The sequence below is a fragment of the Myxococcus virescens genome (genome assembly GCF_900101905.1).
Taxonomy (GTDB): Bacteria; Myxococcota; Myxococcia; order Myxococcales; family Myxococcaceae; genus Myxococcus; species Myxococcus virescens.
This window is the reverse complement of record NZ_FNAJ01000002.1, coordinates 1-221,939: the sequence shown is the minus strand read 5'-3', so window position 1 is coordinate 221,939 and position 221,939 is coordinate 1. Positions and strand designations below refer to the sequence as shown.

At 69.9% G+C, this 221,939-nt stretch carries 221 protein-coding genes and 3 pseudogenes (1 of these 224 running past the window's edge); 88 read left to right on the top strand and 136 right to left on the bottom strand.

The features are described from left to right. The 3 genes from BLU09_RS07525 to BLU09_RS07515 all read right to left on the bottom strand — a co-directional run. On the bottom strand, positions 1-694 hold the 5' portion of the coding sequence (locus tag BLU09_RS07525; RefSeq protein WP_090487686.1) for a dihydroneopterin aldolase. It extends 146 nt beyond the left edge of the window; only the first 694 of its 840 coding nucleotides appear in the window; the start codon lies at positions 692-694; its stop codon lies off the left edge, out of view. Beyond that, the gene (locus BLU09_RS07520) at positions 691-1,416 is read right to left on the bottom strand and encodes an SDR family oxidoreductase (protein WP_090487680.1); all 726 of its coding nucleotides are present in this window, start codon (positions 1,414-1,416) and stop codon (positions 691-693) included. Before BLU09_RS07520 ends, BLU09_RS07525 begins: the two co-directional genes overlap by 4 nt. Before the next feature lie 121 nt (positions 1,417-1,537). Continuing rightward, on the bottom strand, positions 1,538-1,969 hold the full coding sequence (locus tag BLU09_RS07515) for a hypothetical protein (RefSeq protein WP_228557537.1): 432 nt from the start codon (positions 1,967-1,969) through the stop codon (positions 1,538-1,540). A 126-nt stretch (positions 1,970-2,095) separates the two neighbouring features. Here BLU09_RS07515 and BLU09_RS07510 point away from each other — a divergent pair, with 126 nt between their 5' ends. Continuing rightward, the gene (locus BLU09_RS07510) at positions 2,096-2,812 is read left to right on the top strand and encodes a class I SAM-dependent methyltransferase (protein WP_090487675.1); all 717 of its coding nucleotides are present in this window, start codon (positions 2,096-2,098) and stop codon (positions 2,810-2,812) included. Between the two features lie 7 nt (positions 2,813-2,819). Here BLU09_RS07510 and BLU09_RS07505 read toward each other — a convergent pair whose 3' ends face one another. Then, a complete protein-coding gene (locus BLU09_RS07505) occupies positions 2,820-3,323 on the bottom strand; it encodes a GreA/GreB family elongation factor (RefSeq protein WP_090487671.1) in 504 nt (167 codons plus the stop codon). A 105-nt stretch (positions 3,324-3,428) separates the two neighbouring features. Here BLU09_RS07505 and BLU09_RS07500 point away from each other — a divergent pair, with 105 nt between their 5' ends. Then, positions 3,429-4,103 carry a dienelactone hydrolase family protein gene (locus BLU09_RS07500; protein WP_090487669.1) on the top strand — a complete coding sequence of 225 codons (675 nt, stop codon included), beginning with the start codon at positions 3,429-3,431 and terminating at the stop codon, positions 4,101-4,103. A 25-nt stretch (positions 4,104-4,128) separates the two neighbouring features. Here the strand turns inward: BLU09_RS07500 and BLU09_RS07495 are convergent, their stop codons facing one another. Further along, complete coding sequence (locus BLU09_RS07495; protein WP_244171503.1) at positions 4,129-4,617, bottom strand: transthyretin-like family protein; 489 nt, start codon at positions 4,615-4,617, stop codon at positions 4,129-4,131. 266 nt (positions 4,618-4,883) lie between these two features. Between BLU09_RS07495 and BLU09_RS07490 the strand changes: the two genes are divergently transcribed. Beyond that, positions 4,884-5,408, top strand: coding sequence for a hypothetical protein (locus BLU09_RS07490; RefSeq protein ID WP_090487665.1), 525 nt, complete (start codon positions 4,884-4,886; stop codon positions 5,406-5,408). Here BLU09_RS07490 and BLU09_RS07485 read toward each other — a convergent pair. Both BLU09_RS07485 and BLU09_RS07480 read right to left on the bottom strand, forming a co-directional pair. Continuing rightward, a complete protein-coding gene (locus tag BLU09_RS07485) occupies positions 5,350-8,136 on the bottom strand; it encodes an Lnb N-terminal periplasmic domain-containing protein (RefSeq protein WP_090487663.1) in 2,787 nt (928 codons plus the stop codon). The two genes, BLU09_RS07490 and BLU09_RS07485, sit on opposite strands and share 59 nt — an antisense overlap. Continuing rightward, positions 8,136-9,134 (bottom strand): hypothetical protein, encoded by a 999-nt coding sequence (locus tag BLU09_RS07480; protein WP_244171502.1) that lies wholly within the window; start codon positions 9,132-9,134, stop codon positions 8,136-8,138. Before BLU09_RS07480 ends, BLU09_RS07485 begins: the two co-directional genes overlap by 1 nt. A 226-nt stretch (positions 9,135-9,360) precedes the next feature. Here BLU09_RS07480 and BLU09_RS07475 point away from each other — a divergent pair, with 226 nt between their 5' ends. From BLU09_RS07475 to BLU09_RS07465, 3 genes are all read left to right on the top strand, one after another. Next, positions 9,361-9,708, top strand: coding sequence for a hypothetical protein (locus BLU09_RS07475; protein ID WP_090487659.1), 348 nt, complete (start codon positions 9,361-9,363; stop codon positions 9,706-9,708). Positions 9,709-10,037: 329 nt separating this feature from the next. Beyond that, on the top strand, positions 10,038-11,165 hold the full coding sequence (locus BLU09_RS07470) for a helix-turn-helix transcriptional regulator (RefSeq protein ID WP_090487656.1): 1,128 nt from the start codon (positions 10,038-10,040) through the stop codon (positions 11,163-11,165). Then, entirely contained in the window at positions 11,162-12,331 is a 1,170-nt protein-coding gene (locus tag BLU09_RS07465; protein ID WP_090487652.1) for a metallophosphoesterase, read from the top strand. Before BLU09_RS07470 ends, BLU09_RS07465 begins: the two co-directional genes overlap by 4 nt. On the opposite strand, the gene BLU09_RS07460 is transcribed toward BLU09_RS07465, so the two are convergent. Next, the gene (locus BLU09_RS07460; RefSeq protein WP_090487649.1) at positions 12,303-13,658 is read right to left on the bottom strand and encodes a thioredoxin family protein; all 1,356 of its coding nucleotides are present in this window, start codon (positions 13,656-13,658) and stop codon (positions 12,303-12,305) included. The two genes, BLU09_RS07465 and BLU09_RS07460, sit on opposite strands and share 29 nt — an antisense overlap. A 107-nt stretch (positions 13,659-13,765) precedes the next feature. On the opposite strand from BLU09_RS07460, the gene BLU09_RS07455 reads away from it, so the two are divergent. From BLU09_RS07455 to traB, 4 genes are all read left to right on the top strand, one after another. After that, positions 13,766-15,508: a GTPase domain-containing protein gene (locus BLU09_RS07455; protein ID WP_186817992.1), complete on the top strand. Its 1,743-nt coding sequence runs from the start codon at positions 13,766-13,768 to the stop codon at positions 15,506-15,508. Positions 15,509-15,676: 168 nt separating this feature from the next. Next, on the top strand, positions 15,677-16,747 hold the full coding sequence (locus BLU09_RS07450) for a hypothetical protein (RefSeq protein ID WP_244171501.1): 1,071 nt from the start codon (positions 15,677-15,679) through the stop codon (positions 16,745-16,747). A gap of 125 nt (positions 16,748-16,872) precedes the next feature. Further along, complete coding sequence (traA, locus tag BLU09_RS07445) at positions 16,873-19,032, top strand: outer membrane exchange protein TraA (protein ID WP_090487640.1); 2,160 nt, start codon at positions 16,873-16,875, stop codon at positions 19,030-19,032. After that, entirely contained in the window at positions 19,029-20,660 is a 1,632-nt protein-coding gene (gene traB / locus BLU09_RS07440) for an outer membrane exchange protein TraB (RefSeq protein ID WP_090487635.1), read from the top strand. The genes traA and traB overlap by 4 nt, the downstream gene beginning before the upstream one ends. 17 nt (positions 20,661-20,677) lie before the next feature. Here the strand turns inward: traB and BLU09_RS07435 are convergent, their stop codons facing one another. Both BLU09_RS07435 and BLU09_RS07430 read right to left on the bottom strand, forming a co-directional pair. Next, positions 20,678-21,511, bottom strand: coding sequence for an Ig-like domain-containing protein (locus BLU09_RS07435; RefSeq protein WP_090487632.1), 834 nt, complete (start codon positions 21,509-21,511; stop codon positions 20,678-20,680). A 112-nt stretch (positions 21,512-21,623) separates the two neighbouring features. Beyond that, positions 21,624-23,537: a lipase maturation factor family protein gene (locus BLU09_RS07430; RefSeq protein WP_244171500.1), complete on the bottom strand. Its 1,914-nt coding sequence runs from the start codon at positions 23,535-23,537 to the stop codon at positions 21,624-21,626. A gap of 135 nt (positions 23,538-23,672) precedes the next feature. On the opposite strand from BLU09_RS07430, the gene BLU09_RS07425 reads away from it, so the two are divergent. After that, positions 23,673-24,326 (top strand): MBL fold metallo-hydrolase, encoded by a 654-nt coding sequence (locus BLU09_RS07425; RefSeq protein ID WP_186817991.1) that lies wholly within the window; start codon positions 23,673-23,675, stop codon positions 24,324-24,326. Between the two features lie 15 nt (positions 24,327-24,341). Here BLU09_RS07425 and BLU09_RS07420 read toward each other — a convergent pair whose 3' ends face one another. Together BLU09_RS07420 and BLU09_RS07415 are read right to left on the bottom strand one after the other, a co-directional pair. Beyond that, positions 24,342-25,148, bottom strand: coding sequence for a hypothetical protein (locus BLU09_RS07420; protein ID WP_090487626.1), 807 nt, complete (start codon positions 25,146-25,148; stop codon positions 24,342-24,344). Beyond that, positions 25,135-26,031 (bottom strand): dimethylarginine dimethylaminohydrolase family protein, encoded by an 897-nt coding sequence (locus BLU09_RS07415; protein WP_090487623.1) that lies wholly within the window; start codon positions 26,029-26,031, stop codon positions 25,135-25,137. The genes BLU09_RS07420 and BLU09_RS07415 overlap by 14 nt, the downstream gene beginning before the upstream one ends. Positions 26,032-26,199: 168 nt before the next feature. Between BLU09_RS07415 and BLU09_RS07410 the strand changes: the two genes are divergently transcribed. Continuing rightward, positions 26,200-27,897: a GTPase gene (locus BLU09_RS07410; RefSeq protein WP_090487621.1), complete on the top strand. Its 1,698-nt coding sequence runs from the start codon at positions 26,200-26,202 to the stop codon at positions 27,895-27,897. Between the two features lie 180 nt (positions 27,898-28,077). Here BLU09_RS07410 and BLU09_RS39840 read toward each other — a convergent pair. Beyond that, positions 28,078-28,533 (bottom strand): annotated as a pseudogene (locus BLU09_RS39840) (M23 family metallopeptidase); the annotation flags it as partial. 339 nt (positions 28,534-28,872) lie between these two features. Between BLU09_RS39840 and BLU09_RS07400 the strand changes: the two are divergent. The 6 genes from BLU09_RS07400 (at position 28,873) to BLU09_RS07375 (ending at position 36,126) form a co-directional block, all read left to right on the top strand. Next, positions 28,873-29,538 (top strand): TetR/AcrR family transcriptional regulator, encoded by a 666-nt coding sequence (locus tag BLU09_RS07400; protein ID WP_090487618.1) that lies wholly within the window; start codon positions 28,873-28,875, stop codon positions 29,536-29,538. Positions 29,539-29,563: 25 nt separating this feature from the next. After that, on the top strand, positions 29,564-30,469 hold the full coding sequence (locus BLU09_RS07395; protein ID WP_090487615.1) for a sterol desaturase family protein: 906 nt from the start codon (positions 29,564-29,566) through the stop codon (positions 30,467-30,469). A 129-nt stretch (positions 30,470-30,598) separates the two neighbouring features. Next, on the top strand, positions 30,599-32,188 hold the full coding sequence (locus BLU09_RS07390; protein ID WP_090487612.1) for a glucose-6-phosphate isomerase: 1,590 nt from the start codon (positions 30,599-30,601) through the stop codon (positions 32,186-32,188). A 164-nt stretch (positions 32,189-32,352) separates the two neighbouring features. Continuing rightward, on the top strand, positions 32,353-33,123 hold the full coding sequence (locus BLU09_RS07385; protein WP_090487609.1) for an SDR family NAD(P)-dependent oxidoreductase: 771 nt from the start codon (positions 32,353-32,355) through the stop codon (positions 33,121-33,123). Between the two features lie 26 nt (positions 33,124-33,149). After that, positions 33,150-33,692: a hypothetical protein gene (locus tag BLU09_RS07380; RefSeq protein ID WP_090487605.1), complete on the top strand. Its 543-nt coding sequence runs from the start codon at positions 33,150-33,152 to the stop codon at positions 33,690-33,692. Between the two features lie 415 nt (positions 33,693-34,107). After that, the gene (locus BLU09_RS07375; RefSeq protein ID WP_244171499.1) at positions 34,108-36,126 is read left to right on the top strand and encodes a TonB-dependent receptor domain-containing protein; all 2,019 of its coding nucleotides are present in this window, start codon (positions 34,108-34,110) and stop codon (positions 36,124-36,126) included. A gap of 211 nt (positions 36,127-36,337) precedes the next feature. Here the strand turns inward: BLU09_RS07375 and BLU09_RS07370 are convergent, their stop codons facing one another. The 15 genes from BLU09_RS07370 to atpG form a co-directional block, all read right to left on the bottom strand. After that, entirely contained in the window at positions 36,338-36,934 is a 597-nt protein-coding gene (locus BLU09_RS07370) for a hypothetical protein (protein WP_090487600.1), read from the bottom strand. A 74-nt stretch (positions 36,935-37,008) separates the two neighbouring features. Further along, the gene (locus tag BLU09_RS07365; protein ID WP_186817990.1) at positions 37,009-38,061 is read right to left on the bottom strand and encodes a cytochrome d ubiquinol oxidase subunit II; all 1,053 of its coding nucleotides are present in this window, start codon (positions 38,059-38,061) and stop codon (positions 37,009-37,011) included. Further along, a complete protein-coding gene (locus tag BLU09_RS07360) occupies positions 38,051-39,394 on the bottom strand; it encodes a cytochrome ubiquinol oxidase subunit I (RefSeq protein ID WP_090487594.1) in 1,344 nt (447 codons plus the stop codon). The genes BLU09_RS07365 and BLU09_RS07360 overlap by 11 nt, the downstream gene beginning before the upstream one ends. Before the next feature lie 30 nt (positions 39,395-39,424). After that, complete coding sequence (locus BLU09_RS07355) at positions 39,425-39,946, bottom strand: hypothetical protein (protein WP_090487591.1); 522 nt, start codon at positions 39,944-39,946, stop codon at positions 39,425-39,427. Beyond that, positions 39,943-40,347, bottom strand: coding sequence for a phage holin family protein (locus BLU09_RS07350; RefSeq protein ID WP_090488733.1), 405 nt, complete (start codon positions 40,345-40,347; stop codon positions 39,943-39,945). The genes BLU09_RS07355 and BLU09_RS07350 overlap by 4 nt, the downstream gene beginning before the upstream one ends. A 163-nt stretch (positions 40,348-40,510) precedes the next feature. Then, entirely contained in the window at positions 40,511-41,539 is a 1,029-nt protein-coding gene (locus tag BLU09_RS07345) for an ADP-ribosylglycohydrolase family protein (protein WP_090487588.1), read from the bottom strand. Positions 41,540-41,899: 360 nt separating this feature from the next. Further along, positions 41,900-42,160, bottom strand: coding sequence for a hypothetical protein (locus BLU09_RS07340; RefSeq protein ID WP_011556837.1), 261 nt, complete (start codon positions 42,158-42,160; stop codon positions 41,900-41,902). Then, on the bottom strand, positions 42,157-42,603 hold the full coding sequence (locus BLU09_RS07335) for an RrF2 family transcriptional regulator (protein ID WP_090487585.1): 447 nt from the start codon (positions 42,601-42,603) through the stop codon (positions 42,157-42,159). Before BLU09_RS07335 ends, BLU09_RS07340 begins: the two co-directional genes overlap by 4 nt. A gap of 1 nt (position 42,604) precedes the next feature. Continuing rightward, entirely contained in the window at positions 42,605-43,603 is a 999-nt protein-coding gene (locus tag BLU09_RS07330) for a 2Fe-2S iron-sulfur cluster-binding protein (RefSeq protein ID WP_090487582.1), read from the bottom strand. A gap of 15 nt (positions 43,604-43,618) precedes the next feature. Then, positions 43,619-43,999: a group I truncated hemoglobin gene (locus tag BLU09_RS07325; protein ID WP_090488731.1), complete on the bottom strand. Its 381-nt coding sequence runs from the start codon at positions 43,997-43,999 to the stop codon at positions 43,619-43,621. A gap of 357 nt (positions 44,000-44,356) precedes the next feature. Beyond that, the gene (locus tag BLU09_RS07320; protein WP_090487579.1) at positions 44,357-44,767 is read right to left on the bottom strand and encodes a F0F1 ATP synthase subunit epsilon; all 411 of its coding nucleotides are present in this window, start codon (positions 44,765-44,767) and stop codon (positions 44,357-44,359) included. 21 nt (positions 44,768-44,788) lie between these two features. Further along, entirely contained in the window at positions 44,789-45,361 is a 573-nt protein-coding gene (locus tag BLU09_RS07315; protein ID WP_090487575.1) for a hypothetical protein, read from the bottom strand. A gap of 31 nt (positions 45,362-45,392) precedes the next feature. After that, on the bottom strand, positions 45,393-46,838 hold the full coding sequence (gene atpD / locus BLU09_RS07310) for a F0F1 ATP synthase subunit beta (protein ID WP_090487572.1): 1,446 nt from the start codon (positions 46,836-46,838) through the stop codon (positions 45,393-45,395). 168 nt (positions 46,839-47,006) lie between these two features. Continuing rightward, on the bottom strand, positions 47,007-47,534 hold the full coding sequence (locus tag BLU09_RS07305) for an SPFH domain-containing protein (RefSeq protein WP_244171498.1): 528 nt from the start codon (positions 47,532-47,534) through the stop codon (positions 47,007-47,009). A gap of 113 nt (positions 47,535-47,647) precedes the next feature. Continuing rightward, a complete protein-coding gene (atpG, locus tag BLU09_RS07300; protein ID WP_090487569.1) occupies positions 47,648-48,532 on the bottom strand; it encodes an ATP synthase F1 subunit gamma in 885 nt (294 codons plus the stop codon). Positions 48,533-48,747: 215 nt separating this feature from the next. Here atpG and BLU09_RS07295 point away from each other — a divergent pair, with 215 nt between their 5' ends. The 3 genes from BLU09_RS07295 (at position 48,748) to BLU09_RS07285 (ending at position 50,286) form a co-directional block, all read left to right on the top strand. Further along, on the top strand, positions 48,748-49,176 hold the full coding sequence (locus BLU09_RS07295) for a response regulator (protein WP_186817989.1): 429 nt from the start codon (positions 48,748-48,750) through the stop codon (positions 49,174-49,176). Between the two features lie 48 nt (positions 49,177-49,224). Continuing rightward, a complete protein-coding gene (locus tag BLU09_RS07290; protein WP_090487563.1) occupies positions 49,225-49,902 on the top strand; it encodes a SanA/YdcF family protein in 678 nt (225 codons plus the stop codon). 111 nt (positions 49,903-50,013) lie between these two features. Then, complete coding sequence (locus BLU09_RS07285) at positions 50,014-50,286, top strand: hypothetical protein (RefSeq protein ID WP_090487560.1); 273 nt, start codon at positions 50,014-50,016, stop codon at positions 50,284-50,286. 61 nt (positions 50,287-50,347) lie between these two features. On the opposite strand, the gene BLU09_RS07280 is transcribed toward BLU09_RS07285, so the two are convergent. Next, on the bottom strand, positions 50,348-51,964 hold the full coding sequence (locus tag BLU09_RS07280; RefSeq protein WP_090487557.1) for an SMI1/KNR4 family protein: 1,617 nt from the start codon (positions 51,962-51,964) through the stop codon (positions 50,348-50,350). 516 nt (positions 51,965-52,480) lie between these two features. Here BLU09_RS07280 and BLU09_RS07275 point away from each other — a divergent pair. Then, complete coding sequence (locus BLU09_RS07275) at positions 52,481-52,825, top strand: thioredoxin family protein (protein ID WP_090487554.1); 345 nt, start codon at positions 52,481-52,483, stop codon at positions 52,823-52,825. Here the strand turns inward: BLU09_RS07275 and BLU09_RS07270 are convergent. Together BLU09_RS07270 and BLU09_RS40065 are read right to left on the bottom strand one after the other, a co-directional pair. Next, a complete protein-coding gene (locus BLU09_RS07270) occupies positions 52,771-54,225 on the bottom strand; it encodes a site-specific integrase (protein WP_090487551.1) in 1,455 nt (484 codons plus the stop codon). The genes BLU09_RS07275 and BLU09_RS07270 overlap by 55 nt on opposite strands. Before the next feature lies 1 nt (position 54,226). Next, positions 54,227-54,481 carry a helix-turn-helix domain-containing protein gene (locus BLU09_RS40065; protein WP_090487548.1) on the bottom strand — a complete coding sequence of 85 codons (255 nt, stop codon included), beginning with the start codon at positions 54,479-54,481 and terminating at the stop codon, positions 54,227-54,229. Between the two features lie 1,118 nt (positions 54,482-55,599). On the opposite strand from BLU09_RS40065, the gene BLU09_RS38685 reads away from it, so the two are divergent. Then, a complete protein-coding gene (locus tag BLU09_RS38685; protein WP_167371051.1) occupies positions 55,600-55,929 on the top strand; it encodes a hypothetical protein in 330 nt (109 codons plus the stop codon). A gap of 41 nt (positions 55,930-55,970) precedes the next feature. On the opposite strand, the gene BLU09_RS07255 is transcribed toward BLU09_RS38685, so the two are convergent. Beyond that, positions 55,971-56,303: a hypothetical protein gene (locus tag BLU09_RS07255; protein ID WP_143043120.1), complete on the bottom strand. Its 333-nt coding sequence runs from the start codon at positions 56,301-56,303 to the stop codon at positions 55,971-55,973. 242 nt (positions 56,304-56,545) lie between these two features. Here BLU09_RS07255 and BLU09_RS07250 point away from each other — a divergent pair, with 242 nt between their 5' ends. The 22 genes from BLU09_RS07250 to BLU09_RS07145 all read left to right on the top strand — a co-directional run bounded on the left by BLU09_RS07250 (position 56,546) and on the right by BLU09_RS07145 (position 72,311). Then, a complete protein-coding gene (locus BLU09_RS07250) occupies positions 56,546-56,827 on the top strand; it encodes a hypothetical protein (RefSeq protein ID WP_143043119.1) in 282 nt (93 codons plus the stop codon). A gap of 81 nt (positions 56,828-56,908) precedes the next feature. Next, positions 56,909-57,421, top strand: a complete 513-nt coding sequence (locus tag BLU09_RS07245; RefSeq protein WP_090487536.1) for a hypothetical protein — start codon at positions 56,909-56,911, stop codon at positions 57,419-57,421. A gap of 122 nt (positions 57,422-57,543) precedes the next feature. Next, entirely contained in the window at positions 57,544-57,897 is a 354-nt protein-coding gene (locus BLU09_RS07240; RefSeq protein ID WP_244171497.1) for a hypothetical protein, read from the top strand. Next, positions 57,894-58,271, top strand: coding sequence for a hypothetical protein (locus BLU09_RS07235; RefSeq protein WP_090487533.1), 378 nt, complete (start codon positions 57,894-57,896; stop codon positions 58,269-58,271). Before BLU09_RS07240 ends, BLU09_RS07235 begins: the two co-directional genes overlap by 4 nt. A 49-nt stretch (positions 58,272-58,320) precedes the next feature. Next, on the top strand, positions 58,321-58,518 hold the full coding sequence (locus tag BLU09_RS07230; RefSeq protein WP_090487530.1) for a hypothetical protein: 198 nt from the start codon (positions 58,321-58,323) through the stop codon (positions 58,516-58,518). Positions 58,519-58,597: 79 nt separating this feature from the next. Further along, positions 58,598-59,692, top strand: a complete 1,095-nt coding sequence (locus tag BLU09_RS07225) for an ERF family protein (RefSeq protein ID WP_167371050.1) — start codon at positions 58,598-58,600, stop codon at positions 59,690-59,692. Between the two features lie 288 nt (positions 59,693-59,980). Then, complete coding sequence (locus BLU09_RS07220) at positions 59,981-60,319, top strand: hypothetical protein (protein WP_143043118.1); 339 nt, start codon at positions 59,981-59,983, stop codon at positions 60,317-60,319. 100 nt (positions 60,320-60,419) lie between these two features. Next, entirely contained in the window at positions 60,420-60,986 is a 567-nt protein-coding gene (locus BLU09_RS07215; protein ID WP_090487521.1) for a hypothetical protein, read from the top strand. A 126-nt stretch (positions 60,987-61,112) separates the two neighbouring features. After that, positions 61,113-61,454 carry a hypothetical protein gene (locus tag BLU09_RS07210; protein ID WP_090487518.1) on the top strand — a complete coding sequence of 114 codons (342 nt, stop codon included), beginning with the start codon at positions 61,113-61,115 and terminating at the stop codon, positions 61,452-61,454. Between the two features lie 74 nt (positions 61,455-61,528). Beyond that, entirely contained in the window at positions 61,529-64,411 is a 2,883-nt protein-coding gene (locus tag BLU09_RS07205; protein WP_090487515.1) for a hypothetical protein, read from the top strand. After that, positions 64,404-65,456 carry a DUF5131 family protein gene (locus BLU09_RS07200; protein WP_090487512.1) on the top strand — a complete coding sequence of 351 codons (1,053 nt, stop codon included), beginning with the start codon at positions 64,404-64,406 and terminating at the stop codon, positions 65,454-65,456. The genes BLU09_RS07205 and BLU09_RS07200 overlap by 8 nt, the downstream gene beginning before the upstream one ends. Further along, positions 65,449-66,072 (top strand): hypothetical protein, encoded by a 624-nt coding sequence (locus BLU09_RS07195; RefSeq protein ID WP_090487510.1) that lies wholly within the window; start codon positions 65,449-65,451, stop codon positions 66,070-66,072. Before BLU09_RS07200 ends, BLU09_RS07195 begins: the two co-directional genes overlap by 8 nt. 190 nt (positions 66,073-66,262) lie before the next feature. Next, positions 66,263-66,691 (top strand): hypothetical protein, encoded by a 429-nt coding sequence (locus BLU09_RS07185; protein WP_090487505.1) that lies wholly within the window; start codon positions 66,263-66,265, stop codon positions 66,689-66,691. A 273-nt stretch (positions 66,692-66,964) separates the two neighbouring features. Next, positions 66,965-67,849 carry a KilA-N domain-containing protein gene (locus BLU09_RS07180; RefSeq protein ID WP_090487502.1) on the top strand — a complete coding sequence of 295 codons (885 nt, stop codon included), beginning with the start codon at positions 66,965-66,967 and terminating at the stop codon, positions 67,847-67,849. A gap of 798 nt (positions 67,850-68,647) precedes the next feature. Beyond that, positions 68,648-68,860: a hypothetical protein gene (locus tag BLU09_RS38150; protein WP_143043117.1), complete on the top strand. Its 213-nt coding sequence runs from the start codon at positions 68,648-68,650 to the stop codon at positions 68,858-68,860. A gap of 208 nt (positions 68,861-69,068) precedes the next feature. Further along, positions 69,069-69,326 (top strand): hypothetical protein, encoded by a 258-nt coding sequence (locus BLU09_RS07175; RefSeq protein ID WP_090487499.1) that lies wholly within the window; start codon positions 69,069-69,071, stop codon positions 69,324-69,326. A 94-nt stretch (positions 69,327-69,420) separates the two neighbouring features. Continuing rightward, positions 69,421-69,717, top strand: a complete 297-nt coding sequence (locus BLU09_RS07170; RefSeq protein ID WP_090487497.1) for a carbohydrate-binding protein — start codon at positions 69,421-69,423, stop codon at positions 69,715-69,717. A gap of 104 nt (positions 69,718-69,821) precedes the next feature. Continuing rightward, complete coding sequence (locus BLU09_RS07165) at positions 69,822-70,241, top strand: hypothetical protein (RefSeq protein WP_090487494.1); 420 nt, start codon at positions 69,822-69,824, stop codon at positions 70,239-70,241. Between the two features lie 106 nt (positions 70,242-70,347). Beyond that, positions 70,348-70,905, top strand: coding sequence for a hypothetical protein (locus tag BLU09_RS07160; protein ID WP_090487491.1), 558 nt, complete (start codon positions 70,348-70,350; stop codon positions 70,903-70,905). A gap of 54 nt (positions 70,906-70,959) precedes the next feature. After that, a complete protein-coding gene (locus tag BLU09_RS07155) occupies positions 70,960-71,202 on the top strand; it encodes a hypothetical protein (RefSeq protein WP_090487488.1) in 243 nt (80 codons plus the stop codon). Further along, positions 71,199-72,035 carry a hypothetical protein gene (locus BLU09_RS07150; RefSeq protein WP_090487485.1) on the top strand — a complete coding sequence of 279 codons (837 nt, stop codon included), beginning with the start codon at positions 71,199-71,201 and terminating at the stop codon, positions 72,033-72,035. Before BLU09_RS07155 ends, BLU09_RS07150 begins: the two co-directional genes overlap by 4 nt. A 63-nt stretch (positions 72,036-72,098) precedes the next feature. Next, the gene (locus BLU09_RS07145; RefSeq protein WP_090487482.1) at positions 72,099-72,311 is read left to right on the top strand and encodes a hypothetical protein; all 213 of its coding nucleotides are present in this window, start codon (positions 72,099-72,101) and stop codon (positions 72,309-72,311) included. A 45-nt stretch (positions 72,312-72,356) separates the two neighbouring features. Here the strand turns inward: BLU09_RS07145 and BLU09_RS07140 are convergent, their stop codons facing one another. From BLU09_RS07140 to BLU09_RS07120, 5 genes are all read right to left on the bottom strand, one after another. Next, the gene (locus tag BLU09_RS07140) at positions 72,357-72,569 is read right to left on the bottom strand and encodes a hypothetical protein (protein WP_244171496.1); all 213 of its coding nucleotides are present in this window, start codon (positions 72,567-72,569) and stop codon (positions 72,357-72,359) included. 2 nt (positions 72,570-72,571) lie between these two features. After that, complete coding sequence (locus BLU09_RS07135) at positions 72,572-73,138, bottom strand: hypothetical protein (protein WP_090487480.1); 567 nt, start codon at positions 73,136-73,138, stop codon at positions 72,572-72,574. A 67-nt stretch (positions 73,139-73,205) separates the two neighbouring features. After that, entirely contained in the window at positions 73,206-73,724 is a 519-nt protein-coding gene (locus tag BLU09_RS07130; RefSeq protein ID WP_090487474.1) for a transglycosylase SLT domain-containing protein, read from the bottom strand. Positions 73,725-73,763: 39 nt separating this feature from the next. Then, positions 73,764-74,096 (bottom strand): hypothetical protein, encoded by a 333-nt coding sequence (locus BLU09_RS07125; RefSeq protein ID WP_090487471.1) that lies wholly within the window; start codon positions 74,094-74,096, stop codon positions 73,764-73,766. Between the two features lie 89 nt (positions 74,097-74,185). Then, a complete protein-coding gene (locus BLU09_RS07120) occupies positions 74,186-74,632 on the bottom strand; it encodes a hypothetical protein (protein WP_090487467.1) in 447 nt (148 codons plus the stop codon). 120 nt (positions 74,633-74,752) lie between these two features. Between BLU09_RS07120 and BLU09_RS07115 the strand changes: the two genes are divergently transcribed. Continuing rightward, positions 74,753-74,932, top strand: coding sequence for a hypothetical protein (locus BLU09_RS07115; RefSeq protein WP_090487464.1), 180 nt, complete (start codon positions 74,753-74,755; stop codon positions 74,930-74,932). Between the two features lie 6 nt (positions 74,933-74,938). On the opposite strand, the gene BLU09_RS07110 is transcribed toward BLU09_RS07115, so the two are convergent. Next, complete coding sequence (locus BLU09_RS07110) at positions 74,939-75,433, bottom strand: hypothetical protein (protein WP_143043116.1); 495 nt, start codon at positions 75,431-75,433, stop codon at positions 74,939-74,941. Positions 75,434-75,551: 118 nt separating this feature from the next. On the opposite strand from BLU09_RS07110, the gene BLU09_RS07105 reads away from it, so the two are divergent. After that, positions 75,552-76,052: a hypothetical protein gene (locus BLU09_RS07105; RefSeq protein ID WP_090487458.1), complete on the top strand. Its 501-nt coding sequence runs from the start codon at positions 75,552-75,554 to the stop codon at positions 76,050-76,052. Here the strand turns inward: BLU09_RS07105 and BLU09_RS07100 are convergent. The 47 genes and pseudogenes from BLU09_RS07100 to BLU09_RS06875 all read right to left on the bottom strand — a co-directional run bounded on the left by BLU09_RS07100 (position 76,036) and on the right by BLU09_RS06875 (position 108,038). After that, positions 76,036-78,429 carry a fibronectin type III domain-containing protein gene (locus BLU09_RS07100; RefSeq protein WP_090487455.1) on the bottom strand — a complete coding sequence of 798 codons (2,394 nt, stop codon included), beginning with the start codon at positions 78,427-78,429 and terminating at the stop codon, positions 76,036-76,038. The two genes, BLU09_RS07105 and BLU09_RS07100, sit on opposite strands and share 17 nt — an antisense overlap. Continuing rightward, on the bottom strand, positions 78,426-79,766 hold the full coding sequence (locus BLU09_RS07095; RefSeq protein WP_090487454.1) for a hypothetical protein: 1,341 nt from the start codon (positions 79,764-79,766) through the stop codon (positions 78,426-78,428). Before BLU09_RS07095 ends, BLU09_RS07100 begins: the two co-directional genes overlap by 4 nt. Position 79,767: 1 nt before the next feature. Then, positions 79,768-82,536 (bottom strand): phage tail family protein, encoded by a 2,769-nt coding sequence (locus tag BLU09_RS07090; RefSeq protein WP_090487451.1) that lies wholly within the window; start codon positions 82,534-82,536, stop codon positions 79,768-79,770. A gap of 161 nt (positions 82,537-82,697) precedes the next feature. Beyond that, complete coding sequence (locus tag BLU09_RS07085) at positions 82,698-83,198, bottom strand: hypothetical protein (protein WP_090487447.1); 501 nt, start codon at positions 83,196-83,198, stop codon at positions 82,698-82,700. A gap of 5 nt (positions 83,199-83,203) precedes the next feature. Beyond that, complete coding sequence (locus tag BLU09_RS07080) at positions 83,204-83,863, bottom strand: hypothetical protein (RefSeq protein ID WP_090487445.1); 660 nt, start codon at positions 83,861-83,863, stop codon at positions 83,204-83,206. Positions 83,864-83,867: 4 nt separating this feature from the next. Continuing rightward, positions 83,868-84,278 (bottom strand): phage tail protein, encoded by a 411-nt coding sequence (locus tag BLU09_RS07075; protein ID WP_090487442.1) that lies wholly within the window; start codon positions 84,276-84,278, stop codon positions 83,868-83,870. A 79-nt stretch (positions 84,279-84,357) separates the two neighbouring features. Next, the gene (locus tag BLU09_RS07070; RefSeq protein WP_090487439.1) at positions 84,358-84,768 is read right to left on the bottom strand and encodes a hypothetical protein; all 411 of its coding nucleotides are present in this window, start codon (positions 84,766-84,768) and stop codon (positions 84,358-84,360) included. Next, the gene (locus BLU09_RS07065; protein WP_090487433.1) at positions 84,765-85,889 is read right to left on the bottom strand and encodes an HK97 gp10 family phage protein; all 1,125 of its coding nucleotides are present in this window, start codon (positions 85,887-85,889) and stop codon (positions 84,765-84,767) included. Before BLU09_RS07065 ends, BLU09_RS07070 begins: the two co-directional genes overlap by 4 nt. Positions 85,890-85,891: 2 nt before the next feature. Next, positions 85,892-86,227 (bottom strand): hypothetical protein, encoded by a 336-nt coding sequence (locus tag BLU09_RS07060; RefSeq protein WP_090487430.1) that lies wholly within the window; start codon positions 86,225-86,227, stop codon positions 85,892-85,894. A 4-nt stretch (positions 86,228-86,231) separates the two neighbouring features. After that, positions 86,232-86,915, bottom strand: coding sequence for a hypothetical protein (locus BLU09_RS07055; RefSeq protein ID WP_090487427.1), 684 nt, complete (start codon positions 86,913-86,915; stop codon positions 86,232-86,234). Between the two features lie 3 nt (positions 86,916-86,918). After that, a complete protein-coding gene (locus BLU09_RS07050; protein ID WP_090487424.1) occupies positions 86,919-87,272 on the bottom strand; it encodes a hypothetical protein in 354 nt (117 codons plus the stop codon). Positions 87,273-87,276: 4 nt separating this feature from the next. Then, positions 87,277-87,741, bottom strand: coding sequence for a hypothetical protein (locus BLU09_RS07045; protein WP_090487421.1), 465 nt, complete (start codon positions 87,739-87,741; stop codon positions 87,277-87,279). Positions 87,742-87,786: 45 nt separating this feature from the next. Continuing rightward, entirely contained in the window at positions 87,787-89,070 is a 1,284-nt protein-coding gene (locus tag BLU09_RS07040; RefSeq protein WP_090487418.1) for a phage major capsid protein, read from the bottom strand. 35 nt (positions 89,071-89,105) lie between these two features. Beyond that, positions 89,106-90,065 (bottom strand): HK97 family phage prohead protease, encoded by a 960-nt coding sequence (locus tag BLU09_RS07035; RefSeq protein ID WP_090487415.1) that lies wholly within the window; start codon positions 90,063-90,065, stop codon positions 89,106-89,108. Between the two features lie 52 nt (positions 90,066-90,117). Then, positions 90,118-90,384, bottom strand: a complete 267-nt coding sequence (locus BLU09_RS07030) for a hypothetical protein (protein ID WP_090487412.1) — start codon at positions 90,382-90,384, stop codon at positions 90,118-90,120. Between the two features lie 395 nt (positions 90,385-90,779). Then, on the bottom strand, positions 90,780-91,172 hold the full coding sequence (locus BLU09_RS07025; RefSeq protein ID WP_090487409.1) for a hypothetical protein: 393 nt from the start codon (positions 91,170-91,172) through the stop codon (positions 90,780-90,782). Next, positions 91,169-91,366, bottom strand: coding sequence for a hypothetical protein (locus BLU09_RS07020; RefSeq protein WP_090487406.1), 198 nt, complete (start codon positions 91,364-91,366; stop codon positions 91,169-91,171). The genes BLU09_RS07025 and BLU09_RS07020 overlap by 4 nt, the downstream gene beginning before the upstream one ends. Further along, on the bottom strand, positions 91,363-91,599 hold the full coding sequence (locus BLU09_RS07015; protein WP_090487403.1) for a hypothetical protein: 237 nt from the start codon (positions 91,597-91,599) through the stop codon (positions 91,363-91,365). Before BLU09_RS07015 ends, BLU09_RS07020 begins: the two co-directional genes overlap by 4 nt. Further along, positions 91,596-92,063: a hypothetical protein gene (locus BLU09_RS07010; protein WP_244171495.1), complete on the bottom strand. Its 468-nt coding sequence runs from the start codon at positions 92,061-92,063 to the stop codon at positions 91,596-91,598. Before BLU09_RS07010 ends, BLU09_RS07015 begins: the two co-directional genes overlap by 4 nt. Further along, on the bottom strand, positions 92,060-94,168 hold the full coding sequence (locus BLU09_RS07005) for a phage portal protein (RefSeq protein WP_090487400.1): 2,109 nt from the start codon (positions 94,166-94,168) through the stop codon (positions 92,060-92,062). Before BLU09_RS07005 ends, BLU09_RS07010 begins: the two co-directional genes overlap by 4 nt. A gap of 47 nt (positions 94,169-94,215) precedes the next feature. Beyond that, positions 94,216-95,862 carry a phage terminase large subunit gene (gene terL / locus BLU09_RS07000; protein ID WP_167371049.1) on the bottom strand — a complete coding sequence of 549 codons (1,647 nt, stop codon included), beginning with the start codon at positions 95,860-95,862 and terminating at the stop codon, positions 94,216-94,218. Continuing rightward, a complete protein-coding gene (locus BLU09_RS06995; RefSeq protein WP_167371048.1) occupies positions 95,798-96,496 on the bottom strand; it encodes a terminase small subunit in 699 nt (232 codons plus the stop codon). The genes terL and BLU09_RS06995 overlap by 65 nt, the downstream gene beginning before the upstream one ends. Then, positions 96,493-96,909 (bottom strand): helix-turn-helix domain-containing protein, encoded by a 417-nt coding sequence (locus tag BLU09_RS06990; protein ID WP_090487394.1) that lies wholly within the window; start codon positions 96,907-96,909, stop codon positions 96,493-96,495. The genes BLU09_RS06995 and BLU09_RS06990 overlap by 4 nt, the downstream gene beginning before the upstream one ends. 53 nt (positions 96,910-96,962) lie before the next feature. After that, entirely contained in the window at positions 96,963-97,424 is a 462-nt protein-coding gene (locus tag BLU09_RS06985; RefSeq protein WP_090487391.1) for a pyrophosphohydrolase domain-containing protein, read from the bottom strand. Then, positions 97,421-97,789, bottom strand: a complete 369-nt coding sequence (locus tag BLU09_RS06980; protein ID WP_090487389.1) for a hypothetical protein — start codon at positions 97,787-97,789, stop codon at positions 97,421-97,423. The genes BLU09_RS06985 and BLU09_RS06980 overlap by 4 nt, the downstream gene beginning before the upstream one ends. Beyond that, positions 97,786-98,181: a VRR-NUC domain-containing protein gene (locus tag BLU09_RS06975; RefSeq protein ID WP_090487384.1), complete on the bottom strand. Its 396-nt coding sequence runs from the start codon at positions 98,179-98,181 to the stop codon at positions 97,786-97,788. The genes BLU09_RS06980 and BLU09_RS06975 overlap by 4 nt, the downstream gene beginning before the upstream one ends. Next, complete coding sequence (locus BLU09_RS06970; RefSeq protein WP_244171494.1) at positions 98,178-98,768, bottom strand: sce7726 family protein; 591 nt, start codon at positions 98,766-98,768, stop codon at positions 98,178-98,180. Before BLU09_RS06970 ends, BLU09_RS06975 begins: the two co-directional genes overlap by 4 nt. Then, on the bottom strand, positions 98,765-99,013 hold the full coding sequence (locus BLU09_RS06965) for a hypothetical protein (protein ID WP_090487381.1): 249 nt from the start codon (positions 99,011-99,013) through the stop codon (positions 98,765-98,767). Before BLU09_RS06965 ends, BLU09_RS06970 begins: the two co-directional genes overlap by 4 nt. After that, positions 99,010-99,222 (bottom strand): hypothetical protein, encoded by a 213-nt coding sequence (locus tag BLU09_RS06960; protein ID WP_090487378.1) that lies wholly within the window; start codon positions 99,220-99,222, stop codon positions 99,010-99,012. Before BLU09_RS06960 ends, BLU09_RS06965 begins: the two co-directional genes overlap by 4 nt. After that, positions 99,219-99,692, bottom strand: coding sequence for a hypothetical protein (locus tag BLU09_RS06955; RefSeq protein ID WP_090487375.1), 474 nt, complete (start codon positions 99,690-99,692; stop codon positions 99,219-99,221). Before BLU09_RS06955 ends, BLU09_RS06960 begins: the two co-directional genes overlap by 4 nt. Then, entirely contained in the window at positions 99,689-100,816 is a 1,128-nt protein-coding gene (locus BLU09_RS06950; protein WP_244171493.1) for a hypothetical protein, read from the bottom strand. The genes BLU09_RS06955 and BLU09_RS06950 overlap by 4 nt, the downstream gene beginning before the upstream one ends. A gap of 50 nt (positions 100,817-100,866) precedes the next feature. Then, entirely contained in the window at positions 100,867-101,334 is a 468-nt protein-coding gene (locus BLU09_RS06945; protein ID WP_090487369.1) for a GIY-YIG nuclease family protein, read from the bottom strand. After that, complete coding sequence (locus BLU09_RS06940; protein ID WP_090487366.1) at positions 101,334-101,621, bottom strand: hypothetical protein; 288 nt, start codon at positions 101,619-101,621, stop codon at positions 101,334-101,336. Before BLU09_RS06940 ends, BLU09_RS06945 begins: the two co-directional genes overlap by 1 nt. Next, positions 101,618-102,196, bottom strand: a complete 579-nt coding sequence (locus tag BLU09_RS06935; protein WP_090487362.1) for a hypothetical protein — start codon at positions 102,194-102,196, stop codon at positions 101,618-101,620. The genes BLU09_RS06940 and BLU09_RS06935 overlap by 4 nt, the downstream gene beginning before the upstream one ends. Then, a complete protein-coding gene (locus BLU09_RS06930) occupies positions 102,193-102,843 on the bottom strand; it encodes a hypothetical protein (RefSeq protein ID WP_090487359.1) in 651 nt (216 codons plus the stop codon). The genes BLU09_RS06935 and BLU09_RS06930 overlap by 4 nt, the downstream gene beginning before the upstream one ends. Beyond that, positions 102,840-103,457 (bottom strand): hypothetical protein, encoded by a 618-nt coding sequence (locus BLU09_RS39285; protein ID WP_244171492.1) that lies wholly within the window; start codon positions 103,455-103,457, stop codon positions 102,840-102,842. Before BLU09_RS39285 ends, BLU09_RS06930 begins: the two co-directional genes overlap by 4 nt. Positions 103,458-103,479: 22 nt before the next feature. Beyond that, positions 103,480-103,980 (bottom strand): annotated as a pseudogene (locus tag BLU09_RS40060) (DNA cytosine methyltransferase); the annotation flags it as partial. Position 103,981: 1 nt separating this feature from the next. Then, complete coding sequence (locus tag BLU09_RS38680; protein WP_167371047.1) at positions 103,982-104,155, bottom strand: hypothetical protein; 174 nt, start codon at positions 104,153-104,155, stop codon at positions 103,982-103,984. Continuing rightward, positions 104,152-104,406: a TFIIB-type zinc ribbon-containing protein gene (locus BLU09_RS06915; protein WP_090487353.1), complete on the bottom strand. Its 255-nt coding sequence runs from the start codon at positions 104,404-104,406 to the stop codon at positions 104,152-104,154. Before BLU09_RS06915 ends, BLU09_RS38680 begins: the two co-directional genes overlap by 4 nt. Next, on the bottom strand, positions 104,399-104,734 hold the full coding sequence (locus BLU09_RS06910) for a hypothetical protein (protein WP_090487350.1): 336 nt from the start codon (positions 104,732-104,734) through the stop codon (positions 104,399-104,401). Before BLU09_RS06910 ends, BLU09_RS06915 begins: the two co-directional genes overlap by 8 nt. Beyond that, a complete protein-coding gene (locus BLU09_RS06905; protein ID WP_090487347.1) occupies positions 104,727-105,068 on the bottom strand; it encodes a helix-turn-helix domain-containing protein in 342 nt (113 codons plus the stop codon). The genes BLU09_RS06910 and BLU09_RS06905 overlap by 8 nt, the downstream gene beginning before the upstream one ends. Further along, a complete protein-coding gene (locus BLU09_RS06900; protein ID WP_090487344.1) occupies positions 105,065-105,412 on the bottom strand; it encodes a LexA family transcriptional regulator in 348 nt (115 codons plus the stop codon). Before BLU09_RS06900 ends, BLU09_RS06905 begins: the two co-directional genes overlap by 4 nt. After that, positions 105,409-105,594: a hypothetical protein gene (locus BLU09_RS06895; RefSeq protein ID WP_143043113.1), complete on the bottom strand. Its 186-nt coding sequence runs from the start codon at positions 105,592-105,594 to the stop codon at positions 105,409-105,411. Before BLU09_RS06895 ends, BLU09_RS06900 begins: the two co-directional genes overlap by 4 nt. Before the next feature lie 53 nt (positions 105,595-105,647). Then, positions 105,648-105,914, bottom strand: coding sequence for a hypothetical protein (locus tag BLU09_RS06890; protein WP_090487339.1), 267 nt, complete (start codon positions 105,912-105,914; stop codon positions 105,648-105,650). Beyond that, on the bottom strand, positions 105,911-106,315 hold the full coding sequence (locus tag BLU09_RS06885; RefSeq protein ID WP_244171491.1) for a hypothetical protein: 405 nt from the start codon (positions 106,313-106,315) through the stop codon (positions 105,911-105,913). The genes BLU09_RS06890 and BLU09_RS06885 overlap by 4 nt, the downstream gene beginning before the upstream one ends. After that, a complete protein-coding gene (locus BLU09_RS06880) occupies positions 106,312-106,644 on the bottom strand; it encodes a hypothetical protein (protein ID WP_090487333.1) in 333 nt (110 codons plus the stop codon). Before BLU09_RS06880 ends, BLU09_RS06885 begins: the two co-directional genes overlap by 4 nt. A 368-nt stretch (positions 106,645-107,012) precedes the next feature. Continuing rightward, the gene (locus tag BLU09_RS06875) at positions 107,013-108,038 is read right to left on the bottom strand and encodes a tyrosine-type recombinase/integrase (protein WP_167371046.1); all 1,026 of its coding nucleotides are present in this window, start codon (positions 108,036-108,038) and stop codon (positions 107,013-107,015) included. 212 nt (positions 108,039-108,250) lie between these two features. Here BLU09_RS06875 and BLU09_RS06870 point away from each other — a divergent pair, with 212 nt between their 5' ends. From BLU09_RS06870 to BLU09_RS06855, 4 genes are all read left to right on the top strand, one after another. After that, positions 108,251-108,817 carry a hypothetical protein gene (locus tag BLU09_RS06870; RefSeq protein ID WP_143043112.1) on the top strand — a complete coding sequence of 189 codons (567 nt, stop codon included), beginning with the start codon at positions 108,251-108,253 and terminating at the stop codon, positions 108,815-108,817. After that, a complete protein-coding gene (locus tag BLU09_RS06865; protein ID WP_090487324.1) occupies positions 108,810-109,286 on the top strand; it encodes a hypothetical protein in 477 nt (158 codons plus the stop codon). Before BLU09_RS06870 ends, BLU09_RS06865 begins: the two co-directional genes overlap by 8 nt. After that, complete coding sequence (locus tag BLU09_RS06860; RefSeq protein ID WP_090487321.1) at positions 109,279-110,064, top strand: phiTE_072 family protein; 786 nt, start codon at positions 109,279-109,281, stop codon at positions 110,062-110,064. The genes BLU09_RS06865 and BLU09_RS06860 overlap by 8 nt, the downstream gene beginning before the upstream one ends. Positions 110,065-110,519: 455 nt before the next feature. Continuing rightward, positions 110,520-110,813 (top strand): hypothetical protein, encoded by a 294-nt coding sequence (locus BLU09_RS06855; RefSeq protein ID WP_090487318.1) that lies wholly within the window; start codon positions 110,520-110,522, stop codon positions 110,811-110,813. Positions 110,814-110,820: 7 nt separating this feature from the next. Here the strand turns inward: BLU09_RS06855 and BLU09_RS06850 are convergent, their stop codons facing one another. From BLU09_RS06850 to BLU09_RS06835, 4 genes and pseudogenes are all read right to left on the bottom strand, one after another. Further along, complete coding sequence (locus BLU09_RS06850; protein ID WP_090487315.1) at positions 110,821-111,297, bottom strand: hypothetical protein; 477 nt, start codon at positions 111,295-111,297, stop codon at positions 110,821-110,823. Then, positions 111,294-112,193, bottom strand: a complete 900-nt coding sequence (locus tag BLU09_RS06845) for a DUF6731 family protein (RefSeq protein ID WP_090487312.1) — start codon at positions 112,191-112,193, stop codon at positions 111,294-111,296. Before BLU09_RS06845 ends, BLU09_RS06850 begins: the two co-directional genes overlap by 4 nt. Positions 112,194-112,401: 208 nt before the next feature. Further along, positions 112,402-113,172: pseudogene (locus tag BLU09_RS06840) on the bottom strand (IS701 family transposase); the annotation flags it as partial. A 61-nt stretch (positions 113,173-113,233) separates the two neighbouring features. After that, positions 113,234-115,243 carry an ankyrin repeat domain-containing protein gene (locus BLU09_RS06835; RefSeq protein WP_090487308.1) on the bottom strand — a complete coding sequence of 670 codons (2,010 nt, stop codon included), beginning with the start codon at positions 115,241-115,243 and terminating at the stop codon, positions 113,234-113,236. 76 nt (positions 115,244-115,319) lie between these two features. Between BLU09_RS06835 and BLU09_RS39835 the strand changes: the two genes are divergently transcribed. Further along, on the top strand, positions 115,320-115,442 hold the full coding sequence (locus BLU09_RS39835) for a hypothetical protein (protein WP_261771068.1): 123 nt from the start codon (positions 115,320-115,322) through the stop codon (positions 115,440-115,442). Between the two features lie 3 nt (positions 115,443-115,445). On the opposite strand, the gene BLU09_RS06830 is transcribed toward BLU09_RS39835, so the two are convergent. Then, on the bottom strand, positions 115,446-117,269 hold the full coding sequence (locus tag BLU09_RS06830) for an ABC transporter ATP-binding protein (RefSeq protein ID WP_090487305.1): 1,824 nt from the start codon (positions 117,267-117,269) through the stop codon (positions 115,446-115,448). Between the two features lie 72 nt (positions 117,270-117,341). After that, positions 117,342-118,421: a universal stress protein gene (locus BLU09_RS06825; RefSeq protein ID WP_090487302.1), complete on the bottom strand. Its 1,080-nt coding sequence runs from the start codon at positions 118,419-118,421 to the stop codon at positions 117,342-117,344. A gap of 352 nt (positions 118,422-118,773) precedes the next feature. On the opposite strand from BLU09_RS06825, the gene BLU09_RS38675 reads away from it, so the two are divergent. Further along, positions 118,774-118,932, top strand: coding sequence for a hypothetical protein (locus BLU09_RS38675; protein ID WP_167371045.1), 159 nt, complete (start codon positions 118,774-118,776; stop codon positions 118,930-118,932). A gap of 70 nt (positions 118,933-119,002) precedes the next feature. Here BLU09_RS38675 and BLU09_RS06820 read toward each other — a convergent pair whose 3' ends face one another. Together BLU09_RS06820 and BLU09_RS06815 are read right to left on the bottom strand one after the other, a co-directional pair. Then, complete coding sequence (locus tag BLU09_RS06820) at positions 119,003-122,911, bottom strand: hypothetical protein (protein ID WP_244171487.1); 3,909 nt, start codon at positions 122,909-122,911, stop codon at positions 119,003-119,005. 277 nt (positions 122,912-123,188) lie between these two features. Next, positions 123,189-123,380, bottom strand: a complete 192-nt coding sequence (locus tag BLU09_RS06815; RefSeq protein WP_090487297.1) for a CsbD family protein — start codon at positions 123,378-123,380, stop codon at positions 123,189-123,191. Between the two features lie 269 nt (positions 123,381-123,649). On the opposite strand from BLU09_RS06815, the gene BLU09_RS06810 reads away from it, so the two are divergent. After that, positions 123,650-125,425 (top strand): methyl-accepting chemotaxis protein, encoded by a 1,776-nt coding sequence (locus BLU09_RS06810; RefSeq protein WP_090487294.1) that lies wholly within the window; start codon positions 123,650-123,652, stop codon positions 125,423-125,425. 46 nt (positions 125,426-125,471) lie between these two features. Here BLU09_RS06810 and BLU09_RS06805 read toward each other — a convergent pair whose 3' ends face one another. Beyond that, entirely contained in the window at positions 125,472-126,326 is an 855-nt protein-coding gene (locus tag BLU09_RS06805) for a hypothetical protein (protein ID WP_244171486.1), read from the bottom strand. 98 nt (positions 126,327-126,424) lie between these two features. Beyond that, positions 126,425-128,014 carry a phytoene desaturase family protein gene (locus BLU09_RS06800; RefSeq protein WP_090487288.1) on the bottom strand — a complete coding sequence of 530 codons (1,590 nt, stop codon included), beginning with the start codon at positions 128,012-128,014 and terminating at the stop codon, positions 126,425-126,427. 153 nt (positions 128,015-128,167) lie between these two features. Here BLU09_RS06800 and BLU09_RS06795 point away from each other — a divergent pair, with 153 nt between their 5' ends. From BLU09_RS06795 to BLU09_RS06780, 4 genes are all read left to right on the top strand, one after another. After that, on the top strand, positions 128,168-129,943 hold the full coding sequence (locus BLU09_RS06795) for a CHASE domain-containing protein (protein ID WP_167371044.1): 1,776 nt from the start codon (positions 128,168-128,170) through the stop codon (positions 129,941-129,943). 255 nt (positions 129,944-130,198) lie between these two features. Beyond that, positions 130,199-131,407 carry an MxcI protein gene (locus tag BLU09_RS06790; protein WP_090487285.1) on the top strand — a complete coding sequence of 403 codons (1,209 nt, stop codon included), beginning with the start codon at positions 130,199-130,201 and terminating at the stop codon, positions 131,405-131,407. Positions 131,408-131,497: 90 nt separating this feature from the next. Then, positions 131,498-132,121 (top strand): MXAN_6652 family MXYO-CTERM-anchored protein, encoded by a 624-nt coding sequence (locus tag BLU09_RS06785; RefSeq protein ID WP_090487281.1) that lies wholly within the window; start codon positions 131,498-131,500, stop codon positions 132,119-132,121. 145 nt (positions 132,122-132,266) lie between these two features. Beyond that, a complete protein-coding gene (locus tag BLU09_RS06780; protein ID WP_244171485.1) occupies positions 132,267-133,427 on the top strand; it encodes a serine/threonine-protein kinase in 1,161 nt (386 codons plus the stop codon). 45 nt (positions 133,428-133,472) lie between these two features. On the opposite strand, the gene BLU09_RS06775 is transcribed toward BLU09_RS06780, so the two are convergent. Beyond that, positions 133,473-133,841 carry a helix-turn-helix domain-containing protein gene (locus BLU09_RS06775; protein ID WP_090487278.1) on the bottom strand — a complete coding sequence of 123 codons (369 nt, stop codon included), beginning with the start codon at positions 133,839-133,841 and terminating at the stop codon, positions 133,473-133,475. A gap of 216 nt (positions 133,842-134,057) precedes the next feature. Between BLU09_RS06775 and BLU09_RS06770 the strand changes: the two genes are divergently transcribed. Together BLU09_RS06770 and BLU09_RS06765 are read left to right on the top strand one after the other, a co-directional pair. Next, positions 134,058-135,947: a serine/threonine-protein kinase gene (locus BLU09_RS06770; RefSeq protein ID WP_090487275.1), complete on the top strand. Its 1,890-nt coding sequence runs from the start codon at positions 134,058-134,060 to the stop codon at positions 135,945-135,947. 31 nt (positions 135,948-135,978) lie between these two features. Continuing rightward, positions 135,979-136,902, top strand: a complete 924-nt coding sequence (locus BLU09_RS06765) for a DUF2381 family protein (protein ID WP_090487272.1) — start codon at positions 135,979-135,981, stop codon at positions 136,900-136,902. 134 nt (positions 136,903-137,036) lie between these two features. On the opposite strand, the gene BLU09_RS39280 is transcribed toward BLU09_RS06765, so the two are convergent. Genes BLU09_RS39280 through BLU09_RS06740 form a run of 5 tightly spaced genes read right to left on the bottom strand, consistent with a single transcriptional unit; the run spans position 137,037 to position 142,503 of the window. Further along, positions 137,037-137,756 carry an SMI1/KNR4 family protein gene (locus BLU09_RS39280; protein ID WP_244171484.1) on the bottom strand — a complete coding sequence of 240 codons (720 nt, stop codon included), beginning with the start codon at positions 137,754-137,756 and terminating at the stop codon, positions 137,037-137,039. 14 nt (positions 137,757-137,770) lie between these two features. Continuing rightward, on the bottom strand, positions 137,771-139,024 hold the full coding sequence (locus tag BLU09_RS06755; protein WP_090487266.1) for a PAAR-like domain-containing protein: 1,254 nt from the start codon (positions 139,022-139,024) through the stop codon (positions 137,771-137,773). Further along, positions 139,012-140,103: a hypothetical protein gene (locus BLU09_RS06750; RefSeq protein WP_090487263.1), complete on the bottom strand. Its 1,092-nt coding sequence runs from the start codon at positions 140,101-140,103 to the stop codon at positions 139,012-139,014. Before BLU09_RS06750 ends, BLU09_RS06755 begins: the two co-directional genes overlap by 13 nt. 1 nt (position 140,104) lies before the next feature. Then, positions 140,105-141,109, bottom strand: coding sequence for a DUF2169 family type VI secretion system accessory protein (locus BLU09_RS06745; RefSeq protein ID WP_090487260.1), 1,005 nt, complete (start codon positions 141,107-141,109; stop codon positions 140,105-140,107). Between the two features lie 50 nt (positions 141,110-141,159). After that, complete coding sequence (locus tag BLU09_RS06740; protein WP_244171483.1) at positions 141,160-142,503, bottom strand: TIGR02270 family protein; 1,344 nt, start codon at positions 142,501-142,503, stop codon at positions 141,160-141,162. 537 nt (positions 142,504-143,040) lie between these two features. On the opposite strand from BLU09_RS06740, the gene BLU09_RS06735 reads away from it, so the two are divergent. From BLU09_RS06735 to BLU09_RS06695, 9 genes are all read left to right on the top strand, one after another. After that, entirely contained in the window at positions 143,041-143,520 is a 480-nt protein-coding gene (locus BLU09_RS06735) for a chemotaxis protein CheW (protein WP_090488713.1), read from the top strand. Next, complete coding sequence (locus tag BLU09_RS06730) at positions 143,517-145,214, top strand: CheR family methyltransferase (protein ID WP_090487255.1); 1,698 nt, start codon at positions 143,517-143,519, stop codon at positions 145,212-145,214. The genes BLU09_RS06735 and BLU09_RS06730 overlap by 4 nt, the downstream gene beginning before the upstream one ends. Beyond that, positions 145,214-145,825, top strand: coding sequence for a chemotaxis protein CheW (locus BLU09_RS06725; protein WP_090487252.1), 612 nt, complete (start codon positions 145,214-145,216; stop codon positions 145,823-145,825). The genes BLU09_RS06730 and BLU09_RS06725 overlap by 1 nt, the downstream gene beginning before the upstream one ends. Next, on the top strand, positions 145,822-147,465 hold the full coding sequence (locus tag BLU09_RS06720) for a methyl-accepting chemotaxis protein (RefSeq protein ID WP_090487249.1): 1,644 nt from the start codon (positions 145,822-145,824) through the stop codon (positions 147,463-147,465). The genes BLU09_RS06725 and BLU09_RS06720 overlap by 4 nt, the downstream gene beginning before the upstream one ends. Continuing rightward, on the top strand, positions 147,465-149,633 hold the full coding sequence (locus BLU09_RS06715) for a hybrid sensor histidine kinase/response regulator (RefSeq protein WP_090487247.1): 2,169 nt from the start codon (positions 147,465-147,467) through the stop codon (positions 149,631-149,633). Before BLU09_RS06720 ends, BLU09_RS06715 begins: the two co-directional genes overlap by 1 nt. Next, complete coding sequence (gene cheB / locus BLU09_RS06710; RefSeq protein WP_090487244.1) at positions 149,630-150,691, top strand: chemotaxis-specific protein-glutamate methyltransferase CheB; 1,062 nt, start codon at positions 149,630-149,632, stop codon at positions 150,689-150,691. Before BLU09_RS06715 ends, cheB (BLU09_RS06710) begins: the two co-directional genes overlap by 4 nt. A gap of 58 nt (positions 150,692-150,749) precedes the next feature. Continuing rightward, the gene (locus BLU09_RS06705; RefSeq protein WP_090487241.1) at positions 150,750-152,516 is read left to right on the top strand and encodes an ATP-binding protein; all 1,767 of its coding nucleotides are present in this window, start codon (positions 150,750-150,752) and stop codon (positions 152,514-152,516) included. 63 nt (positions 152,517-152,579) lie between these two features. Further along, positions 152,580-154,367 (top strand): monovalent cation:proton antiporter-2 (CPA2) family protein, encoded by a 1,788-nt coding sequence (locus tag BLU09_RS06700; RefSeq protein ID WP_090487238.1) that lies wholly within the window; start codon positions 152,580-152,582, stop codon positions 154,365-154,367. 236 nt (positions 154,368-154,603) lie between these two features. After that, positions 154,604-156,109 (top strand): sensor histidine kinase, encoded by a 1,506-nt coding sequence (locus tag BLU09_RS06695; protein WP_090487235.1) that lies wholly within the window; start codon positions 154,604-154,606, stop codon positions 156,107-156,109. Here the strand turns inward: BLU09_RS06695 and BLU09_RS06690 are convergent. The 11 genes from BLU09_RS06690 to BLU09_RS06640 form a co-directional block, all read right to left on the bottom strand. After that, entirely contained in the window at positions 156,106-156,492 is a 387-nt protein-coding gene (locus tag BLU09_RS06690) for a response regulator (RefSeq protein ID WP_011556877.1), read from the bottom strand. The genes BLU09_RS06695 and BLU09_RS06690 overlap by 4 nt on opposite strands. Next, positions 156,489-157,610: a PilZ domain-containing protein gene (locus tag BLU09_RS06685; RefSeq protein ID WP_090487232.1), complete on the bottom strand. Its 1,122-nt coding sequence runs from the start codon at positions 157,608-157,610 to the stop codon at positions 156,489-156,491. The genes BLU09_RS06690 and BLU09_RS06685 overlap by 4 nt, the downstream gene beginning before the upstream one ends. Before the next feature lie 185 nt (positions 157,611-157,795). After that, entirely contained in the window at positions 157,796-158,770 is a 975-nt protein-coding gene (locus BLU09_RS06680; protein WP_090487229.1) for a fatty acid desaturase family protein, read from the bottom strand. 57 nt (positions 158,771-158,827) lie between these two features. Then, complete coding sequence (gene cheB, locus BLU09_RS06675; RefSeq protein ID WP_090487226.1) at positions 158,828-159,874, bottom strand: chemotaxis-specific protein-glutamate methyltransferase CheB; 1,047 nt, start codon at positions 159,872-159,874, stop codon at positions 158,828-158,830. Further along, positions 159,871-160,692, bottom strand: a complete 822-nt coding sequence (locus BLU09_RS06670; protein WP_090487223.1) for a CheR family methyltransferase — start codon at positions 160,690-160,692, stop codon at positions 159,871-159,873. Before BLU09_RS06670 ends, cheB (BLU09_RS06675) begins: the two co-directional genes overlap by 4 nt. Before the next feature lie 9 nt (positions 160,693-160,701). After that, a complete protein-coding gene (locus BLU09_RS06665) occupies positions 160,702-163,068 on the bottom strand; it encodes a HEAT repeat domain-containing protein (RefSeq protein WP_090487220.1) in 2,367 nt (788 codons plus the stop codon). After that, complete coding sequence (locus BLU09_RS06660; protein WP_090487217.1) at positions 163,065-165,617, bottom strand: methyl-accepting chemotaxis protein; 2,553 nt, start codon at positions 165,615-165,617, stop codon at positions 163,065-163,067. The genes BLU09_RS06665 and BLU09_RS06660 overlap by 4 nt, the downstream gene beginning before the upstream one ends. Next, entirely contained in the window at positions 165,598-166,044 is a 447-nt protein-coding gene (locus BLU09_RS06655) for a chemotaxis protein CheW (protein ID WP_011556884.1), read from the bottom strand. Before BLU09_RS06655 ends, BLU09_RS06660 begins: the two co-directional genes overlap by 20 nt. Beyond that, complete coding sequence (locus BLU09_RS06650) at positions 166,041-168,104, bottom strand: chemotaxis protein CheA (RefSeq protein ID WP_090487214.1); 2,064 nt, start codon at positions 168,102-168,104, stop codon at positions 166,041-166,043. Before BLU09_RS06650 ends, BLU09_RS06655 begins: the two co-directional genes overlap by 4 nt. Continuing rightward, the gene (locus BLU09_RS06645) at positions 168,101-168,478 is read right to left on the bottom strand and encodes a response regulator (protein ID WP_090487211.1); all 378 of its coding nucleotides are present in this window, start codon (positions 168,476-168,478) and stop codon (positions 168,101-168,103) included. Before BLU09_RS06645 ends, BLU09_RS06650 begins: the two co-directional genes overlap by 4 nt. A 298-nt stretch (positions 168,479-168,776) precedes the next feature. Continuing rightward, positions 168,777-170,744 carry an ATP-binding protein gene (locus tag BLU09_RS06640; protein ID WP_244171482.1) on the bottom strand — a complete coding sequence of 656 codons (1,968 nt, stop codon included), beginning with the start codon at positions 170,742-170,744 and terminating at the stop codon, positions 168,777-168,779. A gap of 582 nt (positions 170,745-171,326) precedes the next feature. Here BLU09_RS06640 and BLU09_RS06635 point away from each other — a divergent pair. From BLU09_RS06635 to BLU09_RS06625, 3 genes are all read left to right on the top strand, one after another. Next, on the top strand, positions 171,327-171,776 hold the full coding sequence (locus BLU09_RS06635) for a Fur family transcriptional regulator (protein ID WP_011556888.1): 450 nt from the start codon (positions 171,327-171,329) through the stop codon (positions 171,774-171,776). Positions 171,777-171,954: 178 nt separating this feature from the next. After that, a complete protein-coding gene (locus BLU09_RS06630) occupies positions 171,955-172,488 on the top strand; it encodes a hypothetical protein (protein WP_090487205.1) in 534 nt (177 codons plus the stop codon). Continuing rightward, a complete protein-coding gene (locus BLU09_RS06625) occupies positions 172,445-174,256 on the top strand; it encodes a hypothetical protein (protein WP_090487202.1) in 1,812 nt (603 codons plus the stop codon). The genes BLU09_RS06630 and BLU09_RS06625 overlap by 44 nt, the downstream gene beginning before the upstream one ends. A gap of 59 nt (positions 174,257-174,315) precedes the next feature. Here BLU09_RS06625 and BLU09_RS06620 read toward each other — a convergent pair whose 3' ends face one another. Further along, positions 174,316-175,476 (bottom strand): sensor histidine kinase, encoded by a 1,161-nt coding sequence (locus BLU09_RS06620; protein WP_090487200.1) that lies wholly within the window; start codon positions 175,474-175,476, stop codon positions 174,316-174,318. Positions 175,477-175,825: 349 nt separating this feature from the next. On the opposite strand from BLU09_RS06620, the gene BLU09_RS06615 reads away from it, so the two are divergent. From BLU09_RS06615 to BLU09_RS06605, 3 genes are all read left to right on the top strand, one after another. Beyond that, entirely contained in the window at positions 175,826-176,728 is a 903-nt protein-coding gene (locus BLU09_RS06615; protein WP_090487197.1) for a metallophosphoesterase, read from the top strand. Positions 176,729-176,946: 218 nt separating this feature from the next. Then, entirely contained in the window at positions 176,947-177,435 is a 489-nt protein-coding gene (locus BLU09_RS06610; RefSeq protein ID WP_244171480.1) for a Mov34/MPN/PAD-1 family protein, read from the top strand. An 11-nt stretch (positions 177,436-177,446) separates the two neighbouring features. Beyond that, a complete protein-coding gene (locus tag BLU09_RS06605; protein WP_090487194.1) occupies positions 177,447-177,866 on the top strand; it encodes a hypothetical protein in 420 nt (139 codons plus the stop codon). 58 nt (positions 177,867-177,924) lie between these two features. Here the strand turns inward: BLU09_RS06605 and BLU09_RS06600 are convergent, their stop codons facing one another. Further along, entirely contained in the window at positions 177,925-178,362 is a 438-nt protein-coding gene (locus BLU09_RS06600; protein WP_090487192.1) for a DoxX family protein, read from the bottom strand. A 199-nt stretch (positions 178,363-178,561) separates the two neighbouring features. Between BLU09_RS06600 and BLU09_RS06595 the strand changes: the two genes are divergently transcribed. From BLU09_RS06595 to BLU09_RS06575, 5 genes are all read left to right on the top strand, one after another. Continuing rightward, positions 178,562-179,485 carry a transporter gene (locus BLU09_RS06595; RefSeq protein ID WP_090487189.1) on the top strand — a complete coding sequence of 308 codons (924 nt, stop codon included), beginning with the start codon at positions 178,562-178,564 and terminating at the stop codon, positions 179,483-179,485. 3 nt (positions 179,486-179,488) lie between these two features. Then, the gene (locus BLU09_RS06590) at positions 179,489-180,256 is read left to right on the top strand and encodes a hypothetical protein (RefSeq protein WP_090487186.1); all 768 of its coding nucleotides are present in this window, start codon (positions 179,489-179,491) and stop codon (positions 180,254-180,256) included. Then, entirely contained in the window at positions 180,253-181,563 is a 1,311-nt protein-coding gene (locus BLU09_RS06585; RefSeq protein WP_090487183.1) for an ATP-binding protein, read from the top strand. Before BLU09_RS06590 ends, BLU09_RS06585 begins: the two co-directional genes overlap by 4 nt. Further along, entirely contained in the window at positions 181,560-182,123 is a 564-nt protein-coding gene (locus BLU09_RS06580) for a response regulator transcription factor (protein WP_090487180.1), read from the top strand. Before BLU09_RS06585 ends, BLU09_RS06580 begins: the two co-directional genes overlap by 4 nt. A gap of 87 nt (positions 182,124-182,210) precedes the next feature. Further along, positions 182,211-182,828: an LURP-one-related family protein gene (locus tag BLU09_RS06575; protein WP_167371043.1), complete on the top strand. Its 618-nt coding sequence runs from the start codon at positions 182,211-182,213 to the stop codon at positions 182,826-182,828. A gap of 56 nt (positions 182,829-182,884) precedes the next feature. Here the strand turns inward: BLU09_RS06575 and BLU09_RS06570 are convergent, their stop codons facing one another. Then, positions 182,885-183,748 carry a class I SAM-dependent methyltransferase gene (locus BLU09_RS06570; RefSeq protein WP_090488711.1) on the bottom strand — a complete coding sequence of 288 codons (864 nt, stop codon included), beginning with the start codon at positions 183,746-183,748 and terminating at the stop codon, positions 182,885-182,887. Positions 183,749-183,825: 77 nt separating this feature from the next. On the opposite strand from BLU09_RS06570, the gene BLU09_RS06565 reads away from it, so the two are divergent. Together BLU09_RS06565 and BLU09_RS06560 are read left to right on the top strand one after the other, a co-directional pair. Continuing rightward, entirely contained in the window at positions 183,826-184,305 is a 480-nt protein-coding gene (locus BLU09_RS06565; protein WP_090487175.1) for a helix-turn-helix domain-containing protein, read from the top strand. A gap of 349 nt (positions 184,306-184,654) precedes the next feature. After that, positions 184,655-185,869, top strand: a complete 1,215-nt coding sequence (locus tag BLU09_RS06560; protein ID WP_090487172.1) for an acetyltransferase domain-containing protein — start codon at positions 184,655-184,657, stop codon at positions 185,867-185,869. A 15-nt stretch (positions 185,870-185,884) separates the two neighbouring features. Here the strand turns inward: BLU09_RS06560 and BLU09_RS38135 are convergent, their stop codons facing one another. The 13 genes from BLU09_RS38135 to BLU09_RS06495 form a co-directional block, all read right to left on the bottom strand. Continuing rightward, a complete protein-coding gene (locus BLU09_RS38135) occupies positions 185,885-186,025 on the bottom strand; it encodes a GNAT family acetyltransferase (protein WP_244171479.1) in 141 nt (46 codons plus the stop codon). 277 nt (positions 186,026-186,302) lie between these two features. Next, on the bottom strand, positions 186,303-187,814 hold the full coding sequence (locus tag BLU09_RS06555) for an ABC transporter substrate-binding protein (RefSeq protein WP_090487169.1): 1,512 nt from the start codon (positions 187,812-187,814) through the stop codon (positions 186,303-186,305). Between the two features lie 161 nt (positions 187,815-187,975). Next, entirely contained in the window at positions 187,976-189,382 is a 1,407-nt protein-coding gene (locus BLU09_RS06550; protein ID WP_090487166.1) for an aldehyde dehydrogenase family protein, read from the bottom strand. Between the two features lie 25 nt (positions 189,383-189,407). Beyond that, positions 189,408-191,585: a 3-hydroxyacyl-CoA dehydrogenase NAD-binding domain-containing protein gene (locus BLU09_RS06545; protein ID WP_090487163.1), complete on the bottom strand. Its 2,178-nt coding sequence runs from the start codon at positions 191,583-191,585 to the stop codon at positions 189,408-189,410. A 40-nt stretch (positions 191,586-191,625) separates the two neighbouring features. Then, entirely contained in the window at positions 191,626-192,837 is a 1,212-nt protein-coding gene (locus BLU09_RS06540; RefSeq protein ID WP_011556908.1) for an acetyl-CoA C-acetyltransferase, read from the bottom strand. A 30-nt stretch (positions 192,838-192,867) separates the two neighbouring features. Continuing rightward, on the bottom strand, positions 192,868-193,050 hold the full coding sequence (locus BLU09_RS06535; protein ID WP_090487160.1) for an acyl-CoA dehydrogenase family protein: 183 nt from the start codon (positions 193,048-193,050) through the stop codon (positions 192,868-192,870). A 130-nt stretch (positions 193,051-193,180) separates the two neighbouring features. After that, complete coding sequence (locus tag BLU09_RS06530) at positions 193,181-193,645, bottom strand: SMI1/KNR4 family protein (protein ID WP_244171477.1); 465 nt, start codon at positions 193,643-193,645, stop codon at positions 193,181-193,183. 1,085 nt (positions 193,646-194,730) lie between these two features. Then, positions 194,731-195,756 carry a hypothetical protein gene (locus BLU09_RS06520; protein ID WP_090487151.1) on the bottom strand — a complete coding sequence of 342 codons (1,026 nt, stop codon included), beginning with the start codon at positions 195,754-195,756 and terminating at the stop codon, positions 194,731-194,733. A gap of 181 nt (positions 195,757-195,937) precedes the next feature. Next, on the bottom strand, positions 195,938-197,197 hold the full coding sequence (locus BLU09_RS06515; protein WP_090487148.1) for a sensor histidine kinase: 1,260 nt from the start codon (positions 197,195-197,197) through the stop codon (positions 195,938-195,940). A gap of 243 nt (positions 197,198-197,440) precedes the next feature. Beyond that, positions 197,441-197,626: a hypothetical protein gene (locus BLU09_RS06510; protein ID WP_090487145.1), complete on the bottom strand. Its 186-nt coding sequence runs from the start codon at positions 197,624-197,626 to the stop codon at positions 197,441-197,443. Then, positions 197,613-199,934, bottom strand: a complete 2,322-nt coding sequence (locus BLU09_RS06505) for a hybrid sensor histidine kinase/response regulator (protein ID WP_090487142.1) — start codon at positions 199,932-199,934, stop codon at positions 197,613-197,615. Before BLU09_RS06505 ends, BLU09_RS06510 begins: the two co-directional genes overlap by 14 nt. Positions 199,935-200,111: 177 nt before the next feature. After that, the gene (locus tag BLU09_RS06500) at positions 200,112-202,892 is read right to left on the bottom strand and encodes a TonB family protein (protein ID WP_186817912.1); all 2,781 of its coding nucleotides are present in this window, start codon (positions 202,890-202,892) and stop codon (positions 200,112-200,114) included. Positions 202,893-203,243: 351 nt separating this feature from the next. After that, a complete protein-coding gene (locus tag BLU09_RS06495; protein WP_306440803.1) occupies positions 203,244-203,711 on the bottom strand; it encodes a helix-turn-helix domain-containing protein in 468 nt (155 codons plus the stop codon). 547 nt (positions 203,712-204,258) lie between these two features. Between BLU09_RS06495 and BLU09_RS06490 the strand changes: the two genes are divergently transcribed. Further along, positions 204,259-204,900: a DUF2378 family protein gene (locus BLU09_RS06490; protein ID WP_090487133.1), complete on the top strand. Its 642-nt coding sequence runs from the start codon at positions 204,259-204,261 to the stop codon at positions 204,898-204,900. Between the two features lie 87 nt (positions 204,901-204,987). Here BLU09_RS06490 and BLU09_RS06485 read toward each other — a convergent pair whose 3' ends face one another. Next, a complete protein-coding gene (locus BLU09_RS06485; protein WP_090487130.1) occupies positions 204,988-206,142 on the bottom strand; it encodes a CARDB domain-containing protein in 1,155 nt (384 codons plus the stop codon). Positions 206,143-206,585: 443 nt separating this feature from the next. Between BLU09_RS06485 and BLU09_RS06480 the strand changes: the two genes are divergently transcribed. Beyond that, positions 206,586-206,954, top strand: a complete 369-nt coding sequence (locus tag BLU09_RS06480; protein ID WP_090487127.1) for a response regulator — start codon at positions 206,586-206,588, stop codon at positions 206,952-206,954. 5 nt (positions 206,955-206,959) lie between these two features. Here the strand turns inward: BLU09_RS06480 and BLU09_RS06475 are convergent, their stop codons facing one another. Continuing rightward, positions 206,960-209,359 carry a PAS domain S-box protein gene (locus BLU09_RS06475; protein WP_186817913.1) on the bottom strand — a complete coding sequence of 800 codons (2,400 nt, stop codon included), beginning with the start codon at positions 209,357-209,359 and terminating at the stop codon, positions 206,960-206,962. Positions 209,360-209,586: 227 nt separating this feature from the next. On the opposite strand from BLU09_RS06475, the gene BLU09_RS06470 reads away from it, so the two are divergent. Further along, positions 209,587-211,887, top strand: a complete 2,301-nt coding sequence (locus BLU09_RS06470) for a sensor histidine kinase (RefSeq protein WP_090487122.1) — start codon at positions 209,587-209,589, stop codon at positions 211,885-211,887. A 12-nt stretch (positions 211,888-211,899) separates the two neighbouring features. Here BLU09_RS06470 and BLU09_RS39275 read toward each other — a convergent pair whose 3' ends face one another. Further along, positions 211,900-212,115, bottom strand: coding sequence for a hypothetical protein (locus BLU09_RS39275; protein ID WP_244171476.1), 216 nt, complete (start codon positions 212,113-212,115; stop codon positions 211,900-211,902). Between the two features lie 216 nt (positions 212,116-212,331). Beyond that, positions 212,332-212,802 carry a hypothetical protein gene (locus BLU09_RS06460; RefSeq protein ID WP_090487116.1) on the bottom strand — a complete coding sequence of 157 codons (471 nt, stop codon included), beginning with the start codon at positions 212,800-212,802 and terminating at the stop codon, positions 212,332-212,334. Between the two features lie 167 nt (positions 212,803-212,969). Here BLU09_RS06460 and BLU09_RS06455 point away from each other — a divergent pair, with 167 nt between their 5' ends. Continuing rightward, a complete protein-coding gene (locus BLU09_RS06455; RefSeq protein ID WP_244171475.1) occupies positions 212,970-213,746 on the top strand; it encodes a response regulator in 777 nt (258 codons plus the stop codon). Between the two features lie 4 nt (positions 213,747-213,750). On the opposite strand, the gene BLU09_RS06450 is transcribed toward BLU09_RS06455, so the two are convergent. The 4 genes from BLU09_RS06450 to BLU09_RS06435 form a co-directional block, all read right to left on the bottom strand. After that, positions 213,751-216,522: a bpX6 domain-containing protein gene (locus BLU09_RS06450; RefSeq protein WP_090487111.1), complete on the bottom strand. Its 2,772-nt coding sequence runs from the start codon at positions 216,520-216,522 to the stop codon at positions 213,751-213,753. Beyond that, positions 216,519-218,339, bottom strand: a complete 1,821-nt coding sequence (locus BLU09_RS06445) for a hypothetical protein (RefSeq protein WP_090487108.1) — start codon at positions 218,337-218,339, stop codon at positions 216,519-216,521. The genes BLU09_RS06450 and BLU09_RS06445 overlap by 4 nt, the downstream gene beginning before the upstream one ends. Beyond that, complete coding sequence (locus BLU09_RS06440) at positions 218,336-218,839, bottom strand: bpX5 domain-containing protein (protein ID WP_090487105.1); 504 nt, start codon at positions 218,837-218,839, stop codon at positions 218,336-218,338. Before BLU09_RS06440 ends, BLU09_RS06445 begins: the two co-directional genes overlap by 4 nt. Positions 218,840-218,960: 121 nt before the next feature. Next, a complete protein-coding gene (locus BLU09_RS06435; protein WP_090487102.1) occupies positions 218,961-220,343 on the bottom strand; it encodes an AAA family ATPase in 1,383 nt (460 codons plus the stop codon). A gap of 3 nt (positions 220,344-220,346) precedes the next feature. Between BLU09_RS06435 and BLU09_RS06430 the strand changes: the two genes are divergently transcribed. Both BLU09_RS06430 and BLU09_RS06425 read left to right on the top strand, forming a co-directional pair. Then, positions 220,347-220,940 (top strand): hypothetical protein, encoded by a 594-nt coding sequence (locus BLU09_RS06430; RefSeq protein WP_090487099.1) that lies wholly within the window; start codon positions 220,347-220,349, stop codon positions 220,938-220,940. A gap of 36 nt (positions 220,941-220,976) precedes the next feature. Continuing rightward, a complete protein-coding gene (locus tag BLU09_RS06425) occupies positions 220,977-221,693 on the top strand; it encodes a YqiA/YcfP family alpha/beta fold hydrolase (protein WP_090487097.1) in 717 nt (238 codons plus the stop codon). Positions 221,694-221,939: the final 246 nt, after the last annotated feature.

The window sequence follows — 221,939 nt, the reverse complement described above, 5'->3', positions numbered from 1 at the left end:
GCACCGTCTGCTCCGTGGATGAAGGGTTGTCGTAGCGGTGCAGGAAGCCGCGCGGCCAGTGGAAGGCCATGCCCCGAGCCACCGGCTTGAACTGCAGCAGCAGCCCCGAGCCCAGCACCAGTTCGCTCTCCTCCATCTGCTGGTGCACGTGCGTGGGGATGCAGCCTCCTGGCTTCACCCGCAGCCGGTAGACGCCATAGCCCGCGCCCTCGTGGATGATGTCCACGCGGCCAAAGCCCTTCTCCTCCCGGCCGTACACCATCTCCGCGGCCGTCCGGTGAATCTGGAGCGACGGCACCGCCAACCCGCCCAGCGCCAGCGGCTTCGTCACCCGCACCGTGGCCGCGTGGACCTGCGCGCGCGGGACGTCGTCGGTGGGCGGCGCCAGCACGTAGCGGCACACCGTCTCGACGGCGGACTCCAGCAGCTCGAAGCGGCAGGCCTCCAGCAGGAAGCGCAGCTCCCCCGCGAGCCGGCCGTAGTTCACCGTGTGCGCCAGCCTGCCTCCCACCGCGGCGGCGCGGGTGTCCAGGAACAGGGCCACGTCCAGTCGCAGCGGCTGGGCCGCGATGCGCTCCCTGTTGAAGATGCCCACGATGCAGTCCACCGTAAGGCCCCGCAGCTCGATGACGTCCAGCGGGCGGCCGTCCGGCGTCGTGACGACAGGGGGATGGAATGCGTGTTCGGCGCTCATAGCTGCGCGCTCCTGCCGCCATCGACGGCGATGACCTGCCCGGTGATGTACGGCGCCTCGCGGGCGAGGAAGACGACGGTGCGGGCGATGTCCTCGACGTTGCCCTCGCGCCCCATGGGGATGCGGCGCAGCACCGCGTCGCGGGCCTCCGCGTCGAAATCCTCGGGGAAGGCCACCGTGCCGGGCGACACGGCGTTGACCCGGATGTGCGGGGCCAGCTCCACCGCCAGCGCGCGGGTGAGCATGATGAGGCCCGCCTTGCTCACCGAATAGTGCGCGTAGTGGCTCACCGGCCGCTCCCCACCGACGTCGGTGAGGTGCACCACCAACGGGTCCTTTCCGGCGCGCAACGCGGGGAGCAGGGCCTGGGTGAGGAAGAAGGGCGCGTCCAGGTTCACCGCCATCATGGTGCGGTACTGGTCGCGGGAGATGGCGGCGAAGTCGGTGCGCTCGAAGAGGCCCGCGTTGTGGACCACCACGTCCAGCGCGGGCCACGCCTCGCGCACTTGCGCGGCCAGGGAGTCCACTGCCTCCGGGCGGCTCAGGTCGGCGGCGTGCAGGGTGACGCGACGGCCGAGGCCTCGGAGTTCCTCCGCCAGGGCTTCCAGCGGCTCAAGGGAACGGTTCGCATGGAGCGCCAGGTCATAACCCGCGCGGCCAAGGGCCCGGGCCACCGCGCTGCCGATGCGGATGCCAGCCCCGGTGATGAATGCGGTCGCCATGCGGCGCATTCAGTAACAGGCCCGGCGGGGAAAGGCACTGTGGACCTGCTGCCGCGAGGCGCGCCGGGTTACCCCCGTAGCCCGGCGCGCCCGCGGCGCGGTCCCCCGATACTCGAATCGTCTAGCGGCGGCCGGCGCTGGCCATGTGCACCCGGCCCGGAGCGTAGGTCACCCACACCCACTCCTGGACCGGCTCGTAGCGGGCCGGCACCCAGCGCTGCTCGTAGAAGCCGCCGGTGCACCGGGTCACCCGCGAGCGGCGGTTGTGACGCTCGCGGCACACCTCGGGGACCCACACCTGCTCGTAGCGGCCCTGCACCCAGCGGTTCACCGTCTGCAGTTCGTAGCGGCCCCGAGCGTGCGGCGGCGGCAGCGGCGCGGGTCCCGGGTGGCGGCGGGCGTCGACGTGGACACCGAAGTTGCCGCCGCGGCCGTCATGCCGGTGCTGCTGGGAGAACCGCGACTTCTCGTTGTCGTCCTTCGCATGCGCGGCCGTGGAGCCGAGGAACATCATTCCGAAAGCCAGCACCGCGAAACCCGTCTTGAGCGCCATTGTCGTCCTCCTCCGTCGTCCTGCTTGAACCTTCTGACGGGGCACCCCGCGGAACATTCAATGCCCGATACCGGCCGCATTTTCAGAGGGAGGGGCCGGTGTGGGTGCGATACACCCCGAGACACCATGTTCCACCGCAAGGGCCCCACCCTCCGGGAGCTGGCCGCGCAGGCCCTCACGTCCGTCGAGCACGGCTACGACCTGCTCGCGCCCAAGTTCGAGTACACGCCCTTTCGCACGCCAGACGCGGTGCTCGAGGCCGCCATTGCCCAACTGGGCGCGCCCGGCAGCGTCGGCAGCGCGCTGGACGTGTGCTGCGGCACCGGCGCGGCCATGCGCTTCTTGCGCCCGCTCGCGCGGGAGCGCGTGGTGGGCTTCGACCTCAGCCAGGGCATGCTCGACGAGGCGCGCCAGCAGCTCGCGCAGGCGCCGGGCACCGCGGCGCTGGAGTTCATCCAGGGCGACGCGCTGGCGCTCCCCTTCGACGGCGCGTTCGACGTCGTCACCAGCTTCGGCGCCTTCGGTCACATCCTCGAAGAGGACGAGCCAAGGCTCGTGAAAGGCATCGCCCGCGCGCTGCGCCCCGGGGGCCGCTTCCTCTTCGTCACCGCGCACCCGCCGTCGAAGCTCCGCCCGGGCTACTGGATGGCCAAGGGCTTCAACGCCGCCATGCGCGCACGCAACGCGCTGTGGAAGCCGCCCTTCGTCATGTACTACCTGACGTTCCTGGTGCCCCGGGCCCGCGCGCTGCTCGAAGCAGAAGGCTTCACCGTCGAGGTGCGCGACGGCCTGATGCCGGAGCCCTTCTCCGTGCTGAGCACCGTCATCGCCACCAGGCGCTGAGCCCGGCTCAGGACGCGGCGTAGTCCACGGCCGTCACCGTGTACTCCACGGGGCCGCGGGGGCGCTCCACCACCACGGACTCGCCCACTTCCTTGCCCAGCAGGGCCCGGGCCAGGGGCGACTCCACGCTCAGCCGCCCCGCCTTCACGTCGGACTCGTCCGGCCCGACGATGCGGTAGCGCACCGGGCCGCCGTCCTCGTCCTCCAGCTCCACCCAGGCGCCGAAGAAGACGCGGCCGGCCTGCGAGGCGTCGGGCTCCACCACCCGCACGTCCTCCAGCACCGCCGCCAGTTCCTGTACGCGCCGCTCGCGCTCCTTGCGGCGCACGCCCGCCTCCAGCTCCGTGAACTCACCCGCCTTGGGGTCCGGCCCCTGCGCCGCCGCCAGTTCCTCCTGGAGCGCCCGGTAGCCCTCCGGGGTGATGTAGCGCTTCTCCCCGGAGGACGCGCGTGGACGGACGGGCATCACGCTGTCATCGCCCGAGTCCTCCTTCGTGAATGCCTTCGACATGCCAGTCCTCTGTCGCCAAGCGGGCACGGCGGCGGGTTCGCGCGCGCGTTCGCGGAATCGGCCGTTAAGCTGCGCCCCCTTCCACAACCTCGCAAGGGTGAAGCCATGACAGGACAGACGCAGCTCATCGGCAAGCAGGGCCAGGCGCTGGCGGGCTATCTGAGTGCAGCCCCGAAGGGCGATGCGCCCGGAGCGGTGGTGCTCATCCACGAGTACTGGGGCCTCAACGGGCACACGCGCGACGTGGCGGACCGGCTGGCGCGAGAAGGCTTCACCGTCTTCGCGGTGGACCTCTACGAAGGCCGCGTGACGAAGGACGCCAACGAGGCCAACGCGATGCTGAAGGCGATGGCTTGGGACAAGGCCACGGCGGACCTGCGCGCCGCGGTGGAGGCGCTGCGCGCGCGAAAGCCCGGCACCCAGGTGGCCATCATGGGCTTCTGCATGGGCGGCGCGCTGGCGCTGCTGGCCGCCGCGAATGAGCCGGGGCTCGACGCCGTCGTGCCCTTCTACGGCATCCCCCCGGAGGAGGCCGCGGACGTGTCACGCATCCGCGCGCCGGTGCTCGGGCACTACGCGAACAATGACGAATGGTGCTCGCCGGAGCGAGTGGACGCGTTGGAGAAGAAGCTGAAGGGCGGCGGCGTCCCCATGGAGATTCACCGCTACGACGCACAGCACGCCTTCTTCAATGACACGCGTCCGGAGGTCTACTCACCGGACAACGCCGCGAAGGCGTGGCAGCGCACCGTGGACTTCCTCCACGCGAAGCTCGGCTGAGCCTCGCGCGGAAGAGAGAACGGACTCAGTTGCCGGTTTCAGGCGCCGCGGCGGAATCCTCCGCCGCCGGCGTCTCCGGCACGGCGGGGGCCTCGGGCGTCGCGGGAGCCTCGGGCGTCGCGGGAGCAGCAGAGGCCTCCGACGCCTCGGGCGCGGCGGCATCCGTCGCGGGCACCACCTGCAGGCGGTAGCTCCGAACGCCCCTGGGCAGCACGACCTCCACCAGCGGGTTCTCCTTCAGCAGCGCCGGCGTCACGTCGAAGGACACCCGGCCGTCCTCGTCCGTGACGTAGGACTCGCGCGAACGGGAGTCCTCGCCCCAGAGAACCTTGGCGCCCTTCACGGGCTGGTTGGTGTCCGAGTCCAGGACGATGAGGTCCACCAGGGTGCCGGCCGTCACCGACGAGCCCGCGGGCTGGACGACGTCGCGATAGAACGGACGCTGCACGACGCAGGCGGCCAGCAGGGAGGAAGAGGCAAGGGCGAGGGTCAGCAGTTTGCGACGAAAGCTCATGGAAAATTCCGTACGGGCAGAGATGGAGGTGCTGCCGGGCGCGGCAGCATAGCCGGAGGCCACCGTCCGCCAAGTCCGGCGCGCATCTTCGGGCCCCTCGACTCGGGTATCCAGGGACTCCGCGAGTATTCCGGAGGGAGAATTCCAGGGCCCGGCAGGTGGCCCGCCCCCCGATGCGGCCAGCGGCCCTTCCGCGCACCCGCTGGCGTCACAAACTCATGGCCATCAAGCACACGTTGATTTGCCCTCGAGGGAGGTAGCCAGACATGCCCGAGCGCATCCTGACGCAGGACCCGGAGAAGGCCCTTGCCGGTCCCAAGCCGCGCTACGAGTACATCCGCCAGGAGATTCCCGCGGACCTGACCTTCAAGCCAGACACCATCAATCCGGTCCACAACCGGTTCATCGTGAGCACGCTGGTGATGGCGTTCATCAGCATGGCCCTGTTCTTCCTGCCCATGTTCAACGGGCTCCTGGCCGGCACCTTCGGCGGCTTCCACGCGCGAAGGATGCCGCGCGCGCTCGGCGCGGCTGCCCTCTCCGCCGTCGCGGTGCCCACCGCCCTCGCCTTCTTCCTCTTCATCGGCTCGGCGACCCAGGGCCACATCTTCTATGGCCTGGGCTTCTGGGGGTACACGGCGCTCTACGTCATCGGCATCTTCATCGGCGCCGTGACGGGAGCCATCAGCCACCCGTTCTGGACGAGCTACAAAATCGGCGAGCCCGCCCCTGTCAGCGCACCTCGAACCCGAGTGCCAGACGCCGCTCCGCCGAGCCGGCCAACCACGTAGACGGCGACAAGGCTTCCCAATGGGGCGTGGGCGATATCGCCCCCTCCCACCGGACCTGCGCGCGGGGCGTGAGGAGCACGCCGAAGGGCCCCGCGCGCCCCAGCCACACCTCCAACTGGAGCGCCGCGCCCGCCTCGTGGGTGAAGTGTGTGTCCCCCACCCTCCAGGTGGGCGCGTAGGCCGCCTCCAGCCGCACCGCGTTGGCACCCGAGCCGAACAGCCCCATCCGATGCGCCAGTGACAGGCGCGGCCCCGCGGCCGGCGTCAGCACATCCCGGTTCCAGTGCACCGCGGCCAGGCCGCCCACGCCCACCGTGGTGAAGCGCGAGAAGCGCGCGTCCTCGTCCAGCACCATCAACGCCTCCGCCTGCACCGACGCGCGATAGCGCAGCAGGCGCGCGTCGCTCGACGCCACGCGGGCCTCGGCACCCCAGCCGAGCGAATCCCAGAAGGAGTCACGGAACTGGGGAAGCTCGCGCAGCAGCGTGCGGTAGCCCAACAGCGTCAGGTCCGAGGCCACCACCTTCGGCAGCCCCCAGCGCGGCAGGAGAAACAGCTCGCCATCGAGCACCCGCAGCTCACTGCTCGGCTGGAAGCCGTGGAGCCGCGCATCGCCCAGCGCCTCGGCCATGCCCGCGGTGCGCAGCCCCACCAGGGTCCGGGCCGCGGCCCCTTCGGGAAAGTCCACGCCCAGGGCCACCATCACGCGCCCCGCTCCGGACTCCCGCTGCGCCCCTTCCGCCCAGGCCGTCTCCGCCGCCACCTTTCGGCGCCGGTCCTCGTGCAGGAAGGCCACCGGGTCCACGGTCGCCAGCAAGCCGTCATTGAGCGCGCCCTGCACGTCGGTGGCGCGGTGGAAGGTGGCCTCGGTTCGCTCGGCCCACACCAGCGTCCGCAGCTCCTCGGGCGTGGGTGGACGGCGCTCCGCGGAGGCCAGCGCGTCCTTCAGCAAGGTGGCGCGGTCCAACACCGCGAGCCTCCGTTGGAGCGCGTCCTCGGTCTCGAAGACGCGTTGGCGCTCGGCCGTGCCGGCCCTTGCCGAGCCCGCAACCGACACCTTCATCGCGAGCATCCGCTCGCGCTCGATTCGCAGGCGCTCGCCGTCGGCACGGTCCACCGCGGCGCGCTCCACCCGCACCGCGTGCGCCACGTAGGCATGCAGGTGCGCGCGGACCATGTCCCGGGACGCCGTCTTCGCCGAGTGCATCAGCGCGGCCACCACTCCGGGCAGTTCGTCATAGGCCGGGGCGCGGACCTGTGGCTCCGGCGACTCCAACCGGGCATGCACGCCCCGGAGACGCGCGAGCTCATCTGCTCCGACATGTCCGGCCAGCGCGTCCAGTGCCTCCTGCTGTGCCGAGTGCGCACGCACCGCGCGGTCCCCGGTGGACTCGAATGCATCCGGGATGTGCTCCAGGAGGGAGGACGTCTCGCCCCCTGGCTCCTCCACCTGCACCCGGGCCAGGGTGTCCAGCGTGGCGGTGGGCAGGACCCAAAGCGTGCCGGGAGGACGCAGCTGCCGCCCCCCCTCCAGCGCGCCGTTGAGCAGGAAGACGAGCGCGCTCGCGCAGTTGTCCGTGAAGAAGTAGTAGCCCAGGTACCCGCGGCGCTCGAGCTCCCACACCCGCTCCAGCATCCGCGCTTCCTCGCCGGGCTTCAGGCGCAGGCGGAAGCGGCGGATGGAGCGCTGCTCCAGCTCCAGCGCCTCGTGGGACAGGTCGCCCATCGTCCCCGTGAGGAAGACGGTGTCGTAGGCCCCCGTCATTCCCTTCACCACGTAGCCCAGGCCCTTGGACTCCATCCCTGTCAGCGCGACCAGTTGCACCACCCGTTCGAAGGTGGGTCCCCGTGGTACCTCGCCCTCGTTCCACACCGGGCGCAGCAGCAGGTGTCCGAAGAGGGACTCTGGCTGACGGCCCGTGGAGGCCACCAGCAGCACCTCGAAGTGCGACAGGGACTCCAGCTCCGCCCAGGCTTCAAAGGCGGGGCAGTCCCCCCGCGGCGGCAGCGTGCCCAGGCCCGACGCTTCCAGTTGCTCCGTCAGCGCACGGGCCTTGGAGAACTCCTGGCAGCGGACGTGGTCATCCACCGGCAGCGCGTCCGCGCGCAGGGACTCCACGGGCACGAGCAGCTCCTCGGCGAACGTCACCCAATCCAACGAGGCGCTGCGCTGCCCCATGGCGCGGCTGAAGGCTCCGGCGTAGCGAAGGCGGACCTCCTCCTTCCACACCAGGGGCCGCTCGAAGGGCTTCATCCAACCCGATATCCGGCGCCAGGCCGGGGTGCCGCTCCAGCCTTTCGCGTCATCCCAGCGCTGCATCACCGCGTGCACCACCGCGCGCCGGCGCCACAACCGCTCCGCCTCCGCGTCCGTCAGTCGAGACAGACGCAGCGTGGCCCGGCGTTCCTCCGATGGGACGTACTGGTAGAGGTGGAACCGCGCGCGGCCCTCCGTCCAGTCGGGACGCTCGGGGGAGCCATCGCCCAGGCCCAGCGGTGCTGCCTCCGGGTGCAGCACCAATTCCAGGGGACCACCGGGCGGACGCCGCATCGCCGGGGGCAGCGCCTCCAGCCCCGCCTCCACCTCCGTCACCAGGTCCGCGTCGGCCGCCGCGGCGCCCCGCAGGACCACGCCCGCCTGTTCGAGCGCGTGGACGCGCGCGGACAGGGCATCGTCGGCGTGCACCGGCAGCGCGAAGACGAGCGCGAGCAGCCGCAGCCCGCGCATCAGTGCGCCACCGTCGCGGTGCCCTCCTGGGACGGTGCCGCGAGGAACGCGCGGCGATCTTCCTCCAGCCGCGGCTCGGCCCGCGCCAGCTCTCCCACCCGCTCCAGCCACGCGAGCGCGCGGTCCGGCGTGAGGGTGTTCGCCTCAGCCATCTCGAGCAGCTCCTTCCGGTTCGCGCGCAGCACGCGCCCGAAGAGGCCCAGGTGCTCACGCCGGATGCGCGCCGCCGCCGCCAGGTCCTCCACCGTCGGCCCGGCTCCCAGGGCGAGGTCCTCACGAAGCTGGTGCGTGCGCGCCCGCAGGTACACCTGGGCGGCGCGGCCCGCCTCTTTCGGAGACACCCCTCGGCGCCGCTCCGCCGCGGCATACGCCTGCCAGATGATGATGCCGAGCCCCACCACCAGCGCGGCCACCGTCACCGAGGACGCCACGTCGTTGTTGTTCGACTGGCTGCTGTTGTTGCTGCGGGAGCGCGACGCCTCGCCGTCCGCCTTCTCCGTTCCCGCGGAGCCCTCGCTCGTGCCGCCTTCCTCGGAGCTTCGAGAGGCGACCTCCGTGGACTCATTGTCGCTCGACTCGGAGTGGCTCGTGCCCTCTTCACCCGAGCCGCTCGACTCCGACTGGCTGGAGCCCTCTCCACTGGAACCGCTCGACTCGGAGTGGCTCGTGCCCTCTTCACCCGAGCCGCTCGACTCCGACCGGCTGGAGCCCTCTCCGCTGGAACCGCTCGACTCCGACTGGCTGGAGTCGCCCGAGCCCTCCGACGACGCACCTGAGTCCGACTGGCTCGATTCGCCCGAGCCTTCGGACGAAGCGGCGGAATCGGACCCCTCGGATGAAGCGGCGGAGTCGGAGCCCTCGGACGAAGCGGCGGAGTCGGAGCCCTCTGAAGCGCTCATGCCGCCTCCAGGCCCCAACGCCGCGGGCGCCCTGCATCCGGAGACCGTCATCACCACCGCCATGCACAACGCGCGCTTCACGGACTTCTTCGTCTTCATCGAACGCATTTCCAGGTGTCCATCCGTTCTTCACGTGGGCCGGCCGTCGCACGGTGGTACAACCGATTGGCAGCCTAGCCAGCAGCGTGCCGAGCGGAAGGATGTTGCGATTTCGCGCCTTTGCGCACGACACCACGCGGCATGCCGCGAAGCCCACGAACCGAAGGTGCGTTACACGCTACGCGCTCGGTGAGCACCTTTCCCAGGAACGGCCACGGAGTAAGTCATGACCCTGGGACTCGCGATTCTTGGACTCTTCACCGCGCTGCTATCCATGGCGGCCATCTTCCCCGTCCAGGAGCCAAAGTGGTTCGGCTTTGGCGTCATGGCGGCCGCCTTCTGCGCCCTGGGTGGTGCCTTCAGTCCGCCCCACCTGCGCACGGCCATGCCCTGGGGCGTGGGCACGGCGCTCGCCATCTGGGCCCTGGTGGGCCTGGGCACGGGCGCCATCAGCGCCTGGCTGGGCTGGGCGGCACTGGCCCTGGGCATGGCCTACCTGGGCCTGGGCATGCTTCATTTCCTGCGCAGGGTGGTGCCCCCCGGGCGCCTGCCTCGCTTCCTGCATGTCCCATGAGGTCTGGTGGGCCCACAAAGGCAACCATCCTCGTGGGTTGGAGTGCGGGCGCCAGGCGTGTGGGAAAGGAGCGGCGCACCGGGTACCCGAAACCGAGCGCCCGGCGCGCGCTCACAGTTCACCGCGGCGGCCCTCCCCCCGGGGGCCGACATGAGAGTGTTCCGCCACTGCCCCGTGTCCGGCTATTGGGGAAATCCCTGGGTCATTAAAAACCCAGAACCTTTGAAAGCCAAGAAGTCCCCGGGGGGACAATTCTGAACGTTCGAGACGTGCGTGAAGAGAGGGCAAGGACTGGGCGCAAACCCTGACGGGCGTATACTTCCAAAACCGTGATTCGTTTGAATTCCGAGGAGCAAGGCCTGCTGACGGACCTTGAGGCAATGCTCGTGGAGGCCGAGCCCGGGACAGAATCCCTGCCCCCGGTGCTAGGCGCTTTACGAGAGGCTTTGCGGGCCGAGCGCGCCGTCGCCTATGGCGTGGACGTGGGCCCCGAGCGCTACCACGCGAGCTACGCCCATTGCGCGGGCTTCCCACTCCCCGCCGCCACAGTGCACGCGGCCATCGAAAACCAGGTGTCTGCCTGGGGAGAGCCTTGGGGTTGGTTCAATCCCGCCCGGCCCGAGCCTGCTCAGCGCAACCGCGCGCTGCATTTCCGCTCGCTGACGGAAACCGAGACGGCCCGCCAACTGCCGCTGCATGACTTGTCAGCCAGCGAGGTGGGGCGCCGGCTGGGCATGAGCGAGGAATCGCTGGAGGGCACCCGGGAGCGCATCAGCGCCCGCTCCGCGGCGATATTCCGGCAGCTCGGCGTGGAGAACATGCAATGGCTGCGCACGCTCGTCTGTGATGGGCCGGTGCTCCTGGGCTGGGTGGGCCTGGCCCGCGCCGAGCCCTTCACCGAGCGCGAGCAGCGCCTGCTCCAGGCCCTGACGCCCGCGCTCCAGCGGCGGCTGACCATGGAGACGCGGCTGCGCGAGTCGGGCCTGATGTCCACGGCGCTGCAGGTCGCCATGGAGGCGCTGGGGCGCGCGGCCTGGATTGTCAGCTCCAGTGGCCGCGTGGTGCACGCCAACAATGCCGGCCGAGCGCGGCTGGAACGGCATGACCCGGAGCTGATGGAGTCCCTGCGCCGCGGCGCCCAGGGCATTCCCTGCTCCGGCCCGCTGACCATGACGCCGCTGCTCACCACCGGCCTGCCACCGCACTACCTGGCCATCGACACCGGCACCGCGTCCAGCGCCGCCGCGCGCGTGCAGGCACTGTCGGCGCGCTGGTCGCTCACCGCGCGCGAGTCCGAGGTGCTGACGCACATCATCCAGGGCGAGACGAACAAGTCCATCGCCGGCCGGCTGGGCTGCGCCGAGCGCACGGTGGAGGTCCACGTCACGCATCTGCTAAGCAAGGCACAGGTGGAAAGCCGCTCGGCGCTCATCGCCCGGTTCTTCCAGAGCTCGTGAGCAAGACGTCATCCATCCAGGCCGCGCTCGCGCGGGCCACCGAGGCCGCGGCGGAGGCGCCGCGCTCCGTCCCAGCGGAGGACCATGTCTGGCGGCGCCGGCTCGTCATGGGGGACCCGCAAGCCGACCTGGACCAGGTCCTGGCCATCCTGGCGCACCACGGACTGCTGACCGGCGAGGGGTGGCTTCGCTCCGACGTGCAGCTCATCTCGGTGGGCGACCACTTCGACTGGGGCAAGCCCGCCGAGCGAGAGTCCGCCGCCGCCAGTGGGCTGGCGCTGGTGGCGTGGCTGGCCGCCCACCCGGCGACCCAAGCGGTGATGCTGCTGGGCAACCACGACCTGGCGCGAGTGGGCGAGCTGGCCGGCTTCACGGATGCGCGCTTCGCCGAGGCCCAGGCCGAAGCGGACCGCATCTACCAGGGAGGCGCGACGGACGAAGCGGCGGAGCAGGCGTTCCTCGCGCGCTGGCCCGAAGTTCCTTCCGCGGAGCTGGTGGCCCGCGACTTCGGCAACTTCCGCGCGGCGCAGCGCACCTGGGTGGAGCACCTGCTGCGGGTGAAGCGCTTCCGCGTGGCCCATGCCGCGGCCCCTGACCTGCTGGTGCTGCACGCGGGCGTCACACAGGAGGACCTGGACGTGACGCGCCTGCCTCCCGCCCAGCGCGAGGACGCGAACCTGGTGGCGGCGGCGCTGAACGCGGCCCTGGATGCGGCGGTAGCGGGCTGGACTCGAGGTCCGCTCGTCATTCCGGGGCTGCACCACCCAGGCGACGCGGCCCACGGCGAGGGCACGGGCATCTTCTACCAGCGCCCCAGCCTGCTGCCCGAGGACGCCGAGCGCGTGCGCGGCACGCCCCGGCGCCGCTTCGACCCGAGGCGGCTGCCCACGGGCCTGACGCAGGTGGTGGGCCATACACGCGACAAGCGAAGCCGCGCGATGCTGGGGATGCCACCCGACGGCGCCCGCGACGGCGTGCTGCGGCATTTCGTCACGGATGGAACGCGCGTGGACTACGCCCACGGCGCGCCGCCTCCACCAGCACCCGGCACCGCGATGCTGGTGTTCACCGACGGAGCCATGCGCGAGTGCCAGGCCCCGGACTACGAGCTGTTCGACCTGGACACCCGCGCGGCGGCTACCGCGCCGAGGCCTGAAGACCGCTGAGCTTCTTCTCCAGCCCGGCCACCGTGCGCGGCGACACCTGCGAGGCGGGCAGCGACTTCGCGAAGGTGATGGCCTCTTCCAGCGTCTTCACGGCGGACGCCGTGTCCTGGCGCGCCACGAGGATGTCCGCGCGGCCCGACAACACCGACAACCGCCGCGCGCCCTGGACGCGCGCCAGCGCACGGTCGCTGGCGGCGAGCGCGTCATCCAGCCGGCCGACGAGCCGGTACAGCGTCGAAAGGCGCGCGGGCGGGTTGTAGTCCTGGGGCAGGTCCTTCTCGCTCTGCTCGAGCGCGGGAATCGCCCGGGCGGGCGTCTCCAGCTTCATGGCCGCGAGCATGCGGTGCGAGTCGAACACCGTCCGCGCCTGGGGATTGGGCGCCTTCGCCGCCTCGGCCTCCAGGAACGCCAGCCACTCCTCCGACAGGGCCTTCACGGCCGCCGTGTCCTTCGCCACCTCTCGCGCCTGCACGCGCACCTCGTACAGGCCGGAGCGGTCATCCGCGGACATCTCGATGGCCGGGGGCGCCAGGGCCTCGGCCACCTTGGCCTCCAGGCCGCCGCGCAGCTCCGCCCCGCCCGCGTGGTCCTCCGGCAGCGACAGCACGCAGTACATGCCCAAGAGAGCGCCATTGGCCCAGGACAGCGAGCGGGGCGTCTTCGGGAGCTCCTCCAATGCCTTGTGCGCGCACGCCTCGTGCTGCTTCGCGCCGTACATCGCCGTCAGCAGCGACTCCACCGCACGGCCCCGGCGGGACCAGTCCGCGGGCGCCTCGGCCAGGGCCTCCACGAGCGTCTCCGCGGCTTCGGCCGAACGGCCCTCCGCATAGAGCGCGTCCCCGCGAGCCAGCAGGGCCTCGGCGCCGGTGATGCCGCCCTTGTACGCGCGCTCACCGTCCTCGAAGAGCTTCTCCAACTGCGCCACGGTGGCGCTGCCGGCAAAGCGCAGCAAGGCCTTCTCCTGGCGCGGGTCGATGACGTACAGCGTGGGCCAGAACTCCACCGGATACTTCTCCTGGAACGCCGCGTTCGACGTCAGGTCGGTGTTCACCTCCAGCCACACGAAGCGGTCCGCGTGCCGGGCCAGCGACGCGTCGGACAGGACGTAGGCCTTCATCGACCGGCACGTGTGACACCAGGGCGCCCAGACATCGACGAAGAGGGGGAGCCCCTTCGCCTGGGCCTCGGCGAGCGCGCGGGCGTAGTCGTCTTCGATGAAGGGCAACGGGCCCTTGGCGTGAGACGCGGCGGCCGCGGGGGCATTCGTATTCGCGGCGGTGCAGGCGACGAGCCCCGACAGGAGCAGGCAGGCGGCGAGAAGGCGCATGGGACCACCCTACCGCGCTCCACCCGCTCTGTCCCCGGCCGACACCTGGTGGGACAAGTGCCTGGGCACGGGGCGTCCCGCGTGCTGTGGTGCGAGGACTTCTGGTGATGAGAGACCCGTACACCCTGCGCACCTGCCTCGCGTCCGCCCTGGACGCCCTGCCCGCTCCCGAGCGCTTCCCGGACGCCTCGGACGCCGAGCTCGCGCGCCGTCTGGCCGAACGCCTGCGCCGCGACCTGCTCCCCCGCCTGGGCTCCGCGGACTCCCCGCTGCTGCTGGTGGCCATCGCCGGTCCCAACAACGTGGGCAAGTCCACCCTCTTCAACTCGCTGGTGGGCGCGGCGCTGTCCCCCGCGAGGCCCGAGGGCGGGCTCACCAAGCAGTGCCTGGCGGCGGCCCACCCGGAGACGTGGACCGGGCCGCTGAAGGACTTCCTGACGCGGCGCTATGACATCGTGCTCGTGGCCTCCGGCGACGCGGCGCCCGTGGACCAGGCGGGGCCTCCGGGCCGGCTGTACCTGACGCTGTCGGACGCGGTGCCTCGCGGGCTGCTCGTCATGGACACGCCGGACTTCGACAGCGTGTACCGCGACAACCGCGAGCGCGCGGAGGCGTTGCTCGTCACCGTGGACGTGCTGGCGTTCGTGGTGAGCCGACAGACGTACCAGAACGCCGCGCTGGTGGACTTCCTGCGCGCGGCCGTGGGGCATGGGCGGCCGTACCTGCTCGTCTATAACGAGGCCACGCGCGAGGAGGTGGCCCGCGGGCACCTGGACAAGCTCGCCGAGGACGTGGGCCACCCGGCGCTGGCGCGCTACCTGGCGCCGCACCAGCCCGACGTGGAGGCGGGGCTGAAGCCCCTGGCCACGGAGCCCCTGGACGGGAAGCCCGCGCTGGGGGCGCTGCTAGGACAGGCCGAACACGCGCGCGAGCTGAAGGCCCGGGCGCTGGAAGCCTCGCTCGCGGATGCGCGCGCGGAGATGGAGGCCGTGTCGCGCGCGGCCTCGGAGGCGGCGCGGGAGCCCGACCGGCTCCGCAAGCGACTGCGCCACGAGTTGGACGTGGTGGGGGCGCACGCGGCGCTGAAGGCCGTGCCCGCGGACGTGCTCATCGACGCCTTCCGCGACGAACTGGATGCGCGCAGTCAGTTCCACAAGTGGGTGCGCCTGCCCTTCCGAGGGCTGGCCACGGCGCTCACCTTCGTCACGCGCAAGGTGCGCGAGTCCTTCACCGCGCCCGAGGCCCCGGGCCCGGACACGCCGACCCACGCGGTGGACGAGTCACTGAAGGACGGAGTGCGGCGGCTGGTGGATGCCTTCGCGCCGGAAGTGGCCGCGTGGCGCGCCGACGCGCAGACGCGGACGAAGCTGGAGGAAGCCTTCGGCCCGGTGACGCTGACGAAGCTGGAGGAGCCGCTGGGCTTCGAGCCCCTGCACGCGCACGCGGCGGACCGGGCCACGCTGTATGCGTACTGCCGGGAGTTGGTCTCCGCGGAGCTTCAGGGCGACATGCGGGAGGAGATTCTCCAGACACTGACGACGCTGGTGTACTCCGTACCGTCAGGCGCGGCGGCGGCCGTGACGGTGGCCACGGGCGGCATGGGCCATGACGCGGTCGTCTGGGCGGGCACGCTGCTGTCCACGCCGCTGATGGAGCGCTTCGTGGACCTGCTGGGCGCCCAGGTGCGGGCTCGTGTCACGAAGAAGTGGGCGGATGCCCACGGCGCGACCCTGTCGAAGGCCCTGGAGGCGCGGTACTTCTCCGACATCCTGGAGCAGCTCGACGGGCTGGCCAGCGACTGGAACCAGACGGCGGCCCGCCTGGACGAGGCCCGGGCAGGCTTGTCCTGACGGGCCCTGAGTCCCGAGTGTACCCAGCGGCGCTGACACCCTGCATCAGCCGGGGCTGAACCGGCGGACATCGGCGCACGATGACGCCTCGGCGAGGGAACGAGCCTCCTGGACCGCTGTCACTCCGTCCGTGCGTGCCCGGCGGCAATGCGCCATGCTGTGGGTCTCATGAACGGCTCGGACCCAGCCGGACTGGGCTCCCCACCTCTCGTCCTGTCCTTCCGCCACCTGCTGACCGACGCCGTCAGCACGTTCCTGGACGAAGCATCCATGTCCTGCGAGCTGACGGCGGACGCCATCGGAGAGCTCATCGTCACCCTGTCGCGCTATCGCGAAGAGGGAGCTCCGCTGTTTCCCATGGCCTTCGTGGGAGACGACCTGGGACAGCTGCTCGAACACCTGGGCGGGCATGACCCGATTGCCATCGGCATCGGTCCGCGTTCGCGCGCCACCATCCAGCGCGCGCTCAAGCAGTGCGCGCCGCTGGGCCAGGGGCGCTGGTGGGCGCTGTACCTCCTGCGCGTCCCGGAGGGCTTCGCCTACGGCGTCTTCCGGACGGACCCCTTTCCTCTAGCGGAGACGCCGCTGGAGCGGCTGCGCCGCGTCGAGGACAGGGGCGCGGGCGTCGTGGGTGTGCTTCAGCTCGCCGACAACATCCTGGAGCTGCGCTCGGGCGGAGGGCTGTGCCGGCATGTGTACCTGTCCGGCGCGAGGGTGGAGTCGGCCTCTCCGCCAGAGGTGATGGATGAGCTGGCGGACGTCGTCACGGCCGGCGTCACCACGCACAGTCGCGAGCGCGCGCGAGGGTTCTTCCGCCGGGTGCTCTTCGAGGTGATGCAGGGCTCCCACGGCGCGCTCGTGGCGGTGCTCCCCCGGGAGCGCGCGGGCTCCACGCTGTTCGTGGACGGCATCATCCTGCCCCGTCCGCTGGACATCGTGGCGTTGCTGGAGCGCTACCACGCGGACCCCACTGACAGCGCGGGCACCGCCGTGCGCGCCGCCGCGCAGTTGCTGCGGGGAATGATGGCCACCGATGGCATCACCGTGCTCCGCGCGGATGGCTGCATCGTGGGCTACAACATCTTCGTGCGACATCCCGAGACACTGGCCAGTCAGCCGTCTGTGGTTGGCGGCGCCCGGCGGCGGACCTTCGAGGTGCTGTGCGCGGCCCTGGGCACGGAACTCACCGCCGCGTTCATCCGCTCCCAGGATGGGGACGTGAGCTGCAAGCGGGTCTGAGTCAGAGCGACCTGCATTTCAAACTATTCCGAGTAGCAACGGCCCACTGAATCTCCGCCGTTGAGCGACCGCTGGAGGACCTGCGACGTCGTAGCGGAAAGCCGCACGTTGCCGGAATTGCGGTTGTGGGAGATATCCCGCATTGTTGCGGGGCTTTGAAATCGCCCGTGTCCCGCATCGCGCGTACCGCGCTCACTGTCCTGACGGTGTGCCTCGCCAGTGTTGCGCAGGCACAGCCAGAGCCAGGCGAAAAGGCGCCAGAACTTGTCCGCATCCGTGGGGTTCCCGTAGCTCCTTCGCCAGGAGCAGTCGGCACCGGGTTGTGCATGGCATCAAGCACATCATCGACTCCGGCCGTGGACTTCCCTCAGAGCGAGGCCACATTCCCCGGTACCTTCAATGCGTTCATGGAGTCGAGCAGGCCGCGACGCGTCACCTCCGTACTCCGCACGTTGTTCGACCTCTCGAACAACATCACGCTAGGCGATCCAAACGACCCAACGATTCAGCAGCCAAGCTACGGCGACTTCGTGAACTCCGTTGGTTCGTGCGGTAGAGGCGGATGTGCCTCCCCACACCCAACGTTCTCGTCCTTCGGCGCCCGATTTCGCGGATACATCAACGTCCAACCACAGTGGGTGGAAGTCCCTCTACACTTCGGGTTCTATGCCGACGATGCCGTCAGCTTCGTCATCTATGACCTTAGCCAGACGCCCTATCAGGTCATCAACCGGCCACCGCAGCTCGGAATCGCGTCCTGGCGCACGACCAACACCGTGGTCTTTGAGAGACCGGGCCTCTATCCCGTAGAGATCCTCTACGCTCAGGTCAGCGAGCACTCTGCGCTTGAGCTCTCGACGTTCGTCGGTGCGTTTCCAGATACAGAGCGTGGCGCCAGCACCGACCCCATCGTCAAGCTCAACACAGCCGGTTTCGTCCTTGCTCCGCCAGAGCTCTTCTTCCACACAGAGGGCGGACGTCCCTCCTTCCCAGACGACATCAACCGCTGCGAGCAGTGCAACCGCCAGTTCGCGAACATCCCAGGCACTGGCGGCTGCGGTTCTTTCTACCACTGCAACGCAGCGGCCCTCTGCGCGCCCTGCGACTCCTCGCTCTTCTGCGGCGAGGACTGCTCCCCCTGCGGCGAGTCCGCGCCCCACTGCGCCAACCTCAACGGCCGCACCCAGTGCGTGCAGTGCACCGAGGACAGCCAGTGCCCGAACGGCCGCTGCGACCTCGAAACCAACCAGTGCACCGGCTGCAACGAAGACAGTGACTGCGCCACGGGCGCTTGTGACACCGAAACATTCACATGTGTCGAGTGCAAGAACGACAGCCAGTGCACCAACGGCGAGGTCTGCGCCACCGACATCCACGAGTGCCGCGAGTGCACGCAAGACGCCCACTGCCCTCAAGGCGAGTCCTGCACCGACAACGTCTGCTCGCCCTGCGCCACCAATGATTCGTGCGCCGGCAACTCCTGCAACTGCTGCCCCAACGGCACCCAGTGCATGGCACTGACGCCCGGTGCCACGCCGACCTGTGTGGAGTGCACCACCAGCAGCCAGTGCGCCGAGGGACAGCAGTGCGACACCGCCAACGGCCGCTGCGTGGACAGCGTGCCTTCGTGCAACACGGCCGACAGCTGCGGCCCTGGCTGCGTGAAGTGCCCCGGCGAGCGCCCCTACTGCCTCGACGGCGAAGTCTGCGTCCAGTGTCGCAACGACCTGGAGTGTGGCGACGGCCAGTTCTGCCTCAGTGGCGAATGCGCGTCCTGCACCACGGACAAGCACTGCGGCCCCCGCTGTGGCGCCTGCGGTGGTGACACCCCCTTCTGCCTCTCCAATGGCACCACGCAGGGCAGCACCTGCGTGGGCTGCACGGATGACGGGGACTGCGGGAGCGGCGTGTGCAACCCCACCACGCGCACGTGTGAGAACTCGGGCGCGTGCGCGGTGACGTGCGAGCCGGGAACGGTCTGTGACGGGACCTCCTGCGTGGAGTGCTTCGCGGATGCCCACTGCCCCTGCGGCGGCACCTGCGACACCGTGACCAACACCTGCTCCACCGCCTGCTCCGACAGCGGAGACTGCCTGGGCGTGGAGCACTGCTCCGCGAAGACGATGGAGTGCGAGCGCGGCCGCCGCAAGCCGGGCACCGAGCCCCAAGGCGGCGCCTTCTGCTGCGGCACCACCGCCGACGCCACGCCCGCTGGAAGCACCACCTTCCTGCTACTGCTCGCCGCGGGTCTCACGTTCCTCCGCTCCCGGCGCCCTGCTCGATGAAGCCCTCGCACCTGTTCCTCATCGTGGCGCTGGGGTTGTCCACCACCGCCACTGCGCAGCCAGACGCGCGCTTCAACGTGCAGCTCTTCCGTCCGTCCGGCGCGCCCCAGGACCTGGTCGTGGTGCAGCAGTCGCGTCCGCTGTCACACCTGTCCGTCTCGGCCGGGCCGTACCTCAGCTACTCGCTCAATCCCCTGTCGCTGATTCCCGAAGGCGGAGACCTGAGCAAGATCAACCTGGTCGGCAACCGCCTTCAATTGGACGTCATGGCCACCATTGGCCTCTTCGACTGGGCCGAGGTCGGCGTGGACATGCCGCTCATCCTCGCCCAGGGCGGCGCCAACCTGGAGGTCATCGGCACCGAGGGGAGCGTGGAGAGCTTCGTGCTCGGTGACCTCCGGCTCACCGGCAAGGTGGCCATCCCGGGCCTGCGCCGGCCCGCCGAGGGCAAGGGCTGGGGCGGCGCGGTGACGCTCAACGTGAGCTTCCCCACCGGCGCCCAGGACGCCTTCGCCGGAGACGGCGAGCTGACCTGGGCCCCGGGCCTGGTGCTGGACTACCGCTTCGAGAACGGCATCCTCCTGGCGCTCAACGGCGGCTTCTGGAAGCGCCCGGACCGCGTCTTCAGCGGCGTGTCCGTGGGCGACATGATGCCCTTCGGCGTCGGCGCGGAGGTCCCCATCCTCCGCGGCAGCGGTGTCACCGCGGTGGGCATGGTGCACGGCGCGGTGGGATTGCAGAAGCAGCCCGATGAGCCCCGGCAGATCCCCGCGGAGGCGCTCTTCGGCCTGCGCTGGTACAGCTCCACCGGCCTCACCTTCACGTTCGGCGGCGGTATGGGCTGCGGCTGCTCCATCGCCTCGCCCTCGCTGAGCTTCTTCACGTCCATCCTGTGGATTCCGGCGAAGACGCGCGAGTGGGAGGCCCTGGAGCGCTTCAAGGAGCCGCCCGAGCCTCCGCCGCCGCCCATCGACCCGGATGGTGACGGCGTGATTGGCGAGTCGGATGCGTGCCCCGACGTGGCCGGCCCCGTGGCCAACATGGGCTGCCCGGACACGGACAAGGACGGTGACGGCGTGGTCGACCGGCTCGACCGGTGCCCGGACCAGCCCGCCGGCAGCCGCGGCAAGGACGGGTGCCCGCTGGCCCGCCGCGATGGCAACCGGATTGTCATCCTGGAGCAGCTCAACTTCGCCACCGACCAGGACATCATCCTCTCCGAGTCCTTCCCCATCCTGGAGGAGGTCGCTCGGGTGATGAACGAGAACACCGAGGCGGACCGGGTGCACATCGAGGGTCACACCGACTCTCGCGCCAGCGATGCGTACAACCTGGACCTGTCACGTCGCCGCGCGGCCAGCGTCATGCGCTTCCTGGTGGAGAGCGGCGTGGCGGCGGAGCGGCTGTGCTCACAGGGCTTTGGCCGCTCACGGCCGCTGGCGGACAACGCGACGGAAGAAGGCATGGCGCTCAACCGCCGCGTCGACTTCACCATCCAGCCGCCGAGCGACGGACCGCGTCCGCCCTGCCCGGAGGACGCGGAGGACAAGAAGCGCAAGCGCCCCACCAAGAAAGCGCCTGCCACGCCCAAGGCGAAGTCGAAGGCTCCCGCGGCGCCGAAGCCGTAGACGCGGGGGAAGACTCGCTACGGGACGACGAACTCCGCCGCCGTCCGCCGCCGGCCGGCGACCACGGACACCACCGCGCGCCCGGAGCCCACCGCCGTCACGCGGCCTTCGGGTGACACCGACACCACGGCGGAGTCCGAGGTGAAGAACTCCAGCGGCACCGTGTCCAGCACGACGCCGCTGCGATTGAAGGCGCGCGCCTGGAGCTGCACGGACTGACCCCTCCGCTGGAAGGCGTGGTGCGTGAGGTTGAGGCCCAGCCGCGCGAAGTCCGCCGGCACCACCTGCACCGCGATGTGCCGGCTGAGGTGCCCCAGTGTCGCGCTCAGGGTCGCCTTGCCCGGGCGCACGGCCACCAGTTGCCCGTCCTCCACCCGCGCCACCGTCTCATCCGAGGAGCGGAACGTGGGCATGGCGTCCTGCAACGAAGAGCCCTGCTCGTTCCTCGCCACCACGCGCAGCTTGATGACACGCCCCACCTCGAGGAAGTCCGCGCCTGGGGCACGCACGTCCAGCGAGTTGAGGATGGTCAGCTCCAGCGGTAACGCCGCGCGGACCTTGCCACCCGTCGCGCCGATGGTCGTCTTCCCCGACTTGCGCACCGTCAGCAAGCCTTCCTGGACCTGCGCCACGTCCGGCGCGGAGCTGGTCCACCGCAGCTTCGGGTTGGACATGGGCTGGCCCTCCGCGTCGAAGACCTCGTAGGCCAGCTTCACGGTCTGCCCAGGCGTGCGGAGGTACTTCGTCTCCAGCGGCTCCAGCTTCATGGTGGTGGGCGTGGGCCCGCAGGCGCTCAGCAGCCCGATGACGGCGACAAGGGGGAGGCAAATAGGAATGCGCGGCGTCTTCACGGCGTCACGACGGCGGAGATGGGTGGGAAGCCCCCATTGTAGCCCCACCCCATCGGCGGCGTACGAAAAGGGGCCTTCGAGGTTCAGGGCCGCACGCCTGCCCCCACCCGCCTCACGCCCCGGCATGCCATTGCAGCGCGGGAATGCGTCCACGAGGCCGGGGCCCGGGCGCCAGCGAGAGGGGCGGCACGTAGAGGCCCAGCCGCTCCCGCCGCCACCAGATGCCCGTGCGCCGCCGCTCGGCCACGTCCGTCATCCGGTAGTCGTACAGCACCGCTCGCACCATCCGAGGCGGCCGGTCCGGGAAGGGGTTGCTCGCCAGCAGGCCCAGGACGTCCGGCGAGCCCTCCAGCAGCCGGGCCAGGAACGCGACGAACCAGCCAGGAGGCGAGCCGAGCGCGGCGAACCACATCTGCCAGTCCAGCCGCGGCTGGTGGGGAGCCACCAGCCGGGGAGGCCGGGCCGGGTCCCCCACCTTGTAGCGGAAGGAGTATTCCTTCCACTGCACACCGTCGTCGGAGCCCTCCACGAGGATTTCCGGCCGCTGCACCGTCATCACGCTGAAGAGGCCGTAGGGATTCACCGAACGCAGGGGCCGCGCATGGGACTCCAGCCACGTCAGCATCGCGCCGACGCGCTCGGGGCGGTACCGCTGCCACCCTTCAAACCGGCGAAGCACCTCCGACGCCCCCAGCACCAGCAGCGGCGACACCACCAGCGCGGACACGCCGGTACGCCACCAGGGCCGTGGCTGAGCGGGAGGCCCGTCCTTCAAAGGCAGCACCCGCCGCAGCGCCGCGTCATCCAGGAGCCACACGCCCAGCACCCAGGCCTGGACGTTGAAGAAGCCGTAGTTCCCCGTGGCGGCGATGGCGGTCTGCAAGCCGCTCAGACTCCAGAAGGCGAACTGCCGCAAGCGCCGGGGCCCGAAGGCCAGGAAGGGCACCACCGTCTCGAGCCAGAGCACCGCTCCGGTCGAGGCCCGCTGGAGCCGACGCGGCAGATGATGCGCGTACCACCCCCCCCGCGTGGGCAGCGGCGCCGTCTCGTAATAGTGCTCACACGCGCTCAACTCGCGCCAGGTCTGGTCCCCTGACTGGAGCTTGCTGAGCCCCGAGCCGAAGTAGAGCCGGAATACGAGCAGCCGAAAGAGGAACACATCCAGCGCAGAGGGCTCGTCACGGCCCAGGCCCGGCCGCAGTCCTCCGGGCGCGGTGAGCGCCGCCAGCAGTCCCATCTCCAGCAGCAGCACGTCCCACTGGAAGGAGAGGAACTCACGCCCCACGGCCACGTAGGAGAGGTACAGCGCCCACAGCGTCGACACGCTGAAGCGGGGCGCCACGTTGAAGAGCAACGCCAGGGACAGAACCTGGCCCTTCCAGCACCCACGCACCAACGCGGCGTCCGAAGCGTCCAACCAGAACAGCGACGGGATGCGCCGCCACCTCGCGAGCGCCGAAGCCTCCTCGCGCCGCTCCGCGGCCAGGCGCTCCGCCACGGGCCGGAGGCCTTGCGCCCCATACAGTCCCCGCACCTGCCGCCCCAGCGAGGTGAAGGCGATGAGGAACGTTCCTCCCAGCAGCCGCAGGAAGGCCCAGCGCACCCACCGGTATTCGTGCGGCACCACCGCGCGCCCGAAGAGCCAGCGGTCCACGCCCGCCGCCTGACGGCGATTCCGGGCCACCACCGCATAGACGCCCTGGGCCACCTGCAACACCCCCGGCATCAGGCCCAGCCTCGCGGCCACCCGAGTCCCCCGGCGAGGCGACGCGGCGAGCGCGCGGAAGAGGGCCTCCGCGCCCTGGGATACCCGGCCGGAGGGCTCCACCAGTTGCATGGCCCTGCGCATGTCCGCCTTCGGGATGCCCAGCAGCCAGCGGCGCCACCCGCTGCCCGGCCGGTAGCGGACACGGTCCCCGGTGCGCCACCGCCAGCGCGCCGCCCAACGCCGGCAGAACGCGCAGTCGCCGTCGAAGAGCACCAGGGGCCGGGTCAGCAGCACACCGCGAGAGATTCGCGCCATCATGCGGGAACGTTGTGCCGTCCCACGGACGACGTCCCCGTATCCTCGGGCGCCCGCCGTGGAAGCAGCGGAGCATCCAGGCCGTGGCCTCCCTCCCCGCCCACGTGACAACGGCTGGGGGTGCCTAGCTTTGTCCGCATGAGCGAGCCCAAGGGGAAGGCGAAGCGGACAAGCGAGCTGGTGCCTGGCGTCCACCACTGGACCCTCTCCGATGACCGCATCGGCGGCGCGCGCAGTGACGCGTACGCCGTGGTGGACACGGATGGCGCCGTCGTCCTCATCGACCCGCTGCCCATCGACGAGGAAGCGCTGCGCAAGCTGGGGAACATCTCCGCCATCGTCCTGACGGCGGGCAACCACCAGCGCTCCGCGTGGCGGCTGCGCAAGGCCTTCAAGGTGCCCGTCTGGGCACCCGAGGGAGCACAGTCGCTGGAGGAGCAGCCCGACTTCTTCTACGTCGCGGGAGACACGCTGCCCGGGGGACTCATCTCGTTCCACACCCCCGGCCCCACCGAGGCGATGTACACGCTGTGGATGCAGCAACACCCGCGCGCCGTTGCGTTCATCTCCGACCTGCTCACGCACGAGGACGGCGAGACGCCGGACTTCATCCCCAGCGAATACCAGGACGAACCGCTGCGCACCCGGCACAGCGTCCAGCGCATCCTGGACCACCTCCCCGTGGAGACGCTGTGCTTCTCCCACGGCGCGCCCATCCTCCGCGACGGCGCCCGCGCGTTGCGGCTCGCGCTGGAAGAGGACATGGAGTCGCCCGCCGCGCCAGCGCCCTGAGCCCGCCCGCGCGCGTCAGCCCAGCGGCCCTTCGCGCACCAGCACCTGCCCCGCCTCCAGCCCTGGAGGCACCAGGTGCAACACCTCGCCCGCCTCCGCGCGGTCGAGCAGCGCGCTCAGCGCCGAAAGGTCCGTGGCGGGTACACGCAGCGACGGCGTCAGCGAGAGGCGCCGCACCATCGCGTCCCCCAGCCGAACCCGGTCCGTCAGCTCCGACTCGTAGACGAAGGAGCGCTCGCCATACTCATGGCCCCCGGGCACTCGCCCCACGAGGCGCAGCGGGCCCAGCCTGGAATGGACACGGACGCTGGGGTTGTCCCACTGGGCCACGCCTCGCAGCCGCCGCGCGCGCAGCATCTGCAACGTGAGCAGCTTCACCCACGGCGACGCCCCCGTTCCCGGCAGCACGCTCAGCAGCGACACGCCAATGACCAACCCTGGCGTCACCGAAGGCGCCGCGTAGTAGGCCGCGCCAATGGCTGGGTCCTCGTCGGCCAGCCCCAACCGCTCGCGCACGGGGGCCGCCAGCATCCGGGCCGGGCAGCGCAGCAGCCCAATGGCGCCCGGCAGCAGATACAGGTCCGACAGCACCCAACGCGGCACGCCGATGCCACCGAAGGCGAGCTGATTCAGCGCCAGGTACTGCATCGCCAGGTCCGCGTTCCGCTCGGCGGGCAGGAACGTCACCGGCACGCCCAGCGGCGACAAGTCCAACGAGCCCGCGTGCTCACCCGAGCCCAGCGCCACCAGCGACGCGCCAGGGTGCGCAGCGAGGAAGGCCTCCGCCTGCCGAGACAGCGTGTCCGCGTCACCCATCGGCATCGATGTCCCTCGCGATGGCCGACAGCCGGAACGCGTCTGGGATGTTCAGCGTCGCGGCGTCCACCTCCGCGCGCGACACGAGGCAGCGTGACGAGCCGCCTCCCTTCTCACACAGCTCTCGCATGGTGAGCGACACCACGCGCAGGCCCAGCGCCTCCAGCCGCTCCCGCACCGAGTCCGGCACCACCGAAGGCGCCAGCACGTCACGCCCCACCGGCAGCCCGTTGGTGGCGTAGCGGCGAATCTCCGCCTCCGTCACGAGGAGCAGCCGGTGCTCGCCGAAGCGCTCGCGCAGCAGCGCATGGGACTCCGGCGCCATCACGTCCGGACACACCATCAGCCGGTCCACCGCGGGCAGCGGAAGCACCGCCATGTTGCCGTGGAAGGCGGGCTCGCGGACCTGGATGCGCAGCACCTCTCCGGGGAAGTACCGCGCCGCGGCCTCCAGGCCATCCAGCGTCGTGCGGCCGCCCCAGAACAGCAGCGTGACGCCGTCGAAGGTGGCCACGTCGCCGTGGGCTTCCCAGATGCCCACGCCCGGGTCCACCACCTCCATGCCCAGCGACCGGGCCAGGGGCGCCCAGTGCTCGCGCTCCGCCTGCCGGTGCGCGCTCATCATCCGCGGCAGCACGAACAACGGAGCGACGCCCTGACGCGCCACCACCTGTCCACACTCGGCGGCGTACGGCATGCCCGTCAGGAGCTCGGAGGGAGACGGCAACGCGACCACCGTGCCGCCACGCGCTTCGATGTCCCGGGCCAGCGCCAGCCATTCCCGCCGGGCCTGACGCGCGTCCACGGGCGGCGCCTCGCGGCTGCGGAAGTTGCTGCGGCCACGCAGGGCCCACGTGCGTCCCGGCGGCGACATGAGGAAGAGGTCCATGGTGGTACTGCTTCTACTCCTCCAGGCATCCCCGCGGCCATCCGCTCCCCGCCCCACCCGGACGCCCGACGTTCCCGGTAGGGCCCCCGGCGGAAACTGCACGCTGGCGCACCCTCCGCGCATCTTCTTCGTAGTCACCCGGCCGAAGCCGGGACAGGCTCTCTCCACGTGGACGAGACGAGCCTGCCCGAACCCGATGCCCTGCGTTCCCTGCTGAAGACGGCCCTGGAGCTGCCCGCGCTCCGGCCGCATGCCGCACGCCTGGAGCGGCTCGTGGACGACTATGCGCGCGGCGTGGCGCGCAAGGACGCCCCTCTGAGCGTGGCGTTGGTGGGGGCCACCGGCGCGGGCAAGTCCACCCTCCTCAACGCGCTGGCGGGGCAGGCCCTGTCGCGCGAAGGCGTCAACCGGCCCACCAGCACGGCCGCCACCGTGTTCGCGCCCGAAGGCACGCCCACGGACGCGCTGGCGGGCTCCGGCGCGCGGGTCATGACGTATGCCCCCGGCCCCCAGGGCATGTGGGGCGGACAGGTCTTCATCGACACGCCGGACCTCAACAGCGTGGCCACCACGCACCGCGAAGTGGCCCGCGCGGCGCTGGAGCACGCGGATGTGGCGCTCGTCGTCATGCACCGCGGCAGCGTGGCGGAGGCCTCCCAGGTGGAGTTCCTCACGGAGTTCGCCCGCCGGCGCTCGCTCGTCTTCATCCTCAACTTCGCGGACGAGCTGTCTCCGGAGTCGCGCGACACGCTCAAGGCCCAGGTGCGCCGCGTGGCCTCCGAGCAGTACGGCCTGGCCCAGGAAGACGTGCCCGTCTTCGCCATCAGCGCCCTGGCGGCGAAGGACGGCCGGGACGTGTCCGGCGAGTTCGGCGCCCTGCTCTTCCACCTGCGCGGGCTGGCCACGCAGGCGGTGGCCGCGCGCGTGCGCAAGACGAACGCGATGGGCGCGCTGGAAGAGGTGCACACCCGCGTGGAGGCCGCGCTGAAGGAGACGGACGCGATGCTGTCACGCACGCGCGCCGCGCTGGACTCGGGGATGGAGAAGGCGGCGGAGGGCCTGCGCGCGGACTTCGACGCGCGGCTGCGGCTGGCGCACGGCCACCTGGCGGCGGAGGTGCGGCGTCAGGCGGGAGGCCGCTTCTGGGGGCCCGCGGCCTGGGGCCTGCGGCTGTCCCTCTGGGGCGCCAGCGGGCTGGGTGCGGCGGCGCTGGTGGGGCGGAGCAGTCTGCCCGCGGGACTGGCGGTGGCGGCGGCTTCCACCGTGGTGGACGTGGTGCGCGGACACACCCGCGCCAGGGCCGCGGAGTCCGCCGTGGTGGAGCCCTTCGAGGACGACTTCAGCGCCCAGGCCGCGGCGCGCACCGCGCTGGCGGAGGCGCGCAGCGTGGCGCGCGCGAGCGGACTGGAGCCCGCGCTGCTGGGCGTCCCTGACGTGGACACGCTGTTGGAGGAGGTGCGGGTGGCCAGAGCGGGCGCCTGGCGCTACACCGCCACCACCGGCGTCGCGGAGGCGGTGGCCGGATGGTGGCGCACCGCGCGCTGGCTGGTGCTACCGCTCATCAACCTGCCGCTGCTGGCCCTGCTGGGCCATGTGGGCTACCGCGTGGTGCGGGCCTACGTGGAAGGCCCCCTGCTGCCGTTGGACTACTTCGTCAACGCGGGGGCCCTCTTCATGCTGCTCGCCGGGGCGGGCGCGTTGCTGGCCTCAGCGAGTCTCGCTGGAGCCGCTCGCCGTGCGGGTACCACCGGACGTGCGCGCTTCGTCGAGGCCCTGGCCGCCCTGGGCGGGAGGCTGGGAGAGACCGTCGAGGATGCTCTGCGCCCCGGGCGGGAGGCCGCGAAGGGCCTGCTGGCGCTCCGGTGACATGGACACCACCGGCTGACCCGGGGTGTGCGTGCCGCCGTTGCTCGCCATGAGCGCCTGCGTGCCGTTGTCCTTGCAGAGGGGCGCGGCCACGCGGGTGTCGCGCACCGGGTCTCCGTAGCCAGCGATGCGCGCCGGCACGGACGGGTTGTTCCAACCCTTGCCGCTCTCACGCGCCACCTTGAAGTGCAGGTGCGCGCCGCAGGCCCAGCCGGTGGAGCCGGAGAAGCCGATGAGCTGGCCCTCCTTCACCACGTCACCCGGCTTCACCACCACCGCGCTGAAGTGGAGGTACTGCGTCTCCAGTCCATCGCCGTGGGAGATGACGACGTAGTTGGCGTAGGGCGCGAACTTCTCGTCACACCCCCCCTTCGTGCTGTCACCGCGAGACAGGCGCACCGTGCCGTCACGCGCGGCGACGATGGGCGTGCCATCCGGCATGCGGAAATCCCACGCATGTGTGTCGTTGTGTTGGTGACTTCCCGTGTCATGTCCCTGGCTCACCGTGTGGATGCGACCACAGGCGAAGGGAACGCCAACCTCGGGCACGTCGCCCGCATCCGTGGCGGAAGAAGAGGAAGGAACCGCAGGGGCCGAAGCCAGGAGAGAACCAAGGAGGAGGGCTGAAAGGTTCATATCGGGGCGGGGCGGAAACGGGGGCAAGTGGCGCGGGTATTTCCCTGCGGATTTTCGCCGCGCCCGCCTGCTGCACGACGCGGAGGGCATCGGCACGCCCACCCTCCCGAGGGGAATCATGCCCGAGTCCCGAGCGAACGCCGCGAACTCGGCACCCAGGCCCCTGCCCGCCGGGCCGCTGGGGAAGCGGGCTTGGCGCGTCTCGTGAGCGGCCACTTCCCTTTCGAGCTGCCCGTGTACGGGGACAGGTGGCGGCACACGCCACTGTGAGGAGCACTCACTCCTCACCACAGAAAGTGACTGGTCACTCACTAAGTTCAGACTTATCCTGCGAGTTGAATGGCCGCGAAGAACACTCCATCGGACGCGCCGGCCCGGCCTGTCCGCCGCACGCAGCAGGAGCGCCGTGAGACGACGCGGCGCAAGCTGCTGGACGCCACCATCGAAACGCTGGTGGAGCAGGGCTACGCCCGGCTGACGACGGTGGAGGTGTCCAAGCGGGCAGGCCTGTCACAGGGCGCGCTCTTCACGCACTTCGATACGAAGGAGGAGCTGCTCGCCGCGGCGGTGGAGCACCTCTTCCCGCGGCTCATCCAGGACTACCTGGCCGGTGTGGGGGCCCGGCCATCGGGCAGGGACCGCATCGCGGCGGCGGTGGACATGTTGTGGGCCGCCTTCCAGCGCCCGGAGCTGCAGGCCGCCATCGAGCTGTACGTCGCGGCGCGCACGGACGCGGAGCTGCGCGTGGCGCTGGCGGCGGTGGACGGGCCGCACCGGGAGAACCTGCACCGCGTGGCACGCGAGCTGTTCCCCGAGGCCTCCGCGCACCCGGACTTCGACTCCATCGTGGAGCTGGCGCTGGACGCGGTGCAGGGCGCCGCGGTGGGAGGCAGCGCCCGGCCCAACGACCCGGCGCACCGGCGCATGCTGGATGCGCTCACCCACTTCATGCGCAACGCCTTCCTCCCCTCATTGACGCGGCCTCGCCGCCGCGCCCGCTCCTGAGTTCGCCGACACGGAGGGTCCCACCATGGACGCAGCACACATCCCCGACCTCATCACCCCCGCCATCCCGGTGTTCACCCTCACGGTGATTGCCGAGGCCCTCTGGGTGAAGAAGCAGCGGGACGAAGGCCGTCCCATGGTGGGCCACACCTGGAAGGACACGATTGCCAGCCTCTCCATGGGGCTGGGCAACGTGGCCATCAACGTCCTGTGGAAGGGCGTGGCCTTCGCCGGCTACCTGGCGCTCTACCACCTGACGCCGCTGCGCATGGGCACCGGCGTGCTGGCGTGGGTGCTCATCTTCTTCGCGGACGACCTCTGCTACTACGCCTTCCACCGCGTCCACCATGAGAGCCGCTTCTTCTGGGCCTCCCACGTGGTGCACCACTCCAGCCAGCACTACAACCTCTCCACGGCGCTGCGGCAGACGTGGACGCCGCCCACCAGCTTCGTCTTCTGGGCACCGCTGGCGCTGCTCGGGTTCCACCCGGTGATGATTGTCGTGCAGCAGTCCGTCAGCCTGCTCTACCAGTACTGGATTCACACCGAGGCCATTGGCCGGCTGCCGCGCCCGCTGGAGTGGGTGCTCAACACGCCGTCACACCACCGCGTGCACCATGCGTCCAACCCGCGCTACCTGGACAAGAACTACGCGGGCATCCTCATCATCTGGGACCGCCTCTTCGGGACGTTCGAGCCAGAGGGCGAGAAGCCCGTGTACGGCCTGACGAAGAACCTGGAGACGTTCAATCCCGTGCGCATCGCCTTCCACGAGTTCGCGGCCATCACGCGCGACGCGGCGAGGCCCGGCTCCCTGAAGCAGCGCCTGAGCTACGTCTTCCGCAACCCGGCCTGGAAGCCCGACGCCCCAGAGGCGCCCCAGCCGCCCGGAGTACAGCCCCCGCCCGAAGCGGCACGCCCCTCCGTGTGAGGTGTTGAGCACCCGGCCGCCCGCGGCCCCGTGGACGCGCACCGACACCGCCGTCCAGCTTCCCACCCGCGCACGGAGGCGCTAAGCCACCCGGCACCTATCGCGACGCGAGAACTGCCAGGAGGAGCCATGACCGAGCGAGAACTGTGGGAGCGGTACCAGCGTTATCTGTGCGTCGTCCCGGCCTTGGACTTCACGCTCGACGTCTCTCGGATGCGCTTCCCGGCGGACTACCTGGAGCGGATGCGCCCCCGCCTGGAGGAAGCCTTCGGCGCGATGGAGGCCCTGGAGAAGGGCGCCGTCGCCAACCCGGACGAGAAGCGCAAGGTGGGCCACTACTGGCTGCGCGCGCCGGAGCTGGCGCCCGAGCCCGCACTCCAGAAGGAAATCACCGACACGGTGGCCGCCATCCACGCCTTCGCGAAGGACGTGCATGAGGGCCGGGTGAAGCCGCAGAAGGCGCAGCGCTTCACGCACGTGCTGATTGTCGGCATTGGCGGCTCGGCGTTGGGGCCGCAGCTGGTGGCGGACGCGCTGGGCACGGCGAAGGACCCGATGCAGGTGTCCTTCTTCGACAACACCGACCCGGACGGCTTCGACCGCGTGCTGGCGCAGCTGGGTGAGCGGCTGTCGGAGACGCTCACCCTGGTCATCAGCAAGTCGGGTGGCACCAAGGAGACGCGCAACGGCATGCTGGAGGCCGAGCGCGGCTACTCGGCGCGCGGCCTGGACTTCAGCAAGCACGCGGTGGCCGTCACCGGCGCCGGCAGCGAGCTGGACAACCACGCGAAGAAGCAGGGCTGGCTGCGCACCTTCCCCATGTGGGACTGGGTTGGCGGTCGCACGTCGGTGACGTCCGCGGTGGGCCTGCTCCCCGCGCGCCTGCAGGGGCTGGACATCGACGCGCTGCTGAAGGGCGCGCGCGACATGGACGCCGCGACGCGGGAGCGTGATGCGCTGAAGAACCCGGCCGCGCTGCTGGCGCTCATGTGGCACTACGCGGGTGACGGCCGGGGCCACAAGGACATGGTCATCCTGCCGTACAAGGACCGGCTGCTGCTGATGTCGCGCTACCTCCAGCAGCTCGTCATGGAGTCGCTGGGCAAGGAGACGGACCTGGATGGCCAGGTGGTGAACCAGGGCATCGCCGTCTACGGCAACAAGGGCTCCACGGACCAGCACGCCTACGTGCAGCAGCTGCGTGAAGGCGTGCTCAACTTCTTCGTCACCTTCATCGAGGTGCTGAAGGACCGTGACGGCGGCTCGCAGGAAGTGGAGCCCGGCGTCACCAGCGGTGACTACCTGCTGGGCTTCCTGCTGGGCACGCGGCGCGCGCTCTACGAGAAGGACCGCGAGTCGCTCACCCTCACCGTGCCGGACGTGAGCGCGCGCACGCTGGGCGCGCTGATTGCGCTGTATGAGCGCGCCGTGGGCTTCTACGCCACGCTGGTGCACATCAACGCGTACCACCAGCCGGGCGTGGAGGCGGGCAAGAAGGCCGCGGGCGTGGTGCTGGAGCTCCAGCGCAAGCTGACGACGCGCCTGCGCGAGGCGCGCGCGGAGGCCCGCACCGCCGAGCAGCTCGCGGCGGACATCGGCATGCCGGACGAGGTGGAGACGGTGTTCAAGGTGCTCCAGCACCTGTCCGCCAACCCGGACCGCGGCGTCACGCGCACCCCGGGGGCCACCCCGGCACAGGCGCGCTTCCAGGCGAAGTAGGACCGCCGCCTCTGATGCCCGCGGCCGAAGCGCTTGGCCGCGGCACCGGTCATCGGAGAAGCAGAACCCCTCCCTGGCGATGCGTCCCGGCCTTGCGCACAGGACTCAACGCCCCGGCACCATGACGCCCCCATGAGCGGAAAGGCGCAGTAGAACGCCCGCCCATGGACCTGGAGCTCAGAGGAAAGACGGCCCTCATCACCGGCAGCAGCCGGGGCATTGGCCGGGCCATCGCGTCGGTGCTGGCCCGCGAGGGCGTGCGGGTGTGCCTCAGCGCACGCGGCGCGGAGGCCCTGGAGGCCACCGCGGCGCAGCTTCGCGCCGAGGGCGCGGACGTGGCCACCGTGGTGACGGACGTGGCCACCCAGGCCGGCGCCGTGGAGGCAGTGGAGGCAGCGGTGCGCGCCTTCGGCCGGTTGGACATCCTGGTCAACAACGTGGGGGGCAGCGGCGGCGCGGGCGCCTTCCATTCCGCCACCGCCGAGCAGTGGACATCCGTCCTGGACCGGAACCTCCTGTCCGCCGTGTGGTGCAGCCAGCGCGCCGTGGAGGCCATGCGCCAGCAGGGCGGCGGCTGCATCGTCCACATCAACTCCATCTTTGGCCGCGAGTACGCCACCAGCGCCCCCTACACCACCGCCAAGGCCGGCATCACCGCGCTCACCAAGGAGATGGCGGTGGACCTGGCGCAGTACCGCATCCGCGTCAACGGCGTGGCCCCCGGTTCCATCCTCTTCCCCGGCGGCAGCTGGGACAAACGCCAGAAGGAGAACCCAGAGAAGGTGGCCAGGCTGGTGCGCGACGAGCTGCCCTGGGGCCGCTTCGGCGCCCCCGAGGAAGTGGCCGACGTGGTGGCCTTCCTCTGTTCTGAACGCGCACGCTGGGTCACAGGGGCCACCCTGCCCGTGGATGGGGGCCAGGGCCGTGCCTTCTGAGCGAAAAGCCCCCCGGGCTCCGTGCTATGCAGGGGCCCTCGAATGAGACTCGAAGCGTGCTGAAGCTCTACAAGAAGGAAGGCAACCGGCTCCGCTACTGGGAGGCCTGGGTGCATGACGGCGCACTCACCGTGCACCAAGGCCTCGTGGGCGAGACGGGCGAAGACCATCAACTGCCCCTCCCCCCGGATGAAGACCCGGACATGGTCATCGCCGAGGCCGCCGGTCCCCTGGTGGACCAGGGCTATGACGAGCCCGAGCCCACGGCGATGATGACCCTCATCGTCCAGTACACCGTCGAGGGCAAGGGCACCGGCCACGACGTGGAGAAGCGCGTCGCCGTGGAGGAGCTGCTCACGGACGCGCTCGGCTGGACGGGCAATGGCGAGGTCGAAGGCGGTGAGCTCCAGGCACAGCAGCTCCGCGTCTACTGCCGGGTGATGGACGCCGACGCGGGCGTGCGCACGGCCGTGGAGGCCCTGGACTCCGAGGACCTGCTCGAAGGCGCCACCCTGCTCATCGCCCGGGACGACGAAGAGCCGCGGGCCGTCTGGCCCACACAAGGCTGACGCACACCTCGCGGGCACCTCCGCGGTGAAGGCGGGCTTCTACGGCAGGTGTAGAAGATTCCGCCTTCCGCGCGTTGACAGGACACCCGCCAGGACGCAAAGTGCCGCTCAATTGATATTGATTTGCAAAGTCACACGCAACGTACAGTGGCTTCCGCGCACGCTCCGCTGAGCACCGGAAGACCTCGGGACGTGGCCCTTTGCATCGCAGGTGTCCCCCCACGTCGCGGCGTCCGCGGCGGCGGGAGGGCCTTGCTCGAATCAGCACCCGCGGACGCCTCGGGCGGAAGCGGAACGGGGGGAGTCCGGCAGTTCAGACACCCACATGAGGAGAAGGACCTTGCGCGCCGTTCATCGTGATGACGTTTCCCCCCGACCTTTCCGTGCTCCCCGCCTGTCCGTGACGTGGAAGTGGGTGGGCTCTGCCCTGCTGCTCACCATGACGCCCGCCTGGGCGCAGGACGCGGCCACGCCGCCGCCGGACTCCGCGGCCGCCGAGCAGCAGGCCGAGCAGGCGGAGACGGCGCTGGAGGACAACATCTTCCAGATGGCCCCCGTGGTGGTGACGGCGACGCGCACCGAGCAGGACGTCACCTCCGCCCCTGCCTCCGTCACCGTGGTGACGCAGGAGGACCTGAAGCGGGCGCCCGTGGGCGATTTGACGGACGCCATCCGTCTGGCGCCCGGCATCAGCCTGACGGCCGGCAGCCAGGGCCGCCGTGGCATCAGCATCCGCGGCATGGATTCGAGCTACACGCTCATCCTGGTCGACGGAAAGCGCGTGAACTCGCTGGAGGCGGTGTTCCGCCACAACGACTTCGACATCGGCCTCATCCCCACGGAGGGCATCGAGCGCATCGAGGTCGTCCGCGGCGCCATGTCCTCCCTCTACGGCTCCGAGGCGCTGGGCGGCGTCATCAACATCATCACCAAGCCGATTGCGCCCAAGTGGACGGGCGGCATCGACCTGAAGGCGCAGACGCCCACCGTGGGCGCCAACGGCGAGGAGCTCCGCTCCAGCGTCTTCCTCAGCGGTCCGCTCATCGAGGACACGCTCTCCTTGAAGGTGACGGGCGGCTTCAACCACCGCCAGGCGTGGAATGGCGCGCGCAACCCGGGCTCGCCCGTGCTCAACGCGGACGGTGCGCCGGTGACGCGTGAGGACGGCAGCGTCGTCAACCACGGCGACCTGGCCACGCTCGAGGGCCGCAATGACCACAACGGCCGGCTGTCGCTGAACTGGACGCCCACCGCGCAGCAGACGATTACCGCCGAGTACGGCCGCGCGTACCAGAACCGCATCGGCGAGTATTACATCGGCGGCTCCTACGGCGACGCGGACGCGGTGGTCCACCGCAACGACGCGGTGCTGGGCCACAAGGGCAAGTGGGACTGGGGCAACTCCGAGGTCCGCGGCTACTGGGAAGGACTGGAGAGCGGCGTCGACGGCCTCACCCAGGACAACATCGTCGCGGAGGCGAACGCCACCGCGTACCTGGGCATCAACACGCTGACGGTGGGCGGCGAGGCGCGCTGGATTGACCTCAAGTCGGACGAGTTCACCAGCGGCGGCGCCAGCGTGCACCAGCAGGCCCTCTACGCGCAGGATGAGCTGGCGCTGATGGACAAGCTGACCCTGCTGCTGGGCGCGCGCCTGGACCACCACGAGAACTTCGGCCTCCACTTCACGCCGCGTGCCTACGCCGTCTACTCGCCCATCACCCACCTCACGCTGAAGGCGGGTGTCGGCACGGGCTTCAAGGCGCCCACGCTGCGTCAGATGAGCACCGAGTCCCTGGTGACGAGCTGCCGAGGCCGCTGCGGCATCATCGGCAACCCGGACCTGGACCCGGAGAAGAGCACCAACTTCGAGGTGTCCGCCAACTGGACCATGACGTCGTGGGCCCTGTCGGCGACCGTCTTCCAGAACAACATCCGCAACCTCATCGACACGCCGCGCGGCACGGGCGTGGAGCCGGTGGGCACCGACCCGGCGACGGGCCTGCCCCTGTACGTGCCCCGCAACGTCAACCGCGCGCGCCTGCGCGGCGTCGAGGCGACGGCGAGCAAGGCCTTCGGCAACGTGGTGCGCCTGAGCGCGAACTACACCTTCCTGGAGAGCCGGGACCTGGAGAACGACGTGCAGCTCGCCTACCGGCCCAAGCACACCCTCAACGGCCAGATTGACCTGACGCCGGTGGACAAGCTGAAGGCCTTCGTGCGCGGCCAGTACATTGGCCCGCAGCTCAGCGGCACCGAGGAAGTGGAGGCCTATGCCCTCTTCGACGCGGGCGCCAGCTACGACATCAGCAAGAACTTCGGCGTCAACGCGGGCGTCCTCAACCTCGCCAACACCCGCACCGAGGACGAGGAAGGCTACGTGTTCCAGGAGCGCGGCCGCACCCTCTACGCGGGTGTGAACGCGCGGTTCTAAGGCGCCGCTTCGTCCCCGCTGCGCAGCACCCGAGGCCGTGCGTGTCTCCTCCTCATGGAGGACTCGCACGGCCTCTTCGCATTTCAGGTCCCAGAACCCGCGTGGGTCGTGGGCGGGAGGTGGAGAACCTCGCCGCCTTCATGAACAACTGCGCCCCAAGAACGTTAGCGACTGGTGACCCTGCCGCCGAGGACAACTGAGCACGGGACCATCACTCGCGTTTCGTGAACTCGCTGCATCGGCAGGACAACCTGACCCCACAGAGCTGGCGTTCCTCTCCGAAGGGAACAACCAACCCCGTCTGAACGCCCTCATGGCCGCCAGACGGAATGAGCCCGCCAACCAAGCAGCGCCCCATTCTCGGAGGAGACAACGAGAACTCGCAGTCGCCGAATTCGTTCGTCCCTTTGAATCGGACTGGCGCGAGCGGCGGCAGCGGCACTTGCGCCTCGTCCATCGGGAAGGTGGGTTCTACCCCACCATCGGCCAGCAACCGGAGCGTCCGGTCGGGCTCGCAGGCGAAGAGCGCCTGCGTTCGAGTGCAATCACAGGCCCGCTCTCGACCACACACGGTCATCATCTCGCCGCAGCGCACCAAACCGCTCTGCGATTTCTCGCCGGGGCTGCGCCACCGTTCATCGTAGAAGCACGCTCCCAAATCGAGCGCGACGACATCCTCACTGCACTGACGACCGTCCGGCAACTCAACGCTCGTGAATGTCGTCGGGTCCACAGGGCGTAGAACGGTCGCGACACAGCTGCCGACGAGCACCAGGGTGATGGCGCCACCGATGTACCGGCCGTTCATGGACACCGCTCCTCCGGTTCACCAGGATGCCCGTAATCGGTAACGCGGCGCACTTAAATCGCAGCTCAGCCGAATCACGTTCTTCGGTCGGTCGCGGTATTCGCCACGTCGAAGATGGGTCCATGGCCCCGCAACGGCGCGGGCCGGAAGACGCGGAACAGCAACACCAGCGAAGGCACCACCACGGCCGTGCCCACGCCCAGCGCCACCAACAACCAACGCTGCACGCCAGGGCTCGCCGCCGCGCCATGCAGCGTGACGTCGGGCACCACCAGGTACGGGTACTGCGAGGCGGCCCACCCCAGCACGATGAGCCCCGCCTGCACGGCCGCCGCGACACGGACCCATTGAAAGCGGCGCGCCCACAAGAGCGCGAAGGACGCCACCGCCGCCACCGCCGTGCCCGCATGCAGCGCCAGGGCGAAGGGCGAGCGCAAGAGTCCCTCCCAGACGCGCGGCGCCCCCTCACGTGCCAGCAACAGCACCGCCAGCGCCGCGACGAACACGGCCACGCCCGCGCCCATCGCCCGGCGGCGGAAGTCCTCGCGCAGCGTGGGCTCGTGCGCCTCGTGAGTGAGGTATGCCGCCGCCAGGAAGGCGAAGAGGCTCAGCGCCAGCGCGCCCACCGCCCATGAGAAGGGCGCGAGCCACGACGCGAAGAAGCCGCTCACCACCACCCGCCCTTCCACGCGGATGGTGCCGCTCACCACGGCCCCCACGCACATGCCCAGCAGCACCGGCGCGATGACGCTGGCGCCACTGAAGACGAGCCCCCACTGCCGCTGCACCGCGTCCCCGCGCGTGTCGTAGGCCCGGAAGGTGAAGGCCGCGCCCCGGAACACGATGCCCAGCAGCAGCAACGTCAGCGGCACGTGCAGCGCCACGCTCAGCACCGCGAAGGCGCGCGGGAAGCCGGCGAACAGCAGCACCAGGCCCACGATGAGCCAGATGTGATTCACCTCCCACACCGGGCCAATGGCGCGGGCGATGAGCGCGCGCTGCTCCGCCTTGCGCGGTCCGGAGGCGAGCAAATCCCAGACGCCGCCCCCGAAGTCCGCCCCGCCGAAGAGAGCGTAGAGGACGAAGGTCCCCGCCACCGCGAAGCCCAGAATCGCATCAGTGGACATGAGCCTCACCTCCCGCCTGACCGCTGTCGCGCGTGGGCAGCGTGCCCGCCACCTGCCGCACCAGCAGCGTCACCACCGTCACCCCCAGGAACAGGTACACGGCGGTGAAGGTCCAGAAGGGCGCGGCCAGGTGTGGCACCGGCGTCACCGCGTCCGCCGTGCGCATGACACCGCGAACAATCCACGGCTGTCGTCCCCACTCCGTGACGAGCCAGCCCGCCTCCATGGCCACCACCCCCAGCGGCCCCGACAACAGCCACGCCCACATCATCTTCCGCCCGTGAGGCCAGGCCTTCTTCCGCCACCGCCAGCCCAGCGTCACCAACGCCAGCAGCGCCATGGCGCTCCCGGTGCCCACCATGATTTGGAAGGCCACGTGGACCTTCGCCACCGGCGGCCACTCGTCGCGCGGGAAGGCATTCAGGCCCTTCACCTCCGCGTCCGGGTCCGCGAAGGCGAGAATCGACAGGCCCTTGGGGATGTCCACCGCGTAGGGCACCTCGCCCGTCTCCACGTTGGGGAGTCCGCCCAGGCGCAGCGGCGCGCCACGCTCCGTTTCGAACTGGCTCTCCATCGCGGCCAGCTTCACCGGCTGCGCCTTCGCCACGTGCTTGGCGGACAAGTCCCCCACCACGGGCTGGAGCAGCGCGGTGACACACGCCAGCGGCAGCGCCACCGACAGGGCCTTTCGGTGGAAGGCCGCGCCCGGGTGGCGCAGCAACACGAAGGCGTGGATGCCCGCCATGGCGAAGGCGCTCGCCTGGTAGCAGGAGAGCAGCACGTGCGCCGTCTGGTACTGCCAGCCGGGGCTGAACATGGCCACCAGCGGCTGCACGTCCACGGGCCCCGACGCCGACTGCGTGAAGCCCGACGGGTCGTTCATGAATGTGTTGACCAGCGTGACGAAGAAGGCGCTGGCCGCGCCACTCACCGCCACCATGACGCCAGAGAACATGTGCATCCCTGGCGACACCCGCTCCCGCCCGTACAGATAGATGCCCAGGAAGATGGCCTCGGTGAAGAAGGCGACGCCTTCCAAGCTGAAGGGCAGCCCAATCACCTCGCCGTACTGCCCCATGAACTCTGGCCACAGCAGGCCCAGTTCGAAGGACAACACCGTGCCACTCACCGCGCCCACCGCGAAGAGGATGGCCGTCCCCTTCGCCAGCTTCTGACTCAGCTTCTGGTAGTCCGCATCACCGGTGCGCCGGCCCTTCCAGTCACTGAGCACCATGAGGACGGGAAGCGCCACTCCCGCCGCGGCGAAGACGATGTGGAACGCGAGCGACAAGCCCATTTGGGCCCGCGCATAGAGCAGGTCCGTCATGGGCATCAGAATGGTTTATGTCTTAATTTGTCGCAATTATGTATTCTTATAAACCCCCTGAGCAGAAGCGGGGACGCGGCGCGCGGGAACCAGTGTCATCACCGCGTTTCGTGCAACAGCGGTGGCGAGCGTACTGGCGAAGATGAGGACGAGCTTTCTCCCCAGCTCCGCGCCCAGCGGGCGCGGTTCCGCGCTGGAGGCCACGCGGTCCGGGTGCTCCCAGGCACGCGTCAGGGCCTTGCGGCGCTTGCGGCGCAGAATCTCGTCGCGGTTGCGCGCGCGGTACACCGCGTACCCCACACCCAGGCCCACCGCCGTCAACAGCGCGGCGCCCGCAGCCATCAGCTCGGTGCGGTGCTGTCGCGCGTGGTAGCGCACGTCGAGCGCGCGCTCGCGGCGCCGGTCCAACTCCGCCAGCGTGAGCATCAGCTCGTCGCGGATGCGGTCGGCCGTCTCCTCCACCTGCTTGCGGTCCCCCATGCCCCGGGTGATGCGGTGGTCCTCATGCCGCCGCTCGATAGCCGAGGGCTCGCCTGCGTCGCGGTCGTTGCCATTCATTGCAGCGTCTCCCGCGTGAGTTGGTAGTCCATCTTCAAGCGTTCCTGTGTGTGCGGCAGCGGCTTCTTGGGCACGCGCTTGCGGCCCATGAAGAGCAGGCCAGCGGCAATCGCCAGCAGCACCACGCCCACCACCAGCACGCCCAGCGCCTGGGCCATGGGCAGGGCCAGCCCCAGCGCGACGAAGAGGACGGCCAGCGCCGTGAGCGCCAGCACCGCGCCCGCCCCCAGGAGGATGCCCGCGGTACGCGCGGCCTTCAGCTCCTCACGCAGCTCCTTCTTGGCGTGCATCACCTCGGCGCGCACCAGCAGGCGCGTCTCCGCCAAGGCATGCCGGATGAGCTCCGCCGTGGAGAGCGTCTCCAATTGACTTCGCTCCAGGCGTTCCGATTCGAGATCCACGACGTGCGCCTCCTGCGATGACTCCGCGGACCACACGTGCGCTCCCATGCCTGCCTGGCATCCTTGCGGCCCGCTCCTTCGCACAAGGTGGGCAGGACGCTCCCTCCAGTGAAGCCCCGGGGAAATGCACGCCGGCGCCCGCCTGCCTGCCCTGCCCTCGCGCTCAGCGGCGACGGCGGTGCGACAGGGCGGTGGCCAGCGTCTCGCGGACCTGATGGGCGCGGAAGAGGCGGTCCGCCGTATCCACCAGGTTTTCGGAGTACAACACCTGCTTGCGCAGCCGCGCGGGGATGGCGCGCGTCCCCAGGTGGGCCCCCAGCAGAGCGCCCGTCAGCGCCGCGGCCACGTCCGCCTCGCCGCCGCAGCGCAGCGTGAGGGCCACCGCCTCCCGGAAGTCGTGCGGCACCTTGAGGATGGCGAACAGCGACGTCAGCAGCACCGGCACCACGTGCGGCGGCAGCCCGTCCACGCCCTTCAGCTCGCTGGGGGGCACGCCCACCTTGCGCAGCTGCGTCAGCGCGCGCGCGGTGTCCCAGGTGAGCAGGCGCGGCAGGTGGCGCACTTCCTCGGCCAGCCCCTTGTCGTGCACGGCCGCCGCCAGCGCCAGCTCCTCGCAGAAGGCCGCGGGTGTCAGCGGCTCCTCTTCCATGCCCAGCGCCGCGGCCTGCGCGAAAGCGGCGGCGGCCGCCGCGCACACCGGATCCTTGTGCGTGATGATGGTGAGCACGCCCGCGTCATGTGGCAGGCGCGCGCGGTGGCCGCTCTCCAGCAGGCCCACCACCAGCGCGCGGCTGAGCACCGAATGGCAGCGCGTGCCCAGGGACGCGCCCGCGCTCATCCACGGCACGCCGCTGGCCAGCCGCTGCAGCGCGTCCGCCAGGCTCTTGGGCGGCTGGAGGATGATGCCCTCCTGCCACAGCCACGCCAGGTGCGCCGCCGCGCTGCGGCCGTCCACCTTGCCCTCGCGGATGACGCTCTCCGCCGCCGCGAGCAGCAGCTGCGTGTCGTCGCTGAACTGGCCCTTGGCGAACTTGCCGCGCGGGCGGGGCGCGAAGTCTTCGGCAAGGCCGGGCAGCCGCGTGAGGCTCGCCGGTGGAATGCCGCGCAGCGGAAAGCCGAGCGCATCACCAATGGCGAGCCCCACGAACGCCGCATGGAACCTGTCCTGGCGCTCGGCGGGAGTCAGCGGCATGGGGTCGTGGAGATTAACCGACGCTCAGGCCAGAACGGCCGAGAGAAACCCGTGAAACATCCGCGAGCCGGAGCGGGAAGAATCATGCCGGGGCTTGACGAGCGCGATACAGCCGTCCTCGAAATTCCGCCGCTCGGATTCTTCACCGTCCACCCTCCATCCCTGGCGCCTCGTGGATCGCAGCGCGGGGTGGGCTGACTACCGCAACCAACACGCGCGCGGCAAGCCTCGGAGGGTGCACGCATCCGCGCACCTGTACACGTGTCCAACTCTCGAAGCTTCGCGCACGGCGGGAATGGCGCACGAGGGACGCGCAGGTGGCACCAGCGCGCGGGTGTCAGCACACGCGCGCCCGCTCCTTCATGCGTCGTCGCGCCCCAGGTTGACGACGGCCTGCAAGCGCGCCATCACCGCCTGCGCGCCCTGATGCAGGTGCGTGCCATCCCAGAGCGCGGGCGTGGTATGTCCACCATGCTTGCGCCAGTCCGCTTCCGCCTCGTCGAAGGCCACGTTGCGAAAGCGCACGCGGTCCTCCAGCGCGTAGTCCACGATGTAGCGCCGGGCCTGCGCGGACGGTGCATCCGCGATGCGATGAAACAGCTCCAGCGTGCCGGACATCATGGCTCGGAGGTGGGGAGGAAGTAGTCCTGCAGGTTCGGGCGCGAGCGGCGGAGCAGGTCCGCCAGCGTGTACCGGTCCAGCACCGCGAGGAACGCCTCGCGCGCTTCGTCCAGGACGCTCTTGAGCCCACAAGCGGGAGCGATGGGACAGGCGTTGCGCTCCCGGTCGAAGCACTCCACCAGGTGGAAGTCCGGCTCCGCGGCGCGCAGCACACGCCCCACCTGGATGTCCGCCGGCGCGCGCGCCAGCACCACGCCGCCGGAGCGGCCCGCTCGCGCGTCCACCACCCCCTGCCCCGCCAGCGTCTGCACCACGCGCACCAGGTGGTGCTTGGAGATGCCGTACGCATCCGCCATCTCCTGCGTGGAGACGGGCCGCCCGGTGCGCGTGGCCAGGTAGAGCAGCACCCGCAGCGAGTAGTCGGCATGGAGGGTGAGGTGCACGTCAGCGGGCTCCGGCGTCGGAACTACGCTGCCCCGATGGAACGCTCGGCAAGAAGGCATCCGTGTGGAGGTCTTTCAGCGAGAGCCCGGCCAGGAACAGCTTCTTTCGAAGGGATAGCACCAATGGCCCGTCTCCGCAGAGCCATGCGCGCCAGCCCAGCGGCTTCGGGCATTCGGCGCGGATGAGCACATCGAGCGCGCCCTCGGCCACGTCCCGGCTGCCGCCTTCCAACACGACCGGACGATAGCGAAACTGAGGATGCTGCTCGGCCAGCGCCCGCAGCTCGGAGGTGAGGTAGAGCCCCTCGGGCGTCCGAGCGCCATGGAAGAGCCAGATGGGCCCCGAGTGGCCCGCGGCCAGCGCGTCGCGAACGATGCCGTACAGCGGCGCCAGCCCCGTGCCCGTGCCCGCCAGCAACAAGGGCTGCTCGGGCCGGCCCGGCACATAGAAGCAACTCCCCGCCGGGCCCTGCACCTGGAGCCTGTCTCCCGGCTGTGCGTCCTGCGCCAGCCAGCCACTCATCGCCCCGCCCGGCTGGAGCCGCACATGCAACTCCAAGGCATCTTCATGAGGCAGGCTGGCCAGCGAATAGCTGCGAGCCAGCCCGTCCTCGCGCACCAGGGAGACGTACTGCCCCGCGTGGTACGCCAGCGGGCTTTCCGTCACCAGCCGCACACGAAGGACGCTGGTGGACAGCAACGACAGCGCCTGGATGCGCGCGGGGATGCGCAGCGCCTCCGCGCCGGTGACTTCCAGCTGCGTGCCCTCCGGAGGCCGGCAGGCACAGGCGAGGAAGTAGCCCTGTGCCCGGAGCGTGTCCTTCAGCCCCACCTGCGCGGCCTCTGGAACCGTCCCCGCCACGGCCCGCATCAGACAGGACTGGCAGGCCCCCGCGCGGCACGCATTCGGAATGGAGATGCCCTGGCGCAGCAGCGCGTCCAGCACACTCTCTCCAGACTCCAGCGGATACCAGTCAGACTCGTGCTTGACCTTGGCCATGGCGTGCTCCTCGGGTCAGCGTCCCAGGACGTCCGCGCGGGCGCTCTCCGCGATGGTCATCACCTTCGCCACCAGCGGCGCGGCCACGCCCAGCTCCTCCAGCGTCGCCTTCAGGTGGCCCGCCACCGCGTCGAAGTGCGAGTCGTTCAGCCCACGCTTCACCAGAGGCGCGTGGCCCGCGCGCATGTCCTTGCCCGAGTAGTGGACCGGCCCCCCCGTCACCATCGTCAGGAACGCCTTCTGCTTCGCGGCCTGGCGCTCCATGTCCACGTCCTCGAAGAAGTGGCTGATGTGATCGTCCGCCAGCACCTTCCGGTAGAAGACCTCCACCGCCGCCGCCATCGCCGGCTCTCCGCCCAGCTCCTCGTAGACACTCTTCTCCGCCGTCACGCTCATGGTGCCGCTCCTCTCGCCCGGCATGGGCTTTAAGATGCATTCTAAATGCACCTTAAAATCCGCACCGTCACGTCAAATGGAAGCAGCACTGTCAGTGGAGCTTCTGCGACCGAGGACAGCCGCTGACAGGAGGCCGCAACGCCCCCCGCGAAGGCTCGGAGGCGAACGCAGCCAGGCCCCTGGGGGGCATTGTGAAGCGAGGTGTGGACCGGGATGCCTGTTCCGGAGGCGCCACCCCAGAGGGGCACCCTCACGGAAACAGAAGCGGACACCGGCTCCGCTCGAGGGGAGCCCGGGTGTCACGCCAGGGACGCCAGGAGCGCGAGACGCTCCTGGGCGGTGAAACGGGGGAGAAGCCTACGCGCGCGCGGTGCTGGCGGCGCCGATACGGGCGGCCTCACGGCGCACCGTGGCCTGCTCCAGCTCGAAGCGCGCGTCCTCGGAGGACATGCCCTTCATGCGCTCCTGGGCCTCGGCCATGCGGCGACGGGCGCCTTCCACGTCGATGCCCGTGACGGGCTCGGCCGCGTCGGCGAGCACCAGCACCTTGTCGTTGCCCACTTCCACGAAGCCGCCCGCGACGAAGTAGGACTCGCGCCGGCCACCCTCGATCAGCGTCAGCGGGCCCGGCTCCATCAGCGACAGGAACGGGGTGTGCCCCGGCCGCACGCCGAACAGGCCCCGGCCGCCAGGAACAATCGCCTCGTCGGCCTGCACCGACAGGATGCGCTTCTCGGGGGTGACAATCTCCACAGTCAGCTTGGCCATGAGGCTCCTCGCACAACCGAATCAGAACGTGAGCTGGCGGGTGGTTCCACCCACTGGCTCCAACTCCACCACCCCGGCGTCCGTCAACCGGGGCCCCTTGCCGGGGATTCCGAGCGTGCCCTCCAGCCACTTGAAGTGGTGGGTGAGCTGGCGCACCTCGGAGAGCTGCCGCGTGTTGAGCCACTCGGTCAGCCGCTTCTCCTGGAGCCGCTGGCCATCCCGCCCATACTGCGCCGCCACCACCACGCGCGCCCAGGCGGGAGGCCCCTTGGGCTTCTTCGCCTTCGACTTCTTCTTCGTCCGCGGCTCCGCCACGGCCTTGCCCTTCTCCACCAGCGGCCACACCACCCAGACGCGCTCGCCGTCGTTGGAGACGAAGTAGAGGTCGTCCACCGTGCCCAGACACTCCTTCAGCGTCCAGACGGGGCCGCTCTCCTGCGCCACCTCCAACCGGCACTGGTCCTGCGCCGCTTCCACCATGCGGACGCTGTAGAGCCCGTTGGCGCTCACCCGGGCCCGTCCCCTGCGCTCCTCCGCCAGGGCGGAGGAGGGAGCCAGGAACATCAGGACCAGGGCGAGCGCTGCACGGCGCATGGGGACCTCTGCGGGAGGAGAAGCGCCCAGCTTAGCTCGCCGCGAGCTTCCGCGCGTTCTCGACCACCTCGTCGATGCCGCCCGTCATGTAGAAGGCGCCCTCGGGGATGTCGTCGTGCTTGCCCTCGGCGATCTCCTTGAAGCCCTGGATGGTGTCCTGGAGCTTCACGTAGCGGCCGTCCTTGCCCGTGAAGACCTTGGCCACGAAGAAGGGCTGCGACAGGAAGCGCTGAATCTTGCGGGCGCGGGCCACCACCAGCTTGTCATCCTCGGAGAGCTCGTCCATGCCGAGGATGGCGATGATGTCCTGCAGCTCCTTGTACCGCTGGAGGATGCCCTGGACCTTGCGGGCCACGCCGTAGTGCTCCGCGCCGATGACGGCCGGGTCCAGGATGCGGCTGGTGGAGTCCAGCGGGTCCACGGCGGGGAAGATGGCGAGCTCGGCGATGGAGCGGTTGAGCACCGTCGTCGCGTCGAGGTGGGCGAAGGCCGTCGCGGGCGCCGGGTCCGTGAGGTCGTCGGCGGGGACGTAGATGGCCTGCACGGAGGTGATGGAACCCTTCGTGGTGGAGGTGATGCGCTCCTGCAGACCGCCCATCTCCGTGGCCAGCGTGGGCTGGTAACCCACGGCGCTGGGGATGCGGCCCAGGAGGGCGGACACCTCGGAACCGGCCTGGGTGAAGCGGAAGATGTTGTCCACGAAGAGGAGCACGTCGCGGCCTTCCACGTCGCGGAAGTACTCGGCCATGGTCAGCGCGGACAGGGCCACGCGGGCGCGGGCGCCGGGCGGCTCGTTCATCTGGCCGTACACCAGCACGGCCTGGCTGGCCTCCAGGTTGTCCGTCTGGATGACCTTCGTGTCCTGCATTTCGTGGTAGAGGTCGTTGCCCTCGCGGGTGCGCTCACCGACGCCGGCGAACACCGAGAAGCCACCGCGCTCCACGGCCACGTTGCGGATGAGCTCCTGCAGGAGCACCGTCTTGCCCACGCCGGCGCCGCCGAAGAGGCCGATCTTGCCACCGCGAGTGTACGGGGCGAGCAGGTCGATGACCTTGATGCCCGTCTCGAACATCTGCACGCGCACGTCCTGCTCCGTGAAGGGCGGGGGCGGGCGGTGGATGGACCAGTACTCCTGCGCCTTCACGGGGCCCATCTCGTCCACCGGCTCGCCGGTGACGTTCAGGATGCGGCCCAGGGTGGCCTTGCCCACCGGCACCTGGATGGGAGCGCCCGTGTTCGTGACGGGCATGCCGCGGCCCAGGCCCTCCGTGGAGTCCATGGCGATGGTGCGGACGGTGTTCTCACCCAGGTGCTGCGCCACCTCGAGGGTGAGGTTGTCGGCGTCGGCGCTCAGGTTCGCGTTGGTGACCTTGAGGGCCGTGTAGACCTCGGGGAGACCGCCGGGCGGGAACTCGACGTCGACCACGGGGCCGAGGACCTGGATGATTCTGCCTGCCGTCGGAACTTGAGCGCTCATGGAATCGTCTGCCTCGCACGGGGAGCGGACGGGCGCCGCCACCCTTGAAATTTCGGCCCGGCTGTGAGGGCGGGCCCCCTTTACCGGGGCCCCCCCCGGGGGTCAAGCCTCCCGGGCAACTGACTGGTAAGTCCGGCTTAGCGGAACCACATGCCGGGCGCCACCCTCTTACTTCCCATCCGGTTGGTAGACCAGGGGCAGCCCGCTGTTCGGGCTACCGACCAGGACGACCTTGGCGTTCTGGCTCTGGGCGAGCCGCTCCGTGGCCTCGATGCCCTTGAAGCGCAGGTACTCCTCGGTGAGCCCCTTGCGCACGATGTCCTGGTACCGGGCGATGCCCTCCGCTTCGATTTGCTTGCGCTCCGCCTCCTGGCGCTCCTTGTCCAGGGTGAAGCGCATCTTCTGGCTGCGCTGCTCCTCCGCCAGCTTGTCGGCGATGGCGTCGCGGATGGCCGAAGGCAGCGTCACGTCCCGCACCAGGATGGCCTCCACCACCACGTGCTTGCCTTCGAGCGAGCGCGTCACCTCCTCGAAAATCTCCTGTTCAATCTGCTCGCGCTTCGAGGAGTAGATCTCCTCCGGCGCGTAGCGGCCGAACACCTTGCGGGCCTCCGAGCGGACCACGGGGGCGATCAGGATGTCGGCGTACCTGGGCCCCGTCTGGGTGTGCAGTTCGAAGAGCTTCGCGGGGTCCACTGCCTCATGTGCCCCCTCCTCGAGCGGACTTCCGCGCTCGGCCGGGGCCTTAAACGCGAAGGGCCCGCCCCGTCTATCGGGGTGGGCCCAGGAGGCGAGGCTGCGGAAACGTCCTACTTCAGGGCCTCGGCGCCGGAGACGATCTCCATCAGCTCCTTGGTGATGACGGCCTGACGCGTGCGGTTGTAGGTGAGCGTCAGGCTGCCAATCATGTCGGTCGCGTTGGAGGTGGCGTTCTCCATGGCGCTCATGCGGGCGCCGTGCTCGCTGGCCACGCTCTCCAGCAGGGCGCGGTAGAGCTTGATGTTGACGGCCTGGGGCACCAGGCGGTCCATCACGGACTGACGGTCCGGCTCATACTTGAAATCCACCAGCGAGGTGGAGCCCGCGACCGGGGCCTCCCCCGGCGTCCCCAGCGTCTGCAGCGGCAGCAGCTGAGCGACCTTCACCGTCTGGGAGATGGCGGTGACGAACTCGTTGTAGACGATGTGGACCGCGTCCACCTCGCCATTGAGGTAGCTGGCCACCAGTTCCTCGGCCACGTCCGCGGCGGCGCGGTAGTTCAGGCGCTGGTACAGGCCGCCGAAGTCCTTGCGGATGTTCTGGCCGCGGTTGCGGAAGAAGTCGTTGCCCTTCCGGCCCACGGTGGAGAGGCGGATGCTCTCCAGGTTCGTGTTCTCGTAGAGGAACCGGTTGGCGCGGCGGATGACGTTGGAGTTGAAGCCGCCGGCGAGGCCACGGTCCGACGTGAGGAGCACCAGCTCCACGCGCTTCACCGGGCGGGCCGTGAGCAGCGGGTGGCTGAGGCTCTCATCCCCCGCGCGGGCGGACAGGTCCGCGATGATTTGATCCAGCATCGTCGCGTAGGGACGCGCCGCCAGGATGCCGTCCTGCGCCTTGCGGAGCTTCGCGGCGGAAACCATCTTCATCGCCTTGGTGATCTGACGCGTGTTCTTCACCGAGCGGATGCGCTTGCGAATGTCGCGAAGGGACGCCATGGACCGGGGAGCTCCTGTGGGGCGTTCGACCCGCTTTGTCCTGAAGGAAGGCGGGGCAGGGTAAGACGGGGCCCCCTATATAGGCGGGGCGGGAGCCGGTCAACGGATGCCTGCCGCCGCCGGGCAGACGATCGCACGCCCCACCGCACACGGCGGGCGGCCAAGCCCCCTTGACAGCCCCTCCCCGCGGTAGGACACGGACTTACCTTGCGGGAATGGTGGCTCAGACGTCATCCGGTCCGCTGCTCATCGTCGAAGACGACGTGGACATCTGTGAGGCCCTTCAGACCTACCTGGAGCTGCACGGCCACGCGGTGCGCGTGGCGCGCAACGGCCGGGAGGCCTTGGAGCAACTGGCCCAACCTCCCCGCCCCGCCCTCATGGTGCTGGACATGGCCCTGCCTGTCATGGACGGACACCGGGTGCTGACCACCCGCAAGGCGAGTGAAGCGCTGGCCCAGGTGCCCGTCATCATCCTGTCCGCGGGCACGGCGGAGATGAATCCGAGAGACCGGGCCGTCTATGCGTCTTCGTACAACGTGGCGGCGTTCTTGAAGAAACCCGTGGAGCCCCGGCAGTTGCTCGAGGCCATCGAGCGATTCGCCCCAAGGCCGGCGGGCTCCCAGGCGGGCACGTTCCCCTGAGACAGGGATGTCGCTCTGGACTTTCGGGAGGAGAGCGCCCGGAACACAATGGCCCCTCTACCGGTGTTCTCGGGGTCCATGAAGCCAGGCGGTGCGAGATGGGTGTGGTTGCGTAGAGGCCTCGCGGTGCTGGCCGCGGGGGGGCTGGGACTGCTCGCCCTCTCCCACCTCGTCCGCCTCAGCTACCAGGACCGCATCGTCCCCCTGGAAGAGGCGCCCCAGGCCCCCGTGGCGTTGGTGTTCGGCGCGGGTCTGGCGCGGGGCGCGGTGCCCTCCCCCGTGCTCGCCCAGCGACTGGATGCGGCCATCGCGCTGTGGCAGCAGGGCAAGGTGCAGATGGTGCTCGTCAGTGGAGACCAGACGAAGCCCTTCCACCACGAGACGCGCGCCATGCGGCGCTACCTGGTGGAGCACGGCGTGCCAGAAAGCGCGGTCCTGGGCGACGAAGCGGGGCTGTCCACCTATGACAGCTGCCTGCGAGCCGCCACGGTGTTCGGCGCGAAGCGGGCGGTGCTCGTCACCCAGCGCTTCCACCTGACGCGGGCGCTGTTCATCGCCAACTCGGTGGGCATCGACGCGTGGGGCGTGGCCGCGGACGAGGGACGGGCGACGCCGTGGCGCTACCAGGTGCGCGAGACGCTGTCGCGCGTGCTGGCCCTGGCCATGGTGATGCTGGAGGTGGAGCCCGCCTACCCCTCTGGCCGCACCGTGCTCCCGGAGCGCTGAGGCACGGGCAGGCATGGCAGGCAGGCGGGCGGCGAGAATTGCCGGGGCCCCCGCGGGTTCTCATTCTTGAGACGAAGGCAGCCGACCCACCGCGCTATCCGAGGAGAGGCCATGCGATTCAAGAAGCTGGGGTCAGACGATGTGGGCGAGTCCACCTCTCGGCGTCACATGAACCCGGACACCGGTGAGGATGAAATCAACATCTCCGACCAGGACCTGGCGGCGACCCCACCGATGGAGGAGGAGCCGGACTTCCGCGACATCCTCCCGGACGAGATTCATGAGTTCCGCCGGGGTGATGAGGAGGAAGAGCCGCTGGAGTTGACGGCACAGCCGGGCTACCGCATCCGCCCCATCGACTTCGACAAGCTGCCGCAGGGATAGACGTGCGGTGAGGCGACGTCGGGGCAAGGCGCGGGAGCGCGCCTTGCCTCCGAGCCCGTGACTACCGGCCGCGTGCGCCCTTCTTCGCCGCTGGCTTCCGGGCTGAGCCCTTCTTCGCAGCGCTCTTCTTCGCCCCGGACTTCTGAGCAGCGGCCTTCTTCACAGACGACTTCTTGGCTGCGCTCTTCTGTGCAGCCGCGTTCTTCGCCGCGCTCTTCTGAGCAGTCGCCTTCTTCGCCGCGCTCGTCGGGGCACCGGCCCGCTTTGCAGCGCCCTTCTGAGCAAGGGCCTTCTGCACCGCGCTCGTCGGGGCACCGGCCCGCTTTGCAGCGCCCTTCTGAGCAGGGGCCTTCTTCGCCGCGCCCTTCTGGGCAGGGGCCTTCGCGGTGACGGCCTTTTTCGCCGCGGCCTTCCTCGCGGGGGCCTTTGCGGTAGCGGCCTTCTTCGCCGCGCCCTTCTGGGCAGGAGCCTTCGCGGTGGCGGACTCCTTCTTCGCCGCGCCCTTCTGGGCAGGAGCCTTCGCGGTGGCGGACTCCTTCTTCGCCGCGGCCTTCTGCGCGGGGGCCTTCGTCGCCTCCTTCGCGGTGGCAGGCTTCTTCTCAGTGCGCTCCTGGGCAGGGGCCTTCGTCGCCCTCTTCGTGGTGGCGGAGGACTTCTTCGCCACACCCGTCTGGGCGAGGACCTTCTTGGGCGCAGCCTCCGGCTCCGAAATGGCCTCAGCCGCTCCAGTTGGAAGCTCCGCCGAAGCCGATTCAATGGCGACCTTCTTCGCGGGGCGCGCCTTCGCGGGAGTGGGCTCCGCGGCGGCCTTCTTCTTCACACCCTGCACCCTGCTCGACGCGCTTTTCGGGAACAGCACGCCAGCGCCACCGATGGCGAGCGGCATCTGCTGGGCCTGCGCGCGTGCCTTTCTCGGGCCGGCCCCATCCTCGTAACGGGGAGACGGGCGGACGTCGTCGTACTCGTACGCGAGCTCGCGTACCTCCGTCTCCTCTACCGCCACTTCGGCGGCCTCCTCATCGGCCAGCTCCGCCTCCTCGAGCTGCTCGGCCTCTTCGGCTGCTTCGGCCTCGGCCGCCGCACCGAGCGGTGCCTCGCCGGACTCCGCCGCTTCTTCGTCCTCCTCGTCGACCTGGACGCCGGATAGCGCCCCCTGAAGGACGGCATTCATCGCCCGGGCAAAGGTGCGCTCACCGAAGCTCTCCACCTCCGCGGGGGGCACGAGCACGTCGAGCATGTCCTTCAACGAGCGGTACAGCCGCATCTGGCGCTTCTCGCCCTCCCAGGTGCCATAGACCCAGTCGTCGCTATCCAGCGCCTCGACCCAGGCCGGCAACGGACCGCCACCGTCGCCCTGCTCCACCATGGCCGACTTGCGCGAGGCGAAGAGGTGCCGGTGCTGCCCCTTCAAGCCGATGCGCCACAGCCCCGCCGCGGGAAGCCCTTCCAGCTTGAGGCGGGTCTTCTCCAGGACGCTCGGGTCTCCCTCCGCGCCGTGCAGACGGAAGAGAAGAACCTCACCGTTGAGCTCGCCCCCGTTGAACGCCTGATACAGGTCGGTGAGCTCATCGGGGAATGGAACGCCGCACTCCGTTTCGGCCCGGCGAATCTCCTCGGGAGAGACGCCAGCTGACGATGCCTTTACCGACTTGCGAAGTGCCTCCAACCACTCGTGCATGACCCCTCCACGACATCCAGTCGCACAACCTTACGGCGGCTGAGCGCTCCTGCGCAGTGCGGGCTTTGGCTTTTGATGACACCGCGCCAGAGCTGATCCAACTCGCTCCGGCTGACATGGCGGCCACCACCGCGCGCAGGCATACCTTGAAAACCCGTACCCACTGTCCAACCCATCCCCTCCTCCGGAAAAACAGGACTCACGCACGAAGGTGATGCCCCTGGCGCCCGCTCCAGCCGCCCGCGTTCCGGAGCGGCCCAGGCGTTCCGCTGATCCATCCTCCGCCGGCTGAACGGCAACAGCCCACCCGCCTGGCCCCCCAGGGCCCGGCCAGGGCGCCCAATGGGTGAGCCGCCCGGCCGCACGAGCGGAATTTCCGGCCGGGCCTGGCCTCCGTCAGACCGGACCGGGAGCACCGCACTGGCGGCTCCTGGGACGCAGCAGGCATCGAGGACTTCGAGCCGCGCCCCGGTGAGCAGGTTGAACACGACACCCGAGCCCGTTAGGCAGGAGGCCATGGCACATCCCGTGAGCTACGAGGGGACGGCGGAGAACTTCGACCAACTGGTCCTGGAACCCAAGGGTGAGCTGGTGGTCGTGGACTTCTGGGGTGACGGCTGTCCGAACTGCGAAATCTACGCGGCGGCCGAGCCCGCGTTGCTGGCGGATCTGGATGGCGCCCCGATGCGCGTCGTCAAGGTGAACGCATACCAGTACGAGGATCTGGCCAAGCGCTTCGGCCTCTTCGGCATCCCCACGTTCCTGCTGTTTCGTGAGGGCAAGCTCATCGGGAAGATGAGCCAGTACTACGGGAAGGAGTACTGGCTCGGCGTGGTGCGGGACCACCTGCCCAGGGCCTGACTAGAGGGCGACAGAGGGGAAACGTCACTGGCGAGCATGGCTGACACCTCTTCCTGATTGCTGTGCTGCGTGGATTTGTCCCGCATTTGTCCCGTCGCCGCCAGCCGCCCCGCCCCCACAGCGAAAGGGAGCACCTCGGCGGCCTCGCGGACCTTTGCGGCGTCGACCTGGTAGTAGTGGACCATCGTCGTGCTCAGGTCCGAGTGCCCCAGCGCCTTCTGAGCCAGGACAGGATTGCCGAGGGCGCTCGCGTAGGTGCTGCGCAGGTGGCGAAAGGTGAACTCGCCGCGCACTACCTTTGGCAGCACCGTCGCCGGACACTTCGGGCACCGGCGGGGCCTGCGTGTGGGGGCGAAGAAGTGGTGCCCGCAGTTGCACGCGTGGGCCCACCCGCGGACGAGCCCGGCTCGCACCGCAGCCTCTTTGAAGGCGTCGCCGTAGACGGTGTCGGCGCACCGCTGCATTCCACCGTCCGGCCCCGGCCAGACATACCGACTGGTGGCTGCGTCCCGGCGTCGACGGAGCATCTCCGCCACGTCGCGAGGGATGGGCACCACCCGCTCCTCGAAGTCCTTCGGTGTGTCCGCGCTGTGGCTTCCGGCGACCAACACATGGGGCTCTTCCGTGTCCAGCACCAAGTGCGTCCACTCGAGCGCGCACAACTCGCCCTCTCGCAGGCCCGTCGTAGCGGCCACCCAGAAGAGGTCGTGCCACTGGCGCGACTCCGACAGGAGCTTGACGACCTGAACGTCCGACAGCCGCTTCGGCAGCCGCTTTGGAATCTTCGGCCGCTTCGCCTCCCGAGTCGGGCTGTCTCCGAAGAAGAGCTTCTTCTTCTTCGCCCAGGTGAACACCGACGCGAGTCGCCGGATGGCCTGCTGGACGGAACCAGGCGCCAGCGCCTTTCGCCCCTTCCCCCCTCGCGACAAGATGACGGCGAGCTCTTCGACGTCAGCGGGGGTAATCTCCGTCAGGAACTTCCTGCCCAGAAACGGCAGCACGTGAAGCCGGAGGTTCAATTCGTCCATGACGTAGCTGGGCGTGCCCACCCGAAGCTTGAGCATCTCCGCAGCGGCATCACTCAAACGCATCGGCCTGAAGCGCGTCGGCCGGCGCCCAGCTTTCGCGTCGTCCGTGTCGTTCAGCGCGTCGCGGAGCTTCTTCTCTGCCTCGCTCTTCGTACGCGCGATGGTGGATGGCTGCTGGCGCGCCTTCGCGGCGTCGCGATAGTCGAGGTACCAGGTGCCGTTAGTGGGCGCCTCCTGGCGGGGCCAGACGACCTTCTCACCAACCTCCTCGCGCTTCTGCAGCGCACCGATGAGCCCCTTCCGCTCCAGCCCGTACTGAGCAGCGAGCGCGTCGAGCACCTCCTCTGAGTAGCGGAAGAAGACGCGGGCCATCTCAGCGCCCCCGTCCCTGCTGTTCCACCCACTCCTTAATGGCCGCAGGGCTGTAGCGAACGCTTCGGCCCAACTTGAGGCACGGCAACTCGCCGGACGCCGTCTTCTCGCGCACCCACGTCGACCCCATCTTCAGGTAGGCGCAGACCTCATCGCGGGTCCACAGCCCATCCTCAGCCGGCAACGCAGGCTCGTCACCACGCACAATCGAGAGCCGCGGCGGGAGAGATTCATCGTTGCCGTCACAGTTGCCCATCACTGTCCCCCACTGCCGAACGTCGTCTCAGGTATCGCAACAGCCTGACGCTCACGACCGAACCGCGCATGGGCCGATGCACGGGTGCTGCCACTGCATGGAGTCCGACTGCGCCCGACACTCCCCCGGGGGCAGTCATTCTTCAGCCTAATGAAACACGCCACGTGTTTCAACATATCGGAGATGATTTTACTTGACGCGCTGCCACGCATTGGCGCGTCTGTCGACAGAAGCACGATTCCGCCGCTTCTCCCGAGTGACGCGATTTCACTCCGAGACAACACGCAACAGGCGTTGCGAATGCCATTGAATGGCATGCGTCCGTCTCGAATTGAGACACCAATCCAGGATTGGGTCGGGAGGGACACGCCGTGCCCTGCGTCTCGGCTCGTTGCTGTCGGGAACTGGGCGGGCACGGCGGGCCACCTCAAAAACAGCACGCCGGCGTCGTCGTTCAGGAACCGCCGCCGGGTGCCGGAGCGGAATACGCCCAGCGCACTGGTACGTACCCACGCTCTCGAATCTGTAGAGTGCTCGCTGCCTGAACGTACTGCTTCAGCGAGATTGCTGCTGCGGCCAAGGTGCCCCCGGGGATGGGGGCTTGTCAAGTCTCGCTCGACTTGCGGCGACTCCTGGTCAGTCGCCGTCTGTGTGCTGCCTGTGCCGAGGCGGCGGCCGACGTGGAACACGGCGCGGGCGAGCTGCCGTGCCGGGTGTCACCGTCCGCGCTCCCGGCCAATCCCAACGGGAATACGCTCTTCACCGCGAATGGGAACCCAACACCCGCCGTTGTGCTCGGCAGAGTTCGGCGGGCACGGAGCATCCTGCTTGAGTTGGAGCCAGCACCCGCCGCGAATGGCTTTCGCTGGAGAGCGGCAAGGCGGCGTGTCCTGCCCCGGCAGAGGGTCGTCCGGGATGACAACTCTTTTGCGGACGGTCCAGGGTTCAGGGGTCGAACTCCCGTAGACGATGTCAGTCAGGTGGACGATTGCCCCCGTGGCGGGTACGTCCCAGACGAGTTCGTGCTCCGGAGGGTCCTGCACTCGGACGTGGACCGTAGCGCCGGGCCACACCAACATGGCCAGTCCGGCAGCGACCGCAAGCGCTGGCGACCACCGATGCCGCCCGACCCGCGTCCGAGCCGGGATGGGGCTTACTGGTGGACACACGCGCGAGAGGTGCTCACGCACGGCCTGCCCGTGCCCGACGTGTTCCACGAGTTCGGCGGCCCCCTCGAGCACGTGCAGTACAGCCTCCGTGACGCGGCCCCGGGGCAGCGGCTTCCCTTGCACCTGGACGGCAACGCCGCCGGGCGCCGGCAGCGCCGTAACAAGCACTTGCACTGGCTCCAACTGCAGGTGTGGCGTCTCTCCTGTGCCCACCTGAAGCAGCGCGGGCTGTCCCTCGTCACCGCGCGAGAGGTAGACGCGCCCCATGCGCTCCGGTAGCCCGCGCACTCGTGGCCCGCGGTAAGGCCCCTTCGTGGCGCTCACTTCGAGCCGCCCTTCTTCGACGTGGCCTTCTTCTTGGCGGCAACTGGAGCAGGAGCAGACGGAGTGTCCAATGGGATGGGCCCGTGCTCCGCCTTGAAGATCTTGATGCCATCCCGGACGAACTGTCGGATGACATCCGCTCGTGTCGCCTCCTTCTGGGTGAGCGGCGACTTCGCGCCAGCCGCAGCAATGCGGGCCGCGATGTAGTCGAGCTCACGCCAGTCGCGCTCGGTCAGATTGACGAGCTTCCCCACCAGCTCATCGAGCGGGTCAGGCGCATCAAAGAGCCCCATTTCATCCTCTCGTCGGGTGGCTGCTGCCACAGGCATATGCCCTCCTTATGTGGGTCTGTGCCGTCCGCGCAACCACCATATGCGGTGGCGAACGCCCCCAGACAGTAGGCCGTGACATATTTCTCTGCAAGATGTTGCAGACATATGCCTGAGGCATTATGGTGCATCTCGTTGGAACGGCGGACGGACGGGGCTCCCGGGAGGGAGAGGGGCGATGGGCGGGCGCGAGCTGGGTGGCCAGCGAGGACGCCGAGGCACGCAAGACACAGGGGGCAGTCATGGAGACGACACAGGAGCAGGGCGAGTTTCGCTGTGACAGTTGTGGCGAGGTGTACGCGGCGGGCCAGCGCTCGGCGCTGACGGCGCAGGACGGGGCCCCGGTGTGTGGGGCCTGCGAGGTGGACCTCTTCCTGGGGAGGCTGGAGAAGGGCGACCGGGAGCAGGTGGTCCAGCGTTTCCTCACGCAGGAGAACGCGGCCCAGGCGTGCGACGAGTCCCCGGTGATGGGGTACCTGGGGACGGTGGCCGAGGACGGGCTGACCGTCACCTTCATCCGGTAGCCCACCCTGCCCTGCGCACACCGCGGGGCCCGCCCGCCGGAGCGCATCCGGACTCTCACCCAATCCCTTGCAGGAGGCGCCATGGCGCTGCTGGCGGAGCTTTGCCTTGTAGTCGACAGCCGAGAGGACCCGGGGCCCTGGGCACGGCGCGCGCTGCTGACGCTCGAGTCCCGCGCCACGGCGGCCGGGGTGCGCACCTGGATGGTGGAGCGCTCCGTCTACGGCCTCGCCCTCCTGGGCGCGACGGTGGCCCAGCACCACGCCACGCTGGGCGCGGCGCCGCTGCCCCAGGCGCTGGCCCAGGTGGCCGGGCTGACGGTGTCCCTCGTGGCACTGCTGGTGGGCGCGGAGCTGGACTCGATTGCCACCCGGGAGCGCGAGCAGGCTGAGGCGGAGGGCCGCGAGCCGATGCCCGTGGAGTGCTCGCCGCGCGCCGAGCAGCTGCGCACCCTCCTCCCCTGGCTGGGCCTCGCCGGCCTGGCGCTCGCCTTCGGGTGGTTCGGCGCGCTCGGCTTCGGCTGGCGACTCGCGTACCCGGCTTGGCGCCGCTGGTACCGCACGCACCGCCCGCTGGGCCGTGAGGTGGCGCTGTGAGCGGGACTCTTCGCGTCCTGGCAGGCGACTGCCAGCCCACAGCCCGCGCGGGAGAGCTCGCGGCTCGCGTGTATGAGGTCGCGGCCGTCATGTGGGCGGCAGAGGTTGTTTCCGCTAAGAGGATGACTGCGCTGGCGGAGCGGCTGCAGGACCCGAGGGCGCGAGCGCGGGTGATGGTGCTGGCCGCGTTCTGCCGCGCGCACGCGTCGCGGCTGCATGCGCGCCTCGCGACGCGACGCGGACCGCTTCCCGTGGCCACGGAGAGCCATGGGGGTGCCACCATCGGTGTGGCCCTCAAGGACGAGGCGAACTTCGCGCGCCGGATGGCCGACCGATACGAGGTGCTGGCCGAGTTGGCGCGGCAGCATTCCGACCTGCAGTCCGCGTGGGTGGCGGAGCTGAACCGAACCGAGGAGCAAGACCGCGCCCGTGAGTTGATGATGCTCGCGAAGGGCATGGCGGGAGGTGCTCCATGAGCGGCGAGTTGGCCGACGTGGCCCGCCGCCTGCGCGGGCTGGAGAAGTGGTGGCGTCCGTCCGAGGAGGGCGGCATCCGCCAGTGCCTGGAGGAGGCCGACGCGCTCCCCGCCCGGCAGGCCGAGGCGCGCGAGGCACAGCGCGCGGCCCAGGACGAGCTCGCGCGGCTCAGCCCTGACGGTACGCCCGCCACACAGGCCCGGTGGAGGGAGTTGCAGGGCACGGTGACGGCGCAGGCCCGGGTGCTGCGCGAGTTGGACGCGGAGGAGGCGGCGCTGCTCGCGGCCCTGAGCGTGGAGCTGTGGTGGGCGCGAACGACCGCGTGGAACGAGGGCGTGGCGCGTATCAACGCGATGGAGGCCACGCAGCATTGAGAGTCAGACTCCCCAGGTACTGTGTTTATGTATCAACCTCGGGGATTCAGTGCGATTCGACGAGCGATGCCACGCATACACCGAGGACCCTGAGCGCGCGTGGGTGCTGTGCGAGTTGCGGTACGGGCACGAAGGCAAGCACCGCGCCGGTGACATCGAGTGGGACGACGAGGCCGACGAAGTAGAGGCCGAGTTGAGAGAGCTACTGCGCCGGGCCGAGCAGGCCGCTGGCGAGGAATACGAGTGAGAGGGTTTGACCAATGACGTCAGCAACGGCAGGACTCGTTTATCACCCCCCGGCGGAGCCTCAGCGGAAGCTGAGTCTCGTGCGGAAGCTTGCAGAGGTGATGGGGTCAGTCGGCCACGTCCCGAAGTCGGGGCGAAACAAGTTCCACGGCTACGACTACGCCACGGAGGCGGACATCGTGGCGGCGGTCCGCACGGGCCTATCGGAACGCGCTCTCATGCTCATCCCCACCGTCGTGGACACGACGTGGGCCGCCGTGGACCGCCAGAAGGGCAACTCGGACCGCCTCGTCACGCTGACCGTCCGCTTCACGCTGCATGACGGCGAGAGCGGGGAGACGCTGTCCTTCGAGGTGTTGGGCGAGGGCCAGGACCCGGGCGACAAGGCCACGTACAAGGCCCTTACTGGCGCGACGAAGTACGCCCTGCTCAAGCTCTTCCTGATTCCCACGGGCGACGACCCAGAGCAGGACGAGACGCCCCCGCGCGGCGGGCAGCAGAACCAGCAGCGGACCGGCCAGCAGGGGCAACAACGTGGCGCGCAACAGAGCCAGTCGCGCAACCGGCAGCAGCCCCAGCAGCCCCCCCAGGAGAAGCAGGGTTCCGTGCAACAGGGCAAGCCGAACCAGGTGGCGGAGCAAGGCGAGCGCCGCACCACCTCCCCTGCCTCTCGCGACTCACGCCCGCCCGAACAAGCGAGCCGCACTGAGCCCCCCGCCGGGAGCGCGCCCACGGATGCCATCGGCTTCGGCAAACACAAGGCAGTGCGGCGCACGGAGGCCGCTACCGAAATCCTCGTCGAGGCAGCGGCAGAGGGCGAGGCCATGCTCAAGCGGCAGCCCAACATCTTCAATGCTCCGGCGCTGAGGGCCTCACTTGATGCCATTCGCGACGAGCTGGCACTCCGTCAGAAGGCGCCGGTTGGGACGAGCGCACCGCAGACGGCCACAGCGGCGAAGTGTGGCTTCGGTCCGTGGAAGGGGAAGGCCATCTCCTTGATGTCGGACGAGGATCTGGGTGCGGCCGTGGACATGGCCAACGAGAAGCTGCTGGAGGAGCCCAAGGCGCAGTGGGCGTCGGCGATGGAGGCCAACCGGGAGTTGCTGCTCGCGGAGATTTCCCGGCGCGGAATGCTCGCTGTCCAGAACGGACGCGAGCCGGGCTCTGACGGCTGAGCATCACCGCGCGGACGGAGCTGCGGCCCCAGCTCCCCGCGCCCTCGCCGCCTCCCATCAGGCGGCACCCCGCGCCCACACGGGCGGGACCTTCTCGTGGTGGTGGGCGGGCCAGTCGCTTCTCGGCGCTGGGCCGATCTACCCCGCCCGCCATCACACCCGCCGCGGATAGGCCGCGGCGGTGCAGTCCTCACGGCGTGACGCAGACGCCACGCGGTGCCCGGCCGGGGTTCAGCCCCCCTACCCGGCCGGGCCACCGCACTTTTCCCGCAGCACCAGGAGAGTGACGTGTCAGCACCAGGACTCACGCGAGAGCAGTTGGCCAAGCACAAGGTGCCCATCTACACGCTGGCGGCGCCAGTAGCTGGGTGGGAAGTCGGCCCGGGTGGAATGGTGGGCCCGGAGGTGACGATTCCCGTGGGCGCCCAGATGGTGTCCGTCACCCGGGAGACGTGTCACCTGTTGCTGGCGCGCTCCGGCGACGACCAGAGCGTCGCCGACGTCATCTTCCCCGACGGGCGGCACGCGTCGGTGTTCTACCGGCTGTCGGACGCCGCCAACGCCCTGCCCGAACACGTCGAGCGCGTGGCGTGGTGCGCGAAGACGCAGACCTACGAGCCCGCCTGAGAGTCCTCGCCTGGGGGCACGCCCCTGGGCCGCGTGACGGGCACGCACGCCCGTCCCAAGCAGCACCCAACGCAGCAATCACACACACGGAGCCGCATCAATGCGACTGCACATCGCAGCGTTACTCGTCTGTCTGCTGTCCACGTCCACCGCGCACGCGATGGATGTCGCCCCGAGCCTCCACCCGCACGAGGTGAAAGCACTCAAGGCAGACGCATCCAAGGCCCTTCAGTCCCTGCTGGACAAGCATGGCGAGAAGGCGGGCATCAAGCCCGGCGAGGGACTCTCACGCGAGGGGGTGAGGTGCGCCCTCTACAACCTCAGTCACATCGTGATGGTGAAGATGTCCGCGCTGGCAAAAGACCCGGCGCAGAAGACGCGCTTCGCCCAGGCCGCTGAATTCTACAACCGTTTGTCCCTCCAGCACTGCGACTCCAAGGGAGGCCCACCCAACCAGGGCCTGGTGCTGATGCTGGTCGCCGGTCAAGAGGAGGCGAAGTCAAAGCAGAGCATGAACAAGGTGAAGGAAGCCGACCTCTGGGACGACTTCAAGGAGGCGGCCGGGAAGGTCTTTGGTGGGCAGAAGATTGGCCCCCGTGAGGTGGCAATCATCGTCGCGGTTGGAACCTTGGTGCTTGCGAAGGAAGCCATCCCCCTGCCGCTGTAGCCCGCGCGTCCCGGGCTCGAGCGGGTGACGTCCCGAGCACAGTCCCCTCGTTGTTCCGTGAGCGCTGGCGGCGCTGCCCAGGCCGCCCGCGCTGTCTCCCCAACCCGTAGTCCTGGAGTGCTGACGATGCACTGGATGCTGTTGACGATGGTGGTGGTAATGGCCGGGTGCGCGAGCCCGAAGCCCAGCCGATTCTCGGACGCGCAACACCGCCGGGCGCAGGCATCGATGGATTGCTTCGACGCGGCCGAGGCGCAGGTGGCCGGTGGCAACTACGCCGGCTGGTCCTCTGGTGAGACGACGTGCCTCCAGCGCCTGGTGGCGGCCGACTGCGCCAGCAGGGCGTGGGCGAAGGACGGGGACCACCAGTCCTCTGAGGCAGCCGCGCGCTACCAGTCCCGCGTCCTCGAGGACTGCGGCGCCGACCTCACCGAGCGAGTCCGCGCCGCATTCGAGGCCGGACTCTGAGCTTCACGGGGCTGGGTGACTCACCGCGCCCAGCCCCTGCTGTCCCTCACCGCGCTGTACCCGAGGTGCCTGCGATGACGTGCGTGCCGAAGCTGCTGACGACGGAAGAATTGGACCGGGCGAAGTACGAATCCACGAGTGGGGACAGCGCCCAGCATGACTGGCTGGAGACGTGGCGCGAGAGCATCTTCGGCCATCTCGCCGCGCTGGACGCCCAGGCCGCCAAGGTGCCGGAGGTGGTGCGCGTGGCCGAAGCGCACGGATGGAATGGCGTGGACAACGCCAAGCACCTGGCCACATTCCTCGAAGACGAGCTCGGCGCTCTGGCCAAGCTCCGCGCCCAGAAGTCCCCGCCCACGCCCGAGGAGGTGGAGCGGGACCGCGAGGCGGTGCAGTACGCCGTGGAGGGCTACGCGAACCTGACGCAGGACAAGGCAGAGGAGGACCGCGCCCACGATGTGGCGTTGCCCGCCCTCTCCCGCCTCGCCACCCAGGCCGCGCGGGTGCCGGCGATGGAGACGCGCATCACGGAATTGGAGGCGTCGGCAACTGAGGCGAAGGCCGAGTTTGACCGGGGCGAATGGGTGGGAGCCGCTGGCTACCGGGAGTTGCTGGAGCGATTCCAAAAGGCCAAGTCCGAGCGCGACGCGGCGAAGCAACTCGCGGAAGCCCAGGCGCTGGACATGGAGGATTGCAGGAGGCAGCGCCAGGAAGCCCAGGCCAAGCGCGACGTGGCCCGGACGGAGGTGGAGACGCTGCGCGCTCAGTACAGTGAGGAGCGCGAGCGGAACCGGGCGAAGTACGCCGAAATCAAGACCCTCCGCGAGCGCGTGGCCACGCTGGAACAGCGCGTTGCGGACCAGGAGAGGGAGAAGGCTGAACTGCGAGCGTCGGAGGGCGCTGCGGTCGAGCGCGAGCGACAGCAGCACGCTCGCGCCATCGAGGCCGAGTCCCACGTGCGGGAGTTGGAGGAGGGCATCACCTACGCGCTCCATGCCTTGGGCACGGCCGATGCTCACCCGAACGTCCGTGAGCGCCTCCGCGCCGCCCTCGCCACCCACTCCGCGCCCTCCCCCGGGGCGGTGGGCCGGTGCTGCTCGGAGGGGCGCAACGTCGCGTGTGGCACCTGCACCAAACACTGGACCTGTGACGTCCATGGCGAGACGCACACCCCGCCGCCCAGGCTGCTGGAAGGAACCGATGACCGAGGACAAGCGGAGGCGGGCCCGGGACGGGCTCAAGGCGCGCATGAGCCGCACAGCGAGGGCGCGGACGTGCCCGAAGTGCCGCCGCAAGTACGCGGTGACGCGGCACCAGCTCGACCCGTGGACAGCGGTGCGTCGGTGCCGATGGTGCAAGTGGGAGGCTCCGGCGGAGACGTGAATCCGCCCGGGCTGCTGGAGGCGGTGGGGAAGACCGTGGCCGCGTGGGACAACGCTGGCGAGAACGGCGGCAAGGACGCCATGGATGCGCTGGAGGGCTCGATGGCCGCCCTCCGCGCCGCCTTCGACGCCGCGAAGTACCGCGTGGAGGCGTTCCGGGAACCTCCTGAGCCCGAACTGGCTCTCAAGGTAGAGGCATTGGAGAAGCAACTGGCGGATGCCCATGAAGCGCATGCCGTCGAGAAGATGGGGCTTCAGCACGATGTCGACGTGCTCCGCGAGGAGTTGCGCATCCCCCCTCCGCCTCCGAAGGTCTGGGCCGACCTGCGTGACGCCGTGGCGAGGCTGCCCAAGCCCTCGGGGCATTCTGGAGACGAGGAGTCGGGAGAGCACGACGCGGACTGCGAGCTGTGCGGCTGGGAGGCGATTCAGGAGATGGCGCATGCCACCCGTAGGGTGCCCGCACCGCTTGGGCTGCTGGAGGCGGTGGGACGCGTGCTGGACCTCGCTGCGAGCCCGTTCAACGGCGGCGACACCGCATGGCGCAACGCCCTGGACACCCTCCGCGCCGCCTACGACGCCGCGAAGGGCGGGGAGGCCCACACGGCGTGCGTGAAGTGCCACAAGCCCATCACGTGGGATTCATCCGGTGGCGAGAATGGGCGGGGCGCTTGGGCCCATGACGGCAATGCATCGCCAGGGTGCCGCCCGGAACCTCGTGTTGTTCTGGCCGACGCCACCTGCCCGAACTGCAAGGCAGACCATGAGGACGCCGCGAAGTACCGCGCGGCGGTGGAAGGCATCCAGCGCGCCCGCAACCTCCTGCTGTACCCAACTGTGACATGGGACGAGACGGTGCCCGAGGTGCTCCGCGTGTTGGCCATGCTCGTCTCTGACGCCCCCGCGCCCAGCGAGACGCTGGACAAGGCCCGGGTGGTGGAGGTGCTGACGGGAATCATAGCGGACCCGGAATCGTCCCTGGATGCTGACCGGGCGTGCCGTCGCGTCGCGCGCCGCCTCGGCCTCTCCCTCGACACGCCCCCGTCCGGGCCGGGAGGTGGGGACATCGACAACCTGGATGGCGAGAGCCCAGCCGTTGAGGCCGTCCGTCTCGCTGCGGAGGCGGGCCTGCCCGTCCGTGTCACCACCCGCTCCCGCATCGCCCCGACGCCCACGCCGGAAGTGTCGCCGCTCACCCCGGACGTGGCGTGGGAGGACAAGGAGGTGCGAGTCCTCGGGGACGGGACGCTGCTGATTTTCGGCCCGCATGGCTGGGAGGACGGACCGTTCACGAAGACGATGCGCCTCCAGCGACTCGCCCGCGCGCTGGCCGAGGCGAAGCGGGAGACGGCCCACGCGCAGGGGCTGGTGGACGTCGCCGCCCGTGCAACGTCCCAGGCCGTGCGCGTCGCTGCGGAGATGGGCGCCGAGAACATGCGGGAGCAGGCGGCGGAGGAGTGCGACGAGACGGCCAATGACGCGGAGGTGCCAGCCCACACCCGCGAGGTGGCGCGGCTGCTCGCGAAGTGCATCCGCGCCCTGCCCCTCCTCGGGAAGGCGGTGCGCCGTGGGTGATACCGCCATCGAGTGGACGGACGTCGTGTGGAACGTCACCAAGGGCTGCAGCAGGAAGTCGCCCGGGTGTGGCGGTGGCACCCCGGGCCTGCGCAAGGGCGGCTGCTACGCGGAGCGGATGGCCATCCGCATGTCCGGGCCGGGGCAACCGTATGAGGGGCTCGTGGAGTCCACGCCGGCCGGGCCCCGGTGGACCGGCAAGGTGGTGCTCAACGAGGACCTGCTCGACGCGCCCTTGCGCTGGAAGAAGCCGCGCCGCGTGTTCGTCAACAGCATGAGCGACCTGTTCCACGAGTCGCTGTCCTTCTCGGACATCGACCGTGTCTTCGCGACGATGCGCCTGGCCGAGCGGCACACCTTTCAGGTGCTCACGAAGCGCGCCGACCGGATGCGCGAGTACGTGGAGTGGGCCCGCGCCCGTTCCATCGTCGAAGGGCTGGAAGTCGTGCCCGGCAGGCCCATCACCTGGGAGCGCGCGCACCCCAACGTGTGGCTGGGCGTGTCCGTGGAGGACCAGCGCCGCGCCGACGAGCGCATCCCCCACCTTCTGGCGACGCCCGCGGCCGTGCGATTCCTCTCGTGCGAGCCGCTCCTCGGGCCCGTGGACCTGGAGCGCTACCTCAAGCCCACCCTGCACACGACGGGCGGCGAGCGACTCCAGCATCCCGACCCTCGCATCCCGAGCGAGGGCGGCCGGTGGGACTGGGGCATCTTCTGGGTCATCGCCGGCGGCGAGTCGGGCCCTGGCGCGCGTCCCATGCACCCCGAATGGGCGCGTCGCCTGCGCGACCAGTGCGTCGTGGCTGGGGTGCCCTTCTTCTTCAAGCAGTGGGGCGCGTGGGCGCCTCGTGAGTACCTCGACCCGAGGGCGCTCCACGCCATCCGTTCGGACTCCGGCCACGTCGCGCCGATGGCCACCGGGCTGGAGCGGAGTCACGCCGACGCCGCGTGGCAGGCCATCGAGAACGTGGGGAAGAAGGCCGCCGGCCGCGAGCTGGACGGACGCACCTGGGACGAGTTCCCCGGGGAGGCGTCCCATGGCTGAGAAGAAAGCCTGGGTGGTGGACGTGGGCGACGAGCACCAGGAGGTGGTGTTCGCCACCTGCGAAGGCCGGGCGCGCGTCCTCGCTGGACGAGAGGCGGGCGCGGACCCGCGCGAGGTGACGCTGCGCCACGAGCCTCGCCTGGACGAGTACGCCCCGGGCCCGGTGCCGGCGGAAGCGCTGCTGGGCCTGGGCTGGTGGCTGACGTGCGGCTGGTGCGAGCACCACGTCACCGCGGACGGCTGTGACACCTGCGCGGACGACGCAGAGGGCGAGGGCGGCTCCGCGCCTGAGCCCGTCACCGAGGGCGCCAGCGCCTGGTGCTCCGCCGGGCATCGCGACGCGGACAAGGAGGACCGGGCCGAGCGCCGCCAGAGGGAGTCCACCGCGCGCGCGGCCGCCCTGGCCCGGCTGCCTGACGCCGAGGTGGAGTGGGCCTCGGCGACGAGCGACGGAGGCGCGTCCGTCCACCTGCGCGTCCCCGGGTGCCGTGGCCCCGTCACCTACGAGTGGCCGGCGGGCACCTGCCTGGTGCAGCTCTGCGACGTGCACGTGTTGGTGGCGCTGTCCGCCCGCACTGCCCTGGCCGACTGGGAGTCCGAGGGAGGTGCCCAGTGAGCCAGCTCCTCTTCGCCCTGGTGGATGCCATGCTCCATCGGCGCTGGGCCAGGACGCGGCACACCCGGAGCAGGCTCGCCAACCAGCGGTTTCGCGACCGGCTTGAGCGGTGTTGGTGGACGGGTGAACTGCGCCGCGCCGCCACGCTCGCGCGCTGGTGGCGCAGCACCTGGCCGATGGGAGGCGCGCCGTGCTCCGCCACACCCTGACGCACGCACTGGAGGACCTGCGCCACCGGGTGTCCGCGGGCTCGCCCAGCCTGACGGTGGCGATGCGGTACGTGCGGCTGTCGGACCGCGCCCGCGTCGAGTTGGACAAGCTGCTCGACGCCACACGCTTCGAGGTGGAGCGCGAGCAGTTCGCGTCCCCATTCGCCGGCCGCGAGTCCCGGGTGTCGACGCGGGCGCTGGTGAATTGGGTGGAGGCACGCAAGGCCGTCTCTCACTGCGAGGGCCCGCGCTCCGCCGGAGGCCTCGGGCTCAAGGGTTGGGAGGACGTGGGCGGACTGACGCGCCTGGAGACGGTTGGGCTGCTGACGCTGGCCATGGAGCGGCTGGAGCGGACTCCCGAGGTGGGCGCGGGCCCGCTGTTCCCCGGGCTGCAGGCCTCCAGGCCGTAGTCCCGGCAACTGCAATCGCACACTCCAAGTTCCGGGTCGGGGTCACCCAGTGTTCACGCTCTACAGAGGAGAAACGCAGCGAAAGAAATGTCTCGCGTTGACGCTAAAATACCTCCCCCATAGCTTGTGGCTGGTCGATGGCGCCCCCAGACGCTGACGACACAGGTGGCAGGCTCAATCACAGTCAGCCATGTCCACACACCATCGCGGGACCGGGCACCCACACGGCTACGTCGGCCGTTGGTCAGTCATGCTCTCGCCCCAGGAGGTCGCATGACGTGTAGGTCAGACTCCCTCGTTGTCGGTGAAGTCGTTGTCCGCCGGGACGCCCACGGCAGGTACTGCCTGAACGACCTGCACAGGGCTGCCGGACTGGAGAAGCGCCACCAGCCCAACGACTTCCTCCGACTCACCAGCACCAAGGAAATCATCGCGGCGATAAACTCCGGGGAACCCCGGAGTTTGCCCGTGCAGACGGTGGAGGGCCGGAATGGCGGCACCTACGTCTGCAAGGCGCTGGTCTACGACTACGCCATGTGGATTTCGGCAACGTTCCGCCTCAAGGTCATCGAGGCATTCGACGCGATGGTCCGCGGCGTACCGGATGCGCCGGCCACGCCTCAACTCCCGGGCGACTACATCGAGGCACTGGAGGCCCTCGTCGTGGCCGAGAAGGAGAAACTCCGGCTCTCCGCTGTGAATGCCCAGCAGGCCCAGCAACTCGAAGCCCAGAAGCCGGACGTCGACCTGGCTCGGAGATACCTTGGGGCGATTGGGAACAGGTGCCTTACGGACGCGGCGACAGCACTCGAAGTCCCGCCGAAGTGGTTCGTCCGATATCTCCTGGACAGCAACATTTGCTACCGCCGCCCCCAGCAGCCAGGCCAGAAGAGGAGGAACCGCCTCCTGCCTCATGCGGAGTTCGTGGCGAAGGGGTACCTCGTCAACAAGGCACGTCTGGTGGAGCGCCAGACTGCGGAAGGAATCGTCCAGGACGACCGAGGGCAGACGATGGTGACCCCCGTGGGCATGGCGTGGTTCTTCGCCCGCTTGAAAAGCACCGCCGGCAGCGGCGTCGCGAACATCGCGCCTGCTCTGCCCGCCAACCCAAAGCAGGAATCCCTGCTGGCCAAGGCCGACGGAGGCGAGCCTGGGTAGTTTCGCGGTCCACTCCTCAGAAGCGAGGAGTGTCGATGCTCAGAAGCGAGCCTCGGACCGTTCCTCGAAAGTGATGAACGGGCGCTCTGCGAAAACGCAGAGTGGAGGGGTCTGGACGGAACAGACCCCCACTCCGGAGTTTCCCGGAGTGGTGTCAGTGTGGGTTTCCCCATACTGGACGCGGATGCTCTCGCGGTTCGTTAGGCCATCGGTCTGCGGGGCTACTGCGGCTCAGCAGAGTTTCGCGCGGGGCGCTCCTGGCAGGACAGGAACCCCCTCCGGGATTCCCCGGAGGCCCCCGATATGGGAATCCGCATATCGGTCCCGCGTACTGCGCCGATCCTTCGGGGCAACACCCAGAACCTGGGTATCGAGGGGCCAGAACCGTTCTGGCTCCCCTCTGAGCGATGTGGCCACGCCCACATCGGGGGTCACAACGGATGTGACCCTTCGGCGCCAGACGCTCCGCACCCGGTGCGCACGGTGACGTGAGCGGAGTCATTGGAGAATCTGGCTCAGGCAGCCCTGAAAAGGCCCAGGCGCTCCGCACCGTGCCGCAAAGGGGACCGACAGGCCGTTCAGAGGCCCATTCCGGCCTGAATCCCGAGCGGTTCTGAGCGCTTGGCAAAGGGGATGGGCCTGCCGGGAGCGCCCTGGATCCAGGGGGGCGAATACCGTCGTCATTGCTGACGGTATTCGTGGCGCTCCTGCCCTGCCAGGAGTGGTCGCGAGGGAGTCCGGTGCCCGACGACTGGCACGCGGCCAGGTAACAACCGCCGCGCCTCGCGTCCTACTGGCGTGAGCCCTACCGCCTACCGCTGCCCAGGCTGCGGCGCCCAGTTCGAGCGCCGAGGCACCCTCCTCCTCTGCGCCAACGAGCGCGCCCACCCGCAGGACAGGACGACCCGCGCCTACCACGTCGGCCGCCACGGGCGACTCGTGCCAGCCTCCCGCTCGGCCATGCCCACCTGGCGCGCCGCCGTCGCCCGGCTGACGGGTGAGCCCGAGTAGGTGCCGCGCTGCCATCACCCTGGAGAGGGATTCCTCGCCTGCCCGTCTCTGCCTAGGGTCGGACGCCGACGCGGTCTATCCCTGTAGTTACGGCGGGTTGAGCGGTCGCTTCAGATTTAGCGACGCCGCTATTGACCATGACTAGCGACGTCGCTATAACCCACCCATCGACAGCGGCACTCCAGCCGCGCGAGCCCACGAGGTAGCCATGTCCGCCATTCTCGACGCCAAGTTTGCTGCTGACCTCCTCAACCGCGAGGACGTCAACCCCATGGGGTACGGGGAGTTCAAGCTGGGCAGTGTCCCGGGCGTTGTGCTGGTGCTGGAGCACGGCAAGTTCAAGGCCAGCTTCCAGGTGACGGCGCCGGGGCGGGTGAAGCGCGCGGGGCTGAGGAAGGTGAAGAGCGTCACCTCCGAGCACATCATCAAGGCGCTGGAGGGCGCCGGTTACGAGATGGTGGACTGAGCGCACCGGCTCGCCCCGGGCCTGCCGGGGCTGACTGCCGGGCATTACCCGGTACCACGCAGCACCCCACCCGCTGCACCCGAGGACAGACACCATGACCGAGCCCACCGTCGTTACCGCGGATACCCTGGATGACCTCCACCTGCCCCACGACCTGGAGCGCGAGGCCCGAGAGGTGTTGGCGCGCGGAGAGCGCGTTGACCTCTACGAGGGAAGATGGGGCGACGTGCGCGTCACCACGTTGGTGGTGGACGGCGTGCGCGCCGGGCAGGCGTCCAACGCCACCGCCCAGTGGGGCGACTGGGACGAGGTGTCGCAGACGGTCCGCCTGGACAGCGGCGACGTGGTGGACTTGGACGGCGACACTGTCAGCGACAGCGCGGTCGCCTGATTTCGTCACCCGGCCGCGATGGGATTTCACGCGGCTGGCGTCTCTAGCAGTGATGCCCTCGGGCGATTTCTCGCTGTCCCCGGCCGAGCCGGGAGGAGTCGAAGATGCACACCGGATACGTCCGACTCACCGCTGGCGCTCTCGCAGGCGACTTTGCCGTCCAGTTGCCCGCCGACAACCAGTGGGGATTCGACCTCCACCGCGCCCAGGGCGAGGACTCCCAGACCTGGTCCGGCGGCGTCGGACTCGCTAGCGAGTGGGAGGCCGTCTCCCGGCAGGCCGTCCCCGAGGATGTGCGCGCGGAGATGGACTGGCTGTTCACCGCGTCAGACACCCACAACGTGTGCGCCGGGTGCGGCGAGGTGTTCGCCCGCGCCGAGCTGACGGCGAACGCAGTGGGCCAGGACTTCTGTCGGCGCTGCACGGAGCAGGCGGCGCGTGAGGACGACGTGGCGCGCGAGGAGGAGTCCGCCACGCTCGCCGCGGAGCAGGCCCGCCGCGAGGCTGAGCAGGAGCGCGAGTAGCACCGCCGTCCCCTCGCGGGCCTCTGGCCCGATGCCTTCGGGCGATGCCGCCGCTGTCCGGGGCGGCCCTCTCACTTCGCCCGCCACGCGCGGGCACGGAGACGCCATGACCTCGCTGCTGTGCCTGAAGACGTACGGAGAGAAGCTCACGCCCGAGCAGGTGGTCGCCCTCGGTGATTTCTTCTGGCAACAGGGACTGTTGTTCGCGGGTAGCCTCTGTGGGTGGGAGCAGCGGCACACGTCTGGCGCCCAGGTGGCCTGGACCTACTACTACTCCCTGGAGCCCGCTCCGCTCCTGGCCACGTTCGGCTGGGTGCTGTACGACACGCTCCACAACGGGCGGCCTCGCGCCCTCGGCTGGAGCCAGGACTACTGGACCCTCTATCGCGAGCAGCTCCTGCGGTCCCGCGCCTACGAGCCTCCCTCCGGGTGGGAGATCCACGAGGTGGGCCAGCGCCGCCACGAGGACGACAAGGCATCGTTCGCGGAGTGGTTTGGCGTGTCGGAGTACTCGGACCAGTGGCGCAAGGAGAAGCTGCCGTGTGCGCCGTCCGTGGTGCCGTCGCTGACTTGCCGGGAGCTGGGTAGCAACGCGGCGTGGACACACGTCGCATACCCGGTGGCCAACCGCGTCGAAGAGCGCCGCGCCGTCGCCGCCCTTTAATCCGTTTCACCACCCCGCCCGACCGCCAGTCGCGGCCGGGCCTGCAGGAGAAGCATGCCCAAGCACGACACCTCGAAGACTCCACCCCGGGCTCGCCGACTCCGCGGAGACGTGCCGTTGAAGCGCCTCGGCGTCCGCCTCACCCCCGCCGGCGAAAGCGCCCGCGCGCACCTCGTCGAGCACCTTGCCCGCCACCCGCGCAAGGAGCACCCGGCCAACGACTCCGGTGCCGTCAACCTCGCCCTTGAGGAGGCGGCCAAGGCCCGAGGATGGACGCCGCCCGAGGAGGACAAATGACTGGCCTTGCCGAGTTGGTGGCCGAGGTGCTGTCCGCGCTGCGGTCCGCGCCCGCCGGGCTGGACCTGGTGCCCTTTCGCCAGCGCGCCCTCCTCACCGCCCAGGCGGCCTGGGACGAGGGTGCACCGCTTCGCGCGCCACCCCTCGTCAACGTGGCTGGGCTGGCGCTGGCCGGGGGCGCGCAGCTCGTCGCCCATCAGGTGCGGCCGGCCGCGGCACAGCACGTCGCGGCGACTGACTTGCATTCCCTGCCAGACTCCCCGCCCGCGATCCTCCGCCGGCCGTGGCTGCTGGAGGTGCGGCGGCCCAGCGCTGGCGAGCGGCTATTCGGCAGCACCTTCGCCCTTGGCGGGTACACGGTGGAGGGCGTCACGTACCTCGTGGGGCTCACCGCCTCGGGCGCGGCCAACGTCGCCCCGTGGCGCCCGCAGTGGACGGGCGGCGACCTGGCCGAGGGGACTCGGCAGGCGCACTCACCGCTCATCGAGGACGTCGGCGAGCACCAGTCCTGGGCCCGCGACGCTGCCCGGTTTGCCGTGGTGTACGCCCTCCTCTGCGAGGCCGAGGGCTCGCCGTTGCGCGTGGACGAGGCGCGCAAGAGGGACGCCGTGGGGCTGCTGCCGGTGCGCAACGTCTACCTGGACGGCGCGCTCGGCGGCGGCACCACCACTCTCCCTGCCCCCGCGCCTACGGGTAGCCGCGTCGCAGAGGAGCGACAGGTGCGCGGCCACCTCAAGCGCCAGCGCCACGGGCCCGGCCTGACGCTGTCGAAGTGGATTTACGTGTCGGGCTACTCCGCCTGGAGGTGGGTGACGCCGGGTGGCGAGTCGTAGATTCGTCAGGACCATCCAGGGCGCATAGCCTCACCTCGGGCACTCACGCCCAAGGGGGAACCCATGAAGAAAGAACTGGACGCATTCCGCGAAGCACGGACGGACCTGATTGCAGACATGCAACTTGTTGAGTTGCTGAAGCAGAACCCAGCAATCAGGGACGTGGGGCCTTCCGACACGCTTTGGGATGCGGCATTCAAGCGCGTGACGGCCAGCCGGGCCAAGTACAGCGCGGCTGTGGCGGCTCTGGAGATTGCCAAGCCAGACCCAGCGTAGACGCAAGACGGCCCGCCCCAGCGCACCGGAGCGGGCCGCCTCACCTCACCAGCCGAACGTGTAGCGGATGCCCGCGCCCGCCATCCGCTCGCGGGCGTTGGCCTCTGCGAAGGCGAAGAGCCCGAGGTTCGGCCGAAGCCGCGCGCCCAGCTCGCCGCGCACGTAGGCGCCGGAGAGGCTGGACACGCCGGCCTGAGCCTCCAGGTAGCCGGTACGGACGGGGACACGAGACAGCACCCCGTCCAGCCCCGCGGCCACGGCTAGGCGCGGGGCGTCTGAGGGACCGTGGTCAGCGCCGTCACCGTCGGGAGCGCGGTGGCGATGCCTCTGGCGGCGAGCTCTGCGGCCGTCTGCACGGCCTGCTTCGCCGCGGCCTTCCCTGCTCCGTGGAGCGCCTCGAAGCGCAGCTTGGCGTCCTCGGACTCCTGGGCGGTGAGCTTGTAGCCATGCCTCGCCATCTGCTCGTTGAGCAACTTCAGGGCGAGCGCCAGCTTGTCGTCGATGGTGTTGGTCGTCTTCAAGGCGAAGGACTCCACCGCGAAGTAGACGTGCTCCACGCCCTGGGCGAAGGCGCGGAGGCGGGCCTCGGCCTTGTCCTTCCAGACGCGCCGCGCGAGCCACCCACCACCGAGCACCACCCCGGAGAAGATGATGCCCAGCGCGTCCGGGCTGGCCAGCAGGCCGAGCAGCGCGGTGCCGATGGCGGAGAGGATGGAGGCGGACACCTCGGTGGGATCGCTCGTGCTCGCGGCGGCCAGCGCGACGGCCGGCCCGGTGAGGACCATCGCCACCGTGGCGATGGCGAGCATCTTCAGCTTCTGTTTCATACGGGTGCTCCTGACTGCGGGGGATGCCCAGCGCCGAGACGCCGAGCGGGAACGAGTGCGCTGACGCTCAGGCGCCAGACGCAGCGGGCGCGGAGCCAGCGAAGCGCTCGCGCCGCGAGAGGACGTTGCTGGCGTAGTCCCGGCCGGTGGTGACGCCGTCCACTGCGGCCAGGCGCTGCGCGTCCGTGGCGTCCGGAGGCAGCCGCGCCAGCGCGGAGCGCACCCGGCCCAGGCCCGCGTTGTACGCAGCAAGCGCGCCGGCCATGTACCCGTCCAGGGAGTCCAGATTGCGCCGCAGGAGGCGGCAGCCGTACAGCACGTTGACGGACGGGTCCTGCCACAGCGGCCGGCCCAGGTCGTCCACGGCCGAGACGAAGCCCTTGTGGGCCCTGTCATCCACCTGCATCAGCCCGCGCCCGTGGCCGTGGTCCCCAGTGCCGCTGGGCCCCTTGGGCGTGAGGGCGTCGCCGCCCAAGGACTCCCTGTCCATGACGGCGTACACCAGCAGTGGGTCCAGGCGGTACAGCGCGGCGATGGGCTCCACCGTAGAGCGCCAGCGCGAGAGGCGAGAGGGAAGCTGGGACATGGGTACTCCAGAGAAAGAGGACGTCAGGTGCGCCGTAGGTCAGGATGCGGAGTCCTGCGCGGACGACGATTGCTGCGACGCGCGGACGGCGCGAGCCTTCGCGAGCCACAGCTCTCCCTGCGCACCACGCTCCCAGACGCCATCCGCAGTCAGCGACTCGCCGGTGAGGTCGGCGCACGTGCGCATGTAGTCGAAGGCGCGCTCGTAACCGAACGGATGGATGGAGTGGCGGAGGAGAATCCCGAGCGACTCGGGGTTGCCTCCGTTCTTCGCGAGCATCTCTTCCGCCTCGGCCCGGAACTGCTCAACGGTCACCGGCGTCGTGTCGGGCACGTAGTCGTCAACATCATGCTCGTCTGCGGGCTGGGACATGCGGTGCTCCTGGGGTGCTGCGCGTGAAAGGGGAGCGCGCTGCGCCACCATGGCGAGCGTGGAGACGAGCGCGCGCGGAGGGCGAAGGCTCACGGTGTGGGCCTCGCCACCTTCTGCGGGTCCACGAGGTTGGCCGTGTGCTGGATCTGTCGGGCGCTGCGCTCACCCATCAGCAGGTGCGTCTCCCGGACAGTGCGCTCGAGTTGGGGCCGGACCTCGGCCTGCCACGCTTCCTGCGCGCGCATGCGCTGCTCCATCAGGCGGAGCACCGAGTCGTGCTCGCGCACTACTCGCAACTCCGTCTTGATTTCGTGGACTCCTTCCACCACCGTCTCCATCCTCTGGACCAGGAGGGGGACCTGGCTGGAGGCGGACTCCTGCTCTTCGAGCGCGTTCAGGCGCTGCTGCAGCACGGGCACCTGCTCAACGGCCGCCTCCGCCTTGGTGCTCCGGCGGGACAGCAACTGGGTGAGCAGCGGGCCGGCGATATTGCTGACCGCGAACATGACGACCGCGGCCTCGGGGGAAAGCTCCATCCCTCAGCGGGTACGGGCCCCTCCCGAAAGGATTCAAGCGGCCAGCCGGGCATTCCCCGACACTGGCCGGTGCGCAGGCTATGTGGCAGTTTTCACGGCATGCCACTCCACAGGTGCAGATTGGACGTCCCCTTTATCCACTTCTCACTCGGCATCCATGCCAAGGACCCTGAAGAGGCCGCGCTCAGTTTCCGGCTTGAAGTCATCGGAGCCGGCCACCCGGAGGGAGACATCATTGTGACGGACCCGCGCGGGACGCGCTTCCGCTTCACCTGGGGAATGGTGATGGTGCTGAAGTAGCCGCCGTCAGTCGACGACGCCACCGCTCAGCGGGTCGTCAGGGTCCTGTACCGCGTCACCGACTGAGTTTCCGCCCGAGTCCCCCACCTCAGCGGCTGGCTCATCATCGGCGCCAGCGGCGAGACAGGCGGCCAGTGCGGGACGCAGCCTCTCGGACTCCTCGTGCGACAACCGCCTGAGGTGGTCCTGCAACTGCGTTAAGTAAATCTGGCTCTCCACCATGGCGTCGATGCGGTCAATCAGCGTCCGCATGGGAGCCAGCGTTTCCGCCTTGAGCGCACGGGCCCTCCGATAGTCCTTCGCCTGGATGGCGAGGTTCGTCCTCTCAAGGGAGACCTTGAGCAATTGAAGCGTGACTTGCGCATCGTTCAGCGCTGCGGCGTTGGCGACGTACCTCGTGCACTCCCTCTTCACCTCTGCCGGCTTGAACGTGGGCGTCTTCTGAGCAAACGCAGGCGTACACGCGACGACACTCACAGCCAGGGCAATGGCGATGCGCATCCCCCAAGCGTAGAGCGCCCTGACGGCACTGGGGCAATGGGTCATGCCCGACACCCATCATGGCCCATTGTGGGCCATGACTCCTAGTGCTAGGCAGGTAGCTCACCCGGAGGTTTCCATGGTCCGCCACATCCTCGCTGTTGCCGCTGCACTTCCGCTATTTGCCGCGTGCGGACGTGACGACACCACCGATGTGGCTGGCTCCGTGGTGAGTGCCACCCAGAAGCTTGAGTCCGTCCAAGCCTTGGCGTCGTGCTCCGACAAGGCCGATGTTGAGTTCACCCAGGACTCTCCGGCCCTGCTTGACCTCGGCACTTTCGATGTCGTTCCCGGGCAGGAGTACGCGGCGAGCCTGAACTACTACCAGCAGGCAGCCGCGCGTGGTTTCGCTGGGGCCCGACTTGAGGTCCGGTGGTTCGACGCAAGCGGGACGGAGATTTTCCCCTCCGCCCTCCTCATGGAGGGCGCCGCCGTCAACACGCATTCCACTTTGACGGGCCGCAAGGTGGCGCCGGAAACCGCGACCACCGCTAGGCTCCTGGTCGGCCGTACTGCGGCGACGCCGCATGTGCGGATTGCCTGTGCCGCATTCCTCGCGCCGCTTACGCCCCGCCCCTAAATGACACCCCCTCAAGACTGACGAACGAGACGTCTCCTGCCTGGAGCGTCACCGTCCCGTCCGTCCCGATGACGAGCAAACCCGGAACGCCGCCAGCGCACGCAACGGGATGGTCGATGACCGCCAGTGGCCGGACCTCCTCCGACAGCGTGAATGCAGGAGTGTTGATGGTCCCGCCTGCGATCGCGCCCTGGAGTCGAACGCGGCCTGTGCTGTCGCGGTAATAGGACGCCGGCGCGCGCCCATTGGCAGTGTATGCGGCCCATCCATTCGTGAACACGAAGACGGGCTGGGATGCCTGTTGTGGAGTGGTGTATTGGTCGACGGATGCATTGTCGATCGTTACCGCACCAAGCGACATGGCGCGCCCCACCACGAGTCGCCCATACCGGGCCCCGGCCGGAGCAACTGCATGTCGAACGAGCGATGTCCATGCACCGCTAGCCGTCCCTTCGGTCAACACTGCTGCCGACGTGAGCTCGGTGAACGTCGAGTCGTACCAGTGTAGATTTAGCCGCGCGCCACCGGATGGCCCGCTCGTCGGTCGCAGATAGCGGAGCCTCGCCACGTATGTCTGGCCCGCCGTAACAGCGAAATACTGCGACGCCATCAACTTCTCGCCCATCGTCGTGGAAGGGAACGACACGGCGTATGTCGCCGAGTCTGCCGCGTTCGTCCGTAGGGCGTCGACACCGAATGTCCCCGCCACCATCGTCCAGCCATCGGGAGGAGCGGACCCTCTCAGCGTCCACGCCTCGAAGGAGGGGTTCGGGGTCAGGCTGGAGAAGATGACGAGCGGAGCCAAGTCGTTCGGTGCCACGTACCGCGGCGCCAGCTCCACCTGGGCCGACGCCGGACCCACGTTGCCGTAGCGGTCCCTGCCGCGCACCAGCGCGTAGTGCGTGGTGCCGGGCACCAGGTCGGCCACCTCGAAGCGGGTGGCGCTCGCCGCGGCCTTGAGGGTGGCGTTGCTCGGGGTGAAGCCCGGCGACGTGGAGAGGTGCAACTCGAAGGAATCCCACGCCGGCCCAGCAGACGGGGGTTTGAAGGACAGCGCGAAGCCGTTGACGGTGGCCGCCGTCGCCAGCTCGGAAGGCGCGTCAGGGCCTGCCAGGGCGACGAGGGGGGCCACGCCCGGTGCCGCCTCCCTATTCATCCACGCCGTGTACGAGGTGGCCGGGCGGCCGCGCAGTTGCAGCCGCGTCTTGGCGACGCCGTCCGAGGTGAGTGTCTGCTCAATCGAGATGACGGCCAACTCCTGCGGCGTGGCCAGCCCGACGCCATCCGGCTCCAGGTGGACGAAGTCCGCAATCTCCAAGGGCCAAAAGAAGGGCAGCTCCAGGTCCACCTCGAGGGCGGAGTCGGAGAGGTCGGCCACGGCCGCGTCAGCAAGGCGCTGCGCCTCCACCTCCGTGTTGATGTTGGAGTTGCTGGCCTCGGTGATTTGCATCCACCTCCGGCCATACGCCGTGACGCTACTGGGGTTGATGGACGTCACCGTCCGCCGCGTCGGCAGCTTCATGGCGTCCAAGACAGCGGCGTCTCCGTACACCACCTCCACCACGTTCCTGATGTCGCGGAGCTGCCGCCGTACCTGGGGCTCGGCGACGTACTGCTCCGGGCCGAAGGTCCACACCGGAGCGCCGGGCAGTCTCTCCGGCGCGCGGAACACCAGGTACCAACCATGCCCCTCGCGGTACATGAGGCGGAGCTCCCAGCCGAGCTGCTCAGCCAGGGCTGTCAGCGCGTCGTAGACGGGCTCGCGCTTCTGCGTGTAGCGGCCCAACTGCCACATGGGGTCCACGGGCACGTACAGCCCGGGGCCAATCCCATTGGGCACGTTATCGCCGATGATGCTGGTCATCACCGTCTGGACGGCGTGCCCCACGGTGTCGTTGCCGTAGTTTCGCTCCTGCTCGATGAAGTAGTCCTGGAAGATGCCGGCCAAGTCTCTGCCGGTGAAGCGCACCTCCTCGCTCCCCACCGTCACCTCGTCGATGCGCCCGAGGAAGACTTCGCGCCACGCGCTCTCCGTTGGCCGCGTGCCCGGCGTGCACTGCACCTCGACTCTGAAGTAGCGCCCCTCCTGGAGCAGCGGCACGAAGGTGCCCTGGTAGGAGTTGGCGAGGCTGCCGCCCACCATGGGGGACAGGGACTGCCGCGCCCCACCCGGCCCGCTGCGCCGGACGGTGACGCTGGCCTGGGCCACGGGCGTGTCCAGCGTCTCATTCCAGGTGACGCCCATCAGCCAGTCGTTGCCGAGCAGCGCCGTCAAGTCCACGAGGGACGCATCCGGCCGGTGCACGCGGACGCGCAGGTGCGTGACGTACGTCGACGTGCGGAGCGTGCTTCTCTCCTGTGGGGTAAGGACTCTCATGGCACCGCCTGCAGCGTGAAGTCGAAGGACTGCCCCGTCACCAGTTGCCCACCCTCCAGCCACTCCTGCACCTGGCCGGCACCGGCGTCACCCAGCACCAGCCCGGGCGCAGGGAGGCTGGTGCCTGCGGCGCGCTGGTACGGCAGCGGGCCAAAGGCAGCACCAGCTGCACGCCACGGCGCCAGCCACGCAGTGGGGGCCGAGTACGGCAGGGCCACCACGTCGTCCACGTAAATGCCGGCGTTGGTGGGGTTGTCGAAGCCAGCGGCTGCGCCGCCGACATGACTCATCGTCAGGCTGCCCGCGCTGTCCACAGCAGCAAGCGCGGTGAGTCCCGGCAGAGAGTACGTCCCCCACGGCGCGCCTGCCGCGTACCAGGGCGCCACCCAGGAGTCGGGGGCCACGTAAGGCAGCACCACCAAGTCGTCCACCAGCAGGGGGACGTTCCCAGGGTTGGGGAAGCCGCCTACGCCTGCAGCCGTGGGGCACAGCAAGGTGGCGGGGCCTCCGGGCAAATTGGTCCAGTCGCCGGTGCTGGAGTACAGCGCGCCAGCGCTGGGAGGGCTATTCCCGACGACGCCGTTGCGGCTGATGTTGACGCCGGGCCGGTGGATGTAGTGCGTCCATGAGGACGCGGTGGTGAGCTTCGCCCAGTAGGCCACCGTCCATTGCGTCCCGAGGCCCGTGGCGTAGCGCAGGGTGCCGCCAGCGGAAATGGACGCGCAGCGCCCGAAGCGTCCTGGGCCATCCACTCCTGCCGTCACCGTCCCGGTGGTGCCCGCGGGCGCGAGGCCCTGCGTACTCGACAGGCTCGTCTGAAATGTCCAGGAGTTGCCCTGGGCGGGCGTCGCCACCGAAGCGTCAACGTAGAGGGGCACGTCCGAGCGCTGCACATAGTGTTTCCAGGGTGCCCCTGTCACGTCGACGCGGGCCCAGTAGCCCACCGTCCACGCGGCGCCCAACTGCGTGGGCCACGTAATCGCATCGCCAGCGACGAGGCCGAGCGCGCCAAGGCCGGGCCCGAAGAGTCCCACCCCTGCCGCATGGCCTGGCGCCCCTGTGACACTGGAAGGCCACAGGCCCCGGCTGGAAAGCGTGTCCGTTTCAAACGACCAGGAGTGCCCGTCCCCATTCACCAGCGCGCGCAGTGCCGTGGCCTCGGCCATCGCGCGAATGGGCGTTCCTGCCTCGTACTGCATCACCACGCGGCGCACGCTGCTGAGAGGCCACCCGCTGAAGCTGCGGCGCTTCTCACCCAGCAGCGTCGGGGAGAGGCGCATGGGCCTGTCCGCGGAGACAGGCAGGGGGATGCCGGAGAGAGTGAGGTAGTCGGGCATGTCAGACGTACTTGCTGGTGAGACGTGCGCGCCCGCTGGTCCGATAGGACTTCAGCAGCTCCGACTCGCGCACGAAGCGGGCCCCGGCCTCGACGGCTTCGTCGATGTCGTAGCCCACGATTTGGACGTTGACGTTCGGGGCGGCCCCAGCCGCTCCACCTGCCGCAGCGCCCGTCTTCGTGTATTCACGGCGCGGGTCGTTCGGCTGCTTCCAGTCCGGCAACGGCTCGCCGTCGCGATTGCGCAGAATCCCGTCGTCCCCAGTCTGGGGCACCGTCGGCCCTCTGCCACCGGTGGGCGGAGGCGTCGCCGGCGGAGGTGTCGGCGTTGGCTCGCGGCTCGGTCCGTCCTGCGCGTCCTGGGACTCGAAGCGACGCAGCGCCACCTTCCACGCGTTGGGCACGTTGGTGAGCTCGGCGTTCACCTTGCGCATGGCTTCGTAGTTGCGCAGCGTCTCTGCGGTGTTGTCCGCCTGGGCGCGGGTGTTCTCCAGCGTGGCGTCTGCCAGCGCCCCCATGGCGTCCTCCATGGAGTCCGTGTCCACCTTCAGCTTGTCGAGGCTGTTCGCGAAGTTCTTGAGGGCATCGATTCCCAACCACTCCACGGCCTTGCTGATGCCGCGGATTACGGACTGGACGGCGCCGACGATGGCGTTCCACGCCTTGCCCAGGCCGTACATCACCCCGAGGATGAGGGTGCCCACCACCTTGAGCACGCCGAAGAGCGCCTCCATGACGGGCCCGCCCAGTGCCATCAGCGGCGCGGTGATGGCCATAAACATCCGCGCCACCACTTCGATGACGGGCTGAAGCCCCTGGAGAATCATCCCAATCATGACGAGGGGTGGGATGAGCGGCTCCAGTGCCTGGCCCACCAACTCGAAGACGGGGACGAGCGCCCCCACCACCGACTGCACCACGATGAAGACGGCCCCCAGCAGCGGCTGGAGCGGCACGAGGATGACGCCCAGCGCGTCCGCGACCATGGCGATGGCACCGCTGACTATCTTCATCAGCGCCTCGAATTGCTGGCTCTCCATCAGCACCTCGCCGATGACTGCAACGAGGGCGCCCATGGGCCCGCCGGCCGCCAGCCCCTGGGAGATTGCCGCGCCGATTTGAGAGATGCCACCGAGCGCGCCAAGGAACTTGTTCTCCAAGTCGGCCTTGGCTTGCGCCATGGCCCGCCGAGTCTCCTCGGCGAAGGCACGGTGAGCGCGCGCCACCTCGTCAATCGATTCCGCCGCGGCCTGGTGCGCGGCAATCTCCGAGCGCGTCAGCTCCTCCCGCGCCTCGCGGGACATCTCCAGGTTGAGCGCAGCCTCGTCCGCCCAGTCCTTCTGCTCCTTCTCCAACGCGGCGAAGGCAGCGGCAGCCGCGGACTCCTCGCCGTAGGTGGCGCGCTCCACCTCCCGCTTGTCCGCAGCCTCCCTGTCCGCCACGAGTTGCGCGTCTGAGAGTTCCTTCCCATGGTTGGGCACGTCCACGACGACGCGCTGGTCGAGCGCCCTCTCAAACATGCCCATCATCTGCCCGAGTCCCGTGTCGCGCAGCAGCGCCTTCAGTCCGTCGACGGAGCCGCCGAGGGAGTCCCCGAGATTGCCGAATCCCTTCTTCGTCATGTCGACGTAGGCCGAGGCACCATTCACCACGCTCGCGCGGGCACCAGCACCCAACTCCGCCGCCCGCGCAGCGATGGGCGCCACCTTCTCTCCCAGCTTGTCGAAGGCGCCTTCCAACCTCTTCGCCCCCGCCTCCATCAACCTGTCGAGCCCATTGCGCAGGCCCTTGCCGTCCAACGTCGACGCCTTGCTGAGGGCGCGCGCCGCGCCATGCATATTCGCCGCCCTGGCGAGGGGCGCGAGCACCTTCGCGGCGCCGGACACCATGAACGCCACGAAGTCCAGCACCCGGTCCACCTGCGCGCGGATGACGGACGTCACCACGTCGAAGGCGGCCATCAACACGCTGCCCAGTTTGGAGCCGAGTTCCCCCAGCGCAGTGAGGACGCCACCAATCGCATCCGTCATCGCCACGGCTGCGTCCTGGGCAATCAGCTTCAAGTCCCCCCAGTTCTTGTAGAGGGAGCCAGCCACGAGGGCGACGCCGGCGATGGCAGCCGCCACCGCGAGCACGGGCAACAGCATGGCCCCCATTGACAGGGCCGCTTTGCCCACCGCCGCAGGCAGGTCCTTCGCGAAGGTGGTGGTGGCCCCCTTCATCTCCGTGGCGAGGTCCTTCACCTTCACCGTTGTCATGATGGCGTTGAAGCGCAGCAGAGCGTTGCCGGCTTTGCCCAGCGCGGGCGCCAACACCACCGTCATCTCAAAGAAGCCCTTGGTGAACATAATGGTGCGCTCGAGCACCTTGAGTCCTGTGCCCAGTCCCGCGCTCCACAGCACCACCGAGACGAGCGTCTTCCTCTGCTCGGCGTCGAGCTTCCGGAACGCGGCGGCGCCAGCCTGGAGGTAGTCCCCCATCATCCGCACCGCGGGGAGCAACGCCTCGCCGACCTCGTTGGCGAGCGCGGAGAAGGAGGCCTTCAGCCTCGTCACCTCCTGGCCCACTACATGGCTGCTGCTGGACGCGGCGGCGACGAAGCCAGCCGCCGCCGCGGACACCGTGAGAAAGCCGTCGGAGATGTCGCCAAGAGACGCGGCAGCCTTGGCGCCCATCCCCTCAATCTCGTCCGACGCCTCCTTGAGCTTCTCGCTCCACCCCTGGGTGCGCGCGGACAGCGTGACGTACAACTCTCCCAGCGACTTCGCCACGGGCTACCTCCTGGACTTCGACTCGCGCTTCGCCTTCTCCAGCGCCTCTTTCTCCAGGTCGGCCTTGTGGACGAAGTACGCGGCCCAGAGCGCCAGCTCGCTGTATGTGAGTCGCTCCTCAACCTCGGCGACCGTCAGGAGCCCGGCCTGCTCCGCCAGCTTCAGCTTGAAGAAGAGGAGTCGGTCGCTTCGGAGTTTCCCAGTTCCTCCTCCAGCGCCTCGGCGACGGCCGCCTCATCACCGCGCAGAAGGTCCACGCTGGCCGAGATGAGCCGCTCGACGATGGAGCCCTTGCCCGACGGCAGCTTCATCAGCAACGGAACGTCGGCCTTCGCGAATACCGGCTTGCCCGTCTTCGCGTGCGTGGTGGACGCGACGATAAGGAGCGCGTTGAGCTTCGCGTCATTCATCTCCGTCAGTGGCTGGCCCGTCTGCGGGTGCTTCGCGGGCTTCCCGTCCGCCGTGCGGACCACATCCCGCGCAGCCTGCTTGCAGGCTTGCGTCTCCGCCATCGTCAACTCGCGCACCCGGTAGACGACGCCCTTGTGCTCGACGAGCGCGAAGCGTCCCTCGGCCGCGCCAAGGATGAGGCTGCGCGCATTCTCCAGCGTGTCCACGTCCTGCCCCTCGGGCACCGCTCCGATAACCGTCTCGTCCGCCATGCGTGCTACTCCCCAGTGCGCAGCCCGAAGGCCACGGCTTCGCTCCGTCCGGCAGCCCTGACGGGCACCGTCTTCGCGCTGATGGAACCTGCGTAGAGCCCGTCCGAAGGACAGGCAGACTGGACGGACGGCACCCGACACCAGCCGCGCCAGACAGCGCCGCCGCCCAGGGCCACGTCGACAAGCACCACGGAGCCCGCGGCGAAGACCTCGTCCCACGTCTCGGCCACCTGGCCCGGAGCGATGTCTTCCGTCACCAGCGACAGCGCCTCCAGTGACACCTCTGCCCCACGCTTGCCGTTGACGAAGGTGGTGTACGGGACGCCCAGAATGGACGTGTCCAACTCCGTAGCCGTCGCGTTGATGGTGACGCTGCGCACCTCCGCCACCGAGACGGTGGGAAGGAAGGACGCGGACACCGTGACGACGCCAACGGGAGGCGCAACGAGCGACACGCGGCCACAGAGGTAGTCCACCACGTACCCAGACGCAGGAAGCGGCGTGCCGTCGTCCAGCACCTCCACCGGCGCGGACATGTCCCAGACACGCCGGGTCGCATCCGCGATGCGGTACACGTCATCGCCCATGTCTTCGGTTGCCGCACCCGTGAAGGCCACCGGCGCCCCGGCAACCTTCACCTCTGCGACGTAGCCAGCGGTGGCCATGGCGTCACGCCAGGGTGGACGCCTGGACGGCGCCCACGGACTTGATGGTGGCGCTGAACGTCACCTTGCCGCCCTGGTCGGCGCCGATGTTGTAGCCGGAGCAACGGGCCTCAACGCGCTGACCGGTGGTGCCGTCGAACAGGACATGGACCCAAATGGATGCACCGGACTCGAACGCGGCGATGACGCGCGCCTGCGCGACGTCTGCCGCATCGTAGTCGCCCTCAAGCGGGACCTCGGCGCCGCGCTTACCGAGGATGAACGAGGTGTACGCGTTGCCGAGGTAGCTGTTGTCGAGCTCGGCGGCGGTGCGGTTCATCCCCGTCGACATGGTGGGATTGACGAGGTCTGCGGTCGTCGGCGCCACGTTGGTGGCGGTGATTGCGACTCGTGCGAGATAGCCAGCAAGGGCCATGGGGCACTCCGGGGCAGGTGGTACGGCGACAGCCCGGACGGTGCTGGGCCCTCCTGAAACGTTTCAAGTGGGCGCATGCCTACGCCACCCAGCTGAGCGTCACGTCCACGGCGAACTCGTGGCACTGGTTGTCGTCCTGGTCCAGGTAGTCCGGCTGGGACTGGGCCACCACGCACGAGAAGTACCCGGGCAGCGAGGCCTTTTGCAGCGCCACCAGGACGGCGCGCGCTACCTGCCTTGGCGCGTCGTACCTGTCCGGCTCACCGCGGATGAGCACCTCGACGTCCGCCTCGTACACGCTGCCGGTGGTGCGTCCGCCCAGGTAGGGTTCCGGCTCGGCTCCAGCATCCACCCGCACGAAGACGCACGCCTGGGGGATGACGTCTGACGCCGGGCGCACCGGCCCCTTGAAGAGGTTGGTACCCACCACCAGGGAGAGCCCCGCGCCAGCGAGGAAGGTGGCCACGTCACTTTCCGGATCCTGCGTCACGCCCGCCTCCGCTTGCGCTTCTTCCGCTTCTTCGTGGTGCCCTTCGGCTTGCGCTTCTTGGGCCTCATGCGCTTGAGGAAGGCCGCCTGCTGGGCCGCCCTCTTCGCCTGCTGCTTCTTCATGCGCGCCTCGTCTTCCCGCTGGAGACGGGCCAGTCGACGGCGGCGCACCAATTCCCTCTTCGCCAGCTTGGCCTCGTGGGCGCGCTGCTTCTGCTCCAGCCGCGCCAGCTTGGCTTGCTGCTGCTTCTGGAGGCGGCGCTGCTTCTGCCGCTCCTTCCGGTTGAAGCGCGCCTGTGCCCGGCGCAGGCGCAACTGCTCGCGGCGCTGCTTGCGCCTCACCTTCGCCTCGTAGGCGCGCTGGGCCTTGCGCTGGCGTCGCTCCAGCCGACGCGCTTCACGGCGCTCGCGGCGCGCCTTCTTCTGGAGCTTCCGCCGCTCCTCGCGCCTGGCCTTCCGCAGCAGGCGCCTATCCCGACGGCGCTGCTTCTGCCGCTCCTTCCGGTACGCGCGGGCAATCTGCCGCCGCTTCGTGGCCTCCGCCCGCTTCTCCTTCCGCTTCTGCTTGCGGCGGTACTCCTTCTCCGCTCGCTTCAGGCGCCGGGCCTCGGCTCGCTTCTGCCGCTTCTCTCGCCTCTTGTGGGCGCGCTCCTTCGCGCGCTGGTGCAGCTGCCACTTCGGCTGAGGGGACGTGGGCGGACGGCGCGGCACGCCAGCGGGGAGCGCTCCGGTTCCCTTCCCTGTCTCCAGGTTGCGCCGGGCGAAGGCGGCAATCTTCTCCAGGCTGGCCACGTTGGCCACGGCCTTCTGGAGGTAGTGGGCCTCGCCGCCCCGCGGGTGGTTGTAGTTGGTGCCCTCGTGCTGGTTTACCGCGTAGCGCGTCCCGAAGCCGGCCTCGACTGCCACGTAGTCCCCGCGCTGCGTGGGCGGCGCCACGTAAGCCGAGCTGCGGAGGACGCCGTCCTTCACCGGGGCGCGCTTCACCGAGTCGGCCCACACCTGCATGCCCTGCTGGTAGAGGGCGCGGGACACTGCGCGGGGCGCCTCCTTCGCCAGCTTGTCCAGCTCGCGCCGCACCTTGTCCGCGCCCTGCGCGCCGCCGACTTCGAGGCGCTTGGCCATGGCTACACCAGCCGGATTTCGTAGAAGGCCGCGCCCGTGCCGGCGAGGGGAATGCCCTCCGTCACCCCGTCCGGCCCCGGCACCTGCGCCTGGCGCGGGTCGGCCACGTTGCTGCCCGGCAGCCAGACACGGTCCTGCGGGCCGATGCGCTCGGCCACCACCAGCACCGCGGACGCGCGCGCCTCGCTGCCGGTGGCGCCCTCCTGGGCGATGCCGAGCACCTTCTCGACGCGGGCCTGCACCTGGCGCTGGGGCCCATAGCCGGGCTCGCCGAAGTCATTGGCGGCCACGTACGGGGCGACGGTGACGACCTGGGTTAACAGGTGGCGGATGTCCATGGCGTCACGTGAGACGGCGATACGGCTGGAGCATGTACGCCGCGCTGTCGGGGATGATGCCGGCGACGCCCAGGCCGATGGCGGTGTTCACGGCACTGCCGGCGTAGGACACTGACGCGGAGAGGAGCGACTGCGAGACGATGCTCGGGTCCCTCCCCTTCGCCCTATAGCTGGCCACCGCCGTCAGGAGGCACGCCTCCTCGAGCGGCGCCGGCAACGTGGACGGACTGCCCGGGGCAGCATCCTTGGGGAGGACGTAGCCGGCCACGTACACGACGGTGTAGGCCGCGCGCTCCGTGCCGGCCAGCGGCTCTGGGGAGACGCCTCGCTGCCAGTCCGCCGTGTTGGCCCACCTGCCGTAGCGGGTGCGCAGCAGGCCAGCCGCTGCATCCACACCCACGCACTCGTACTCAGCCACCGGCACCACCTGCCCGTCCAGGGTGACGGAGGTGATGGAGAGCACGGGGCACCTGTCCAGCATGAGCACCTGGCCGCCCATGCCACGCACCTTCTCGGTGAGGGTGGCCCGGCCGAAGCGCCTGTCGCAGTAGTCCTCCACTGCCTTGGAGGCCACGGCAATGCGGCGCTCCAAGTCCTTCTCGGCGGGGCTGCCCGCGGCGGGCTCGGGGAGTCCGAGTTCGTACGCGAGCGTCGCCACCGTCGTCAGGGCGTTGTCGGCCAGGGCCACGGGCTACCTCTTCCTGCGCTCGGACTTCGGCGTGGTGCGAGAGACGTTGTCTGCCTCGATGGCAGCCCGCTCCGCCGCCGGGTCTGGCGGTGGCTCAGGCGGCATCAACGGCGCGAGCTGCTCTTCGGCAGTCAGCGCAGAGTCCAGGGGCGCCGCCCCCTCCGAAGCGCTCGGCGGGCCGTCCGCCGGACTGGGAGGGGTGCCCTCGGAGGGGGCGGCAGAATCCGGGGTGAGGTACTTGGCGACGCCCGTCGACACCAGACGGGCGGCGACGTCATCCGGGAACCCGGCCACCTCACCCGAGAGGTAGCCGGTGCGCCCGTGCTCATGGCTGTGGCTGAAGCGGACGGCGCGCATGGGGTCAACTCAGAGGCAGGGAGGTGCCGTTGAACGCGCCGCCGAGGACGACGGTGCACGCGACACTTGCCGTGTCCGTCGCCGACGCGGAGAGGTTGGGCGTCACCGAGTAGCGGACGAAGCGCGCCGCCGTCTCGTAGGACTCCCGCAGCTTCACCTCGCCGCGGACCGTCCCGCCCCCCCCGGGCCCCGTGGCCACCACCTGCGCGGGCAGCACCGTCGTGGCGGCCTCCCACGTCGTGCCGTCGTCCGACTGCTCGCGCTGGACGGTGATGGACAACGTCGCCGCCGCCGCCAGCGTCGCCGAGTACGTCACCGCCACCGCCGACGAGCCGAAGCCCATCCGGTCAATGGAGGCGCCGACGACGGCGACGTTGTCACCCGCGCCGCCCGCCGTCAGGACACTGATGCTGCTGAACTTGGGCGCGATGTACGAGCCCGAATCGTAGAAACGAGGTCCGCCGCTCATGTCGGTCAGGTCTCCGTGGGTAAAGAGGGACGTGGAGGGCTAGGGCTACGCCAGCCACTTGCACTGCATGAAGGCCGCGCTCACGTCGTGGCGGGTGATGAGGTCGTGGTACTGAATGGCGCGCACCACCGTCTGATTGCGGGACACACCGCTGATAGTGTTGCCGCCCATCTCATAGGTGGCGTTGGGGAACACCTCGAGGAACATGTCCCCCTGGCCGATGATGACCTCGCCGTAGTCCACGAAGCCCAACTCGGTCTCGTTCGCGCCAGCGCCCAGGTTGATGGGCACCTGCGTGGACACGTCCACGGGGTAGCCCAGCAGCGTGTTGTTGGAGAGCTGCGCCTCGTAGACGGCATTCCCGTTGCCGTCCGTCAGCGCCATGAGGAATGCCTTGGTGGACGGCGACATGAACCAGGCCGGCTTCGCCATGGGCACGTCGGCGTTGGCCAGCTTCAGCATGATGCGCTGGAGGTCCGCCCGCACCTCGGCCAGGGTGGCAGTGGCACCGGCCTGGGTAGCATCGAAGCGGTTGGCGGAGGCGACGCGGTTGCGGATGCCCTTCGGGCCGCCTCGGGTACCCTCGCCTCGGTAGAAGGACAGGTTCTCCTTCTTGGCGATGACGCGGAGGATGCTGTCCCGCACCATGGCCTCAACCTTCGAGCCACCGAGTTGAAGGAGGCGGTTGCTGAACGGCGTCAGCGCCGTCAACTCTCGCTCCACCATGGCCTCGAGGCCGAACGCCGGCTGGCTCCCGGTGATGCTGTCGAGCTCGCCCTTGTAGTAGGCGACGCCCTCACCGGTCTGCTTATTGAAGTCCACGCCGGCCGCGAGAGGGATGGAGTCGGCGCGCTCGCGAATCCACACCTTCGGCTGCAGCAGGGTAAAAATCTCATCCGAGATGGGCGTGTCCACGAAGATGCCACCCGCCTCCAGCGTGGTGGAGTTGAGCGCTTTGGCCGCGAGCGTGGCCTGGACGCGGGCGTCGCTCATCTCCAGCGACTTGGCGACACGCTCATACCCCGCGGCCCGGGCAATCTGCGCCGCGGACTTGCCGCGGGCGTGGCCGGACTTCTCCTGGTAGGCGCACACCACGAGGCGGCCCACGTCGATGCCGGTGCCCTCGCTCGCCGCCCGCCCCGTGATGGGTGCCCGGCCCGTGTCGTCTCCCGGCACTCCCGCCATGTTGCTGGTGGCCTTCTGCCCCAGCGCGGCCTGGAACGGCGCCAGCCGCTCGTCCACCACGCGACCGATGATGGCCGCGAGCGCCTCTTCCTCGCTGTTGGCCTGCCCCTGTCCGCTGCCAGTGCCCGTCTTGTTTCCGCTCATGTCGTGTTTCCTCGTCTTGGCCGCGTGGCGGCCGGCTACTCATCCACCACGCGGCCGGTGATGGCCGCGAGCTTCGTGTCCAGGATGCGGCCGGTGAGGGCCGCGACTCGTGCCGGGTCGAACGCCTTGGTCGGGTGCACCACCACCGACGTCGGAGCGGCGGGCGCGCGCTGCTGTGCCACCACCGCGTCGGTGAGCGTGCGCACCTGCTCGGTGAGCAGTTCCACCGCGCGGCCCTGCACCTCCAGCGCGGCCAGGATGCGCTTGCGCTCCGGGTCCTTCTTCTTCGGCGCCCCACCGGGCACCTGATGCGTGCGCGGCACGAGGCTGCGGTACACGGCGCCGGCGAACTCGGGCTCCATCCACAGGGGCGCCGAGGCGTCACCGTCGAGGCGCTTCTCCGCGAAGGGCAGGAGCAGGTCCACCTGGATGCCCGCCGACTTTGCGCCGCTCAGACACTCCTGGTTCATCCCGATGGCGCAGCACGACAGTTCCAGCAGCGCCTGTTCCAGGAAGTCGATGCCCCCGCGCTCCTCGTTGTAGTTCCACTTCTTCGGGCGGAAGCCCACGGAGAAGGCACGGGCGAAGCGCTTGGGGTGTGTGTAGAGCGCGCCCACCATGGCGCCGAAGGGATTCACTTCCCGGGGTGCGAACTCGATGGAGGGGGCGACAAGCTGCTGCGTGCCCGTCTCCAGGGTGCGCACGGACGGCGACGCGACGGTGCCGATGGGCGGGCTCCACATGTCGTGGCACCACAGCAGCACCGGATTCTTGATGAAGTCGACCAAGTCCCAGCCGGACTGGGACACGGTGTCGTCGGCCCGGTCCACCGTCGACGTGGACATGATGACGTCACGGAGGATGCCGCCCTCAACCACCGGGGGCGGCACCTCTCCGACGTCACGCGCCACGGGGGTGCGCGGGTCGAAGTCCTTGGCCCGGGAGAGCCGGGCGAACTCCTGCGTAGTCAGCGGGCGGGCGCGTTTGTCACTCACGCCGCCGACGGTGCTGGGCCTTCCTGAAACGAATCAAGAGGGGGCCCGCCTGCTACCTCGAATAGGTGCAGTCTGCAGACACGGCCGTCACGAAGTACCGCGTGATGATCTTCTCCCCCGCGGGGAGCCCCTGGACGGCGAGGCGTAGGAACTTCTCCTCGGCATCCTTTCCTGACGCCGCATCAAACACCAAGGTCGTGTCAGGCAGCGCAACGCTTCCCATGTTTAACGCCGCCAAGAACCAGTGGTCCTTCAGGTTTTCCTTAACCGCCGTCTGATGCGGCTCCTTTACGTCGTACGTCACGAGGTACAGCGCCATGTTCTGCCTCCCCCGTTAGGGTGGATGGCCGGCGCTCCAATGCGCCTGGCCATCGTCCCGGCTACTACCTGTCGGTTCGCCACGCCAGATCCAAGGAGGAGCGCGGCCTATTGCTACAGGGTGCTACATACCCACCACGCCGCGCCTGCCGGAGCGGCAGTTTCGGGCACCCACAGCCCAGGGGCCTGCCGCACAGGCGGCACCGGGGCGGGCGGTGGATGTGGCTCACGGCTCGTCCTTCGTCTCGTGGCGATACGGGCACATCTGCCGCAGGCGGTACTGCCGGACGAGTTCGTTCCCAATCCGATGGCGTTCGCGGCGCTCGTATTCCCACTGGCTTGGGCTGTCAGGGAACCATCCGGCTACCCACTCAACGAACCGCTGAAGCAGCCGAATCACTTCCCATCCCTCCTGAGCAGGTACAGCCGGGCGCGGTGGGCGAGTCGCAGGGAGTCCTGGTACAGCGCCCATGCCTCCGTTGCGCGGGACTCGTCGCCCGTCAGGTGGGCCACGTCCGCCTCGGCGCGCCAGTACATGGAGCCGTCCATGTGCTCTTGGTAGGCGTCGCAGGCGTGGTCCCTGCCGTTGTCGGCTTGGTGGCGTCGCCCGTACTTGCCCTCGCCGAAGGCGTCTCGGGCGTGGCCGTCCACCTCCATGAGGGCCCAGACGCGGGACTCCTCGCCGGTGGTTTCGCCCGCGCGGCGGCGCAGCTCGTCCGTCACACACTCCCACGTCGGCCGGGCCTTGCCCTCCACGGGCGGGGGCTGGGGTGCGAGGTGGTCGCTCATGGCGTCTTCTCCTTCCGGCGCCTGTCCCAGACGAGCACCATGGCCTCGGTGACGGTGCGCCAGATGCCCATGTTGCGCAGGGCGGACTCCAGGCAGGCGATGGAGATGCCGAGGCACATGGCCAACACGACGAGCGCGCCCGTGCCCACGACGGCCCAGGACACGGCGGTGATGAGCCACGGTGGGAGCGTCACGGCGCGTCCCTCCTCGCGGGCATCCGCCCCTCGTGCTCCTCGCAGAAGGCGGGGTACGTGCGGCGCTCCTCGTCGGTGACTTCATCGCCCGACAGGCACACGTCCTCGCCATCCACCGGGATAAGGGCGCATCCATCGCAGAGGACGTGCCCGCACACCGCGCACTCCAGGGGCACGCGGTCCTGCTTCGTCACCGGGAGGGAGCCGCACTCCTTGCAGCAGTCGGGTCTCATGGCCCATCCCCTCCGAAGAAGTAGCCCGGGTCGTCGCAGTGGCCGGGCGCCACGCAAGCGGTGTCGCTGCACGTCGGGCAGGTGGCGCGAGCGTCGGTGCTGCCGACGGTCGGCGACTCAGCGGCGGCGGGCTCGCTGGTGACATCACGTGTCGTGAGGCCATCCCCCGGCGCCGGCAGCGACGGGAAGGCGGCGCGGAGGACGGCCACGGCCGCGCCCTCCTCCGGCGTCTGCACAGCCAGCCTGGGCCACAGGCGCGTCAGCGCGTCTTCGATGTCGAGTCGTTCCTTCAGCCAGAGGGACTCCGTCCCCATGGCGCGGACGCGGGGTTGCCATGCCTCATCGCGCTCCTGCTCCACCGCCTCACAGCGCCGGGCCCACCAGCGCAGGCGCAGGTACACCAGCACGAGGGCCACGGCGAAGGCAGCCAGGGACAGCCCAGCGAGCCATGCAGTCAGCGTCACGACTCCCCTCCAATCGCAGCCAGGACGGCCGCCTTCTGCGCCTGGAAGCCACGCTTCAGCGCGTCCTCGAGCGCGTCCTCCCAGGGCACCAGGGCCTCGTCGAAGGCCTTCCACAGCGCGGCCTTCGCCTCCTCGGTGAGGGCGCGCACCGCCTTGTCCGGGTCCGCCACCTTGGGCAGCCCCGTGCACCGGCAGTTGATGTCCTCCTCGGCCACGCCGAAGCCACCGGGGTGCTGGGCCTTGCGCCCGCCGCTGGTGACGAAAGGCTCGTCCAGCCCCACCACCACGCCATCCAGCTTGCGGTGGGAGTCGCGGGTGCTGCCGTCGCGGACGGACAGCCACTCCTTGCCCTCGACGACGTCTGACTGGCGCCATGCCTCGAAGTTGGCGGAGTTGGACAGGCCCACCACCTCGGTGCGGGCGATGCGCCGGGCGCGGTAGCCCTCCGCGTCCTCGAAGACGTCCTCCACCCGGTTGGCCAGCTCGCGCACGCCCTCGCCTGCCGCGGCGCCGGCGGCGAGCTCGGAGCGCAGGGCCTGGGCCGTCGTCTCGTTGATGAGGGCGATGCGCTCCCCCGCTGCCCTCTCCAGCGCCTCGCGCACCAGGGGGTTGCGCATGTCGAACCGTGCGCCCGTGCCGAGTTGGTCCAGCGCCTGCTGCGCCCATGCCTCGTAGGCCTCGTCATTGACGGGGCCCACCTCCTCGGAGAGGAACTCCGGGCGCAACGCCTCCAGCGCCACCTCCACCGGGTCCACTGCCTTGCGCACGGGCCGGCCCCTGCCCCCCGCCCGCCGCGCCCAGGCCGGGTCCTCCTTCCCCGCCGACAGCCCTAGGGAGCCGAAACCCAGGCCCGGCGAGGGAGGCACGTACAGCGCCTCGCCTGCGCCGTCCTCCAGTGCTGGGCGCCCACCTGCCGTGCGGTGTTCGTTCACCGTGAAGGCGCTCGGCACGGACACCATGTGCGCGCGCTGGGCGGCTGCGTCCTCGGGCACTGGCGAGACGAAGCCCAGCACCAGCCGCTCGTCGTAGGACTCGCGCAGCACGCGCTCCAGGGCCACGCGCTGGCGCTCCTTCCGGGGCACCACCACGCCGCGCATGTACAGGTACTCCGCGCTGTCGATGGTGGAGCGGTTGCTGTTCTCCAGCACGCCGAGGATTTCGGGGGGCACGCCCAGCACCTCGCGGACGATGTCCCGGTCCTCCTCCCGCTGCTCCTTCAACTGCATGTCCTTCAGCGACTGCGTCAGCGCCTGGTACTGCATCTTCGTGCCAGTGAAGCGCGGGCGGCCGTTCCGTCCGGGCCCGCGATGGTCCGCATCCCAGTCCGCCTTGATGGCCAGCAGTTGGTCCTTGCTGGCACCCTCCAGGGAGACGAGCGCGGCCGGCGTGGCGTCGTTGTAGAAGAAGTTCTTGGCGTACCGGGCGCGCAGCTCGCCCACGTCCATCTCATCGCCCAGTGCCTCGCCGTAGGACGTGCCCCGGGCATAGGGGTGCTCAGGGTCCGGCCCGCGCAGCCACAGCACGTCCGCCTCGGGGAGATTGCGCTGCCAGCCGCTCCACGAGGCCCGGTAGTAGGGGAAGCCGACGCGGGGCACCTCGGCAATCCAGTGCGGCGCCACGGGCCACAACTCCAGGGGCTGGCCCAGGGCATTGCGCTCCCAGACAAGGGGCGCCTGTCCGACGAGGTCCAGGTGGAGTTGCGCCACCGTCCAGGTGTCATGCGCCCCCAGGGCTGGGTTGCAGGCGGCCAGGACGTCCAGGAATGGGTGGGCGTCCACGGGGCGCAGGTCGCCCGTTGCCACCGCCCGCCCCACCATGCGCGCGCGGACGTCACCGCGGGCACCGTGCAGGCTACGCGAGACGGACTTCCCCCGCCGCCCGGGCGCCGCGTACACCTGCCAGGGGATGGAGGCCACGTCCTCGGCCACGCGGCGGAAGAGGGAGTGCACCCAGGGACTGCGCTTGTACGCCTGCAACACCTCTCGGGTGCCGCGCCGCGGGGCCTGCGTCGTGGTGAGGACGCCGGCCAGCAGCCCGCCCGCGGACTGGGCGGCCGTGTCCCCGGGGCCGAAGAGCGCCCGCCATGCGTTGCCGAGTCTTCCCATGTGGGCGAGCCCTACGCCCACCTCCTGAAAAGACTCAACGGGCTGGCCTACACCACGAACACCTCCGGACGAGCCAGCCAGATGTGCCCCTGGGACGCAGCGTCCACGTCATCGTCGTGAGCGGCTCGCGGGAAGTTGGCGAACTGCTCCACCACATCACCAACCCAGTCGGCCCCATCCAGCAGGTGCCAGTCACCAGCCTCCACTGACGGCTGGAGCGCGGCGGCCCGCACCACCTTCCCGCCCTCTGGCTCCCGGGCGATGACTCCAGGCACGACAAGGCGCAGCGTCTGGACGATGGCGTGTCCGTTCGCCTTGTTCTCCACCAGGTGGGCGCTCGCCTCTGGGAAGTCCTTGGCGGCTTGGCGCAGCATCCTCTCCGTGTCGGGGTAGCCGTGCGCTACCCGCCGCGACAAGACGAAGCGCTGCGCGCCCTTGGTGCCCACCACCCAGAGCACGGCGGGGTCGCTGTCCAGCCCCTCGGCGAAGTTCGCGTCCAGCGTGGTGAAGACGCGGTCGAAGCGCTCCGGCGTGCGCGCCGGGGGCGCGTCGGTGCACCCCTCCGGACGCGAGACTGGCGCCCCGTTGCGCAACGGACGCTGACCGCCGAGCGAGTGGAAGCGCCACCACCCTCGCGGGAACATGCCGCCACCGGCCGGGGCCGGGCGTTGCTGGAGTTGCCCCGCGGCACCGTACGAGCCCAGTCGCTTCTTCTCCGCTGCCACCACCTCGGGAGGGAAGCGCGACTGCTGGAGCACTTCGCCCTCGGTTGTCCTCGGGTCCTTCCACCCCAGCGCCGTCTCACCGCGCACGCATGAGGGGCAGGCACAGGCCCGCTTCACCTCGTATTCCAACGGGAGACACAGGTGCTCAACCCCGCCTCGCGCGAGGACGTGCCCAGCCAACTCCCGCTCATGGAGCCGCTGCATGATGATGAGCCGCGTTGATGAACGCAGGTCGTTCACGCGGTTCGCGATGGCGGTGTCCCACGCGAGTAGGACGGCCTCCCTCTTCGGAGCGCTGTGGATTTCCTTCGCGTCGTGGGGGTCGTCCACCAGGATGGTGTCCGAGCGCGAGCCGGTGATTTTCGCGGTGATGCCCTTGGACTGCCGCTGCCCGCCCCGGGTGTTCTTGTAGTTCCCTTTCGCGTCCTGGTCCTCACTGAATCTCCAGGTCGGCTCGAACATCTCCCGGTACCAGTCGGATGCCAAGACGTCGCGGCTGTGGATGGCGTCACGCAGCGCGACATCGGGCGTAGTGGAGAGCGCCAGCACTCGCCACTCGGGCCACCTCGTCCACACCCAGCACGGTCCCATCACGCTGACGATGCGTGACTTCATCGTGCCAGGTGGCACGTTCATCAGGATGTCTTGGTACCTCTGGGTGACATCCTTCCGAAACGTGCCGTCCGGCAGCAGCACACCGAGCCGCGCGGCGCGCTCCCGCATCTCCCGCCGCATCTCGGGAGGCATGTAATCCAACTCCATCCTTGAGAGTTGGACGCGCATCCAGTCCTCGATGAGCGCCTGGAAGTGGATGCACAAGGCGTCGTGGTGCCAGTTCCACTCCAGTGGCGTCGTCGACTCGATGACGTGCCACGCCTCGCGGACGAAGACGGCGAGCGAGTCCTCAGCTCGTCTCCGGCGACGACGCCGCTTCTCTGTCTGAATCTGAGCCAGCGACGGCCGCTGCACGCCGCGATTCGCGGGCGCGCTCGATGGCCTCAAGCTGGTCGAGCTCGGCATCCGTGTACCCCTCCAAGTCTCTCGCGTCGGTGGTGGCGATGGGGCCCCCGCCTGGGCCGGACACCTCGAGCTTCATGGCCTGGGGCTTGTCCAGGCCGTGGTGCCGCGCCAACAAATCCAGCGCCCTGTCCTTCGGCCAGAACTTCACCTTGGTGAGGGTGCCGATTTGTACCTTGTCCTCGCCCTTGCCGGAGAAGAGCGCCTCCACCTCGATGCTGGAGATGCACCGGGCGATGTCCTCGGGGATGTCCTGGATGGGCAGCAGCATCCCGCTTGCGTCGAACGCACGGCGCGGGTCCGCCAAGCCGATGCGCGAGGCCTCCACCACCACCTCGTCGGCGGACGCCTTCAGCCGCTCCAGCCGCTCCTTCTGTGCCGTTGCGAGGAATTTCGCGACCTTAGCATTCCTTAGCAGCCTGGACCCGGCGACCTCTGCCGAACCCTCCGCGTACCCGGCCTTCTTCGCGGCCTCCGAGGCGACAGGGCGCACGAGGTAGTGCTCGACGAAGGCTCGCTGGCGCCCCGTCAGTCGGCCAGTGCCCGCGCCCTGCCTCCCTCCTCGCTTCCCCTTCCGCTTTCTCACCGGCACGGACGCCTCCCCAGTGCCTCGGCGAAGAACGCGAAGACGGCCTGGACGGGCTTGGCCCACACGGATGGGGGCACTTCGACCTGCGTCACAGGGGCGGGCACCGGCGCCGGGACTGGCTGCTGCACCAGGTGCACGTACTTCCGCGGCTGGTTGGTGGGCGGCAGCGGCACGCCCTCGGACTCGCGGGCGCTGTACCCCGACGCCCCAGCCTCGCGCAGGTACTTGACGACGGTGGGCACACTCAGGCCCAGGCGCCGCCCGATGACGGTGTTGGACTCCCCCTGCTTGTGCAGGTGGAGCACCCGTTTGATGACCTTCTGCTTGGCCTCCTCGCGCACCGCAGCCTCAGCAGCGAGCACCGCTGCGACGCCACTGCCTCCGCTGGGGTTGGGGCTGCAGGCCATCATTCACCTCCCGTGCTGCTGCATTCCTCTGAAACGAGTCAAACGGGTGCGCCGGCCTACCCCTTCCGACGCGCCAGCACTGCGCCCACGTCCGCAGGCACCCAGCCTTCGGGCTTCACCACCTTGCCGTCCTCGCGGCGCGTCACCTTGCCGCCCGGGGCCTTGCGGAGGTTGGCGCCGGCCACCTCGTCGAAGCAGGCCTGAGCGGGGACGCCCATGGCCACCGCATTCCCCAGCGCCACGTAGAGGACGTCGGTGTTTTCGTGGGCCATGGCCACGAGGTCCGGCTCCTGCCGGGGGTGCTGGCTGACGCGGACGTCGCGCCCGCTCTCCAGCACGTTGGCCGTGGCGATGACGCGGACGCCGGATGCCTTGGCGTACTCCAGCACCTCCTCCACCATGAGTCGCACGCGGAGCACCCGCGTTGCCGCGTCGGGCATGGTGGGCGCGTCCGGGGCCGGCTGCCCGGTCGCCTCGTGGAACTGCCTCACCTTGTCCTGGTACGGGTCGCAGCTCACAGCATGTCCTCCTGCCCGTCTGCGCGCTGCCCGGTGTTGGCCAGCACCTGGACGGCCCGGTCATCCCAGAGCTCCACCATCTGGTAGTCCTTCGTCGCCGTGACGGGGAGCACCTCGCCCACATGCGTCTGGCACCACTCCTGGATTGCCGGGAGGCACTCGGCATCGCCAGCGCGAGCGGTGAAGATGCGGACCTCGACGCCTGCGGCGCGCCAACGCTTCACCCGGGCGAGCATGGCCGGCACCGGCGCACCGATGTGCCCGACTCCGCGCCACGTCCCGTACTCGGCCAGCGTGCCGTCCAGGTCCACGCCAATCCAGCCGCCACGCGCTGCTACGAGATTCAGATTCGAGTTGCCCGTCATCTCCTCGGCTCCTTCCTGGGTGAGTAACTGGCGGATGTGGCCAGCGCTCGGACGCTGGTGGCGCCCCGACGTTTCTCCGCGCGGACGTCCTGGGCGGTGCGCACCACGTCACCCTCCAGCGCCGCGAGCGCCTCCTCGGGGGTGGTGGCGATGGCGATGACGAGCCCCGCGGCGCGCAGCTGGGCGTGGAGCTCAACCTGGGCCGGCTTCATCCGCCCGCCCTTCGGCGCCTTCACCTCGATGAGCACCACCCGGCCGTGCCGGACGCACAGCAGGTCCGGAAGCCCGGCGCCATTGAGTCGGAGGACGAACCACCCGGCCAGGCGGATGCGCTCGACGATGGGCCCCTCGTTGGCGTCCCGGGCAAGGGCGTAGCGGTTGCACCGGCTCACGTCAGCCTCCAGTCGCCGCGCGCGGACACCACCTGACGCACCCGGGCGCGCAGCTCGGCCGGGGGCAGCACCTCGTTGAGGCGGGAGTAGAGGCGTTGGCGCGGCTTCCCACGTAGTCCCCGGGCGGCGCCCAACTCCTCGAGGAGCGCCTCCGCCTCACCCCGCCACAGGAGGGAGACGGTGGAGGGGTGCTCGCGGAAGGGGTTGTCGGCGCCCTGGCGCACCACCTCGAAGGCGACGGATTCACGAGTTTCGAAATTTGTAAACTTCACCTGCGCCGCGCTCAGCACGCCCCACCACGCGGGCACCAGGGCCAGCCCGGCAGCGATGTGGACGTCGCCCACCACCAGTGTGCAGCGGTCGAGGACGCGGGAGTAGGCATCCACCTGCGCCGGCAGGCGCTTGAGGCTGTCGGTGTCGCCCTTGATTTCCCAGCCATGAAGGCAGGTTGGGGACAGGGCAGCCACGTCCACCCGGCACTGGCCGTGGAGCAGCCCCACCTCGTGCAGCACCTGGGCGCCCGGGTACGCGCGGGCGGCGAGTTGGGCCAGGGGCTGGCGGATGTCGGCGTCGCGCAGGCACGTCACAGCCCTGCCTCCTTCGCGATGCGCTCCACCGCGTCGGCAGGGAGCGCCTCCCACTTCACAGCGAGGGCTGCGGCCACGGCATCGCGGCGCTTGTCGGTGACGGGCAGCCACGTCTCCGTCAGCACCGGGCCGCCCACGCACCGGCACCAGAGGTCGGGGTACGTGCTCCGCGGGCAGTCGAACGTGTTGTGGTACTCGATGAGCACCTTCCGCTTTGGGCGCTGCGCGCGGTTCGCGTTGCTCATGGCCGGATGCCTCCCTCCAGGATGCGGTCGTGCAACTGGCACGTGCAGCGGCAGTGCCCGTGGGTGCGCGCGAATCGGCAGCCACGCTCGTGGCGTCCGTACCTGTCGAGGGCGGTGGCCACCTTGAGCAGCCGCGCCTCAAGCTCGGCGATGCGCTCCCGGGCCATGCGCAGGGCTTCCTCCGTGTCGGGCGGCTTGCGGCAGCTCAATGCCTCACCTCACAGGACAACTGCTCGCACAACTCGCGAACGCCTGCACGTAATGCGTCAAGCTGGAGTGCCAGGCGCTGCGTGCCCGCGCGGAGCTCGGCGGCGCACTCCGACACGACAGAGTCCTCCGGCACCTGCACCAACTCCGGCACCTCGCCACGCGCGATGGCCCGCTGCTCGCGCCGGAAGTCAGATTCATACGCCCGGAGACAGTCCCGCTCGCCGCAGACGTACCTGCGAATGCCCGGCAGCGGCGCGTCGCAGTAGACGCACAGCCCCGGTGGCGTCAGCGCACGGAGGTTGCGGATGAAGACGGGTGTCCCCTTCGTCCGCCCCGTGCCCCTTCGCCGTCGCCACCGGGCACGCTCGGTGACTCGCTTGCGGCAGGCCCGGCCGCAGTAGTCCTTCCCCTGCGGCACCGGCTTGCCGCACCTCTCGTCCGCGCAGAGGCGCTGGGGGCAGGCTGTCACTGGAGGCCTCCGGCGTGGGCGTCAGCAGGCTGGCCAGCGATGGTGGCCCTCAGTTCCAGGCCCAGGGCGCGGGCGCAGGACTCAAGCGCGGGGCGCAGGTCCTCCAGCCCATTCAGCGCGTACCTGTCCGGCGCCTCCAACACGAGGCAGCCGCCCTCCAGCGCCACCGGGCGGACGTACCCCTGCGCCTGGCCGGCGGCGTAGGACTTCCCCCGCTCGCGCATTCCTTCCAGCACCTGGGCCCAGGCAGCACCTGCCGGCGTGTCGGGCAGGTCCAGCGCCTTCGGCGCCTCGCCCCGTCCCACGGCCGCGTCCGTCCGGCGGCGAGCCTCCGCAGGGGCGCTGGGCTGGCCGGCGTCGGCGCGGTGCTCGGGGGTGGCGTTGGCCTCCCAGCGCCGCACCAGGTCCGTGAGGGTGTCGCAGCGCTGTTTGAAGTGGGCTCGGAGCCCGTTCTCCAGCCGGCGCAGCACCTCCGCGACGCTGCCGCGGGACAGCAGATCCCGGGCGGCAGGGTCGTCCCGCCCGGGGCGCCAGTCGTAGGGCACGCCCTTCACGGCCAGGTGTACGCGGTTGACGCCGTCGGGGAGGGACTCCTTGCCACCGCTCTCCCTCGCGACTCCCTCCGGCTTTCCGCGCGGAGCCTTGGGGGGATTCGTGAGGGGCGGTGGCTGAGGCGCCACAGGGACGCGCTCACCCGGCGTCTTCTCCTCTGCCTTACGTCCTGGAGACTTCGTCTCCCTTCTCTTCTCTCCCCTCTCCCCTCCGGTATCCCGCGCGGGAGTTTGGAGGGATTCGCGCGGGAGGTTGGCGGATTCCTCGCTGCTCCCTCGCGACCTGCCGTCGGGCTTCGTGCGATCCCGGTCCACCTTGGCGATGTGGGCGCCCTGCTCCTCCTCCCACTTCGCCACCACCAGGTCCTCGCCCTCCACCACCAGCAGGCCCACCGCGAGGAGCCCCTCCACCAACCTGCCACGACGCCCGCGCCAGCGCACGGCTCGCTCCACGGCGAGGTCAGCGCCGGGGCCCGGGAAGCGCCCGTCGAGGCGCTCGCGGCCGCAGTAGGCCCAGAGGCGGAAGAGGTACACGTCGGCCTCGGGCCCCAGGCGGGCGCAGAGGGCGTGCACCGCGTACTCCTCAGGAGCGGCTGAGCGGAATTTGAACCACGGAAGGCAGCTCACAGAATCCCCCTCTCGTTCAGGTAGGCGATGAACTGGACGTAGTCGATGAGCTCCGGAGCAGGCCGAAACCATTCGCCAGTCATTCGCAGCGAGGCGAAGTCCTCGTGGAGTTGCTGCTCTGCCTCGACGCCCCCAGGCGACGTGGCGCAGAGGAAGAGGGGCTCTGGGTTCCCGGTCTGCAACTCCAGGAGACGAGTCGCCGGGTTGCGTGAGGACCCAATCTTGATTGGTCCCATCTCGCCAGCCTGGATGAAGTACACGCGAGGCTGAGGCGCAGGGGCCGGCTGGGCGCGTGGCGGCGACGGGCGGGGCGCGGGCTGCGTTTTCACCGCCACCGGCTGCATCGCTAGTGCCTTGGCCATGAGATGGACCGAGTTACTCAGGCCATCGACCAGCCCCTTCTGGTACGCCAGTTCCGCCTTCAGCCAGTCAATCTCGGGTTGATGAACGGGGCAATGGGCCATTACGGCACCTCGGTGACGACGGGCTCGGAAGGAAGAAGGGGCGGCTGCTCCAGCACGCAGGGCGGGTGCAGGCAGCAGATGGGCGGGACGGGCTGGCTGCGGCACCCGGCACGCCAGGGGTGGCCATGGCGACAGGTGGGCCACGGGCCCGGGCAGGCGGCCTGGACGGCAGCACCTGCGGCCGTCGCCGCGTGGGGCGCGAGCTGGCCGGACTCCGTGAGGCTGGTGCCCAGCCGGACGGCGCCGCACACGCGGCAGGTGGTGGCGCGGAGGCGTTGGCAGCTCAAGGGTGGGCCTCCAGGAGCAAGGGCTGCTCCAGCGCGCGGCGCAGCTTCCCACCGCGGTCGCCGCTCCACGCCCACTCACGCCAGTCGGGGACGACGCCGATGCGCGGCGCGCGAAACATCGGCTTCCCGTCCTTGGACGCTCCCTTCCGACGCCAGCCAGCGCGCCGGTAGCAGTAGCCAGGAAGCCCCGAGTCCACCTTGTCAGGGCGGACAAAGGTGACGATGCCCCCGGGTGGAGGCGTCCCCCACAGCGCGCAGGTGAGCGCCACGGCTTCGCGGATAAGGGCACTGGAGAGGTGTGGCCCCTCGTTCCGAAACAGAGCGCACTCCCACACATCGCGCCCGTCCGGGCGCACGGCCTTTCCAGGAGTGGGTCGGAACGTCACCCAGCACGCGAGGGCGTCCGCCGTGATGAACACGAGGTTCTGCCCGTTCCGCGTGAAGCTGCGCGTGCCGGGCTGCTGCCGCGAATAGTGCGGCGCCTTGCCGACGGACACGCCGTCGACGAGCGCGAGCGCCGCAGGGTCGCCCTTGTCGGTGATGAGCCAGTGACGCTTCACGCAGTTGGTGTTCACGGGCGGGCCTCCTGGTGGCAGGCGTGGGGCCCGCAGTCCGGGTTGAGGCAACGGAAGGACTTGCACGTCGGGCATGGCGTCATGGCCCGGCGGCAGTTGCACAGGCGCAGCAGCTTGTCCTTGAGCGTCGGGGCGGGCGGGCGGGACTGGGCCCGTGCAGCCCGCGCGTTGAAGTCCGTCCAGCGCGCTTTGTCCTCGGCCTGGACGGTGGCGTACCCGGCGCGCACGGCGGCGCGGACGTCCTCGGGGAGTTCCCAGCACTGCGCCGCTGGGCCGGGCTCAACGGACACCAGCTCAGGCAGGCGGATGACATCGGCCAGCCACAGCCCCACTGGCCCCACGTACCAGCGAGACTCGCGGGGGACGTCCGGCCACTGGGACACGGCCGCCACCCGCGCCACCGCGAGCACCGTGCCGGTATGGATGTCCTCTGAAGCGAAAGGCCGAATCCCCCCGTGGACGTCCATCCAGTGGGCGATGCCTTCGTCGTACTCGCCCGCGCAGACGGCGACGTAGGAGCCCAGGGCCCCGGGCGGAACCTCGGCCAGGTTGACGACGGGGCACGCGCGCACCGCCACCGAGTAGGCGTAGGGCTGGGGCACGGTGACGGCGAGCAGGCGCGCACGGGGCGTGGTGCAGGTGCTCATGGCTCAGCGCCTTCCAGTGACAACGGGCCAGAGGAGTCGGAGAGCAGCGGCGGCCTGAGCTGGGACGACGCCGTTGCCGAGCAGCCGGAGGAGGTCGATTCGACCAAGCCCGCCAGCAGCCAGCGCCATCCCATCAACCACGCGACGAAGAGCGGGTTGAGGGAGAGCCGGGGCGAAATGTGGGGCGACTGCAAGGACTCGGCGCCAGCCGTCGACGTCAGCGGGGCCAGGAGGCCAGAGAGGCAGGCTGACGTTGCCTGTCGTCGAAGACCCGGACGCCTCACGCCGTCCCCGCTCAGGTAGCCCGAGGCCTTGTCCTCGTTCATCACCGGGGTGGCCCACTGCACCGCCGCGCTCGGCAGCATCAGGTCCCCGCTGCTGCCCCGCTGTCCCGGCCCGCCCTTCTCCCCGTCCGACGCCCTGGGCGTCGGCCACACCGCGTCCACCGGCCACTGCGGGTAGCGCACCGTGGCGTCCGTCAACGTCGTTCCTGGGTTGTGCGTGGCCGTCTTCGCGTAGCCCGCGCTCCCGCTCGCCTTCGCGTCCGTGGCCGTGGCCGTGGGCCAGAGGCCACTCGCCACCTGCGGCGCCAGCGAGTCCAGCGTGGGCCACATCGACAAAGAGAGCGAAGACGCGGGCGCGGCTGTGGCTGGCGCCCACTGCACTTGCCGGAATTCGGACCCACGCGCCGGTATAGCCCGCGCGTGCGAACGCGCGACCAACGGCAGGGAGAGCTGACGCGGCGCCTCCGACGTTCTCCCAGAGGACGTAGCGCGGACGGACTTGGCGGACGATGCGACGGAACTTCCAGAAGAGTCCCGAGCGGCTGCCGCCCAGCCCTGCGCGTTTCCCCGCGAGGCTGAGGTCCTGACAAGGGGTGCCACCAGCGACGAGGTCCACGCAGCCACGCCATGCGCGGCCGTCGAGGGTGGCGGCATCACTCCAGACAGGAGCATCAGACAGCGCTCCTTGCGCCATAGCAGCGACCAGCGCCGCGACGGCAGGTGCTTCCCTCTCCACGTACAGCACCGTTCGACTTCCAGGCGCTGCCAGGTGGATGCCTGCGTCAAGGCCTCCGCCGCCGGAGCAGACGGAGAGGACTCGGAGGGGAGGAATCCCCGGGGGACGTAGAGCCATGTCACCTGGTGCTCCGGACGAAAGGGGCGGCGAGCGCCGCGAAGAGGACGGTGCAGCCGAACGCGCAGAGGGCCGCCTGGAATTGCTGGTCGCTCAGGCTGGGTATCCAGGCCCCGGCGACGGTGCCGGTCACGGCGACCAGGAGGTGCCCGGTGGTGAAGGCGCGCGGGCTCACCAGCGTCCCTCCGCAAGCCGCGCCACCTTCGCGCGCTCGTCAGCGAGCTTGGACGCCCAGTGGCGGGCGAAGCCGATGGCGCCTCCGCGGAAGGCATGCACCGCGTCCTCGGCCTGCTCACGAACCGCACGGGACGGCCACAGGATGAAGTGACCACAGGCGGCACAGGTGTAGTCCTCGTCCCCTTCGTCGTTCTCCTTCGGGTAGATGGCGCGCTGGCCACACTTCGGGCACTGGGGGAACTCAGGCATGGCTCGCGTCCCCCTCTGCGACGAGCCCAGTCGGAGCTTCCTGGCAGGTGGCGCACTTGCAGCCGCGGGTCCCGCACCCCATCTGCGTGCGGCGTGTGACGACGTGGCCACAGCCCTCGCAGGTGGCATCGCCAATCGCGAGGAGCAGCCCCCTCGACGTCGGCGCTCGCACCTCCACCGCCTTCGTGCCGCGGCCGTTGCGCGCGAACCAGTCGCCGTTGGGCTTGCGACCACGGAAGCGCCACCCCTTGCGGGCATTGACCATTTCGCGGGTGGACTGGTGCTCCATCAGAAGCCGGTCAATCTGCTTCCACACGGACTCAGCCATGGGCCACCTCCCCCGCGGGAAACATGGTGCGAGCGAGAGTCTCAATCCGGCGCACGTCCTCGGCACTGAGGCGGCGCGCCCGGATGAGGCCGAGGAGCGGAGCGGCCACGTCGGCGGACTCGTCGCCCGCGCTCAGCAACGCAACGACGCTCGTGTCGAGCGCGGCGGCCACGCTCTCCAACGTCTCCAGGTGAGGGACGCGGGTGCCCCGCTCAATCATCCTGACGAAGTTGGACGAGAGTCCGGCCTTCTCCGCGAGCCTCTCCTGCGTCAGTGACAGCGCCTTCCGACGCGCCTGGATGGTACGGCCCAACGTCTCAGTGAGTTCGCTCACGGCGTAGCTCCTTTGTTGACGGCGGGGGTGCCGCGCAGCTCCAGCCGATGCGTGCGCAGGTACTCGGTGGCGGCGGCCTTGCCGGACGCGGTGAGGGGCAGGCCGTGGGCGATGCGGGGCGGGCTCTCCAGCAGGCCATGCGCGGCCAGACGCATGAGGTAGTCGGCCGGTGCGCCGGTGCTGCTCCAGCCGAAGCGGACGCAGAACTCATAGGTGGATGGAGCGCGCCGGAAGGCGAGCTGGTGGAGGTGCACGTACGCGAGCACCTCGAGCTGGCGCCCGGTGGGCTCACCATGGGGGCCGGGCTCGGGCGGTGGACGACGGATGGGGGCTGGACACGTCATTGGCACACCTCCTCGGGGTCGAACTCCATGTGCACGGCGTAGTCGTCGAGGTTGAGGGGCTGGCCGAGCGCCTCCCTCTCGTCGGCCAAGCGCTGCAGGTCGGCGAAGGCGGCTGTCCTGGCCTCCCCGCTGGTGGTCGCGTCAGCAGTCACGTCCGGCAGCCCCTCCGCGCGGATGGACACGCGCCACCCAGTCGCAGTCCGCTTGCTGGCGCAGGTAAGTGAAAGGCGGCAACTCATGACGCGCGCCTCCGCACCATGGGCACGCCGTCCGGGTGCTTCGTCGCGATGCGCGCCAGCGTGGCCACGTCCTTGTCCACCTCCGTCCAGGCAGTGGTAGGCGAGGCGTCCCACACGGACACCACCGGGCAACCGTCCGCGTCGCAGGCGGTGACGCGCCAGCCGCTGCCGCTGCGCACCGACGTGCGGGAGACGACGGCCGTGGCCTTGTGCGTCTCCGGGTACACGGGCGCGGGCAGGACGTTGAGGTGGAGGACGCTCACGTTGCACCACCCTCAAGCGTCGCGACGAGTCCCGCCTTCGCGGCCTCGCGGCGGCGCTCACCGTCGCGGTAGCAGTGGACGACGTACGTCTGGCACCAGCGCGTGCGCCCGGTGCCGTCCTCACGCGAGCAGGCCACCTGGGTGGTCGAGCCGGCCAGCGCGAGGGACATGTCGCGCCAGCAGATGGTGCAGGTGCCCCTGGGCCGCTCGCGGAGCAGTTCCAGCAGTGTGGCCAGAGTGCGAGGCTTGGCGAACACCTCGCGCTGGCGCGGGGTGAAGTGCCGCCACGAGCTCGCGCCGAAGCCGCTGGCGGGCGCGATGGAAGGCGCGGCGAGGCGGCGGCGCAGCCGGGGCGACGGGGGCAGGCACAACTCAGGGAAAAGGAGGAGGGCGGGGCTCATCGTCCACCGCCCTTCGCGAAGTCGTAGGCGGCACGGAGGCGCTTCAGGCACGCGCGGAACGCATCACTCACGTTGAGCGTGCTCCACTCGTCATCCTTGGCCCGCTGGGTGAGCACCTGCCCCACCGCATCCAGCAGCATGGCGTCCGGCGTCGTGGACGGGTGTCCAGCGGCGTGACGACGGGCTACCTCGGCCAGGACAGCAGCGTGCGCTTCCTGGTACCCGAAGGGGCCGGTGCACACAGCGGCGTAGCCCGGGATGCTCGCGCGCCAGCCGTCACCCACCTGCTCGAATTCGAGGGCGAAGCGGGCTGGGAGGCGCTCAGACATGACCCACCCCCAGGAAGCGCCGGCACGTAGGACACGAGTCCCACGGCGGCCCATCCTGGGAGGGGGCGTGTTGCTGGTGGTACAGCGGCATCAGGTCGGCCACGGCCCGGCGCAGCTCGGCGAGTGCACCATCAAGCGACGATGGCGCCTCAATCCTTGTCCCGTCTTTGTCCCACGCCTGCCGGCCGACAGCGGCGTTCAGCGACGCTCGGCGGCGCTCAACAGGGGGCGACGCCACGCCCGCGACACTCAGCGACGCTCGGCGGCACTCGGCGGCAGAGCGCCCTTTTTCCGGGAAGGAGTACTGGCTCGGCGTGGTGCGGGACCACCTGCCCAGGGCCTGACTAGAGGGCGACAGAGGGGAAACGTCACTGGCGAGCATGGCTGACACCTCTTCCTGATTGCTGTGCTGCGTGGATTTGTCCCGTCGCCGCCAGTCGCCCCGCCCCTACAGCGAACGGGAGCACCTCGGCGGCCTCGCGGACCTTCGCGGCGTCGACCTGGTAGTAGTGGACCATCGTCGTGCTCAGGTCCGAGTGCCCCAGCGCCTTCTGAGCGAGGACGGGATTGCCGAGGGCGCTCGCATAGGTGCTGCGCAGGTGGCGAAAGGTGAACTCGCCGCGCACCACCTTCGGCAGCACCGTCGCCGGACACTTCGGGCACCGGCGGGGCCTGCGTGTGGGAGCGAAGAAGTGGTGCCCGCAGTTGCACGCGTGGGCCCACCCGCGGACGAGACCGGCTCGCACCGCCGCCTCTTTGAAGGCGTCCCCGTAGACGGTGTCGGCACGCCGCTGCATTTCACCGTCCGGCCCCGGCCAGACATACCGACTAGTGGCTGAGTCCCGGCGTCGACGGAGCATCTCCGCCACGTCGCGAGGAATGGGGACGACCCGCTCCTCGAAGTCCTTTGGCGTGTCCGCGCTGCGGCTTCCGGCGACCAACACATGGGGCTCTTCCGTGTCCAGCACCAAGTGCGTCCACTCGAACGCGCACAACTCGCCCTCTCGCAGTCCCGTCGTCGCGGCGAACCAGAAGAGGTCGTGCCACTGGCGAGACTCCGACAGGAGTTTGACGACTTGCGCGTCCGACAGCCGCTTGGGGAGCCGCTTAGGTATCTTCGGCCGCTTCGCCTCCCGCGTCGGACTGTCTCCGAAGAAGAGCTTCTTTTTCGTCCAGGTGAACACCGACGCGAGGCGCCGGATGGCCTGCTGGACGAAACTAGGCGCCAGCGGCTTTCGCCCCTTGCCCCCTCGCGCGAGCTGGACGGCAAGTTCCTCCACGTCAGCGGGAGCAATCTCTGTCAAGAACTTCTTCCCCAGGAACGGCAGGACGTGGAGCCGGAGGTTCAGCTCGTCCATGACGTAGCTGGGCGTGCCCTCGCGAAGCTTGAGCATCTCTGCCGCGGCCTCGCTCAAGCGCGTCGCCCTGAAGCGCATCGGTCGGCGCCCAGCTTTCGCATCGTCCGTGTCGTTTAGCGCGTCGCGGAGCTTCTTCTCCGCCTCGCTCTTCGTCCGGGCGATGATGGAAGGCTGCTGGCGCGCCTTCGCCGCGTCGCGATAGTCGAGGTACCAAGTGCCGTTGGCGGGCGCTTCCTGACGTGGCCAACATGGCGATGATGACGGCCGACGCCTACGCCCACCAACGCGCGCGGATGACGCCCGTGCCCGCGGTGCCGCTCATCGAAGGCCCGGTTGACGAGCCTCCCGCGACGCCCGATCTGCACGCCGAGCACTGCACGCCGGACGAGTGCAAGTACGGCGAGGGCCGGGCGTGCACCATGTGGCATGACCCGGCATTGGAAGGGATGCCTCACCAGCGTGTGGTGTTGGAGAGCGGCGGGGTGCAGGTAGTGGAGGACGGCAGCGTCACGCTGGCGTCGGGCACCACCGAGTGGTGGGCGCTTGGCGTGCTCGGCAACGCGCTAGCCGAGGCGAAGCGGGGGACTGCCCACGCCCACGGGTTGCTCGACGTCAACACCCGCGCGCTGTCGCAGGCCGTGCGCCACGCGGCGCAGCTCGGCGCGAGGGACTTCCATGCTCAGGCCTCGCAGGCGCTGCTGGAGCGGCGCGACCAGATGGCCGGGAGGACGGACGAGCGCGGGCGCCGGCGTGGCCTGGAGGAGGCCGCCAGCATCATCCGCTCCCTGCTCGGGAAGGCGGTGCGCCGTGGGTAAGTACGCCGCCGGCACCTACGTGGCCGTCTCCAAGACGGAGTCCGAAATCAAGGAACTGTTGCGCCGCCGCGGCGCCACCCGCACGGCATTCGCCGAGGAGGCGGGCCGGGCGGTGGTGTTCTTCGAGCTGCGCGACCGGCGTGTGCAGTTCACCATGCCTCTCCCGCGCGCCGACGAGAAGCGCTTCACCCAGGACCGACGCGGCAACCGGCGGACGACGGCAGCGGCCACCAGTGCCAGGGAGCAGGCCTGCCGCGAGCGGTGGCGGGCACTGCTGCTCACCATCAAGGCCAAGTTCGTCAGCATCGAGAGCGAGGTGGAGACGTTCGAGGAGTCCTTCCTCGCGCACCTGGTGGTGCCCGGCGGGAAGACAGTGGGACAGCACGCCCTGCCCGCCGTCGCCGAGGCGTACCGCACGGGAACCATGCCGCCGCTGCTGCCAGCCGGGGAGGGCCCGTCCCGTGGCTGATCCAACCGTCTACCAGTACAGGTTGCGCACGCCCAAGGGGCGCTGGCTCGCGGACGTCGTCATGCGGAGCGACGGCTACTTCTCCGCCGTCTCCAACTGCGGCGGCTATGCATTCCGGTGGGGCAGCCCCGGAATGGAGTTCCGCGCCTTCGTCGTTGGCCTGGAGAATGACGCGGACTACCTGTGCAGCAAGCTGGGCCGGGCCACATGGTGGGATGGCGCTACCACCCTCAAGGGCATCCGCGAGTACATCCTCGAGTCTCGGCGCGAGAGCGGCTGGACGAAGGAGCAGGCCGCCCAGGAATGGCAGACGCTGGCCGATGCCCTCTCCCCCTACAGCGACAGCAGTCCAAGCGAGCATGACGAGATGGACGTCGACCAGTTCCACGACTGGTATGGCGAGACGAAAATCGACGATGCCCACGAGTTCGCGACGCACGACTACGAGCCGCAACTGCGCGCGTTCTGCCGCGAGGTGATGCCAGTCCTGGCCACCGCCATCCGCGAGCAGCTCAAGGCCGAGGCTGCCGCGACGCCTGCCGCTGGGAGCGAGGCGGCTCATGGCTGCCCCCCCCGCTACTGCATTGACTCCGAAGGGCTCCAGGCACTGCGCGCGGCCGTGCGCGCCCAGCACCCGAGAGACGGCGTGCAGACGGCCAGGCCCTGCGCGTGTGGGACCGAAGCGGGCGGGCCTGCGTGGACGCCCGCGTGTCGAGCGCTGCTGGACCTGCTGGAGCTGAGCGAGCGTCTCAAGCGGGCCGAGGGAGGCGAACGGTGAGCCGCCTCCTCTTCGCCCTGGTGGATGCGGTGCTGGAGCGCGCCGCGCAGCTCGTAGACGACGCGCGGGAGGCACCATGCCTTTCCACCCCACCCTGCCTGGCGTTGTCCCGTGGCAATCCAAGTCGGGTGCTGTACCGTGCCGCGCACCGACAGGAGAACACGCCTTGCCCCGTCACGATCCCACAGAGACCCCGCCCGAAAAGCGCCGCGCCGAAAAGGGCAGCGTGGTCTTGAAACAGTTAGTCCGCCACACCCTGCAGTCAGCGGCGGACCTGGAAGCGCTGGCGAAACGCTGGAAGTGCAATGAGGCCGACGCCGTCCGCCGGGCCCTACGCGAAGCCGCGGAACGGGGCGAGTAGCGGGCCGGTGTGCGGGGAGCGGAGCCCCACCGCGCTGTTGCTGCCATGCCCCCGTGGCGTCGTCCTTCTTCTGAACCGCCCACTGTGACTGGAAGTGCAGCGGCTCGAGGAGGAGCGCGAGCTGCTGGCGTCTCCCTTCTCCGGCCGCGAGGGCCAGGTGGCCACCCGCACGCTGGTGAACTGGGTGGAGGCACGCAAGGCGGTGTCCCATCGCGAGGGGCCACGCTCCGCGGGAGGCCTCGGGCTAAATGCCTCGGAGGACGTCGGCGGGCTAACGCGGCTGGAAGAGTTGGGCCTGCTGACGATGGCCCTGGAGCGACTGGAGCGGACGCCGGAGGTGGGCGCCGGGCCGCTGTTCCCGGGGCTGGCTGGGCCGAGCCAGCGGTAGACGCATCTCAGGCAGTGGCAGTCTGCTGCTTGGTCGCACGACTCTTCGACTTCAATGCGTCGAAGAAAGTGTCGACCACTTGGTAGCTAGAAAATGCAACGGCCGTCACGATGCCGATCCATGCCGAAAACATCATGAGGCGAGTCTGGACGTCGTCCTTCGGAATGCTGGAGTCCACAAGAACCCCAAGAAAGCTGCTTCCCGCCAATATGAACGCACATCGGACAGCATTGATAATGTACGTCGTCAGCCGTTCATACGACCCAAGCGCCCTCATCTCCTGAATGACCTTGGACGAATCAATCGAAAGCAAAATTCCCTTAGCAGTCCCTAGGAACCCAATTGCAATTGCTCCGAGATCGAGGGTCATCGCAAAGAGAGGTTGCAACACTGGGAGCGGCCTCTCCTTGAACAGATAGTAGGCAGCCACAGGCGCCGCCGCCCCCAGAACATACGGATGGACTTTCTCCCAGACGACGTTCATGACGCTTTTTTCCTTTGTCCGAACATCTTCTTCAACTCAGTTTCTCGCTTCGAGAACGCCTCCCGTAGCGCGGCCTGCCGAGCATCATAAGAGACCCGTCTGTCATGCCACGGGAAGGACACGGACTCGATCATTCGGTAGTTCAGGAGATCCACAACCGCAGTGTCCTCCATGTCGTCCTTCCCCCTAACTTTCAACGACGTCACCGACCGAGAGTCTGGGTCGCTCGAAGCCAAGTTCAGTAGGGTTCGCCCCAATTTTCGAATGTAGTCGCGATTCAACGCGCCTCGAGCATGCCCCATTTTCAAGGTCATCGCGAGTCGCGGAGCCCCCGCGCGCTCACGAATCCGTTGGAGTTCATTCCAGGTGTACCGATCTTTCAGGTCGTTAAAAACCGAGAGGTCGATCCCTGCCACTTCGACTTCGAACTCGCGAAACTCCTCCATTTCATTGAGACGCAGTAGGGCATCAAGCTCAAGCACCTGCGACATACCAAAGGCGTCGTTGCCGTCGTTGTGGTTGCTGAAGTACGACGCAAAGGAGTTCGCTGTCGCTCCGATCCGATTGCGCTGCAAGAGGAGAACAGCCGTGCCTGGGTGGTAGAGAAAGGCCGTTTCCTCGCCGACCCCTTCATCCTCTCTCAGCGGGATTTCCTCGACCCCTGCCGTGCTCAGGCTTGCCTTGGTTGGGCCATAGTCCATTCGAATTCGGACCAACTCGCCCTCGAAGCCGATCCCCCTCTTCGCTACATGCTCCAGTCTAAAAGGCCCCCCTTTGACGGTTCTCAACCGATCATCTGGAGCGAGTTGGCCGACGCGGCTCAGCAACTTCGCGAAGTCGAAATCATCGTCACCCTCGACTTTGTAGAAGTCCACAGTGATCGTCTTCATCTTCATCCAGCGAGTCCCCTCCCGATGCAGCGCAACAAGCGCAGTTGTACGAACCAGACATCAGATTGAAATTGGAAAGCAAGGTCGCCCCATGGGCACGACGGCACATGCCAGGTCACGGTCGCCCCAGGGCATGCCGCCGGTCTTGCGCTAGCCTCTGCTCTGGCACATCCCTGTAGTACTACCCGGTCACATGCGTGACGGCCCCCGAGGAGGTGCGCGGGCGGCCGTTCTGGCCCAGCGCCCTCTGGGGCTGACGCGGCTTGGCACCGGGCGGCCACACCTTGTGCGTGCCCTGCACGCCCATCAAGTAGTGCAGGCCGCGCTCGCGCACGCCGTCGCGGAACTCCCGTGCATCGCCGTACCCAGCATCAGCCAGGACGAGGTGTCGGCGCACGCCCCACGCCAATGCGTCATCCAATTGGCTCAGCGCTATCTGCCACTTCTTTTGAAACTTCACTCCAGACGCGACACCGGCGGCCTTGCAGCGCTTCCTGCTGCGCGTCCACTCCTCAGGCAGGTACAGCTGCATGGCGATGCAGCCGCTGCCCTTCTCTCCAGCAACATGCAGGCTGACGGCCACCTGGCAGTTCTCCGTCCGCCCCAGGGTACCCGAGTACTGGCGCGCCACCCCCACCGAATGCACGCCCTTCTTCGGCAAGCCCGTGTCGTCAATGACGAGGGCCTCCAAGCCCGGTGGCTCGCACTCAAGCTGCCGCGCCAGGCGCCGCCGCATTTCGGAGTCGTCCCAAGCCGCGCCCGACACACACTGCTGAAGCCGCTGGCGCATGGCTTCTGTCTGTTCGGGTGCTTCGACGAGCCGGGCCGCCATGGGCTCGATGCTCTTGCGTTCTCCGTCGAGCAGCAGTCCAGTGAGGTAGCCGCCGAGAGCGCGACGTCTCTCGGTCCGGCCCATTCCCTCCGTCATCGAGTCCAGGAACTCGCTCAGCTCCCGGTCAAGCTTGCGTAACTGGGTAGGCGTCATGCTCCGTCAACACGGGGCGCCCGCGCCCGATTCATCTGACCGGGTAGTGCTAGGGCCGCGTCTACACCAGGATGGTCCCGACCTTGCGCAGCACGTTGAACAGCTTGTCCCGGTCCAACTCCGACTTCGCGAAGGCCTTCGCGACGAAGACCTCCTTGAGCGCCTCATCCGAGGCATCGAACTCACCGTTCTCGTAGTGGTGCTTCGCCTTCACCTTGGCCTGGATGTCGTGGTCGTCCGCGATGACCACGTCCGCCTTCAGCACGCCGCCGACGCGGAGCGACGCGTCGTTGCCGTGGCCCCACACCACCTGCGCTTCCAGGCCCTCGCCCACGACGACCTCGCCGTCCGTGTCCACACCGGTGGCGCGCAGCGTGCCGCCCACCACCAGCATCCCTTCCATTCCCGCGTTGCGCAGCACGCCTTCCACCGTGAGGTCTCCCGTCACGAGCAGCGGCCCATCGACGTGCACGTCGCCCTTCACCACGAGGTCCCCGCGCACGAAGCGCGGCAGCTTGGACAGACGAGGCGCCTTCTCCTCGGCCGGCAGCACGTCCCGCGCGAGCTGCACCACCGCCATGGCCGTCCAGGGGAGCTCGCCCTGGAGCGCGGCCGCGAGCTGGTCCCATGACGTGGCACCTTGCAGCGCGAGCCCCTTCAGGACCTGTTCGACGCCGTCCACGTTCTTGTCTTCGAAGTACCAGGCCTTGAGCAGCGTCTTGCGCTGACGCGCCAGCGCATCCAGCAGCGGCTGCACGTCCAACGCACCGGCCTTGCCCGAGGAAGCCTTGGCCCCCATGAGCTGGGCGAGGGACGCGTTCTTGTGCTCCAGCGCCTCCTGCGTGGGCGTCTGGCCGCTGCCATTCTTCAGCGAGACATCCGCCCCCGCCTTGAGCAGGACCTCGATGACGGGGCCTCGCTCCTTGAAGCGTGCGTGCTGATGCAGCGGCGTCCAGCCCTTGCCCGCATTGGGATTCGCTCCCGCGTCGATGAGCGCCTGGGCCACGTCGGCCTGACGCGCTTCAAAGAGCGCCGTCCGCCCTGACGCATCGAGCGCATCCACGGGCACGCCGCCTTTCGCCAGCGGGGCGATGCAGGACACGCTGCCGTGCTCGGCCGCGACATGCAGCGGCGTGGACTTGTTCGAATCGACGACGTCGGCGGCGACGCCCAGGCGGAGCAACTCCTTCACCAGCGCCGCGTCATCCACCATCGCGGCGAGGTGGAGCACGCTGTGCTTGCTGGAATCCCTCGCCTTCAGGTCCGCCCCCAACGCCACCAGGGCCAGCACCCGCCCCGTGCGGCTGTTCCCTTCGAAGCCAGGGCCGAAGAACGGCTTCGCATCCAGCCCCGCCGCCAGCAGGAGTCCGGCATCCAGGTCCTTGCCCTTCTTCCCCGCGGGGCGTGCCGCGGGCTTCTGCTTCCGCAGCCAGGCCAGGAAACCCTCATCGGAGTAGGCGCCCTCCAGCCCCTGGAAGTTGAGCGAGTCGTCATCGCCCATCACGCCCTGGGCACACATGCCAGGAAACGCCTCCACCTTGGCGAGCAACTCGCGGTAGCCCTGCTCCGGCTTGCCTTGCGTCAGTGCGCGCCACGCCTCGAGCCCGCGGCGTCCACGCTGGTGGTTCGCGAGTTCCCGAAGACTGTTGGCTTCGTTCAGCGCGGCCTCCGCGTCGTCGAGCTGCGCCACGGTCGGCTTGCGCCGCACCAGGTCCTCCGCCCACTGGCTCAGGGCCAGCGAACGTGCGCGATGGGCGAGCGTCAGCGCGCCGCCGGGCTTCGTCCCTCGCGTCAGCTCGAGGATGCGGTCGCGCAGCCGCCAGTGCTCGGCCTTCAACTCCTGCTCCCAACGGTGCGGCTCCATGCTCCGCGTCGGGTCCAAACACCAGCTCAGGGAGTGGAGTCCCAGCAGGTGCTCGGGCTCCGCCGCTACGACTTCGCGCAGCAACGGAATCGCCTGGTCCAGCTGCGGCGGCATCTCGTCCAGCAGACTGTCCGCCTTCTTCATCAACGCAGCGACATCGACCTTCTTCGGAGCTTGAGCACGCGACATGGCGGGAGAACCTGCCATGAGTCAGTGACATGGGCGCGCGAAACTCGCGGGCCGCGGAGCCCATCGCAATCCGAGAATTCTCACGCGCCAAGCAGTGGAGCAACTCGCCGAGGAGTCCCGACTCCTGGAACTGGAAACCCAGCGCCGGGAGGACGCCGAGCGCCAGCTCGCCGAGGCTCGGGCGGAAATCGCGCGCCTGCGTGGCGAGCGCGCCTGACGTTCAGTCCCGATAGCCGCGCGCCTGCAACCGGAACAGGTGCGCATAGCGCCCGTCCTTCGCCATCAGCTCGTCGTGGCTGCCCAGCTCGTCCACCTGCCCGTTGTGGAGCACGGCAATCTGGTCCGCCATCCGCACCGTGGAGAAGCGGTGCGAAATCACAATCGCAATCCGGTCCGCCGCCAGCGCCTGGAAGCGCTCGAACAGCGCGTGCTCCGCCTCCGCGTCGATGCTGGCCGTGGGCTCGTCCAGAATCAGCACCTCCGCGTCGTCTCGCATGAAGGCCCGCGCCACCGCCAGCTTCTGCCACTGGCCCGCCGACAGCTCCTGCCCCTTCTCGAACCAGCCGCCCAGCATCGTGTCGTATTGCTGTGGCAGCGCCGTAATCACACCGCTGGCCCCGCCCTCCTCGGCCGCTTTCTCGATGCGGGTCCGGTCCTCCAGCGCCGGCACGTGCCCCAGGCCGATGTTCTCCGCCACGTTGAACTGGTAGCGCACGAAGTCCTGGAACACCGCGCCGAAGCGGCTGCGCAGGTCCTCCACGTCCATGTCCTTCAGGTTGACGCCGCCGTAGAAGATGTCGCCGTCCACTGGCTCGTACAGGCGCAACAACAGCTTCACCAACGTGCTCTTCCCCGCTCCGTTCTCCCCCACCAGCGCCAGCTTCTGTCCCGGCTTCAGCGTCAGCGACACGTTCTTCAGCGCCCACGCCTCCTTCCCCGGATAACGGAAGGACACATCGCGCAGCTCGATGGCGCTGTCGTGCCCACGCGGCGGAGAGAGCGGCGGCAGCACCCGCGTCGCCTCGCCGCCGGTGGGGATGTCCAGGTACGCGAACAGGTTGCTCATGAAGAGCGCGTCCTCGTACATGGAGCCCACGCTGGTCAGGATGCCCTGGAACGCCGCCTGCCCCTGACGGAACACGCTCAGGTACAGCACCATGTCGCCCACGGTAATCGTCCCGCTCGCCGCGCGGCCCGCCACCAGCAGGTAGCAGCCATAGAAGGCGCCCAGTGAGAGGACGCCCAGCCCCAGGCCCCAGGCCATCCGCCGGAAGGCCAGCGCACGGTCCTCCGCGAAGAACTTCTGGAAGAGCGTGCGGTAGCGGCCCAGCACCAGCGGCCCCAACCCGAAGAGCTTCACCTCCTTCACGTGGCTGTCTCGCGTGAGAATCCACTCCAGGTAGTTCAGCTTGCGGCCCTCGGGCGCGCGCCACGAGTAGAGCCGGAAGCCCGCCATGGCCAGCCGCGCCTCGGCGATGAAGGCCGGCACTGACGCGGCCACCAGCACCACCACGCTCCACGGCGACAACGCCACCAACAACGCGGCGAAGGTGCCCAGGGTGATGGTGTTGCGGACGATGGAGAACGCCTGCGTCACCAGCGACAGCGGCCGGCTGTTCGCCTCGCGCCGCGCGTTCTGCATCTTGTCGTAGGTGGCCGAGTCCTCGAAGTGCTGCAACTCCAGCGCCAGCGCCTTCTGGAGGATGCGCTCATTGAGCAGGTTCCCCAGGTTGGCGCGAAGCAGCTCGCGCGTCAGCGTCAGCCCGCGGTCCACCACCGCCGAGCCCAGCATCAACCCGAACTCCAACCCCACCAGCCCGTACACCCGCGAGCGGGCCTCCACCGAGCCCTGCGCCGCCGCCACCACCGAGTCCACGATGAGCTTGCCCACCCAGGCGATGGCCGCCGGCAACAGCGCCGCCACCAGCGTCAGCGCGCCCAGCACCACCGCGCCGCGAGGGCTGGCCTGCCAGAAGAGCCGGAAGGTCCCCGGCAGCTGCTTGAAGAGACTGCCCGCGTTCTGGAAGCGGGCCTTGAGCGACACCGGGGCGGCAGGGGCTGTTGTAGGACGAGGAGACACGGTCCGCGTTCATAACGCGGAGCGCGCCCTCCTGCTTCAGGATGCGGGCGGAAGGTGACGCGACACCAACACGTCGCAGCCCGCGCGCGCCAGCACCTGCTCCGTCAGCGGCGTGCGCGCCTCCACGGCGGACATGGCCAGCGCCAGCAGGTCCGAGCCCCGCTCCAACGCCTCCGCCAGGATGCCCTCTTCGGCCGGCTCGCCGCAGCGCACCCTCACCTCCAACTCGCGGCCCGCCTCTCGGTAGGGCGCGAGGAAGCGACCAAGCGCCACCCGCGCCTGATACTCCCGCTCCTGCCGCAGCAGCAGCCACCGCTCAGCCGGCGCATGGGCGCGGCGCAGCTCCGCCTCCTGCGCTGCCGTGTCCACCACGTGCAGCACGTCCACCAGCGCGGGCGCCGGGCACAGGCGCAAGGTCAGCTCCAGCGCCCTGCGCGACTCGCGTGAGAAGTCCACCGCCACCAGGGGCCTGCCGTAGGGCCGGACCGGGTGCGGCACCACCACCAGCACGGAGACGCCCAGCTGGCGCACCATTCGCCGCACCGTCGAATCCTCGGCCAGCGCACGCACCGGGTACGTCACATGGGGACGCCCCAGCACCACCAACTCCGCGCCCGACATCCGCGCCACGGCCGACGCCACCTCCACCGAGTCCCCTCGCCCGAGTTCCTCGCGCACGTCGATGTCCACGCGGTTGCGCAGCCGCCTGCACACGGAGCTCACCGCCTTGCGCAGGCAGCGTGCACCCGACAGCGTCCCACCTGGCCCCTCCTGCCCGTCCAGGACGGGGGCCACGTGCAGCACGCAGAAGACGCTCCCGTGCGCCAGCGGAAGGCGCAGCGCGCGCGCCAGGGCGAACTCGGAGCGCAGCGAGAAATCCGTTCCCACCACCAAGCGCGACACGCCCCGCTGCCCCCGGGCGAGCCCTGGAGGGAGCAACGGCACTGCCGTCCTCGAAAGTTGTGACGGCCTCATCTCCATCCCTCCTTCCCTTCCACCCGACTCACCTTGTGAGTATGCGTGTAGCGGTGAAGGTGGCACCTTGCAGCCTCCCGGAGGCAGCCGGTCGCTCCATCGCTCCGTGGACGGCCGCACGGCGCCTGGCGTCATCCACACCTCGAAGATTCAGGCGTCGCGCGCCTGGCGCCACCGGGCTCGGCGTGTCGCAAAGTCCGCGACCGGGCAGGCCTCCAGAACAGGCCCACCTCTGCCCAGGGAACACTCCACGGGGGGCAGAGGTGCCAAGGCGCGGCTCCCTGAAAAATCTCCAGCAACCCGGCGGCCGTCCCCACCGAGAAGAAGGGAGAGCAGGCGTCCTTCACGAGGCTTGGCCTGCTTGGCATGTCCGAAGTCCGATAGAAGGTTCGAGCGAAGCACGGCCGATGCTTTGCAGAGGGGTCCGGGCGGGCAGCGGCAGGCGGGGTGGGTGGCGGGGTCGGGCGGAACGCTGAAGAAGGGGGAAGTGCCAATGCGCGGAGTCATCACCGGACGAGAGGTGGTCGCCAACCTGGGGCTCATCTACCGGGAGTTCGGGACGGGCTGCGTGCTGCGCTGCCTGTGGGTCATGCTGAGCGGGAAGACGACGACGTTCCTCGAGGTCGCGTGCCCGCCGGTGGCGAAGCGGTAGCAACGGCACGGGCCGCGGAGGAAGGTCCCCCGCGGCCCGCGCCACCTCAGGTCATGTCACCGCGTGAGCGTCACTGTGGGACGCTGAGCCGCAGCCGCAGCAGCGTCGGCTCCACCCAGGCGCTCGCCTCGGGACCGCCCGCCTCCGCCTGGGCATCCAGGGACGCGTCGATGGCGGCCTTCAGCCGGTCGGCACGCGTCGTCACCGCCGGGTGCAGGTCCGCCAGGATGTTGTGGGCCGGCGGCGCGTTCGTGGCGCTGAACAACATGTACATGTCCATCACGTCGTTCATCACCGGCGTGACTTCCACGTCCTGCAGCGTGTCGTGGCCCGACAGCACCGCGTCCTCGCCATACACCAGACCGCGCAGATACTCGTCGTGGTCCAGCGACAACGGCAGCGCCAGCGCCGTGTAGGCCTGCCACAGGAGCCGCGTGCCCGTCATCCGCTTCGCCTGGACCTGCAGCGCGTCTCCCGCCTGTCCCATGCGCGTGGCGATGCTGCCGTAGAACTGGCGCTGCTGGTCCTTCAGCGCCTCCACCACCCGGGTGCGGATGGCGGCGCGGAAGGCAGGGGCCGGGATGTAGTTGGACGGCGTGATGTCCTGCGAGACGGCGGACCAGCGCTTCGCCATCCACTCCTGGGGGTTGTGCTCGCTGTTCGGGTCGTAGGTGGGCCGATCCACCCCGCGCACCAGCGTGACGAATTCAGAGCCGCCGGTGAAGCGGTGCTCGTACACGCGCTCGGACTTCAACGCGGACGCCGCAGCGTCCCAGTAGGTGTAGCGGACGTACAGCGTGGACACCAGCCGGTACTTGCGCTCGTACATGCCCCCGAAGCCCGTGAAGACCTCCGAGTAGAGCTGCCAGCTCCCCTCGCCGCACAGGTCGATGGAGGCCTGGTCCACGTTCAGGTTGTCCGCGATGAGCAGCGGGCGCAGCACGTCGTGGTTCCAGCGGGCCGGGTCCACGCTGAGGGAGTCCGGCGCGCCGTCTCCGTTGTAGTCCCCCCACTCGCCGCCGCCGCAGGGGACGACGGGCTTCACATCCGGCTTCAGGTAGTGCGACGCCGGCTCCTGGTCCGGGCCTCCCCAAAGGTCGATGCCGTGCAGGTGGCGAGCAGGGCTGTGCCGCCAGTCGAGCTCCGCCTGCTCGATGAGCCACTTCAGCGACGCCCAGTCCCCCAGGTAGCGCGCGTGGATGCCGGCGAACAGCGGCTTGCCAATGTTGCGCAGCGCGGTGTCCAGCTGCGTGCCCGCGGTGATGAGGTTGCTGTGCCGGGTGGAGAGCATCTGCCCGCCGAGCGCCGGCTGCTCCTCGAAGAGCTGCGCGTAGGCCTCCGCGCCGGCCATCCAGTCCTTCGGGCTGGAGATGCGCTCGCCGCTCAGCATGGGGAGCGTCAACTGGGCAGGGAACTCACGCAGATAGTTGATGTTGTAGGAGAGCTTGTGGGTGGACAACTCGTCCGCGGGGCTGAAGTCCGGGTTGGAGCCGCGTCCGTCGATGCCCGCGAGGACGGTGGATTGATGCGCTTCCTCCGCGCCCCAGAAGGAGAACTGGCCCTCCGCCGTCGAGAAGTCCTCGTAGGGCATGGGCGTGGGGTGACGGTCGTCCCATTTCAGAGAGGACCAGACCGTGAACTTGAAGCCGTCGTCCTTCATGTCGGCGAAGTACTCGTACATGTTCTGGTCCACGCGGTTCAGCCCGGCGTGCAGCGAGTGCAAGGACGCCTGCACCTCCTCCACGTTCTGGTTCACCCGGCCCAGCTCCCAGTCCACCAGGTCGAAGCGGGCCTGCATGTCGCGGTGGATGTCATTGAGCTTGCGGTCCACCCGGTCGAAGCGGCTGAACAGCCGTGTCTGCATCTGCTCCACGAACTGATGGAGCTTGCGGAGCTCCTCGAGGATGATCTGCTCGATGGGCGGCTCGGCCGCCCCGCGCAACAGGGAGAAGAGCTGGAAGGCGGCGCCGATGATCTGCCCGGTGAAGATGGCGCCACTGACAATCTCGAAGCCCTTCACGCCCAGGTTGAGGAAGCTGGAGACCTTCTCCGCGATCTTGACGGAGCTCTCCGCGTACTTCGCCACCGCCTCCAGCGTCGTGTTCAGCGCGCTGGCGAACCTCACGATGTCCGCTGCGAACTGCGTCTCGCCGTCCTTCTTGAACAGCTCGGCCACCAGGCCCAGGCCGCCCGTCACGCCCTCGCGCACGCCGTTGAGCTGGTCCTTGAGATGGGTGCCCCGCGCCCTCGCCGCGTCGATGGCCGCCTGGAGCGCCGCCTCCTCGGACGTCGGCGTGCCGGACAGGGACGACTGGGCCGCGCCGCCCTCCGCCAGGGCCAGCGTCTGCCCCGGCTCCTTCAGCGCGATGGAGGCGCGGTACGCCTGCTCGGCGACGTTCAGGTCGTTGAACATGTCGGAGTACTGCTGCGCCGCGGACAGGCCCGCGGTGGACGCCGTCAAGATGAAGCCTCGCGCGTCCGCCTTCGTGCTCGACAGGCTCCCGTCGTTCGCCAGCCGGGGCAGCACGAAGGCCGCCAGGGGGCCCATGGGCCGGAGGGCCAGCATCTGCGCCGCGGTCTGCGAGGTCTGGACGCCCACGCCAGCGCCAATGCCACCGCCGTTCACCGCCGCCGCCAGCGCGACGTTGCCCTGGGCCAGGTCGTGCAGCCGCGACCAGGTCTCCTCGTTGAAGACCTCCACGTCCCCGTAGCGCTCCACCAGCGAGTGGGCGGTGACGAGCCCCCGCTCCATGTCCAAGCCATTGCGCATGCTGCCCAGCAGCGCCTGCGAATAGGCCCGCAGCGCCCTGCCCGCCGCCGTCGTCGTGGCCAGGTGCGGCTGGGCCCGCGCGAGGATGCGAATCATCGTCCGCACCCGCGGGCCGGAGCCGTCCTTCTCCGGGTTGAAGGGATAGACGTTCAACGCGGTGGAGACGGCGTTGAGCGCCGCCGTCAGCTCGGCCTGGGAGAGCGCCGGGTTGTCACGAGCCAGGAAGTACGCCACGCCCGCCTGGAGGTGCAGCCGGGGGTCCGTCCGGGACATGGCCACCGCCGCGTACACGCGCCGGTTCACCTCCTGCGCGGTCAGCGAGAAGGTGCCGCGGCACTCCGAGCACAGGACGGGCGCGTCATAGACGGGCGCGCCGCTGCTCCCGGAGGCCACCCACTGCGCCTGGGCCTGCGCTTGCACCTGCGCCAGGGTGGAGCTGGCGGGCGCCTGGCCCTCCACGAAGCCCGCGCCGCACTCCGCGTCCGGCGCCAGGCCGTGGCTGACATCACGGCAGGTGCCTTGGAGCTGCGCGCCGCTGCCAGGGCCGCAGAGGCCCGTCATCGTTCCGCACTGCGCCGCGTCGGTGACCCAGGCGCCGTTCACCTGGCACGTCTGGGGGTTGAGGCAGGCCACCGTGCAGGGCGACTCCACCGTGCCGCACTGCGGTCCCGTGCCCATGTGCGGCACCGGGTAGTTGGAGTAGGTGATGTAGCAATACTCCTCGCCCACGCCCGCCGCGGCGCGCTTGAGGGCTCCGCCTCCCGTGAGCATGGATTCCGAGGTCCCGCCCCCCGGGGGCCTGCCACCGATGTACCAGGTCCAGGTGATGCCCCCCCACGTGGACGCGGGCGCGTTGTCCATCATGTAGTTCTGGGCGCCGACCTCGCACGAGGCGTCGGGCCGCGTGCCCAACGGAAACACGGCCTGGTGCACGCCCAACGTGGAGCCGAAGTCCGCGTGCCGGCACGTGCCGTAGGACGTACACGTCTTCGGGCTCGTGTCCGCGCCACAGGCCGCGCTCGTCTGCCGCGCGTAACACTCCAGGCTGTAGGTGAAGCCGCCGGTACACATCCAGTCACCGGTCGCGATGTCCTCCGGCGTGCAGGCAAGGCCGTCCTCGGCGGTCCGGGTGACGACGGGCCCAGCGGGCGGCGGAGTGCCCTCGGGCGCGGGCTCACCGCACCCCCAGAGCGCCAGCGCGGCCACCACGCCCTGAAGCCAGCGTGGATGCCAGCCTCTGGCGGGCGCGCGTGCCCCGGGCGGACACACGTCTCCTCTCAACGACGAATTTCGCGACACATGCATGGAGCAGTTCCCCCCTCGTTCGGGTCTGCGACGGCCTGAAATGCCGTCCAGCACCGGATACGGAGGGAACGTGGAATCCTGGTCCTCACGCTGAAATGAAACGGGCCGCGAGGAAGGCTTCCTCACGGCCCGAATCATTCACATGCACATGCATGTACCCGGCAGGCGCCGGGCAGGACAGCTAGGGCTCGCCCCGGCGCGGCTTGTCGGAGTCGACCGCGTCCTTGATGGCGCGCTTGGCGTCCTCAATCTTGCCCTTGATGGCGCCCTTGGCGGCGTCACGCTTGCCCTCGGCCTCCAGCTCACGGTCGCCGCTCGCGACGCCGGCCACTTCCTTGACCTTGCCCTTGGCCTTGTCGGTCCACTCGCCCATGACGGGTCTCCTTTCACTACAGACAGCGCGTTCGAGTCAGAGTGTGGGCATTCCGGAAGAGCCGCGCAGGCACCCCAGGGCCCCCCGCCTGGACGGCAACCAGGTGCGATGAGCAGAGACTGGCAATTCGCGAATTCAATGCCAACCACTCTCTGGCAAGCACTGCATTTCCATACACGCTGGATGAGGCGGAACGGGACTGGACATTGACGGCGAGCAATTCGGGCCGCACGCTGGGGTGACTGCTACCCAGGAGCACCGCTTCCCCGATGGCCACCTCCTCGCTACCGACCCCTGGCGCCCTGCTACGCCGGCTCTACCTGCTGCGGTCTGTCGTCACCACGGTGGCCTTCACGCCCGCGGTCTACGTCGACATGCAGTTGCTCGACCTGTCGGGTGCGCGGGAGTTCAAGATTTTCCTGGGCATCATCACCCCGGTGGTGCTCGGCCTGTGCGCGGTGGTGCAGCCGCTGGTGGTGATGCCGTGGCTGATGAAGCGCGCCCTGAGCGCCCAGGGGACGACGCGGGTGGAGCGGCTCATTCGCATCCCCTCCAGCATCGCCTTCGTGGAGATGATGGTGTCGTGGACGCTGGGCGGCATCCTCTTCAACGGCGGCGCGGTGCTGCTCCTGGACCGGCCGGCGTCGGTGGTGATGGTGGGCGTGGCGGTGGCGGTGAGCGCGGGCCTCTTCAGCAGCCCGCTGGCGTACATGCTGTTCGAACGGGTGATGATGCCCACGGTGCTGGACGCCTATCAGCGCGCGCCCAGCACGAAGCCCGCGGGTGAGGGCTTCGCCACGCGCCAGCTCTGGCTGCTGCCCGCGATGGTGGTCTCCGCGCTGCTCATCACCTGTCTGGCCAGCATCGTCACGCTGCACCTGCGCCTGGAGCGCGGCATGGGCGCGCTGGCGGCGGACCTGGCGGCGCAGGGCGACACCGCGGCGGCCGAGCGCGTCCAGGCCACGGTGCGGCCGTTGGAGGCGGAGCTGGTGCAACCGGTGGTGGTGCTCGGCGGGTATGCCGCGCTGGGCTCCATCCTCACCGCGGCCTGGGCGGCCCGCCGGCTGGCCCGGGGGGCTCGCGCGGTGGGTGCGTCCCTGGAGGCCCTGGTGGAGGGCCGCGCCACGCCGCCACAGTGGGTCTCCTCGGATGAAGTGGGCGACCTGGCGGCGTCCACGTGGCAGCTGTACCAGCGGCTCCAGGAGATGCCGCGCTCGCTGCGCGCCTCCGCGGGGGACCTGGCCGACGCGGGCCAGCGGCTGTCACAGGCCAGCTCCCAGCAGAACCAGACGCTGTCGCGGCAGGCCGCGGCGCTGCACCAGGCGCGCGCCACGGCGCAGGAAATCCAGCAGGCGTCCCACGTCACACACTCGCGCGCCACCAGCATCCTCCAGGTGGCCGAGCGCGCCGCCGCCGTGGGCAAGCTGGGAGAGGAGTCCCTGGCCGGCACGGAGAAGGGACTCACCGTCATCCGCGACATCGCGGCCGGGCTGCACGAGCAGATGCTCGACCTGGAGCAGCGCGCCCGCGAGGTGGGCCGCGTGTCGGAGGTGGTGAAGTCGCTGGCGGACCAGTCCCACATGCTGGCCATCAACGCGGCGATTGAAGCCACGCGCGCGGGCGAGCACGGCAAGGGCTTTGGCGTGGTGGCGCGGCAGATGCGCGACCTGGCGGACCAGTCCGTCCGGGCCACCAACCAGGTGCGCGGCTTGCTGGAGAGCATGGCCGCGGCCACCCAGCAGGCCACGGCGATGTCGGACCAGGGCGCGGCGGGCGTGGCCGAGGCCCTGGAGCCGCTGCGACACAGCGGCGAACGGCTGCGCGAGCTGGCGGGACTGTCCAAGGAATCCGCGGCGGCGGTGCGGCAGATTACGGAGGCGGTGTCGCAGCAGCACGCGGGCGTGGACCAGCTCTTCGCGGCGGTGCGCGAGTTGGATGAGCTGACGACGGACACGCTGCGGCACCTGGACACCACGCAGCAGGCGGCCTCGGCCGTGAGCCACGCGACGGGACAGGTGTCGCAGCTGGCTGAACGCTACGTCTGATGCGGCGGCTCGCCCGTGCTCGCGCGCGGGCCACGGTGCCGCTGCCTCAGCCGTTGGAAGGCGCGTCGTCCTCCGCACGCGCGGCGAGCATGGGCGTCAGGCGCCCCTCCGAGCTCAGCACAGGCGTGCGCAGCAGCACGGCGAGCTGGCCCACGAGCACCGCCAGCCGCGTCAGCCGCTCCCGGGGCTCCTCGCCGCCCGCCTCGAAGCTGGCCGCGTCCAGGTAGGCGAGCTGCGCCGAGGCCCGTCCATGCAGCCCCGCCACCCGCTGCTCCTGCGCCGTCAGCCGCGCGCGCAGCGCCCCCAGGAACGCCGTCGTCCGGGCCAGCAGCGCGCAAGCCTCATCGAGCGCCCGCGCCCCCTCCTCCGGAGCGCTCCCCGCCAGGATGGCGCGGGCCGAGATGGCCGCGTACAGCGGCGTCCCATCCAGCACCACCGGCGGCGAATCCTCGTCCAGCCAGCCCCGGTCCAGCCACGCCAGCACGGACTCCAGCGCGGCGGGCACCTCGACCCCCGCGCCCAACAGGGGCCAGGTTCGCCGCGTCGCGCGGGACGGGGATTCGCGCAGGAGCGCGCGCAGCGCCTCCAGCGCCTCGGGCTCGAGCAGCTCGGCTTCCCGGACGTGCCCCCAGCGCTCCAGCCGCTCCAACAGCGCGCCGAAGGGCACCAGCACCTCCGCGTGCACCCGCGCCTGGAGCGCGCCGTAGGTGCCCACGCCGTCGCGGACCTGGAGACGGTCCGCCCGGAGCGCGGCCACGGCCCCGCGGTGCCGCTCACGCGCCTGGGCCAGCCGGGCATCATCGGGCGTGGTGACGCCCGTCTCCGTCAGCACCTTCCGCACACCCAGGCCCAGTGCCGTCAGCACCAGGCCACCCACCGCGAATGGGATGAAGAAGGGCATGCCTCGCAACTATGCCAGCTTCGCCCCCGTCCCGCCCGGCGGATGCGGGCGCCCCTTCCCCGCCTGCCGGGTGGGCGCGCCACCGGATGGCGCGGCGCTCACCCCGCGCGAGCCTGGGCGGGTGCCTCCGGCTCCAGCGGCGGCACATACGGCCAGCCCGGCAGCGGTCCCTTGCCCGCCTCGCGCGTCAGGTAGTCCGCCGCGATGTTCGCGCTCTCCATGATGGTCAGCAGGCCGCTTCCCGGATGCGTGCCCCCGCCCACGAAGTACAGCCCTTCGATGTCCCGGTTCTTCACCTTCGGCCGCAGCGGCCCCAACTGCAGCCACGTGTGAGACAGGTTGAACACCGCGCCCCGGAACACGTTGAAGTCGTCCCGCCACGTCTCCGCCGTGAAGTAGCGCTCCTCGCGGATGTGCTCGCGCACGCCCTTCAGCCCCACCTTCTCCAGCATGGCGGGGATGCGCTCGCGCAGCGCCTGCTCCGTCTTCGCCCAGTCCACCGGACGTCCCGTGTTCGGCGTGGGCACCAGCACGTACAACGTCGAATGGCCCGCCGGCGCGCCGGACGGGTCCGTCACGCCCGGATTGCACACGTAGAAGGGCGGGTCCTCCAGGTCGACGTGCCGGTCCTCCAGCGCGTCACGGTCCGTGCGCCGCGCGGACTCCGACAGGTAGATGAGATGGTGCGGCAGGTCGGCGTACACCGTGTCCAGGCCGTAGTACGCCATGAACGTGCTGCACGAATACTTCGCCCGCTCCAGCGCCGCGTCCGTCAGTCGCGAGCCTTCCCGCGCCTCCGCCGGAATCAGCGACCGCGCCGCGTAGGCCAGGTCCGCGTTCACCACCACCGCGTCCGCGTCCAGCACCTCGCCGCCCACGAGCTTCACGCCCACCGCGCGGCCCGCGTCCACGCGCACCTTCTCCACCGGCGTGCCCATGCGGAAGGTGGCGCCCAGGTCCCGCGCGCAGCGCATCATGCCGCGCGACAGCTCGCGGAAGCCGCCCTCCACGTGCCAGACGCCGAAGGCCAGCTCCAGGAAGGGAATCACGCTGAACACCGACGAGCACGTCGTGGGGTGCAGGCCCAGGTACTTGGACGGGTACGCCAGGGCGTACGTCACCCGGTCATCGTGGAAGAAGCCGTCCAGTTGCCGGTACAGGGTCTGCCAGGGCTTGAAGCGCAGCGTGGGCGCCAGCCGCCACGGCGCGTAGTAGCCCAGGTTGTCCGCGGAGGTGCAGATGAACTTCTCGTAGGCGATGCCGTACTTCTCCCGCCCGTCCTCCATCCATTGGCGCAGCGCGGACGCCTGCCGCGGGCCGAACTTCGCCAGCTCCGCCTCCATGCGGTCCAGGTGCCGGGTGGTGTCCAGGTGCGTGCCGTCCCAGAAGTGCACCCGCGTGTTGACGTCCAGCGGGAGCAGCTTGACGTAGTCCTCCAGCCGCCGGCCCGCGCGCCGGAATATCTGCTCCAGCACGCCCGGTAGCTGGAGGATGGAGGGCCCGGTGTCCACCGCGTACTCGCCCGACGCGCCCAGCGTCAGCCCCTTCATCCGCCCCCCGGGCACCGCGTCCTTCTCCACCACGGTGACCCGGAAGCCCTGCCCCGCCAGGTTGATGGCGGCCGACAAGCCCCCCGGTCCCGCACCCACGACGATGACGTGCCGCACGCTGCCTCCCTCGCTTGCCATGACCTACCGGATGCCAAGGCCCTCCGGTACCCAGGTGAACGGAATCTCACCCACTCATTCACCTGGCGAACGCGCGAACCGGCCAGGACGTTACAAGAGCACCGTCCGGCACTGGCCCCCGGGCGGACGCCATTCCAGCCTTCTTCGGCCACCGTGCCACCGCACTCCTCCTCCCACCTGCGCCGCAACGCCGCCGCCTACTGCGTGCTCCTGGTGGGGCTGCTCCTCACCGCCGCGTCGGCGGCCTATGTGCAGCAGAGCATCCACGAGCGCCGCCTGCACCGCTTCGACGGCGCGGTCCACGACGGGGTGCTGAGCCTCCTGCAGCGCCTGGAGCTGAACCAGTCCCTGCTCCAGGGGGTGCATGGACTGTTCACCGGCAGCCGCTTCGTGACCCGGGACGAGTTCGACGCCTACCTGGAGAGCCTGGAGCTGAACCGCAGCTTCCCGGGGATGGAGGGCATTGGCTTCACGCGGTGGATTTGGCCGAAGGACGTGGCCCGGTACGACGCGAAGGTCCGAAGCGGGCAGGAGTCAGGCCATCCCGTGTGGCCCCCGGGCCCACGCGAGGCCTACACCGCCATCATCATGATGAACCCGCTGGACGCGCGCACGCAGCGGGGCCTGGGCTTCGACATGCTCACCGAGCCCCACCGCCGGGCAGCGATGCTGCGCGCGCTGGGCACGAGGCGTCAGGCCGCCACCCACAAGGTGCGGCTCATCCAAGGCTGGGAGGACGCCGCGGGCCGCGTGGGCATCGTCATCTTCATCCCCGTGTACACCCGCACGGGGGCCCTCCCGCCCCCTGCGCCCCCCACCGAAAACCTGCGCGGCTTCGTCTACCTCCCCCTCGCCATGGAGGACCTGATGAGCGAGCTGCGCTTCATCGGCTTCCAGGAGACCATCGACCTGGAGGTGTACGACGGGCCGGAGGTCCGCGACGACGCGCTCCTCTACGCGTCCAGCCTCCCGGCATCGCGGGGGGTCCCCGTCTTCCAGCAGGACGTGAAGATACCCGTGGCCGGCCAGACCTGGACGCTGCGCTTCAACGCGCGCCAGTCCTTCATCGCCGCCAGCACCACCGAGCAGCATGGCACCGTCGTAGGCGCCGGGCTGATGGTGACGCTGCTGCTGTTCTTCATCACCCGCTCGCAAGTCCGCGCCCGGACCGCGGCCGAGGCCGCCAACACGGAGCAACAGCGGCTGACCGGCGAGGCCCGCGACGCCGTCCAGGTGCGCGACGACTTCCTCAGCATCGCCGCGCACGAGCTGCGCACGCCCCTCACCAACCTCAAGCTCCAGCTCCAGCTGCTGTACCGCCAGCTTCGCGGCGAGGAGCCCCTGGACGTGGAGAAGCTCGCGCAGCGGGTGCAGTCCTGCGAGCGTCAGACTTCGCGCCTGGCGACCCTGGTGGACAGCCTGCTCGATGTGTCCCGCCTGGCGCGCGGCCACATGGAGCTGAACCTGGAGCCCGTGGACCTGGACGAACTGGTGCGCGAGGCCGTCCGCCGCTTCGAAACGGAAGCCAGGACAGCGGGGGTCCAGGTGACGGTGGACTCGCCGGCCCCCGTGACGGGCCAGTGGGACCGGATGCGGCTGGAGCAGGTGCTCACCAACCTGCTGTCCAACGCGCTCAAATACGGCCACGGAGCCCCCGTGGACGTGCGCGTGCGCTCGGATGAAACACAGGCGCTGGTGGAGGTGGAGGACCACGGCATCGGCCTTCCGGCGGAGGACGCGCAGCGCATCTTCGGCCGCTTCGAACGCGCCGTCTCCAGCCGCCACTATGGCGGGCTGGGCCTGGGCCTCTTCATCACCCGCCAGCTCGTGGAGGCCCTGGGAGGCCACATCAGCGTGGCCAGCACCCCGGGCCAGGGCGCCACGTTCACCGTCGTGCTGCCCTTGAGCGGCCCACGGGCCGTGGCTTGACGCTCCCTGCCTTGCGGGGAAGCACGGCAAAGCCCTTCAATGACAGGCAGGGGGAGGAATCCGGGACGCGCGCAACGTGCTCAACCGCCACGGACACCACCGCTGAGCCTCGCGGGCCTCCCGCCTGCTTCTTGACTTTTCATGAATTCCGCCTAAACAGCTCCTGAAATTGAGAATGCGTATCGTTTTCACTCAGACCCATAACTCGGCTCCGGGTGAAACGGCGCCCACTCCACTTCCAGGAAGGCCGTCTTCATGAAGCATCTGTTTGCCCGCTCGGGTTTCCGACTCTCCGCCGCTGCGCTCGCGCTGTCCCTGCTGGGCGGCTGCGACGACTCCGGCGACGACTACACCGGCCCGCTGTACGCCATCACCACGCAGGACCTCAACGCCGACCCGGCGGCGAGCTACGTGGTGGTGACGCGTGAGGCGGAGCAGACCGCGCAGCTGTCGCTGGACGGCGCCATCAAGGTGTCCGGCCGTGCGCTGGGCGTGGGCATCCGCAAGTCGGGCCAGGTCTACGTGGTGTCGGACGACAGCCCCGTCGTGACGCGCTACTCGCTCACCGAGGAGGGCGGTCTGGAGCAGTCGGGCACGGTGAGCTTCGCCAGCCTGGGCGTGATGTCGCTGGGCGAGTACCAGGCGAACTTCCAGTTCGTGTCGGCGACGAAGGCGTACTTCTTCGACGGCATCACCGCGCAGGCGGTCATCTGGAACCCCACAGAGATGACCGTCACTGGCAACATCGCGCTGGACGACCTGAAGCTCGAAGGCACGGAGATGGCCTTCTCGGGCTCGGTCGTCTCGGACAACGGGCAGCTCATCATTCCCGTGGGCTGGCGCCCCGTGGCCGGCGTGGGCATCACCCCGAGAACGGGCGTGGTGGCCGTCGACACGGCGACGGACACGGCGACCCTCGTCACGGATGAGCGATGCGGCTACGCACACGACGCCGTGCTCGCCCCCGACCGCAAGGTCTACGTCGCGACGGAGGCCTACGGCGCGGCGGTGCACCGGGTGTCGGCCGACGCGGCGCCGGAGCCGTGCCTGCTGCGGTTCGACCCGCAGACGCGGACCTTCGACGCCGGCTTCCACCGCTCGCTGTCGGAGCTCGTGGGCGGCGGCACCGCGGGCTCGCTCGTCCCCGGCCCGTCGGGCACGGCGTACCTGCGCGTGCTCGATGAGAGCGTCGCCCCGGTGCAGGAGGGCACGCACCCCCGCAGCATCGCGAGCGGCGCCGGCTGGCAGTGGTGGGCGCTGAATCTCAACACGCTGACGGCGACGCGGAACACCCAGTTCCCGGCCACCTCGGGCAGCAGCTTCCTCTTCCACACCGAGAACCAGACGCTCTACACCGAGTTCGGCGCGGGCTCCGCGTCCACGACGCTGCACGTGCTGGGCGACAACGGGCGGCCCACGCTGACGACGCAGGGCCTGTCCTTCTCCCTGCTCCAGCTGCGCTAGGCACCGACGCCAGCGGAAGTCCCCGGGGCTCCGCTCACGCGGGGCCCCGGCTGTAGCACCACCTGGTTTCACCCATCTCCTGGAGAGTCCATGCGTCTTCCGTTCCGCATCGCGGGCGTCGTCGTCGTGTCATCGCTGTGGTCCATCCCCGCCTTCGCCACCAGCACGGGCGTCACCGGCCAGACGGGCAAGACAGGCCCCACGTGCAGCACCTGCCACCAGGGCGGGGAGCTCCCTACCGTCGCGTTGGAAGGGCCCGCCACGCTCGCGCCGGGCGCCACCGGCCAGTACACCTTCATCATCCGGGGTGGCCCCGCCAGGACGGGCGGCGTGGGCATCGCCGTGGACAGCACGGAGGCCACGCTCCAACCCGGTGAGGGCATGAAGAAGCTCGGCGCCGAGCTGACCCACTCGCAGCCCCAGCCCTTCGCGAACAACGAGCTGCGCTTCAACTTCAGCCTCGTCGCCCCCGCGACGGACGTCACCCTCACCCTCTTCGGCGCTGGCAACTCCTCCAACGCGGACCTCCATACCGACGGAGACCGGGCCGCCGCCACGAAGCTGAGCGTGAAGGTGGGTCAGGGCACGCCGGGCGCGGCCCCGGATGACAAGGGCGAGGAGAGCGGAGGTTGCGCCGCCGCGGGCAGCGCGCCGCTGTGGGCCCTGCTGATGGCCGCCTCACCCCTGGCCCTGCTGCGCCGCCGCCGGAGCTGAGACACCCCGCCACGCGCTCCCGGGGATGAGGTCCACGCCTCATCCACCGTGGAGGTGAAGCTGCGCCATGCCCCATGCGCTTCTTCACTCGACTCCAATCTCCATATAAACTGTAGAGGTTTACAAATCAAATCCGGGAGTCGCCGTGCCCACCCACCCCACGCAGCCCCGCCTCCACCCGATGACCGAGGAGGAGCGGGCCCTGGCGCATCCAGCGCGAGGGCCGACCCTCTTCCAGGTCGCGGGAACGCGGTACATCTATGTCAGCACCTTAGACGCACGTCCCAACGGCGAGGTCCTCATGCTGGCCGAGCGGCAGGAGCGCCACGGCCCGAGCGGCCCGGTCCTCATCCGGCGCGTGCGCTCGCCCGCCACGTCCAGGCGCAGGCATCGGTTGGTGGAAGAGGTCCAGCGGGCCTACCGGCTGAACCACCCGGCCATCGCCAAGGTCCTCCTGCTCACCGTCAAGTCAGGCCAACCGTACGTCATCATGGAGTACGTGGACGGCCCCACCCTGGACGGCGTGTTGAGCCTGATGGCCCTGCGGCGCCAGCCAGTCTCCACGTCCTTCGCACTGTACGTGGGCGCGGAGGTCGCCGACGCGCTGGCCTATGCGCACCGGCTGGCGGATGACCACGGGGCGCGGCTCGGGCTGATTCACAGGGACGTGAGCCCGCGCAACGTGAGCGTGGGCCTGGGCGGGGAGGTGAAGCTGACGCACTTCGGCGCGGCCTATACCCACCTTGGCGTGCGCGAGGAGACCCAGGCCAGCCTGCGCAAGGCAGATGCCGCCTACACCTCGCCGGAGTACCTGGAGTGCCTGCCATTGACTCCCGCGGCGGACCTCTTCTCGCTGGGACTCGTCCTGCTGGAGCTGGCCACGGGACGCCACCTCTTCCATGCCGCCCTGGAAAGGCTGGCGGAGCCTCCTCCATGGCGGCCGTGGCCTCCCGTGGAGGACGAGGAGGAGGAACCCTCGCTGCCGCTCATGCTTTTGATGATGTGGATGGACACCTACACGCCAGACGACGTGGAGAAAGCGACCGCGGGTCTGCCCGAGGGCTTCCGGAGCGTGCTGAGGAAGGCCCTCCGCCAACCCGCCGCTGAGCGCTACACCACGGCGGAGGACATGCGAGACGCGCTACGGGAGTGCCTCGTCCAGGTTCGGGAGGCCGGCGACGGTCGCCCCTATGGCCGCAAGGAAGCCGCCGAGGAGCTCTCCCGCCTCATCACCGAGGCCCGCCAACCGCGACGAGGCGAAGCCTGGCGACGCGCGGTTCTCTTCCTCCGGGCTGGAGGCCCATGAGCTCGGAGCGGCCACTCCCGCCGTGACGACGGAGCCCTGACACCCCTATCGGGTCAGCGCGCGGGCCATCGTGACGAGCGCCTCCAGCTTCGGCTCGTCCAGCTCACGCGCCAACGTCACCAGCCGGCGCAGCAGCGGCGGCTCCTTCTCCAGCTCACGCCGCTCGTCCTTGCCGGGCCGGGCCAGCCCCAGCAGCTCATCCGTGGAGATGCGGAGGACCATGCTGAGGCGGCGCAGCATGCCCGCGCTAGGGACCATCTTTCCGCGCTCCACCCGGCTGTAGACCATGGGGTGCATATCCACCAAGGCCGCCACCTCGACCTGCGTCAACCCCAGGCGCGCACGCGCCTCACGCGCCGCCTTTCCCACCATCATTCCCAGTTGTTCGTCCATACGCGGGAGAACGTAGCGCATCCGGAGGGGATGGCTGGGGTGGAAGCGACGGCGAGGCGAAGGGCAAGACTCTACCTTTGGGGTTTTGGAGAAGATAAATTCACGCTTCCGCTCCGTGGCCCGTCTTACATCCATTCCGCCACGCCCCGTCCCTCCAGAGACAAGCCCCATGCGACAGGGAAGCGATGACCTTGACAGGAGGGGCGCGCGGCGGAGCGAGCCCCCAGGGGTGGGCGTATGAAGGCCCTGCGCCTTCGGGGAGACGTGGCCATCGGCACCCAGGTGGGGGGCTTCGTCGTGGAAGGACTGCTCGGGATGGGTGGCTGCGGCGCCGTCTTCCGCGCCCGGCGGGGTACCGCGCGCTTCGCGCTGAAGCTCCAGTCGCTCGCCGCGTTGGGCGGTTGGGCCCAGCGGGAGGTGGACATCCTCCGACGACTGAACCACCCCAACGTCGTGCGCTTCCACGCGTGCGGCCTGTGGCGGGACACCGCTCCCGAGTGGTTCTACCTGGCCATGGAGCTGGTGGAGGGGCGACCGCTGAACCGGTGGGTGGACGAGGAGAACCCCAGCCCGCGGCAGGCGGCGGCGCTGGCGCTGGGGTTGGCCCGAGGGCTCGCGGCGGCGCACGCGAAAGGCGTCCTCCACCGGGACCTCAAGGAGTCCAACATCATGGTGCGGGATGCCACCGGGGCGCCCGTGCTGGTGGACTTCGGCGTGGGCTCCTATCCCGGCGCGCCTCGCCTCACCCCAGGGGTGCTTCCCCCGGGCACACCGCAGTACCGCAGCCCGGAGGCGCTGGCCTTCCGTCAGTCGCACGCGGGCGTGGAGGGGGCGCACTACGCGCCCACCGCCGCGGATGACCTGTATGCGCTGGGCGTCGTCCTCTACTGGGTGCTGACGGGCCGCTCCCCCTTCCCCGCCCCGGGGACACCGTCGGAGGTGGAGCACGTCATCTCTCAGCCACCCGAGCCGCCTCGCGCCGTGAACCCGAGGGTGCCCGGTCCGCTGGACGCGGTGTGCTCGCGGCTGCTGGAGAAGCAGCCCACGGCGCGCTTTCCCAGCGCCGCCGCCCTGGCCGAAGCCCTGAAGGCAGCGCTGACCGCCGCGGACGGCGAGTGGGACCGGCCGCTGTGCGCGTCGTGGGAGGAGTCACCCGAGCTCTCGGCGCCACCTCCACCACAGGATGGGCTGGAGGCATGGCCGCATCAGGGTAAGCCCGCGTTGTCGCCACCCAGGCGCGGCAGACGACCAGGGCCCATCCGGCCTTCCGCCGAGGGCGGCCGCGTGAGTCCAGGGGATGTACGGGAGGAGGCGTCGCCTGGGGGCGCAGCGCCTCCCGAGCGGCTTGCGCCGGGGGCCTTGCGTTCCTGGGGCCCCGCCGCACTGGCGCTCATGGTGAGCAGCCTGGCCGCGCTGACGCTTGAATGGGAACTCACGCGACGCGACGGCGCGACGCCAGCGAGCAGGGAGCGTCCGGAAATGGCGTCACCGCACACCTCGCCGGAAGCTGTCCGGGCCGCGGTCCCGCCCTCACTGGCGGACCTCCTCCCCGCGACCGCTGCCCCTCTCATGGCGCGCGACCCGAAAGAAGCATCACCCGTGAAGAAGCCAGACATCGATCCTTCATCTTCGCCGCCGTTACGGCCATCACGCACGGTGGGCACGCTGGCCCGGCGCGCCGCCGCCACAGCTGCCGCATGCACCGCGCTGGCCTGCACGAGCGGTCCCGAGGTGCGTCCCGCGCCCCCCTCCGAACCGTGCCCGGAGGGTGCGCTGCAAGCGATGGAGGAGCGAGGTCTCCGCGTGGGTGAGCTGGGCTCTGTGATCTTCGCCCGAGGCACTCCGAAAAGAATCACCGTGAGCGAGGGCTGGGTGCGCGTCCGCATCGGGGCCACGCCCTATGAACTGGCGAACGCGACTCTGAGCGGACGGCTCAGCGTGAGAGAGCGGATCTACGGTCGCTTCACGGAAGCAGAGAAGGACGGCGAGCGCTTCCCGGTGTGCATGGAGCTCTACTACCCAGGCGACAACGAGCGTGGGACGCCGCGCGTGTCAGGAAACCATCCGCCCGCCGAGCCCATCATCGACTCCGTGGCGGGCCTAAAGGTGGTGAGGCGCTTCGAGTGACACCGCGTTCCCGCACCAGGGCTCTCCCTTGATGAATGCCTCCGCGACGGCACTGCTCATTCACACGCTCTTTGCGGCGCAGGCTGCATCCACTCCGCTGCCCCCTGTCGGGCCCTGGGCACAGACAGTGCGGCGCCTCACGGTAGGCCTCCAAGCGCCCCGGGCCGCAACGCCGCCCCCGGAAGTGCGCATCAGCCCTGGAGTGGGCACGCTGCTGCTCTTCGACACGCCAGTGGCCCGCGCGGAGCTGGAAGGCGAGAAACGCTTCACCCGCGTGAGACTGGCGGGTGACACCCTGACGCTGATGCCTTCCGCGAGCGTGGAGGACAGCGAACAGTTGCGGCTGACCGTCCACTTCGCGGACGGCGCCGCGCCCACGAGCGCGACATTCAGGTTGGTGCCCCACCCCACCCTGGCCGACCGTCAGGTGGAAGTCCACCGACAGGCCAGAAGCGCGGACTCGCTCCATGCCGAGTTGCTGGAGAAGGAGGAAGAGCTGCGGCGCCTGCGAAGCGAACTGGCGCGAATGGAGGCTGCCCGGAACCTACCAGATGGCCTCACCGGCATGCTGGCCACCAAGCAACTGGACGCAAATGGCATACGGGCGCGATGGCGCCGTGAACAACTCGTGCTCCATCCGCGCAACGCGCTCAATGTAACGAACGCAACGACCTATCGCGCCGCCACCCAGGTGGCTGTGTTCGTCGAATGCGAGGAACTGCGCGGGGACGCGTCATGGGAGGCCCGGAGCGCGACGCTGGTTCCCCGCGAGGGGGCCGCGCTCCGCGTGCTACGCGTCTGGCAGGCCGCGCCCACCGCTGCGGGCATGGTCGGCCAGTTCATCGTGGAAGCGGAGGCCACGGACACCATGAGCCTGGGCCCCTATACGCTGACAGTCTGGGCTGCGGAGGGCGACAAGCGCTCCGTCATCCTGGGCAACGTCATGTTCCCGTGAGTGCGTCCACCGGGCGCAAGTCATCCCATGCAACGCCCGTGTCCTCGCCAGAGGCGAGGCGCGTCCCTCGCACACGACATGTCGAGCCGTGGTCCAACATGTTGCGGGCGGAGGTACCGCCCCCTCCGCTGCGCCTAGCGCGTGGCGACGCTCTTCAGCCCCGTTCGTGTCTCGAACTCCTGGCGCAGTCGCTCCAGTTCCTCCGAGTCCTCGCATCCCAGGATGAATGAGAAGGTGGGCTGAGTCGGGTGCCGGTAGAGCAGCAGCGCGGCGTCTCCCCGCTCATACAGCGCGCAGTGCTCGGCGGGCGGGATGCGCTTGAAGCCCTTCTCCTCGGCCAGTGCAGTCACCGCGTCCGAACGGTGGGCAACTGCATCATCCGGTGATGAGAACTTCCGCCGGAAAGGCAGTTGCGGCAGCCGAAGCTCCTTGAAGGCTTCGCAGTAGAGGAATTCCTCCAGCCCCACATACTGGGGAGAACTGGCCTCGGGGGGGTAGTTTTTCGCCAATGGTCTGCGGACGACCAAGCAGTCATCGAGTCCATGAGGACTTGACCGATCCAGGAACCAATCAAAGCTGGAGGGTCCATTATCTCCAGCCACCGGGATATATCGCCCGTGTTGAAGCCATGTCTTGGCGTTGTAGACATCAAGAGTTCCGTCGATGGAGAAGGAGGCTTCTGCGAGTTCAAGGTCGCCCATGCTCGCTCCCATTGACTCCAGGAAACGACGATAGGCGCCCGGAAGAGAGCCTGCTTTCTTCTCCAGGAGTGCGATGTCGATCTCGTCCGCCGGGACAATCTCGCTGGAGAAGCCGGGGCGGTAGTTTTCGATGAACTCGACGAGTGATTTCATTGTGGGTTCCCGATTCAGGCGCAGGCTGTCGTGCAGTACATTGACGAGAGCTTTTCCTGGCAGTCCGAGCATGATGGGACATTTTCGCCATTCTGAAATGTCTGTTCGCGCTCCTCTGGCTCGGAGAGGCTCTTGGTTCCCAGGTCCTCTGTCCGCACTTTGAATCTTATCCTGGGCCCTCTGTCCGATTTGAGTCCCTCGACTGCTGGGTAGAATAGACGCTCAATGAGTTGCTTGGGCTTATGCCCTCCATGCTTCTCCATGATTTGCTTGGCTGCGCAGTCCCAAGCTTCTCTCGCAATCTCTGAATCGACGGGCGCGCTTGCGCATTCGAAGCCCAGTGACTTCACTGCCTTCGCAAAGCCAGGAGGAGCTTGGCCGGAGCAGGCCGCGAGCTTCTTGCCAGTGCATACGCACACCATGGCGCCAATCATGTAACCCTTGGCATAGGACTTACGCTCTCGGTTGTATCGAAGCACGGCGTGGCTGCCGAAGAAGTCCTCGAGCGCGGCGATTTGTCCCCTGAGAGTGGTTAGTTCGCCCGGTAGACTTGCCAGCTCTACTCGCTCAGAGGGGTTTGGCCCTTTCCCGCTCTTTCGATTTTCATCCGTATTCTTCCAGTCTAGCTCCTCAAGCCTTCGCTCCTTGTTTCTTTCTTCCTTTTTGACTTTGGCGTATTCGAGAATCTGCTGCTTCTGTGCATCGAGCGCGTCCTGGAGTCGTATGAACAGCGCCGCAATCACCGTCTGCGCCTCTTCTCCCGCCTCCAGAGGGTGCGTCTTCCCGCAGAGCGAGCACGGAATGTCGTCACCGTAGATGACGGTCATGACGCCAGAGGCCTGGATGATGCCCGTCATGGTGGCGGCATTCGCGGGGCTGCCGGACGGGCCGCAGTTGTTGAGCATGGGGTCGCCCAGCAACTGCACATTTCTCCCCTCGATTTTGACGTTCATCGAGCCGGGGCCGATGAACTTCGTCGGGCCATGGGTGTTGCTGGAGACGAGGCCACCTCCCGTCCCCTTGCTGGCCAGGTCCCCCTTGCTGCCGAAGCTGGCGCCGGCAATGGCGACGGAGTGCCCGTTGATGATGACTGTCTTTGAATACCCCTCGGGCGAATCGCCGCTGTTGCCGATGTTGGGCAGGGGCGTGGGCACGAAGGGCGCTGGCGGGCCGGGCATCTTGCAGACGTTGGGCAGCGTGGCCGCGGCGACGCCCGCGCTGCCTTGGGTGACGGGCGTCCTCGGGAAGTTGACGGTTACCTTGGCCATGGTTTCACTCCTCCTTCACTTCCGGACAGTGGCTCTTCCAGCAGTGCGGCGGCACGCAACCCGGCTTCCGAACTGCCCCAGAGTAGCGCGCGGGGGCCGCTCGCATACCGACGCCGCCAGGACTGCGCGCAGAGGACGAGGTTCAACGCCCCCGTGGCGGCGCCCACCTCGCCGCAACTGCTCACAGGCGTGTGAATGACGGAGGCGTCGCGGAACGCGGCCCCCAGCCGCAGGGCGACGAAGCCCCACTCCTCGGAGCGGTAGCGCTCGCCGTTGAGGTCGCTGTGGACGCACGCCACCACCTCGCGCGTGTCCTCCATCGGCACGAGCGCCTCCCCTACGGCGGCCGTCAGTCCCTCGCCCAGGTTGAGGTCATCCGTGTGAATGAGCTTCGTCTCACGGGCCGTGGCGGCGGCGCGCACCGTGGCGTGGGGCGCCAGCCTCCACCGACGCGCATCCGGAGCGGCCATCACCGCGACGAAGGCCGCGGCCTCGCCGGGGGCGAAGCCCGTGCGCGCCCCTTCTTCCAGCCATTGGTTCCGCTCTCGCAGCCAGGCCAACGTTTGGACGTCGTGGTAGCTGTCGACGCCCCCGACAATCACCAGCGGACAGCGGGCGGCGCGCCCCACCCGTGTCACGGCCTCTCGGAGTCCCTCCAGCGCCGAGGCGTGGCCCGTCAGCCGAGGCTCCACCTGCAGGCGCAGGCGCGCGCTCCCGAGAGCCGCGAGCGCGGCGACGACTCGCGCGGCATCCGCGGCCTTCCAGCCCGGGCGTTCCTCGGGAAGTCCCACCAGCACCGGCACGTCAACATTCTCCGGGGGGATGGCGGGTGCCAGCCTGGCGAGGACTTCCTCCAACGCCATGGCCCCCAGTGCGGCCATGCGCGCCGCACCGCTCCATTCCTGTGCGTCCAACAGCCCGTCCCTCGCGATGAAGGAATCGGCCTGACGCCCCAGCTCCGGCACCTGGACGCGCCGCACGCGGCTGATGCCCGCACGCACCGCCGCCGCGACGCTCTCCGCCGTCGTCCCCACCGGGGCACGCGCTCCCGATGCCACCAGTACCGCGTCGACGCCCATGTCAGTCCGTCCTCTCGGTAATGGCTGTGAAGTCGAGGCGCTCGGTGTCCTGGGGACCGACTCTCAAGCTCGTCTGGAAAACCATGCGCACCTTCATCACCTCGGGCTCAATGACGACGGTGCCCAAGGTGGCCTCATGGAAGCGCCGGACGGCGCCGAACCAGGTGGTGAAGCCGAAGCGCAGGCGCGGCAGCGTGAAGTGGAGCGTGCCCTTCGGCGTGAGGTGCACCAGGGCCACCTTCTCTCCGCCCACGAGGCGGCGCGACGGCCGCTGGTCAGCGGGGGCGCAGAGAGAAAAGCGCTCGTCGAAGTCTCGCGGCAGCAGCGGGTATCGCGTCTTCCGCCAGGCCTCGTCGAAGGTGCCTGCCAGTTCGAGCCGCGGCGACCAATAACTGGCGATGGGGCCAAAGCCAGCCGGCCCCGGCTTCGCTGGGTTGCCCCGCAGGTATTCGATGCGGTGGGCGGGCTGATCCACCAGATGCGCCTCCCGGCTGACCACCCCGCGGCCCACGGGGTTGCGCGAGTCACTGACGTGCTTGCGCGTGTCCGCGTCGCGCGTGTCGGTGCCTCCCCAGGCCCACTCGTAGAGAATGGGCTGGGTGACGAAGGGCTGGGGAGACGAAGGCCTCACGCCCGCCAGGCCGCGCGTATGGAAGCGCTCTCCGTGCACCACGAGCATCTTGTCCACATCGTGGATGCGGACGGCCACCTCGACGCTGGGCGCGGGCCGCCCACCGGGCGCATGGGCACAAGCGTTGATGAGGACGTCGGTGTTCAGCTTCGGGGCGACGAGTTCGGCCTCGTAGCGCAGACTGGAGCGCCCAGGCTCCCCCCAGTAGACGGGCTCCCGCAGTGGAGGCTCCTGCGCGTCGGCTGGGCGGAGGTGGCCCGCGTCGTCGACGTCGAAGGTCGCCTTGAGCGCGATGACCCAGTGGTGGTGGCCGTCCTTGTCACGGATCCACGTCCGCTCCGCCGCATAGGGTGTCTGGTTTTGAAGTACCCACATGGTTGGTGACGAGGCGTGCCGAGTGAAGGAGCGCGGCCTGGGGCCTGCCCTCAGCGCAGGCCGCTGTCGAAGGACCGCGTGTGGATTCGGGCGCTGGCTGCCCGGGCCTTGGCCTGCTCCGCGCGCTGGACGTGCGTGAAGGCCCGAGTGCGCACCATCAACGTGCCTTGACTCCGCAGCGCCAGCTCGCGGGCGAGGACATGGCGGCGCCGCATGGGGCTGGTTTCCAGCGCCTCCACCAGGACGCTGCCATTGAAGGGGCGGCCGAGAAGGTACCTCGTCCCCTTCGCGAAGCGCTTCTTCTCCGCGTCCCACCAGCCCCGGACGGTGGCCACGTTCGGCCAGGGCAAGTCGTCCTCGGGCCTGGGCACCAGGTCCGCGTCCAGGTCCTCCTGCAACTCCGGCGGCGGCGGAGCACCCTCGGGCCTTTCGCCAGGGAGCAGGGCGTAGGGCGCCTCCAGCCGAAGGCCTGTCATGGCCGAGAAGGCCTCCCCGGCCAGTTGTGCCACCACGGGCACCTCCAGGTACGCGACGCACGCCTCCATGGCCGCCACCCGGCCGCTGAAGCCCAGGGCCCAGAGCGCATGGGGCCGGAGTTGCTCCGCATCCAGCAGCCCCAGCAGCAAGGAGATGTCCGTCTCACTGCCGCCCATGGCGAGCAGCACCATGGCCTCGAGGCTGTGTGCATCGCGGGCGCGCACGGCGGTGCGGCACGTCTCCCAGGCCGACCTCACGCCAGACGCGAGTCCCGCCCCCATCGCCGCCGCGCGAACGCTGGGGTGGGCAGAGTCCAGCAGGCTGGGAAGCAGCCCTCGCGCAGCGTCTTCCGGCAAGGGCAGGGCCGCACGCAGGGCCGCAACCCGCGCCCGCTGCTCGCCATGGGTGAAGAAGTGCGCCAACACCTCCGGAGGTGCCTCCTGGCGAAACGCCAGCGCCTCCAGCACCTCGGCCTGCGGCGCGGTGTCCTCCCGCCTCAACACGTCGAGCAGGCGTGCGCCCAGCCCTGGAGCCTCGCTGAGCTCCAGGGCCCGTCGAATGGCGGCACGCGCTTCGGGCTCGGCCTCGCGGAGTCGCAGCAGGACTTCGTCCACCTCGCCGAGGGCCAGCAGCGAGAAGGCCGCCGCGCAGATGCGGAAGGCGTCCTCTGTCGCGAAGGCGGGGCGCAGCACGGATTCAACCGAGGAGGATGCACCCACCACCAGCCCGTCCAGGTGCGCGAGGAGGAGTTCCTCCAACCTCGCAACCTCCATCAGTGAAAAGTCTGGCGCCCCCAGCGCCTTCTCCCACTGCAGCCACCGGAACTCGGCCTCGTCGAGGTGCTCCTCCAGCACGTCTACCAACACCATGGTGCCCGCCCCCTCGACTCCGCGAAGCGCCGCTGCAAGGGCTGACATGAACGCGCGAAGGATGTCTTGCTTCGCTGGCGGCCGACGCGTGAGAGCCATTGCTTTGATTGCAGTGGCGATGGCGAACATTAAGTGGAGAACGCGAGACTTGGACAACACGTGCCAAACCCCATACGGCAAGTCGCCGTCAGCCTGTGAACGGAACGGGCGATGACGTGGCTTGATTGGAGCAGCGCCCGTCAATGACATCGCCCTTCGGGGCGACGCAGCTCACGGGCCCATGCCGCCCAGGGCACCCGCCCGTGGGCGCCGTGGCCGACGTCTTCCGGCACGGACGGGGGAGCGCAAGTCGACGGACGCGGGCGCGAAGCCGCCGCTCGTCTCCGGGGAGAGTGAGCGGCCGTTCTCCCAGCCTCACCCGCACGCGGGGGCCTCCGTCCAGGCAGGGGCACAGCGGGCACTTGTCGTGTTCCCCCCGAACCATGGGCCCATCCCCCTGTCCCCACTGAGGACTGGTGGACACCACGACCACGGGCCGACATCAATGTTCGACAGTGGCCACGTCCACGTCTTATGTCCCAGGACATGACCCCCGCACCCACGGAGGTGCTGCTGTTCACCCTGAACGGCCAGCGCTACGGACTGCCCGCCCCCGATGTGCGCGAGCTGGTACGCGCGGCGCGCCTGACGCCGCTCCCTCGCGCGCCCGCCGTGGTGGAGGGCCTGCTGGACCTTCGGGGAGAGCTGTTGCCGGTGCTGGACCTGCGCCTGCGCTTCCGCCACCCGCCCCGCCCGCTGTCCCCCATGGACCACTTCATCGTGGCCTCCGCGGGCGACCGCTGCGTCGTGCTGCGCGTGGACCGGGCCGAGGGCCTGCGCGTCCTCACACCGGATGAGTGGGACGCCACGCCGCGCCAGCTTCCGGGCGTGGGCTATGTGGCGGGCGCCGTGAAGCTGAAGGACGGGCTCGTCCTGGTCCATGACCTGCGCACCTTCCTGTCCGAGGCCGAGGCCCTGGAGCTGGAGGCCGCCCTGGCCGCGCCGCAGGAGCCGGAGCCCGCGTGAATTGGGGCCCCTGGAGCCACCCGGGTTATGCGGCCGTGCTCGCGCTCGTGGAAGAGCGCGCCGGGCTGGTGCCGCCCAGCTGCCCCGCATCCGCCGAGGAAGGCATCGCCCGCGCCATGGAGCGGGCCGGGCTGAAGGACTTCGACGCCTACCGCGTGCGGCTCGCGGAAGACCCCTCCGCGCTGGATGACCTGCTCATCGAGCTCACCGTCGGGGAGACGTATTTTTTCCGCACGCCCGAGCACTTCGAACACGTGCGGAGCGTCGTGCTCCCGGAGCTGCGCGAGCGCCACGGCCCGGGCCACACCGCGCGGATGTGGAGCGCCGCGTGTTCGTCCGGCGAGGAGCCCTACTCCATCGCCGCGCTGCTGCTGGGCGAAGGCTGGGACGAGCACATGACCGTGTACGCCACGGACGTGTCGCGCGGCGCGCTCGGCCGGGCCCGGCAGGCCCACTACGGCGACTGGTCCCTCCGCGGCGGCTGGGCGGACCGGATGCGCGCCCACCTGCGCGCCGAGGGACGACGGTACGTGCTGTCACCCGAGGTGCGGAAGCACGTGCGCTTCAGCTACCTCAACCTCGCGCTCGACACCTGGCCGTCGGCGGACAGCGGCATCTGGAAGCTGGACGTCATCTTCTGCCGCAACGTCCTCATCTACTTCAACCGGCCCACCATCGAAGCCGTCGCGCGCCGGCTCCATGACGCGCTGGATGAGGGCGGCTACCTCTTCACCGGCCCTTCGGACCCGCCGCTCGGCGGGCTGGCGCCGCTGGAGTCCATCCTCACCGAATGGGGCGTGCTGTACCGCCGGCCCCTGCCCGGAGCCACCCTCTCCCTGCCCGTCCCGGCCGCCTGGAGCCCGTCCTCCACCGGCATACCCGGAACCGCGTCCCTGGACACCACCACGACGGGCCTGTCCTCCGGCTCCGAATCCTCCACGGGGACCGCGCTCCCGGGTGCATCCGCTCCGGGCCGTCCAGGCGGCTCCGCGGCCAGAACGACGGCCCCTGCCTGGAGTCCCCCCGGAGCGGGCGGGACCTCCTCCCAGGCGGAAGGAACGCGCGTGGCGGGCCAGCCCCAGGCCGGCGCGGGGACCGTCCTCGGGAACACAGCGGGCACCGGTGCCCCCGCCTCGCGGAGCGTCACCCTCCCCGGGGCCGAGACACCGACGCACGCCCCCAGCGCGGCGGCCATGCACGCGGCACGGCAGGCCCTGGCGCGGGGCCACTGGCGCGAAGCGGCCCAGCACCTAGGGGCCTTGGACTCAGACGCGGACACCGCCGCCATGGCGGTGCGCGCGCTGGCGAACCTGGACGCCGCCGCCGCCGTCTACGCCTGCACCGAAGCAGCCGCCCGGCATCCCTTGGTGGCGGGGCTGCGCTACCTGGAGTCCCTGCTGCTGCTGGGCCAGGGGCGCGCGGCGGACGCGGAGCGCGCTGTCCGGCAGGCGCTGTACCTGGAGCCCACACTCATCGTGGCGTGGCTCATCCTCGGGCGCGTGCTACGCAGGCACGGCGACACGTCCGGTGCCCTGAAGGCCTGGCGCGAGGCGGAGCAACTGTGCAACGCCCTGCCTCCGGACGCGCCCGTGCCTCACGCGGACGGCGAGAGCGCCAGCAGGCTGGCCGAGGTGGCGCGTGGGGAGCGGTCACGCATGGAGGCAGCCCAGGCTGCCGGTGAGGAGCTGAGCTGATGCCGGGTTCCGGCGGAATCGACTGGGAAGCCACACGCGCGCGGCTGGCGCGGCTGGCCAACCTGGAGCAGGAACAGGGCGCCTTGTCGCCCGAGGAGGCCACGGCGCTGCTGGAGGCCCGCGCCCGGGCACTCTCGCGCGAGCCCCGTCCCCAGGTCGCCCCTGGCACCTTGCGCGAGGTGGTCCGCTTCAAGGCCGCCGGTCAGCGCTATGCCCTGGAGTCCCGCTTCGTGCTGGAGGTGGTGCGCGCGCCGGAGTTGGTGACGCTGCCGGGCGCGCCCCCCGCGCTGCGCGGCCTCACCCTGATGCATGGCGAGGTGCTTCCCGTGGTGGAGCTGGCGCCGCTCTTCGGACGCGCGCCTTCGGATGCCGCGGGCCCGCTGCTCGTGGTGGGCGTGGGACGGGCGGAGCTGGGCGTACGCACCGAGGAAGTGGAGGAAGTCACCGTGCTGGCGGGCCTTGAGCTGCTGGCGCCGCCCACCTCCCTGAACGACGCCGCCGGACACCTCGTGTCCGCGGCCGACAGGGAAGGCACCCTGGTACTGGAGGGAGAGGCGCTCCTGGGTGACAGTCGCCTCATGTTCGATATGTCCGGCGAAGGAGCAGTATGAGCATCGGGAACCGCATCGCACTCGGATTCGGACTGTCGCTACTGATGTTGCTCATCGTGGCGGGTGTGTCCTTCCAGGGCGCCAATCAGCTCACGACGAGCACGGCGGGCCTGCTGACAGCCCATGAGAACTTCCGCATCATCCGCGAGGTCCGCGCGCTGCTGATGGACGCCGAGTCCGGCCAGCGCGGCTTCATCCTCACGGGGGATGAGTCCTACCTGGTGCCCTATCGGGAAGCGACGGTGGCGCTCCAGAATGACCTGTCCCGCCTGCGCGACACCATGGCGAACCACCCCCACCAGCGGGCGCGCCTGAACCGGCTGGAGCCCATCGTCACCCAGCGGGTGAACCGACTGGAGGACGGCATCCGCCTGCGCAGCCAGGAGGGCCTGGAAGCCGGAGCGAAGTTCGTCCAGGCCGGCCAGGGCCGGGAGGTCATGCTCCAGGTCAAGCAGGTCATCGACGAGATGCTGGTGGCGGAGCAGGAGCGCTGGGACGAGCACGCCACCGCCGCCCGGGACATGGCCCAGCGCATCCTCTGGGTGCTGGGCATCGGCACGCTGCTGGGCGTGCTCATCGTCGGCGGAGGCAGCTACATCATCACCCGCGGCATCACCACGCCGCTGCGCGCGCTCATGGTGGGCGCCGAGCAACTGGGGCGCGGAAAGCTGGAGCACCGCATCGACGTGAAGGGCCAGGACGAGACGGCCCAACTGGCGCGCGCGTTCAACGACATGGCGGAGAAGCGCCAGCAGAACGAGGTCCAGTTGGAGAAGGAGTCCGAGCAGCGCGAGCACACGCTCCGCACCGTGGCGGAGTTCGTCAACCAGCTCGCCGGCGCCAGCGCGGAAATCCTCTCCAGCACCACCGAGCAGGTGGCCGGCGCCCAGGAGCAGGGCAGCGCGGTGACGGAGACGGTGAGCACCATCGAGGAAATCACCAAGACGTCCGAGGAGGCCGCGGGCCGCGCCCGCGCGGTGAGCGACTCCGCCCGCCACGCCGAGGACGTGGGCCGCAGCGGCCGGCGCGCCGTGGAAGAGGCCGTGGGCGCCATGGGCGCGGTGCGTGAACAGGTGGAGTCCATCGCCTCGCGCATCCTCGCCCTGGCCGAGCAGGCCCAGGCCATTGGCGACATCATCACCACCGTCAACGACATCTCCGAGCAGACGCACATGCTGGCGCTCAATGCCTCCATCGAAGCCAGCCGCGCCGGCGAGCACGGCCGCGGCTTCGCGGTGGTGGCCTCCGAGGTGAAGGCCCTGGCGGACCAGTCCAAGAAGGCCACCGGCCAGGTGCGCCAGATTCTGGGGCAAATCCAGAAGGCCACCCACGGCGCGGTGATGACCACCGAGGAAGGCACCAAGAGCGTGGCCACCGCCACCCGCGTGGTGTCCGAGGCGGGCGCCAACATCCAGACGCTGTCGGACCTGCTGGCCCAGGCCTCGTTGACGGCGGCGCAGATTGCCGCCTCCGCCAACCAGCAGGCCACCGGCATCGGCCAGATTCGTCAGGCCATGCATGACGTGAATCAGGCCACGCAGCAGGCCCTCATCTCGTCGCGGCAGACCGAGCGCGCCATGCAGGACCTCAACGGCATGGGCCAGAAGCTCAAGGGGCTGCTCGGAGAGTACGGGCGCTGATGGACCGCGACCGGTTGGCCCAAGCGCTGCTGGCCACGTTCCTCGAGGAGCTCGAGGGCCACGTCGTCTCGCTCAACCGCGAGCTGCTGGCCCTGGAGCGAGAGACCGTGCCCGCGCGCATGGCGGAGCTCGTGGCGTCCCTGCTGCGCACGCTGCACAGCGTGAAGGGCGCGGCGCGCGCGGCCAGCGCCACGCGGGTGGAGACGGCCTGCCACCGCATGGAGGAGCTGCTGGAGCAGGTGCGGGACGCGGGCGCCGGCACGCCCGACGTGTACGAGCTGTGCTTCACCACCGTGGACGCGCTCGACGACGCGGGCCGGCGCCTGGCCGCGCGGGAGGACCTGGCGGGCTCGCCCCTGGAGAGCCTGCTGCCCCAGTTGGAGCGCGCCGTCGGACGCCGGGCTGGCGCGCCCGCCCCCACGCGCGCCGAGCCGCCACCGCCGCCTCCGCCCATGCTGACGGACGCGGTGCCCGCCCCGGCCAGCGTGGAGCCGCATCCAAGCGGCGGCGCGTCCCCCGGAGCCGAAGCGCTGCCCGTGCGCGTCTCCGCGCAGAAGCTGGACGCGCTGCTGGCACGCAGCGGTGAGCTGCGCGTGGCGACGCTCCGGCTGGAAGGCCGCGCGGACGCGCTGGAGTCGGTGCGCGAGGCGCTGGCGCAGGCCCGCGAGGCGGTGCTCGGCACGCCCGGCGAACAGGCGCTGCTGCGCGCGGAGACGGAGCTGGCGCGGGTGGCACTGGAGCTGGCGGCGGACCGCCGGACGCTGGGCGGCGTGGCCACGGGCCTGGACGACGAGGTCCGCCGCGCGCGCACCCTGTCCTTCGAGGAAGGCTGCGAGGGCCTGGAGCGCGCCGCGCGCGACGTGGCGCGCAGCCTGGGCCGGCAGGTGCGGCTGGAGATTCATGGGGGCGCGTTGGAGCTGGACCGCTCGCTGCTACAGGGGCTGCGCGAGCCGCTGCTGCACCTGGTGCGCAACGCGGTGGCCCACGGCCTGGAGAGCCCCGAGGAACGCCAGCGACTGGACAAGCCCGCCGAGGGACGCCTTCTCCTCACCGCGCGCCTCAAGGGCAGCCGCGTCGAGGTGACGGTGGATGACGACGGGCGCGGCCTGGACCTGGGGGCACTGCGGGAGCAGGCGCGCGCCCGGGGCCTGCGGGTGCCTGACAGTGACGAGGAGGCCGCGCGGCTGGTGTTCCTGGCCGGCCTGTCCACCGCGACGAAGGTGACCCAGGTGGCTGGCCGTGGCGTGGGCCTGGACGTGGTGCGCATGCACGTGGAGGGGTTGCGCGGCAGCGTGGAGGTGACGACCCGGCCAGGCCAGGGCACCCGCTTCATCCTGGACGTCCCCCTCACGCTGAGCACGCTGCGGGTGCTGCTGGTATCGGCGGGCGGGCAGACGCTGGCGCTGGCCAGTGAGAGCGTGGCGCGGCTGGTGCGCCTGGCGCCCGACGAGGTGCGCGACGTGGAGGGCCGCCCCGCGTGGGCCTCCGGTGACGCGCTGGTGCCGTTGGCCTCGCTGGCGGAGGTGCTGGGGCTGCCGCCCGGCCCGCCTCGCGCGCGGCGGGGCGCGGTGGTGCTGGCCGCGGGCAGCGCGCGCGCCGTGGTGGTGGTGGATGAAGTACTCGCCGAACAGGAGGCGCTGGTGCGCTCCCTGGGCCACCGCGTGCGCCGGGCCCGGCACGTGTCCGCGGCGGCGGTGCTGCCGGACGGACGGCTGTCGCTTCTGCTCAACCCCGTGTCCCTGGTCCGCGCGGCGGGTGGCCGCCCGGCGGCCTCGCTCTTCCCCGCCCCCGCCGCCCAGCGGACGCGGCGGCGGGTGGTGCTGGCGGACGACTCGCCCACCACGCGCGCGCTGGAGCAGAGCATCCTGGAGAGCGCGGGCTATGAAGTGGTGGCCTGCGTGGACGGCGCGGACGCCTGGGAGCGGCTCCAGTCGGGCGGCGCGGACGCGCTGGTGCTGGACGTGGAGATGCCGCGCATGGACGGCTTCGCCCTCACCGAGGCGGTGCGGGCCTCGCCGCGCTTCTCCCGGTTGCCGGTGGTGCTCGTCACCGCCCGTGGCAAGCCAGAGGACAAGGCGCGCGGCCTGCAAGCCGGCGCGAGTGCCTATCTGGTGAAGAGTGCGTTCGACCCGACGAGCCTGCTGGAGACGCTGAGACGACTGCTATGAAGAACGACCCGTTGCGCATCCTGGTGGCCGAGGACTCGCCCACCGCCCGACGCCTGCTGGTGGAAATCGTCCGCGCCGACCCCGCCCTGACGGTGGTGGGCGAGGCCAGGGACGGTGTGGAAGCAGTGGAGCTGGCCCAGCGCCTGCGGCCCAGCCTGGTGACCATGGACATCCAGATGCCGCGGATGGACGGCCTGGAGGCCACCCGCCGCATCATGACGGAGGTGCCCACGCCGGTGGTGGTGGTGTCCACCCTGGTGGAGCGCGACATCCAGACGTCCATGGCCGCGCTGCGCGCCGGCGCGCTCGCGGTGCTCCAGAAGCCCCTGGGCCCGGAGTCCCCGGACTTCGACGCGGAGAGCCGCCGCCTGCGCGACACCCTCAAGGCCATGGCCGAGGTGAAGGTGGTGCGCCGCTGGCCGGACCGCGCCACGCCCCTCGCGCCGGTGCCCACCCCGCCCGCGCCGCCCGTGTCGCCCACGCGCCCCGGCGTGGTGGCTCTGGCCGCCTCCACGGGCGGTCCGGCGGCGCTCTTCCGCCTCCTGTCCGAGCTGCCCGCCACCTTCCCCGTCCCCCTGCTGGTGGTGCAGCACATCGCCATTGGCTTCAGCGAGGGCCTGGCGCAGTGGCTGCGCACCGCGGGGCCCTTGCCCGTGAAGGTGGCGGAGGATGGCGAGCCCCTGCTCCCCGGGCATGTGTATCTGGCGCCGGATGATCGCCACCTCGGCGTGCGAGGCGAGGGCCGGGCGGAGGTCTCCCGGGCCGCGCCGGTGAATGGCTTCCGGCCGTCCGCGACGTGGATGTTCCGCTCGGTGTCCCGCGCCTACGGGCCCGCGTCGCTCGCCGTCATCCTCACCGGCATGGGCCAGGACGGACTGGAGGGCGTGCGCGAACTCCACGGCGCCGGAGGCCGCATCCTGGCCCAGGACGAGCAGTCCTCCGTCGTCTACGGCATGCCCGGCGTGGTGGTGGGCGCCAACCTGGCCCACGAAGTCGTCGCCCTGCCCGACCTGTCGAGCCGGCTCACCTCGGCTTTCCGGGGTAACGGGGGAGCCTGAGTTACACGCGCCAGAACATTGGATTTTAAAACATCCACAGGATTCTCCCGGTGCCGGGATGGTCCGGCGCCCGTGCGGTGTCATGATGGGGGCCCCTTCCAGCCCGTCCTCATTCATGGCAGCTCGACTCCCCGCATCCCTCGCCACCGTCTTCGCCGCGCTCCCCGACCCGTCCTACGTCCTGGATGAGACGGGGCGGGTCCTGGTGTGCAGCCAGGCGGGCGCGAGGACGGTGGGCCGGCTCCCCGAGGAGCTGGAGGGCAGGCACTGGGGGGAGCTGGGCTTCCCGCCCGAGGAGCTGGCGCGGCTGGAGACGGCGCGCGCGCGGGTGATGCTCATTCAAGACACCTGCCAGTTGGAAGCCCCCTGGGCCACGCAGACGGGCCCCCGGAGTCACGCGCTGACGCTCAGTCCCCTGCCCTCGGAGGATGGGGGGCCTGGCTGCGTGCTGGTGACGGCGCGCGCCCTCACCGACGCGGAGGCCGTGTTCTCCCGCGCCATGGAGCTGGAGCTGGCCGCGCGGGCGGAGGTGGAGCAGGCCGAGCGCCGCCGCTCCTTCCTCTACCAGGCGATGACGACGCTCTTCACCCACCCGCCGGACCCGCAGGGCATGTACACGCTGCTGGCGCACCTGGCGGTGCCCGACCTGGCGGACTGGTGCCTGGTGGACGCGCTGGAGCAGGGCCCCTGGGTGACGCGCGTGGCGGCGGCCTGCCTGGACCCGACGCAGCAGGAGCGCTCGGGCGCGCTGCCCACCCGCACCGAGCTGCGGGACGACGCCGCCGTGGGCCTCTTGCGCGTGCTGCGCACCGGAGAGCCGGAGCTGGTGCCGGCGGTGACGGATTCCCTGCTGCGCGCCGCCGCGGCGGAGCCCGCGCACCCCGCGCTGCTGCGGCTGCTCCAGGCGCGCTCGTACATGATTGTGCCCCTGCGCGCGCGCGGCCACACGCTGGGCGCCGTCACCTTCGTGTCCTCGGGCTCCGGGCGGCGCTACGGCCCGGACGACCTGGCGCTGGCGGAAGACTTGTGCCTGCGCGCCAGCCTCGCCATCGACAACGCGCGGCTGGTGGGTGAGTCCCGGCGCGCGGCGCGAGCCCGTGAGGACTTGCTGGCCGTGGTGTCGCACGACTTGAAGAACCCGCTGGGCGTGGTGCAGCTGGGCGCCGCGCTGCTGCTGCGCGGCGCGGGGGCGAAGCCGGGCGGCGAAAGCGTGGCCAAGCAGGCCACCCGCATCCAGGACGCCACCGAGCGCATGTCGCGCCTCATCTCCGACCTGCTCGACTGGGGCCGGCTGGAGGCGGGCGGCCTGCCGCTGGAGTGGGGCGAGCACGGCGTGGCGGGGCTGCTCACCGAGGCGCTGGACTCCATCCGTCCGCTGGCGGAGGCCAAGGGCCTGCACCTGTCCGTGGAGCTCCCCGCCGCGGACGTGCGCGTGCGCTGCGACAAGGTGCGGGTGCTCCAGGTGCTGGGCAACCTGCTGGGCAACGCGGTGAAGTTCACCACCGCGGGGGGCGACCTGATGCTGGGCGCCCAGGCGCGCGGCGGTGAGGTGTCCGTCCACGTGCGCGACACCGGCTCCGGCATCGCTCCGGACGCGCTGCCCCACATCTTCGACCGCTACTGGCAGGCCCGCGACGCGGCCAGCCGCGGCACCGGACTGGGCCTGGCCATCGCCAAGGGGCTCGTCGAAGCCCATGGCGGTGGCATCCAGGCGGAGAGCACCCTGGGCGAAGGCAGTGTGTTCACCTTCACCCTGCCCTCCGCGGGCGCCTCGGCGTCCCACGCTGTACACCCGCCGCTTGCACGCAGGGCCACGGACGCCTGAGCCCGCGGGGCCCCGCGCCCGCGCCGAATTGCCGCCACGCGGACGTCCGTGCAAGGAAGCCGCATGTCCTTCCTGCAGCAGGCGCTCGTGTTCCTCGCGGCGGCGGTGCTGGCGGTTCCTCTCTCGCGGCGGCTCGGACTGGGCTCCGTGCTGGGCTACCTGGCGGCGGGCGCCGTCATTGGCCCCTGGGGACTGAAGCTCATCAGCGACGTGGAGCACATCTTCCACGTGGCGGAGCTGGGCGTGGTGCTGCTGCTGTTCGTCATCGGCCTGGAGCTGCAGCCCAGCCGGCTGTGGGCGCTGCGCCGCTCCGTCTTCGGCCTGGGCGGCGCGCAGGTGCTGCTCACCGGCGCGCTGCTGGCCGGCGTGGGCCTGCTGTGTGGCCTGACGTGGGGCGCGGCCATCGTCACGGGCTTTGGCCTGTCGCTGTCCTCCACCGCCTTCGCGCTGCAACTGCTGGCCGAGCGCAACCGGCTCACCACGCCGTATGGCCAGCTGGCCTTCGGCATCCTCCTCTTCCAGGACCTGGCCGTGGTGCCGCTGCTGGCCCTGCTGCCGCTGCTGGGTGACGGCGGCGCGCCCTCCCCGGGGCCGGTGTGGCTCCTGCTCCTGAAGGACGTGGGCGTGCTGCTGGCGGTGGTGCTGAGCGGCCGCTACCTGGTGCGCCCGGTGTTCCGCGCCGTGGCCGCCACCCACAGCCAGGAGCTGTTCACCGCCACCGCGCTGCTGCTGGTGGTGGGCACCGCGTCGCTGGTCAACGCGGTGGGCCTGTCCATGGCGCTGGGGGCCTTCCTCGCGGGCGTGCTGCTGGCGGACTCCGAGTACCGCCACGAGCTGGAAGCGGACCTGGCGCCCTTCAAGGGCCTGCTGATGGGCCTGTTCTTCATCAGCGTGGGCATGTCCGTGAACCTGAGCCTCATCCTCCAGAAGCCGCTGCTCGTCTTCGGGCTGGTGCTGGGGCTGGTGGCCCTCAAGGGCGCGGTGCTCTACGGGCTGGGGCGGATGGCCCTGGGGCGGCGTGAGCCGGCGCTCGACCTGGCCGTCGTCATCTCCCAGGGCGGTGAGTTCGCCTTCGTGCTCTTCTCGCTCGCCACCGCCCAGCACGTCATGGAGCGCTCGCTGTCGGAGCTGCTCGTGGTGGTGGTGGGCCTGTCCATGGCCACCACGCCGGTGCTGTATGCCGCGCACGAGCGCTGGGTGCGCCCGCGCTTCCAGCCGAAAGCCTCGGGGCGCGAGTTCGACGTGGCGCCCACGGAGGACAACCCCGTCATCATCGCCGGCTTCGGCCGCGTGGGGCAGGTGGTGGGCCGCCTGCTGCGCGCCAAGCGCATCGGCTTCACCGCGATTGACGCCAGCCCGGAGCAGATTGACTTCATGAAGCGCTTCGGCAGCCAGGTCTTCTACGGAGACGCCTCACGTCTGGACCTGCTGCGCGCGGCCCGCGCGGACAAGGCGAAGGTGTTCGTGCTCGCCATCGACGACATCGAGGCGTCCCTGCGCACCGCGCGGGCCGTGCAGCAACACTTCCCCCACCTCATCTTGTTCGCCCGCGCGCGCAACCGCGTGCACGCCTACGAGCTGCTGGACATGGGAATCGACCGGGTGATGCGTGAGACGTTTCTCGACAGCCTGGAGATGGGCACCGGGGTGCTCCAGGAGCTGGGCCTCACGTATTCGGAGAGCCGGCGCGCCCAGGAACGGATGATGGAACACGACGAGCGCCTCCTGCGCGAGACGGCCCGGTTCCACCGCGACGAGCAAAAGCTCGTGGAGTTGGCCGACAAAGCTCGCAAAGAGCTGGAGAGCCTCTTCGAGAAGGACGAAGCGGAGCACCCCGACAGAACCTCGTGAGCCACCGCCTGCCTGACTTTCTCCACCCTCCCTCGAAAGTGACTTCCTGAAATTCTTGTTTCACCCAGGCTGCATCCACCCGGGTCGCATTCCTCTGTCACGGATGCACCCTGGAGGCGGGGGTCGCCTCCCTTCCAGGCAACGGGGGCGACACACAGCGCGCTGATGCCTGCCTGGCATCGCGCGGGGCGGAGAGCGGGGTATGGTTCCGTTCCCACCGCTGAAACCGAAGAGGCATGCCCCCCACCCCCGCCAAGAAGCGCCAGCGTCCCCTGGCCGAGCCTTCCGCCGAGGCACTCTCCCCCGAGCTGCTGCAAACGCTCCTGGAGGCGCTCCCGGACGCCTTCTTCCTGCTCGATGCGCGGTGGTGTCTGGCGTACGTGAATCCAGACATGGCCCGGCTGCTCGGCGACGCGGCGCGGTTGCAGGACGACGTGCGCCGGGTGTGCCCGGAGCTGCTGGAGCTGAGCCGTCACCTGCACTTCGAGCAGCCCGTCTCCGAGCAGCCCTCCGTCCGCTACGAGCACGCCTGGCCGGGAGCGGAGATTTGCCTCGACGTGCGCGTGCGCCCGGTGGAGGGCGGCCTGCTGGTGCACTGCCGCGACATCACCGAGGAGCGCAAGGGGCGCGAGGCGCTGCGCCGCAACGGCGAGGTGTTCCGCGCCATCCTCGAAGGCACCACGGACGCCGTCTACACGAAGGACCTGGACGGCCGCTTCACGATGATGAACGCGGCGGGCGCGAAGGCCGTGGGCTACCGCGCCGAGGACGTGGTGGGGCGCACGGACCTCGAGCTGTTCGACCCGGCGGTGGCGCGCACCAACGCGGCGAACGACCGCGAGGTGTTCGCCTTCGGCCGCACCGTCACCTACGAGGACGCGCAGCCGGGCGTGGACGGGCCGCGCGTGTGGCTGTCCACCAAGGGCGTGCTGCGTGACGCCGAGGGCAAGGTGTTTGGCCTGTTCGGCATCAGCCGCGACATCACCCAGCGCAAGTGGGCGGAAGAGGAGGCCCGGCGGCACTCCGAGTTCCAGGAGCAGCTCATGGGCATCGTCACCCATGACATCCGCAGCCCGCTGGGCGCCATCATGAACTGGTCGCGCGTGCTCGCCGCGGGCGGCACCGACGAGGATGCGCAGCGCACCAGTCAGCGCATCGCCACCGCGGCGGTGCGCATCGAGCGGCTCACCCGGCTGCTGCTGGACTTCACGCGCACGCGGCTGATGGGCGGCGTGGCCATTGAGCCCCGGCCGGTGGACCTGAAGGACCTGGTGGCCAAGGTGGCCCACGAGTTCGGCGTGGCCTTCCCCCAGCGCACCGTCGAGGTGGACCCCAAGGGCAACACCCAGGGCGTGTGGGACCCGGATCGGCTGGCGCAGGTGACGTCCAACCTGGTGGAGAACGCGCTCAAGTACAGCCCGCCGGACACGCCGGTGCGGCTGACGGCGCGCGGGCTGCGCACCCGGGTGGTGCTGGAGGTCCACAACGCCGGCCGCCCCATTCCGGACAACCTGCTGCCCCACCTCTTCGAGCCCTTCCGCGGCGGGCCCCAGAGCTCGCGCACGCTGAAGATGAGCTACGGGCTGGGGCTCTTCATCGTCCGGGAAATCGTCCAGGCGCACGGCGGCACCATCGAGGTCCGCTCCGATGAGGCGGAAGGCACCACCTTCACCGTGACGCTGCCGCGCCGCTCCATGCCGGCCCGGCCGCCCCAGCCTCCCACCGGAAGCCCGCGCGACTAGTCCAGGTAGCGCCGCAGCAGGGCCACCAGCGCGGCGCCGTCGAAGGGCTTGGCCACGAAGTCGTTGCAGCCGCTGTTGAAGCACGCGCGCACGCTGCGCGCCTCGGCGCGCGCACTGCAGAGGATGATGGGCGTGCGCCGCGTCGGCTCCCGGTCGCGCAGCAGGCGGCACGTCTCCAGCCCGTCCAGGTGCGGCATCAGCACGTCGAGGAAGACGAGGTCCGGCCGCTCCTGCTCCGCGCGCGCCAGCGCCTCCAGCCCGTCCCGCGCGACGATGGCGTCGTGGCCCAGCTCCGCCAGCAGCATCCGCTGGAGCAACAGGACGGTGTCCGAGTCATCCACCAGCAGGACCTTCTTGCGCCTCGGTGCGCCTTGCGCTGTCACGGGCGCACCTCCGCCTGGCACAGCTGGCGCAACTGCATGAGGCGCGGTGGGCCCATGCCCAGGAAGCGCACGCCCATGCCGTAGGGGTGGGACACGCCGTTGCGAGGCGCGTAGGCGTGGGCCCAGGCCACCACGCCGTGTGTCTCCAGGCGCTCGCCCAGGGTGGGCAGCAGGATGTGCAGCTCCACCGCCGTCCCCGCCTTCGCCGGCACCAGCGTGCGCACCAGGAGGCCGCCCGGGCTCAGCGCGCTGGACACGCCGGAGCGCCACTCCGCGCCGCGCGGCCCCGCCTCGCCGAAGGACACCGGACAGCAGAAACGCACCCGCGCCTCGACACGCAGCGAGGCGTCCTCCCGTCCTAACAGCGCGTGGAGGCGAGGCAGCAACGAGGCCGGACGCACCGGCGCGGCCGCGTCCAGCGTGAGCGACGGCACCCCCGCCAGCAGCGGCTGCAACCGTGGAGAGGGCAGGCCCCGGGGCACACCTGGCCCGCCTTCCCGAGACAACACCAGGTCAGGCCGCTCACCGTATTCGGCCACGCGCGCGGCGCCACCGCCCACGGTGGCGCTGTAGAGGATGCGATGACCACACGCCTCCAGCAGGGCGCCCAGCCCGCTCCACGCCAGGGGGCCACTGGCGCCGGCCAGCAGCAGCAGGCGCGAACGCACACGGGATGCACGCACCGGCGCGGCCGGGACGCCGCCACCCGCCAGCATCGCCAACCGCGCGCGCAGCTCGTGCGTGCGCAGGGGCGACAGCAGACAGTCCTCGACCCCCTCCGCGTCGCCCACCTCGAGCACCTCGGCGGGCGTCTCCGGCTCCGCCACCAGCACCACCGGCGGACCATCCCCCCCCAGGCGCAGCTTCAGCGCGCGCAGGCCCATGCCCGCGCCGGCCACCAACTGCCGCCAGTGCACCAGCACCAGGGAAGGCCGCGTGTGCTGCACCTCCAGGAAGGCGGACTCCAGGGAAGGCACCTGCAAGGCCACGCAGCGCAAGGGACGCAGGGCTCGTGACAGCGCCAACCAGGATTCGCTCGTGGCCCCCACACACAGCACCCGCGGCGCTGCTTCCACCGGCCCTGGTGAAGGACGCACGCGTCCTGGAGCCGTCATCATGCGGAGCCTCCCGTGTCTTCGTCCCCCCCGGCCCGCCCACCGCGCTCATCCTGCGACTTCGAAGTATGAGAAACGGCCAGTCAGAGAAAATCCCCCTGGGTCCGATTCCAAAGACAGATGGGAAATAAAGGACACCGGCCTCCGACTGGGGCCGCAGCCGGTGTCCACGGCGCCACGAAGGCGCGTCAGACGCGGGCGACGTTGACGCCCGAGTCGACGGCCTGCAGGTCGTCCCCGAAGCGCACGTCCAGCGCGACACCCGCGGGCGGCTCATAGGGCGCGCGCCCCACCTGCGCCGTGCCGAAGCGGGGCAGGAAGGGGGCCACCACGTACGAGCGGAAGCACCAGGCGAAGAAGCTCACCGGCTTGAGGGCCGGGTCCATGGCGGCCTCGATTTTCGCGTGCGCCTGGGGCAGCAGGCTCCAGTGCAGGCCCGGCGTCTCATGGTGCACGGCGTGGAGGCCGTTGTTGAAGAGGAAGAAGTTGATGAGGCGGCCGGTGAAGCTGCGGCTGTGGTCGTGCTCGCTCCAGGGGTCCGTGTGGACGTGCTGGATGTAGTTGAAGAACATGATGGTCCACAGCGAGAAGAGCGCCGGCACCAGGAAGGCGAACGCCCAGATGCGCGCGCCGCCGGCCACGCCGTGCATCACCATGGCCAGCCCCAGCAGCGCCGCGTGCGTGCCGCCCCAGACGGCGTACTGGGTGAGAATCTGGCGGTACAGCGGACGGTTGCGCTCGCGCGCCTTGTCGATGAACGCCTTCGTCGGCTCCTGCTGCCAGTACGTGGAGACGAAGGGGAAGAGGAAGGCCACCAGGAAGTTGTGCTTCTTCGAGTAGCGCCAGGTGATGGTGGCGTCGCCCGCCTTGTTCACGAACTTGTGGTGGTTGAGGTTGTGCGTCGGAATCCAGACAAAGGTGGGGTACCCGTAGAAGAGCGACAGCCACATGCCCATGGCCTCGTTCAGCTTCCGGTTGCGGAAGGTGGGGCAGTGGTTGTGGTTGTGCGCGATGACGCCTGCCGACAGCGCCAGGTAGCACGCCAGGGGGCAGAGATAGGGAATCCACCCGGGGGCCACGTACATCGACAGGGCCACCACGGGCATGGCCAGACACCACAGCATCGTCCGGCGGTCAGCGGCGTATCGGAGCATGCCGGCCATCCTGACCCAGCCGGCCCTCCGGAACCATCACCCACCCGTCTTTAGAAAGGTCGGCCTTCAGCGCACATGACGCCGCAGCAGCGCCAGCATGCCCTCCAGCGGAGCGCTGGCGGTGGCCAGCCCGGCTTCCTTCACGGCGCGCGGCATGCCGTACACCACGCAGGAGGACTCGCTCTCCGTGAGGACGGTGCCTCCGGCCTCGCGGATGGCCCGGGCGCCCGCGACGCCGTCGTCCCCCATGCCAGTGAGCACCAGGCCCACCACGTCCGAGCCCCAGCTTCGCGCGGCGCTTTCGAAGAGGACGTCCACGCTGGGGTGGTGCGCCGTGCGCAGCGGCTGCCGGTCCAGCCGAGCGAGCGTCACCGGCCCATGGCGCTCCAGCTTGAGGTGCTGCCCGGACCGCGCCAACACCACGCGGCCGGGCCGCAGCTCCAGCCCGTCCACCGCTTCGAACACCTCCAGCGCGCAGTGCGCGTTCAGGCGCCGGGCCACCGCCTCCGTGTAGCCCGTGGGGATGTGGAGCGCGAGCGCCAGCGGCGCGGGGAAGTCCACGGGCAGCTCGGACAGCAGGCGGGTGAGCGCCTGCGGGCCGCCGGTGGAGGTGCCCACCACCACCAGGCTCTTCGCGGCCGCGCGAGCCACTGGCGCGGAGGAGGCCTCCGGCGACGGCGCCGGCTCCGGCGGCGCGCGAGCCACCGCGCCCGCGGCCGTGCGGACCTTCGCCACCAGCTCGCCGCCCAGCTCATACAGCCGCTCGGTGGCGAGCGCGGTGGGCTTGTTCACCAGCTCCACCGCGCCGGCCTGGAGCGCGGCCACCGCCAGCTCGCTCTCCTCGCCCGCGCTGCTCACCACCACCACGCGGGGCGCGGCGGCGCTGGAGGCGAGCGCGCGCAGCACGCCCAGCCCGTCCAGGCCCGGCATCACCAGGTCCAGCGTGAGCACGTCCGGAGAAAGCTCGGCCACCTTCTCCAGCGCGTCCAGGCCGTCGCGCGCGACGCCCACCACCTCCAAACCCTCCGCGCTGGAGAGCACCTGCCGCAGCACCTTGCGGGCGAAGGCGGAGTCATCCACCACCAGCACGCGAATGGGAGACACCACCGTCATGGCCTTGCCTTGGTATAGAAGAAGGCGCCGCGCCGCTCCTCGCAGGCGAGCGCGGTGCCGAAGCGCATCAGGGACTCAGAGGTCCCCACCAGCAGGTGTCCCTCCGGAGCGAGCGCGCGCGTCAGGGACGACACCACGCGGCGCGCGGTGTCGTCCTGGAAGTAGATGAGGACGTTGCGGCAGAGGATGGCGTCGAAGGTGCCCAGCTGCGCCACCGCGCTGGCATCCACCAGGTTGACGCGCCGCCAGTCCACCGCGCGCACCAACTCCGGCCGGACGCGTGGGCGCCCCTCGCGCGTCTCCAGCCACCGGCCCTCCACGCCCGGAGGCAGCGCGCGCAGGGAGCGCAGGTTGTGCTCCCCGGTGCGGGCCCGCTCCAGCGCGCGGGCACTCAAGTCACTGGCCAGCAGCTCCACCTCGTCGAGCACGCCCAACTCCGCGAGCATCATCGCCAGCGTGAGGGGCTCCTCTCCGGTGGAGCAGGCCGCGCTCCACACGCGGGGCCGCCGTCCGGCGCGCACGGCGGGCACCAGCAGGTCCTCGGCCAGCACCCGCAGCGGCAGGGCCTCCCGGAAGAAATACGTCTCGTGGACCAGCAGCGAGTCCACCAGCGCGTCCAGCGCCTCGGAGCCCGCCGGGTCGTAGCGGAGGAAATAGTAGTAGTCGAGCAGCGAGTCGAAGCCCGCGTCCAGCGCGCGGGGCGCCACCTTGTCGGCGAGCAGCTCCCGGTCCTCGGGGGCGTAGTGCACCCCGGAGCGCTGCTCGATGAGCGCGGCCAGGATGGCGAACACCTGGGGAGACATGGGCAGTGAGAACATGGCGGGGCGTCAGCGGCTCAGCACCAGCCGGCAGGCCCTCCGGACCTCGGGGTCCTCGTCCTGATTGGAGGCGCGCTCCAGCGCCTCGCGTGCCTCCAACGTCCCCAATGCCGCCACCGCGGGCACCGCGGCGCGACGGCCCGCCGGACTGGCGGACACCAGGAGCTGCATCAGCGCGGCGCGCGCGTCCGCCCGTCGCATCCGGGCCAGTGCCGCCACCAGCAGCGGCGCCGTGACTTCGTCCGCCGCCTCCAGCGCGGCCAGCAGTCCCGGCAGCCGTCCCTCCAGGGGCAGCGCCAAGGCGCTCACCACCCGCTCGCGCAGCGTCATGTCCCCCAGCAGGGACACCAGGGCCTGCGTGGCCGGGACACCGGGGCGCGTGGCGATGAAGCCCACCGCGGCGCTGCGCACGCTGTCGTCGCCGTCACCCGCGGCATGCAGCAGCGCGGGCAGCGTCTCCGGCGCCTCGTATTCAGCCACCGCGGACAGCGCGACGAGCCGCGTGGCCGCGTCCTCCGACTTCGCCGCCTCCAGCAGCACGGGCAGCGCGTCCGGCCGCCGGCCCACGCCCAGCCCTAGCAGGGCGGCGCGCCGCACATCCGCGTCCGCGCTGGCCGCCGCGCGCTGGAGCGCCGACATCGCGCTCTCCGTGTGCATGTGCGCCAGCGCGTCCACCACCGCCACGCGCACCTGGCCCGCGGCGTCGTCCGCCAGCGCGACGATGGCGTCCGCGGCGGCTTCCTCGTTCAGCTTCCCCAGCGCCTGGCACGCGTAGTAGCGCACCCAGGGGTCGCGGTCGTTGAGGCCACGCAGCAGCGCGGAGGTGGTGCGCGCCTCCTTCTCCGTCTGTCCCAGCGCGCGCATGGCCGCCGCGCGCGTGCGCTCCGACTCGTGGCTGGCGGCCGTCAGCAGCGCGTCCACCGCGCGCGGGTCCTCGATGAAGGGCAGGCCGTAGATGGCCGCGTCGCGCAGGCGCTCATCCGGGTCCCGCATGGCCTGGAGCAGCACTTCCAGTCCCTTGGAATAGCCGAAGTAGGAGATGATGCGCAGCGCCGCGCGGCGCAGGCGCGCGTCGGGGGAGCGGGCCGCCTGCAACGCCAGCTTCTCCGTGGTGTCGCTGCCCAGGGACTGGATGGCCCCCACCGCGGCCTGCACCACGCGCAGGTCCTCGTCCACCAACCGCTCGAACAGGGCCGGCACCGCGGCCGGGCTGCCAATGCGGGACAACGTGTCCGCCGCCAGGGCGCGCACCGCCGCGTCCCGGTCCTCCAGGCACGACATGACGTCCGGCACCGCCGCGGACCTGCGGCCCACCAGCGGTAACAGCACGCGGCGCCGGAGGCTGTCGCCCTCGCGCAGCGCCTGGAGAATCTGGGTGTCCGCGTCCGCGCCCAGCTCCGACAGCGCGCCGGCCGCCGCGCGCGCCACCGACGGGTCCGGCCCGTCCAGGAGCTTCAGCAGCCCGAATGCGGCGTCCTGCCCACCCACCCAGCCCAGCAGGCGTGCGAGGGCCGTCTTCTCCGTCGTGTCCGCGCTCGGGACACACTGCGACAGCCGCCGTCCCAGCACCGCCGACTCCGGCCCCCGCACCGCGGTGTGCACGGTGCGCGAGCCACCGAAGCGCTGCACCTGGGCCTCGTGGATGTCCACCAGCGCCACCGCCGCCGCGCGCACCGACGCGTCATTGCCCTTGCGCAGCAGCCCCACCAGCGAGGGCACCGCGGCCTCCTGACCGGTGCGCCCCAGCGCCCGCGCCGCCTCCAGGGTGTAGAAGGGGTCGGGCAACAGGCCCAGCAGCGCGGGCACCACCACGGGGTCTCCACACCGGCCCAGCACGTCGATGGCGGGGAAGATGCGGAAGAAGTTCCCGCTGCCCAGCGCCGCCAGCAGCGCGTCCACCGCCGCGCCGCCGCCCACGCGGCCCAGCGCCTCGATGGCCGCCACCGCCACGTTGTCATCCGGGTGCACGGTGAGCCGGGACAAGAGCGGCACCGAGCGCCGGCTGCGGCGCCGGCCCAGCACCTGGGCGACGTCACAGACGATGGCGGGGTTGGCGTCCTCCCCCAGCGCCTCCAGCGTGCCTTCGACATCACCGGTGGAGGCCACCAACGCCTCCACGGCGGCCGCCAGTCGCGCCTCGCTGTCGCGGCGGTGGAGCAGCACGTCGCGCAGCGGCGCCACCGCGGGCGTCCCCAGCTTCGCCAGGGCGCCCACCACGGCGCGCCGCACCGCCCAGCTCTGGGCATCCAGCCCGCCCACCAGCAGCGCCAGGCTGGCGGCGCCGCGCTGGGCGAGCTGCTCCACCTCATCCACCTGGGAGCGGTCCTCCGCCGACAGCGTCAGCGGGTGCACCGACGTCGAGGATGCGGCCGTCATGCCCGCTGCTCCCGCGGCGAGGCCGCCGCGACCTCCGGGTTGTCCTTCGCGCCGCCCAGCGCGCCTCGCAGCCGGGCGAGGCTCTCCGACTGCGCGCCCTGCAGCCGCGTGAGGTGGGCCAGCCGGCCCGCCACCTCCTGCACCTCCGTGGCGGTGGTGGCCGTCGCGCGCGCCTGCTGCGCGGTGGCGGTGGTGATGTCCCGCGCCCGGAGGCGAATCTCCTCCACGTTCTTGGCCAGGCCCTCCATCACCGCCGTCGCCTCCGCGCTGGCGCGTGCCACCACGGCCACGCCCGTGGCCTGGCGGCTGGCGGAGGCCGTGAGCGCACCGAGCGCCTCCGTCTGCTCGTCCAGCGCGCGCGACGTCTGCCGCGCCACGCGCCGCACCTCGTCCGCCTCCCGCACCAGCCCGCTGAGCGCCTTCGACTGCTCCTCCGCGGCCCGCGTCACCGACGCGGCCAGCTTCGCCACCTGGCGGCTGGCCGTTTCACTCTGCTTGAGGGCGCGGGCCTGCTCCGTCATGCCGCGCGCGGACTGGGCCACCTGCTTGCGCGTCTCCTCCATGGCCCGCGTCACCTCCTGGGCGGCCGTGGCCTGCTCGGCCAGCCCCACCAGGGTGCGCTGGGTGGACGCCGCCGCCTCCTGCACCAACGTGCCCACCCCCGCCACGTCACGGCTCTGGGTGCTCACCACCCCGCTCACGCCCTGGACGAGCTGACGCATCTGGGAGGTGCCCTTGGCCAGGTCCGCCGCCGCCACCGCCTGCTCCTGCACGGCGCGCGACACCTTCTGTGTCGCCTCCGCGAGCTGACCGTTGGAGCGCACCACGTCGCGCAGCGCGCGCGCCTGCTCGGAGGTGGCCTGCATCGTCTGCCGCGACATGCGCCGCATCTCCGCGCCGCCCTGCGCCAGCGCCTGGGCGGCCTGCGCCTGCTCCGCCGCGGATATGGCGATGGCCCGTCCCTGCTCGCTCACCTTCGCGGTGCCCTGGACCAGCGCCTGCGTGGCCTGCACCTGCTCGCTGGAGGCGCGCGACACCTCGCGCACGTTGCTCCCCAGGTCCTCCACCCCCTTGAGGATGGTGGCCAGCGCGCGCTCGGCATCCCCTGCCAGCGCCGCACCCTCGTCCGCCGCCCGCACGCCTTCGCCCGAAGCGGTGGCCGCCTCGCGCGCCGTCGTCTGCAGGCCCCGGACGATTTTCGCCACGTCCGCGCTGGCCGCCGCCGCGCGGTCCGCCAGCGCGCGAATCTCCTCCGCCACCACCGCGAAGCCCCGGCCGTGCTCACCGGCGCGCGCCGCCTCGATACTGGCGTTGAGGGACAAGAGGTTCGTGCGGTCCGCGATGAGGTTGATGGTCTGCACGATGTCGCCAATCTCCTCGGCGCGCCGCCCCATCTCCTTCATCACCCCGGCCGACCCGACAATGGACTCGCGGATACGGCCAAAGCCGGCGATGGAGCGCGCCACCGTGGCGCCACCCTCCCGCGCGGTGCTCCCCACGCGCTCGGCGGTGGTGCGCGCCTCCTCCATCATCTGCGCCACCCGCCGCGTGGACGCCTCCAGTTGCGCGGAGGCCGTGGCGCTGCCAGCCGCCAGGGAATTGATTTGCTCGGAGGCCTTCGCCACCGTCTGCGCGGAGCGGGCGAGCTGCTCGATGGTGGCCGCGTTGGCCTCCACGGTCGCCGCGTTCTTCTCCGCCGTGGCGGCCACCTCCTCCACGCTGGCGGCCACCTCCTCCACGGAGGACGCGGTGCTGGCGGAGTGGGTCTCCAGCGTCCGGGCGTTCTCCGCCACGCCCTTCACGCTGCGCGCCAGCTCCTCCACCGTGGCCGCCGTGTCCTCCACGCTGGAGGCCATGGCCGTGGCGTCCCGGGACGCCTCGGCCAGGGAGCGGACCATTCCCGTCACCGCCTGCGTCACCTGCGCCACGCGCTCGCCCACCCCCTGCGAATCCGTGGACAGCCGGACAATGCCCTTGGCCATCTCCTCGGCGGTGGCGGCCACCTGCTCGGTGGCGGCGGCGCTGGCCTGGTTGCGCGCCACCAGGTCCGCCACGGTGGCGTTCATCTCCGTCATGGAGGCCAGCAGCTCCTCGCTGGAGGCGGCCAGCTCCTCCGCGTTGGCGCTCACGCCCTTCACCGAGCGCGACACCTCCTCCAGCGCCCCCGCCGTGGTGTCCGCCGAGGCAGCCAGGTGCGCGGCGTCCTTGCGCACGCCAGCCACCGAGGCGTTCACCTCCTGGAGGGTGCCCGCGGTGGCCTCGGCCTCCTGCACCTGGGCCCGCGCGGAGTCGCTCACCGTGCGCTGCGAGCGCACCAGCTCATGGACGGACTGGCCCGTCTCCTCCACGTGCGCGGCCACCGATTCGATGGCGGCGCGCACCTGCTCGGAGGCCGCGGCCTGCTCGTTGCCGCCGGCCGCCAGCCGCGTCGCGAGCCCCTCCACCGCCTGCACCAACCCCACGCTCTCCTGGACACTGCGCGCCGCGTCTTCGGCCAGGGTACGGGCCTCTTCCAGCGCCACCCCTGCGTTACCGCTGTCCGTCGCCATCCAACGTCTCCTCCCCGATGACCCGAGGGAAATCGATGAGCATCACCAGGCGCGGGCCCACCTGGGCCACGGCCTTCACGAAACCGCGCGCTCCCTCCACGACCAGCGGAGGGGGCGGCTTGAGCTGCTGGGGGTCCAGCTTCAGCACCTCGCGGGCGCTGTCCACCACGAGCCCCACGACCCGGCTGCCGAGCTGCGCCACCACCACCCGGGAGTCGAGCGTGCGCTCCACCGGCGGCAGGCCAAAGCGCAGGCGGGCATCCACCACCGGGATGACGCGTCCCCGCACCTGCACCAACCCGGCGACGTGCGGCGCGGCGCCCGGTACGGGCGTGGCCCCCGTGAAGGACTCCATCTGGAGCACGTCCGCCGCGGGCAGCACGTACTCGGCTCCGTCTACCTTGAACACGACATGCAGCACGCTCATGCGAGGCGCCCCTCTTCCCGGACGGAAGCCCTGCGTCGGTGCGGCGCGCCGCCACCTCGCGCCAGCCCGAGCGCGGCCAGGTCCAGCACCAGCGTGGGCCGCCCATCCCCCAGGTCCGTGGCGCCCACCACGCCGGGCACGCGCACCAAGGGGTCCTCCAGCGGACGCAGGACGATTTCCTGCTGTCCCACCAGCCGCTCCACACCGAACGCGACCAGCTCACCGCGCTGGCGCACGAGCAGCGCCTTGGCCACCGCACCTCCGCGGCCGTCCGCTTCCCCGCGCCCCAGCAGCCGGGCCAGCCCCATCAGCGGCACCGAGCTCCCCCGGCGCTCCAGCAGGGCCACGCCCCCCGCGCCGGCGGGCCATACCAGCCGCGCGGCGTCCACCTCGACGAGCTCCTCCACGGAGCCCACCGCCACGGCGTAGCGAAGCCCGGCGCACTCGAAGACGAGCGCGTCCAGCAGCGTAATCGTGAGCGGCACGCGGAGCCGGAAGGTGGTGCCGGCGCCGGGCCGCGTCTCCATCCCCAGCTCGCCACCCAGCTGGTCCACGATGATGCGTTGGACGATGTCCATGCCCATGCCCCGCCCGCTGGTCGCGTTGGCGGCATCCCGGGTGGAGAAGCCGGGCCGGCAGAGCACCTCCAGCAGCGCGTCCGGCGTGGGAGGCACGGGCACGCCCGCGCGCGCGGCCACCGCCCGCGCATCCACGCCGCGCCCGTCATCCGCCACGGTGAGGTCCAGCAGCCCACCCGCCCGGCCATGGCTGGCCACGCGCACCACGCCTTCCTCCGGCTTGCCCGCGGCGCGGCGCGCTTCCGGCGACTCCAGCGCATGGTCCACCGCGTTGCGCACCAGGTGCACCAGCGCGGGCAGCAGCCGGTCCGCCACGGCCTTGTCCAGCTCCGCGTCCCCCACGTCCAGCTCCAGCCGCACCGACTTGCCCGTGCTGCGGCGCAGGCCGCGCACCAGCAGCGGCAGCCGCTCCAGCACATCCCCCACCCGCACCATGCGCAGGCGGAGGATGGCCGTGCGCATGTCGCGAAGCTGGCGTGCGTTCTCCTGGAGGATGGCCTGCAGCTCGCGCGTGGGTGCGCCGGCCGCCGTCAGCGCCGCCACCGCGCGGGTCAGCCGCGAACGGTTGACCACGAGCGCCGCCAACCGCTCCAGCGCCTCGTCCAGGCGCGACACGTCCACCCGCAGGGAGCCGCCACCACGCCGCGCCTCCTCGGGCTCCTCGTCCGCCAGTGCCGAATCGGGCAAGGGCGCCAGGGCGGGTGTCCGGGGGGCGACGACGGCCAGCGGGCGCACCGACGCGGGCGGGCCCCCCGCGGCCTCCAGCAGCGCGGCGTCGGAGGCCTCGGTGAGCAGCAGCAGCACGAAGGTGAGCGCCCCACCGCCCGCGGCGGGCCCCGACAGGGGCAGCACCTTCACCGTCTCGCCCAGCGGGGCCACGCGCTCGCGCACGCTGTTGATGGTGATGCCGTTGGCGGCGCGGTCCGCGCCGGGGATGAAGTCCAGCCGCACCGCGCGGCGGCCATCCGTGGCGCCCGTGGTGAGCTGCTCCCGCTCCGCCGCGGAGAGCCGGGAGGCCACCGCCTCCTCCAGCGCCAGCGCGGCGGGCGCGGCCTTCGCGGCGCTCCCGTCCGGAGCGCCTTCGGCATCCAGGGCCTCCAGCCGAGCCAGCAGGCCCGGGGGCACCGGCGCGGCCTGCTTGCCCGCGGCGAGCTGGCGGACGCGCTGCTCGATTTCGCGCAGCCCCTCCATCAGCGGCTCCACACTGGCCTCGGGCACGCGCCCCCCCGCCCGGTCGGCGTGGCGCAGGCACGTCTCCATCCAATGGGCGATGTCGACGATGGGCTCCACATCCACCATGGCCGACAAGCCCTTGATGGTGTGCACGGCGCGGAAGAGCTCGCGCACGGCGCGCGGGTGCGGCAGCCCCCGCCGGATGCTGGCCTCCATGGCCAGCAACTGGCGGTGCCCCATCCCCAGCAACTCCTCCGCCTCCGCCAGATAGGCGGGAAGGAAGTCCGCGAGGTCCACGGGCGCGCTCAAGCGCGCCTCCCCTCCAGCAGCCCACGCACCTCCGACAGGATGGCGTCCGGCGTGAAGGGCTTCGTCATGAAACGGCTGGCCCCCGCCGCCAACGCCCGCGTCCGCGAGGCCTCGTCCCCACGCGTGGTGACGATGATGATGGGCAGCTCGCGCAGGCGGTCCTGCCCACGCACGAACTCCACCACCTCGATGCCGCCGATGTCCGGCATGTTCAGGTCCAGCACCAGCAAGTCATACGGCTGGAGCGACAGCCGCTCGATGGCCTCCAAGCCACTGGAAGCATGGGTGAAGGTGAGGCCCGGATAGGGCCGCAGGCACGCGACCACCATGTCGCGCATCACTTTGCTGTCATCAACGACGAGCACATCGGCCATGGCGTCCCCTGGAAACGGCCACCGAACCTAGAGCGATTCCGCGAAGTTGAAAGACATTGCCGGACATGGGGCCGTTACAGCGCACACTGGCAGACAGTCCCCAGCAGCGCCGTGCCCCACCTGGGACCGCCGGTATCAGTCCCAACGCGCCTGCGGTGTGGACGCCGCCGGCCTGGGCGCCCTCACCTCGCGTGAGGGGGGACACCTGGAGGCCCGGGGCACGGCCGGGCGCGACGGACTGGGGCCCCCCTTCCACGCTGTCGCCTGCCTGACCTGTCACTCAGCGACAGAGACGCCGTCAGTCCCTCACCGCGGGAGGGCCCTCGCGCGGCAGACGGACGCGGAACGTGGCGCCCTCTCCGGGGGTGCTGTCCACGGACACGCCGCCCCCATGCGCCTCCACGATGCGGCGCAGCCGGTACAGGCCCAGGCCCAACCCGCCGTAGTGCCGCACCGGCACGGCGCGCTCGAAGCGGCGGAAGAGGCTCTCCAGCCGCCCGGGCGCGATGCCGATGCCATGGTCCTTCACCATCAGCGTCGCCACGTCCCGCCCGGACTCCAGCGCCACCTCCACCGGCTTGCCCGGCCCGAACTTCATCGCGTTGGACAACAGGTGCGTCATCACCTGGGACAGGCGCGCCGCGTCCCACCGTCCCGGCGTGGGCTCCAGCGGACTGAGCACCAGCAGACAGCCCGCGCGCGCCGCCGCATCCTCCGAACGGGACACCGCCTCGCGCACCACCAGCGCCAGGTCCACGTCCTCCAGGTGCAGCCGGGGCGCGCCGCCCTGGAGCTGCGACACGTCCAGCAGCGACTCCACCAGGTCCGACAGGCGCTGCACCTGCCGGTCCGCCGCATCCAGCGCGCGCTCCAACCGCTCCGTCCCGCTGCTCAGGCCCGAGCGCAGCACGCCCTGGGCGCCCTGCACGCGCAGCCGCAACGCCGCCAGCGGGGTGCGCAGCTCGTGGGCCGCGACGCTGAGGAAGTCATCGCGCGCGCGCACCGCCTCCTGCGTCTCACGGTAGAGGCGCAGCTGCTCCGTCACGTCGCCAATGATGCCGGCCATCCGCACCGGGCGGCCCTGCGCGTCCCGCAGCGCGCGGCCACGGCTCACGCACGAGCGCCAGGTGCCGGTGACGTGCCGCAGCCGCAGGGACACGTCATAGGGCGCGCCCCGCTCCAGGTGCGCGGACAGCGCGGCCATGACGTCCGGCCGGTCCTCCGGGTGAATCAGCTCCAGGAAGGCGGAGAACGTCCCGCCGAAGTCCCCCGGCCCCAGCCCCAGCATGTCCAGCAGCGGCGGACTCCAGTAGAAGGCCTGGCCGCGCAAGTCCCAGTCCCAGATGCCGTCGTAGGAGCCGCTCACCACCAGGCGGTAGCGCGCCTCGCTCTCCCGGGCGGTGCGCTCGGCCTGCTCCAGCAGCCCCACCCGCCGCTCCAGCTGGCGCACCATCCGGTACAGGTGGTCCTCGGTGCTCAGGTCCGCGGGGGGCGACGTGTGGGCAGGCCCGCCGGCGCGCAGCTCACGCAGCAGCGCGCCCACCAGTTCGTCGCCCTCCTGCGTCCTGCGCACGAAGCCGTTGGCCCCCACGTTGTGGGCCATGCGCAAGTCCAGCTCGTCGGGCGCGATGGTGTGCGTGAGGATGACGGGCACCCGGGCCAGCCTGGGGTCCTGCCGGAAGCCCAGGCACAGCTTGAAGCCGTCCATGCCCGGCATCAGCACGTCCGCCAGCACCACGTCCGGACCGCGGCGCCGCGCCAGGTCCAGCGCCGTGGCGCCATCCGCCGCCAGCACCACGTCGAAACGGAAGGGCGCCAGGTGCAGCTGCGCCAGCTTGCGGGAGACCGGGTCGTCATCCGCCACCAGCACGCGCGGACGCCGTGCCTCCGGCCCCCCGGCCGCCTCCAGCGGGAAGGCCTGCCGCGCCCCTTCCACCAGCGCCCCCAGCGACAGGGGCCGGCTCAGGTAGCGCTCCACCGGCAGGTCGAGCGGGCGCAGCGCCTCCCGCTCTGCGGGGAAGGCGCTGATTTGCAACAGGGCGCCCGCCAGCGACAGCGCGCTCCGCAGCGACTCCAGGTGCGTCCCATCCGATATCAGCAGGCCGGCCGCCGCCACCACCACCTGCACCGACTGCGTCTGCAGCAGCGTCAGCGCGCCCGGAACGTCCGCGGAAGCCCAGACCCGCCAGCCCTGACTTTCCAGGGCAAGCACCTGGAGCTCCCGGGAGGCACCGGCGTCTTCGATGAGCAGGAGGGAGGGCGTCATCACGACGAATCGAAGGCGAGCGTGCGGCCAGGGCGTCCGGACACCCCAGATGAAGGAAAGAGGCGCAGTCTGGGCACCGGACGCAGCGAGTCAAGCAGTCCGGCGGCAAGTGTTCTCCGGTGCAAATGACCGCTCGTCGGTCGCCGGCCCTCGGCTCCTCCCTCCAGAAACGCACTTGCGTGGCGGATGCATCCACGGCGGCAGCGGTATCCCGCCAACAGTCGCATCCGGGCAGGCAGGGGCCACCTGTGGCCAGCCCGCCCTCCCCGAGGTCTTTCCCAGTGACATGCCGCGCGGCTTCCGGAGCTCCAGCTTCCCGCACCCTCCCCGCCGTCGGGTGACGCCAGACACGCCAGCCACCAGGCACCGGGGGCGGGACCTTCAACTCACGGTTCGCCCAAGCACGGCGGCAACGAAGATTCTTCTGCATCCAGATTGCATTGGAAGCAGATACAACACCGGGTGCATGCGCGAGGAGTCGGGGGCGACCCGCTGGGATGCATGACGCGGAGCGTGAGGACTCAACGCTCCAGGTCTCAGCAGGGTGAAAGTGGCCGTCAAATCGGTTATCGAAAGGGCATCATGGGAGCAAAGAGAAGTGCCGTGCAGCCGAAGCTCACTGAGTTCCAGGACCGGATTCGTTCCGCGGGCTTGCGCAGCACCGCGCCCCGTGTGGCGGTGTTGCGGGAGCTGGAGGACGCCACGTCCCCGATGAGCCACGCCGACCTGGTGGACGCGCTGGGTGACGAGGGCTACGACCGGGTGACCATCTACCGCAACCTGACGGACCTCACCGAGGCCGGGCTCGTGGTGCGGGCGGACCTGGGCGACCACGTCTGGCGCTTCGAACTGAAGCGCGCGGGCGGGGGGCACAGCGGCAGCCACCCGCACTTCACCTGCACCGACTGCGGCACCGTGGCCTGCCTCCCGGAGGAGTCGGTCCGCATCGCGTCCTCGAAGGGCGTGCCCCGCGCGGTGTCCCAGCGCTCGGTGGAAGTGCAGCTTCGCGGTCTCTGCGACGGCTGCAACTGAGTGACGCTCAACGCGGTGAAGCGGCTCAGTCGGCTGCCCGACTGAGCGTGGGCGCCTGCCCGGCTGCCCTGCGGCCAGGGGCGCCGCTGGGGCACTCGGCCTGGATTGGCGAGAGCAGGAAGCGGCCCCACCCTTGCTCCCAGCAGTCGGTCCAACCGACCTGAACCCAGGGAGAGGGATGATGAAGAAGCTCATCACCGCAGTCGCATTGTGCGTGGGAAGCGCCGCGTTCGCGCAGCAGCAGCCGTCGCAAACGCAGGTACCCCGCCCCGGTACGGAGAAGAGCACCGGCGTGGACGCCACCGAAGTGGGGCCCGCTATCGGCAAGGCCGCCAAGGACGTGACGGGCGTCCAGACGGAGGATGAAGGCACCTTCAAGATGGACAAGGCCATGAGCCTGCAAGGCACCCTCAAGGATGCCACCGCGGACGGCGTGAGCCTGTCCCGCCCGGGCCTGCCCGACGCGGACCTGGACGTGCGTGACAAGACGGTGCTGATGCTGGACGGCAAGAAGGTCGCCAAGACGGATGAGATTCCGGAAGGCGCCTCGGTGCGCGCGAAGTTCCAGTTGGAGGGCGATGAGGTCGTCGCGCTGGAGCTGCGCGCCACCAGCCCCAAGGGCACCAAGAAGAAGCAGCCGGGCACCGGCGGTGCGGGCACGCAGCCGCATGAGTCCGTCGACAAGGAGCTCGACGGCACGCCGACGCGGTAGTCCTGGCGACACGCGCATCGTGCCTCGGAACGGGCCCGCTTCCACACTGGAGGCGGGCCCGTTCGTTTTTCGTCACCGCGAGGCCCTCTTCTTCTCCAGACAGGGAAGCGTTTTGCCCACACTGACCCTGTTTCCCGGGCGGCCAGGCGTCCAAGGCCCGGTATGCGAATTGCTGTGCGTCCCGCAGGAGGAGGAAGCGGTGAATCGACGACTGTGGGGCGGGTGTCTCGGGGCAGTGGTGATGACGGCATGGGCATGCGGTGGCTCGAACGAGCCCACGTCCCCCACGACGGGCAACGATATCGACAACATTCCACCGGTGACGCGGCCAGAGCCCGACGCCGGCACGCAGCCAGACGCGGGGACGGAGCCGGACGCGGGGACGGAGCCGGACGCGGGGACGGAGCCAGACGCGGGCTCGGAGCCCGACGGGGGCTCGGAGCCACAGCCGGACGCGGGCAGCGGGCCTGTAGAAGGACCGTGGCCGACGGACGCGGTGACGAACTACTCGTCTCGCTACAACATCTCCCGGGTGCAGGCGGTGGGCGTGGATGCCGCGCACAACATCTGGCTGCTGGATGGCGACCGGATTGGCGTGCTGCGCGCGGACTCGCGGCAGGTCGTCTGGACACGCTCGCCCATTGGCCAGGCCCAGGGCGGCTTCGGTCCGGACCGGGCGGCCACCGGCTCCACTGTCATCTGTGGTGGCAGCGCGGGCCGCGCCTACGTGGGCTACGCCACGACCGACCTGCGCGCGGACCCGGACTTCCCGGGCCTGCAACCCAACTACATCGTCAGCCCCAACGAGTGCTACCAGCCCGACCCGGCGCAGCCGTGCTTCCCGTACAGCCACCGCCGGCTCCAGTACTACAGGCAGGGTGACGTGGACGTGGTGCGCCTGGACGGCAGCGGGCAGATTGTCCTCGAGGAGCACCTGCACCAGTCGGTGCGCAACACGACGGACGCGAACGGCAATCCCCGCGTGCAGACAGGCCCGCGCCGGCTGGATGACGTGCACAACCTGGGCATCCGCAACAGCAACGACCACCACTTCGACGAGGACCGCAGCATCCTGAGCTGCGTGACGGTGATGCACGGCCGTGACGAGGGCGACGTCTACGTGGGCTCCAACCACGGCGTCACTCGCATCCGCGGCCTGGAGTACAGCTCCCACCGGCACCCGGTGTGGCTCAACGAGAAGGGCAGCCAGATGGCGGGCTACACCTACGGGCTCGGCATCGCGCAGGACGGGGACGTCCTCATCGCCAACGAGTGGATGTTCGGCATCGTCACGCCGACGCCCCGCCACGGCGACTGGGACAACATGGACAAGCGCGTCAACCTGATGAAGGTGGAGTCCTCCTACCTGCCCCAGCTCAACAGCATCAGCGAGTTCGACAGCTGGCGCGGCTTCCAGCAGACGACCGACGGCCGCTACTACCTGGGCAGCAAGGACCACGGCCTGTGGGAGATGACGATTACGTGGGCCTCCAATCAGGCCCAGACGGGCACCCGGCTGACCGGCGCCAACGCGGAGCAGAACGCCGCGCTCCAGAACATCAACGCGCTGGCGGCCACGGGTGACGGCTCGCTCTACATCGGCACGGACCGCTCGGGCCTGTGGCGCCTCACGCCGCTGAAGACGCTGGAGAAGGTGGCGGACGTGAGCGGCTCCCGGGTGCGGCAGCTCATCTACGACCCGCGGGTGACGCCGGCCGCGCTGTACGTCCTCACCGACAAGGGCCTGACGGTCCTCCGCGGCAACTGAAGCGCGGGCAAGCCCCCGGGGTGCCACGCACGGGCGCCCCGAGGGTTCGCGTCTTGAAGCTACCGCGCGCCCGCGGCGGCCTTGGTGGGCACCGGGGGCCGCGTGGGCAGGCGGAGGATGAACGTGGAGCCTTTTCCCTGCGCGGAGCGCACGGTGATGCTGCCGCCCATGGCCTCCACGATTTGACGGGTGATGTAGAGGCCCAGGCCCAGACCGCCGTAGTGCCGCTCCGACACCGCGCGCTCGAACTTGCCGAACAGGCGCGCCATGCCGTCCTCGGAGATGCCGATGCCCTGGTCCTTCACGGCGAGCACCGCCGTGGGGCCCTCGCTGGCCAGCGACACCTCCACCGGCTGACCTCCGCCGTACTTCACGGCGTTGGAGAGCAGGTTCACCAGCACCTGCTCCAGGCGCAGCGAATCCCATTCGCCCAGCAGGGGGCCGTCCACGTGCAGCGACAACGTGCTGCCGGCGCGGTTGAACTCCTCGGAGAAGGCCTCCGCCATCTGCCGCACCATCTGCGCCAGGTCCAGTTCCCGGGGCTCCAGCGACAGCCGGCCCGCGGCCAGCCGCGACACGTCCAGCAGCGTGTTGACCAGCCCCACCAGCCGCGACAACTGGCGGTCCAGCACGCGGGCCCTGGGCGCCAGCTCCGCGGGCGGCTCCTGGTTCGAGCCGCCTACCTGGCGCAGCAGCAGCTGCAGGTGCAGGCGCAGGCTGGTGAGGGGCGTGCGCAGCTCGTGGGCCGCCACGCTGAGGAACTCATCCCGGGCGCGCACGGCCTCCTGCGTCTCGCGCAGCGCCTGCTCGCGCACCGAGCGCTCCCGGGCCGCGCCCGCGTCGCGCTGGGCCTCCACGCGGCGGCGCTCCGTCATGTCCTCCACGTAGATGCACGCGGCGACGATGGCGCCATCGCGGCGCACGGGGTGGTAGCTGGCGCGGTAGACGCGGGTGCGCTCGCCGTGGGCGCCCGACTCGCGGTGGATGATTTCCACGCCCTCCAGCGCCACCCCCGTCTCCAGCACGCGGCGGACGCGGCGCACCACGTCGGCCGCGGAGGGCTCGGCGCGCAGCACCTCCACCATGGGCTGGCCCAGGTGGGCTTCGCGCGACACGCCATGCATGGCGGCCATGGCGTCGCTCACCTCGACGAAGCGCAGCTCGCGGTCGATGATGGCCATGCCCAGCGGCACCGTGGCCATGAGCTCGGCCAGCTCCACCGGCCGCGAACCGCCGCCGGAGGGGGGCGCGGCGCTTCCTCCACCTTCTGGCGTTGTCACGTCCGGCCCCGTGTCCTGGGCGGACCCGAGCCTGGGGGTCATCGTCCCCCCGGGTGTAGCAATCCCAACGGTCACCGTCACTGCACGCCCCCCGGACGTCTGTCCAATGATGGAAGGATGCCTGAGGACGCTTCGGAATCTTCCTGAAATCGCGCGGGTTTTCCACGCACCTCGAGCGCCGGCCGCTGACTGGGCAGGCGTGCGAGGGACACCTGCTTCAACCCACCTCGCCAGGCTCGCTACAATCGAGCCCTCACGCCGCCCCCGGCACCGAAAGGAACCGAACCGCATGCGCCTGAGACGTCTCGCCCGTCGTGACGCCCCCCTGGCAGCGCCGGCCAACAGCTTCCGGCGGAACCTGCAGGAGGACGGGCGCAATGCGCTGGTCGCGCGCAGCGGTGCCGACCCCTTCCGCACGGAGCGGCGCCTGCGCTGGCGGGACCACTTCTCCCTTTCGGAGAACGTGCTGATGGTCCAGCACATGCACGCCGAGCATGACGGACTGCGCATCGCGCAGCTGTCGGACGTGCACGTAGGGCAGGCCACCTCGGCGCTGCGCATCCGCCGCGCGGTGGAGGCGGTCAACGAGGAGAAGCCGGACCTGGTGTTCCTCACCGGCGACTACGTCACGCACAGCCCCAAGCCGTTGCCGCGCGTGCGCGAGCTGCTGGCTGGCATCCAGGGTCCCGTCTACGTGGTGATGGGCAACCATGACCACTGGGTGAACGCGCCGTACCTGCGCGAGTCCTTCGAGCGGATGGGCTACACGGTGCTGCAGAATGAGCACCGGCAGGTGCACGTGAAGGGCGCGCCGGTGACGGTGCTGGGCATCGACGACGGGCTCACCGGCCGGGACGACGTGGAGGCCACCTTCCGGGGTGCGCCGGTGTCCGGCACGCGGCTGGTGCTGGCCCACACGCCGCCCACGGCGGAGAAGCTGCCGGCGCACGCGGGGCTGGTGCAGTTCTCCGGGCACACGCACGGCGGCCAGTTCGTGGTGCGCGGCCTGACGGAGGCCCTCTTCCGCCGCGCGGGCCAGCCGTACATCCGCGGCCACTACCACGTGAATGGCAACCAGTTGTACGTGAACCGGGGCCTGGGCTTCGGCTTCGGCGGCCCCTACCTGCGCCGAGGCAGCGAGCCGGAGGTGGCCTTCTTCACGCTGCGACAGGCTGCCGTCAGCGCGGGGTAGCGCACGCCAGCCTGGCTTGCGAGCCTGCCGCGCATCTCCTAAGCAGGGGGCATGCACCCGAGGCTCTGGTGGCCTGCATCCCTGCTCCTCGTGTGCCTTGCTTGTGAAAGCGTTCCTCGCAAGGCCCACGAGACGGAGCACTACGGCTTCATCAGCGACGACTCGGACTATGTCTGGGCGCGCGGGGTCCATGGTCTGCCGTCGAGCCATCCCGGGACGTGGATGACGTCATCGACCGCCTGTGCCCCGCCATCATGAAGCTCCCAGGCGCGACCGACAGGGATTACGGACAGGAGTACTGCGGCCTCATCTACTCCCGAGGCGACGGCATCTACCGCGTCAGCCATCCCTCTCCCCTCGGCCGATGGCAACTGCGCAGGGAGGCGACGAAGAAGTCCTGCTTTCCCGTTCGCAAGGTCATCGACCCCGAGGCCCGGTCCCTCTCCATCCTCGCCGACTACCACAGTCATCCCTGGCACCCTTCGCCGCTATCCGAGCCGGATCGGCGCGCAGCCAATCAACTCTGGCTCATCAAGATTCAGTTCGATTCGGCGTGCCACATCCAGAAGCTGCTCCCCCACCTGGATGATGTAGACAGGCCCGGCGAGGTCTACTCGCGTCGAGGGAAGCAGTGGGTCCTCATCGGGCTCATCAAGCCCGCCGACAAACCGTTCGGCTTCATCACCCCCGTCGGACGCGAGGACTGACAGGAGACATCATGCCAAAGTGGTTGCCCCTGATGTGCCTGTGCATGCTCCCGGCTTGCGCCCTCTTCAAGAAGCCGCCTCGTCCTGTCCATGCGCCCGCGGAGGAAGCCTCGAGGTTCGAGTTCCCCGTTGGAATGCCGGAAGAGGGACGCGTCATCATCCGGCGCCCCCTGGCCCAGGCTGTCCAGCTCGCCATGGAGGACTACCTGCCATGGGACCTGAAGCTCCCGCCGGGCGACCGGCCCGGAGGGGAGTGCCTCTATCGGCGAGAGTCCTACGACGTGACAGCGGCTCCGTACGAAGGCGGAGTCATCCTCGTGAGCATCTCGCTGGACCCCGACGCATGCGAGAGAAAGGGTGCCCCCTACGACATGGGGGCGCGGTATGCGATCGACTCGAAGACCTGGCGAATCCTTGCGGTCCAGCGCTGAGGATTCCCAACGCAGATGCGCGGAGGCCCCGGCCGTCAGCGCCCCCACGCCCTGAGCCTCAAGGCCGCAGCGGAACGCCCAGCCTCCCGCTCCCCAGCCCCTCCGCCTTCTTGCGCCGCAGGCTGAAGGGCCCGGACCCGAAGTAGACGATGAGCAGCGCTCCACCCGCCATGGAGAGGTTCTTCATGAAGTGGATGAGCTGGTCCTGCGCCTGCACCGGGTCCGTCACCAGCCAGAACCTGTGGACCATGAAGGCGGCGGACAGCAGGAAGATGGCGATGGCCGCGGCGCCCAGGCGGGCGAACACGCCCAGCAGCACGGACAAGCCGCCCACCACCAGCGCCACGCCAGACCCCAGCACCGCCATGCGCGGCTCCGGCACCCCGGACGCCTGGGCCACGCCCGTCAGCGCCTCCCACTGGAAGAAGTGGTTCAGGCCGCTGGTGATGAAGATGGCCGAAAAGAGCAGCCGGCCAATCGGCGCTAGCACGCCCATGAATCCTCCCTGTCGTCCCTCCTCCCAGCCCCTCAACGCTGGCAGGACGTCGTCATTCTCAAAGTGAGCATCGATTCCTGCGTGACACCGGCCGCTCGCCTGCCCGCTCGCCCTGCGCCGCCAGCCCCTTCAGGCCATGGCACGCTGCGACAACACGCCACACGCGGGCCTCCAGGCCAGCACGTATGGTGCCTGAGCCGTGAAGAACGCCCTCACCGTCACCCTCCTGTTGTCCAGCGCCCTGCTGCTCGTCCCCACCTCGAGCGCCTGGGCCTGCGCCACCTGCGCCTGTGGCGACCCCACGCTCATGTCCATGGGCACCGAGCAGCCGTTCTCCGGCCGCCTGCGCGTGTCCTCCACCGTCCGGGGCTGGGGCCACACGGTCGGGGAAGAGGGAGTGGACGCCCTGCGCCTGCGCGAGGCCCGCATGGACCTGGCGGTGGCCTACGCGCCGCTCCCCTGGCTGTTCCTCTCCGCCACCCTGCCCCTGCAGGCCCGCGAGGTGCGGCACGTCAGCCTCGCCCGGGACCGCGGCTGGGGCATTGGCGACGTGGAGGTCGCCGCGAAGGTGTTCCTCTTCCAGGACAAGGCCTTCTCCGCGGACCACCTGTTCAGCGTGTTGGGCGGCGTGAAGCTCCCCACCGCGCCCGTGCTGCGCGGTCCAGACGGCGCCCAGCTGGCCCTGGACAGTCAGCTGGGCAGCGGCTCCGTGGATCCACTGGCTGGCCTCGCCTATCAGCACTTCCGTGGCAGCTGGTCCTTCCTGGCCAGCGCCACCGGCTTCTTCCCCACGCGCGGCATCCAGGGCTTCCGCGCGGGTGTCTCCTTGCGCACCACGCTCGCCGCGCAATACCAGCCGTCGGCCCGCTGGGCCCTGCGCCTGGGCTTCGACAGCCGCCTGGAGGCACCGGCCGACTCGGAAGGCGAGCACCAGGGCCACACGGACAGCGAGCGCCATGAGCACACGGGCGGATTCATCGGCTACGCGTCTCCCGACGTGATCTTCAGCCCGGGCATGGACGTCGTCGTCGCGGCGGGCGTGCGCGTGCCCTTCATCAACCAACTGCGTGGCCGCGTTGTCCCCACGCCCATCGCGATGTTGTCCGTCGCCTACGACCTCTGAACCATGCGCACCTTCCTCAAGCCCGTCACCGTGGGCGCCGCCGCGCTCCTGTCTCTCGCCGGCTGCGGCGGCACCAACGTCCAGGACGGCATGACGCTCGACCTCGCGCTCATCACCGCCCGGGCGCGGCCCATCTCGGGCGCGGCCGGCGCGCGCGAGCTCATGAACGACCAGGGCACCCGCGCCGTCCTCACCAGCGGCTTCGTCACGCTGGGCAGCGTGGAGCTGCTCCCGTGCGCGGGGGTCGGCTGGAAACGCTTCCTGCGTCAGCTGTCCCCCGTGGGCACGGCGTGGGCCCACCACACGGTGACCCACCCCACGCGACTGGACACCGCCCACGTCGTGAACCTGGGCAGCGCGGATGGGACGGTCCTTCCGCTGGGCGCGGTGCACCCGCCGCCGGGCCGCTACTGCCACGCGCGCCTCAACTTCGAGCCCGCGGGCAACGACGCGCAAGGACTGGCCGCGGCCGCCCAGGGCGACGCGCCGGTGGACATGGTGGGCCGCAGCCTGCACCTGCGTGGCACCCTGAGCACCGGACAGGACAGCGAGCCCCAGCCCTTCGAGGTGAGCTTCCAGACGCGCGCCTCGGTGGACGTGCTACTGGAGTGGGTGACGCTGTCGGAAGCCGCGCCTCACACGCAGCTCGTCTTTGCGCTCTCGTGGGATACGTGGCTGGATGGCGTCAGCGCCGAGCAGCCACCCGCCAACGTGGACCTGGTGGGCAACGTGGCCCGCTCGGTGGTGCCTCCCTCCTCCGTCGCACCATGACGCCTCCGCCCCAAGCCGCCCCGCCGCTCCCAGAGCCCGACTCCCGGGCCCGCATCAACCTGGAGTGGCTGCTGCGCTTGCGATGGGGCCTGCTATTGGGCCAGACGCTCGTCATCGGCGTGGCGGCCTTCGGGTTGGAGCTGGCGCTGCCCATACCGGAGCTGGCCGCGCTGCTGGGCCTGGAGGCGCTGACCAACGTGTCGGTGCGAACGTGGCTGGCGCGCGGCCTCCGGGTGACGGAGGGCACCCTTGGCAAGCTGATGCTGTGGGACACGCTGGTGCTCACCGGCTTGCTGGCCCTCAGCGGCGGCACGCACAACCCCTTCACCACGCTCTACCTGGTGAACGTGGCGCTGGGCACCGTGCTGCTGCCCTCGCGGTGGATGTGGGGTCTGCTCGGCTTCACACTGACGGCCTTCGGCTCGCTGTTCGTGTTGCAGGACGTGGAGCTGCCAGCGGGCCTGTCGCGGCCGGACCACGCGGAGCTGATGCGGCTGCACATCAACGGCATGTGGGTGGCCTTCGCCGTGGCCGCGGGCTTCATCGTCTACTTCGTCCAGCGCGTCACGCGGGCGCTCGGGGCGCGGGAGCAGGAGCTGGCGCAGGCGCGCGCGCTGCACGCGCGGCGGGAGAAGGTGGCCTCGCTGGCGACGCTCGCCGCGGGCGCCGCGCACGAGCTGTCCACGCCGCTGTCCACCATCGCCGTGGTGGCGAAGGAGGTGGAGCGCGCGCTGGCCACCGCGGGCACCTCCGAGTCCGTTCGCGAGGACCTGCGCCTCATCCGCCAGCAGGTGGACCGCTGCCGCGACGTCCTGGTGCAGATGTCCGCGGACGCCGGGCAGACGACGGGTGAGCCCTTCCTCCCCGTGCCCCTGGGCCGGCTGGTGGAGGACATGCTGGCGGAGCTCCCTGGCGCGGAGCGGGTGACGGTCGAACTGCCCACCGAGGCCCGCGACTGGCACGTCCACGGCCCGCCCCGGGCGCTGGCCCGGGTGCTGCGCGGGCTGGTGAAGAACGCGCTCCAGGCGTCTCAGGTGTCACGTCCCGTGGAGCTGCGCGTGCAAGCGCGCGGTGAAGGTGCCCTGCTGGAGGTGCGCGACGCGGGCACGGGGATGGCGGCGGACGTGTTGTCCCGGGCGGGCGAGCCCTTCTTCACCACCAAGCCACCGGGCGAAGGCATGGGCCTGGGGCTCTTCCTGGCGCGCACGCTGGTGGAGCAACTGGGCGGCTCCCTGGAGCTGCGCTCGACGCCGGGCCGGGGCACCACGGCGAGCCTCTCCCTGCCGGTGACGGAGGGGACGCCATGAGCATCGCGAGCGCGGGCACGGAGCAGCGCCCCAGCCTGTTGCTGGTGGATGACGATTCCACCCTCCGTGAGCGGCTGGCCCGCGCCTTCCGCGAGCGCGGCTGGGACGTCACCACCGCGGGGGACTACGACGAGGCCCTCGCCGCCGCGCGCCGCGAGTCGCCCGAGTACGCGGTGGTGGACCTGCGCATGCCGGGCCGCAGCGGCCTGGAGGTGGTGAGGGATTTGCTGGCGGTGGATGCCTCCACGCGCGTCGTCGTCCTCACGGGTTACGGAAGCATCGCCACCACGGTGGATGCCATCCGGCTGGGCGCGGTGAACTACCTCCCGAAGCCCGCGGACGCGGATGACCTGCTCGCGGCCTTCGCGCGTGCGTCCGGCGAGCCCTCCGTCGCGACCTCGGAGCGCTTCGAGGCCCCGTCCCTGGCGCGCGCCGAGTGGGAGCACATCAACCGCGTGCTGGCGGACTGCGGCGGCAACATCTCCGAGGCGGCGCGCAAGCTGGGCATCCACCGGCGCTCGCTCCAGCGCAAGCTGCAGAAGTACCCGCCTTCCCGCTGAAACGCTGACGCCTCGCGGGAATTACCGGGCTCGCGATGAGCGGGAGCCCCGTGCCAGTCACTGGCGACCTTTGCTATGGGTGGCGGAATGTCGACCGCACTCCAGACCCGTCCTCCCAGCCACCTGGCCCCCGGCCGCTTCGGCCAGACGCGCTACATGATTCGCCGCAAGTTCTTCAAGCTGTTCGGCGACGCGTTCCACATCTACGACGAGGCGGGCAACCTCGCCTTCTACTCGAAGCTGAAGGCCTTCAAGTTGAAGGAGGACATCCGCATCTACAGCGACGAGGAGATGCGTGAGGAGCTGCTCACCATCAAGGCGCGCGGCATCCTCGACTTCGGCATGACGTACGACGTGACGGATGCCACCACGGGCGAGCGCGTGGGCGCGCTGCGCCGCAAGGGCCTGCGCTCCATCCTCCGCGACCAGTGGCTGGTGCTGGACGCGAATGACCAGGAGGTGGGGAAGATTGAAGAGGACAGCATGATGTTGGCGCTGGTGCGCCGCTTCCTGACCGCGCTGATTCCCCAGTCCTTCACCGGGACGATGGGCCTCAACCAGGTGCTCGCCTTCCACCAGCGCTTCAACCCGTTCATCCAGAAGATTGATTTGGACTTCTCCATGGACACCCACCGCCAGCTGGACCGGCGGTTCGGCATCGCGGCGGCGGTGCTCATGTGCGCCATCGAGGGCCGGCAGCAGTAGTCCCCGAACCTTCTCCCGGACTGGTGACGGCGGCCTTCAGGGAGCCGCCCGCCACGTCACGCCGAGAGGACCTCAGCGGGAGCGCGAGCTTCGACCCGCCAGCAAGCGGCGGTGAAGCGCACCTCGTCGCCGTGCACATAGGGGTTGAAGGCGGCGCGAACGGTTTCGATGACGTGAGTCCGGGTCCTCTCGTCGGCTTCGTGAAGAACGCGGCCGAGGGGCCCAAACCGGGTCAGGTACTGGACCAACCCCCGCTCAGGCAGGGTGCAGGTGGCATCAATGGGGTGGATGCCAATGTCCATCCAGCCGCTCTGCTCCAGGATGCGATGGACCCGGTCCCCATCCGCGAAGGCGAACTGGCCCGGCGCGTTCGGCTGGCGGGCGGGCATGTTTGGAAGGAGGGGCGCCGCGGCCCGCTCGGCGGTCGTCATGAACGGGTTCTCCGAGGGGCTTCGCCAGGCGATGAGGCTCAGCCTGGCATTCTCCCTTGCGGAACGTCTCAGGTTCACGAAGGCCTGGACGGCATCGTCGAAGAACATCACGCCGAAGCGTGAAATCAGCATGTCGAAGCGCCCTCGCTCGAAGGCGTGATGCTCCGCGTTGGCCTCGATGAAGCTGGCGGCCACATGCTCCGCTTCGGCCCGGGCCCGCGCCGCCGCGAGCATGGGCGCGGAAATGTCGATGCCGACGCAGTGTCCCTGGGCACCGAGCCGCCGCGCGACGGCGAGCGTCGTGCTGCCCGTCCCACAACCCACGTCGAGCACCTGACGCGCGCCACGGGCTTGGACAGCTTCGACGAGCAGTTCCTCGAACGGCTTGAACATCCCTTCGAGCAGGTCCCGACTATCGACCCAGGCCTGTCCCGCGAGGCCATTCCAAAGCGCTGCCTGCCCCTCCGGGGGCTGGTGACCAGATGCCATCTGGGCGTCTCCCTTCACATGCCTTCAAGAAATGAAGGCCGTACAGTGCCAGTTCAAGTCGACTTGAGGTCAACAGGGTGAGAGACCTGGACATCACCGAGGTGGCCCGGCGAACGGGCGTTCCTGCCTCGACGCTGCGCTTCTACGAGACAAAGGGCCTGCTCTCCTCGACGGGCAGGCGAGGCCTGCGCCGCCTGTTCAATCCCGATGTGCTGGAGCGGCTCGCACTCATCGCCCTGGGACGCGAAGCCGGCTTCTCACTGGATGAGCTGGCTCGGATGTTCGCGCCGGACGGGCCACCGCGCATTGACCGGGAGCTGCTGAGCGCGAAGGCGGAGGAGCTCGACCGCACCATCCGGCGGCTGAGCGCCATGCGCGATGGCTTGCGGCACGCGGCGAACTGTCCCGCGCCGAGCCACATGGCATGTCCCAGGTTTCGCCAGTTCCTGTCGGCTGCCACGGCCTCCAGACAAAGGCCGGCGCACGCGTCGCACGGGAGCGAAGGCGGGCGCACGCGCCGCCGGAAGCAAGCCCCATCACGTCCGGCGCGCGAATAGGTGCCGCCGTCCGTGGGTTCGCGGGCAGGGGGACTCGCGAACGGCTGCGGCACGCAACACAGGGAGCAGGCGTCAGACGGCGGGCCCGCATGGACGCCCTCTCCAGGGCACGTCCGCGCCTGGGCAAGGCCCCGCTATTGCCATCGCGATACAAATACAATAAAATCCACATACTCCTCCCCCACGAGGGAGAACGGGGATTCTTCCCGCTGCTTTCCTCCTGCAGGCGGGACATGCCCCTGCTATCCAACGCAGACCCCGCGGGCGTTACCAGGGCAGCAGGCCAGGGCCAGGAGCGCATACATGTTCCACGAGCCACCACGAGGATGGCCTTCTCCCCTCGCTCGCGATGACACAACTCGCTCAGACACCACGCCCCGACTTCGCCGCCCCTTCCGCCGCCTCGTCGCGTGAGGCGGTGGGCGCCAAGGGCCGCCGCATCGTCGGCATCGACGCCCTCCGAGGGCTGGTCATGGCGCTGATGATTGTCGACCACGTGCGGGAGTACTTCTACCTGCACGCACAGGTGAGCGACCCGGTGGTGATATCCGCCACGCCGCCCAGCCTCTTCTTCACGCGGTTCGCCGCGCACCTCTGCGCGCCCGTGTTCGTCATCCTGACGGGCGTGGCGGCCTGGCTCTATGGCCAGCGGCACGGAGGGCGCAAAGCGGCCTCAAGCTTCCTGTTCAAGCGCGGCCTCTTCCTGCTCGTGCTGGAGCTGACCGTCATCAACTTCGCCTGGACCTTCACGCTCCTGCCCCGGACCTATTACTTCCAGGTCATCGGCGCGATTGGCCTGTCGATGATGGTGCTGTCCGCCCTGCTCTACCTGCCACGACCCGCGCTGCTCACCTTCGCGCTGCTCGTGATTTTCGGCCACAACCTGCTCGACCCGATTCACTTCGAAGCGGGCCAGCCGGGACAGGCCCTGTGGGCGCTGCTGCATGACCGGGGCTTCATCGCCCTTCCGTGGGGCGCGCAGCTCAAGACGTCCTACCCCGTCCTGCCGTGGATGGGCGTCATCGCGCTGGGCTTCGCGGTGGGACCGTGGTTCTCGTCCCAGGTCGCCCCAGCGGTGAGGCGCCGCCGCCTGCTGCTGGCGTCCGCCTCATCGGTGGGCCTCTTCGTGCTGCTGCGCCTCATCAACGTCTACGGCGAGCCCTTGCCGTGGTCGCCCGGCGCTACGCCGATGGAAACGGTCATGTCCTTCGTCAATCTGACGAAGTACCCGCCGTCGCTCGACTTCCTGCTGCTGACGCTCGGCGTGGGCGCGGGCCTGCTGGCGCTGCTGGACAAAGCGCCTGCGTCACTGACATCCACCCTGGCGGTGTTCGGCGCCGCGCCGCTGTTCTTCTACGTCGTCCACCTGTACCTGCTGCTGCACGCGATGAACAAGCTCGCGCTGCTCACCTTCGGTCCCAACCAGGGCGCGCTGTTCAGCCTGCCGAATGTCAGCGCACTCTGGCTCATGGCGCTGCTGACGACGGTGCCCATGTGGTTCGCCTGCCGCGCCTTCGCCGCGCTGAAGGCCCGCTCCTCCAGTCCCTGGATGAGCTACCTCTGAGCCGCGGGCCCGGACTCAGGTCCGCGCCATGACGGGGAAGAGGTTCGCCTCGCGGGGGGACGGCAGTCCCCGCACGAACAGGTCGGCCTTCATGTCCTCGCCCGCCTCCACCGCGCCGGGCCACCAGCGCTCCGGCGTGAAGCCGAACCACCCCACTGCGTCCAACGGCGGAAGTCAGCGCGGGTGAAGACTTGCGGCACGTCGTCGCAGAACGCGGCCTGGAGCCCCGAGGTGCCGGGCCCGATCTCAGTGACGGTGGGAACGCGCTTCGAAGCCATCCATCCACCCTACGCGATTCCCACCAGCAGCCAACGGACGCGAGCCCGCACCGGGAATCCCCAACGCGCTGCGTATGATGAGCCTACCCCCGGAAGCGATGCGGCTCGTGAGGAAGAGAGGGAGCGGGCTCCCTCCCTTCCCAGGACTTCAACGTCTACGGGCTGAACATGCCGGTAAGCACGCTGGCGCGGCCTCGAGGCAGCGAGCGCTTGAACGGGCTCGTCGCGAGGCTCGAGCCGGGCTGGTACCAGCTCTGGATTTCCGCGAAGTACGTCCCGCCCGCCCGCAGCACGTCCGGGGGCAGGTACACGCTCTGGAGATCCGTGTGCAGCATCGCCACGCGCGTCGCGGTGGTGGAGCCGTTGCTCGTGCCGAGCCGGTAGATGTTCACCACGTAGTTCGTGGCCGTGCCGACCAGCGGCTTCGACCAGCGCAGCGAGGCGTCGGTCCCCACGCCCGTGAGGTTCTGGAACGCGCCGCGCGTGTTCACCAGGGGCGCCTGCACCGGCCCGACGAGGGGCTCCACGGGCGCGGCGGTGAACGCGCTCGCCTCCTGGTCCACGCGGATGTCCACGCTCATGGTGTAGGGCGTCGCGGTTCCCAGCGCGTAGCTCTTCGTGAAGCCCGCGGCGGCGAGCGCCACCTTCTGCCACGTCGCCGGGAGCGGGTTGTTGTAGGTCATGCTCCCCGTGACGATGTCGGTCCGCTGCGTGTCAGGATTGAGCTTCACGAGCAGCGGCGGCCCGCTGATGGACGCGAGCGCCGAGCTCAGCGCGGCCGGCCGGGCGGACATCCATATCTCGTTGTACGTGCTGACCGCGTCCGGGTTCACCTGGGTGCGCATGGCTTCGAAGGCCGAGCGTCTCCAGTCCACCGCGAAGGTGCCTGTCGCGACGGGCTGGGTGAAGGTTCCGCTGACGGTGACGGGCTGGCCCTCCACCTGTGTCATGCTCGTGTCGAGCACCTTGTGCATCGCGCGGTAGGGCACTCCATTCGCGCTCGTCTGCCACCGCATCTGCGCCAGCGAGAACACATCCCCGCGGCCGCTGTCGAGCAGCACCGGGTTGAGCATGTTGGCGTAATCGAAGCTCAGCCCGGAGAGCGACGTGGCGCCCGCCAGGGGGCGCCCCGTGGCAATGCTGTCGACGTAGCCGAACGCGCCCGGGTTCAACGAATACATGTCCAGGAAGTCCCCCGGTTGCCAGGGAGACAGGCCGGTGGCGGACACCGTCACGGGAGTGGGCAGCGAGGCGAAGGTGCCATCGCGGCCCCACTCCGTGGAGCCCAGATCGAACGCGCGGCCGGTGCTCACCAGGTAGCGCGAGCCCAGCTTCAGGTAGACGCGGCCGGAAGGGACGTTCGGCACGGAGATGGTGCCGTCCGCGGAGCCCGTGCCCGGATAGGCCGTGAACGCCCCGGTCGATGAGTCCCGCAGGTATGCCACCACCGACGTGGCGGACTGGTCGTAAGGCTTCGTCTCGTTGCCCGACATGGCGACGAAGGTGACCGGGCTGGTACCGGTGACCTGGGTGACCAGGTCTTGGGTGACCTGGGAGGTCGCGTCCGTCGATACGGAGGCGTCCACCGCCTCGGCCTCGTCGAGCCCCGCGCAGCCGACCCCTGCCATGCCGACCAAGAGCCCGAGGGAAATCAATGACATATTCATTGTGAAGGAAACCCTTTCGGCGACGCCCCGAATAGCGCCGCGCAGGGAGATTCATATCGGGGCGGTCTGACCTTTCCGGGAGCGCTTCGACTCCAACTTTCCCTCGGGGATATGAAAACAAACGCGCTTGTCGGCAGATGCGCCCGGCAACGGCCTCCGTGTCACAGGAAGCGTTTGAAGAGGCCCAGCTTCCCTGTGTAGGGCGGATAGCGCAGCTTCATGTCGAGCAGGAAGGGCCGCTTCACCACGCCCTTGCGGTGGCTGAACGCGTCGAAGCTGGCCTGGCCGTGGTAGCCACCGGTGCCGGACTCCCCCACGCCTCCGAAAGACAGGCCCTTCGCGGCGAAGTGGACGCACACGTCGTTGGCCACCGCGCCGCCGCTCGACGTCTCCGTGAGGACGCGCTCGTTCACCGCCGCGTCCTTGGAGAAGGTGTAGAGCGCCAGCGGCTTCGGCCTCGCGCGGACGAAGCGGATGGCCTCGTCGATGCTCGGACAGTCCACCACCGGCAGCAGGGGCCCGAAAATCTCCTCCTGCATCAGCGGGCTGGACAGCGGCGCGTCGGTGATGACGGTGGGCGCGAAGAAGCGGCTGTCCGCGTCCCGCTCACCGCCAAAGGCCACGGTCCCGTCCTGCGCCAGCTTCGAGACGCGCTCGAAGTGCCGCGAACTGATGATGCGGCCATAGTCGCGGCTCTCACGCGTGTTCGCGCCGTAGAAGTCGGTGACGGCCTTCTGGACCAGCTCCGTGAAGCGGCCCTTGAGCTCGGGTGGAATGAGCACGTAGTCCGGGGCGATGCAGGTCTGCCCGGCGTTGAGGTACTTGCCCCAGGCGATGCGGCGCGCGGTGACTTCCAGGTCCGCGCTCTTGTCGATGATGCAGGGGCTCTTGCCGCCCAGCTCCAGCACCGTGGGCGTCAGGTGCTTCGCCGCGGCTTCCGCCACCACCCGGCCCACCTGGGGGCCGCCGGTGAAGAAGATGAGGTCCCAGCGCTCGTCGAGCAGGGCCCGGCTCACCTCCGCGCCGCCCTCCACGACGGCGACGACGTCCTCGGGGAAGGCTTCTCTCAGCATCCGCGAGAGCACGGCGGACGTCGCCGGGGACAGCTCGCTGGGCTTCAGCACGGCGGTACAGCCCGCGGCGAGCGCCCCGATGAGCGGAGCAATCGCCAGCTGATAGGGGTAGTTCCACGGGGAGATGATGAGCGTCACGCCCAGCGGGTCCGAGTACTGCAAGACGCGCGCGGGTTGGATGGCGAGCGGCGCCGCCCCCTTGCGCGGCGCCATCCACGCCTTCACGTTCTTCAGCGCGTCCTTCAGCTCCCCGTAGATGCTGCCCACCTCCGTGAGGTAGGCCTCCTCGGGGCTCTTGGAGAGGTCCGACTGCAGGGCGGCGAGAATCTCCGCCTCGTACTTGCGTGCCGCCCGTTCGAGCACCTGCAACTGCTCCCGTCGCCACGCCAGCGGCAGCGTGGCACGGGTCTCGAAACGGGCTCGCTGCTTCTCGACGAGCGCCTTCGCATCGAACGACGGCGGAACAGCGGCGAGACGACTGGAGCCCTGCGTCATCGGACCTCTCCTTGTGTGTGAGCTGCTACTTCAAGAGTTCGCCTCTTTCGGCCTTCTCGACGAGCGACGCCGGCGGCTCGAAGTGCGCACCGTAGCGCTGCGCGAGCTCACGCGCGCGGGCAATGAAGCCCCGCGGCCCGTTGCCCGTCCGGCCCTCGTAGCCATTGATGAACTGCACCACGCCGCCCGTCCACGCCGGGAAGCCGATGCCGAGGATGGAGCCGATGTTCGCGTCCGCGGCGGAGCGCAGCACGCCTTCGTCGAAGCAGCGCACCGTGTCGATGGCCTCGGCGAACAGCATCCGCTCCTTCATGTCCTCGAAGGGGATGGTGTGGCCGGGCCTGGTGAAGTGCTGCGCCAGCCCCGCCCACAGGCCCGTGCGCTTGCCGTCCACGTAGTCGTAGAACCCGCCCCCCGTGGAGCGGCCCTTGCGCTGGTGCTGGTCAATCATCGCGTCCATCACGGCGTAGCTGCGGTGCTCCACCCAGGGCTTGCCCTCCGCCAGGGTGGCCGCCTTCGTCTCCTGACGAATCTTGTGCGGCAGCGTCAGCGTGAGTTCGTCCACCAACTGAAGCGGAGCGGCGGGGTAGCCCGCCTGGAGGCCGGCCTGCTCGATGGAGGCAGGCGAGATGCCCTCGCCCACCATGGCGATGGCCTCGTTGAGGAAGGTGCCGATGACGCGGCTGGTGAAGAAGCCCCGGCTGTCGTTGACGACGATGGGCGTCTTCCCAATCTGCACCGCGATGTCGATGGCCTTCGCGAGCGTGGCGTCGCTCGTCTTCTTTCCCGCGATGAGCTCCAGCAGCGGCATCTTGTCCACGGGCGAGAAGAAGTGCATGCCCACGAAGTCCTCCGTCCGCTTCACGCCCTCGGCGAGCACGGAGATGGGCAGCGTGGACGTGTTGGACCCGAGCACCGCGTCCGGGGCGACCACGTCCTGCACTTCCTGGAAGACCTGGTGCTTGAGCTTCACGTCCTCGAACACGGCCTCGATGACGAGGTCACACCCCTTGAGGTCGGTGGCGTCCGTGGTGGGGTGGATTCGCGCCAGCAGCGCGTCCCCCTTCTCCTTCGTGGACTTGCCCCTCTGGATGGCCTTCTCCACCAGCTTCACGGAGTACTGCTTGCCCTTCTCCGCCGACGCGAGGCTCACGTCCTTGAGCACCACGTCGATGCCGGCCTTCGCGCAGACGTAGGCGATGCCCGCGCCCATCATCCCCGCGCCCAGCACGCCCACCTTCTTCGCGGTGTGCTGCGGGTAGCCCTTGGGACGGCCGCCACCGGAGTTGATGTGCTGCATGTCGAAGAAGAACGCCTGAATCATGTTCTTCGCGACCTGCCCGGTGACGAGCTCGGTGAAGTAGCGCGACTCCACGGTGAACGCGGTGTCCACGTCCACCTGCGTGCTCTCCACGGCCGTGGCCATGATGGCGCGAGGCGCCGGCATGTTCGCGCCCTTGAGCTGCTTGCGCAGGTTCGCGGGGAACGCGGGCAGGTTCGCCGCCAGCCCCGGAGACGACGGCGTGCCGCCCGGAATCTTGTAGCCCTTCACGTCCCACGGCTGCTGCGCGGTGGGATGGGCCTTCACCCACGCCTTGGCCGCGGGCAGCAGCGCCTCCACGGAGGCCACCACCTCATGGACCAGGCCGACCTCCTTCGCCTCCTGCGGGCGGTAGCGCTGGCCCTGGAGCAGCACCTTCATCAGCGCGTCCACGATGCCCAGCATCCGCACCGTGCGCACCACGCCGCCGCCGCCGGGCAAGAGGCCCAGCGTGACTTCCGGCAGGCCCACCTGGGCGCCCTTCACGTCCGCGATGATGCGGTGGTGGCAGGCGAGCGCGATCTCCAGCCCGCCGCCCAGCGCCGCGCCGTTGATGGCCGCGACCACGGGCTTGCCCAGCGTCTCCAGCGTGCGCAGCTGCGCCTTGATTTCCTGCCCCAGCTCGAAGGCCTGCTTCGCGTCCTCCTTGCGCACCTTCAGCAGGTCCTTCAAATCACCACCGGCGAAGAAGGTCTTCTTCGCGGAGGCGAGGATGACACCGGTGACGGTGTCCTTCTCCTTGACCAGCCGGTCCACCGTCGCGCGCATGGACTTCAGGTACGCGGCGTTCATGGTGTTCGCGGACTGGTTCGGGTCATCCAACGTCAAGACGACGATGCCGTCGGCGTCCTTGTCCCAGCGGATGGTGTTCTGCTCGCTCATGGGGTTCGCTCGAATCCTGTCGAAGTGTTGGAAGAGAAGCTCAGACGCGCTCGATGAGGGTGGCCACGCCCATGCCACCACCGACGCACAAGGTGATGACCGCGCGGCGCGCCTTGCGTCGCTCCAGCTCGTCCACCATCGTCCCCAGAATCATCGCGCCCGTGGCGCCCAGCGGGTGCCCCATGGCGATGGCGCCGCCGTTCACGTTCAGCTTCTCGTCCGGAATGCCGAGGTCCTTCTGGTACTTGAGCACCACCGAGGCGAAGGCCTCGTTGAGTTCGAACAGGTCGATGTCCTTCACCGACAGGCCCGCAATCTCCAGCAGCTTCTGGGTGGCCGGAATCGGGCCGGTGAGCATGATGGTGGGGTCCGAGCCGGACGTGGCCACCGCGGCGATGCGCGCGCGCGGCGTGAGGCCCAGCGACTTGCCCACCTGCTCGGAGCCGATGAGCACCAGCGCCGCGCCGTCCACGATGCCCGACGAGTTGCCCGGCGTGTGGACGTGCTCGATGCGCTCCACGAAGTGGTACTTCTGCAGGGCCACCGCGTCGAAGCCGCCCGCCTCGCCCATGACGGAGAAGGACGGGTTGAGCTTGCCGAGCGACGCCACGGTGGAGTCCGGGCGCATGAGCTCGTCATGGTCCAGCACGGTGAGGCCGTTCTGGTCCACCACCGGGACGACGGAGTTCTTGAAGTACCCGCCAGCCCACGCCTGGGCCGCCAGTTGCTGCGAACGGGCAGCGTAGCGGTCCACGTCCTCGCGCGTGAAGCCCTCGATGGTGGCGATGAGGTCCGCGGAGATGCCCTGCGGGACGAAGTAGGTGTCGAAGTTCGTGGCGGGGTCCATGGCCCAGGCGCCGCCGTCCGAGCCCATGGGCACGCGCGACATGCTCTCCACGCCGCCCGCGATGACCAGGTGCTCCCAGCCCGAGCGCACCTGCTGGGCGGCCATGTTCACCGCCGTGAGGCCGGACGCGCAGAAGCGATTGAGCTGCACGCCGCCCACCGTCTCTGGCAGCCCCGCCGCCAGCACCAGGGTACGGGCGATGTCGGCGCCCTGCTCACCCACCGGAGACACGACGCCGAGCACCACGTCGTCGATACGCTGGGGGTCCAGGTTCGGGTGACGCTTCTTGAGCGCGTCCACCAGCCCGGTGAGCAGCGTGATGGGCTTGGTGCCGTGCAGCGCGCCTTTCCTGCCCTTGCCGCGAGGGGTCCGGACGGCGTCGAAGATGAATGCTTCCTGGCTCACGAAGAGCCTCCTTGGGACGGGGATGTGGGTCTAAAGGGAACGGGCGTCGAGCTCTTTCATGATCTCGTTCGCGCCGGCAAGGATTCGCAGCACACGCGTGTCCACGAACAGGTGGGCGATGGGGTACGCCTTCATGTACCCCTCCCCCAGGAACGACTGCAAGCAACGGTCGGCGACGATGCACGCAAGGTCCGTCACCCAATACGTCGTCATCCTGTACGCAGGGTGCGGCCCCATCCAGCGCGGCGAGAGGTTGACCGGCGGGGCAGCATGCCCGGCAGCGACATCTTCAAGCGTGGTCCCTGAACCTCCGCCGTGAAGCGCAGGAGTGAGCCGGGGCCCCTCAGTCGTTCTCGGGTTCGGGGAGCCACCAGAGTTGGTTATTGCTGCACAACGTGCGCTCCAGCCATGCCCCGAACGACGGTGCAATCGGGTCCACGAACCGTGGATACGATTCGTGGAAGGCATCAAGGATGGGATACGGCCCAGGCTGAGCTGCCACGTCCAACAAGCAGTAGTCGGAATCACCGAGGTAGACGAGCGTCCACCAGGACGCGAGCCCCCGGGAGTCGTCGTCCTTCCCGCGCATCGCGACGCGAGCCCGCTGGATTTCATTGAGGGGCAGGATGCGGAAGTTCTGGTCCGGCCGTGGCTCAAACAGCGTGCCGCCGTCGCAGTGCAGATAAAACGCGCGGAGGTCCGCATCGAGGCGCCAGCCCACGCGAGCCTCGAACGCGGCGATCTGAGCGGGCGTAGCGGGTGCGTTCGGAAAGTGGTGCGCTGTCACCTCGGCCAGCAGTTGTTTCATGTGCTCAGTCGGCATACGGCCTGTCCGGCCCGATGGTCCGCCACCGTGGCTCACTCGCGTAGCATGCTGGATACGCTTCGTTGATGACTTCGTGAACGGCGGGGGGCACCGGCAGCACGTTGTCCCGCGCTGTTGGGTGTCCTCCATGCATGAGGTCTCGGATGTGATGCCCTGGCCACATGTCGCCGCCGGGTACCTTCGGCCACTCTCCAAACTCGCGAGCCCATTCATTCCGGTAGCCCTTGCGTGCGTTGTTCCACGTCCGCCGCAAGCTGGCGGAATTCGTCTCAGGGAAACTACAGCAGCAGTGGGTAATGGCCAGACGCCCACCTGCCTCGGCTGGCAGTGCGGCCCAGCGGCCTGTCCAGGCACCCTTGATGTCCGCGAGCCAGATGCAGCCCAACAACGGGACATGCCCCTCTGCGGCGCAGCGCCGCTCACAGCGGGCATACAACCCTGCGCTGCAAGACCAGGGTCCGTAGTAGAGCGCGAAGCGCACGGTGCCCCCAGCGGGGCTGGGCACCGGCGGTCCAACCCACTTCGCAGCAGCAGGCGGACCGACACTGCCAGCAGTCGCTGACGAGCCGCACGCACTCACGAGCGGCACGCCCGCACACGCCACCAGCGCGAATCGCCGTAACATCCAAAACCAGATATAGCATCAATACCAGAACCGCAAGGTAAGGCATCCCCCGTTGATGACCATCCCGCCAGGCAGGCATGGCCAGCATGGTGCCCCGCATAGCGTGGCGGCCATGGCGGCCCACCCCGCCTGCAAGGCTCCACTCAGGGACTGCCGTCCTTCCATCAGGTCGCGGTCCGCTGACCCACGGCCGTGAACAACGACGCATCAGGCAAACCGCTCCCTGCCCCCAGCGAAGCGCGGGAGGTGTGGATGCATCTCGCGGACAGCCATTTGAATGAGCCGGGCGTGCGGGGAGGGCCCGGAGACAACCCACATCTTCAGCCTGGATGCGGCGGCCGCCGCGCTCGGACAGACTGGGACTTCCATGGCATCCTCCCGAGGGGTAGGAGGAAAGGCCGCCACTGCGCGCGGCACGGGGGCGCCGCGAAGACATCAGCGCCTAGCAGGCGCCACAGTCCGCGGCGCAGCTGTCCGGCGTGTTGCTGGTGCCGCAGCGCTCGGAGAGCTGGCACGTCCCATCACCGCACTTGTAGATGTCCTGGGGACGGATGCGGGTGGTGAGCGGGCGGTACGTCACGCCGTTGTACGTGCAGCGCGTGTAGTACGTCCGCGTGGAGTCCTGCTGGCAGTGCGTCAGGGCAGCCCCCACGTGGGTGATGACGGCCGCGCAGTCCGGGTCCCCGCTCCACGACGACAGGCCGCACGCGCGCACCGTGCTCTCGTCGTAGGCCAGGTAGGGCGCGTCATTGGCCGCGAAGAGTCCCTGACCATTGAAGAGGTTGCCGAAGAAGACGGCCTCGTTCTGGTTGTAGATCTGCAGCTCCTCGGCCGTCGTCGGAATGAGGACGCCCTGCGAGTCCTTGCCCTGCACGGAGATGTTCAGATGCACACCGTACTTGTTCACGTGTGCCGCCAGGCAGCTCGACACCAGCTGCTGCTCGGGCTCCGGGGCAACCGGGGCGCCCGGGCTCGACGGAGGCGGAGGCGTGGGGTTCGACCACGTCGGCGCCAGCCCCAGGGAGCCATGCCAGGTGTGCGTGGTGCCCGCATGCGTGTACGTCAGGGACTGGCCGGAGGCGAGCGCGCACCGGACGATGTATCGCATCACCTCCTCGGCCTTGACGGGGTCCGCGCTGAACCATGTATTGAACCCATTCGTCGACAAGCCGTTCGTCGACAGTCCATTCGTCGACAAGCCATTGGTGGACAGGCCGTTGGTCGACAAGCCGTTCGTCGACAGCCCGTTCGTCGACAAGCCATTGGTGGACAAGCCATTGGACGACACCAACGCGTCCGACTGGGTGCCCAGCGTCTCGCTCGCCGTATCCATTGGCTCCGCCGGGCCACACCCCACGGCGGCGACAAGAAGCAACGCTGGCAGCAGCTCCCACCGGTGCGCACAACGGCGTCCGGCGTAGGTGACCTTGGAGCTGGAACAGGTCTTCGAGGTGGGGTGGTGATACATGGCTGCCTCCGGTTTTTGGGGGTAGCCGCGTTTCTCGCGGCCAAGATAACCGGTAGTCCTTCTTTTCCCCTCTGACAGGTGCCCTCTCGGGCAGTTCGCGCACGTCGGTCATGCGGCAAACACGTAGTCCGTGCGCCGGCTGACGCTCAGCGTTCAATCCGCCCAGCCGCCAACGTTGCAGTTACACGCGATGTCTCACACCCAAGGGTGCGGGCTCCTGCGACTGTCGCGCGTCTCGTGGCATTTTCACCGTAAAGGTCGTTCCCTCTGCCTCGGAGGAAGACACGCACACAGCGCCTCCGTGCGCCTGGACGATTTGTTTCACGATGAAGAGTCCCAGCCCCAGGCCACCGGCGCCACGACGGTGGCCCTTCCCAGGCGCAGTGCCCACCTGGCGAAACGGGTCGAACAATGTCTCCAGTTGTTGAGGTGGAATGGGCGCCCCGGCGTTGTGGACCTCCAGGACCTGCTCACCGTCCACGGCAATACATTTGAGCCGGACGGGCGTGTCCTCGGCGCCGTGCTCCAGCGCGTTGCCCACCAGGTTGCTGAGCACCTGCGCCATCCGGTCCGCGTCCCAGAAGCCCTCCGACGCGCCCTCCACGTCCAGGGTGATGTGCCGGTCCGGATGCACGGCGGACAGCTCCTCCACCACCATCCGGCAGACGATGGCCAGGCTGACCGTCCCCAGGTGCAGGGGGATGCCGCCCGCCAGACGCGCGCGGGTGAGGTCGAGGATGTCGGAAATCATGGCGCCCATCCGCGCGGCGCTCGCCTCGATTCGTTGGGCGCACTGCTGCTGCTGGGCCGCCGGCAGCGTGCGTTGCGCCAGGGCTCGCGCGGACAGGGCAATGGCATTCAGGGGGTTGCGGAGGTCATGCCCGAGGATGCCGATGAACCGCTCACGAAACTCCGCCTCCTCGGTCAGCCGCTCCAGCGCGAGGTGGCGCGCGTTGCCATCCAGGGCCTCGCGGGTCAGCCGGGCCGTCGCGTGCTCCAGCGCGCCCTCCGCCCGGTGGCGGGCCTCGCGCTCACGCTCCAGCGCCTCGCGAAGCGCCTGCGCGTCGTCCGTGTCATCGGGCAGCAGCCACAGCACGAAGGCATCCAACGCCTTCACGCCCACGGCCCGGAAGCGCGCCTCCATGCCCTCGCGGGTGATGCGCAGCACGACGGACACCGGCTCGCCCGTGTCCACCACGCGCACGCAGTCCTCCAGGCACAGCCCTCGCACGCCCTCCTGCTCCCAGCGCGACACCCATGGAGGCAGGACCCAATCGTGGGCCACCGGCTCGGCGGACGCCTCGAGCGCGGCCTGGCGCAAGTCGAGCACCTCCCCCGCTGTCCCTCGCACCGCCTCGAAGCGCAGACAGGGCGCGGCGCCTCCCGCATGCGTCGTCCAGGTCCAGGCGGAGCCCCACTTCGACGACAGACACACCCCCATCGATGTCCCCCTGGCACGCCCTCCAGCCCCGATGCTCGACGCTCGGTCGCGGAACGCACACGGGACAAGAGTGACGAATCTCCGGGAGCGCGAACTTGTACGTGGGTACTGGCGCGACTTTCAGTGCTCACTCCGCGCCAGTGCCAACGCGCCACGCGGCCCGGCAGCCGCCGCGGTGTCTTCATTCCACAATGGCCCTGCGCGAACGGCCAGGGCCCCGGCGCGCGCGCCCAGGACTCCGGCTCAATCCATGATGGCGGTGTCGCGCACCGCGGGTCCGGCGGCACCGCCGAGGAAGGCCTGCTCCGGCGTCGTGGCGGCACCTGTCATCCGGTGGACCTGGCACAGGACGGATGGGCCGTCACCGTTGAGGTCTCCCACATCGTAGAGCCAATCGATGGACGGGGCGGGCGACTCAGCCCGCCGCACGCGGCAGGCGCACGGTGAAGGTGGTGCCATGCTGCTCGGAGGACACCACCTCCACGCCGCCACCGTGGCCGCGCACGATGTCCTGCACGATGTAGAGCCCCAGGCCGATGCTGCGGGTGGACTGCCCCTCCTTCAACGCGCCCCGCGTCAGCGGCTCGAACAGGCGAGGCAACAACTCACGGGGAATGGGGGCGCCCCCATTGAAGACAGACAGCAACGCGGCCTCGCCCTCCAGCCGCGCGTCCACCCGCACCGGGGCGTCCGCGGGGCTGTAGGCCAGGGCATTGCCCAGCAGGTTCGTGAGCACCTGGGCGATGCGGTCCGAATCCCATTCGCCGCGCACCTCGCCCTGAACCTCCACCTCCACGCGACGCCCGGGGTTGGCCACCAGGAGCTCATCCACCACCTGGTGCACCACCTCCCGCAAATCGGTGGTCTGACGGTGCAGGGCAATGCCGCCGCCCAGCCGGGCCTTGGTGAAGTCCAGCAAGTCGCGAATCATCCGGGCCGCGCGCTCGGTGGCCTGGCCAATGCGCCACACCATGCGCTTCTGCGGCTCCGTCAACACACCCTTCTTCTCCAGCAGCCCCGCCGACATGGAGATGGCCGCCAGGGGATTGCGCAAGTCGTGGGAGACGATGCCCACCAGCTGCTGTTCGAACTCGGCGCGCCGGCGCAGCTCCTCTTGCGACCGCTGCTGCTCCGCGAACAGGCGCGCGTTCTCGATGGAGAGCGCCGCCTTCGCCGCCAGCTCCTCCACCAGCTCCTGGTCCTCCTGGGTGAAGCTCCGGCCCGGGCCCATGCGCCCCACCGACAGCGTTCCCACCACCTTGCCCTGCGTCCGCAGCGGCACGCACAGCAGGCTGCGCAGCGCCTCGCCCTGTCCCAGCTCCCGCTGTTGGTCCTCCGACAGCTCGGGCACCAGGAGCGGCCGTCCACCACGGAGCACGAAGTCGCTCAGCCCCTCACCGGGGAGCAGCGGCGCCCCCTCCTCCCCCTGATTGGAATGGCTGGCCGCCACCTCCAACCGCGTCGCGTCGTCGGACAGGAGGCACAGCGTGCACGTGTCCCCCAGGAAGTAGGCGACCTGGCGGGTGATGGTGTCCAGCAGCACGGACAGGTCGCGGTTCGTCGCATCGAAGGCGTCGGACGCTTCCGTGAGCATCTGCAGCCGGGCGGCGGCGGCCCGGGCCACGGCATGGGCCCGGCGCTCCTCCGCCGTCAGGTGCACCCGGTCCAACGCCTGGGCACACGCATGCGCCAGCGCGGTGAAGAAGGCCCGGTCCATCTCCGTGAAGGTCCGGGGCCGCGCGAAGGACAGGCCAATGGCGCCCAGCGCCCGTCCCTTCACCAGCAAGGGCAGCGCGAGCGCCGCCTCGTGAAGGCCTCGCGTATCCATGAGGGGATAACGCGCGCTCCACTCCTCCGACGACCCCACCCAGATGGCCTGCTGCTCCCGCAGCGACTCCGCCAGCGGCATGGCCGCCGTCATCGGGATGCGCCGCCACCGGCTCAGCACGCTCTCCGGGTAGCCAATGGCATCCACCACCTCCAGCGCCTCGCCCTCCGCGTCCAGGAGGTTGACGGTGCCCGCCTTCGCGCCAGCGGCCACCAGCCCTTGTTCAAAGAGCGCGCGGCACACCTGCGGCACGGTGGCCGCCTCCGACAGCCGGGCGGTGAAGTCCCGCAACCGGTCGATGTAGCCCGCGGCCCTCAGCGCGGCATCCCGCGCCTCGGCTTCCTTCTGCCGCAGCAGCTCCGACTGGCGCCGCACCTGCTGCTGCGCGCGGAACAGCTCCACGAAGACGGACACCTTCGAGCGCAGCACCTCCGGCGGAAAGGGCTTCTGGAGGAAGTCCACCGCGCCGGTGGCGTAGCCGGTGACGAGCTCCGCGTCATCGCGGCCGTAGGCGGTGAGGAAGATGATGGGGACGTTGCGCGTGCGCTCACGCTGCTTGATGAGCGCCGCCGTCTCGAAGCCGCTCAGCCCCGCCATCCGCACGTCCAGCAGGATGACGGCGTAGTCCTCGCGCAGCAGGAAGCGCAGGGCCTGCTCCCCCGAACAGGCCTTGTCCATGCGGATGCCCAGCGGCTCGAGGATGGCCTCCAGCGCCACCAGGTTCGACACATGGTCATCCACCAGCAGCACGGCGGGGGCGTCCGAAACGGCCTTCGCCTGGCGATGCGGGGCTTCATCCGAAATCCGGAGGTGCGTCAGCGTCAGCCGGCTGGCCACGGTGGCTCCCCGGCTGAAGGGGATGCCCCCCCGCTGCAACGGCACCATCGTCGGAATCCCGTCCTGCGACATGAAGAAGTCACCTGGTGTGCGGTGGTCAGGAACTCGGCCCGGCGTCTCCGGGCTCCCAGGAGCGGACCGGCCCCTGGAACAACTGGCGGCGTGGGATTACACCGCGTGGCGCGCCATCGTGCCCGGATGAAGGCGGAGGCGCGGCGCCAAGCGTGCGCTATCCATCAGTCCGCGTGCTCAGTAACGACCCTTCACGCCCAGGATGGGTAGGGCGATGGGAAGCCCCACCGCGTCCTTGCGCAGCGGGAAGCCGTTGCCGCCCTCGTACTCGAAGCCCAACGTCTCCCGACGGAGCGTGACGTTGAGCATGTCCAGATACGCCTCCAGGCTGAAGGTGTCGTAGACCCACGACTTGGACAGCCGCACGTCGAACCGGAGGAAGGCCGGCAGCCGGTCCACGCGATCTCGGTCTGCCTTGACCCAGGCGGGCCGGCCGGAGGCGTCTTCGCCAGGGCGGTGCGTCTGTGTGCCCAGGGTGCCGTATTCAGGGCGCCCGGTATTGAAGTGCAGCACCCCGCCCAGCGTGACGTTGTTGGCGAACTTGTAGCTGAGCACCAGGTTGAGGATGTGCGTCTGGTCGAAGGCGAAGGGCAGGTCCGCCTCCGCCTCGCCCACCCGGTGGCCCTCCGCGTCGTAGCGGTGGAAGCGCGTGCGGCGCGTGCTGCGCTGGAGCGAATACGACAGCCAGCCGAACCAGTTGTCGCCCAGCGGGTGGCGCAGCAGGAACTCCATGCCGTAGGCCATGCCACTGCCGCGGAAGTCCGGGAAGTCGAAGTCCGAGCGGTCGGGGATGCCGCCGCCGTCCCCCAACTGCATGCCGCGGCGCAAGCCCGCTGGAGGAGGAGTGCCGGTGTCCGGCGTGTCGTCGTCCACCATGCCTTCGTCGGCGAAGGGCGTCAGCTCGAGGGTCCGCAGCATGGGGTTGAGATAGACGTCCAGCCCCACTTCCAGACCGCGCCACGCCTTCCATTCCGCGCCGACGGAGAGCTGCACGCCTTGCTGGAGCCCCAGCAGCAGGCTTCCCACGTCCACCACGGGCAGGCTGATGAGCGTGGTCGGCGGCTGATGGAAGAGGCCCGCCCCGCCCTTGAGCGTGAGCGCCTCCGACACCTTGTGGCGCACGGTGAGACGCGGCTCCAGCGCGCGACGATCAATCCCCGGCGACAGGTGGTAGTTGTCCACGCGCAGGCCGGGCACCACCGCCCACTTCTCGTGGGGCTGCCACACCAGCTCCGTCCACGCGCCCATGAAGGTCCCCAGCGCCACGGGCGCCACCTCGACGTCCGCGTCGGAGCCGCCGTCCTGCTGGAGCAGCTCGACGATGGCGCGCTTGTGCTCCACGTCCGCCCCGGCACGCAGCGTGGCGCTGGGTGACAGCGTCGCGCTGTAGCCCAGGCGCGCGGACCAGTGCCCCTGGTCGATATGGACTTCGGTGGCCTCGCCGGGAGGACTGCGGCTGACGATGGCGAAGCGGTCCAGCCCCCACGTCCCGCCCACCTCCAGCTCACCGGGCCCCACGGGGTGCCGGTGCCGCAGGTCCACCCGGTGGAAGATGATGGATTGCATCGCGGTGTCGCCCCATGCGTCCTGGGCCTCCGAACCGAAGGTGTCCGAGGAGCCAAAGGCAAACAGGCGCAGCGTGCCCTCGCCCAGTCGCTGTTCCACCCGGCCCTGATAATCCCAGAAGTCGAGCACCACCTTGGGGTTCTCCCGCCCGGGAGGGGGCGGCGACTGGAGCTGATTCGCCGCCAGGGCGATGAGCCAGGGCGTATAGGAATACCGGCCGGCCAGGCTGACGTTGGTGCCGGTGTCCTTGAACGGCGTCTCGATGAAGAAGCCCGCGTTGATGAGGTCCGCGTAGGCGCTGCCGTGGACGCCGTCATCCCGCGGGCGGCTGAGACGCCCGTCGATGGCGCCCCCCATCAACCGCCCATACCGGGGCGGCGGCGAGCCTGGATAGAAGTCGATGGCGTCGATGAAGTCCGGGTGGATGACGGCCGGGCCCAGGAACAGGTGGAAGAGGATGGGGACGCGGATGCCATCCAGGAAGTAGCCCGTGGCCGCGGGCTGGCTGCCGCGCACCACCGGGTAGGCCACGCCGGACACCATGCTGCCCACGCCGGGCAGCAGCATGACGACGCGGAAGGGGTCCCCCATGGTGCCAGGCACCTCGCGCAGCTCCGCGTCATGCAGGGTGACGCGGCTCACCTCCGTGCGCTCGCGGTCTCCCCGCACCACCGTCTCGTACGGGTTGATGATGAGCGGCTCCAGCCCGTACACCACCTCCAGCGCCTCGTTCGCCTTCAGGCCCTCGCGGAAGACGCCGGGCTTGTGGCCAGGGGCGGTGATACGCACCGCATGCACGCCCGCGGGCCAGCGCGCCTCGAAGCGCCCGTCCACGTCCGCCTGCACTGGCGCGTCCGGATGCGCGTCCGACACCAGCGTGGCCCCTACCAGTGGCCGGCGGTTGCCCTTGGCGCGCACCAGGCCCTTCAGGGTGATGGGCGCCGCGGGCGTGGCCCCCTCGGACATGGCCGGCGCGGGCGCCTCGAAGCGGTACTCGAAGAAGATGCGCACGGCCACCGGCAGGCCGTCCAGGGTGGCGGGGGCGAAGCGCAGCGACGGCGCCGCGTGCAGCGCCGCCCGGTCCAACAAGGGATGCAGCCCTTCCATCAACGTGGCGGACTCCACCTCGCCCGCGTCGTCGATGAGCAACTCCAGCTTCACCACCCCCGCGACGCCGTCGGACGCCAGCCCCGGCGGATAGGGAGCGGGCGAGTCCTGCACCATCGCGGGCGGAGTGAACGCGGGCTCGGGCACGCCCGCGTCCTCCGACAAGGGCGCCTCCGTCTCCACGGCCCAGCCCGCGTCGGTGCGTTGCAGCTCCCGCTCGGCCCAGGCGGCGCCCCCGTCCTCCGGCGTCCCCGCGTCCTGTGCGTGTGCCCGAGTCCCGAGCATGAACAGGGCCACCACGGCAACCGCCGTTCGCGCTGCTGGCCTGACGGTCCACCACCCAAGTCCGCGGGTCATTCCCTCACCAAGCGGGGCACTGCGCGCCCTGTCCCCCATGAGGCCAGGGAGACGGCGGAGTGACAAGCGCCTCGGGGTGGACCCGCGCGGGCCGCGTCAGCCCTGGGCGCGGCGCATTGCCAACCCTTCTCTCGGCGCAATGACAATCACAGCCTTCGGTTCCCCAACGTGCGCGGAGCCCCGGCCGCTGCTGGACGGCACGCCCACCGTCAGCGCCCTCCACGCCTGGGAAGCGGCCACCTCCGGACGGTCGAGGCCTCACCGTCCGGAGCCCGGCCCTCACCGCTCCGGCAGGATGGCCGCCGCGACCTGATTCATCAGGTTGAGCTGGCTGCGCGACATGCGCCGCAGCGTTCGGAGCACCCTCCGCATCTCCGGCAACTGGTCCCTGTGCCCAGGGTCCCCCTCCCAGAGCGCGGCGCCGACACTGGCCGCCGTGGCGAGCCCCAGCCCGACGTCCGCCGACAACCGCAGGGCCAGGCACAGCCGGAACAGGGTCGGCACGCTGGGCATCATCTTCCCCCGCTCCATGCGCCCATAGACTTCCGCGGCGATCCCCACACGCCCCGCGACCTCCGCCTGGGTGAGCCCCGCAAGCAGCCGCGCGCCTCGCGCCGCCTCGCCAACGCTCTCCGCCAGACGGCTCTCCAGTTGCTCGCGCGACTTCCGGGCGCGATCCGCCGGGCTCCGAGGCTGGGACCGGGGCCGCTGGCGGGGAGGAGCAGGACCTTCAAGGTGGGTCTTCACTGCGTCAACCTTGTGAGTACGGGCCAAGCTCACGCCCTGCCCGGGAACAGGTCGCGCTCGGTCACGAGTTTTCCCGCGACTTATAACCCGGTACGTCCTCAGGCGAAATACCGATATGGAGGGTAGTCTCCTGCCCCGCACCCGCATCGGAAAGTGTCGTACCCGGCACCACACGTTCTCCCGCCGGTGCGCCGCCACGCACCAGACAGGCGTCCAGGCGTCAGCCCGCGTGGCCCGTCCGGCACCGGGTCCGTCCGGCCCTACTCGCCATGTCTGTCATTGAGGGAGCGGCCAATCCCTCCACCAAAATTCGCTGACCAGGGTTGCCTCGCGAAACCACTCCATGCAATGTGCATCATTACGGCAACACTTCCGCGACCTGTCTGTGCAGCCTCCTGGACCGGAGGCCCGCGGCCGGACGCGTGAGTTTGGGCATGGGCGGCGGCCAAGACATTCGCCGCCCATGTGGGGGCCAGCATCCACCTTGGAGCACAGCACGTCTGGCTTCGGCCTGACGGCGCCCCCTTTCTTCTGGAGTCCCCCCGCAATGGAATTGAGATTGACCTCGCGCCTGGTGCGAGACCCCGCGCCGCCGCAGCCCCTGGAGCCGGATGCCTTGCGCGAGCTGCGTCAGCGCTGCGCGCTCGCCACCCCCGAGGACACCGCGCGCGGCATGTTCTTCCGGGGGGTCCTGGAGACGGTGCGGCGCGTGGGCGGCTCCGCCATGGAGCAGCTCTGCCGCCAGTCCCTGCCGGAGAAGCGCTACATCGACTTCTTCAGCTACCCCATCACCCAATTCCTGCCGCTGGCCTTCCAGGCCGCCGGCTTGCTCTCCGAACATTGCGGGGGGCTGGCCGCCGCTCATCGCGTCATGGGCCAGAAGGCCGCGCATGACTTCCTGGAGTCCGTCGCGGGCCGCACCCTGCTGATGCTCGCCTATGACGAGCCCCGGCTGCTGCTCGGACAGCTCCCCACCGGGTTCCTCGCGGCGGTGAGCTACGGCGAGCGGAGCATGGTGTGGACGGGGCCTCGCAGCGGCCGCTTCGTCATGAAGCGGGACTTCATGCCCACCGCGTACCACGAGGGTGTCCTGCACGCCGTCCTGGAAGCCGTGGGCGCGCGCGACATCGGGGTGCAGGGGCGCGAGCTGGGCCTGCTCGACACGGAGTACGCGCTGTCCTGGCGCTGACGCGCAACAACGCCGGCGGCCCAGTGCTCCGGGCCCCGGCGGAGGAAAGGCCCCGCCCCACTTCAAAGGGACGGGGCGGCGCTTCGACTACAGCAGCGAGCAGAGCAGCCCGGGGAAGCGCGAACCGGAGGGGCAGTTGTCGCCCTGGCAGTACACGACGCCCGAATCGATGGCGGGGTTGGCCAGCAGCGCGGGAACCTTCACGTTGCAGGTGCCGATGGCGCTGTTGCCGGACGCGTCCTGCACGGAGTACGTGAAGTTGTAGACCCGGCCGTTGCCCAGCAGGGCCGCCTCGGCGCGAACCATCGCGGACTTGCGGTCCGGGGTCAGCTTGATGTCGTCACACGCCAGCAGCCGGAGCAGGGACAGCGCGTCGTTGGACTCGTCGGAGGTCACGCGGATGATGCGGGCCGACGCATCCAGGTCGAGCTCGCCGCCGCAGTTGTCGACGGCCGGCATCGCGCAGTCAGACAGGGGCACCAGCACGTAGTCGGACCCCAGGACCGGCTGGATGACCAGGCCGCGGTTGGCGCCCGGCGTGGGGGCGCTGACGTCCACGACGGTCACGTTCGCCGAGCACGTGCTGGTGGCCGCGCCGTCGGAGACCCGGAGCTGCGCGCTCGTGGTGCCCAGCCCATAGGGGCCCGCGGGCGATTGCTCCACGGAGAACGGCCCCGGGAAGCCGTCTGGATCGAACGAGCCGTTGTCGATGCTGGCGCTGCCCTGACAGGCCGCGTCCGCGGGGACGGTGACGCTCTGGCAGCTGGCCACCGGCTGCTGGTTGGTGGCACAGGGCATCTCGAAATCGATGGAGGCGAAGTTGTTGTCCTCGTCGTCCTCCGGATAGGTGCCGTCCTCGTCCGCGACGACCACCACCTTCGTGGTGCCCTCCGGCACCGTGTACGACAGCGAGAAGGGGAAGCGCTCACCCCCCACCAGCCAGGGGACGCTGATGGTGCCCAGCCGCACGCCGCCAGCGCCCGGCGTCCCCGCGTACACCGCCGCGGTGGAGTTCCCGATGCCCGTGGGCCGCTCGTTCTTGATGGCCGCGGAGAGCGTCAGCGCCGTCGCCGCGCACGAGGCGGACAGGTCCACCACGCTCAGGTCCAGCCCGGTCTCCTTCGCCTCCTGACGCTGGACCTCCATGTCGATGTTTGCCGGGCTCTGCTCGGGGAGCGTGCCCTCACAGCCCGCCAGAAGAAACAACGCCGTCAACGTCGAGACGCCATGATTCCGTGTCATGTCTGGTTCCTGGCATGCCGGGAGCACGCCTGCTCTGCAGGGGGGAAATGCCTCTCAACGAGGCAACGCTTTTATGTCGATTCATTTCCCCGGATACCACGGACTCCCAGTGTACGCAGAAGCAATTATTTTCACCAGCCTGTATGAAGTCCGCGCTCCCACCGGGGTAATGGACGACACCTCACCTCGACTCTTGATAATCCAGACAGGAGGCGATTCATGCCTGACACCCCTGGGTGTCATTATCGACGATGCATACACACCCCCAAGACAGGCGCCATGTATCCACGGCCCCATGAGTCAACCCAGACACATCCACGGAAAAACAGACATCACGGCCAACCCCCGCATCGTGTCGCGGTGGACATCCGAGACGTCCACGGGCGGACGCATCGCCCTGGGGCCCTGGCGGACATTGGACTTCAGTACAAGGCTACGGCCTCATGTCCACGCCCAACCTCGTCCTCCTCGTGGAAGACCACGCCGACAGCCGGGAGCTGTTGGAGGAGTTCCTCACCCTGGAGGGATTCACCGTGGAGACGGCGGGCAACGGGCTGTCCGCCTGGGAGCGCCTGAGCCGCCCGCCCCTGCCGGCTGCCGTCCTCCTGGACCTGATGATGCCGGTGATGAGTGGCTGGGAGCTGATGCGCCACGTGCGCGAGGACGCGCGGCTGAGCACCCTGCCGGTGGTGGTGGTCTCCGGGGCGGGAAGCTCCCAACCCCTGCCGGAGGGCATCCGGGCCACGGTGCCCAAGCCCGTGGATTTATTCGAGTTGCGCGCCACCCTGGAGCGGGTGGTGAGCCCCAGTTGAGCGCGTCATTCCATCGGCTGGCGGGGCAGCGTCACCCGGACGGTGGTGCCCGCCTGGGCGGTGGAGGTCACCTCGATACGTCCGCCGTGGCCCTTCACCACCTGCTCGACGATGTAGAGCCCCAGCCCCAGCCCACCGCTGCTCCCTCCGCCGCCGCCCGCCATGGCGCCGCGCCGGAACGGGTCGAAGAGCCGGGGGAGCATCTCCGGGGAGATGGGCTCGCCGGGGTTCTGGACTTCCAGCACCACGAAGTCGCCATCGTCATACAACTTGAAGGACACGGGCGCGTCCGCGGGGCTGTATTGGAGCGCGTTGCCCCCCAGGTTGCTGACCACCTGGAGCAGCCGGTCCCCGTCCCACTCCCCTTCGTAGCGGCCCGGCTCCACCCGGAACGCCAGCTTGCGCTCGGGCCAGGCCGCCTCCAACTCATCCACCCCCAGCCGGACCACGGCCCGCAAATCACCGGCCGTGCGTTGGATGGGAATGCCGCCGCCCAACCGCCCGCGCGTGAAGTCGAGCAGCTCTGAAATCATGCGCTTCATCCGGTCGCCGGAGCGGGCGATGCGCGTCACCAGCCGGCGCTCGCGCTCCGGAAGCGCCTCGCTGTGCAACAACTGCGTCGCGGACAGCTGAATGGCATTGAGCGGGTTGCGCAGGTCATGGCTGACAATGGCGATGAGCCGCTCGCCGAAGCGGGCCGCCTGCAACGAGGCCTCCTGGGCGCGCCGCCGTTCGGAGACATCCACCATGGTGGCCACCGCCGCGACGATGGTGCCCTCCCGGTCCAGGATGGGCGCGCTGGAGAGCAGCACGGCGATGTTCTGACCATCCTCGCGGGGGATGAGCATCTCCTCGCCCTGCACCACCTCGCCGTGGCGCAGGCTGCGCGTCAGCGGCAGTTCCTCCACGGCGTAGGGCCGCCCGTCCGGGTGCAGCGAGACGCCATTGTCCGCCATGTAGTCCTGCATCGACGTGGAGGGATGGAAGGGCCTGCCGGTGATGACCTCCACCTGCCGGCTGGCCATCACCAACCGGCCGGACGGTGCGTCCGCGATGAACACGCCCGCAGGCATCTGGTCCAGCACCGACGCCAGCCGCGCGCGCTCGGCCTCGATGGCGCCCAGCAGCCGCTGCCGGTCCATCTCCATGGCGCGGCGCTGGGTGATGTCCACCACGGTGGCCACCCGCTGCTCCACGCGGCCGGACTCATCCTTGAAAGCCGTGACGTGCGTGAAGGCGGGGAAGCGGGTGCCATCCTTTCGCATGTGCAGGGATTCATATTCGTGCGACGGCTTGGAGTTCGCCGCCGCGACGTGCCGAGGCAACACGCCGCGCGCTTCCGGCGCATAGGTGTCCTCCAGCCGCCGTCCCGTCAGCTCCTCCGGCGAGTAGCCATGCATGCGAGCGAAGGCGGGGTTCACCTCGCGCAGCCGCTCCTCGGTCGCGTCCACCACCGCCACGCCCACGCCCAGCCGCTTGAAGACCTGCGCCCACCGCCGCAGGCCCGCTTCACTCTCCCGGAGGCGCTCCAGGGACGCCTCCGCCACGGCGCGCGCCTCGCGCTCGCGGGCATGCGCCTGGGCCTGCAACAGCAGCGCGGTGGTGCGCGCCGCCATGGCCCGGAAGAGGAACTGGTCCTCTTCCGACAGTTCATGGGTGGCGCGGCTGCCCATCAGCACCACGCCCATCAGCTGCCCTCCCAAGAGCAACGGCACACCGAACAACGCGGACAGGTCCGCATCGCGCAAGGACGGCTCGCTCACCCGGCTGTCGGTGCGCGCCGCGCGCACCAGCAGCGGCTTTCGCGTGGCCGCGATGGTGCCCGTGAAGCCCTCCCCCATGCGCACCACGTCCCCCACGGCCATCCCCGTGCCCACCACGCTCTCCACCCGCAGGACGCCCTCTTCCAGCAGCAGGACGGCCGCCACGTCCACCACGGCCACGGTCTCCCGCAGGACCTGGAGGAGGGCCGGCAACAGCTCCGCGGCGTCGGCGCTGCCCAGGGCCGCGGTGCTGATGCGGTCCAGCGCCTGCAACGTGCGCTCGCGCGCCAGCGAGTAGCGACTGACGGAGGCCGCCACCGCCTCATCCATGGCCTCATGGAAGACGAGCTCCGCCTCCGGGCGGTGGGTGGCGTTCTCCCGGGACGTCCACAGGCGCAGCACGCACGCGCGCAGCAGCCGGTACTCCGTCACCACCTGCCGCAGGTCGAAGCCTTCCCCCAGCCGCTCGATGGCATGCCGGTCCGGAATATCCCCCAGGCCATCCCCCACGCCGCCGGGCGAGCTGCGCTGCATCAGCGAGGCGACGACCTCCAGCAGCCGGGGCAACCCATCTCGCAGCGCGAGCCTTGGCAGCGCCTGCGCCGCAGGGATGCGGCGCACCTCCACCTCCCACGCGGACATGATGGATTCCCGCTGCTGTAGAAGGAACTCGGCCAGGAGGATGGGCACAATCTCGTGGATGTAGGCGTCAGCGCGGCCGACGACAACAGCAAAGCGCTCCGAGTGCCCGGCAGCGGAAATGTCCGAAAGCATGCAGCCACCTCGCACGTCCGGAGTGCGTGTCACGGACACTCCTTGAAAAGAGCGCTGGAGGTCGCCAGGGGCGGCGCTGTTAGGGTCCCTTCGACATGAGCGGGCGCGCACGGTTTGCCTGGGCGCTGGTGGTGGGGCTGTTGGGCCATGCGCTCAACCGATTTCCCGTGGAGCTCGTCCCAGGCATCGACATCCTGCTGGGCTTCTTCCTCATCATCCCCGCGGCCCCGCTGCTGGGGCCCTGGTGTGCGGGGCTCGCGGCCGGCATCGCCACGTCCGTCACCGTCCAGATGTGGGGCCACCCCTGGGGCATGCTGGTCTCGATGATGGAAGGAGTCGCCCTGGGCGCGCTGACCCGGCGCTACTGGCCCCTTCAGGCGGACGGGCTCTTCTGGCTGGGAGGCATCCCCTACCTCATCATCGTCGGCAATCACGTGGGCGTGGACGTCACGGCGACGAGCACGCTCGCCATTGCCCTCAAGCAGGCGCTCAACAGCCTGGTGCCGGCGCTGCTGACGCAGGTGGTGCTGATGACGCCCATGGCGCGCGCGCGGCTGTGGCCCCTGCTGACGCCCACGCTGCGCACCTTCACCTTGTCGTCGGCGGTGGGCTCGGCGCTGCTGCTGGCGCTGGTGCTGCCGTTGCTGATGGTGGGAACACTGGAGGGCCGGGCCCGCTATGCCGCCGAGCGGCGGCGCATGGACGACCAGGGCCTCTCCACCGCCCACCTGCTGGCGGAGACGGTGGACGCGGAGCTGTCCACCGCCCAATCCCAGACCGCCTTGCTGGCGAGCCTCGTCATGAATTGGTGGGAGCGCGAAGGGGAGCGTCCACCCCAGCCGCAGTTGGAGAATCTGCTGCGCGACTGGGTGTATCACTCCGCGTTCGCGCTCAACTTCGGCATCGGGGACAGCGACGGCAACCTGGTGGCCATCTGGCCGCCGCTGGGCGTGGAGGCCCAGCCGATGGCGGGCTCCAACTTCGCCGACCGCTCCTACTTCCGGGACGTCCGCGGCAAGCGCGAGCCCGTGGTGAGTGGCGTGTTCGCGGGCCGGGGCTCGGTGACGGGTCCCGTCATGGTCGCCGTCTCGCCGTTGCTGCGGCAGCAGCGCTTCGAAGGCTTCACGTTGGTGGCCATCAACCTGCCTCGGATGCGAGCGGTGGCGCAGGAGCGTCTGGCTCCGGGTCAGCGCGCGCTGCTGGTGGACCCGGACGGCAACGTGGCCTTTGACACCGGCGCCACGCCCGGGCCGGAGCCACGGTCCCTGAAGGGCACCGCGTTGGGGGAGCTGCTATCGACGCTGCCCGCCACGGGCACCCGCACCTACGACACGGAGCCCCAGGCCCCCCCGCTGCGGCGGACCCTGGAGGCGCGGCACCTGGCCACCGCGCCGCTGTTCCAACCGGGTTGGCGCGTCCTGGTCGAGCATCCGATGCGCGACATGGACTTCAGCGTCATCGGCACCTACAGCGCGCTGCTGGCCACGCTGGCACTGACGCTGGTGCTGGCCATTCCCATCACCCGCCTGCTGACGCGCATGCTCTCCAGGCCCGTGGAAGCCGTGTCCCAGGCCGCCGGCCGCATGGCCGCGGGCGAACGCGACGTGCGCGCCTTCGGAACGCTCCACCGCGCAGGCGCCATCGAGGTGGAGAAGCTGGGCCTGGCCTTCGACGAGATGGCGGCCCGGCTCCAGCGGCACCTGGAGGAAGTGGAGCGCGTCAGCCAGGCCAAGGCGGCCTTCTTCTCCATCGCCAGCCATGAGCTGAAGACGCCCCTGGCCACCCTCAAGCTGCGCTTGCAGCGGCTGCGTCCGGACACCGTGCGCCAGCAGGACCTGGTCCTCATGGACCGGCAGGTGGACCGGCTGGCGCGGCTGGTCAACCAACTGCTGGATGTGTCCGAGCTGGCCAGCGGCCGGCTGTCACTGGCGCAGGTCCCCCTGGAGCTGTCCGCGCTGGTGCGGCGGGTGTCGGAGCGGCGCGCGGCGTCCGCGCCCCAACACCAACTGGAGCTGAGCCTGGAGCGCGTGGACGGTTGGTGGGACGAGCCCCGGCTGGAGCAGGTCGTCTACAACCTGGTGGACAACGCCATCCGCTACAGCCCGGAGGGCGGACCGGTGGAGGTGGTGCTCCGGCGGGAGGACGGTGACGCGCTGCTGGAGGTGAAGGACCGGGGCGTGGGCCTGGGGCCGCGCGGGGGCGAGGAGCTCTTCAGCCGGGCGCTGCGCGGCAGCACGCTGTCCACCATCAGCCGCGTGGAGGGCCTGGGCGTGGGATTGTATTTGAGCCGTGAAATCATCACCCGCCATGGCGGCAGCATCCACCTAGCGGCCCGCGAGGGCGGCGGCACCTGCGCCATCGTCCGCCTGCCCCGGAACGACCCGCGCGAGGCGTGACGTGCACACCGCTCATGGGTCGACGGGTGGCACGTCGGGCCAGGGCCGCGGCAAGGAGGGCGCGGCCACGTGTGTCAGCCGTAACAAGCCGCGCCCCAGGTCGAGCTGGTAGCGGACGCGAAAACCCGAGTCGAGCACCACCAACCCACCCTGGTCCGACACCAAAGGCCCGTCGAGCGGAAGGCCCGCGGCGAGAGCGCCCAGCTCACATTGGAGCTTCTCTCGCACCGGAGTCGAACATCCTGCCAGGGTCCGGAGTGCCCGGGGAGCGAGCTGAAGTCGAAGGGCCATGGTCGTTTCACACTGACGAGCCGTGGCGATGACGACAAGCTGTACCTGAAGTGCATATTTGACGTCGGCTTCCAGCCCCATGAGGGGACCACCCCTCACTTCGCTGTGGAGTGCCAGACACCCAAGACGGTGAAGACGCCGCCCGGGCCGAGATTACCGCTGCCGCGCGAGGATACGCCGCCCTTCGACATCGATGGCGTAGGTCGCTTCCATGTCCATGATGATGTTCTGCTTTTCACAGACATCCGGGCGCAATGTCACACGGACGAATGTCACGCCTTCGGGGCCCGGGGATGCAATCACTTCGTACGATTCACGCCGGTAGAGACAGTGCTCCACGTCGGTCGCGCCGTCGTGGGGCTTCACGTCCAGGGGCAGGAAGTCGTCGAGCGCAAGCTGCATGGCCGTCACCTGCGCTCCTGTGAGCGTCGTCCGCGTCTCCGCCGGAAGGTCGAGCGGAAACTCCACCCGCGCCGCTTCCTCAGCAGACGCGTGCGGAGGGCGATACGGACGCTGGAAGAGCGAACATGCGGGCAACAGCAGGCACAGGGCAAGGAGGCGTCCACGCTTCAACTCAAGCAACCGATCGGACCTGGGCGTTTCGAGGCTGAAAACCTGTTTCATCTTCCGGCACCCGTTATGGAATCGAATCTGAACGCGAAACACGGATGGGGTGTCGTAGCGCCAAGCTGCGATGCCATCCAACCTCTTTGGCTAGAATCCACGCTGAAGACTGAACAGGTAGGTACCAGCACATCCTACATGCCCCTGGGAAGCACCGGAGCCCAAGGGTGTCGAGCATCGGACGCGAAGTGCGCTGGCCCCTGGCGCGTCGCTCGGGTCCGGGGTATCCGAGCCCCCTCGCCTCTTCTTCCACCATGTCCCGGCCGCTCCAGCACCTGCTTCTCGTCGAGGATGACCTCGCCTGGCGCGAGCGGCTGACCGTGGTTGCTCACGCGGAAGGGGTGAAGGTCTCCCACGCCGCAGATGGCCAGGAAGCCCTGGACTGGCTGTGCACGCGGCCCCGGGCGAGCCACCCTGATCTCATCCTCCTGGACCTGCTGCTGCCACGAATGGATGGGTGGGAACTCTACGGACAGCTCCGGACCAACGCGCGTCTGCGCCATCTGGGCGTGCTGATGTTCTCCGGCGGCCTGAGCGGCCAGGAGCCCCCGCTGGACGGCGTGGTGGGCTACCTGCGCAAGCCGCACGCGCCCGAAGCCGTGGACGGGGCCCTGCGCGCCCAGCTTCGCGGGCTCCCTCAGCTTCCCGCGAGGGACTCCGCCGAGCCCTACGCACTGCACATGCCCGAGGACGTGTCCCTCCCGCTGCGCACCCTGCCAGGCGCCCTGAGCCACGCGGTGCGCCTGCACCTGCTGCGCGCCGCGGAGCTGACGGGGACGGAGCTCCCCCTGGCCTCCACCTGGTTGATGGCGCTCCCCGGGACGCCCCCCTCGCTCCTGGTGACGGTGGACGGCGTGCAGGTGGAGTTGGAAGTGGATGACGAACAGCGACGGCTCACCGTCAGAGACGTCACCCTGTCACCGAACCTGCTCCACGGCGCCTGACGGCTCAAGGCACCGGCAAGTGCCGGACCTCACCGCACTCCAAATCCAGCCACACGCCCCGGCCACCCTCGTCGAATGCCAGCAAGATGCTGTCCGTGAGCCGCACCCTCGGACGGACATTCCCTTCGAACGTCAACACGGCGCGGGAAAACCCGCGCCTGTCCGTCAACTGAAGCTGCCAATCCGGCCCCAAATCCATCAATTCCAAACACCATTCCCGCGAGAGAAAGATGCCCTTGAGCGCCTCGTGGTCGCGCTCCGTCCGAACCCGATTGCGAAGTGACACGGGCTGCACCCAAGCCAGCGAGCTCCTCAGATTATTCCATCCGCGTGCCACATCCTCGGGGTCAGGGGGATCCTCCATGCGCAGGACAGCAGCCTCACCGTCCGGGACCACGGACAGACACCAGCTCACCACGTTCAGGTCCGACGCCGCTGGAGGCAGCTCCGACCGGTCGCGCAATGTGGGCCCGTCCGCGAGAGTATACGTCCACCGCTCCTGTGTTCCGACGATGAAACTCATGTGTGTGGCATCCGCCGCAATGGAAAACGCCCGGCTGGCAAGTTCCGGGACTCGCCAGAGCGCTCGGCAGTCAGCGGCGAGCGCATCCACCATCATCACCATGTTTTCAGAGGACACGAACCAGACATTGCCGTCGTAGCTGTGGGACCAGTCCGTCAATGACATATCAACCCAGGGGCTGCACCTGCGTGCGACCAGGTCCAGCCGGGACAGGCGCCACACATCGTCCCGCCGCGCGAGTGCCAGGACGCGGTCCCCATGGATGGAAGGCACCAGGTGGAAGGCCGGCACGTCGAAGTGCGCCACCGTCCGGCCGTCCGCGCGAACCAGCCGCGCCCCCGCCTCCCCCAGGGCGTACAACAGCCGGCCGTCTGGCAGCATCACCACGTCATGAAGCGTGAAGGTCCCCGCTTCAGAGGCCCGCACCGTGACGTCGATGCGCGGCCGTGCATGGGTATCGCGCCACGCGGGGTGGATACTGTCGGCCAGCGACGGCAGGTCCGTGCGCAAGGTGCCGTCGGGCGCGGCGCCCAACAAGCGCTTGATGAGGCTCAGGTCCGAGGTGGAGCGGGCATTGCCCGCCGCCCGGTCCCGAAGCAACGCGCGCAGCGTGGGCACCACCAACGCGGTGCGGTTGGCGGAAGGAGGCTCTTCCACGAGCGCCAGTCCAAAGACGAAGCGCTCGGACGCGCGCTCCGGCGCGTCGTCGTCGAGCAACTCGCGCACCCGCGCACCCGCCACCGTCAGCCCGTCCGCGAACGCCGTGGCCCACATCGCCAGCAGCCGAGCGCCCGTCGCGCCACCACTCGCCACGCCCCGCTCCAGCCATTCGCGCGCCGGGGCTCGATTCTTCGCCACCGGCCACACCACCTGAACGGCGCGCGCGTAGTCGCCGGCCTCGGCGAGCGTCTCCGCCCACAGCAGGCGGAGCGCAAGGGCCTCCGGTGGATTCGAACGCTCCAGCCGCGCCACCGCGTCCCCGAAGGCCCCACTGCGCCGGGCGATGGCGATGGCGCGCGCGACGTCCTGAGCCAGGAACCACTGACGCACCACGAGCCCTGGAGCCAGCTTGCGCCCCTCGGCCAGCTCCGCCGCCAGCTTGAAGCGGCCATGCCGCTCCAGGAAGGACACGGCTTCCTCGACGGCGCCCAGCAGCTCCGCGAGGACGAACGCGGCTTCGTCGATGCGTCCCTCACGCTCGAAGCGACGGAAGGCCTCGCGGTAGCGCTGCTGGAGCGCGGAGTAGAGGTCAGGTCCTCCCGCGAACACGGACCCCGCCGCTCCCCGCGCCTCCGTCTGGACGGTGAGTTGCGCACGAGGCCCTGGCAGCCCCAAGGCCTCGCGTGCGTTCTCGCTCAGCGCCTTGCCCAGTGGAATGGCGTGCCGCAGTGCCTCATAGAGGTTGCCCTCCTCGAACATGTCGAAGAGGCGGCGCACGTACTCCGCCTTCCGCTGCCGCGCCCACCCGCCGAGCAAGGTGTTGCGCATCATCCAGTCGGACAGCCTGCTCCAGGGACTCGGGCCCTGTCGCGCTCCGCGAGCCCCTGTTCCCAAGAACGCGGCCCCAGGCCGCGCCATCCACCCTGGCCGGCCACGCTCGGACTCGCCGCCTCCGCGCACCGACGCGCCCTGACGGGAGAACCTCTCGCGCAGCCACGCCCACCATCCCGGGCGGCGCGCCCCAGCGGCGACGGGAGCGCGGCGGCCCTCCATGCGCGCGAGCATTTCCTGTGCTTCAGGTGATGGCTCGGGCACGCCGGGACCGAAGCGTTCGCGCGACGGCGGCGGCACAGGCTCCAGCACGGGCACGGGGGGCGGCGGCGCGCCCAGCGTCTCCGGGGCTCGGATGCTCCACGCGGACACGTCGAGCCATATGGACATATCCACCCGCGGCATCACACCGGCGGAGAACACCAGGGACCGTCCCCTGAGCACCAGCAACACCGCGCCTTCATGGAGACTCGGGTGCCGACGCTCCGCTGGAGACAAGGGCGCCGAGGAGAGGACGCCGTGCTCCCGAGTGAGCGGCAGCCCCGGCGCGGCTTCGCACACCACCGCGCGTGGCGCGGACATCTCCACAAGATATCCACCCGCCACGGCGTGAACGGACATGCCGGGCGTCCACACCGCCAGAATCCGGCGGCGAGCCTCCGCCTCACCGAGCAGGGCCGGGTCGAGCCAGAACGCCGAGGCCCGAACCGTGCCCCGGTGCACCTGCTGCCGGGGCCGGAGCCCCGCGCGTGCCGTGCTCATCCCCCGCCTCCCGGATGGAGACGGCACAGCACCACTTCGTGCTCCAGGTGGTACAGCACCAGCTCACCTTCCGTCGTCAGCCACCCGAGCACAGGCACCGCATGGCTGGCCTCCGCGTGGACCACGTCAGCGGCGGCCACCGCCAGCCTGAACTGGTGCTGGAGCCCCACGTTCCAGAAGGTTCGCTGGTCCGGGTCGAGCGCCAACAGTCCGGCCTCTCCTTTCGCCTGCGGACAGACCCCGACGCCCACGGCTCGCAATCCCGAGCGCAGCGTCACGAATCGCACCGAGTCCCGATGGTGCAAACACCACATGCCTGGGATTTTGTTCACCGCGAGCAACCCAGCCTCCGGATGCCCCGAGTGGTGCGAGGCACCGAACCAGAGGGTGTCGCCCCTCGAGTCCTGCAGGCGAATCTGGCGCACTTCCTTCGCACTCACGATGCCCAGCCGCATGCAACTCGCAACCCTCTCATCTTCGTCGCGCGTCACGACGATGCTGGAACCCTTCACGTGAGCGGCGGCGATGACCCGCTGAGCCACCTGGGCGGAGACCACGCGGCGGGAGGCATCGTCCTCCTCGAAGAAATAGAGCGTGTCGTCCAGGCCGGACAGGAGCACGCACTCCCGATTGAGTGCATCGAGATAGGTCGTCAGCCGGCCGGGGGGCTGTCCTCGAGCAGGAATGGGTGGATGCGCCTGCGTATCGCGCAGTGTCCAGGGGAACGCACTGGGCCCATGGGGCCTGAATTGATGTTGCAGTTGCCCCCGGAAGGCATAGGCGCCCTGCTTCCGCGTCAGCACGAGCAGGCCCCCCTGACGCCGCCAGCCCGCGCCCAGGAAGGTCTCATCACTCCGAGGCATCATCCGCTGGGGCCGCGCGAGGGTGGCGCGAGGAGAGTTGGGCAGCGCCATGGCGCCGACGCCGCCCCCTTCATAGAAGAGCATCAGCCGGCGGCCATCCGCGGAGAAGGCAAACCCCGACACCCGCGAGTGCTGGACTGTCTTCACGGGCGCGGCGACGCGCGCGCGGAACGGGTCTCTCAACAGACGCACGCTGTCATCCGGAGACGGCAGGTCGAGCAACACGGAGCGCGGCGCGCGCGCGGCGGGATGCACCTCCACCGCGAGCTGGCGCACCTCGGGCGCCAGGACTTCGGAGACGTCGATGCGCGAGAGCGTCTCCACCCCCACGAGCCGGGACAGGCGGGAGGCCCCCACGAGCCAGGCGTCCGCCGTCCGCGCGTCGAGCGCGAGTGCCTCGCGCCAGGCCGAGAGCCGCTCAGCCGAGGGCGACGCAATGTCACGCGCTTTCAACCAGGCGCCCAGCGTGGCGGGCGTCACCTCCGTGAACCAGCCACGCCGCGGGTCTGCCTGAAGCACGCCCCATGCGAACGTGGCGCCCGCGGCCTCCGCCCTGCGCGCCATGACGATGAGCAACGCGAGGTGCGCGATGCGCGGAGCGCCAAGCTGGTCGGGTCCCGCATCGAGCAACATCACCGTGCGATGCGCGCGCTGAGGCTGGCGGAACGAGGGCTTGAGATAGGACAGCTCTCCGAAGGCGGCACGGCGCACCAGTTCGTCGGGTGCCTCCAGGGCCCACAGCCATTCACTCACCAGCAGCCGGTCGAAGGAGCCTCTTCGCGACAGGCCGTCATACCCTTGAGGCTCGCCGCCCTCCCTCTCCGAGGGCGCCCGCAGCGGCCCCAGCGCCGCGGACAACCGGGCAACCAGCGGGCCCAGGTTCAGCGCCACCTCCAGCGGGAACTTCGCGAGGATCGACGCCCAGGGGCGTAACGCATGGGGCAACGTGCTCACGGCGTGTCCCCCGGCGACCCCGTGTCCAGCCAGGCCTGAAGCGTGACACGCGACACGGGCCGCGCGGCGTCCATGCGGACGAGACACATGGACGCGGGCAGCACCGCCAACCTCGCTCCCGTGCCATGCGCATGCGCCACGAACGCACGCTCCAGCAGCGAAGCCGCCACGTCTGGCGCCAACGCACAGGGAAGCAACAGCGAGGGCGCCGCGGCATCCCGTCCCAGGTACACGGCGCCGTCGACCCATGGCAGCGACGCCGAGGCCCCGAGGAGCACCAGGAGTCCCCGCCCCGCGACGCCTTCCCAACTGGCAAGGCGTGCATCGTCTTCGGCGAGCACCCGGCGCGCGAGCGCCACCGCCACGGGGCCTTCGCCTGCCACGGCGAGCGGCTCCAGCGGCTCGGCGCGCGAACGCCACCGCACCGGCAGGCGAGCGGCGTCTTCGCCGCGCGTCTCCAGCGCGTCCCCCGTCCGCGAGTCTCTTCCCGTTGCGCTCACGGCACGTCAGCCACCGCACCCCGGCCCCGAGGCGGCGCCTCCGGAAACCAGTGCGCGGAGCCTCCAGGCGCGTGGGCCTGCATCCAGGCAGCGGCGGAGCCAGCGCGGGAACCCTGCGCCCTCACACCGCCACCTCCGTTTCGGATGACTCGAGCCCTGAAGCGCCGGAGGCGAGCACCCCTGTCACCTCCGCGCGAAGCACCTTCAAGTCATCGGGAAGCGACTCGGGAGCGAAGCCCGCGTCCATCTCTCGCGCCACGCCCTCCAGTTTGAGCCGCCACGCGGCGAGCGCTTCGCCATTGCCATCCACGGGCCGCTCCGCCAGCAGCGCCTGCCCCGCGGAAGCGATGCGCCGTGCCCGCGCCAGAGGGCCCGCGCTGGCCTCCAACGCCGCCGCCGGCAGGGCCGGGTTCTCCGTCCCGGCGAGCACGTCCCGCAGCACGTCCCGAGCGAGCGCCTGGGCCTCCTTCGTCGGCACGGCATACACGAGCGGCCACAGGTCCGCGGTCCCAGGTGTGCGCCGGCCCGCGAGCGCCGCGGCGGCGGCGATGAGCTTCTGGACCTTCACCGCGCGGCGGTCGGACAAGGCCACGCCCGCGGCGCGCAACGTGCGCAGCGCATGCGCCAGATGCGGGCGCACCCCGGAGAGGTCCGCCTCACGCGCGGCCTGGGCGACCACGTCCAGGGACTCCAGCGAGGTGACATGCGCGTCCGCGTCCCCCCACAGTGAAGCGCCGCCCGCGAGCAGCTCCTCCAGCCGCGGGTCTGGCACGGGCTCGACGAAGATGCGTGCGAGGAACCGGTCCGCGAAGGCGGCCAGCGACTCGTCTTCCGGCAAGGCATTGGAGGCGCCCACGCAGACGCGCAGGGGGCAGCGCATGCGGGTGTGGCCGCGCCGGAAGGTGCGCTCATTGAGGAGGCCCAGCAGCGTATTCAGGATGGCGGTGGAGCCGAGGAACACCTCATCGAGGAAGGCGACCTCGGCCTCGGGAAGCATGCCCTGGGTCTCCGTTTCGACGATGCCCTCGCGCAGCTTGCGGAGGTCCACGGGGCCGAAGAGCTCGGAGGGCTCGGTGAAGCGACCCAGGAGGTACTCGAAGTACGAGCCGCCCAGGACACGTGCGGTGCGCCGCACCGCCTCGCTCTTCGCGGTGCCCGGCGGACCGATGACGAGCAGGTGCTCCCCCGCCACGGCGGAGAGCGCGACGAGCTCCACCATCGCCTCGCGTTCGACCAGGCCCCGGCCCGCACTGGAGAGTGCGTCACGGACGGCGGAGGCGGCGGCTTCGAAGGAGCTGGACATGGAACACCACCCTAGCTTTCGGACTTGCCCTCCGGAAGCGCATGCAGGTCCCCGCCCCACCCCTCCCTCCGACAGGGCGGCAGTAGTTGGACTGTCCGCAGGGATGCGCATGGCCACATCGAGGCACGCACGGCTGCATGATTTCATGACACGCGGCGGCACTCGGAGTCCCCCACGGCGACCTCCAGGCATAGACTGCAACGCATGAGAAAGCAGTCGATGTGGGTGGCGGTGGTGGGCGTGCTGTGTGTGGGAACGGACGCGGTGGCGGCAGGCTGGAATGGCTATGCATCGCTGGGCGCCGGCATCACCCTGGACCATTTGAGCAACTTCCGCGCGAAGGGCCCGGCGCTGCACGGATACCTGGGCCTGGAGACCCCACCTGGATTGTCGGTGGGCCTGCTGGCGGAAATCTCCGAGACGTGGGGCCAGCAGTTCCCGGATGCGATGCGACCGGGGCAGTTGGAGCGCTCGCAGCTCGACTACCGGGCGGTGGGCATCGAGGCGCGGCTGCGCTTCTTCCAGGACAAGCCCATCACGCCGTGGGTGGGCGCGCGGCTGTCGAAGAGCTGGGGGAGCACCTTCACGCCGGACGACGTGGGCACCTGGCTGCGGCAGAACATCGACACCACGAGCATGGCCTTCCGGGTGGGCGTGGACGGCTGGTTCAGCGACCGCTGGGGCGTGTCCGTCTCCACGGGCTTCCAGTTCTGTGACGTGAAGCTGACGTCCAACGCGCTCAACCAGTGCGCCAAGCTCATGCAGTCGGTGATTGCCGGGCCGGTGTTGCGCATCTGAAGCCACGGCCCCGCGCGCCCGTTAGAGTGGCTTGTCATGAGCACTTCGACGACATCGCCTTCCGCCGTGGGTCCTCGCTGGCTGTACCTGCACGGCTTCGCCTCGGGTCCGGATTCGAAGAAGGGCGTGGCCGTGGCGAGGCACTACGCGGACCAGGGCATTCCGGTGGAGCGGTTGAACCTCCGCGTCCCCTCCCTGGAGCAGCTGCGCCTGAGCGTCATGCTGGACACGGTGCTGGCCGCGATGGGCGGGCCCGAGGAGCGGGTGGTGCTCATCGGCTCCAGCCTGGGAGGCCTCACGGCGGCCCGAGTGGCGGAGCAGGACGCCCGCGTGTGTGCGCTGGTGCTGCTGGCGCCCGCCTTCCGCGTCGTCCCGCAGCTGCGCCGGAGAATGGGAGACGCGGCGTGGCGGCATTGGCAGACGTCGGGCTGGATTGAGACGGACGACTTCGTGACGCAGCAGAAGGCGCGCATCCATTCGGGATTCATCGCCGACGCGGAGGCAGTGGACGCCCGCACCGGTGGCTGGCCCGACGTGCGCGTCCCGACGCTCATCATCCACGGCCGTCAGGATGACACCTGTGACGTCCAGAACTCGCGCCAGTGGGCGGAGGGCAAGCGCCACGTCCGGCTGGTGGAGGTGGACGACGGCCACGAACTCACCGCGTCACTGCCGCGAATCCTGGAGGAGACGGAGGTGTTCCTCCAGCCCTGGGGCACCCGGGGTCCTCGGGCTCAAAGTTCGATGCCGTAAGCGGCAGCCACCGGATTCATGAAGCGGAGGGTGTCGGGCGGCGTTTCGCTGCCCAACGTCTGACGCGTGCGCCGGCCGTCCACGGCGGATTCGGACGTCGTCACCTGCCGGTTGGTCTACCCCCGGTTTTCGGACCAGTTGAAGAGAGAGTCCTCGCGTTTCATGAGGAGCGACCACCTTCCTGCTCAAGCACGTCACCAACCACGAGTTTCAACCCACGCTCCTCGCGTTCACGAGGAGCGACGA

What these genes read in the sequence shown, in the direction of transcription:
- BLU09_RS07340 (WP_011556837.1), bottom strand. Translation starts at nt 42,160, where the DNA reads ATGATGTCCGGCACGCTGGAGCTGTTTCATCGCATCGCGGATGCACCG.
- BLU09_RS06695 (WP_090487235.1), top strand. Translation starts at nt 154,604, where the DNA reads ATGCCCCCCACCCCCGCCAAGAAGCGCCAGCGTCCCCTGGCCGAGCCT.
- BLU09_RS07275 (WP_090487554.1), top strand. Translation starts at nt 52,481, where the DNA reads ATGGCACATCCCGTGAGCTACGAGGGGACGGCGGAGAACTTCGACCAA.
- BLU09_RS07490 (WP_090487665.1), top strand. Translation starts at nt 4,884, where the DNA reads ATGCCCGAGCGCATCCTGACGCAGGACCCGGAGAAGGCCCTTGCCGGT.
- BLU09_RS06500 (WP_186817912.1), bottom strand. Translation starts at nt 202,892, where the DNA reads ATGCTCGGGACTCGGGCACACGCACAGGACGCGGGGACGCCGGAGGAC.
- BLU09_RS07160 (WP_090487491.1), top strand. Translation starts at nt 70,348, where the DNA reads ATGACCTCGCTGCTGTGCCTGAAGACGTACGGAGAGAAGCTCACGCCC.
- BLU09_RS07475 (WP_090487659.1), top strand. Translation starts at nt 9,361, where the DNA reads ATGACCCTGGGACTCGCGATTCTTGGACTCTTCACCGCGCTGCTATCC.
- atpD (WP_090487572.1), bottom strand. Translation starts at nt 46,838, where the DNA reads ATGAGCGCTCAAGTTCCGACGGCAGGCAGAATCATCCAGGTCCTCGGC.
- BLU09_RS06715 (WP_090487247.1), top strand. Translation starts at nt 147,465, where the DNA reads ATGGACCGCGACCGGTTGGCCCAAGCGCTGCTGGCCACGTTCCTCGAG.
- BLU09_RS07285 (WP_090487560.1), top strand. Translation starts at nt 50,014, where the DNA reads ATGCGATTCAAGAAGCTGGGGTCAGACGATGTGGGCGAGTCCACCTCT.
- traB (WP_090487635.1), top strand. Translation starts at nt 19,029, where the DNA reads ATGAAGCCCTCGCACCTGTTCCTCATCGTGGCGCTGGGGTTGTCCACC.
- BLU09_RS06460 (WP_090487116.1), bottom strand. Translation starts at nt 212,802, where the DNA reads ATGAAACAGGTTTTCAGCCTCGAAACGCCCAGGTCCGATCGGTTGCTT.
- BLU09_RS06635 (WP_011556888.1), top strand. Translation starts at nt 171,327, where the DNA reads ATGGGAGCAAAGAGAAGTGCCGTGCAGCCGAAGCTCACTGAGTTCCAG.
- BLU09_RS06430 (WP_090487099.1), top strand. Translation starts at nt 220,347, where the DNA reads ATGAGAAAGCAGTCGATGTGGGTGGCGGTGGTGGGCGTGCTGTGTGTG.
- BLU09_RS40065 (WP_090487548.1), bottom strand. Translation starts at nt 54,481, where the DNA reads ATGGGCAACTGTGACGGCAACGATGAATCTCTCCCGCCGCGGCTCTCG.
- BLU09_RS07210 (WP_090487518.1), top strand. Translation starts at nt 61,113, where the DNA reads ATGCACTGGATGCTGTTGACGATGGTGGTGGTAATGGCCGGGTGCGCG.
- BLU09_RS07395 (WP_090487615.1), top strand. Translation starts at nt 29,564, where the DNA reads ATGGACGCAGCACACATCCCCGACCTCATCACCCCCGCCATCCCGGTG.
- BLU09_RS06945 (WP_090487369.1), bottom strand. Translation starts at nt 101,334, where the DNA reads ATGGCCCATTGCCCCGTTCATCAACCCGAGATTGACTGGCTGAAGGCG.
- BLU09_RS07295 (WP_186817989.1), top strand. Translation starts at nt 48,748, where the DNA reads ATGGTGGCTCAGACGTCATCCGGTCCGCTGCTCATCGTCGAAGACGAC.
- BLU09_RS06490 (WP_090487133.1), top strand. Translation starts at nt 204,259, where the DNA reads ATGGAATTGAGATTGACCTCGCGCCTGGTGCGAGACCCCGCGCCGCCG.
- BLU09_RS06545 (WP_090487163.1), bottom strand. Translation starts at nt 191,585, where the DNA reads ATGAGCGAGCAGAACACCATCCGCTGGGACAAGGACGCCGACGGCATC.
- BLU09_RS07280 (WP_090487557.1), bottom strand. Translation starts at nt 51,964, where the DNA reads ATGCACGAGTGGTTGGAGGCACTTCGCAAGTCGGTAAAGGCATCGTCA.
- BLU09_RS07215 (WP_090487521.1), top strand. Translation starts at nt 60,420, where the DNA reads ATGCGACTGCACATCGCAGCGTTACTCGTCTGTCTGCTGTCCACGTCC.
- BLU09_RS07125 (WP_090487471.1), bottom strand. Translation starts at nt 74,096, where the DNA reads ATGTCCCAGCCCGCAGACGAGCATGATGTTGACGACTACGTGCCCGAC.
- BLU09_RS07105 (WP_090487458.1), top strand. Translation starts at nt 75,552, where the DNA reads ATGGTCCGCCACATCCTCGCTGTTGCCGCTGCACTTCCGCTATTTGCC.
- BLU09_RS06805 (WP_244171486.1), bottom strand. Translation starts at nt 126,326, where the DNA reads ATGCCCTTCTTCATCCCATTCGCGGTGGGTGGCCTGGTGCTGACGGCA.
- BLU09_RS06875 (WP_167371046.1), bottom strand. Translation starts at nt 108,038, where the DNA reads ATGCTCAAGCTTCGCGAGGGCACGCCCAGCTACGTCATGGACGAGCTG.
- BLU09_RS06505 (WP_090487142.1), bottom strand. Translation starts at nt 199,934, where the DNA reads ATGTCGCAGGACGGGATTCCGACGATGGTGCCGTTGCAGCGGGGGGGC.
- BLU09_RS06570 (WP_090488711.1), bottom strand. Translation starts at nt 183,748, where the DNA reads ATGGCATCTGGTCACCAGCCCCCGGAGGGGCAGGCAGCGCTTTGGAAT.
- BLU09_RS07040 (WP_090487418.1), bottom strand. Translation starts at nt 89,070, where the DNA reads ATGAGCGGAAACAAGACGGGCACTGGCAGCGGACAGGGGCAGGCCAAC.
- BLU09_RS07195 (WP_090487510.1), top strand. Translation starts at nt 65,449, where the DNA reads ATGGCTGAGAAGAAAGCCTGGGTGGTGGACGTGGGCGACGAGCACCAG.
- BLU09_RS07425 (WP_186817991.1), top strand. Translation starts at nt 23,673, where the DNA reads ATGAGCGAGCCCAAGGGGAAGGCGAAGCGGACAAGCGAGCTGGTGCCT.
- BLU09_RS07015 (WP_090487403.1), bottom strand. Translation starts at nt 91,599, where the DNA reads ATGAGACCCGACTGCTGCAAGGAGTGCGGCTCCCTCCCGGTGACGAAG.
- BLU09_RS38685 (WP_167371051.1), top strand. Translation starts at nt 55,600, where the DNA reads ATGCCGCCCGACCCGCGTCCGAGCCGGGATGGGGCTTACTGGTGGACA.
- BLU09_RS06930 (WP_090487359.1), bottom strand. Translation starts at nt 102,843, where the DNA reads ATGAGCACCTGCACCACGCCCCGTGCGCGCCTGCTCGCCGTCACCGTG.
- BLU09_RS07250 (WP_143043119.1), top strand. Translation starts at nt 56,546, where the DNA reads ATGGAGACGACACAGGAGCAGGGCGAGTTTCGCTGTGACAGTTGTGGC.
- BLU09_RS06475 (WP_186817913.1), bottom strand. Translation starts at nt 209,359, where the DNA reads ATGTCCGCGTGGGAGGTGGAGGTGCGCCGCATCCCTGCGGCGCAGGCG.
- BLU09_RS07065 (WP_090487433.1), bottom strand. Translation starts at nt 85,889, where the DNA reads ATGGCCAAGCGCCTCGAAGTCGGCGGCGCGCAGGGCGCGGACAAGGTG.
- BLU09_RS06765 (WP_090487272.1), top strand. Translation starts at nt 135,979, where the DNA reads ATGAATGCCTCCGCGACGGCACTGCTCATTCACACGCTCTTTGCGGCG.
- BLU09_RS07515 (WP_228557537.1), bottom strand. Translation starts at nt 1,969, where the DNA reads ATGGCGCTCAAGACGGGTTTCGCGGTGCTGGCTTTCGGAATGATGTTC.
- BLU09_RS06580 (WP_090487180.1), top strand. Translation starts at nt 181,560, where the DNA reads ATGAGCATCGCGAGCGCGGGCACGGAGCAGCGCCCCAGCCTGTTGCTG.
- BLU09_RS06585 (WP_090487183.1), top strand. Translation starts at nt 180,253, where the DNA reads ATGACGCCTCCGCCCCAAGCCGCCCCGCCGCTCCCAGAGCCCGACTCC.
- BLU09_RS07075 (WP_090487442.1), bottom strand. Translation starts at nt 84,278, where the DNA reads ATGGCCCTTGCTGGCTATCTCGCACGAGTCGCAATCACCGCCACCAAC.
- BLU09_RS39280 (WP_244171484.1), bottom strand. Translation starts at nt 137,756, where the DNA reads ATGAAATCACTCGTCGAGTTCATCGAAAACTACCGCCCCGGCTTCTCC.
- BLU09_RS07030 (WP_090487412.1), bottom strand. Translation starts at nt 90,384, where the DNA reads ATGGCGCTGTACCTCGTGACGTACGACGTAAAGGAGCCGCATCAGACG.
- BLU09_RS07145 (WP_090487482.1), top strand. Translation starts at nt 72,099, where the DNA reads ATGAAGAAAGAACTGGACGCATTCCGCGAAGCACGGACGGACCTGATT.
- BLU09_RS06725 (WP_090487252.1), top strand. Translation starts at nt 145,214, where the DNA reads ATGCCGGGTTCCGGCGGAATCGACTGGGAAGCCACACGCGCGCGGCTG.
- BLU09_RS07460 (WP_090487649.1), bottom strand. Translation starts at nt 13,658, where the DNA reads ATGCGCCTTCTCGCCGCCTGCCTGCTCCTGTCGGGGCTCGTCGCCTGC.
- BLU09_RS07060 (WP_090487430.1), bottom strand. Translation starts at nt 86,227, where the DNA reads ATGGACATCCGCCACCTGTTAACCCAGGTCGTCACCGTCGCCCCGTAC.
- BLU09_RS06745 (WP_090487260.1), bottom strand. Translation starts at nt 141,109, where the DNA reads ATGTGGGTACTTCAAAACCAGACACCCTATGCGGCGGAGCGGACGTGG.
- BLU09_RS06735 (WP_090488713.1), top strand. Translation starts at nt 143,041, where the DNA reads ATGACCCCCGCACCCACGGAGGTGCTGCTGTTCACCCTGAACGGCCAG.
- BLU09_RS39285 (WP_244171492.1), bottom strand. Translation starts at nt 103,457, where the DNA reads ATGTGGCCCACGCTGGACTCGCTGGCGCCGCAGGTGGCGAGTGGCCTC.
- BLU09_RS06790 (WP_090487285.1), top strand. Translation starts at nt 130,199, where the DNA reads ATGAAGCATCTGTTTGCCCGCTCGGGTTTCCGACTCTCCGCCGCTGCG.
- BLU09_RS07450 (WP_244171501.1), top strand. Translation starts at nt 15,677, where the DNA reads ATGAACGGCTCGGACCCAGCCGGACTGGGCTCCCCACCTCTCGTCCTG.
- BLU09_RS07430 (WP_244171500.1), bottom strand. Translation starts at nt 23,537, where the DNA reads ATGATGGCGCGAATCTCTCGCGGTGTGCTGCTGACCCGGCCCCTGGTG.
- BLU09_RS07005 (WP_090487400.1), bottom strand. Translation starts at nt 94,168, where the DNA reads ATGGGAAGACTCGGCAACGCATGGCGGGCGCTCTTCGGCCCCGGGGAC.
- BLU09_RS07180 (WP_090487502.1), top strand. Translation starts at nt 66,965, where the DNA reads ATGACGTGTAGGTCAGACTCCCTCGTTGTCGGTGAAGTCGTTGTCCGC.
- BLU09_RS07345 (WP_090487588.1), bottom strand. Translation starts at nt 41,539, where the DNA reads ATGCCGCTGACTCCCGCCGAGCGCCAGGACAGGTTCCATGCGGCGTTC.
- BLU09_RS07235 (WP_090487533.1), top strand. Translation starts at nt 57,894, where the DNA reads ATGAGCGGCGAGTTGGCCGACGTGGCCCGCCGCCTGCGCGGGCTGGAG.
- BLU09_RS06815 (WP_090487297.1), bottom strand. Translation starts at nt 123,380, where the DNA reads ATGGGCGAGTGGACCGACAAGGCCAAGGGCAAGGTCAAGGAAGTGGCC.
- BLU09_RS07480 (WP_244171502.1), bottom strand. Translation starts at nt 9,134, where the DNA reads ATGAAGACGAAGAAGTCCGTGAAGCGCGCGTTGTGCATGGCGGTGGTG.
- BLU09_RS07205 (WP_090487515.1), top strand. Translation starts at nt 61,529, where the DNA reads ATGACGTGCGTGCCGAAGCTGCTGACGACGGAAGAATTGGACCGGGCG.
- BLU09_RS07155 (WP_090487488.1), top strand. Translation starts at nt 70,960, where the DNA reads ATGCCCAAGCACGACACCTCGAAGACTCCACCCCGGGCTCGCCGACTC.
- BLU09_RS07100 (WP_090487455.1), bottom strand. Translation starts at nt 78,429, where the DNA reads ATGAGAGTCCTTACCCCACAGGAGAGAAGCACGCTCCGCACGTCGACG.
- BLU09_RS06980 (WP_090487389.1), bottom strand. Translation starts at nt 97,789, where the DNA reads ATGACGGGCAACTCGAATCTGAATCTCGTAGCAGCGCGTGGCGGCTGG.
- BLU09_RS06655 (WP_011556884.1), bottom strand. Translation starts at nt 166,044, where the DNA reads ATGAGCGTGCTGCATGTCGTGTTCAAGGTAGACGGAGCCGAGTACGTG.
- BLU09_RS06625 (WP_090487202.1), top strand. Translation starts at nt 172,445, where the DNA reads ATGAGTCCGTCGACAAGGAGCTCGACGGCACGCCGACGCGGTAGTCCT.
- BLU09_RS07165 (WP_090487494.1), top strand. Translation starts at nt 69,822, where the DNA reads ATGCACACCGGATACGTCCGACTCACCGCTGGCGCTCTCGCAGGCGAC.
- BLU09_RS06660 (WP_090487217.1), bottom strand. Translation starts at nt 165,617, where the DNA reads ATGGCGACGGACAGCGGTAACGCAGGGGTGGCGCTGGAAGAGGCCCGT.
- BLU09_RS06685 (WP_090487232.1), bottom strand. Translation starts at nt 157,610, where the DNA reads ATGATGACGGCTCCAGGACGCGTGCGTCCTTCACCAGGGCCGGTGGAA.
- BLU09_RS07360 (WP_090487594.1), bottom strand. Translation starts at nt 39,394, where the DNA reads ATGCCCATGACGGACCTGCTCTATGCGCGGGCCCAAATGGGCTTGTCG.
- BLU09_RS06965 (WP_090487381.1), bottom strand. Translation starts at nt 99,013, where the DNA reads ATGAGCAACGCGAACCGCGCGCAGCGCCCAAAGCGGAAGGTGCTCATC.
- BLU09_RS07415 (WP_090487623.1), bottom strand. Translation starts at nt 26,031, where the DNA reads ATGGACCTCTTCCTCATGTCGCCGCCGGGACGCACGTGGGCCCTGCGT.
- BLU09_RS06605 (WP_090487194.1), top strand. Translation starts at nt 177,447, where the DNA reads ATGCCAAAGTGGTTGCCCCTGATGTGCCTGTGCATGCTCCCGGCTTGC.
- BLU09_RS06720 (WP_090487249.1), top strand. Translation starts at nt 145,822, where the DNA reads ATGAGCATCGGGAACCGCATCGCACTCGGATTCGGACTGTCGCTACTG.
- BLU09_RS06880 (WP_090487333.1), bottom strand. Translation starts at nt 106,644, where the DNA reads ATGTCTGAGCGCCTCCCAGCCCGCTTCGCCCTCGAATTCGAGCAGGTG.
- BLU09_RS07520 (WP_090487680.1), bottom strand. Translation starts at nt 1,416, where the DNA reads ATGGCGACCGCATTCATCACCGGGGCTGGCATCCGCATCGGCAGCGCG.
- BLU09_RS06485 (WP_090487130.1), bottom strand. Translation starts at nt 206,142, where the DNA reads ATGACACGGAATCATGGCGTCTCGACGTTGACGGCGTTGTTTCTTCTG.
- BLU09_RS07365 (WP_186817990.1), bottom strand. Translation starts at nt 38,061, where the DNA reads ATGTCCACTGATGCGATTCTGGGCTTCGCGGTGGCGGGGACCTTCGTC.
- BLU09_RS07045 (WP_090487421.1), bottom strand. Translation starts at nt 87,741, where the DNA reads ATGAGCGGCGGACCTCGTTTCTACGATTCGGGCTCGTACATCGCGCCC.
- BLU09_RS06770 (WP_090487275.1), top strand. Translation starts at nt 134,058, where the DNA reads ATGAAGGCCCTGCGCCTTCGGGGAGACGTGGCCATCGGCACCCAGGTG.
- BLU09_RS07175 (WP_090487499.1), top strand. Translation starts at nt 69,069, where the DNA reads ATGTCCGCCATTCTCGACGCCAAGTTTGCTGCTGACCTCCTCAACCGC.
- BLU09_RS07455 (WP_186817992.1), top strand. Translation starts at nt 13,766, where the DNA reads ATGAGAGACCCGTACACCCTGCGCACCTGCCTCGCGTCCGCCCTGGAC.
- BLU09_RS06850 (WP_090487315.1), bottom strand. Translation starts at nt 111,297, where the DNA reads ATGAACGTCGTCTGGGAGAAAGTCCATCCGTATGTTCTGGGGGCGGCG.
- BLU09_RS07270 (WP_090487551.1), bottom strand. Translation starts at nt 54,225, where the DNA reads ATGGCCCGCGTCTTCTTCCGCTACTCAGAGGAGGTGCTCGACGCGCTC.
- BLU09_RS06750 (WP_090487263.1), bottom strand. Translation starts at nt 140,103, where the DNA reads ATGGGCGTCGACGCGGTACTGGTGGCATCGGGAGCGCGTGCCCCGGTG.
- BLU09_RS06645 (WP_090487211.1), bottom strand. Translation starts at nt 168,478, where the DNA reads ATGGCCGATGTGCTCGTCGTTGATGACAGCAAAGTGATGCGCGACATG.
- BLU09_RS07135 (WP_090487480.1), bottom strand. Translation starts at nt 73,138, where the DNA reads ATGAAACAGAAGCTGAAGATGCTCGCCATCGCCACGGTGGCGATGGTC.
- BLU09_RS06515 (WP_090487148.1), bottom strand. Translation starts at nt 197,197, where the DNA reads ATGGGGGTGTGTCTGTCGTCGAAGTGGGGCTCCGCCTGGACCTGGACG.
- cheB (WP_090487226.1), bottom strand. Translation starts at nt 159,874, where the DNA reads ATGACGGTGGTGTCTCCCATTCGCGTGCTGGTGGTGGATGACTCCGCC.
- BLU09_RS06530 (WP_244171477.1), bottom strand. Translation starts at nt 193,645, where the DNA reads ATGAAACAACTGCTGGCCGAGGTGACAGCGCACCACTTTCCGAACGCA.
- BLU09_RS07130 (WP_090487474.1), bottom strand. Translation starts at nt 73,724, where the DNA reads ATGTCCCAGCTTCCCTCTCGCCTCTCGCGCTGGCGCTCTACGGTGGAG.
- BLU09_RS07095 (WP_090487454.1), bottom strand. Translation starts at nt 79,766, where the DNA reads ATGCCCGACTACCTCACTCTCTCCGGCATCCCCCTGCCTGTCTCCGCG.
- BLU09_RS07120 (WP_090487467.1), bottom strand. Translation starts at nt 74,632, where the DNA reads ATGGAGCTTTCCCCCGAGGCCGCGGTCGTCATGTTCGCGGTCAGCAAT.
- BLU09_RS38675 (WP_167371045.1), top strand. Translation starts at nt 118,774, where the DNA reads ATGCGCGGAGTCATCACCGGACGAGAGGTGGTCGCCAACCTGGGGCTC.
- BLU09_RS06845 (WP_090487312.1), bottom strand. Translation starts at nt 112,193, where the DNA reads ATGAAGATGAAGACGATCACTGTGGACTTCTACAAAGTCGAGGGTGAC.
- BLU09_RS06450 (WP_090487111.1), bottom strand. Translation starts at nt 216,522, where the DNA reads ATGAGCACGGCACGCGCGGGGCTCCGGCCCCGGCAGCAGGTGCACCGG.
- BLU09_RS06590 (WP_090487186.1), top strand. Translation starts at nt 179,489, where the DNA reads ATGCGCACCTTCCTCAAGCCCGTCACCGTGGGCGCCGCCGCGCTCCTG.
- BLU09_RS06680 (WP_090487229.1), bottom strand. Translation starts at nt 158,770, where the DNA reads ATGGCCGGCATGCTCCGATACGCCGCTGACCGCCGGACGATGCTGTGG.
- BLU09_RS07315 (WP_090487575.1), bottom strand. Translation starts at nt 45,361, where the DNA reads ATGCGCCGTGCAGCGCTCGCCCTGGTCCTGATGTTCCTGGCTCCCTCC.
- BLU09_RS06520 (WP_090487151.1), bottom strand. Translation starts at nt 195,756, where the DNA reads ATGTATCACCACCCCACCTCGAAGACCTGTTCCAGCTCCAAGGTCACC.
- BLU09_RS07290 (WP_090487563.1), top strand. Translation starts at nt 49,225, where the DNA reads ATGGCCCCTCTACCGGTGTTCTCGGGGTCCATGAAGCCAGGCGGTGCG.
- BLU09_RS06990 (WP_090487394.1), bottom strand. Translation starts at nt 96,909, where the DNA reads ATGATGGCCTGCAGCCCCAACCCCAGCGGAGGCAGTGGCGTCGCAGCG.
- BLU09_RS06900 (WP_090487344.1), bottom strand. Translation starts at nt 105,412, where the DNA reads ATGACGTGTCCAGCCCCCATCCGTCGTCCACCGCCCGAGCCCGGCCCC.
- BLU09_RS07110 (WP_143043116.1), bottom strand. Translation starts at nt 75,433, where the DNA reads ATGCGCATCGCCATTGCCCTGGCTGTGAGTGTCGTCGCGTGTACGCCT.
- BLU09_RS06630 (WP_090487205.1), top strand. Translation starts at nt 171,955, where the DNA reads ATGATGAAGAAGCTCATCACCGCAGTCGCATTGTGCGTGGGAAGCGCC.
- BLU09_RS06810 (WP_090487294.1), top strand. Translation starts at nt 123,650, where the DNA reads ATGGCCACCTCCTCGCTACCGACCCCTGGCGCCCTGCTACGCCGGCTC.
- BLU09_RS06740 (WP_244171483.1), bottom strand. Translation starts at nt 142,503, where the DNA reads ATGTCAGCCCTTGCAGCGGCGCTTCGCGGAGTCGAGGGGGCGGGCACC.
- BLU09_RS07240 (WP_244171497.1), top strand. Translation starts at nt 57,544, where the DNA reads ATGACTGCGCTGGCGGAGCGGCTGCAGGACCCGAGGGCGCGAGCGCGG.
- BLU09_RS07080 (WP_090487445.1), bottom strand. Translation starts at nt 83,863, where the DNA reads ATGGCCACCGCTGGCTACGTCGCAGAGGTGAAGGTTGCCGGGGCGCCG.
- BLU09_RS06480 (WP_090487127.1), top strand. Translation starts at nt 206,586, where the DNA reads ATGTCCACGCCCAACCTCGTCCTCCTCGTGGAAGACCACGCCGACAGC.
- BLU09_RS07380 (WP_090487605.1), top strand. Translation starts at nt 33,150, where the DNA reads ATGCAGGGGCCCTCGAATGAGACTCGAAGCGTGCTGAAGCTCTACAAG.
- BLU09_RS07420 (WP_090487626.1), bottom strand. Translation starts at nt 25,148, where the DNA reads ATGCCGATGGGTGACGCGGACACGCTGTCTCGGCAGGCGGAGGCCTTC.
- BLU09_RS07320 (WP_090487579.1), bottom strand. Translation starts at nt 44,767, where the DNA reads ATGGCCAAGCTGACTGTGGAGATTGTCACCCCCGAGAAGCGCATCCTG.
- BLU09_RS07495 (WP_244171503.1), bottom strand. Translation starts at nt 4,617, where the DNA reads ATGAGCTTTCGTCGCAAACTGCTGACCCTCGCCCTTGCCTCTTCCTCC.
- BLU09_RS07050 (WP_090487424.1), bottom strand. Translation starts at nt 87,272, where the DNA reads ATGCGCGCCGTCCGCTTCAGCCACAGCCATGAGCACGGGCGCACCGGC.
- BLU09_RS06835 (WP_090487308.1), bottom strand. Translation starts at nt 115,243, where the DNA reads ATGGCAGGTTCTCCCGCCATGTCGCGTGCTCAAGCTCCGAAGAAGGTC.
- BLU09_RS07385 (WP_090487609.1), top strand. Translation starts at nt 32,353, where the DNA reads ATGGACCTGGAGCTCAGAGGAAAGACGGCCCTCATCACCGGCAGCAGC.
- BLU09_RS06870 (WP_143043112.1), top strand. Translation starts at nt 108,251, where the DNA reads ATGGCGATGATGACGGCCGACGCCTACGCCCACCAACGCGCGCGGATG.
- BLU09_RS07510 (WP_090487675.1), top strand. Translation starts at nt 2,096, where the DNA reads ATGTTCCACCGCAAGGGCCCCACCCTCCGGGAGCTGGCCGCGCAGGCC.
- BLU09_RS07325 (WP_090488731.1), bottom strand. Translation starts at nt 43,999, where the DNA reads ATGAGCGTGACGGCGGAGAAGAGTGTCTACGAGGAGCTGGGCGGAGAG.
- BLU09_RS06665 (WP_090487220.1), bottom strand. Translation starts at nt 163,068, where the DNA reads ATGACGGCCGCATCCTCGACGTCGGTGCACCCGCTGACGCTGTCGGCG.
- BLU09_RS07330 (WP_090487582.1), bottom strand. Translation starts at nt 43,603, where the DNA reads ATGGCCAAGGTCAAGCACGAGTCTGACTGGTATCCGCTGGAGTCTGGA.
- BLU09_RS06705 (WP_090487241.1), top strand. Translation starts at nt 150,750, where the DNA reads ATGGTCCGGCGCCCGTGCGGTGTCATGATGGGGGCCCCTTCCAGCCCG.
- BLU09_RS06535 (WP_090487160.1), bottom strand. Translation starts at nt 193,050, where the DNA reads ATGACGACGTATTGGGTGACGGACCTTGCGTGCATCGTCGCCGACCGT.
- BLU09_RS07355 (WP_090487591.1), bottom strand. Translation starts at nt 39,946, where the DNA reads ATGAATGGCAACGACCGCGACGCAGGCGAGCCCTCGGCTATCGAGCGG.
- BLU09_RS07170 (WP_090487497.1), top strand. Translation starts at nt 69,421, where the DNA reads ATGACCGAGCCCACCGTCGTTACCGCGGATACCCTGGATGACCTCCAC.
- BLU09_RS06785 (WP_090487281.1), top strand. Translation starts at nt 131,498, where the DNA reads ATGCGTCTTCCGTTCCGCATCGCGGGCGTCGTCGTCGTGTCATCGCTG.
- BLU09_RS07245 (WP_090487536.1), top strand. Translation starts at nt 56,909, where the DNA reads ATGGCGCTGCTGGCGGAGCTTTGCCTTGTAGTCGACAGCCGAGAGGAC.
- BLU09_RS06775 (WP_090487278.1), bottom strand. Translation starts at nt 133,841, where the DNA reads ATGCGCTACGTTCTCCCGCGTATGGACGAACAACTGGGAATGATGGTG.
- BLU09_RS06885 (WP_244171491.1), bottom strand. Translation starts at nt 106,315, where the DNA reads ATGAGCCCCGCCCTCCTCCTTTTCCCTGAGTTGTGCCTGCCCCCGTCG.
- BLU09_RS07390 (WP_090487612.1), top strand. Translation starts at nt 30,599, where the DNA reads ATGACCGAGCGAGAACTGTGGGAGCGGTACCAGCGTTATCTGTGCGTC.
- BLU09_RS07500 (WP_090487669.1), top strand. Translation starts at nt 3,429, where the DNA reads ATGACAGGACAGACGCAGCTCATCGGCAAGCAGGGCCAGGCGCTGGCG.
- BLU09_RS06555 (WP_090487169.1), bottom strand. Translation starts at nt 187,814, where the DNA reads ATGAATATGTCATTGATTTCCCTCGGGCTCTTGGTCGGCATGGCAGGG.
- BLU09_RS06755 (WP_090487266.1), bottom strand. Translation starts at nt 139,024, where the DNA reads ATGGCCAAGGTAACCGTCAACTTCCCGAGGACGCCCGTCACCCAAGGC.
- BLU09_RS06615 (WP_090487197.1), top strand. Translation starts at nt 175,826, where the DNA reads ATGCGCCTGAGACGTCTCGCCCGTCGTGACGCCCCCCTGGCAGCGCCG.
- BLU09_RS07255 (WP_143043120.1), bottom strand. Translation starts at nt 56,303, where the DNA reads ATGCCTGTGGCAGCAGCCACCCGACGAGAGGATGAAATGGGGCTCTTT.
- BLU09_RS06470 (WP_090487122.1), top strand. Translation starts at nt 209,587, where the DNA reads ATGAGCGGGCGCGCACGGTTTGCCTGGGCGCTGGTGGTGGGGCTGTTG.
- BLU09_RS07485 (WP_090487663.1), bottom strand. Translation starts at nt 8,136, where the DNA reads ATGCGCGGGCTGCGGCTGCTCGCGCTCGTCTTCGCGCTGCCGGTGCAC.
- atpG (WP_090487569.1), bottom strand. Translation starts at nt 48,532, where the DNA reads ATGGCGTCCCTTCGCGACATTCGCAAGCGCATCCGCTCGGTGAAGAAC.
- BLU09_RS07025 (WP_090487409.1), bottom strand. Translation starts at nt 91,172, where the DNA reads ATGAGCGACCACCTCGCACCCCAGCCCCCGCCCGTGGAGGGCAAGGCC.
- BLU09_RS06670 (WP_090487223.1), bottom strand. Translation starts at nt 160,692, where the DNA reads ATGTTCTCACTGCCCATGTCTCCCCAGGTGTTCGCCATCCTGGCCGCG.
- cheB (WP_090487244.1), top strand. Translation starts at nt 149,630, where the DNA reads ATGAAGAACGACCCGTTGCGCATCCTGGTGGCCGAGGACTCGCCCACC.
- BLU09_RS07150 (WP_090487485.1), top strand. Translation starts at nt 71,199, where the DNA reads ATGACTGGCCTTGCCGAGTTGGTGGCCGAGGTGCTGTCCGCGCTGCGG.
- BLU09_RS07400 (WP_090487618.1), top strand. Translation starts at nt 28,873, where the DNA reads ATGGCCGCGAAGAACACTCCATCGGACGCGCCGGCCCGGCCTGTCCGC.
- BLU09_RS06600 (WP_090487192.1), bottom strand. Translation starts at nt 178,362, where the DNA reads ATGGGCGTGCTAGCGCCGATTGGCCGGCTGCTCTTTTCGGCCATCTTC.
- BLU09_RS06560 (WP_090487172.1), top strand. Translation starts at nt 184,655, where the DNA reads ATGACACAACTCGCTCAGACACCACGCCCCGACTTCGCCGCCCCTTCC.
- BLU09_RS06915 (WP_090487353.1), bottom strand. Translation starts at nt 104,406, where the DNA reads ATGCCTGAGTTCCCCCAGTGCCCGAAGTGTGGCCAGCGCGCCATCTAC.
- BLU09_RS06800 (WP_090487288.1), bottom strand. Translation starts at nt 128,014, where the DNA reads ATGGCAAGCGAGGGAGGCAGCGTGCGGCACGTCATCGTCGTGGGTGCG.
- BLU09_RS06910 (WP_090487350.1), bottom strand. Translation starts at nt 104,734, where the DNA reads ATGGCTGAGTCCGTGTGGAAGCAGATTGACCGGCTTCTGATGGAGCAC.
- BLU09_RS06425 (WP_090487097.1), top strand. Translation starts at nt 220,977, where the DNA reads ATGAGCACTTCGACGACATCGCCTTCCGCCGTGGGTCCTCGCTGGCTG.
- BLU09_RS07505 (WP_090487671.1), bottom strand. Translation starts at nt 3,323, where the DNA reads ATGTCGAAGGCATTCACGAAGGAGGACTCGGGCGATGACAGCGTGATG.
- BLU09_RS06550 (WP_090487166.1), bottom strand. Translation starts at nt 189,382, where the DNA reads ATGACGCAGGGCTCCAGTCGTCTCGCCGCTGTTCCGCCGTCGTTCGAT.
- BLU09_RS07370 (WP_090487600.1), bottom strand. Translation starts at nt 36,934, where the DNA reads ATGAACGGCCGGTACATCGGTGGCGCCATCACCCTGGTGCTCGTCGGC.
- BLU09_RS06700 (WP_090487238.1), top strand. Translation starts at nt 152,580, where the DNA reads ATGTCCTTCCTGCAGCAGGCGCTCGTGTTCCTCGCGGCGGCGGTGCTG.
- BLU09_RS06640 (WP_244171482.1), bottom strand. Translation starts at nt 170,744, where the DNA reads ATGACGCCCTCCCTCCTGCTCATCGAAGACGCCGGTGCCTCCCGGGAG.
- BLU09_RS06575 (WP_167371043.1), top strand. Translation starts at nt 182,211, where the DNA reads ATGTCGACCGCACTCCAGACCCGTCCTCCCAGCCACCTGGCCCCCGGC.
- BLU09_RS07085 (WP_090487447.1), bottom strand. Translation starts at nt 83,198, where the DNA reads ATGGCGGACGAGACGGTTATCGGAGCGGTGCCCGAGGGGCAGGACGTG.